This is a genomic window from uncultured Ferrovibrio sp. (assembly GCF_937960835.1).
Taxonomy (GTDB): Bacteria; Pseudomonadota; Alphaproteobacteria; order Ferrovibrionales; family Ferrovibrionaceae; genus Ferrovibrio.
Map to the genome: position 1 here is coordinate 505489 of NZ_CALGPC010000006.1, position 163434 is coordinate 668922.

Annotated in this window: 150 protein-coding genes, 1 tRNA gene and 1 pseudogene (1 of these 152 only partly in view); 89 read left to right on the forward strand and 63 right to left on the reverse strand. The window is 62.2% G+C overall.

All coding sequences use genetic code 11. The features are described from left to right. Positions 1 to 665, forward strand: partial view of an NAD(P)-dependent oxidoreductase gene (locus Q0603_RS06795; protein WP_298723906.1) — the 3' portion only. 160 nt of this gene lie to the left of the window's left edge; the window shows 665 of its 825 coding nt (coding positions 161–825); its start codon lies off the left edge, out of view; the stop codon is at positions 663 to 665. A gap of 105 nt (positions 666 to 770) precedes the next feature. Here the strand turns inward: Q0603_RS06795 and Q0603_RS06800 are convergent, their stop codons facing one another. Next, positions 771 to 1415: an OmpW family outer membrane protein gene (locus tag Q0603_RS06800; protein ID WP_298723907.1), complete on the reverse strand. Its 645-nt coding sequence runs from the start codon at positions 1413 to 1415 to the stop codon at positions 771 to 773. 343 nt (positions 1416 to 1758) lie between these two features. Here Q0603_RS06800 and Q0603_RS06805 point away from each other — a divergent pair, with 343 nt between their 5' ends. The 3 genes from Q0603_RS06805 to Q0603_RS06815 all read left to right on the forward strand — a co-directional run bounded on the left by Q0603_RS06805 (position 1759) and on the right by Q0603_RS06815 (position 2590). After that, a complete protein-coding gene (locus tag Q0603_RS06805; protein ID WP_298723909.1) occupies positions 1759 to 1998 on the forward strand; it encodes a hypothetical protein in 240 nt (79 codons plus the stop codon). A gap of 92 nt (positions 1999 to 2090) precedes the next feature. Beyond that, complete coding sequence (locus Q0603_RS06810) at positions 2091 to 2408, forward strand: BON domain-containing protein (protein ID WP_298723911.1); 318 nt, start codon at positions 2091 to 2093, stop codon at positions 2406 to 2408. 29 nt (positions 2409 to 2437) lie between these two features. Further along, entirely contained in the window at positions 2438 to 2590 is a 153-nt protein-coding gene (locus tag Q0603_RS06815) for a DUF3309 family protein (RefSeq protein WP_298724213.1), read from the forward strand. A 60-nt stretch (positions 2591 to 2650) separates the two neighbouring features. On the opposite strand, the gene Q0603_RS06820 is transcribed toward Q0603_RS06815, so the two are convergent. Continuing rightward, positions 2651 to 3139, reverse strand: coding sequence for a hypothetical protein (locus tag Q0603_RS06820; protein WP_298723913.1), 489 nt, complete (start codon positions 3137 to 3139; stop codon positions 2651 to 2653). 173 nt (positions 3140 to 3312) lie between these two features. Then, a complete protein-coding gene (hemA, locus tag Q0603_RS06825; RefSeq protein WP_298723915.1) occupies positions 3313 to 4527 on the reverse strand; it encodes a 5-aminolevulinate synthase in 1215 nt (404 codons plus the stop codon). 230 nt (positions 4528 to 4757) lie between these two features. Between hemA and Q0603_RS06830 the strand changes: the two genes are divergently transcribed. Next, positions 4758 to 5291, forward strand: coding sequence for a response regulator (locus Q0603_RS06830; protein ID WP_298723917.1), 534 nt, complete (start codon positions 4758 to 4760; stop codon positions 5289 to 5291). Between the two features lie 18 nt (positions 5292 to 5309). Here the strand turns inward: Q0603_RS06830 and Q0603_RS06835 are convergent, their stop codons facing one another. The 3 genes from Q0603_RS06835 to Q0603_RS06845 form a co-directional block, all read right to left on the reverse strand. Beyond that, complete coding sequence (locus Q0603_RS06835) at positions 5310 to 5756, reverse strand: Hpt domain-containing protein (RefSeq protein WP_298723919.1); 447 nt, start codon at positions 5754 to 5756, stop codon at positions 5310 to 5312. A gap of 103 nt (positions 5757 to 5859) precedes the next feature. After that, on the reverse strand, positions 5860 to 9003 hold the full coding sequence (locus tag Q0603_RS06840; RefSeq protein WP_298723921.1) for an efflux RND transporter permease subunit: 3144 nt from the start codon (positions 9001 to 9003) through the stop codon (positions 5860 to 5862). A gap of 45 nt (positions 9004 to 9048) precedes the next feature. Next, positions 9049 to 10167, reverse strand: coding sequence for an efflux RND transporter periplasmic adaptor subunit (locus tag Q0603_RS06845; protein WP_298723923.1), 1119 nt, complete (start codon positions 10165 to 10167; stop codon positions 9049 to 9051). Positions 10168 to 10319: 152 nt separating this feature from the next. Between Q0603_RS06845 and Q0603_RS06850 the strand changes: the two genes are divergently transcribed. The 3 genes from Q0603_RS06850 to Q0603_RS06860 all read left to right on the forward strand — a co-directional run bounded on the left by Q0603_RS06850 (position 10320) and on the right by Q0603_RS06860 (position 14629). Further along, complete coding sequence (locus tag Q0603_RS06850; protein ID WP_298723925.1) at positions 10320 to 11246, forward strand: histone deacetylase family protein; 927 nt, start codon at positions 10320 to 10322, stop codon at positions 11244 to 11246. A 108-nt stretch (positions 11247 to 11354) separates the two neighbouring features. Further along, complete coding sequence (gene ettA / locus Q0603_RS06855; protein WP_298723927.1) at positions 11355 to 13037, forward strand: energy-dependent translational throttle protein EttA; 1683 nt, start codon at positions 11355 to 11357, stop codon at positions 13035 to 13037. Positions 13038 to 13042: 5 nt separating this feature from the next. Then, positions 13043 to 14629, forward strand: coding sequence for a methyltransferase (locus tag Q0603_RS06860; RefSeq protein ID WP_298723929.1), 1587 nt, complete (start codon positions 13043 to 13045; stop codon positions 14627 to 14629). Positions 14630 to 14635: 6 nt separating this feature from the next. Here the strand turns inward: Q0603_RS06860 and Q0603_RS06865 are convergent, their stop codons facing one another. From Q0603_RS06865 to Q0603_RS06875, 3 genes are all read right to left on the reverse strand, one after another. Next, complete coding sequence (locus Q0603_RS06865) at positions 14636 to 15523, reverse strand: DMT family transporter (protein WP_298723930.1); 888 nt, start codon at positions 15521 to 15523, stop codon at positions 14636 to 14638. After that, positions 15513 to 16730, reverse strand: a complete 1218-nt coding sequence (locus Q0603_RS06870; RefSeq protein WP_298723932.1) for an MFS transporter — start codon at positions 16728 to 16730, stop codon at positions 15513 to 15515. Before Q0603_RS06870 ends, Q0603_RS06865 begins: the two co-directional genes overlap by 11 nt. A gap of 79 nt (positions 16731 to 16809) precedes the next feature. After that, positions 16810 to 17853 carry an ABC transporter substrate-binding protein gene (locus Q0603_RS06875; protein ID WP_298723934.1) on the reverse strand — a complete coding sequence of 348 codons (1044 nt, stop codon included), beginning with the start codon at positions 17851 to 17853 and terminating at the stop codon, positions 16810 to 16812. Positions 17854 to 18173: 320 nt separating this feature from the next. Between Q0603_RS06875 and Q0603_RS06880 the strand changes: the two genes are divergently transcribed. The 4 genes from Q0603_RS06880 to Q0603_RS06895 all read left to right on the forward strand — a co-directional run bounded on the left by Q0603_RS06880 (position 18174) and on the right by Q0603_RS06895 (position 24090). Continuing rightward, positions 18174 to 19376 carry a pyridoxal phosphate-dependent aminotransferase gene (locus tag Q0603_RS06880; RefSeq protein ID WP_298723936.1) on the forward strand — a complete coding sequence of 401 codons (1203 nt, stop codon included), beginning with the start codon at positions 18174 to 18176 and terminating at the stop codon, positions 19374 to 19376. Positions 19377 to 19492: 116 nt separating this feature from the next. Continuing rightward, positions 19493 to 19765, forward strand: a complete 273-nt coding sequence (locus Q0603_RS06885) for a ribbon-helix-helix domain-containing protein (protein ID WP_298723938.1) — start codon at positions 19493 to 19495, stop codon at positions 19763 to 19765. Positions 19766 to 19837: 72 nt separating this feature from the next. After that, on the forward strand, positions 19838 to 20986 hold the full coding sequence (locus Q0603_RS06890; protein WP_298723940.1) for an efflux RND transporter periplasmic adaptor subunit: 1149 nt from the start codon (positions 19838 to 19840) through the stop codon (positions 20984 to 20986). A gap of 2 nt (positions 20987 to 20988) precedes the next feature. Beyond that, positions 20989 to 24090, forward strand: coding sequence for an efflux RND transporter permease subunit (locus Q0603_RS06895; RefSeq protein WP_298723942.1), 3102 nt, complete (start codon positions 20989 to 20991; stop codon positions 24088 to 24090). A gap of 33 nt (positions 24091 to 24123) precedes the next feature. Here the strand turns inward: Q0603_RS06895 and Q0603_RS06900 are convergent, their stop codons facing one another. From Q0603_RS06900 to Q0603_RS06930, 7 genes are all read right to left on the reverse strand, one after another. Beyond that, complete coding sequence (locus Q0603_RS06900; RefSeq protein ID WP_298723944.1) at positions 24124 to 24459, reverse strand: hypothetical protein; 336 nt, start codon at positions 24457 to 24459, stop codon at positions 24124 to 24126. Positions 24460 to 24637: 178 nt separating this feature from the next. After that, on the reverse strand, positions 24638 to 25642 hold the full coding sequence (locus tag Q0603_RS06905) for an ABC transporter ATP-binding protein (protein WP_298723946.1): 1005 nt from the start codon (positions 25640 to 25642) through the stop codon (positions 24638 to 24640). After that, positions 25639 to 26637 (reverse strand): ABC transporter ATP-binding protein, encoded by a 999-nt coding sequence (locus tag Q0603_RS06910; protein ID WP_298723948.1) that lies wholly within the window; start codon positions 26635 to 26637, stop codon positions 25639 to 25641. The genes Q0603_RS06905 and Q0603_RS06910 overlap by 4 nt, the downstream gene beginning before the upstream one ends. A 5-nt stretch (positions 26638 to 26642) precedes the next feature. Next, the gene (locus Q0603_RS06915; protein ID WP_298723950.1) at positions 26643 to 27560 is read right to left on the reverse strand and encodes an ABC transporter permease; all 918 of its coding nucleotides are present in this window, start codon (positions 27558 to 27560) and stop codon (positions 26643 to 26645) included. Beyond that, positions 27557 to 28531, reverse strand: a complete 975-nt coding sequence (locus tag Q0603_RS06920) for an ABC transporter permease (protein WP_298723952.1) — start codon at positions 28529 to 28531, stop codon at positions 27557 to 27559. The genes Q0603_RS06915 and Q0603_RS06920 overlap by 4 nt, the downstream gene beginning before the upstream one ends. Positions 28532 to 28705: 174 nt before the next feature. Beyond that, positions 28706 to 29359: a cell cycle transcriptional regulator TrcR gene (locus Q0603_RS06925; RefSeq protein WP_298723954.1), complete on the reverse strand. Its 654-nt coding sequence runs from the start codon at positions 29357 to 29359 to the stop codon at positions 28706 to 28708. Between the two features lie 131 nt (positions 29360 to 29490). After that, positions 29491 to 30486: an NAD(P)H-quinone oxidoreductase gene (locus Q0603_RS06930; RefSeq protein WP_298723956.1), complete on the reverse strand. Its 996-nt coding sequence runs from the start codon at positions 30484 to 30486 to the stop codon at positions 29491 to 29493. Positions 30487 to 30606: 120 nt separating this feature from the next. On the opposite strand from Q0603_RS06930, the gene Q0603_RS06935 reads away from it, so the two are divergent. After that, positions 30607 to 30783, forward strand: coding sequence for a DUF1192 domain-containing protein (locus tag Q0603_RS06935; RefSeq protein WP_298723958.1), 177 nt, complete (start codon positions 30607 to 30609; stop codon positions 30781 to 30783). Here the strand turns inward: Q0603_RS06935 and gcvA are convergent. Then, entirely contained in the window at positions 30773 to 31675 is a 903-nt protein-coding gene (gene gcvA / locus Q0603_RS06940) for a transcriptional regulator GcvA (protein WP_298723960.1), read from the reverse strand. The genes Q0603_RS06935 and gcvA overlap by 11 nt on opposite strands. A gap of 131 nt (positions 31676 to 31806) precedes the next feature. Between gcvA and Q0603_RS06945 the strand changes: the two genes are divergently transcribed. Continuing rightward, the gene (locus tag Q0603_RS06945) at positions 31807 to 32496 is read left to right on the forward strand and encodes an NAD(P)H-dependent oxidoreductase (RefSeq protein ID WP_298723962.1); all 690 of its coding nucleotides are present in this window, start codon (positions 31807 to 31809) and stop codon (positions 32494 to 32496) included. Positions 32497 to 32501: 5 nt separating this feature from the next. Here Q0603_RS06945 and Q0603_RS06950 read toward each other — a convergent pair whose 3' ends face one another. Beyond that, positions 32502 to 33131 (reverse strand): TetR/AcrR family transcriptional regulator, encoded by a 630-nt coding sequence (locus tag Q0603_RS06950; RefSeq protein WP_298723964.1) that lies wholly within the window; start codon positions 33129 to 33131, stop codon positions 32502 to 32504. A 320-nt stretch (positions 33132 to 33451) separates the two neighbouring features. Between Q0603_RS06950 and Q0603_RS06955 the strand changes: the two genes are divergently transcribed. The 8 genes from Q0603_RS06955 to Q0603_RS06990 all read left to right on the forward strand — a co-directional run bounded on the left by Q0603_RS06955 (position 33452) and on the right by Q0603_RS06990 (position 41216). Next, a complete protein-coding gene (locus tag Q0603_RS06955) occupies positions 33452 to 34762 on the forward strand; it encodes an O-acetylhomoserine aminocarboxypropyltransferase (protein ID WP_298723966.1) in 1311 nt (436 codons plus the stop codon). A 25-nt stretch (positions 34763 to 34787) separates the two neighbouring features. Beyond that, positions 34788 to 35591, forward strand: a complete 804-nt coding sequence (locus tag Q0603_RS06960; RefSeq protein WP_298723968.1) for an alpha/beta hydrolase — start codon at positions 34788 to 34790, stop codon at positions 35589 to 35591. Next, a complete protein-coding gene (thiE, locus tag Q0603_RS06965; RefSeq protein WP_298723970.1) occupies positions 35588 to 36244 on the forward strand; it encodes a thiamine phosphate synthase in 657 nt (218 codons plus the stop codon). Before Q0603_RS06960 ends, thiE begins: the two co-directional genes overlap by 4 nt. A 37-nt stretch (positions 36245 to 36281) precedes the next feature. Beyond that, entirely contained in the window at positions 36282 to 37076 is a 795-nt protein-coding gene (locus tag Q0603_RS06970; protein ID WP_298723972.1) for an inositol monophosphatase family protein, read from the forward strand. Positions 37077 to 37179: 103 nt separating this feature from the next. Beyond that, the gene (locus Q0603_RS06975) at positions 37180 to 38322 is read left to right on the forward strand and encodes an OmpA family protein (protein ID WP_298723974.1); all 1143 of its coding nucleotides are present in this window, start codon (positions 37180 to 37182) and stop codon (positions 38320 to 38322) included. 171 nt (positions 38323 to 38493) lie between these two features. Further along, positions 38494 to 39636: a flagellar motor protein MotA gene (locus tag Q0603_RS06980; RefSeq protein ID WP_298723977.1), complete on the forward strand. Its 1143-nt coding sequence runs from the start codon at positions 38494 to 38496 to the stop codon at positions 39634 to 39636. A 37-nt stretch (positions 39637 to 39673) separates the two neighbouring features. Beyond that, on the forward strand, positions 39674 to 40744 hold the full coding sequence (locus tag Q0603_RS06985; protein ID WP_298723979.1) for a peptidoglycan -binding protein: 1071 nt from the start codon (positions 39674 to 39676) through the stop codon (positions 40742 to 40744). A 4-nt stretch (positions 40745 to 40748) separates the two neighbouring features. Then, positions 40749 to 41216 carry a DUF3574 domain-containing protein gene (locus tag Q0603_RS06990; RefSeq protein ID WP_298723981.1) on the forward strand — a complete coding sequence of 156 codons (468 nt, stop codon included), beginning with the start codon at positions 40749 to 40751 and terminating at the stop codon, positions 41214 to 41216. A gap of 19 nt (positions 41217 to 41235) precedes the next feature. Here the strand turns inward: Q0603_RS06990 and Q0603_RS06995 are convergent, their stop codons facing one another. Both Q0603_RS06995 and Q0603_RS07000 read right to left on the reverse strand, forming a co-directional pair. Then, positions 41236 to 42303 carry a hypothetical protein gene (locus Q0603_RS06995; RefSeq protein WP_298723983.1) on the reverse strand — a complete coding sequence of 356 codons (1068 nt, stop codon included), beginning with the start codon at positions 42301 to 42303 and terminating at the stop codon, positions 41236 to 41238. A 34-nt stretch (positions 42304 to 42337) separates the two neighbouring features. Next, positions 42338 to 44125, reverse strand: a complete 1788-nt coding sequence (locus Q0603_RS07000) for an ABC transporter transmembrane domain-containing protein (RefSeq protein WP_298723986.1) — start codon at positions 44123 to 44125, stop codon at positions 42338 to 42340. A gap of 164 nt (positions 44126 to 44289) precedes the next feature. Here Q0603_RS07000 and Q0603_RS07005 point away from each other — a divergent pair, with 164 nt between their 5' ends. From Q0603_RS07005 to Q0603_RS07020, 4 genes are all read left to right on the forward strand, one after another. Then, positions 44290 to 44856, forward strand: coding sequence for a hypothetical protein (locus Q0603_RS07005; protein WP_298723988.1), 567 nt, complete (start codon positions 44290 to 44292; stop codon positions 44854 to 44856). Positions 44857 to 45047: 191 nt separating this feature from the next. Next, the gene (rpmE, locus tag Q0603_RS07010; protein ID WP_298723990.1) at positions 45048 to 45275 is read left to right on the forward strand and encodes a 50S ribosomal protein L31; all 228 of its coding nucleotides are present in this window, start codon (positions 45048 to 45050) and stop codon (positions 45273 to 45275) included. A 268-nt stretch (positions 45276 to 45543) separates the two neighbouring features. Continuing rightward, positions 45544 to 45810: a hypothetical protein gene (locus Q0603_RS07015; protein WP_298723992.1), complete on the forward strand. Its 267-nt coding sequence runs from the start codon at positions 45544 to 45546 to the stop codon at positions 45808 to 45810. A 190-nt stretch (positions 45811 to 46000) separates the two neighbouring features. Then, a complete protein-coding gene (locus tag Q0603_RS07020) occupies positions 46001 to 46480 on the forward strand; it encodes an Hsp20 family protein (protein ID WP_298723994.1) in 480 nt (159 codons plus the stop codon). A 167-nt stretch (positions 46481 to 46647) separates the two neighbouring features. On the opposite strand, the gene Q0603_RS07025 is transcribed toward Q0603_RS07020, so the two are convergent. The 4 genes from Q0603_RS07025 to Q0603_RS07040 form a co-directional block, all read right to left on the reverse strand. Next, complete coding sequence (locus tag Q0603_RS07025; protein ID WP_298723996.1) at positions 46648 to 47685, reverse strand: class I fructose-bisphosphate aldolase; 1038 nt, start codon at positions 47683 to 47685, stop codon at positions 46648 to 46650. Between the two features lie 89 nt (positions 47686 to 47774). Continuing rightward, positions 47775 to 48971: a phosphoglycerate kinase gene (locus tag Q0603_RS07030; RefSeq protein ID WP_298723998.1), complete on the reverse strand. Its 1197-nt coding sequence runs from the start codon at positions 48969 to 48971 to the stop codon at positions 47775 to 47777. A 23-nt stretch (positions 48972 to 48994) separates the two neighbouring features. After that, positions 48995 to 49999 (reverse strand): type I glyceraldehyde-3-phosphate dehydrogenase, encoded by a 1005-nt coding sequence (gap, locus tag Q0603_RS07035; protein ID WP_298724000.1) that lies wholly within the window; start codon positions 49997 to 49999, stop codon positions 48995 to 48997. A 158-nt stretch (positions 50000 to 50157) separates the two neighbouring features. Continuing rightward, the gene (locus tag Q0603_RS07040; protein ID WP_298724002.1) at positions 50158 to 50847 is read right to left on the reverse strand and encodes a TIGR02117 family protein; all 690 of its coding nucleotides are present in this window, start codon (positions 50845 to 50847) and stop codon (positions 50158 to 50160) included. A gap of 95 nt (positions 50848 to 50942) precedes the next feature. Between Q0603_RS07040 and Q0603_RS07045 the strand changes: the two genes are divergently transcribed. Next, on the forward strand, positions 50943 to 51476 hold the full coding sequence (locus Q0603_RS07045) for an acyloxyacyl hydrolase (RefSeq protein WP_298724004.1): 534 nt from the start codon (positions 50943 to 50945) through the stop codon (positions 51474 to 51476). A gap of 108 nt (positions 51477 to 51584) precedes the next feature. On the opposite strand, the gene gluQRS is transcribed toward Q0603_RS07045, so the two are convergent. Further along, positions 51585 to 52463 carry a tRNA glutamyl-Q(34) synthetase GluQRS gene (gene gluQRS, locus Q0603_RS07050; RefSeq protein WP_298724006.1) on the reverse strand — a complete coding sequence of 293 codons (879 nt, stop codon included), beginning with the start codon at positions 52461 to 52463 and terminating at the stop codon, positions 51585 to 51587. A gap of 36 nt (positions 52464 to 52499) precedes the next feature. Between gluQRS and Q0603_RS07055 the strand changes: the two genes are divergently transcribed. The 4 genes from Q0603_RS07055 (at position 52500) to Q0603_RS07070 (ending at position 55112) form a co-directional block, all read left to right on the forward strand. Further along, positions 52500 to 53180 carry a DNA-3-methyladenine glycosylase 2 family protein gene (locus tag Q0603_RS07055; protein ID WP_298724008.1) on the forward strand — a complete coding sequence of 227 codons (681 nt, stop codon included), beginning with the start codon at positions 52500 to 52502 and terminating at the stop codon, positions 53178 to 53180. Positions 53181 to 53219: 39 nt separating this feature from the next. After that, complete coding sequence (locus Q0603_RS07060; RefSeq protein WP_298724011.1) at positions 53220 to 53936, forward strand: dienelactone hydrolase family protein; 717 nt, start codon at positions 53220 to 53222, stop codon at positions 53934 to 53936. Positions 53937 to 54054: 118 nt separating this feature from the next. Next, on the forward strand, positions 54055 to 54600 hold the full coding sequence (locus Q0603_RS07065) for an HNH endonuclease (protein ID WP_298724013.1): 546 nt from the start codon (positions 54055 to 54057) through the stop codon (positions 54598 to 54600). Between the two features lie 53 nt (positions 54601 to 54653). Then, positions 54654 to 55112: a VOC family protein gene (locus tag Q0603_RS07070; RefSeq protein WP_298724014.1), complete on the forward strand. Its 459-nt coding sequence runs from the start codon at positions 54654 to 54656 to the stop codon at positions 55110 to 55112. A 14-nt stretch (positions 55113 to 55126) separates the two neighbouring features. Here Q0603_RS07070 and Q0603_RS07075 read toward each other — a convergent pair whose 3' ends face one another. The 3 genes from Q0603_RS07075 to Q0603_RS07085 form a co-directional block, all read right to left on the reverse strand. Next, complete coding sequence (locus tag Q0603_RS07075) at positions 55127 to 55678, reverse strand: demethoxyubiquinone hydroxylase family protein (protein ID WP_298724015.1); 552 nt, start codon at positions 55676 to 55678, stop codon at positions 55127 to 55129. Beyond that, positions 55678 to 56172 carry a disulfide bond formation protein B gene (locus Q0603_RS07080; protein ID WP_298724016.1) on the reverse strand — a complete coding sequence of 165 codons (495 nt, stop codon included), beginning with the start codon at positions 56170 to 56172 and terminating at the stop codon, positions 55678 to 55680. Before Q0603_RS07080 ends, Q0603_RS07075 begins: the two co-directional genes overlap by 1 nt. A 90-nt stretch (positions 56173 to 56262) precedes the next feature. Further along, positions 56263 to 56844 (reverse strand): YqaA family protein, encoded by a 582-nt coding sequence (locus Q0603_RS07085; protein WP_298724018.1) that lies wholly within the window; start codon positions 56842 to 56844, stop codon positions 56263 to 56265. 251 nt (positions 56845 to 57095) lie between these two features. On the opposite strand from Q0603_RS07085, the gene Q0603_RS07090 reads away from it, so the two are divergent. Then, positions 57096 to 57182 (forward strand) — tRNA-Leu (locus tag Q0603_RS07090). A 42-nt stretch (positions 57183 to 57224) separates the two neighbouring features. Here Q0603_RS07090 and Q0603_RS07095 read toward each other — a convergent pair. The 3 genes from Q0603_RS07095 to pgmG form a co-directional block, all read right to left on the reverse strand. Then, complete coding sequence (locus Q0603_RS07095; protein WP_298724020.1) at positions 57225 to 59147, reverse strand: adenylate/guanylate cyclase domain-containing protein; 1923 nt, start codon at positions 59145 to 59147, stop codon at positions 57225 to 57227. A 50-nt stretch (positions 59148 to 59197) separates the two neighbouring features. Further along, on the reverse strand, positions 59198 to 59797 hold the full coding sequence (locus Q0603_RS07100) for a FecR domain-containing protein (RefSeq protein ID WP_298724022.1): 600 nt from the start codon (positions 59795 to 59797) through the stop codon (positions 59198 to 59200). Between the two features lie 108 nt (positions 59798 to 59905). Further along, positions 59906 to 61345, reverse strand: coding sequence for a phosphoglucomutase/phosphomannomutase PgmG (pgmG, locus tag Q0603_RS07105; protein WP_298724024.1), 1440 nt, complete (start codon positions 61343 to 61345; stop codon positions 59906 to 59908). Positions 61346 to 61835: 490 nt separating this feature from the next. Between pgmG and Q0603_RS07110 the strand changes: the two genes are divergently transcribed. From Q0603_RS07110 to Q0603_RS07170, 13 genes are all read left to right on the forward strand, one after another. Then, positions 61836 to 62345 (forward strand): hypothetical protein, encoded by a 510-nt coding sequence (locus Q0603_RS07110; protein ID WP_298724026.1) that lies wholly within the window; start codon positions 61836 to 61838, stop codon positions 62343 to 62345. Next, a complete protein-coding gene (locus tag Q0603_RS07115) occupies positions 62278 to 63105 on the forward strand; it encodes a response regulator transcription factor (RefSeq protein WP_298724028.1) in 828 nt (275 codons plus the stop codon). Before Q0603_RS07110 ends, Q0603_RS07115 begins: the two co-directional genes overlap by 68 nt. 49 nt (positions 63106 to 63154) lie before the next feature. Beyond that, positions 63155 to 64627, forward strand: a complete 1473-nt coding sequence (locus Q0603_RS07120; RefSeq protein ID WP_298724030.1) for a HAMP domain-containing sensor histidine kinase — start codon at positions 63155 to 63157, stop codon at positions 64625 to 64627. A gap of 95 nt (positions 64628 to 64722) precedes the next feature. After that, positions 64723 to 66186: a mannose-1-phosphate guanylyltransferase/mannose-6-phosphate isomerase gene (locus tag Q0603_RS07125; protein WP_298724032.1), complete on the forward strand. Its 1464-nt coding sequence runs from the start codon at positions 64723 to 64725 to the stop codon at positions 66184 to 66186. Next, positions 66173 to 67186: a UDP-glucose 4-epimerase GalE gene (galE, locus tag Q0603_RS07130; protein WP_298724034.1), complete on the forward strand. Its 1014-nt coding sequence runs from the start codon at positions 66173 to 66175 to the stop codon at positions 67184 to 67186. Before Q0603_RS07125 ends, galE begins: the two co-directional genes overlap by 14 nt. 150 nt (positions 67187 to 67336) lie before the next feature. Beyond that, complete coding sequence (locus Q0603_RS07135; protein WP_298724036.1) at positions 67337 to 68506, forward strand: outer membrane beta-barrel protein; 1170 nt, start codon at positions 67337 to 67339, stop codon at positions 68504 to 68506. A 159-nt stretch (positions 68507 to 68665) separates the two neighbouring features. Beyond that, positions 68666 to 69319: a polysaccharide biosynthesis/export family protein gene (locus tag Q0603_RS07140; RefSeq protein WP_298724038.1), complete on the forward strand. Its 654-nt coding sequence runs from the start codon at positions 68666 to 68668 to the stop codon at positions 69317 to 69319. Then, entirely contained in the window at positions 69319 to 71613 is a 2295-nt protein-coding gene (locus tag Q0603_RS07145; RefSeq protein WP_298724040.1) for a polysaccharide biosynthesis tyrosine autokinase, read from the forward strand. Before Q0603_RS07140 ends, Q0603_RS07145 begins: the two co-directional genes overlap by 1 nt. A gap of 4 nt (positions 71614 to 71617) precedes the next feature. Continuing rightward, the gene (locus Q0603_RS07150; RefSeq protein ID WP_298724043.1) at positions 71618 to 74050 is read left to right on the forward strand and encodes a glycosyltransferase; all 2433 of its coding nucleotides are present in this window, start codon (positions 71618 to 71620) and stop codon (positions 74048 to 74050) included. A gap of 394 nt (positions 74051 to 74444) precedes the next feature. Then, complete coding sequence (locus Q0603_RS07155) at positions 74445 to 75839, forward strand: undecaprenyl-phosphate glucose phosphotransferase (protein ID WP_298724045.1); 1395 nt, start codon at positions 74445 to 74447, stop codon at positions 75837 to 75839. A gap of 4 nt (positions 75840 to 75843) precedes the next feature. Next, positions 75844 to 77028 (forward strand): glycosyltransferase, encoded by a 1185-nt coding sequence (locus Q0603_RS07160; protein ID WP_298724047.1) that lies wholly within the window; start codon positions 75844 to 75846, stop codon positions 77026 to 77028. Beyond that, entirely contained in the window at positions 77025 to 78392 is a 1368-nt protein-coding gene (locus Q0603_RS07165) for a hypothetical protein (RefSeq protein WP_298724049.1), read from the forward strand. The genes Q0603_RS07160 and Q0603_RS07165 overlap by 4 nt, the downstream gene beginning before the upstream one ends. A 58-nt stretch (positions 78393 to 78450) precedes the next feature. Further along, positions 78451 to 79653, forward strand: a complete 1203-nt coding sequence (locus Q0603_RS07170) for a right-handed parallel beta-helix repeat-containing protein (protein ID WP_298724051.1) — start codon at positions 78451 to 78453, stop codon at positions 79651 to 79653. Positions 79654 to 79725: 72 nt separating this feature from the next. On the opposite strand, the gene Q0603_RS07175 is transcribed toward Q0603_RS07170, so the two are convergent. The 3 genes from Q0603_RS07175 to Q0603_RS07185 all read right to left on the reverse strand — a co-directional run bounded on the left by Q0603_RS07175 (position 79726) and on the right by Q0603_RS07185 (position 83034). Continuing rightward, positions 79726 to 80661: a GDP-L-fucose synthase gene (locus tag Q0603_RS07175; RefSeq protein ID WP_298724054.1), complete on the reverse strand. Its 936-nt coding sequence runs from the start codon at positions 80659 to 80661 to the stop codon at positions 79726 to 79728. Next, positions 80651 to 81715 (reverse strand): GDP-mannose 4,6-dehydratase, encoded by a 1065-nt coding sequence (gmd, locus tag Q0603_RS07180; RefSeq protein WP_298724056.1) that lies wholly within the window; start codon positions 81713 to 81715, stop codon positions 80651 to 80653. Before gmd ends, Q0603_RS07175 begins: the two co-directional genes overlap by 11 nt. 92 nt (positions 81716 to 81807) lie before the next feature. Continuing rightward, complete coding sequence (locus Q0603_RS07185; RefSeq protein ID WP_298724058.1) at positions 81808 to 83034, reverse strand: glycosyltransferase family 4 protein; 1227 nt, start codon at positions 83032 to 83034, stop codon at positions 81808 to 81810. Positions 83035 to 83246: 212 nt separating this feature from the next. Here Q0603_RS07185 and Q0603_RS07190 point away from each other — a divergent pair, with 212 nt between their 5' ends. From Q0603_RS07190 to Q0603_RS07210, 5 genes are all read left to right on the forward strand, one after another. Next, complete coding sequence (locus Q0603_RS07190) at positions 83247 to 84491, forward strand: glycosyltransferase (protein WP_298724059.1); 1245 nt, start codon at positions 83247 to 83249, stop codon at positions 84489 to 84491. A gap of 202 nt (positions 84492 to 84693) precedes the next feature. Next, on the forward strand, positions 84694 to 86469 hold the full coding sequence (locus Q0603_RS07195) for an N-acetylglutaminylglutamine amidotransferase (protein WP_298724061.1): 1776 nt from the start codon (positions 84694 to 84696) through the stop codon (positions 86467 to 86469). Between the two features lie 15 nt (positions 86470 to 86484). Further along, positions 86485 to 88242, forward strand: coding sequence for an N-acetylglutaminylglutamine synthetase (gene ngg, locus Q0603_RS07200; RefSeq protein WP_298724063.1), 1758 nt, complete (start codon positions 86485 to 86487; stop codon positions 88240 to 88242). A gap of 12 nt (positions 88243 to 88254) precedes the next feature. Continuing rightward, positions 88255 to 89388 (forward strand): osmoprotectant NAGGN system M42 family peptidase, encoded by a 1134-nt coding sequence (locus Q0603_RS07205; protein WP_298724065.1) that lies wholly within the window; start codon positions 88255 to 88257, stop codon positions 89386 to 89388. 103 nt (positions 89389 to 89491) lie between these two features. Then, positions 89492 to 90361, forward strand: a complete 870-nt coding sequence (locus Q0603_RS07210; protein ID WP_298724067.1) for a fumarylacetoacetate hydrolase family protein — start codon at positions 89492 to 89494, stop codon at positions 90359 to 90361. A gap of 7 nt (positions 90362 to 90368) precedes the next feature. Here the strand turns inward: Q0603_RS07210 and Q0603_RS07215 are convergent, their stop codons facing one another. Then, entirely contained in the window at positions 90369 to 91799 is a 1431-nt protein-coding gene (locus Q0603_RS07215; protein WP_298724068.1) for an MFS transporter, read from the reverse strand. A 157-nt stretch (positions 91800 to 91956) separates the two neighbouring features. Here Q0603_RS07215 and Q0603_RS07220 point away from each other — a divergent pair, with 157 nt between their 5' ends. From Q0603_RS07220 to Q0603_RS07230, 3 genes are all read left to right on the forward strand, one after another. Then, the gene (locus tag Q0603_RS07220) at positions 91957 to 92766 is read left to right on the forward strand and encodes a crotonase/enoyl-CoA hydratase family protein (RefSeq protein ID WP_298724069.1); all 810 of its coding nucleotides are present in this window, start codon (positions 91957 to 91959) and stop codon (positions 92764 to 92766) included. Positions 92767 to 92872: 106 nt separating this feature from the next. After that, complete coding sequence (locus Q0603_RS07225) at positions 92873 to 94741, forward strand: feruloyl-CoA synthase (protein WP_298724071.1); 1869 nt, start codon at positions 92873 to 92875, stop codon at positions 94739 to 94741. After that, positions 94731 to 95990 (forward strand): thiolase family protein, encoded by a 1260-nt coding sequence (locus Q0603_RS07230; protein WP_298724073.1) that lies wholly within the window; start codon positions 94731 to 94733, stop codon positions 95988 to 95990. Before Q0603_RS07225 ends, Q0603_RS07230 begins: the two co-directional genes overlap by 11 nt. Position 95991: 1 nt before the next feature. Here Q0603_RS07230 and Q0603_RS07235 read toward each other — a convergent pair whose 3' ends face one another. Beyond that, positions 95992 to 96516, reverse strand: a complete 525-nt coding sequence (locus Q0603_RS07235; protein WP_298724075.1) for a MarR family transcriptional regulator — start codon at positions 96514 to 96516, stop codon at positions 95992 to 95994. Between the two features lie 219 nt (positions 96517 to 96735). Here Q0603_RS07235 and Q0603_RS07240 point away from each other — a divergent pair, with 219 nt between their 5' ends. Next, entirely contained in the window at positions 96736 to 97149 is a 414-nt protein-coding gene (locus tag Q0603_RS07240; protein ID WP_298724076.1) for an acyl-CoA thioesterase, read from the forward strand. 6 nt (positions 97150 to 97155) lie between these two features. Here Q0603_RS07240 and Q0603_RS07245 read toward each other — a convergent pair whose 3' ends face one another. Then, the gene (locus Q0603_RS07245) at positions 97156 to 97773 is read right to left on the reverse strand and encodes an IclR family transcriptional regulator C-terminal domain-containing protein (RefSeq protein ID WP_298724215.1); all 618 of its coding nucleotides are present in this window, start codon (positions 97771 to 97773) and stop codon (positions 97156 to 97158) included. Next, positions 97700 to 97921: a helix-turn-helix domain-containing protein gene (locus Q0603_RS19345; protein ID WP_366132456.1), complete on the reverse strand. Its 222-nt coding sequence runs from the start codon at positions 97919 to 97921 to the stop codon at positions 97700 to 97702. The genes Q0603_RS07245 and Q0603_RS19345 overlap by 74 nt, the downstream gene beginning before the upstream one ends. A gap of 138 nt (positions 97922 to 98059) precedes the next feature. Here Q0603_RS19345 and pcaH point away from each other — a divergent pair, with 138 nt between their 5' ends. Genes pcaH through pcaC form a run of 5 tightly spaced genes read left to right on the forward strand, consistent with a single transcriptional unit; the run spans position 98060 to position 101941 of the window. After that, positions 98060 to 98764 carry a protocatechuate 3,4-dioxygenase subunit beta gene (gene pcaH / locus Q0603_RS07250; RefSeq protein ID WP_298724078.1) on the forward strand — a complete coding sequence of 235 codons (705 nt, stop codon included), beginning with the start codon at positions 98060 to 98062 and terminating at the stop codon, positions 98762 to 98764. An 8-nt stretch (positions 98765 to 98772) separates the two neighbouring features. Then, entirely contained in the window at positions 98773 to 99345 is a 573-nt protein-coding gene (pcaG, locus tag Q0603_RS07255; protein WP_298724080.1) for a protocatechuate 3,4-dioxygenase subunit alpha, read from the forward strand. 28 nt (positions 99346 to 99373) lie between these two features. Then, entirely contained in the window at positions 99374 to 100747 is a 1374-nt protein-coding gene (locus Q0603_RS07260) for a 3-carboxy-cis,cis-muconate cycloisomerase (protein ID WP_298724082.1), read from the forward strand. A 15-nt stretch (positions 100748 to 100762) separates the two neighbouring features. Next, the gene (gene pcaD / locus Q0603_RS07265) at positions 100763 to 101545 is read left to right on the forward strand and encodes a 3-oxoadipate enol-lactonase (protein WP_298724084.1); all 783 of its coding nucleotides are present in this window, start codon (positions 100763 to 100765) and stop codon (positions 101543 to 101545) included. A gap of 9 nt (positions 101546 to 101554) precedes the next feature. Beyond that, positions 101555 to 101941 carry a 4-carboxymuconolactone decarboxylase gene (gene pcaC / locus Q0603_RS07270; RefSeq protein WP_298724086.1) on the forward strand — a complete coding sequence of 129 codons (387 nt, stop codon included), beginning with the start codon at positions 101555 to 101557 and terminating at the stop codon, positions 101939 to 101941. 56 nt (positions 101942 to 101997) lie between these two features. On the opposite strand, the gene Q0603_RS07275 is transcribed toward pcaC, so the two are convergent. The 3 genes from Q0603_RS07275 to Q0603_RS07285 all read right to left on the reverse strand — a co-directional run bounded on the left by Q0603_RS07275 (position 101998) and on the right by Q0603_RS07285 (position 105586). Then, the gene (locus Q0603_RS07275) at positions 101998 to 103377 is read right to left on the reverse strand and encodes a DEAD/DEAH box helicase (protein ID WP_298724088.1); all 1380 of its coding nucleotides are present in this window, start codon (positions 103375 to 103377) and stop codon (positions 101998 to 102000) included. Between the two features lie 301 nt (positions 103378 to 103678). After that, positions 103679 to 104764, reverse strand: coding sequence for a mandelate racemase/muconate lactonizing enzyme family protein (locus tag Q0603_RS07280; RefSeq protein ID WP_298724090.1), 1086 nt, complete (start codon positions 104762 to 104764; stop codon positions 103679 to 103681). Between the two features lie 3 nt (positions 104765 to 104767). Beyond that, the gene (locus tag Q0603_RS07285; RefSeq protein WP_298724092.1) at positions 104768 to 105586 is read right to left on the reverse strand and encodes an NAD(P)-dependent oxidoreductase; all 819 of its coding nucleotides are present in this window, start codon (positions 105584 to 105586) and stop codon (positions 104768 to 104770) included. 132 nt (positions 105587 to 105718) lie between these two features. On the opposite strand from Q0603_RS07285, the gene Q0603_RS07290 reads away from it, so the two are divergent. Further along, entirely contained in the window at positions 105719 to 106609 is an 891-nt protein-coding gene (locus tag Q0603_RS07290; RefSeq protein ID WP_298724094.1) for a pirin family protein, read from the forward strand. A 17-nt stretch (positions 106610 to 106626) separates the two neighbouring features. Here the strand turns inward: Q0603_RS07290 and Q0603_RS07295 are convergent, their stop codons facing one another. Then, the gene (locus Q0603_RS07295; RefSeq protein WP_366132462.1) at positions 106627 to 107541 is read right to left on the reverse strand and encodes an ATP-dependent Clp protease proteolytic subunit; all 915 of its coding nucleotides are present in this window, start codon (positions 107539 to 107541) and stop codon (positions 106627 to 106629) included. A gap of 137 nt (positions 107542 to 107678) precedes the next feature. Between Q0603_RS07295 and Q0603_RS07300 the strand changes: the two genes are divergently transcribed. The 4 genes from Q0603_RS07300 (at position 107679) to Q0603_RS07315 (ending at position 113557) form a co-directional block, all read left to right on the forward strand. After that, a complete protein-coding gene (locus Q0603_RS07300) occupies positions 107679 to 108725 on the forward strand; it encodes a zinc-dependent alcohol dehydrogenase family protein (protein ID WP_366132463.1) in 1047 nt (348 codons plus the stop codon). Next, positions 108722 to 110179: an NAD-dependent succinate-semialdehyde dehydrogenase gene (locus Q0603_RS07305; protein ID WP_298724098.1), complete on the forward strand. Its 1458-nt coding sequence runs from the start codon at positions 108722 to 108724 to the stop codon at positions 110177 to 110179. The genes Q0603_RS07300 and Q0603_RS07305 overlap by 4 nt, the downstream gene beginning before the upstream one ends. A gap of 129 nt (positions 110180 to 110308) precedes the next feature. After that, positions 110309 to 111442, forward strand: coding sequence for an FAD-dependent oxidoreductase (locus Q0603_RS07310; RefSeq protein WP_298724100.1), 1134 nt, complete (start codon positions 110309 to 110311; stop codon positions 111440 to 111442). A 39-nt stretch (positions 111443 to 111481) separates the two neighbouring features. Next, the gene (locus Q0603_RS07315) at positions 111482 to 113557 is read left to right on the forward strand and encodes a molybdopterin oxidoreductase family protein (RefSeq protein WP_298724101.1); all 2076 of its coding nucleotides are present in this window, start codon (positions 111482 to 111484) and stop codon (positions 113555 to 113557) included. A 23-nt stretch (positions 113558 to 113580) separates the two neighbouring features. Here Q0603_RS07315 and Q0603_RS07320 read toward each other — a convergent pair whose 3' ends face one another. The 7 genes from Q0603_RS07320 to Q0603_RS07350 form a co-directional block, all read right to left on the reverse strand. Further along, complete coding sequence (locus Q0603_RS07320; RefSeq protein WP_298724103.1) at positions 113581 to 114357, reverse strand: 3'(2'),5'-bisphosphate nucleotidase CysQ; 777 nt, start codon at positions 114355 to 114357, stop codon at positions 113581 to 113583. Between the two features lie 19 nt (positions 114358 to 114376). Beyond that, positions 114377 to 115732, reverse strand: a complete 1356-nt coding sequence (locus Q0603_RS07325; protein ID WP_298724105.1) for a TldD/PmbA family protein — start codon at positions 115730 to 115732, stop codon at positions 114377 to 114379. Positions 115733 to 115831: 99 nt separating this feature from the next. Next, positions 115832 to 116218 carry a DUF488 domain-containing protein gene (locus Q0603_RS07330; protein WP_298724106.1) on the reverse strand — a complete coding sequence of 129 codons (387 nt, stop codon included), beginning with the start codon at positions 116216 to 116218 and terminating at the stop codon, positions 115832 to 115834. Positions 116219 to 116251: 33 nt separating this feature from the next. Beyond that, a complete protein-coding gene (locus tag Q0603_RS07335) occupies positions 116252 to 116524 on the reverse strand; it encodes a hypothetical protein (RefSeq protein ID WP_298724108.1) in 273 nt (90 codons plus the stop codon). Positions 116525 to 116526: 2 nt separating this feature from the next. After that, the gene (locus Q0603_RS07340; RefSeq protein WP_298724110.1) at positions 116527 to 117969 is read right to left on the reverse strand and encodes an adenylate/guanylate cyclase domain-containing protein; all 1443 of its coding nucleotides are present in this window, start codon (positions 117967 to 117969) and stop codon (positions 116527 to 116529) included. Positions 117970 to 117971: 2 nt separating this feature from the next. Continuing rightward, positions 117972 to 119486: a UbiD family decarboxylase gene (locus tag Q0603_RS07345; protein WP_298724112.1), complete on the reverse strand. Its 1515-nt coding sequence runs from the start codon at positions 119484 to 119486 to the stop codon at positions 117972 to 117974. Further along, a complete protein-coding gene (locus Q0603_RS07350) occupies positions 119487 to 120410 on the reverse strand; it encodes a DMT family transporter (RefSeq protein ID WP_298724114.1) in 924 nt (307 codons plus the stop codon). It lies immediately after the preceding gene. Between the two features lie 69 nt (positions 120411 to 120479). On the opposite strand from Q0603_RS07350, the gene Q0603_RS07355 reads away from it, so the two are divergent. After that, entirely contained in the window at positions 120480 to 121223 is a 744-nt protein-coding gene (locus Q0603_RS07355; protein ID WP_298724116.1) for a hypothetical protein, read from the forward strand. Here Q0603_RS07355 and Q0603_RS07360 read toward each other — a convergent pair. Beyond that, positions 121208 to 121960, reverse strand: coding sequence for a hypothetical protein (locus Q0603_RS07360; RefSeq protein WP_298724118.1), 753 nt, complete (start codon positions 121958 to 121960; stop codon positions 121208 to 121210). The genes Q0603_RS07355 and Q0603_RS07360 overlap by 16 nt on opposite strands. A 44-nt stretch (positions 121961 to 122004) precedes the next feature. Then, the gene (gene ubiA / locus Q0603_RS07365; protein WP_298724120.1) at positions 122005 to 122955 is read right to left on the reverse strand and encodes a 4-hydroxybenzoate octaprenyltransferase; all 951 of its coding nucleotides are present in this window, start codon (positions 122953 to 122955) and stop codon (positions 122005 to 122007) included. A 41-nt stretch (positions 122956 to 122996) separates the two neighbouring features. Between ubiA and Q0603_RS07370 the strand changes: the two genes are divergently transcribed. Both Q0603_RS07370 and Q0603_RS07375 read left to right on the forward strand, forming a co-directional pair. Continuing rightward, on the forward strand, positions 122997 to 123728 hold the full coding sequence (locus Q0603_RS07370) for a 16S rRNA (uracil(1498)-N(3))-methyltransferase (RefSeq protein WP_298724122.1): 732 nt from the start codon (positions 122997 to 122999) through the stop codon (positions 123726 to 123728). Between the two features lie 138 nt (positions 123729 to 123866). Next, positions 123867 to 125231: a glutamate--cysteine ligase gene (locus Q0603_RS07375; RefSeq protein WP_298724124.1), complete on the forward strand. Its 1365-nt coding sequence runs from the start codon at positions 123867 to 123869 to the stop codon at positions 125229 to 125231. Here Q0603_RS07375 and Q0603_RS07380 read toward each other — a convergent pair. The 4 genes from Q0603_RS07380 to Q0603_RS07395 form a co-directional block, all read right to left on the reverse strand. Beyond that, complete coding sequence (locus Q0603_RS07380) at positions 125212 to 126066, reverse strand: hypothetical protein (RefSeq protein ID WP_298724125.1); 855 nt, start codon at positions 126064 to 126066, stop codon at positions 125212 to 125214. The two genes, Q0603_RS07375 and Q0603_RS07380, sit on opposite strands and share 20 nt — an antisense overlap. Before the next feature lie 79 nt (positions 126067 to 126145). Continuing rightward, a complete protein-coding gene (cysE, locus tag Q0603_RS07385; RefSeq protein ID WP_298724127.1) occupies positions 126146 to 126973 on the reverse strand; it encodes a serine O-acetyltransferase in 828 nt (275 codons plus the stop codon). Positions 126974 to 127002: 29 nt separating this feature from the next. Beyond that, a complete protein-coding gene (tldD, locus tag Q0603_RS07390; RefSeq protein ID WP_298724129.1) occupies positions 127003 to 128442 on the reverse strand; it encodes a metalloprotease TldD in 1440 nt (479 codons plus the stop codon). Positions 128443 to 128587: 145 nt separating this feature from the next. Continuing rightward, on the reverse strand, positions 128588 to 131974 hold the full coding sequence (locus tag Q0603_RS07395) for an EAL domain-containing protein (RefSeq protein WP_298724131.1): 3387 nt from the start codon (positions 131972 to 131974) through the stop codon (positions 128588 to 128590). Positions 131975 to 132266: 292 nt separating this feature from the next. Between Q0603_RS07395 and coxB the strand changes: the two genes are divergently transcribed. The 12 genes from coxB (at position 132267) to Q0603_RS07455 (ending at position 143209) form a co-directional block, all read left to right on the forward strand. Next, on the forward strand, positions 132267 to 133073 hold the full coding sequence (coxB, locus tag Q0603_RS07400; protein ID WP_298724134.1) for a cytochrome c oxidase subunit II: 807 nt from the start codon (positions 132267 to 132269) through the stop codon (positions 133071 to 133073). Positions 133074 to 133102: 29 nt separating this feature from the next. Continuing rightward, positions 133103 to 134722 (forward strand): cytochrome c oxidase subunit I, encoded by a 1620-nt coding sequence (gene ctaD, locus Q0603_RS07405; protein ID WP_298724136.1) that lies wholly within the window; start codon positions 133103 to 133105, stop codon positions 134720 to 134722. 61 nt (positions 134723 to 134783) lie between these two features. Next, on the forward strand, positions 134784 to 135710 hold the full coding sequence (locus Q0603_RS07410; protein ID WP_298724220.1) for a heme o synthase: 927 nt from the start codon (positions 134784 to 134786) through the stop codon (positions 135708 to 135710). Continuing rightward, positions 135707 to 135841 carry a hypothetical protein gene (locus Q0603_RS07415; protein WP_298724138.1) on the forward strand — a complete coding sequence of 45 codons (135 nt, stop codon included), beginning with the start codon at positions 135707 to 135709 and terminating at the stop codon, positions 135839 to 135841. Before Q0603_RS07410 ends, Q0603_RS07415 begins: the two co-directional genes overlap by 4 nt. Further along, on the forward strand, positions 135838 to 136428 hold the full coding sequence (locus tag Q0603_RS07420) for a cytochrome c oxidase assembly protein (RefSeq protein ID WP_298724141.1): 591 nt from the start codon (positions 135838 to 135840) through the stop codon (positions 136426 to 136428). The genes Q0603_RS07415 and Q0603_RS07420 overlap by 4 nt, the downstream gene beginning before the upstream one ends. 34 nt (positions 136429 to 136462) lie before the next feature. Next, on the forward strand, positions 136463 to 137275 hold the full coding sequence (locus Q0603_RS07425) for a cytochrome c oxidase subunit 3 (RefSeq protein ID WP_298724143.1): 813 nt from the start codon (positions 136463 to 136465) through the stop codon (positions 137273 to 137275). Positions 137276 to 137288: 13 nt separating this feature from the next. Beyond that, complete coding sequence (locus Q0603_RS07430) at positions 137289 to 137666, forward strand: DUF983 domain-containing protein (protein ID WP_298724145.1); 378 nt, start codon at positions 137289 to 137291, stop codon at positions 137664 to 137666. A 4-nt stretch (positions 137667 to 137670) separates the two neighbouring features. After that, positions 137671 to 138408 (forward strand): SURF1 family protein, encoded by a 738-nt coding sequence (locus tag Q0603_RS07435; protein ID WP_298724147.1) that lies wholly within the window; start codon positions 137671 to 137673, stop codon positions 138406 to 138408. A gap of 2 nt (positions 138409 to 138410) precedes the next feature. After that, positions 138411 to 139901 carry a carboxypeptidase M32 gene (locus Q0603_RS07440; protein ID WP_298724149.1) on the forward strand — a complete coding sequence of 497 codons (1491 nt, stop codon included), beginning with the start codon at positions 138411 to 138413 and terminating at the stop codon, positions 139899 to 139901. 27 nt (positions 139902 to 139928) lie between these two features. Then, the gene (gene thrC, locus Q0603_RS07445) at positions 139929 to 141353 is read left to right on the forward strand and encodes a threonine synthase (protein WP_298724151.1); all 1425 of its coding nucleotides are present in this window, start codon (positions 139929 to 139931) and stop codon (positions 141351 to 141353) included. Further along, positions 141350 to 142609, forward strand: coding sequence for a pitrilysin family protein (locus Q0603_RS07450; RefSeq protein WP_298724153.1), 1260 nt, complete (start codon positions 141350 to 141352; stop codon positions 142607 to 142609). The genes thrC and Q0603_RS07450 overlap by 4 nt, the downstream gene beginning before the upstream one ends. A gap of 15 nt (positions 142610 to 142624) precedes the next feature. Next, the gene (locus Q0603_RS07455) at positions 142625 to 143209 is read left to right on the forward strand and encodes a GNAT family protein (protein ID WP_298724155.1); all 585 of its coding nucleotides are present in this window, start codon (positions 142625 to 142627) and stop codon (positions 143207 to 143209) included. A gap of 35 nt (positions 143210 to 143244) precedes the next feature. Here Q0603_RS07455 and Q0603_RS07460 read toward each other — a convergent pair whose 3' ends face one another. After that, on the reverse strand, positions 143245 to 143826 hold the full coding sequence (locus Q0603_RS07460; RefSeq protein WP_366132457.1) for a YqgE/AlgH family protein: 582 nt from the start codon (positions 143824 to 143826) through the stop codon (positions 143245 to 143247). A gap of 107 nt (positions 143827 to 143933) precedes the next feature. Here Q0603_RS07460 and Q0603_RS07465 point away from each other — a divergent pair, with 107 nt between their 5' ends. Beyond that, positions 143934 to 144758, forward strand: coding sequence for a protein-disulfide reductase DsbD domain-containing protein (locus tag Q0603_RS07465; protein ID WP_298724157.1), 825 nt, complete (start codon positions 143934 to 143936; stop codon positions 144756 to 144758). 109 nt (positions 144759 to 144867) lie between these two features. Further along, entirely contained in the window at positions 144868 to 145350 is a 483-nt protein-coding gene (locus Q0603_RS07470; protein ID WP_298724159.1) for a peroxiredoxin, read from the forward strand. A 50-nt stretch (positions 145351 to 145400) separates the two neighbouring features. Here Q0603_RS07470 and rnhA read toward each other — a convergent pair whose 3' ends face one another. From rnhA to ispH, 3 genes are read right to left on the reverse strand one after another with little or no spacing between them, the layout of a single operon-like run. Further along, on the reverse strand, positions 145401 to 145862 hold the full coding sequence (gene rnhA, locus Q0603_RS07475; RefSeq protein ID WP_298724162.1) for a ribonuclease HI: 462 nt from the start codon (positions 145860 to 145862) through the stop codon (positions 145401 to 145403). A 2-nt stretch (positions 145863 to 145864) separates the two neighbouring features. Beyond that, positions 145865 to 146854 carry a homoserine kinase gene (locus tag Q0603_RS07480; RefSeq protein WP_298724164.1) on the reverse strand — a complete coding sequence of 330 codons (990 nt, stop codon included), beginning with the start codon at positions 146852 to 146854 and terminating at the stop codon, positions 145865 to 145867. Positions 146855 to 146863: 9 nt separating this feature from the next. Then, positions 146864 to 147826, reverse strand: coding sequence for a 4-hydroxy-3-methylbut-2-enyl diphosphate reductase (ispH, locus tag Q0603_RS07485; protein ID WP_298724167.1), 963 nt, complete (start codon positions 147824 to 147826; stop codon positions 146864 to 146866). Positions 147827 to 148000: 174 nt separating this feature from the next. On the opposite strand from ispH, the gene Q0603_RS07490 reads away from it, so the two are divergent. Further along, positions 148001 to 148558: a hypothetical protein gene (locus Q0603_RS07490; RefSeq protein WP_298724169.1), complete on the forward strand. Its 558-nt coding sequence runs from the start codon at positions 148001 to 148003 to the stop codon at positions 148556 to 148558. A gap of 14 nt (positions 148559 to 148572) precedes the next feature. Continuing rightward, the gene (locus tag Q0603_RS07495; RefSeq protein ID WP_298724171.1) at positions 148573 to 149595 is read left to right on the forward strand and encodes a putative sulfate exporter family transporter; all 1023 of its coding nucleotides are present in this window, start codon (positions 148573 to 148575) and stop codon (positions 149593 to 149595) included. Positions 149596 to 150041: 446 nt separating this feature from the next. On the opposite strand, the gene ggt is transcribed toward Q0603_RS07495, so the two are convergent. The 3 genes from ggt to Q0603_RS07510 form a co-directional block, all read right to left on the reverse strand. Next, positions 150042 to 151646, reverse strand: coding sequence for a gamma-glutamyltransferase (gene ggt, locus Q0603_RS07500; RefSeq protein WP_298724173.1), 1605 nt, complete (start codon positions 151644 to 151646; stop codon positions 150042 to 150044). A gap of 289 nt (positions 151647 to 151935) precedes the next feature. Further along, entirely contained in the window at positions 151936 to 154275 is a 2340-nt protein-coding gene (locus Q0603_RS07505) for a bifunctional salicylyl-CoA 5-hydroxylase/oxidoreductase (RefSeq protein WP_298724175.1), read from the reverse strand. A gap of 125 nt (positions 154276 to 154400) precedes the next feature. Then, on the reverse strand, positions 154401 to 154985 hold the full coding sequence (locus Q0603_RS07510) for a hypothetical protein (protein WP_298724177.1): 585 nt from the start codon (positions 154983 to 154985) through the stop codon (positions 154401 to 154403). 157 nt (positions 154986 to 155142) lie between these two features. Between Q0603_RS07510 and rpsT the strand changes: the two genes are divergently transcribed. The 6 genes from rpsT (at position 155143) to gyrB (ending at position 162737) form a co-directional block, all read left to right on the forward strand. Beyond that, positions 155143 to 155406, forward strand: coding sequence for a 30S ribosomal protein S20 (rpsT, locus tag Q0603_RS07515; protein ID WP_298724179.1), 264 nt, complete (start codon positions 155143 to 155145; stop codon positions 155404 to 155406). A 431-nt stretch (positions 155407 to 155837) separates the two neighbouring features. Further along, on the forward strand, positions 155838 to 156281 hold the full coding sequence (locus Q0603_RS07520; RefSeq protein WP_298724181.1) for a rhodanese-like domain-containing protein: 444 nt from the start codon (positions 155838 to 155840) through the stop codon (positions 156279 to 156281). A gap of 50 nt (positions 156282 to 156331) precedes the next feature. Next, complete coding sequence (dnaA, locus tag Q0603_RS07525) at positions 156332 to 157774, forward strand: chromosomal replication initiator protein DnaA (protein ID WP_298724224.1); 1443 nt, start codon at positions 156332 to 156334, stop codon at positions 157772 to 157774. Positions 157775 to 157954: 180 nt separating this feature from the next. Continuing rightward, positions 157955 to 159073 (forward strand): DNA polymerase III subunit beta, encoded by a 1119-nt coding sequence (gene dnaN / locus Q0603_RS07530; RefSeq protein WP_298724183.1) that lies wholly within the window; start codon positions 157955 to 157957, stop codon positions 159071 to 159073. Between the two features lies 1 nt (position 159074). Next, positions 159075 to 160268, forward strand: coding sequence for a DNA replication/repair protein RecF (recF, locus tag Q0603_RS07535; protein WP_298724187.1), 1194 nt, complete (start codon positions 159075 to 159077; stop codon positions 160266 to 160268). Between the two features lie 18 nt (positions 160269 to 160286). Further along, the gene (gene gyrB, locus Q0603_RS07540) at positions 160287 to 162737 is read left to right on the forward strand and encodes a DNA topoisomerase (ATP-hydrolyzing) subunit B (protein WP_298724189.1); all 2451 of its coding nucleotides are present in this window, start codon (positions 160287 to 160289) and stop codon (positions 162735 to 162737) included. A gap of 174 nt (positions 162738 to 162911) precedes the next feature. On the opposite strand, the pseudogene Q0603_RS07545 reads toward gyrB, so the two are convergent. Beyond that, positions 162912 to 163434 (reverse strand): annotated as a pseudogene (locus Q0603_RS07545) (hypothetical protein); the annotation flags it as partial.

The following is a 163434-nucleotide window of genomic DNA, read 5'->3' on the forward strand; positions in this document are numbered from 1 at the left end:
CGGAGGCCATCGAGAAGGCGGGCGGCAAGGCGCTGCCGCTGGTGGTCGATGTGCGTGACGAGGCGATGGTGGAAGCGGCCGTTCAGAAGACGGTGGACACCTTCGGCGGCATCGACATCCTGGTCAACAATGCGTCAGCGATCAGCCTTACCGGCACCTTGGAAACGCCGATGAAGCGGTATGACCTGATGCATCAGATCAATACGCGCGGCACTTATCTGTGCAGCCAGAAATGCCTGCCGCATCTGCTGAAGGGGGAAAATCCGCATATCCTCAACCTTTCGCCACCGCTGAACATGGAGGAGCGCTGGTTTGCGCCGCATGTCGCCTATACGATGGCGAAATTCGGCATGAGCATGTGCGTGCTGGGCATGGCTGGCGAGTTTCGCGACAAGGGCGTTGCAGTGAACGCGCTCTGGCCGCGCACGGCCATCGATACCGATGCGATGAATGTCATCACCGGGCCGGATTTCCGCCGCCGCTGCCGCAAGCCGGAGATCATGGCGGATGCGGCTTACATCATCCTGACCAAGCCAAGCCGCGAGTGCACGGGCAATTTCTTCATCGATGACGAGGTTCTTGCCTCGGCCGGCGTGACGGATCTGTCCAAGTACCGCCATGAAGGCGTGGCTGAGAAGGATCTGGTGCCGGACTTCTTCGTCTAAAAGAAGACGCGGCACAAAAGAAAACGCCCCCGCCTGTGCCGGGCGGGGGCGTTAGAGTATCCGGATCGCGGGGTGGGAGGCGATCCGGATACTCGATCGGCAAAATTAGAACTTGTAGCCGACGCCGACACCGACCACCCACGGGTCGATGTCCACATCCGCCTTTACCGAGGTGCCGAGCGCGCCGACCTTCACGTCGGTGTTGATGAAGATCTTCTTCACGTCGGCGTTGAGGTACCAGTTGCCGCCGATGTTGTAGTCGACGCCCGCCTGCAGGGCGAAGCCCCAGGCGTTGTCGTAATGGATGCTGTCAGCAGCGCCGTCCTTGGCGTTGTAGAACATCGCATAGGTCACGCCAGCGCCCACATAGGGGCTGAAGGCCGACTTCGGCATGAAGTGATACTGCGCCGTCAGGGTCGGCGGCAGCAGCCAAACGCTGCCGAGGTCGAGGTTGCCGGCCGCGGTGCCTTTGGCATCGACGTTGTGCTTGGTGGTCGCCGCAATCAGCTCAAGCGCGATGTTGTCGGTGATGAAGTACGAGAAATCGACTTCCGGCACCCAGGCGTTATCGATCTTGGCTTCGCCGCCAATCGTGCTGATGCTGGAATCTTCTTGAGGAATGACGCCGATCATACGGCCGCGAACCATGATGTCGCCGGCGGACTTGCCCTGTTGAGCCAGGGCATCGGCGCCAAAGCCCAGCAGCATCGCCGTCGCGGCTGCCGCAGCCAGGAGTTTGTTCTTGGACATGTGTCTTACTCTCTCCGCTTCATAAGTTGAACGCCGCATGGCGGCGTGACAGGCCGGGTCTGGGAAATCGCGACCAGTTGGCATCATGCCCAGAGGACGGAAAGCATCCTTGATCGAGATCAAATGATGGCGAAGTCGTGGCGGACGGTTGATACCGACTCGCTATCGCCATCATTGCTCCGCAGGTTTGGCTAAATCCTGCAAATACGAGAAAGCGCCGATTTCCGAGCGGAACAGGACGTCCCGTGGCGTGTTGGGACAAGCATCAAGGAGGTCAAACTCTGGCCATCCGTTCTGCAAGGAGGCGACTATGAGAAAGACCACAATTATGAGAAAGACCACAATGAAATATCTGACCGGCGCTGCCGCACTGGCTGCGGTCCTCACGCTGGGCGCCTGCGGCAATACCACACAGGATCGGGCCCTTTCTGGCGGCGCCATCGGTGCGGGCGCAGGCGCCCTGGGCGGCGCTGCGGTCGGCCATCCGGTGGGCGGCGCGATTCTGGGCGGTGCCGCCGGCGCCGCCACCGGCGCCTTCACTGACGACGATCAGATCAATCTTGGTAAGCCCTGGTGGCGCTGACGCCATGCAGGCTGCTAAGCGGCCGGTGCGGATCAACGCACCGGCCGTTTCTTTCCGTTTGGCTTGTAACGTAACGACATGAGGAGAGGATCATGCTGAACGTTTTCCGCAGTCTTGTTGTAGTCATGGCGTTGGGAGGCACGGCGATTGGTTGTGCCCAGACCTCAACGCGGGAATCCACCGGTGAATATATCGACTCGGCCACGATCACCACGAAGGTGAAGGCAGCCCTGGTGCAGGATGAAACCACCAAGGCGCGCCAGATCAGCGTCGAGACCTTCCGCGACGTCGTGCAGCTGAGCGGCTTCGTTGACTCGGCGACCGAGAAAGCGCGGGCCGAGCAGATCGCACGCGGAGTCGAGGGTGTTCGCGCCGTCCGCAACGATCTGATTGTCCGCACCCGCCAGTAAGTTGAACAGCGGAGGGCAATCAGTTGGGCTTGGGCACCATCCTGCTCATCATCCTCGTTTTGATCCTGATCGGCGCCTTGCCGAGTTGGCCCTATAGCCGTGGCTGGGGCTACTACCCCAGCGGCGGCCTGGGACTGATCCTGATCATCGTTCTGATTCTGGTTCTAATGGGGCGCATCTAGCGCCCCATTTTTTGTGCTGGTTTGCCCTGTCCTTTGTGTTGGTTTGCTCTGTCGCGAAGGCTAGTGCGTGAAGAGGTCGATCTTGTGGCGGCCGCCTTCGGGGTCGTCTTCGTCGCGCTCGACGCCGATCACCACCACATCATGGCGGACCGACAATCCCGGCAAATAAGACAGCAGGTAGACGTGGGCATGGACCGCCTTGGCCGGACCGTCGAAGGCAATGCCTAAAGCTACCATCCGGCAGTCCAGGCAGAAGCCGGCTTTGTAGTAATCCTGGCTGGCTGCCATGTCGTGGAACAGGATGCCGGTATTATGCTCGCGGGCGGCCTGGCGGATCTGATCCAGCGTCATATCCTGACCATCGGTGCGAAAGGGGCGGCCACGATTCTGGAAAAAGGTCCAGGCCAGCAACAGCGCGGCGCGGGTCTTGCCGCCGCCTGCGGGGCCGCTGACATAGACGAATTGGGGGACATCCAGCCGCGGGCGGATGAGCTCTATCTGCTCGAGAGAGAACCCGAAATCGGGCAGCGTCTGGATATGGGGAGCCATGGATGACCGGTGCCTGTTCTCGCCGCGTCTACTAATGTAGATAGTAACTTAAGATTGATTTAACCAGTGTGCGAAGGCATGGCGCGGCGCTGGGCGGTTCATACGTCCAGCAGCGCGACCCTGCCCAGGCCGGGCGGAATACGCGAAGAAAGTTGTAGGCTGTCTCGGTCTCTTTAAGCCGCCTGACGCCGCAGGCCCAGTCGCTCCCAGACATCCAGCAAGGCAGCCGTCAGGGCCTGCATCATGGCGTCAGTATGCACCGGGGTCGGCGTGATGCGCAGACGCTCGGTGCCGCGCGGCACGGTCGGATAATTGATCGGCTGGATATAGATGCCGTGGTCGCTCAGCAGCAGGTCGGAAGCGGCCTTGCACAGTGCTGGGTCGCCCACCATGACCGGAACGATATGGCTCTGGTTCACCAGCACCGGCAGGCCGGCATTGAGCAGCATGCGCCGCAGCGTGGCGGCACGCTCCTGGTGACGGGCGCGCTCGACTTGGCTGACCTTCAGATATCGCACGCTCGCGGCTGCCGCCGCAGCGACGGCCGGCGGCATGGCGGTGGAGAAGATGAAGCCGGGCGCGTAGGAGCGCACCGCGTCGACGATGGTCTTGGAGGCGGCGATATAGCCGCCGACCACGCCGAAAGCCTTGCCGAGCGTGCCTTGGATGACGTGCAGGCGATGCATGGCATTGTCGCGATCGGCGATCCCGCCGCCGCGATTGCCATAGAGGCCGACCGCGTGGACCTCGTCGAGATAGGTCATGGCGTTGTACTTGTCGGCCAGATCGCAGATCGCATGGATGGGGGAGATATCGCCATCCATCGAATAGACGCTCTCAAAAGCGATCAGCTTCGGCCGGTCCAGCGGCTGCGCCTTGAGCAGCTCTTCCAGATGGGCGAGGTCATTGTGCCGGAAGATATGCCGCTCGACACCCGATTGGCGGATGCCCTCGATCATCGAGTTGTGGTTGTCGGCATCCGAGAGGATGACGCAATTCGGCAGCAGCTTGGCGAGCGTCGAAAGGGAAGTCTGGTTGGCGATATAGCCCGACATGAAAGCCAAAGCGGCCTCCTTGCCATGCAGGTCGGCGAGTTCGCGCTCCAGTTCGACGATGGCGTGGCTGTTGCCCGAGATGTTGCGGGTGCCGCCGGCGCCGGCGCCGTATTCCGCCGCCGCCTCCTGCATGGCTTCGATCACGACCGGATGCTGGCCCATCGCCAGGTAGTCGTTCGAGCACCACATGGTGATCTTGGCTGGACCGATGCCGCTGAAATTGTCGGCGACCGGGAAGCTGCCGCAATTGCGCGCGACTTCCGTGAAGACGCGATAGCGCTTTTCCGCATGCAGTTTGTCGACCGCTTGGCCGAAGAGGGCTTCGTAATCCATGGGGCACTTGCCTGCTCGGACCGGCAGCCGCCTCAGGCGGCCGTCGGCGTAGAAATTCACTTGCTGGGTCTTCATATTAGCGCCCACACCATACCGCTGGCTAGGGGGGCGGGGCAGGCAAGGGCGCGACGAGCGGTCGCAGGAGAAGCCCTTTTCACCCCGTCCGGCCCCTTCCGAACGGCCGGTTACGGTGCAATAGAAGCTGGTTCAGTAAATGCCGCGAGAGCCCAATGGTCTATGACCTGAGTCAAATCCATGTGCTGGTCGTGGACCAGGATGACCATGTGACAAGCACCTGGCGCTGGCTGCTGGAGGGGCTGGGCGTGGCGCGCTGGCAGCATGTGCCGGACGCCGCGGCGGCCTGGAAGGTGCTATGCGCACATGGGATCAGGAGCGGCAGGGACAGGGTCGACGCCCTGATCTGCCGCTGGGAGTTGCCTGCCGCCGAAGGCGATCTGTCGGATGGCCTCGACCTGATCCGCCGCCTGCGCAACGAGCCAGCTTCGCCGAATCCCTTCCTGCCGGCAATCATCGTCACCGCAACGATCACGCGTGAACGCGTGCGCGAGGCGCTGGATGCGGGTGTCAACGAGCTGCTGGTGCTGCCGCTTTCGGCCAAATCGCTGGAGATTCGGCTGCGCGAAGTGATCGACAAACCGCGCAAATTCGTGCGCGGCGGCGGTTATTTCGGTCCGGATCGCCGCCGTTTCACCCGGCCTGATTATCCGGGGCCGTTCCGGCGCGCCGAGGACGCTGAGGAATAGTGCTCTGGCGGGCTTTGCTTAGCCGAGGCTTTTGGCTGCCGCGTCTTTCAGCGCGCGGAGAATCTCGCGGCCCATATCGCCGGCATCGCCCTGAATGCGGTTGTCGATGACGGTGCGCAAGGCCGTGACATGGGCGTCAACCACCGTGCGGTCGTATTGCTGCCGCTTCGATGCTTCGTCCACGTAGCGACACAGCAGATGGGCGATCTCGGTCACCAGCCGATAGCCGAAAGTGGAACCTTGTCCCTTGATGTCGTGGGCGACGTCATAAACATTTCGCAGCGTCGCGGCGTCTTGGCTGTCGCGCACGGCGGCGATAGCGGTATCGAGGCGCTGCAGGTCCTCGGTCACCCATCCGATATACTTGTCCGATAGTCCGGCGACGGCCGCCTGCGCGTTGGCAACCGCTGCCTCGAAGGCGCGATTCTCGGTCTCGTCGCCACCGCCGTTTTTCCGGCTCGTCATCTGTTATCCCTTCGCCTCTCAAGGGGTGATGCATCAAATCACGCGCCCGACGCCGTGGTCAGGTTATCAAACGATAACCTATCCCTTTGCAGGGGCGGCAAGCCTATTCCGCTGCAGCCTTGCTGCCGTCACGGGCATCGACATTTGGCTGCTTCTCCAGTTCGCTCAGCTTGCGGGCGATGTAACCCGTGGGCTTGGTGTAGCGGGCCAACAGATTGTACAGCACCGGCACGACGAACAGGCTGAGCAGGGTGGCAAAGGACATGCCGCCGACAATCACCCAGCCAAGCGCGGAGCGCGATTCTGCCCCGGCACCGCTGGCAAAGGCGAGCGGCCAGGCGCCGAAGATGGTGGCGATGGAGGTCATCAGGATCGGACGCAGGCGGATGATGGAGGCTCCGGTCACCGCATCGAGAATACTGCGGCCATCGTCGCGCAATTGATTGGCGAACTCCACGATCAGAATGGCGTTCTTGGCGATCAGGCCGATCAGCATGACGATACCGATCTGGCTGTAGACATTCAGCGACTGCCCCGTCAGCAAAAGTGCGCCGAGCGCGCCGGTCACCGCCAGAGGAACCGAGAAGATGATAATGGTGGGGTGGATCCAGCTTTCGAACTGTGCAGCCAGAACCAGGAAGACGATGATCAGCGCCAGAGCGAAGGTGACGTAAATCGCCGCCGAGGATTCCCTGAATTCGCGGCTTTGGCCGCCATAGGAGATGCGCGCCTCGGGCGGCAGAACCTCGGCTGCAACGCCTTCCAGATACTCCAGTGCCTCTCCCAGCGTATAGCCAGGCGCAAGCGAGGCGGTGATGGTGACCGAGCGCAGCCGGTCGGTGCGCGGCAATTCACGTGCGCTGGCGGCTTCCTTCATGGTGACGAGGCTGGCCAGCGGCACCAGCCGGCCATTCTGTCCCCCGGCGCGCACGTAGATATTGTTCAGATCGTTCGGCGTGACTCGCTGCTCGGCCTTGGCCTGAACCAGCACCTTGTACTGCTTGCCGTCGCGCTGGAAGTTCGTGACCTCGCGCGAGCCCAGCATGGTTTCCAGGGTGCGGCCGATGGTTTCCACCGGCACGCCTAGATCGGCGGCGCGGTTGCGATCGATCTGCACCTGGATTTCAGGTCGGGTCGGAAGATAGCTCTTGTTGACGTTCAGAAGATTCGGATTCTGCAGAGCACGCTCGATGACACGTTCGGACCATTCGTCCAGCAGCGGATAGGTCGGACCGCCGATGATGAACTGCACCGGTGCCTGGCTGCCAGGCAGGCCGAGGCTGGGTGGATTGATCGCAAAGGCGCGCACGCCGGTGATGCTCAGCAGCTTCGGAAAGACGTCCTTGACGATGTCCTGGCTTTTCACCGAGCGCTCGGACCAGTCGCGCAGGCGGATCACCATGAAGGCGGAGTTTGCCGGCGAGGGGCGGCCGCCCCAGGCCGGGGCAATGAAGGACTGAATGACACTGGCGGTACCGTTTTCGATATAGGGCTTTAGCGCCTCTTCGACTTTGATGACGTTGCTGCGGGTATATTCGTAGCTGGAGCCTTCCGGGGCCGTGATCTGGACGAAGAAGACGCCACGATCCTCGATCGGCGCAAATTCGCGGGGCAGGCTGACGAACATCAGGTAGGCGACGACCGAGACCACGCCGCCGATGAGCAGCACCAGCAGCGGAGCGGCCAGCGCCCGCCGCAGCAGCCAGCCATAGGCATTGGCCATGCCGGTAAAGAATTTCTCGGTGACGCGGTAGAACCAGCTCTCTTCCTTGGTCTCATGCAGCAGCTTGGAGCACATCATCGGCGTCAGGGTCAGCGCGACAAAGCCGGAGAATAACACTGCGGCGGCGACTGAGATGCCGAATTCGCGGAACAGCCTTCCGGTATTGCCTTCCATCAGCGAGATCGGCACGAAAACGGCAATCAGGACGATGGTGGTGGCGATCACGGCGAAACCGATCTGCCGTGCACCCCGCAGCGAAGCCAGCAGCGGCGGCTCGCCCAGTTCGATGCGGCGATGGATATTCTCCAGCACCACGATGGCGTCATCGACCACGAGGCCGATGGCAAGCACTAGCGCTAAAAGTGTGAGTACATTGATTGAATAGCCCAGCGCGCCGATGACGATGAAGGATCCAATCACCGAGACCGGGATCGCGATGGCGGGGATCAGCGTGGCACGCCAGGAACGCAGGAACAGAAAGATCACGCCGATCACCAGACCAAGCGCAACCATCAGGGCATGGAACACCTCGTAGATCGACTGGCTGATGAATTTCGACTGGTCATAGGCGATTTCCATCTTGACGCCGGCAGGCAGGCTGCCCTGCAGCCGCTCCACTGCCTTGGTGACGCCCTGAGAGATTTCCATCGCGTTGGATTTCGACTGGCGGATGATACCGAGGCCGATGGCGGTGACGCCGTTGACCCGCTGCTCGGTGCGGTCATCCTCGGCGCCCAGTTCCACTTGCGCGACCTCGCCCAGACGCAGCAGATAGCCGTCCTGCTCGCGCAGCACGATGTCGCGGAATTGCTGCGCGGTGCGCAGGCCGGAATCAGTGCGCACGGTGAATTCGCGCATGCTGCTTTCGACGCGGCCGGAGGGCAGTTCGACATTCTGGCGGCGGATCGCGTCCTCGACGTCCTGCACGGTGATATTGCGGGCCGCCATCGCCATGCGGTCGAGGTAGACGCGCATGGAATAGCGCCGCGCGCCGTAGATGTTGACCGAGGCGACGCCATCGATGATCGACAGCTGGTCGACCAGATAGCGGTCGGCGTAATCGGTCAGCTCCAGCAGCGACAGCCGGTCGCTGGACATCGAGATGTAGATGATCGGCCGCGCATCGGCCTCGGTCTTGGCAATCGTCGGCTGGTCGGCCTCGTCGGGCAGGCGCGTCAGGACGCGGCTGACCTTGTCGCGGACGTCATTGGCGGCATCGTCCACGTCGCGGGTGAGGTTGAACTCGATGCTGATCGAGCTGGATTCTTCGCGGCTGGTGGAAGTAATCGAGCGGATGCCTTCGATGCCGGCGACCGAATCTTCGATGATCTGGGTGATCTTGCTTTCGATGATCTCGGCCGAGGCGCCGCGATAGATCGTGGTAACGCTCACCGCCGGCGGATCGATGTCGGGATATTCGCGCACGGACATGCCGCGCAGCGCGAACAGGCCGAAGATGATCAGCACCAGCGAGATGACGGTTGCGAAAACCGGGCGCTTGATCGAGACATCCGACAGAACCATGGGGCTTCCCCGGCCGTTTGCGGCCTATTCAGTTCTTGCGATCGCTCACGATGCCGTTTTGGGCGGCAGGTTTGGCGTTCCCGATATCGGCGGTGTTGCCGGGCGAACCCGCATGCCGTCGCGCAGCTGCTGCAGGCCGGTGACGGCAACCTGGTCATCGTCGCGAAGGCCGCTCAGGATCTGCGCCAATCCGGGCAGGCGTTGGCCGACGGTGACGCGGGTACGGGTCGCCTTGCCGTCATTGATGACATAGACGAATTGCTCGCCGCCCTGGGCCAGCAGCGCCTCCTCGGGCACCACCAGCGAATCCTTCATGACGCCGATGGTCAGCGCGACGGTCATGAACATGCCGGGCTTGATGACGTCATCCGGATTGGGAATGGTGGCACGGACCTTGACTGCCCGCGAGGTCGGATCGATCCGGCTGTCGACGGTTACGACGGTGCCCCGGAAGGTCTTATTCGGCAGGGCGCTGGCCTTGGCGGTGACGGTATTGCCGATCGCGACACCGCTCAGTACGGTTTCCGGTACGTCGAATTCCAGCTTGATGACTGAGGTATCGTCCAAGGTGGTGATGCTGTCGCCCGGCCGCACCAGGGCGCCGAGGCTGACCCGGCGCAAGCCCAGCTTGCCGCTGAAGGGTGCCCGGATCACGCTGTCGGAGAAGCGGGCGCGCTCGGCCGACAGGCGGGCTTCGGCGGCTTCATAAGCCTTGGCGAGTTCATCGACCCGCGCCTGTGCCACACTGCGGCTTTGCACCAATTGTAACGCGCGGTCATAGGCCAGTTTGGCGGCATCGCGGCTGGCGCGCAGCTCGTTGATCTTGGCACTGCTTTCACTGGCTTCCAGTTCCACCAGGATGGTGCCGGCCTTGACCTGTTGGCCTTCCTGGAAATTGATCTTTTCGACGATGCCGTTCGCTTTGGCAGTGATCGTCACCGCCTCGTTGGACTGCGCCGTGCCGACAGCCTCCACCGTGCGGACAATGTCCATCCGGCGCACGGCTGCGGTCTCGACCGGCAGCGCAGGCATGCCGCCGCTACCTGGCGTTGCCGTCTGCGTCTGATTTTTGCCGATGAACGGAATGGCGTCGCGATAAACATAGGCCAGTGCCGCCCCGGCGGCTATGACACCCACGACTATGACCTGGCCCAGAAGTTTCATGTGCTGGAATGGCCCACAAACAATTATTCCCGATCCGACAGCGGCCGCAGCCGTTGCTGAAATCAGCCTCACCATGATCTATTGTATACGTGCGATAGCGTAACGTCCTGCGTTTTTCGCAGTTTGGGAGGGGCCAAGCATATGGTCACGGCATGGTAACGGGGCTGTTTTCGCATAGCGCCTGTTTCGCCCACGACACGGGAGAAGGCCATCCGGAATGCCCGGAAAGGCTGCGGGCGGTGCTGAATCGGCTGGAGGGGGAGGAATTCTTCTACCTCGACCGCCGCGAAGCGCCGCGCGCCACAGCCGCCCAAATCGCCCGGGTGCATCCGGGCGACTATGTGGACCGTATTCTGCGCGGCATCCCGCAGGCTGGGTTGCGCTTCATCGATGGCGATACCATCGTTTCGCCGGGCTCGGGCGAAGCGGCTTTGCGGGCCGCCGGCGCGGTCTGTGCCGCCATCGATGCCGTCATGCAAGGAGAGATGCGCAATGCTTTCTGCGCTGTCCGCCCACCCGGTCATCATGCCGAGCCTAACCAGGCGATGGGTTTCTGCCTGTTTAACAATGTCGCCGTGGGCGCCATGCACGCGCGGGACCGCTGGAAGCTGCAGCGCATAGCGGTGGTCGATTTCGACGTCCATCACGGCAATGGCACCCAGGCCGCCTTCGAGGCCGATGCGGACCTGTTTTACAGTTCCACTCATCAGTATCCGCTCTATCCCGGCACCGGCGCCGCCCATGAAAAGGGTGTTGCCGGGAATGTGGTGAACGTTCCGCTGCGGCCTTTTGCCGGATCGTCGGAATTCCGGCAGGCGATGGAGCGGGTGTTGGTGCGGCTGGAGGGCTTTGCGCCGGAACTTCTGCTGATCTCGGCGGGTTTCGATGCCCATCGCGCCGATCCGCTGGCCCAGTTGCAGCTTACGGATGAGGATTATTACTGGGCTACCGAGCAGTTGCTGGCTGTGGCCCGCAAGTCGGCCCGGGACCGGGTGGTTTCGACCTTGGAAGGGGGGTATGATCTCAACGCCCTGGCCAGCGCCGCCGCAGCGCATGTGCGGGCGTTGATGTTGGCCTAAAGCCCTGGAAAACAGGGGTGAAATAGAGCCCTCGCCGCATTGCGCTGGGGGCCTCGTTTCGATACAACTCAGCCCAATTTTCGCGCAATTATAGCGCCGGAGCGAATTATGGCGTCGTATCAGTACATCTATGTAATGAAGGGCCTGAGCAAGACCTATCCGGGCGGCAAGCAGGTCCTGAAAGACATTTGGCTCAGCTTCCTCCCGGGCGCCAAGATCGGCGTGCTGGGTCTGAACGGCGCGGGTAAATCCACGCTGCTGAAGATCATGGCCGGGCTGGACACGGAATTCACCGGCGAGGCCTGGGCGGCGGAAGGCGTCAGGGTTGGCTATCTGCCGCAGGAACCGCAGCTCGATCCCTCGAAGGACGTGCTGGGCAACGTCATGGAAGGCGTGGCCGAGACCAAGGCTCTGCTGGATCGCTTCGAGGAGGTTTCGGCCAAGTTCGCTGAAATCACCGACGACGACGAGATGAACGCGCTGATCGCCGAGCAGGCGGAGCTGCAGGAAAAGATCGACGCCGCCAATGCCTGGGATCTGCAGCGCAATGTCGAGATCGCCATGGATGCGCTGCGCTGCCCGCCCGGCGATGCCGACGTGACCAAGTTGTCGGGTGGCGAGAAGCGCCGCGTGGCCCTGTGCCGCCTGCTGCTGTCCAAGCCGGACATGCTGTTGCTCGACGAGCCGACCAACCACTTGGACGCGGAATCCGTCGCCTGGCTGGAGCGTTACCTGCACGAATATCCCGGCACCGTGGTGGCGATCACCCACGACCGCTACTTCCTCGACAATGTCGCCGGCTGGATTCTCGAACTCGACCGGGGTTCGGGTATTCCGTGGGAGGGCAACTACTCCTCCTGGCTGGAGCAGAAGGACAAACGTCTGGAGCAGGAAGGCAAGGAAGAGGATGCCCGCCGTCGCACCTTGCAGCGCGAATTGGAGTGGGTGCGGCAAAGCCCGCGCGCCCGCCAGGCCAAATCCAAGGCCCGCCTCAAGGCCTACGAGGAATTGTTGGCGCAGGAGAGCGAGCGCGCTCAGGAGCAGGTACAGATCACCATTCCGCCGGGCCCGCGTCTGGGCAATGTCGTCATCGAAGCCGAGAATCTGCGCAAGGGCTTCGGGGACCGCCTGCTGATCGACGACCTGTCCTTCAAGCTGCCGCCTGGCGGCATCGTTGGCATCATTGGCCCGAACGGTGCCGGCAAGACCACTTTGTTCCGCATGCTCACCGGTCAGGAGAAGCCCGATGGCGGCACGCTCCGCATCGGCGAGAGTGTCAAGATGGGCTATGTCGATCAGAGCCGCGAAAGCCTCGACGACAAGAAGACCGTCTGGGAAGAGCTGTCCAACGGCGACGACATGATCCTGCTGGGAAAGCGCGAGGTGCCGAGCCGCGCCTATTGCTCGTGGTTCAACTTCAAGGGCGCGGACCAGCAGAAGAAGGTCGGCATGCTATCGGGTGGCGAGCGCAACCGCTTGCATCTCGCCAAGATGCTGAAGTCCGGCGCCAATGTGCTGCTGCTCGACGAACCGACCAACGACCTGGACGTCGACACCATGCGTGCGCTGGAAGAGGCGCTGCTGAACTTCGCCGGCTGCGCTATTGTGATCAGCCACGACCGCTGGTTCCTCGACCGTATCGCCACGCACATCATGGCTTTCGAAGGCGACAGCCATGTCGAGTGGTTCGAAGGCAACTTCCAGGATTACGAGGCGGACAAGAAGCGGCGGCTGGGGGCTGACGCCGATCAGCCGCATCGCATCCGCTACAAGCCGCTCGAGCGCGGCTAAGCGCAATGAACCGGCGGGAGCGGCGGCGGCAGAAAAAATCCGGCGGCGCTTCGCCGCCGCTGCGTAAAGTCGTCCGTCCCGCTTCGGTCAGCGACATGCTGCTGGGGCTGGCTGGCGTGCGTGGCCCGGTTCAGGCTGCGCCGCCGGACAAGCTTCCCGAAGATCCCGTCCATTCGGCGCTGGCTCAGATGCGGCTGAACCAGGGCTTGGCCGTTGAACTGGGCAAGCTGGAACAAGCACTGCGCGAGAACCCGGATTCGGAAGCCCTGCTGCATAGCGTTGCGCGCTTGCAGCTGCGGCTCGACCGGCGCGCCGATGCCTTGCTGACGTTCCGCCGTCTGCTGGCGATCAAGCCCGATCATGCGGAAGCCGCGCATATGATCGGTATCTTGTCCGGCGCGGCGCCGGAAAAGCCGGATGCCGCCTATATCGCCGACATGTTCGACCAGTATGCGGACACGTTCGACGAAAAGCTTACCCATTGGCTCGACTATCAGGCGCCGCAGCAGGTCGCCGCTGCGGCACGGGCAGCCTTGGGCGAAGATCAGAAGGTGCGGCGCGCCATCGATCTTGGCTGCGGCACCGGCCTGCTGGGACCTGAGGTGCGCGACCTGGCGGAGCGCCTCGATGGCGTCGATCTGTCTTCACGCATGATCGAAAAGGCGAAGGCGCGCGGCAGCTATGACGAACTGATCGTCGGCGAGATCATTGAAACCCTGCAAGGCCGCAATCAGGCCTACGACTTGATCCTGGCCGCCGACGTGCTGGCCTATTTTGGCGATCTGAGGCCGCTTCTCAGCGCCGTCTGCGCCAGCCTGCATGAAGGGGGCGTGTTCGTCGCAACCGTCGAGAAAGGCGCCGATGGGCGTTATCAGGCGGATAAGACCGGCCGCTATCAGCATGGAGAAAGCTACCTGCGCAAGCGCGCGGCCGAGGCGGGCTTCGTGCTGCTGAGCCTGGAAGAGGTGACGCTCCGGCGGGAAGAAAACCGCCCGGTGCAGGGGTATGTCTTCGCGCTGCGGCGGCTGGCTGCGGATACAGAAACGGACGCCGCGCCTGCTGCGATGCCGGCACTGTCGGTGGACGACCTGCTGGCCAGCCTGGAGACACCGGGTACTGCCATTGCCGCGGCGGCAGCGCAGCATGTCGTCAGCAGCGAAAGGCCGGTGGGCTGGGCCATCGATTTGGGCGGCTGCATGGGCCGCTATGTCGCCGAGTTGCGCCGCCTGGCCCAGCATATCGACATGATCACGCCGGATGCAGACCGCACGCGGCAGCTTTTCGAGGCGGGCGTCTACGACGACACCGATACCGGCGACATCATTCCTTTCCTGGAAGCGCGGCCGGATCATTACGATCTTATCGTGGCTGCCGATGTCTCCTGGCTCAACGGCGACATCGCGCTGCTTTTCTCGGCGGTGAAAATCGCGTTGGCCCTGGCCGGCGCCTTCATCGCCGTCGTGCCGGCTTCTCGGTATGACGAGGCGGCATTGCGCGACATGGTGAAGGCCGAAGGCCTGATCGTGCTGGCGCTGGAGCCAGTGACGCTCACCGACGGCAGTGCCGGCTTCTGCGCGATTGCCGAAAGTTGAGTGCTTTTAATTCTTCCTGGCCATGGCCGTGCGGGTGAGGATCAGTCCGCCGATCACGATGGCGGCGCCGGTCAACTGTACCAGCGAGACATGTTCGCCCAGGAAGGCGACGGTGCTGAGCAGGGCGAAAACGGGGATGAGATACGAGTAAATCACCGAGCGCGCGACCCCAAGCCGCGCGATGCCTTCATACCAGAAGAGATAGCCCAAAGCACCGGCGAGGATGGAGGTGTAGAGAAATGCGCTCCAATGGCCGAGGCTGACAGCAGGCCAATCCACCTCGTTCCAGCCAAGCAGCATGGCGGGCGCCAGCGCGATGGCGCCGAACAGCATCGACCAGGCGGATACATACAGCGCGCCAAGCCGCGCCAGATAAGGCGGTGCGAAGACCGAGTAACAGGCCCAGCACAAGGCCACCGTCAGAAACAGCAGGTCGCCAATCAAACTGCCGCCGCCAACATTGATCGCCGTCACGCTGTTGTTGATCACCAGGAAGACACCGCCGAAAGACAGTACGATGCCCACCCAGGCACGCAGGCCCGGCAGCTGTCCGCGCAGCGAGGTGATCAGCATCGCCCAGATGGGCGAAACTGCCACCAGAATGGCGCCTTTGGAGGCCGCGGTCAGGGACAGCGCGTTGGTCCACAAAAGCTGCATCGCGGTGATGCCCAACAGCCCGAAGCCGATCAGCGGCAGCAGATCCTGGCGCCGCGGCAGCTTCAGCCCCTGTTTCCAGGCCAGCACCGCCATCAATGTGACCGCCGCCAGCAGATAGCGAGTGGAGGCGTAAACGCCCGGCGGCAGCACGTTGAGAACGTATTTTGCAGTGGGGAATGTGTTGCCCCAGATGATGACCGTCAGCAGCAGCAGGGCGTCACCGCGATCAACCTTCATGGGAAGACTCCACCTTACGCAATCCAAACGCTAATCCGGTGCCGATCAGTCCGGCGACAAGCAGTAACCATCGGCCATCATTCCATCCGCCCAGCCAGGCGACCATGGTTGCAAGCCCCGGCGGACCGATGAAGGAGCCGATATTGAGCAACTGAATAACAACGCCGTTGACTGTGGCGATTTCTCCGTGATCGCGCGCCTGAGCCGGAATGCTAGCTAGCACGGCAGCGGGCAGCATACCGCCAAAGCCCGATGCCGCCATCGCCAAACCGATCTTGCCTGCCAAGGGCATGCCATCGGCAAAGCTCAGCACGCCAAACATCCCCATGCAGACGGAGATCGCGGCTATAATCGCCCAGCGCTGCAGACCGCGATGCATTAAGGCCGCCGACGACATGTTGCCGATCACGTTGATCAGCACCACGGCCGCGGTCCCGGCGGTGATCAAGGTTTCATTGTCAATTCCGCTGTCGCGCAGATAGGTGGGAATCCAGGTGACGATGGCGAACCATTGCGTGGTGTAGCAGGCGAAGCAGCCCGCCAGCAGCCATGGCCCGGGGCGCCGCAGCGGCGCAGCGCTGAAGCGCCGCGGGGGCGGCGGTGGCAGGTTGCGCGTCGATCTCGCGATCAATACGGCAGCGACAACCAGCAGGCCGGCAATAAGCAGCCATAGGCCCCGCCACTCCAAGATCAGGCCAACCAGCAAGGCGCCGAACATCCCAAGCGCCACGCCGAACGGCATATAGGTGCTCCACAGACCGAGTGCGAGATTGCGGTCCTGCGGCCGGGTGGCGGCCGCGATCAGGCTGGGCCCGCAGACGACGGTCAGCACGAATCCGAGCCCCTCGATGAGCCGGGCTGCCAGCAGCAGCGCGATTCCTTCGGCGAAGAAGCCGAGCAGATTTCCCAGGGCGGCGATGCCCAATCCCAAGCAAAGCGCCAGCCGGCCGCCGATCCGGTCGGAAGCGAAACCGGCGGCGATGCCGATGGAAGCGCCGATCAGATTGAAAGACGATGCGACAAGGCCTGCCGTCACCAGATCGAGATCGAAGTCGGCGCGTAGATCGGGAAGCAGCGGCGGCAGCTTTCCAAGCTGGATCGAGACCACAACGCCTGCGGCCACCACGGCAACAACGGCTTTCCAATCGGTCGAGGCGGCTGTCCCGGTACGGCCGGGACGCGGCGAGATGGCGGGCGAGGCGGACATTCTTCTTGATTATGGTGAAATGAAAAGGCGGCGGGTCATCCCCGCCGCCTTGGTACTATAACAGGTTTTCAGATTCCGTTCACGGCATCATGCGTTCGGCCTTGGGCGGCAAGAAGCTGTCATCGAACAGCTCTTCCGCCTTCGGGGCGCGGGGCAGGCCGACAGCCTGCGCCACTGCATCCGAAGACCGCTGCAGGCGCGCCATGTCGACACCGCCGAAGCCGTTTTCCTTGACGTACTTCGTCAGCACGTTGCGCTCCAGCGACAGCTTGAGGCGCTTCATCTCCAGCGCTTCGTCGGTCAGGCCATCGCGCGTCTTGGTCGCCTTGATGCCGAGTTCCGGATTGGCGGCAATTTCCTGCCAAGCCTTGATGGTGGCCTTGACCACGCCTTTGATCGCGGCCGGATTCTCCTTGATGAATTTCGGCGAAGCGATGACCGCGTTGCCGTAGAAATCCATGCCGTAATCCGAATACGCGAAGGAGACGATCTCGTCTTCCTTCACGCCGATCTTCTCAAGATCGAGGATCGACGAGAAGTAATGGCCGCTGATGAAATCGACGCTGCCATTCTTCAGGCTGGGCTCGCGCAGAGGAGGCTGAAGGTTGATATGGGTGACCGTCGACTTGTCGATGCCGATCTTGGCAGCGAAGGCCGGAAACAGCTTGAAGGAGGCGTCGAAGACCGGAGCGCCGAGCTTCTTGCCGGCCAGATCCTTCGGCGTCTTGATGCCCGAGGATTTCAGCGCATAGACGCCGAATGGCGGGGCATCGTAGCCCATCATCACCGCCTTCACCTGGGCGTCGGGATTCTTCACATTGTATTCGATCAGCGCATTGATGTCGGCATAGCCCATCTCATAGGCGCCGGTGGCCACGCGTTGCAGCGCGCCGGCAGAGCCCTGGCCGGCGTCGATGGTGATGTCGATGCCCTCGGCCTTGTAATACCCTTTCTGCTCGGCCAGCAGGAAAGCCGAGGTCGGGCCCTGGAAGGCCCAGTCGAGGGTGAATTTCAGCTTGGTCTGAGCCTCGGCCGCGTCGGTGACGCCTAGCCCCAGCGTCAGTGCCAGGCCGGCCGCGGCGTAAGCCAGCCCGCGACGCGAAATACGAGATGCGAAGGTCATAAGAAGAATCTCCCCGTAAGCTTAAGAACTGCCGGTTGTTCGAGTCGCCCCGGCTTTGGCCTAACAGTCTATGTCCGGGCTCACACACCCGCCAAGGGCGAAATCAAACACTGGTCCAGGCGGAACGGTATGCAATTCTCAGTCCAAACTCTGACTGGGCGCGGAGAGCGGGATTTCCGGCCCCGACCCACCGTCGGAAGCGTTTCTGCACAAAGTTGCGCCGGTTTGCCTGCTTTTCCAGCAGGAAGCCCCGTTGCGTTGATGGGTTTAGGGACGTATGGTTCGCCCGCTTTTCCGTTTGCGCCTAGGAGTCGCACCCCATGCCGTTCCTGTCCGATGCTCTCGGCCGCATCAAGCCGTCCGCCACCATTGCCGCCACGCAGAAAGCCCGTGCCCTGAAGGCCGCCGGTCGTGACGTGATCGGGTTGGGCGCCGGCGAGCCGGATTTCGAGACCCCGGCCAATATCCGCGAAGCCGCCAAGGCGGCGATCGATCGTGGCGAGACCCGCTACACCGATGTCGACGGCACCCCGGCTTTGAAGCAGGCGATCATCGCCAAGTTCAAGCGTGAGAACGGTCTGGAGTACAAGCCCGAGCAGATCAGCGTCGGCACCGGCGGCAAGCAGGTTCTGTTCAACGCGCTGCTGGCCACCGTCAATCCGGGCGACGAGGTGATCATCCCGGCGCCCTACTGGGTCAGCTATCCCGATATCGTCAATTTCGCAGGCGGCACGCCTGTCTTTGTGACCGGCAAGGCCGAGGATGGCTTCAAGCTGCGTCCCGAGGCGCTGGACGCTGCAATCACGCCGAGGACCAAGTGGCTGATCCTCAACTCGCCGTCCAATCCCTCGGGCGCCGCCTATACGCGCGATGAACTGAAGGCGCTGACCGATGTCCTGCTCAAGCATCCGCATGTCTGGATCTTGACCGATGACATGTACGAGCATCTGACTTACGACAATTTCGTCTTCACGACGCCGGCCCAGGTCGAGCCCGCGCTATATGAGCGCACGCTCACCATGAACGGCGTCTCGAAGGCCTATTGCATGACCGGCTGGCGTATCGGATATGCCGGCGGTCCGGTGCAACTGATCAAGGCGATGGCGAACCTGCAGTCGCAGTCGACCTCGAACCCGTCCTCTGTCAGCCAGGCTGCTGCCGTCGAGGCGCTGAACGGCCCGCAGGACTTCATCCCGAAGAACAATGCGGTCTTCAAGCAGCGCCGCGACCTGGTGGTCTCGATGCTGAACCAGGCCAAGGGCATCCATTGCCCGAAACCGGAAGGCGCCTTCTATGTCTATCCAAGCTGCGCCGGCACCATCGGCAAGACCAGCAAGGGCGGCATCAAGATCAATAACGACCAGGATTTCTGCAACGCTCTTCTGGAAGAGAAGGGAGTTGCGGTCGTGTTCGGCGAGGCCTTCGGCCTCAGCCCGCATTTCCGCATTTCCTACGCCACCTCGACCGAGGCGCTGAAGGATGCCTGCGCGCGAATCCAGGAATTCTGTGCTGAGCTGTCGTAATTTCTACACGGCAGCGCGTGACGGCGGTCACGCCGCTGTGAGGGCCCGCTTGGCGCGTATAACCGCCAATGCTAAACACCCCTTCACGCGGCCTGCCCGGCCGTGCGGATGACGACATGCCGACTACCGTCCTGAAACGCTCCGTTGTGGTCGGCGGCCATCGGACCAGCATCTCCCTGGAGCAGGCCTTCTGGGAGGCGTTGCGAATCCTGGCGGCTAAGGACGGCAAGACCATCAATCAGATGGTCAGCGATATCGACGCTGCACGCTCGGGCAATCTGTCGAGCGCAATCCGGGTCTGGGTCCTGGAATGCGCGAAACGGGGGCTGCTGCAGTCGGAGGAAACCGCCGAAAGAGCGGGCATGCCGGCTGGAAAGCAAGACGAGTAAGCCGCGTCGTTCGGGGGATTTTCAGTTAGGACAAGATGTGCGCTCCCGGACGGCCCCATAGGAGAGGCTGTTATGCGCGCCACACATTTTATGACCACTCGGGTTTTCACCACTCGGGCGGTCATGCTGCTGGGTCTGTTGTCTCTGACGGCTCTGGCGGCCTGCGAGCAACCGCCCCCGCCGCCTGAGCCGGTCCGTCCGGTGCGCGTGACCACAGCCACGCCTCAGGTTTTCGAAAGCCGCTCCAGCTATACCAGCGAGGTTCGAGCCCGCTACGAGACCAATCTGGCCTTCCGCGTCGGCGGCAAGATCGTCGCCCGCTATGTCGAGGTCGGCTCGGAAGTAAAGAAGGGCACGTTGCTCGCCCGTCTGGATCCTGAAGATACGCGTCTTGCGATTCAGAATGCGAAAGCGCAGGTCAGCGCGGCGCAGGCGAATTTCAATCAGGCCCAGATCGAACTCAATCGATACAAGAAGCTGTTCGAAGGCAAGGTGATCAGCCAGGCTGAACTAGACCGCCGGCAGAACACCTACAACACCGCCGAGGCGCAGCTCGAAAGCGCGAAGTCGCAGCTTCGCGTGGCGCAGAACCAGATGGACTATACCGAGCTGCAGGCCGATGCCGATGGTGTCATCACTGCGATCAGCATCGAGGCCGGCCAAGTGGTATCTGCCGGTCAGACGGTGATGAAGCTGGCAAGACCGGAAGAAAAGGAGGTGGTGTTTAATGTCGCCGAAAACCGCCTCGACGAGTTGCGCAACGCCACTGCAATCGCGGTCAGCCTCTGGGCGCAGCCAGACAAGGAATATGCCGGCGTGGTGCGCGAGATCGCGCCGGGCGCCGATCCGGTGACGCGCACCTATGCAGTGAAAGTCACGGTGCTGAACCCGCCGGCCTCCATGCGCCTTGGTATGACTGCCACCGCCTCAATCATCCGACGCAGCGATGCCAGCGTGATTCCGCTGCCACTTTCGGCGCTGTATCAGCAGGGCGATAAGCCAGCCGTCTGGATCTATTCCCCCAAGGAGGATGCCGAGCAGGGCAGCGTGACGCTGCAGCCGGTGCAGGTCGCGGCCTATATCGAAGACGCCGTGCTGATCGCCGGCGGCCTGAAGGCGGGCGACAAGGTGGTGACCGCCGGCGTGCATAAGCTGATCCCTGGACAGACCGTGCGCGTGCTGCCTGAGATCAATGGCGTGACCGCGGGGGCGAAGCTGTGAAGATGGAAGCCCCGTCGGGCGGCGGCGACCGCTTCAACCTGTCGGCCTGGGCCCTCAACCATCGATCGCTGATCGGCTTTTTGATGGTGCTGCTGCTGGCAGCCGGCACGCTGTCCTATAACCAGCTTGGCCGTGCCGAGGATCCGGATTTCACCTTCAAGGTGATGATTGTGCGCGCCAACTGGCCTGGCGCCACTGCGCGCGAGATGGAACTTCAGGTCACCGACAAGATCGAGAAAAAGCTGCAGGAGACGCCATATCTCTACTACGTGCGCAGCTATTCCAAGCCGGGCGAGTCGACCATCTTTGTCAATCTGCGCGATGACACGCCGCCCAAGCTGGTATCGGACATCTGGTATCAGGTGCGCAAGAAGGTGAGCGATATCCGCCACACCCTGCCGCAGGGTGTGCAGGGTCCGTTCTTCAATGACGAATTCGCCGACACCTTCGGCACGATCTATGCCTTCACCGCAGACGGCTTCACCCATCGCGAGTTGAAGGATTACGTTGAGGATGTGCGCGAAGAGGTGCTGCGCATCAAAGACGTCAGCAAGGCAGAACTGCTCGGCGTGCAGCCGGAGAAAATCTTCATCGAATTCTCCCACAAGAAGCTCGCCAATCTTGGCATCAGTCCGCAGCAGATCCTAAATGTCATCCAGCAGCAGAACAGTCAGACGGCATCCGGCGTGATCCAGACCGCGTCGGATCGGATCGCCACGCGGGTCAGCGGCGATATCGAAACGGCGCGCGGCCTGGCCGAACTGTCGATCCAGGCCAACGGCCGCCTGATCCGGCTCGGCGACATCGCCGATATCAAGCGCGACTATGCCGATCCGCCCAGCCCGCGTTTCCGCTACAACGGCCAGGAAGCCATTGGTCTGGCGATTTCCATGGCCAAGGGCGGCAACATGATCGCTCTGGGCGAAGCGTTGAAGGAAACAATGGCACGACTGAAGGCCGACATGCCGGTCGGCATCGAAGTCTATCAGGTGGCGGACCAGCCGACTGTGGTGCAGCGCTCTATCGCGGAATTCATGAAGGTCCTGTTCGAGGCGGTTGCCATCGTCCTGGCTGTGAGCTTTCTCAGCCTTGGTCTGCGCAGCGGCGTGGTGGTCATGCTCTGCATCCCGCTGGTACTGGCGATCACCTTCGTGTGCATGCAGATATTCGGCATCGACTTCCACCGTATCTCTTTGGGCGCGCTGATCATCTCGCTCGGCCTTCTGGTTGATGACGCGATCATTGCGGTCGAGATGATGCAGGTGAAGATGGAACAGGGATTCGACAGATTCAGCGCCGCCAGTTTTGCCTATACCTCGACCGCCTTTCCGATGCTGACCGGCACGCTGATCACGGCGGCCGGCTTTGTACCGGTGGGCTTCGCGAAGTCGGCAGCCGGTGAATACACCTTCTCGATCTTTGCGGTGGTGACGATCTCGCTGCTGGTCTCCTGGGGGGTGGCAGTGATCTTTACCCCCTTCATCGGCTACAAGCTGCTGCCGGACCCGAAGCCCGGCAAGCACGGCCATGGCGACGAGGTCTACCAGCGCGGCATCTATCGCTTCGTGCGGCCCGTCATCGAATGGTGCGTGCGCCGCCGCTGGATTGTCATTGCTGCCACCATTGGTCTTTTCTTCGCCAGCGTCGCCGGCTTTGGCCTGGTGCAGCAGCAATTCTTCCCGGCATCCAACCGGCCGGAATTGATGGTCGACTTGCGCCTGCCGCAGGGCGCCTCCATCGCCGCCACCCAGCAGGAGGCGTTGAGGCTGGAAGCACTGCTGGATGGTGATGAGGACATCATCAATTACACGACTTATGTTGGCAGCGGCGCGCCGCGCTTCTACCTGCCGCTCGATATTCAGCTCGCCAACGACAACTTCGCCCAGGTGGTGGTGCTGACCAAGGGCGATGCCGAGCGCGAGCGGGTGCGCGACAAGCTGATCAAGGCCTTCCAGGAAGACTTCACTCTGCTGCGCGGCCGCGTGAACCGGCTGGAGAACGGCCCGCCCGTGGGCTTCCCCGTGCAGTTCCGCGTCAGCGGCCCGGATCCGATGGAAGTGCGCCGCATTGCCTATCAGGTCGGCGATATCATGCGGGCCAATCCGAATACGCGCGATGTCAATCTGGATTGGGACGAACTGAGCAAAGTCGTCAAGCTGGATGTCGACCAGGCCAAAGCCCGTCTGCTGGGGATTTCCTCGCAGGACCTGGCGACGACGCTGAACTCCATCGTCTCCGGCATCACGGTGACGCAATATCGCGAAGGCCGCGAACTCATCGATGTCGTAGCCCGCGCTGAAGCGGCGGAACGCCTCAGCCTGAACGGCATCAAGGATATCAATGTGGCCGGCGCTGAAAGCGCCCGTCCGGTGCCGCTCAGCCAGGTGGCAGAAATTTCCTACGGCCTGGAGGAGGGCATCATCTGGCGGCGTGACCGCCAGCCGGTGATCACGGTGCGTGCCGATATCGTCGACGGCATCCAGGCGCCGGTGGTTTCGAAACAGATTGATCCGAAGCTGGATGAACTGCGCGCCAAGCTGCCGCCTGGTTATCGCATCGTCATGGGCGGCGCGATCGAGGAAAGTGCTAAGGCCAACGCGTCCATCGGCGCGGTGGTGCCGGTGATGATCGGCATCATGGTCACTCTGCTGATGGTGCAGCTGCAATCGGTGTCGCGCATGCTGCTGGTGCTGCTGACTGCCCCACTGGGCCTGATCGGCGTGACGCTGGGCCTGCTGACCTTCAACGTGCCCTTTGGCTTCGTTGCCATGCTGGGAGCCATCGCACTGGCTGGCATGATCATGCGCAACTCGGTGATCCTGGTCGATCAGATCGAACAGGATATCCGGCGCGGTGAGCAGCAATGGGATGCCATTGTGAATGCGACGCTGCGGCGTTTCCGGCCCATCGTGCTGACGGCGCTGGCGGCCATCTTGGGCATGGTGCCGCTATCAACCAGCAATTTCTGGGGGCCGATGGCCTTTACTATCATTGGCGGCCTGCTGGTCGCGACGCTGCTGACGCTTCTGTTCCTGCCGGCGCTTTATGCCGCCTGGTTCCGCGTCAAGCACCCGGACAAGGTCAGGGGAGCCGTCACCGCCTAACCGGTGAGCCTGAAGATGTGGAAGGGGCGATGCTTACGTCGTCTCTTCCTTGATCTTCAGATGGGTAGCCTCGACGGGATCGTCCGTCCAATCGTCGCCGCCCGTCATGACGCAACTGCGGCCATCGGGCGTAGTGACGAGCAGGGTCCAGGAGCCGGTTTGCGAAATCAGCAATTCCACCACCCGGTCATCACCGATCGCCCCGGCGGCTTTCGGCTCCTCGCCGAAGCGCTGCAGCAGCATCTTGCCCATGTCTTCGCGCAAGCCGCAGATGGCCTGCCCCATGGTTTGGGCTTGGGAAGGGAAGGGGGCGGTGGCGAGTACGGAAACTGCGATCAGGGACGCACTGAACAAGACGGCCTTGCGCATGGCGGCCTCCATTTTTATGTGCATGCGTCACCGCGTCATGCGGGATGCTCGAGGACTCCACCCTGCCCTGGGCCTATGGCTTTAGTTTTCTCTTTTCAAGGCAGCTTTGTGGCGCCGGCCGCGGCCGGGACAGGATGGCCGGCCGGCACGAAAGAGCTAAACGCTGGATATGGCTGGCTTATGCCGCCAGGGAATCGTTGAGGTGGCAGGCCGACATCCGGCCGGGCGCGATCTCCTGCAGCGCCGGGACTTCCTTCTTGCAGCGTTCGCTGGCGAAGGGGCAGCGCGGATGGAAATGGCAGCCGCTGGGCGGGTCGAGCGGCGAGGGAATCTCGCCGGATATCGGCGTGTAGTCGCGCAGCTCCGCCACCAGCTTCGGGGCCTCGGCCAGCAGGGCCTTGGTGTAGGGATGGTTCGGGCTGGCGAACAGCTCTTCGGTCGGTGCGCTTTCCACCACGCGACCGAGATACATGATCACCACGCGGTCCGAGATATGTTCGACGACCGCAAGGTTGTGGCTGATGAAGAGATAAGTCAGGCCCAGCTGCTCGCGCAGATCCATAAACAGGTTGAGCACCTGCGCCTGGATCGACACGTCCAACGCAGCCACTGCCTCGTCGCAGACGATGAAGCGCGGCTTTACGGCAAGTGCGCGGGCGATGCCAATGCGTTGGCGCTGGCCGCCGGAGAATTGATGCGGGTAGCGGCGGCGATAGCGCGGATCGAGTCCGACCTGATTCATGATCTGCTCGACATATGCAGGCATTTCACTGCGCTTGATCAGGCCATGGGCAACCGGCGCTTCGCCGATGATGTCTTCCACCCGCATGCGCGGATTGAGCGACGCATAAGGGTCCTGGAAGATCATCTGCACGGCGAGCTTATATTCGCGCCGCTCGGCTTCGTTCATTGCATGCAGCGATTTGCCGTGGAAAGAGATCGTGCCATCGCTGGGATCCATGATGCCGGCCACGATCCGCCCAAGCGTCGACTTGCCGCAGCCGCTTTCGCCGACCAGGCCGACCACCTCGCCCTCGCGGATGCCGAGATCGACATGATTGACCGCATGGACAGCGCGCTCCTTGATTCCGGCGCCGAAGAGATTGGCGATCTTCGAGGCGAGGTCGAGCCGCCAGACGAAGCGCTTGGAGATATTCTTCAGTTCAAGCATGGGGGCATTCATGCCGCAGTCTCCGACGGGGTCAGCGGCTTGGCGTCATAGGGATGATGGCAGCGCACGCCATGACCGGGCGACAATTCCGCCAGCTCAGGCATGGTGTCGCAAAGCGCGTCGGCACGGCTGCAGCGATTCTTGAAGCGGCAGCCCGGCGGCAAGTTAATCAGCGCCGGGGTCATGCCTGGGATCTGGAACAGGCGCTTGCCGCGCGGCAAGGCGCCGGGCACCGAGCCGATCAGGCCGCGCGTGTAGGGATGCTGGGGCCGTTCGATCACGGTGGCGACCGGACCGGTTTCGACGATACGTCCGGCATACATGACCATGATGCGGTCAGCCAGGCCGGCGACGACGGAGAGGTCGTGCGTAATCCAGATCAGCGCCGTGCCGGTATCGCGGCAGAGCTTGCGCATCTCATAGAGGATCTGGCCCTGAATGGTCACGTCGAGCGCCGTGGTCGGCTCGTCAGCAATGATCAGGTCGGGCTTGTGCAGCAGCGCAGTGGCGATGGCAACGCGCTGACGCATGCCGCCGGAAAGCTGATGTGGGTAGGACAGCAGCCGTTCTTCCGGCGCGGCGATGCCAACCGCCCTCAGGGCTTCGGCGGCGCGGGCGCGCGCCGCGACGTCGCTGACCTTCTCATGCGCCTGCACCGTCTCGATCATCTGCGTGTCGATGCGCAGCACCGGGTTCAGCGTCATCATCGGATCCTGGAAGATCATCGCGATGCGCGCGCCGCGCAGCTGTCGCATGCGCTGCGGGCTGGCCCTGGTGATGTCTTCGCCCTTGAACAGAATCTTGCCGCCGGCGATGTGGCCGGGCGCGTCGATCAGGCCAAGGATTGAGAAGCCGGTGATCGACTTGCCCGAACCGGACTCTCCGACAAGGCCGAGGATCTCGCCTTGCGCGACTTCGAAGCTGACGCCGTCGACGGCACGCACGATGCCGTCACGGGTGGGGAAATGGGTCTCGAGATTCTCGACCTTGAGCGTTGGTGCAGTCATTCGGATCAGCGCTTCAGGCGGGGATTGAGGACGTCGCGGAGCTGGTCGCCGACCAGGTTGATCGCGATGATGACCAGAGTGAGCAGCAGGCCCGGGAACAGAGAGATCCAGTAGACACCACTGAGCAGGTAGTCGAATCCGTTGGCGATCAGCATGCCCAGCGAAGGCTCGGTTACCGGCACGCCAAGGCCAAGGAAGCTGAGCGTGGCTTCCAGGGTGATGGAGCGGGCAATGTCGATGGTCGCGATCACGATCAGGGGCGGCATGCAGTTCGGCAGCAGATGCCGTAGCAAAAGCCGTGCCCGGCTGAGGCCCAGGCAGCGCGCCGCCTCGACATATTCCTTGCTGCGTTCCACAAGTGCAGCGCCGCGGGCTGCACGGGCGAAATAGGCCCATTGCACGACCACAAGCGCGATGATCACCTTGTCCACGCCGTTGCCCAGCACTGCGAGCAGGATCAGCGCGACCAGGATGGCAGGGAAGGAAAGCTGAATGTCGACGACGCGCATGATGAAGGTGTCGATCCTGCCGCCGGCATAGGCAGCCAGCAGGCCGGCAAAGGCGCCGATGGCCAAAGCAAGCGCAACAGCGGTGACGCCGACAAACAGACTGATGCGCAGGCCATAGAGCATGGCGCTCAGCATGTCGCGGCCTTGCCCGTCGCTACCCAGCAGGAAGGTCATGCCGGTGCCGGAGACCTCGCCGGGCGGCAGACGCGCATCGAGAATGTCGAGGTTGGCGAGGTCATAAGGATCTTGCGGCGCTACATAAGGGCCGAAGATGGCTGCCAGCGCGAAGAACATCAGCAGGATAAAGCCGAAGACGGCCAGCTTGCTCTCGACAAATTCGGCGATGATCCGCTTGATGGGCGATTCTGTCTTAGCCGGTGCGGTCGTCTGAGCGGGCAGGGTGACGTCGCTCATTTCGCACCTCCGAGCCGTACGCGCGGATCAAGCACCGAGTAGAGGATGTCGACGATCAGGTTGATCGCCACCAGCAGCAGCACGACGACGATCAGATATGCAACAACCACCGGGCGGTCGAGATGAATGATCGAATCGATCAGCAGCTTGCCCATGCCGGGCCAGGAGAAGATCGTTTCGGTAATCACTGCAAAAGCGATCAGCGCGCCAAGTTCAAGGCCTGTCACGGTGGTGATCGGCACCATGATGTTCTTTAGGATATGCACGCCGATGACGCGCTTCTCATCAAGGCCCTTGGCACGGGCGAATTTCACGTAGTCCATCAGCATCACCTCGCGCGCAGTGGCGCGGGCGAGGCGGATAATCAATGCGCATTTCGACAAGCCGAGCGTGATCGCCGGCAGGATGATGTGCTTCCAGCCATTGGCGGTGAAGACGCTGAGCTCGATGCCGAGCACCTCCACCGTCTGTCCGCGGCCCGAGGCGGGCAGCCAGCCGAACTGCACGGCGAAGAGCATGATCAGCATCAGGCCGACCCAGAAATTTGGCAGCGAGAATCCCAGCACCGAGCCCGCCATGATCGCGCGTGCGCCGATGGTTTCATGCCGCAGGCCGGCATAGAGGCCGAGCGGCACGCCAATCACCACCGCCATGATTGTGGCGGTCAGCGCCAGTTCCAGCGTGGCCGGCATGCGCTCCAGGATCAGGCCCAAAGAGGGCTGGCCGAAGACGAAGGACTTGCCGAAATCGCCCTGCACTGCGGCAGTAAGAAAGGTGAAATACTGTTCCCAGACGGGACGGTCGAGGCCTAGCGACCTGGCGATCTCCTCGCGGTCAAGTTCGGTGGCTTCGGGGCTTACCAGGATTGCCAGCGGATCGCCGATCAGGTAGATGCCGACGAATACCAGCACCGACATGACGGCCACCACGAGCGCGGCCTGCATCAATCGTCGAATGATAAAAACCAACATCCCCCGAGTTCCTTACTCGTCCGCTATTGGCGAGGCGTCACCCCCGCGGTTTTATTCTTATATTGGCTATAGCGGAAACCGACCGATGCGGCCAGCATGTTCAATGCCGCAGCCGCTCGGTTCAGCTTCTGGCGGTACTACAACGCGTTAGCGGGTAGAAAAACGCTTAAGAAATCAGTCGGTGCTGCTGCCTTCGTCGCCATTTGCCTCCGGCGCGGGCGCATCAGTCTGTTGCGGCTCGGCAGTGGCGACTTCGGCACGGGCCTTGGCGCGCGCCTCTCGGGCTTCGCGCTTCTCCCGGTTTTCCTTACGCTTGGCGGCGAGGATCAGAACGCGGTCCAGCTCGGCCTGACTGCACATGCCAAGGCTGACCGGATCGCGCGGCTTGATATTGGCGTGATTCCAGTGCGTACGGTTGCGCACGGAATCGATGGTGGCTTTCGTCGTGCCGAGCAGCTTCTGAATCTGCGCATCGGCCACTTCAGGATGATACTTGAGCAGCCAGGCGATGGCGTCCGGGCGGTCCTGGCGCTTGGACAGCGGCGTGTATTTGGCGCCCTTGGTCTTCTGGCGTTGCAGCGGCACGGTGGGCGCCAGCAGCTTGAGGTCCGCCGCTGGATCGGCTTCGCAGCGGGCGATCTCGTCCGCCGAAAGCTGGCCGTTGGCCACCGGATCGAGCCCGACGATGCCCACCGCGACTTCGCCGTCGGCAATGCCCTTCACCTCCAGCGGATGCAACCCGCAGAAGCGGGCGATCTGGTCGAAGGTGAGCTTGGTATTGTCGATCAGCCACACGGCTGTGGCTTTGGGCATCAAGGGCAATGCCATTGGGTAAAATCCTCCTGCTGCGGCCGGCCGGCTTCACGGCCGCCCGCGGGGCTATACAAAATCGCGCGACAATATAGTGGAACGGCCTTGCCGCGCAACCACCCCGGATTTCCGGGTTTATTTATTGCTGCTCAAACAGTTAGCAGCACCTTGCCGATATGGTCGGCATGGTCGATGCGGCTGTGGGCCGCACTCGCTTCGGTCAGAGGGAAGCGGGAGTCCACCACCACTTTAAGGCGCCCATCGGCAAAAGCCGGCCAGACCTTCTCCTCTAGGGCGCGGGCAATCGCTCCCTTGAAGGCGACCGGCCGGGGCCGCAGGGTAGAGCCCGTTACCGTCAGTCGCTTGCGCATGACCACGCTGAGATCGCCTTCGCCCTTGGGGCCGCCCTGGACGGCGATGATCACCAGCCGTCCTTCCTCGGCTAAGCTCTTGATATTCGGGGCGAAATACTTGCCACCGACCATGTCGAGGATGACGTTGACGCCCTTGCCCTGGGTCAAATCATTGATCCGGCTGGCAAAATCTTCGGTTTTGTAGTTGATCGCCTTCTCGGCGCCCAGTTCCTCGCAATAGCGGCATTTCTTATCGGTGCCGGCAGTCGCGAAAATTCGTCCCGCGCCCAGCAGCTTGGCCAGCTGGATCGCGGCCACGCCGATGCCGGAGGCACCGCCATGGATCAGGATGCTTTCGCCGGGCTGCAGCCGGCCGCGGTCGGCGATATTCGTCCAGACCGTAAACCAGTTCTCAGGCAGAGCGGCCGCCTCGGCCATATCCAGGCCCTGCGGCACCGGCAGGCATTGCTCGGCGGGGGCCACGCAATAGGTGGCATAGCCGCCGCCGGCTAGCAGGGCACAGACCTTGTCGCCGACTTTCCAGCGGCTGACGCCCTGACCCAGCGCGACGATCTCGCCCGAGACTTCCAGGCCGGGGTAATCCGGCGCGCCCGGCGGCGGGGGGTACATGCCGGCCCGCTGCAGCACGTCTGGCCGGTTCACGCCGGCCGCAGCCACCTTGATCAGCACCTCGCCTGCGCCGGGCTGAGGCAGCGGACGTTTGGCCGGCTTCAGCACCTCGGGTCCGCCGGGCTGGCTGATCTCGATGACGGTCATCTCCTGGGGCAGCATGTATTTTCCTCCGTTGGACTTCGTGATCTAACGGCCCACGTGATATTGGACAAGCTGCCAATATTGTTTTTTGGCGCTTTGCCACCGTATCGGGAAGTTCGCGTTCGATGGGAGAAAGGCATGGACTGGGACGAGGCCGTATCGCGCAAACCGGTAGCGCCGAAATACGACACCATGTCGATCGAGGATCTCGAAGCCCGCATCGGCGAACTGGAAGCGGAAATCGTCACGATCCGCAGCATCATCAAAAGCAAGCAGGCGGCGCGCGGTGCGGCCGATACCTTCTTCAAGAAGTAAGTTTCTTTCCAGAGGCGGCTTCTTGCAGCCATTTCCGAAGAGCCGCGATCTCCGGCCCGTCGGAGACGGCTGCCGGGTAGACCAGCTGATAGCGGTATCCATCCACCACTGGGCCGAAGGGCTGCACCAGTGCGCCGCTGGCAAGTTCCTCGGCCACCAAGATCAAGCTCAGCAGCGCCACACCTTGCCCGGCAATCGCCGCCTGGATTGCGTGGCTTTCATCGCTGAAGCGGATTCCGTTCTCCACTTGCAAATCCGCCAAGCCCGCTTTCGCCGCCCAGAGACGCCAGGTCGGCGTATCGCGTTTAAGCTTCCGCCAATCGAAATGCAGCAAGGTGTGGCGGCGCAGATCTGCCGCTGCCTTCAGGCCCAGATGCGGCGAGGCGACGGGTGCGAAGCGATCCTCCAGCAAAACCTTCGCATGCAGGCCGGGAAATGGCCCGTACCCATAGCGGATCGCGACATCGGCACTGCCGCTGATCAGATCCACGGGCTCTTCCGACGCATGCAGATGCAGGTCGATCTCCGGCTGTGCCGCGCGCCAGCTTGGTATGCGCGGCAGCAGCCATTTCGCCGCGAAGGCTGGTGTGACCGAGAGCGTGAGGCTGCGGCGGCGCGGCGGCGCAACCAGAGAGTGGAGCGTCCGCGCAAAGGCATCGAAGCCATCGCGCAGCACCGGATAAAGCTGCTGCCCCGCCGGGGTCAGCGCCACGCTGCGAGTCTGGCGTTCGAATAGCGGCAGCTTTAGCGTTTCTTCCAGCAGCCTGATCTGGTGGCTGATCGCTGTCGGCGTCACGCCAAGTTCCTTGGCTGCGCGCTTGAAACTGAGATGACGCGCGGCGGCTTCGAAGGCGCGAAGGGCGGCAAGCGGTGGCAGGCGTCGGTACTGCATGGCTGAAATAAACTCATCCATTAAGCTGAGTAATTTGAATTTGTTCACGCATGGCCATGGCAATAGATAGCGAGGCGTAGAGCAAAGTGAATGAGCTGTTCTCATCCATCTCAGCCGGAAGGATTTCGCCAATGGTCAACTTGCTGTGGATCGACGCCAGTGCCCGTCCCCATGCCTCGGACACCATGCCGCATGGCTCGCATACGCGGCGGCTAACCCGCCGCTTTGTCGAGCGTTGGCGCGGACACAATCCCCAGGACGAGATCGTCTATCGTGATGTCGGGCAGAATCCGCCCGCGCCGGTGACCGGCGCCTGGATCCATGCGGCCTTTACCAAGCCTGAGCAGCGCGAGCTGTGGATGCATGATGTGCTGCGCGAAAGCGATCTCCTGGTCGATGAGCTGATCCGCGCCGATCTGATCGTGGCAGGCGTGCCAATGTACAATTTTGGTATTCCGGCGCAGTTCAAAGCCTATATTGACAATATTGTGCGGGTTGGCCGCACCTTCGGCTTCGACCGCGCCCGTGCCGGTGAGCCTTACTGGCCTATGCTCACCGAGCAGCACAAGACCCTCGTCATTCTCAGCGCACGCGGCGATTACGGCTATGAACCGCATGATCGGATCGCGGCGATGAACCATGTCGAGCCGCATATCCGCACCGCCTTTGGCTATATCGGCATCACCGATATCGAAAGTGTGGCGGTCGAATATGACGAATTCGCCGATGAGCGGTTGCGGGCCTCCATTGCTGCGGCGGAGGCCGCCGTCGATGGTCTGGTCGACCGGCTGATCGCCCGCCGATATCGCTCGGCGGCTTAGCCGCGTCAGGCGCGCATGCCCTGGCAGGCGATCTCCACCGCGATCTCGGCGCGCTCGCGCCATACCGCCTCGTCGAGGTCGGCGGTGAGCCGCGGGTCATGGAAGCGGCCCATCAGGTCGTCCAGGGCTTGCGCCAGGCGCTCGGCCGGTTCGGCACGGAAACCACCGGCTGCCTGACCTTCGGCCAACAGCCCAGTCAGGTGACGCCGAACATGCGCCCGATGCTGCTGCGGCACCGCGGTGAGGTTGTGGACCACCTCATCCAGCACCTCGGCCAGACAGGGGTCGGTGACATACCGCCGGGCGCAGGCCGCGTCAGCCAGCAGGAAGGCCCGAAGCCGGTCGGCAGGCCCGCGACCATGGTCGCGGGCAATGGCGGCGAGGGTGGCCTCATCCTCGGCAAACCAGCGGGTCGCCAGCGCGGCCACGATGGCGCGCTTGTTGGGGTAATAGCGGTAGACGGCGGTGCGGGCCACACCGGCTTCCGCAGCGATATCCTCGATGCGCGTCCGCTTTCCCCCTAAGCGTCGAAAGCAGGCCAAGGCGGCGTCGAGCAGGCGGTCCGGCACGGGGCCTGGATGGGCTGCAGTGGCCGGCTGCGATCCGGATTGTGACACGGGCGGAGGATTTGTCATGCCCGCGACCATACATGATCACCCGCGGCAACGAAATCTTAAGTGGGTGCTGGCATTCTCTGCCGCAGTTCAGTTTGGGTCATAGTTTCCTCCCTGTTGATTTGACCTTGGCCGCCGGTCCTCTGGCGGCCGCTTTTTTGGGCCTGATACAATTTGTTACATTGGCTTGACTGGACCGGGGCCAACATGGATTAATCCGGACCAGTTTCGAGGTTTGAGGCTAAATTTCGGGGTCGTCCCATCCAACCGGAAGGGGCGGCCTACTTTTTATGGCTTGCCTCGTAGTAGGCTTGCCCCCGTAGATCAGGGAGGGACATCCGATGGAACCCAAATTCCTCCGTTTCGATACGTTGAGCCTGCATGCCGGCCAGCAGCCTGATCCCGTGACAGGCGCCCGCGCCGTCCCGATCTATCAGACGACGTCTTATGTCTTCCGCGACACTGATCATGCGGCCGCGCTGTTCAATCTGGAACGCGGCGGCCACATCTATTCGCGCATATCCAATCCAACTGTGGCGGTGTTGGAAGAGCGTCTGGCGGCGCTGGAAGGCGGCGTCGGTGCCGTCTGCACGGCTTCGGGCCAGGCAGCCTTGCATCTGGCCATCGCGACCCTGATGGGGCAGGGCGGACATATTGTCGCCTCGCGCAATATCTACGGCGGCAGCTACAATATGCTGATCCACACGCTGCCGCGGTTCGGCATCACCACCACCTTCGTCGATCCGCACGATCATGCGGCGATCAAGGCGGCGATCAAGCCGGAGACGCGGCTCGTCTTTGGCGAGATCCTCGGCAATCCGGGCCTTGAAGTGCTGGACGTGCCGGCAGTGGCAAAGATTGCTCACGATGCCGGCATCCCGCTGATGCTCGATTGCACCTTCGCCACGCCTTATCTGTTCAAGGGATTCGAGCATGGCGCCGATCTGGTGATGCATTCAGCGACCAAATTCCTCGGCGGCCATGGCGTGGCCATCGGCGGCGCGCTGATCGATTCCGGACGCTTTGATTGGGAGGCCTCTGGCAAATTCCCGACGCTGACCGAGCCATATGCCGGTTATCACGGTCTCGACTTTGCCGAGGAATTTGGTCCTAGCGCTTTCATCATGCGCGCCCGGGCCGAGGGGCTGCGCGATTTCGGCGCCTGCATGTCGCCGACCAACGCCTTCCATATCCTGCAGGGCGTCGAGACATTGCATCTGCGCATGAGCCGCCATGTCGAGAATGCGCGCAAGGTCGTCGCTTTCCTGAAAAGCCATCCGGCGGTGGATTGGGTGTCCTATCCGGAACTGCCCGAGCATCCCGACCATGAACTGGCAAAGAAACTGCTGCCCAGGGGTTGCGGCGCGATCTTCAGCTTCGGCGTGAAGGGCGGGCGCGAAGCGGGCCGCGTCCTGATCGAAAGCCTGCAGATCTTCTCGCATCTGGCGAATGTCGGCGATGCCAAGTCGCTGGTGATCCACCCGGCCAGTACCACACATCAGCAGATGAGCGCCGCCGAACTGAAGGCGGCCGGTATCGGCGAGGAACTGGTGCGGCTTTCGATCGGTCTGGAAGATCCCCAGGATCTGCTCGACGATCTGAACCAGGCCCTGCGTGCCGTGCAGAAGGCTGTCAAGGCGGCAGCCGAATAATCCGGACAAGAAGAGGGAGCGCAGCATGTGGCTCGAGGTTGCGGGCAAGCGCGTATTCGCCGCCACCGGCGGTAAGGATTTCGATCCGGCCAAGCCGGCCGTCGTCTTCATTCACGGCAACGCCTGCGACCATACGGTCTGGGCGTTGCAGACACGCTGGTTCGCCTATCATGGCTTTTCGGTGCTGGCGCTCGATCTGCCGGGCAATGGCCGCTCGGAAGGGCCGATGCTGACGAGCATCGAGGCCTTTGCCGATTGGATGCCGAAGCTGCTCGATGCGGCGCAGATAAAGACCGCAACGCTGGTCGGCCATTCGATGGGCGCCTTGATCGCGCTGGAAACGGCGGCCCGCTACCCCGAGCGTGTGGCGAAGCTGTCGCTGCTGGGCTTCACTTATCCTATGGCGGTCAATCCGGAATTGCAGAAGCTGGCCGATAGCGGTGTCTATACGGTCGTTGAGCTGATGAACGACTGGATGATCACCAAGAAGAACCAGATCGGCGGGAACAAGGTGCCGGGCTCCTATCTGCTCGGCGGCAGCATACGGCTGGTCGATCGCGCGCCGCGCGAATGCCTCGCGCTGGGCTTTCGCATCTGCAACGACTACAGCAATGGCGCCGAGGCGGTTAAAGCAGTGCAATGTCCGGTGCAGATTCTCTCCGGCGAACGCGACATCATGACGTCGCCCCGGGCGGTGCGCGGCCTGATGAAGGATTTCAAGGATGCGCGTCTCGATCTGCTGCCGGGCTGCGGCCATCTGATGATGGGCGAGCGCCCCGACGAGACGCTGGATGCGTTGAAGAGTTTCATTGCCGGTTCGGTGAAATGAGTAAAACTCCTGAACAGCGTCTGTATCTGATTACCCCGCCGGCAATCGAGCCGAAGGCATTCGCGGAAGACCTAAAGGCTGCTTTGAGTGCAGGCGATGTCGCCTGCCTGCAACTGCGGCTGAAGGATGGAGAGGCGACGGCATCGGACAATGCCTTTCGCCGTGCCGCTGAGGTGCTGATGCCGATCTGTCACGAGCATGACGTAGCCTTCCTCATCAACGACCGGCCCGATCTGGCGGTCAAGCTCGGCGCCGATGGCGTCCATGTCGGCCAGGAGGACACGCCTTACGCGGAGGCGCGCCGTATCCTTGGCGAGGATCGCATCGTCGGCGTCACCTGCCATAATTCCCGCCATCTCGCGATGGAGGCGGGCGAGGCCGGTGCTGATTATGTCGCGTTCGGCGCCTTCTATCCCACCGACACCAAGCAGCCGAAAACCCGGGCCGAGCCGGAAATCCTCGCCTGGTGGTCGGAGCTGATGGAAATCCCCTGTGTCGCCATCGGCGGGATCACGGTGGAGAATTGCGCGCCGCTGATCACCGCGGGCGCTGATTTCCTTGCCGTCAGCGCCGGCGTGTGGCGCCATCCGGAAGGCCCGGCGGCGGCGGTGAAAGCCTTCAACCGGGCGCTTGCCGAGCATGGCCGTGGCTGATAGGGTCCGCCCCCTTTCCAGACGAGCATAAAATCCAATGGCCCTGCGATCCGCCCTGATCAATGCGATGGCGAACGCGGCGCGTAAAGCGCAGCGCAGCCTGACCCGCGATTTCAACGAAGTCGAACAGCTTCAGGTCTCGAAGAAGGGACCTGCCGATTTCGTTTCGGCCGCCGACCGGAAGGCCGAGAAGATCCTGCATCAGGAGTTGTCCAAGCTTCGCCCGGATTTCGGCTTCATCATGGAAGAAGCCGGCCGCATCGAGGCCAAGGACGGCAAGACCTACTGGGTTATCGACCCGCTGGACGGCACGACGAATTTTTTGCACGGCATTCCCCATTTCGCCATTTCGATTGCCGTGCAGCGCGAAGGCGAACTGATCGCCGGCATCGTGCTGGACGTGATCCGGGATGAGCTGTTCTGGGCCGAGAAGGGGGTCGGCGCCTATATGAACGAGCGCCGCATCCGGGTTTCCGCCCGGCGCAAGCTGCCCGAGGCGCTATTCGCCACCGGCATCCCGTTCCATGGTCGTCCCGGCCACGCCCAGTTCCTCAAGGAAATGACCAGCGTGATGGGGGAGGTGGCCGGCATCCGCCGCATGGGCGCAGCCGCCCTCGACCTCGCTTATGTCGCCGCTGGCCGGTATGACGGGTTCTGGGAAGCCGGCCTGTCCCCCTGGGACATTGCGGCCGGGATTGTGCTGGTCCGCGAGGCCGGCGGCATGGTGACCGACCTGAAGGGCGGCGATACCATGATCGAAACCGGCGGAATCGTAGCCGCCAACGACGTTCTCCATGGCCCGCTGCTCAAGCTGCTGGCCAAGAGCGCCTGAGACGTCGCGTCGCACAACTGATTGATTCATCGAATGCCGGGTTGTCGGTCCCGCCTGCCTCCGCTATCGTTCGGACCCAGTTGGGGTTAGGGGGACAGGTCCAATGGCTGCAAAGCCGCTGAGATTGAAGTTTGTTATCGTATTGCTGGCCAGCGGCCTGGCGCAGATGACCATGGCCTTTGGTCCGGCCCAGGCGCAGACCCTGATCGGGGGCCAGGCCGGTGGCAGTGTCCAGATCAATCCTCAAGCTCTGGATCAGCTCGGTCCATCCACCTACGGCTCCTATGGCGGGACCTTTGGCAGCGCGCCGCTGCTTGGCTCCTCCGGCCAGGCCAGTTTTCCGTCAATTTCCGGTCGTCCGCCGCTGCCAGGCGAAGCCCCGGCGCCGAAGCCGCTGATCGGTGAAACCAGTGCCCAGCGGGCAGCCGCAGCCCGGCCGCGCCCGGCGCGTTCATCTACCGCAACCCGCCCCGCCTCGGTCCGTACTGAGCAGCCAGTGCCGTCTGCCGTTCCCGCGCCGGCTCCGGCGGTAAGCGAACCGCCGCCCAGCCAGCCTGTCAGCCCCGCGCCGACGCCGGTTGTGCCCGCGACGGAGCAGCCGACGGCCTCCGTCCCGACCCCTGCCGAACAGCCCGCGGCAACCCCGGTAACGCCGCCGGTGCCGCTGGTGCCCGCGCCGCAGTCTTCGGCGTCTTCGGCCCAGGAAAGCGCCAGCCAGCCGGACCAGTCGTCGGCCGCAGCTCAGCCCCAGGCTCCTACCAGCCAGGCTCCTACCAGCCAGGCTCCTACCAGTCAGGCTCCTGCCAGCCAGGCTCCCGTCAGCCCGGCGCCTGCTCCTACGCCGGTCCAGCCGCCGGCAGTCCAAGCTCCGGCCAACCAGCAAAGCGCCATGGTCACTCCGCCGCCTGTACCTGCCGCACCCTCCGGCAGCCAGAGCGGCATCGTCACCGTTACTTTCCCCGGCGGACAAAGCGAGTTGCCGACCACCGATCTCTCTTCGCTTGATGCTCTGGCGCAGCATTACGCGAATACGGACGATCGCTTGCAGATCCGCGCCTATGCTGATGGCGGCAATGCCGATGGCGGCAGCGGCGCGCGGCGCCTGGCGCTGAGCCGCGCGCTCGCGGTGCGTGCCTATCTGATCGACAAGGGAATCCGCAGCACGCGCATCGATGTGCGCGCGCTTGGCACGCCGACCGATGGCTCACCTGCCGACCGGGTCGAGGTCGCGCCGGTCGGCCGCTGACCGCACCGCCGGCGGTCGGCGCCGTTCCTGCCGCAATCGTTTGCTTCGGCGCGCTGTCGGGTGAGCGCGAAAAGACGCTATTTTGGGGTTGCCCTGCCGCGAGTCGCGTCGGCAAGGTGCCGCAAAAAGGCCGTATTCCGCCCCTAGGCAGAACGGTAAAGGATGGCAGGCATGACGAAACCGGGTCGTTTTCTGTTCCGCATGGCGGTATTTCTGATTGCGGTTGGTGCGGTGGTCGCAGTGCTGCACGCACCGCTCTATCGAGCCTTCATGGCCAATCCGCCATTGAACAGCCTGATCGCCGCCGTGCTGCTGCTCGGTATTCTATACACCTTTCGTCAGGTCATCATGATCGGTCAGGACGCCAACTGGGTGGAAGCCTGGCAGAAGGCGCAGCGCACCGCGACGCAGGTACGGGTAGGCGAGCCGTCCAATATGCTGGCGCCGTTGGTGAAGGTGTTGGAAAGCCGCGGTCCGCGCGGCTCGCTGCCGACGACTGCGACAAGAGCTCTGCTTGACTCGGTAGGCGCGCGGCTGGATGAGGCACGCGACATCTCGCGTTACTTCATCGGACTGATGGTTTTCCTTGGCCTGCTCGGCACCTTCTGGGGATTGCTTGAGACGATCTCCTCGGTCAGCGACACGATCTCGTCGCTCTCGCTTGGCAATGCTGAGGACATCAACGGCCTGTTCGAGCGGCTGAAGGGCGGGCTCGAGGCACCGCTGGCGGGCATGGGCCTGGCGTTCTCCACTTCGATGATGGGCTTGGCGGGTTCGCTGATCCTCGGATTTTTGGATCTGCAGACGGGGCAGGCGCAGAACCGCTTCTTCAATGACCTTGAGGAATGGCTGGCCAGCTTCACCCGGATCGGTGGCGGCGCGATTGCCGATGGCGATCACTCGGTGCCTGCTTACGTGCAGGCCCTGCTGGAGCAGACCGCGGACAGCCTCGACAATCTGCAGCGCACCATGGCGCGCAGCGAGGAAAGTCGCAATTCCACGGGCGCTGCGCTGATGCAGCTGAATGAAAAGCTTAGCCTGCTGACCGAGCAGATGCGCGCCGAGCAGGGCCTGCTGCTCAAACTCACTGAGCATCAGATCGAGATGAAGCCGATCCTGGCCAAACTGGCGCAGGGTGCCGAAACCGGCGGCATGGATGCCGCCAGCCGCGGCCATATCCGCAATATCGACATTCTGCTGACCCGCCTGCTCGACGATGCAGCGCAAGGCCGTGCCAAACTGGTCGACGACATGCGGGCCGAGATCAAGCTGTTGTCGCGCACCATCGCCGCGATGGCGGACAACCGGCGCTGACGGAGCGGATCCGATGGCAATGGTGAAAGGATAGGGAATGGCATTTGCGCGACGCCGCGGCGAAGCCCATACCGCAGGCCCATGGCCGGGCTATGTGGACGTGTTGTCCACGCTGCTCATGGTGGTGGTTTTCGTGCTGGCGGTTTTCGTGCTGGTGCAGTTTTTTCTCGCCAACGCCATTTCCGGCCGCGACAAGGCGCTGGCCGAATTGCGCATGGAGATCGCAGGGCTAGTCGAGCAACTGGCGCTGGAGAAGCGAACCAGTGCTCAATTGCGTCTCGATCTCGGTCAGTTGCAGTCGTCGTTAAGCGCGATCAGTGCCGAACGGGATCAGCTGGCCGCCGTACTGTCCGATGCACAGCAGCGCGCCGATGAGGCCGAAAAGAAGCTGGCCGAGCAAAGCCAGATCATCATCGATCTGCAAGGCAAGCTGGTTTCCAGCGAGGGGCAACTGGAGCAGGAGAAGCGCCTGAGCGCCGAGGCACGCAGCCAGGTCGATCTGCTGAACCGTCAGATTCTCGCTCTGCGTGAGCAGCTGGCGCAGATCGAGCGCATCCTTCGTGAAAGCGAAGAGAAGGACAAGGCCAACCAGGCCCAGATTACCGATCTGGGGCGCCGCCTGAATGCCGCGCTGGCGCGCAAGGTCGACGAGCTGACCAACTACCGCTCGGAATTCTTCGGCCGTCTGCGGCAGGCTTTGGGCAATCGCCGCGACATCCAGATCGTCGGTGACCGCTTCGTCTTCCAGTCGGAAGTCCTGTTCGACAGCGCCTCGGCGGAACTGAATCCGCAGGGACGGGAGCAGATGGCCAAGCTGGCAAAGACACTGATCGAGATCGCCGGAAAAATCCCGTCCGACCTGAAATGGATACTGCGCGTCGATGGCCATACCGACAAGGTGCCGATCCGCACAGTGCAATTCCCCTCCAACTGGGAGTTGTCGACCGCGCGCGCAACGTCGGTAGTGAAATTCCTCATCGCCCAGGGCGTGCCGGCCGAGCGGCTGGCGGCGACCGGGTTCGGCGAATTCCAGCCGCTGGACACCAACGACGACGAGATTGCGCTGCGCCGCAACCGCCGGATCGAGCTGAAGCTCACCGAGCGCTAACGCGATGTTCGAGGATGCTTTCTACAAGATCGGCGAACGCATCGGCTCGCTGCAGGCCCAGGTGATCTGCGCTCTGGCCTTGGCGGCAGCAACGCTCGTCATCCTGCTGGCGGCAGGCCTCTATCTTTGGTCCGATCCGCTCACGTTCTGCCGCCAGCGCACCACCAGCCTCGTCTTTGGCACGGCGATGGGCAGCGACCGCAAGGTGGAGGCAGCCGATTGGGCGCGCTTTGTCGATGAGGCGATCCTGCCGCGCTTTCCCGATGGCTTTACCCTGCTGGAAGCGCAGGGTGCGTGGCGTGCGAGCGATAGTGGCGCGGCGGTACGCGAAGACAGCCATATTCTGATGGTGGCTCGGCCGCGGGATGGAGCAATCGATGGCAAGCTGGCAGCCATCATCGACGAGTACAAGGCTCGCTTCCGGCAGGACAGCGTGCTGCGGATGGATCAATGCAGCGCGTATGAATTCTGACCGCGCTGTTGCGGTCTCGTTATTCCACGTCGCGCAACTGCTCCGGATCGAACTGGCAATCGAGCAGCTTAGGCTCAAACACGGCGCTGATCAGCAGGCGATTCTGATAATGCACGGCGGTGCTGGCGCCGGAGATCAGGCTGCCGGGATCGCCAAAAGCCTGTTGCAGGCGCATCGCGCCGCGGCTGTCGCGGCTGAGGCGCAGGACCAGGCTTGGGCTTTCCTTTTCTGCATCGTTCGCGTGACCGATAAAGGCTAAGGCATTCGGATGCGCAGCGATCCACAGGTTGCCATCGGCGTCGCGCCGCAGATTGTCGGGGCCCGCCGGCAGCGACAGGCTTCCGTTGCGGATCAACGCGCCGCTAATGGGGTCTCGCGTGTAAGACAGCAGCATACGCCACAAGGTCGATCCGACCAGAACGGAATTGCCGTCCGAGGTGATCTCGATGCCGTTTGCGAAGGCAATGTCGTCGGCCACGATGCGCGCGCCGCGGCCATCGTGATAGACTACGGTCGAGCGGCTGAGTTGGAGAAGATTCTCTACCATATGCATCCAGCGCGGACCTGAGCCGCGATCGTTGGTGAGGTAGAAGGCCTCCGGTCCAGCGGCCGCGATGCCGTTGGGATGCACGAACAGATCGCTGGCGACGCTGCCCCGGTGGTGCAGACGCGGCTGGCCGTCGCGTACCAGCAAGGCAAAGATTTCGACGGTATGGCGATCCGCGCTGCGATGATTAATGACGTGCAGGAAGATCTGGCCGTCCGCGCCGCGGAACAGAGCCATGCCATGCGGATGGAAGGGTAGAGAGGCAGGCGTGTCCAGCTTTACCAGCTGGCCCGGCCACGTGGACAGATCGTAGTACCATAGCGCGCCCGGCGTCTCGCGATTGCGCCGGTCCTGCGCCGAAAGAATGGCCGCGCTGCCGTCGGGCAGCATCGCCATGTCCTCCGGTCCAGCCGGCGCCTCGACGGCGATACATTGCCCAGCCACGAAAGGTTCGGTGCTGCGGAAGGCGCCGCTCAGCCAGATCGTATAGGCAACATAGATCACCAGCGCGATGGCGATGAAACGCCACCAGAAGCGCATGAGCCGGCGCTGCGCCGGTTGGGATGAACTGCGTCTACGCGGTGGCATCGGTTGAGCTCGTCATGAATTGCAATCGCGCCAGACGCGCATAGAGGCCGCCTTCGGCCATCAGGCTTTCGTGGCAGCCGGAGGCAACAATACGTCCCTGATCCATCACCACGATGCGGTCGGCCTTTTGCACGGTGGCAAGCCGGTGAGCGATCACCAAGGTGGTGCGTCCCTGCATCAGATGTTCCAAAGCCTGCTGTACCTTACGTTCGGATTCCGCGTCCAATGACGAAGTGGCCTCATCCAGCAGCAGGACCGGCGGATCGCGCAGCAGCGCTCGCGCAATGGCAATCCGCTGACGCTGACCGCCGGAGAGGCGGACGCCACGCTCGCCCAAGTAAGTGTCGTAGCCTTGAGGCAAATTCTGAATGAAGCCATGTGCGGCCGCGGCCTCGGCAGCGGCCTGGACCTCTTCATCGGTCGCATCCGGCCGGCCATAGCGGATATTCTCAATCACCGAAGCGCCGAAGATGACCGGCTCCTGCGCCACCAAACCGATATGGCGCCGCAGTTCGACCGGATCGAGCTGCGTTATATCGACGCCGTCGAAGCGGATATGACCGGCCTCAGGGTCGTAGAAGCGCAGCAGCAACTGGAACAGTGTGGTCTTGCCGGCGCCCGATGGGCCGACAATGGCAACAGTCTCGCCTGCCGCGACATCGAGCGACAAGCCGTCCACGGCCGGGAGCTGCGGACGGGCGGGATAGTGGAAGCGGATATTCTCGAATTGCAGGCGGCCCGACGGTTTGGCCGGCAGATGCAGCGGCGTGGCGGGGGCACGGACACAAGGCTCGGTGGCCAGAAGCTGCATCAATCGCTCGGCCGCGCCGGCAGCGCGCTGCACATCGCCCCAGATTTCCGACAATGCGCCAACGGCTGACGCGCCGATCACGGCGTAGAAGACGAAGGCAGATAATTCACCCGCCGACATCTCTCCCGCGAACACCGCCTTGCCGCCGATCCACATCACGGCATTCACGGCGCCGAAGACCAGCAGCATCACCAAAGCCGTGAGCCAGGCGCGGGCGCGGATACGGCGCAGCGCGGTCTGGAAGGCGGATTCTGTGTTGGCGGCAAATCGCGCGCCTTCGCGGGTTTCGTAAGTATAGGCCTGAACGGTTGTAATGGCGTTCAGTGTTTCCCCTGCCTGAGCGGAGAGGTCGGCGATGCGATCCTGGCTTTCGCGCGACAGCTTGCGCAGCCGTCGGCCGAGCACCACGATCGGCAGGATCACGAAGGGGATCACCAGCGCCACCAGCAGCGTCAGCCGGGGTGAGGTGATGATCAGCAGGACGGCGCTACCGAAGAACAGCAGGACATTGCGCAGCGCGACCGAGATCGACGAACCGACCAAGGTCTGGATCAGTTCGGTATCGGTGGTCAGCCGCGACAGCACCTCGCCGGTGCGGGTCGATTCAAAAAAAGCCGGGCTGAGCTTCAGTACATGGTTGTAGACGGTCTTGCGGATATCGGCGACCACCCGCTCGCCCAGCCAGGTAACGAAGTAGAAGCGCGCAAAAGTCGCCACTGCCAACACCGCAACCACGCCGAACAGCGCGCCGAAATAAAGATCGAGATAGGTGCCGCCATTCTCGCCGAAGCCGACATCGATGACCCGCCGAATGGCTTGGCCGATGCCCAGCACCGCCCCGGCGGCAACAGTCAGCGCCACTATGGCCCCCGCAACGGCCCAGCGATACGGCGCGACGAAGGCGAAGATGCGCCGCAGCGCGCCTAGCGATGGGCGTTTCTGTTCGGGCGATGAGGCGGTCATTCTACCTTGTTGGCTAATGATATCCGGCGGTTATAGCCGCCGCTGGCATAAGTCACAACGCGGGTGCGGGGCCTCAACGTCGCACCGAGACGTAGATCCACTTATATTATCTCTAAATACCCCCTTTATGTTCACGATGGCGCGGCTATTAGCGCAGACGGCCGATGCTTTGCGCTGGCTTGATCGTGGTTCTCGCGTCCTTCGGCCAGACCACGAGAATGGGGATGGTACGTGGCGAGCAGACCGGATTGATGATTGGCTCGATGGTCGAACGGCGTTCGCCAGATCCATCCTTCTATCGCAACGGCAAGCTCAAGCTGTGGTGTGCAATACCTCAGGCGATGCTGCTTCGGCATGGCCGGCTTCACGGCGCATGTCCGCGAGGCCCATCATCAGTCAGCTACATCCCAGTGGATGGTGACGATGTTGGCCTGCTACTCGACGTCAACGTTGTCTATAGCGGCGTTGTCTATGGCGGCCAGGTGCAGCAACGTCTGATCGAGCAATATGCTTTCCTCGACGCGGCGGCCGGACCATGGTTTTCGATCGCAGCACCCCTCGGACATCCGGAAGAAGAGGCCGAACGTGAGGAGCGGCGCCGGCCGCGCGATTTCCGAGACACCAGCCAGACCCGGGTCGCTGTCTATGCCGAAGGCCGGAATGTCGGCCAGAGCGAGGTTTCGGATGCGGTGCGCGAACGGCTTGTCTGCGTTCCCTCAGGTATCCTGTGAGCGTCAGGACGGAGCCGCGCAGCGGAACGAGTTCGGGACTGGAAAACCGGCATTTTTTTGAAGCCTGTTCGCCATAAAGTCGGCCGCGGGCTGACGTTCGGCCTTGCGGTAAAGGGCGGTTCTGGCTATAACGCCCCGCCATTGAGGATTTTGAGGATCTGCCCGGGCGGGCGGGTTCAGGAGAGATTGTTATGAAACCCGATATCCATCCGGATTACCACGAAATCAAGGTCCAGATGACCGACGGAACCGTCTACACGACCCGTTCGACCTGGGGCAAGCCGGGCGACACGATGATGCTCGACATCGATTCCACCTCGCATCCGGCTTGGACCGGTGGTCCGGCCCGTCTGAATGAGTCCGGCGGTCAGGTTGCGAAGTTCAAGAAGAAGTTCGGCAACTTCGGTCTGAAGAAGTAAGTTTTGCATTCGCGCGTTAGTCGCGCGGTCTGCAGTTAATGCAAGGCGGTCGGGATTACCCGGCCGCCTTTGCTTTTGTGGCTTTGCTTGCGCGTTTCAACATCTCTGCAGCCACTTGTGTAAGTTGGAAGGCATAGCCTTCAATTACCCGCATAAATTGTCAAATTTTTGCGCCGCATTATCTGCGCGGTTGATGTTACGATTCGTTAGTGACGCTGTACGTAGAACTGCTGCTAATCTGGCATCGAATCGATAAAGAAGAGCGGTCATGGCCCAGGTCTATCAATCCGCCTCGATCAAACTCGGCGACGAGATCATCACAATTATTTATGTCTCTTACGCCGCTATTGCGACTGACGAAATGGCGTCGCGGTCGCTCGCGGCGATGAAGCCGCTGTTCAAGAACTCGACCCTGGTGCTGGCAGCTCAGGGCGTGAATCTTGCGCCGGAATTTGTCGGGCCGAAGCACGCGGTGGACTTCCTGCGTGGTCGCCCGCTGACCCAGTTCAAGTGGTATCCGATTTCCGTCGGCTGACGGATTTCTCGTCGCTTTTCTTGTCTTAAGTTCCAGAACTCGCCCAGCTTCAAGACCCTCTTGAAGCCGCTTCCTGCCCTTCCTACATGCCAGTCGAGCCGGATGCCCATCGCGGGGTCCGGCCAGTCACGGCGGCCAGGCGATAGTGCGGGCCGTGAAGACGGACTTGTCGCTTAAGGAGGATAAGACCATGCGTGCATTTGATTTCTCGCCCCTGCTGCGCTCCAGCATCGGATTTGATCACGTCAACCGGCTGTTCGATCTGGCCAGCCGCCTCGACGAGACGGCGCCCAGTTATCCGCCCTACAATATCGAGAAACGCGGCGAAGATGCCTACCGCATCACTATGGCGGTGGCCGGCTTCCGCCCGGAAGAACTCGATGTGACGGTGAAGGAGAATAGCCTGATCATCACCGGCAAAGCCGCGGAGGAGTCGAAGGCTGAAGACGAAGAGGTGACGGTGCTGCATCGCGGCATCGCGCGCCGCGCGTTCGAGCGCCGCTTCCAGCTTGCCGACACGGTGAAGGTGGTTGGCGCTGATCTCAGGGATGGCCTGCTGCATATCGCGCTGAAGCGCGAAGTGCCTGAGGCCAAGAAGCCTCGTCAGATCCCGATTATGACGGCAGCAAATGCCGGCACGGTGATCGACGCGCAACCCAAGGCCGCCTAACGGCCTTCGATAACCAAAGCAGCCAAACCTCGAAACGGCCCGGACGGGAAACCGCCCGGGCTTTTCATGCCCAGGTTTCGAGTTTGCATGCTTCTAAGATGCAAAAATGAAACGGCCCGGCATTGCTGCCGGGGCCGTGATTGTTTTTTTAAGAGGAAAGGCGCGATTTAGGCTGCCTTGAATTCCTGCTCCAGCTTGGCTTCGTACTTGCCGCTCGCGGCCAGACCATTCAGACGGGCGCGATGCAAAAAGCCCTTCTGCGCATTGGCAGCGTTGCTCGCCTTGCCGCCCCACAGCTTCAGCGGCAGGGCCTGCAGCGCGCGGCCGTAAGAGAAGGTCAGCTTCCACGGCAGGTTCGGATGACGCGCATTCATGGCGCCGAGATGGGCCGAAGCATCCTCGTCCGACTGGCCGCCCGACAGGAAGGCGATGCCCGGCACGGCAGCCGGCACGCAGCGCAGCAGAACCTGCACGGTGGCATCGGCCACTTCCTCGACGCTGGCGGTCTTCTTGCAGCTCTCGCCATGGATGACCATGTTGGGTTTCAGGATCATGCCTTCGAAGGCGACGTTATGCAGCGCGAGCTGCTCGAACACCGTGTGCAGGGTGCGCTCGGTGGCGTTGAACGAGGCCTGAAGGTCGTGGTCGCCGTCCATCAGGATTTCCGGCTCGACGATCGGCACGATGTTCTCTGCCTGGCAGAGGGCCGCATAGCGGGCCAGCGCCTCGGCATTGGCGACCAGCGCATGGCGCGAGGGCTTGCCGGCGGCGACATCGATGCTGAGCACCGCGCGCCACTTGGCGAAGCGGGCGCCGAGCTGATGGTATTCCTGCAGGCGCTTGCGCAGGCCGTCCAGCCCCTCGGTGATCTTCTCGCCGCTGCTGCCCGGCAGTTCCACGGCACCCTTGTCGACCTTGATGCCCGGCACGATGCCGCGCTTCTTCAGGATTTCGACCAGCGGAGTGCCGTCCTTGGCCTTCTGGCGGATCGTCTCGTCATAGAGGATGACGCCCGAGATGTACTTCTCGATCTCCGGCGTGGTGAACAGCATCTCGCGATAGTCGCGGCGGTTCTCCTCGGTGTTCGGTACGTTGATGCTGGACAGCCGCTTCTCGATGGTGCCGGTGCTTTCGTCCGCGGCAAGGATGCCCTTGCCCGGCGCGACCATCGCTTCTGCGATCTGGTTGAGTTCCTTGAGGTTCATAGATCAGCTCCCGATTGATCCTTTAATTCTGTTCAGTGAAACGGACTCTAGCACGTGATTTTTCAGGGGCCAGGGGGGTGAGCCTCGCCTCAATGCCCGTTTAAAGCGGCCACGCCCGGCAGCTCCTTGCCTTCCATCCATTCGAGGAAGGCACCGCCGGCCGTGGAAACATAGGAAAATTCCTCGACCACGCCGGCATGGCGCAGAGCGGCCACGGTGTCGCCGCCGCCAGCCACGCTGAGCAGACGGCCCGCCGCAGTCAGCGCCGCCGCAGTACGTGCCACCGTCACCGTTCCGGCATCGAAAGGCGGGGTCTCGAACGCGCCGAGTGGGCCGTTCCAGACCAGTGTCTTGCAATCGGCCAGCAAGGTGCCGAGCCGTGCGGCCGCGACCGGGCCGATATCCAGGATCATCTGATCCGGCGGACAGCGATCCGTTGGCACGACTTTGCTGGCGGCGCCGGGCTTGAACTCGCGGGCCACGACGACGTCGTCGGGCAGCACGACGGCGCAGCCGCGGGCAACGGCCTCGCGCAGGATGTCGCGCGCGGTATCCGCCATGTTCTTCTCGCACAGGCTCTTGCCCACTTCACGGCCTTGCGCGAACAAAAAGGTATTGGCCATGCCGCCGCCGATGATCAGCTTGTCGACCTTCGACAGCAGATTGCCCAGCAGTTCAAGCTTGGTGGACACCTTGGCGCCGCCGATCACTGCGGCCACCGGCTTTTCCGGCGATTCCAGCGCGGCTTCGAGATGCTTCAGCTCCACTTCCATGTTGCGGCCGGCATAAGCAGGCAGCAGATGCGCCAGAGCTTCGGTCGAGACATGAGCGCGGTGGGCGCAGGAGAAAGCGTCATTGACATAGATGTCGCCCAGCGCTGCCATCGATTTGGCGAAGGCAGAATCGTTCTTCTCTTCCGCCGCATGGAAGCGGGTGTTTTCCAGCAGCACGACGCCGCCGGGCTTCAGCTTGTCGATGGCCGCCTTCGCGACATCGCCAATGCAGTCTTCCGCAAAAGCGATCGGGGAGCCGAGCGCGGTGGCCAAAGCAGCGGCCACCGGCTTGAGCGACATTTCCGGCACCGGCTTGCCATCGGGCCGGCCGAAATGCGACAGCACGACCACCTTGGCCCCCTTGCGTGAAAGTTCGTGCAAGGTCGGCAAGATGCGGCTGATGCGCAGATCGTCGGTGATCCGGCCATCCTTCATCGGGACGTTCAGATCGACTCGCGTCAGCACGGTCTTGCCGGCGACATCGACATCGTCGAGCGTGCGGAACTTTGCCATCGCTGCGGCTCCCTAATCGCCGCTTACAGCTTGGCCATCGCCACCGCAGTGTCGGACATGCGGTTGGAGAAGCCCCACTCATTATCGTACCACGACACGACGCGCACCAGATTGCCCTCCATGACCTGGGTCTGCTTCAGGTCGAAGGTCGAGCTGGCGGGATTGTGGTTGAAGTCGCTGGACACCAGCGGCGCGTCGTTGATGTCGAGGATGCCCTTGAGCTTGCCGGCGGCGGCGCGCTTGATCGCGTCGTTCACCTCTTCGACCGTGGTGTTCTTCTTGGCGATGAACTTGAAGTCGATCAGCGACACGTTCGGCGTCGGCACGCGGATCGAGGAGCCGTCCAGCTTGCCCTTGAGATCCGGCAGCACCAGACCGACAGCCTTTGCCGCGCCGGTAGTGGTCGGGATCATCGACAAGGCCGCGGCGCGGGCGCGGTAGAGATCCTTGTGCAGGGTGTCCAGCGTCGGCTGGTCGCCAGTATAGGCATGGATGGTGGTCATGTAGCCCTTCTCGATGCCGATGGCTTCATGAAGCACATAGGCGACCGGGGCGAGGCAGTTCGTCGTGCAGGAGGCGTTCGAGACGACAGTATGCTCGGGCTTCAGCTTGTCGTGGTTAACCCCGTAGACGACGGTGAGGTCAGCGTTGGTGGCGGGCGCCGAGACCAGCACCTTCTTGGCACCGGCGGTCAAATGGGCGGCGGCCTTGTCGCGATCGGTGAAGATGCCGGTGCATTCCATCGCGATGTCGACGTTCAGCTCTTTCCAGGGCAGCTTGGTCGGGTCGCGCTCGGCGGTAACCTTCATCCAGCCGCGGCCGACATCCATCGCGCCGTCCTTGGTCTTCACTTCGCCGTTGAAACGGCCATGGACGCTATCGTAACGGAACAGGTGCGCGTTGGTTTCGACGGGGCCGAGATCGTTGATGCCGACCACCTCGATGTCCGTGCGGCCGCTTTCGATAATGGCGCGCAGAACATTGCGGCCGATGCGGCCGAAACCGTTAATCGCGACGCGTACCGTCATAGTTTTTCTCCGCTGGAATTCCCGTAGACAGGACAGAGGGGAGGGGGCCTCCCCGGGTTTATGGTTTTCGGGGCAGGATTTAGCCCCTTTGGGGCTGAGTCGCAAGGCGACCACGGGCTGGTCACTGCCGCAGACCTGTATGGTGTTCCCGCCATGGCCTATCTTTTGGCCATCAGGCCGAAGGGGAAGGGGGTCCACATTCCGGCGGGAAGCGCTGCGGTACGCAGTGCCCCGCCAATCCACTCGTTACAAGTGCGGAACGGGCTGTAGCGGCCCACTGCTTCGTAGAACGCATCGGTACCGCTATAGGCGGCGCCCTTAATAGGCCGTGGTCGTCCATTCTGCCCGAGTTCGAAGCCTTTGCGGATATAGGCGACGAGAGCGTGATATTGCAGCAGGTCGGCATCGATCCGGCGGACACCCTCGGCATTTTCATCCGGTTCGGCAACCCGCATGACATGCATGGCGGCAGGCCCGCGGCCGAGCAGCGCCGCCAGGGCCAGGCTGGGGCGGAAATCGGCCGGCCGGCGCGTGGCCAGATAGAAGTCGCGGTCACCCCAGCCGAAGGCGATGTAGTTCCGCCCGCTGACATCAGCGGCGAAATCCTCCGGCGGCAGCCATTCGGTCCAGTCCATGGCTTGATCGCCCTCGCCCTGTTTCACGGGAAGCGCCAGCCAGACGTGCCAGCCATTGGAGATCAGATAAACCGGTACTTTCTCTTGTTCGGGCAGGGGATCACGGTAAGGCCCGGAGAGGCTGCCCAGCCCGAGGGCAGCGAGGCCGTAGAGACTCGGAATAACGACGAGTGCAATCAGGGCAATCAGCAGAAGGCGACGCAATATACGCATGGCGGGCTCTCTGCCGGGGAATTGTGGCAATAATAGAGCGGAATGAAACGCCAACGATAAGAAGGGCTTGGCGGGTGCATTCTGCCAAGGATAGTATGCTCGCGCAGACTCAGTTGGGGGGTTCGATGATCCGCGTTTCAAGCGTGTTTGCCGCCGGCTTTCTGGCGGCCGTGATGAGTGTTGTTGCCGCCGCGCCTGCCCGGGCCGATGATCCGGCTTTCCTCGCCCTGTCGGCTGGATATTACGACATCAACGACAACTTCGATGCGGCTGAAGCCCGCATCGAATATCGACACGACGAAAAATTTTGGATTTTCAAGCCCTTCGCCGGCGTGATGGCGACCAGCGACGCGGCGGTGCATGGCTATGCCGGCGTGCTGGTGGACATCTATTTCGGCCGCCGCTGGGTGCTGACCCCCAGCTTCGCGCCCGGCCTCTATCATGATGGCGATGGCAAGGATCTCGGTGGCGCCGTTCAGTTCCGTTCGCAGCTTGAGCTGTCCTACCGCTTCAACGACCGCTCGCGGCTGGGGCTGAGCGTCAACCACATCTCGAATGCCAGCATTTATGACAGCAATCCTGGCACCGAGAGCGTTGCGATCACCTACGCCATCCCGCTCGGGAATTAACAAGCACGGCGCGATCGTACGGCGAACGAGCGTCTAATTTTCCCAAATATCTTAATATCGTTCTATGTATGTTCTTTCATGAAAACCTGCCGGGAATGAGATCTGACCTCAGGTAAAGTCAGCCGGTTCAAGCCCGGCTTGCTGCCAGACGGAGGCTGGTGTTGCTCCTTCAGCGCGGAGGTCGCGGAGGGCCGGGGCATTCTTGCGTTTGGCCAGCCGTTCGCCTGAGGCATCGGTCAGCAGGGGGTGATGGGCATAGGCCGGTACCGGCCAGCCGAACAAAGCCTGCAGCAGCCGATGCAGATGCGTAGCCGGGAAAAGGTCTCGGCCGCGGCTGACCAGGGTGACGCCTTGTAGGGCATCGTCATGGCAGACGCAGAGGTGATAGCTCGCCGGTGTTTCCTTGCGCGCGAGCACGACGTCGCCGAATCCCTGGATCAGCAGGTCGGGTGTGACGGATTGCTGCCCCTCGGATTCGTCATGCCATGAGAGCGGCCAGCGGCCGACCTGGCGGCAGGCGGCAGCTATATTGAGGCGTAACGCATAGGGCTCGCCGCGCGCGATGCGTTCAGCGCGCTCAGCATTGCTCAGCCGCCGGCAGGTGCCAGGATAGATCACGCCATCGAAGCCATGTGGGGCGTGGCCTGCAGCGGCGATTTCGGCCTGAATCTGCTTGCGGCTGCAAAAGCAGGGATAGAGCAGGCCGCGCGATGCAAGGTCATCCAGAGCGCGCTTGTACTCAGCAAGATGCTGCGACTGATGCCGCACGGGTTCGTCCCAGTGCAAACCAAGCCAGGCGAAATCCTCAAAGATCGCCTCTGTGAATTCCGGGCGGCAGCGCGTGCCGTCGATGTCCTCGATGCGCAGGAGAAAACGCCCGCCAGCGGCTTTGGCGCGCAAATAGGCCAGGCCCGCCGAATAGGCATGGCCAAGATGCAGATAGCCGGTAGGGCTTGGCGCGGTGCGGGTGACGATGTCAGAGTGCATGAAACAATTCCGTTCCTGCAGCTTATGGCAAAGCGTTTGCAAAATACAAAGCCGCGGCCGACGCCCGCTCTGAAGCCGGATCGCCGCAGAAGCACGCTGGTCGCCATCGAGGCGCTGTGCCAGCGCGAACCGAAGTTCGCCGAAGCCTGGCGGGTCGTCGAATTCTTGCCCGACCGGCGCCGTCCGGCCGATCTGGCAAGTCTGGCGCGGATCATCGTCGAGCAGCAGGTCTCGGTTGCCTCGGCGGCAGCAATCTGGGCTCGGGTGGAAATGGCGGTGACGCCGTTCACCGCCGAACAGATATTGAAGCGCAGCGATGCACAACTGCAGCGCTGTGGTTTGAGCCGGCCGAAGATGCTTTATCTGCGCCATCTGGCGCGCGCCGTGAAACAGGGCGAGCTCGATTTCGCGTTGTTGCCCAAGCTGGAGGATCACGCGGCCATCACCATGCTGACGGCGGTGAAAGGGATCGGGCGCTGGACGGCGGAGATCTTTTTGCTGTTTGCGCTGGATCGTCCCGATATCTGGCCGGCGCATGATCTCGCGCTGCAGGAAGCAACGCGCCGCTTGTTCGGTTTGAAGTCTCGGCCGGATGTGAAGCAGATGGATGCGCTGGCGGAACCGTGGCGGCCCTATCGCGGCGTCGCTTCGCGGCTGCTGTGGCGGTATTATGCCGTCACGCAGAACCGGCTGACGACCGATGCAGCGCCAGTATGAAACCCGGCACGAAACTGACGATTATGCTGACTGATTGCCATGAAGATTGACGGGCCCCGGATTCCTCCCGCGCAAGGCAAGGCGCAAAGCCTTGTCGTTCTGCTGCATGGCTATGGCGCGGACGGCAACGACCTGATCGAGCTGGGCGCGCAGTGGCGGCGGCAATTGCCCGGAGCTGCTTTCGTAGCGCCGCATGCCCCGACGATGATCCCGGGCTTTCCGCCCGGCATGGGCGGCGGGCGGCAATGGTTCGCACTCGATGCCTATGATCCGAACTTGCTGCGGCGCGACCCGCATCATGCGGCGGAGATTTATGCCACGATGCTAGATGGTGCCGAGAAGGCCGCGCCGGTGCTGGAAAGTTTCATCGACATGGAACTTGCGCGTCTTGGCCTGGGCGCCGACCGGCTGATGTTGGTGGGCTTCAGCCAGGGGACCATGATGGCGCTGCATGTCGGCTTGCGCCGCAGTCCGGCGCCAGCGGGGATTTTGGGATTCTCCGGCGCGCTGCTCGGCGCCGACAAGCTCAAGGAGCAGATTCGCGGCCGGCCGCCGATTCTGCTGATCCATGGCGATGCCGACGACGTGGTACCGCTTGAGGCCTTATTCGCGGCGCTGAACGGACTGGCCGCGGCGGACTGTCCCGCCCGCTGGCATATCGGCAGGGGCGTTGGCCATGGAATCGCGCCGGACGGTCTTGCACTGGGCGGCGCTTTCCTTGCGGAAAGTAGTGGCGCCGCGCGGCTGGCGCGCTAGATCAATGCAGCCTCCGGCCCGGCAGACCGGCGGCCCTTACAAAATAAGGTAGTTGTCATGATGCGGTAACCCCGCATATGGTAATTGCAATTCTACGCAACCGGGCCCTGGGGAGCACATGAACCCTGAGAGTTGTCCAGCGTTAGTGTTGAATGCGGATTACCAGCCGCTGTCTTATTTCCCGCTCTCGGTTTGGCCGTGGCAGGAAGTGGTCAAAGCGGTGTGTATGGATCGCGTCACCATCCTGTCGGAATACGAGCAGGAAATCCGCTCCCCCAGTTTCAGCATGCGGCTGCCGAGCGTGGTGGCGCTGAAACGCTACATCGCCCCGGCCCGCCGCCCAGCCTTTACCCGTTTCAATCTGTTCCTGCGCGACCGCTTCTCCTGCCAATATTGCGGCAGCCGGCATGAACTGACCTTCGATCATGTAATCCCGCGTTCCCGTGGCGGCCTGACCCGCTGGGACAATGTGGTTGCTGCCTGCGCGCCGTGCAATCTGCGCAAGGGCGGCCGCATGCCGCATGATTGTGGCATGCATCCCAGGACGAAGCCGCACATGCCGACCGTACAGGAATTGCAACGTAATGGGCGGGCTTTCCCGCCCAATTATTTGCACGATAGCTGGCGCGACTTCCTATACTGGGATAGTGAACTGGAGCCGTAAGGCCCGAGCTGCGTCTCGGCTTTGTCCGGTCAGCGCCAATCAGGGAGATCGCGATGGTTTCGCCGGTTCCGGAAGGCTACCACTCTGTCACGCCGTATCTGACCATCACGAATGCCGCCAAGGCAATCGACTTCTACCGCAAGGCCTTCGGCGCCGAAGAGATCTACCGAATGACGGCCCCTGATGGCGAACGGTTGCTGCATGCGCAGATCAAGATTGGCGATTCTCATCTCATGCTCTGCGACAGCTTTCCCGAATTCGGCGGCTCGGCCCCGGCGCGGGATGGCGCGGGCGTGGGCGTACATCTTTATGTCGCCGATGTCGATGCAGTGATGGCGGCAGCGGAGAAGGCGGGTGCGCGCATCCTCAATCCGGCAGAGGATGCTTTCTGGGGCGATCGCTATGGCCGGCTGCTCGATCCTTTCGGTGTCATCTGGAGCGTGGCCACCCATATCAAGGACATGACGCCGGACGAGATTACCGTCGCCGCAAAACAGACTTTCGGCGGCTGAGTTAGTTATTCCGGCTAGATCCGCTCGGACAGCCAGATCGCGCCACGGGTCAGCGCTTTGATGCCCTTGCTCAGAAGGTTGTAGCCCGGCGCATCGGTCGCTCCCTCGGCGCGCGCAATGTCGCGATGCTCGATTTCCTCAGCGCGGAATTTTTCCAGCAGGGCGCGCAATTCCGGCTCGGCTTCGCCCAGCTTCTCGACCTGCTTGGCGTAATGCTGGTCAATCACTTCCTCCACCGCTTCGGTACAGGCCATTGCGGCCTTCTCACCTAGCAAAGCCGTGGCAGCACCAAGGGCAAAAGCGCCAGCATGCCAAACCGGACCCAGCAGGGTGGGGCGCACGCGGCGCTGCGGCAGCAGGCGGTCGAAAGCATCAAGATGCTTCTGTTCCTGCTCAGCCATGTGGCGGATGGTCGGCGCCGACGGTGCTTTGCCCAGTACCGCCAGTTGGCCTTCGTAGATTCTCTTCGCGCCATATTCGCCGGCATGGTCGACGCGAAGGATGCGTTTCAGCAACTGCTGCGGATCGGGGTCGCCGGCCAGGCGCCGTCTGTTCTGCCGCATCATCACGTATTCTCCCGGAAGGCGCGGCGCGCGGCGATGGCCGTAAACACCGCCAGCAGACCCGCCCAGATCACATTCCATCCCGCCATCGACAGACCAAGGAAGCGGAAGGCCGCTTCATCGCAGCGTACCACCGGCGCGGTCATCAACTGCGCGCGCAATTCCTCCAAGGTCTTCGGCGTCGGCGCGCCCCCACAGCTTGCCAGCCCCTGCCACCATTTCTCTTCGACGCCGACATGAAAGATGGCGATGCTGGCACCTGTGGCGAAACTCAGCGCCGCCAGTACGAGCAGCGGCCCGCGCCAGCGCGGCATCAGCAGGGCTGCAAGCCCCAGCAGGATGGAGGCCGTGTAAGGCCAGCGCTGCCAGATGCAGAGCTCGCAAGGCGCCAGGCCGAAGCCGTATTGCGCGATGAAGGCGAAAGCCAGGCTCGCCACGCTGGCGGCGGCAACGAGCAAGCCCGAATGGCGGGGATGGAAAGCGAAAGCGACGGACATAGGGCAAGTATATGTCGCGGTTTGCAGATTGAAAACGCGCGGGGCGCGCCGCGGCAGACTGTCGCGGTGTGGTGGTTCAGCCGGTGATGCCTAGATGAGGTAGCGGATGACGATGAAGCCGCCGACCAAGGCGATGAGGAAAATCCAGCCCAGCAAGGTCAGCCGCCGCTCGATGAAAACCTGGATCGGCGGTCCGAATTTCCACAGCAGGCCGGCCAGCAGAAAGAAGCGGACGCCGCGGGTGACGACGGATGCAATGATGAAAACGGCCAGACTGAAATGGGCCGCGCCGCTGGCAATGGTGACCAGCTTGTAGGGGATTGGCGTCAGGCCTTTGATGAGGATGATCCACAGGCCGTATTCGCCGTAGGCGGATTCAAAAGCGGCCCAGGCATCCGCAAGGCCATAGATCCGGATGATCCATTGCCCCAGGGTCTCGATCAGGAAAAAGCCGATGGCATAGCCCAGCATGCCGCCGAGCACCGAGGCGACCGTGCAGATGAATGCGTATTGAAAGGAGCGATGTGGCGCTGCCAGGCACATCGGCAACAGCATCACGTCGGGCGGTATCGGAAAGACCGAGCTTTCGAGGAAGGATACCACGGCCAAGGCCCGCGGCGCATTCGGCCGACGGGCCTGACGCATGGTCCAGTCATAAAGGCTGCGGAACACGAGCGATGACACTCCGGCCTAGAAAGCTCGTTCGTGTATGCCGGAGGCGGGCGGGCTTGTCCATGCGCGCCAGCCGCGGCTGTTGTGATAAGCGCGGGCCGGTTCAGTGGCACCGATCAGGCGCTGTCACATGTCGGAGAAGGAGGGAAGCTGCTTGGCCGGGAAGCGTTTTTCTTTGCCGGTGGGGGAGTTGATTTAGGCGGTGCGTTGGGTAATATCCGGCCTCCCCGCTCAACCGGGCGATTATCCGGGCCCCAGTGGTGGAATTGGTAGACGCGACAGACTCAAAATCTGTTGTCCGCAAGGGCGTGCTGGTTCAAGTCCGGCCTGGGGCACCACTTCCGACATTCCGATCCTGACATAGCTGTCCCTGATGTGGCTCAAGCCGCATTGGCATGCTGCAAGGTCCAGACCGACAGCTTCTCGCTGCGGCCACGGATCGGCTGCGGCGGCAATTCGGTGAAGCCTTGCAGGAGGTCGTGGCGGCCCTGCGCCTGCACGGCCGCTGCCAAGGCGCTGGAAATGCTGATGGTGCTGGTGGGCGAGCGGCCGATGCTTTCCAGCCGGGCGGCGACATTCACCGTGTCGCCCGCGGCGGAGAAATGCATCTGGCTGCTGCCGCCCAGGCGGCTGATCACCACGGGGCCGTAATGGATACCGACGCGGACGACCAGCGGAGGCTGACCCTGTGTTTCGAGCTGGCGGCTCCAATCGCTGATATCGTCCAGCAGGCGGCGCCCGCAGGCAAGCGCCGTAACGGGGTCCTGCGGCGCTGCACCGCGTATGCCGAAAATCACCATGGCGCCGTCGCCGAGGAATTGATCGAGCATGCCGCCATGGGCCAGCACGACGCGCTCGACGCGACCGTGAAAGGCGCGCAAAAAATCCGCCGCCACTTCAGGCGCCATGGTTTCGCAGCGCGCGGTGAAATCGGCCAGATCGATGAACATGATGGCGGCCAATTGACGGCGTCCAGCCGTCTCCGGCATGCCATGCGCCAGCAGATCGGCGATCATCGGCGAGTGATAACGCGACAGGTTGGATTTCTGCCGCTCCATATCACGGCGTCCGCGCCGTTCCTGCACGATCCGGCTGAGCGCGACGAAGCTGGTATTTAGCAAAATGGAGAGCAGGGCGAAGGAGAGGTTCAGCCACACAAGGCTGTACTGAAACGCAAGCTGCGCAACGATGAACAGAAGCAAGGACAGAACGACGAAGCCGCCGGCTGCGGCGAAAGGTGAGGGAAGATGCCCAATCGCGAAGGCGGCCAGGCCAAAGCCAACGATCAGTGTGATATCCCACAGCAGGACTGTGGTGCCATGCTGCAGGATCTGACCGCTGATCAGATTGGCAGTCACGGTCGCCAAGGCTTCGACGCCGGGCAGGCTGAGACTGAATGGCGTGACGAAGGTATCGCCCGCCCCGACGGCAGTGGCGCCGATCAGCACGGCACGGCCGGCAAGCCGCTGCCGCGGGATACGGTCATTGACCAGATCCACCAGCGAATAGGTGGGGATCGTCTTCGGCGGACCATAATAAAGCAGCGGCAACCGTAATTGCGCATCCGTCGGCACGAGCCTGCCATTTAGAAGCAGGCCCCGGTCCAGCAGCAGGGCCATCTTTTCCTTTGGCAGTGCGTGGAAAAGGCGGGTCAACTCCAGGGGGAAGGCGGGGATGTAACGGCCGCCAACGGGAAGGGCGAGGTGGATTTGCCGCAAGACGCCGTCCTGATCGGCGAGGACATTCACATGGCCAAGGTTCACCTGCTCCCGCAGCGGGGCGATGGGCGCCAGCGTGCCGGTGGCGCCGGCCATCTGCGTCTTGACGGAGCCGTGGTGCACCACAGACAATGCCGCGCGTCGCACCAGCCGCACCATGTCCTCATCCATCTCACCACCCGGCTCGAATGTGAAGGCCAGGGGCAGGACGACAGGCGCCTTTGCCAGCGCCTCTGCCAGGTCTTGGTCGCCCGTATTCGGCTGCCCCATGCCTGGATGTGCTGGTGCGGTGGCGGCTTCTTCGTCCAGCAGAAGAAGATCGAGGCCGATGGCGTTCGCGCCTGCCTCCGTCAGGCGGCTGACGGCATCGGCGAGAACGCTGCGCGGCAGGGGCCAGCGTTTGTAGGCTGTGATAGAGGCATCGTCGATGGCGATAACGGCCACCTGCGGCGGCGGCGGTATTGCGCCGCGGGTCTGGAAGCGCCAGGCCAGCATCTGCCCCTCAAGGGCACTGGGCAAAGGCGCGTCGCGCCAGGCGAGATAGGCAATAACAGTCGCCGCCATCAGCACCCCGGCGACAGTCATCTGCCAGGCCGCATTCCGCGAAAAGAAGCGCCGGACAAACACGGAAGAACTCAGGGCGCTTCGGTTCGGCGCAGGGCTGACTCCACGCGAGCCTGCCCCCATCGGACCGGCTGGGTTGGTGCTGCATTCGGCGCAACGTCGGTGCCGAAACCAGGCTCCAGCAACACGCTTGCGCCGCTCTGCCGGCTGTTGACCGATACGGTCCCTTCGACGACAAAGACCGAGGTTCCGGCCGGCAGCACCTCGGTGGTCCAGATAGTAGAGCGCGCGGCGGCAACTGCGGTCGGTGTGCGCAGTTCGAAGCTGTTACGATTTGCCGACGGCGCCAGCGTAATCCGCAGGATGCCCTCAAGGAGAACGAGCACGGCCTTCCGCGACTGATCGGCTTCCGTCAGCTGCTGCACTGAGAGGCTGCTGTTCGCTCCAATGGTTGCGTCAATGCCGCCGCTGCAGTTCAGCCGCAGGCGGGCGTTGCGGCCGGTGACGATCTGATCGTCGGCGCTTATCACCGTGCCGATAGTGGAGCGATCGTCCCTGCCGCCGCGCAGGATCGTGACCGGACCGGTTTGACGCATCACGGTGCAGCTTTCGCCGTGCTGTTGCGCGGGGGCTGAAAAGGCCGCGACACATGTTACGAAAACCGCAAGCATGGCCGCGCCGCGCAAACGTCTGCAGCACTCGCGTCCATCGCGAATGAGGGTTCTGGATTGCACGTTCGCTTCTCCCAGCCAAGCGGGCTGGCATGATCTAGGCAATCGTCAGGCGACCGCTTCGACGGTTTCGGATCCGGAGGACGCCGCCGCCGGTTCCATGATTGATTTCAGTGTCGCGGCGGGGATGCCGCTGGCAATCAACTGTTCACACAAGGTATCCTTCAAGCGCTGCAAGCCGGCGGCATCGCGCGCTTCGCAGCGGCCGACCAGAACGTTCTGTGTATTAGAGGCACGCAGCAGCCACCAGCCATCTTCGGTAGCGACCCGGACGCCGTCGATGTTGTTCACATTTGCGCCAGCCTGCTGCAGCCGGTGCTTCACCTCATGGATAATGCCGAACTTGCGTGCATCATCGCATTCGATGCGCAGTTCCGGCGTGGTGACGGTCTTCGGCAGGCGGTCATGCATCTCAGCCAGGCTGCGGCTGCTACGGGCCACGATGTTGAGCAGACGGACGGCGGCATAGAGCGCGTCGTCATAGCCGTAATAGCGGTCTGCGAAGAAGATATGCCCGCTCATTTCTCCGGCAAATACCGCGCCGGATTCTTGCATCTTCGCCTTGATCAGCGAATGGCCAGTCTTCCACATAATCGGCACACCACCCAACCGCTCGACAGTGTCGAAGACCGTCTGGCTTGTTTTTACATCAGCAATGATAGTGGCGCCGGGCTGGAGGCGCAGGATTTCTTCCGACCAGAGGATCATCAGCTGGTCGCCCCACAGGATATTGCCCCGATTATCAATCACGCCAAGCCGATCGCCATCGCCGTCAAAGGCGATGCCAAGATCGCAGCCTTCGGCCAGCACGGTGGCGCGCAGCTGTTCCAAGGTTTCCGGCAATGTCGGGTCTGGATGATGGGCGGGGAAGGTGCCGTCGATCTCGCCATTGAGTACGATATGACGGCCGGGCAAATATCGCGTGATCCGCTGCACCACGGCGCCTGCCGCGCCATTGCCTGGATCCCACACCACAGACAGCGAGCGCGCCAATTCGGAGTCGCGCATCAGTCTGCGCACATAGGCACCGAAAACCGAGCGGCGGATGGAACGGCCCGTGCCGCTGGCAAATTCCTTATCCTTGATGATCTGGCCTAGGCGCTGGATATCGGGACCGTAGACACTGCGTCCTCCTAGTACCAGCTTGAAGCCGTTGTACTCGGGCGGATTATGCGAGCCGGTGATCATCACCGCCGCATCTGCGCCAAGATGCTTGCCGGCGAAGTAGAGCATCGGCGTGGGGCCGACGCCGATGCGCAGCACATCCATGCCTGCCATGCGCAGGCCTTTGGAGAAAGCATTCGCCAAAGCGGGAGAGGACAGGCGCCCGTCTTGGCCAAGCGCGACAACGCGGCCGCCGCTCTGCGCCACAAGTGTGCCGAAGGCGCGTCCCAGCGCGCGGGCGTCTTGCATCTTCAACGTCGATCCGACAACGCCGCGAATGTCGTACTCGCGCAGTATGCTGGCATCGAATTGATGCTTTGCCATCAATGTCTCTCCTCACCTTCGCCGTATACTGAGATCACGCGGCGTTAACCACGATCCCCGCATGGGAGCCGCGCTGCATTTAAGGCGAACCGTCTTGTATTCTGTGTGGTAAATGTGTGGCCCGCGACAATTTGAGGGCTGTTGTGACTTTTCCGTGGCCTCACGCGTTAAGATTCACACTTGCTGTGACTTCTCCGTGGCCCGGTCATCGATCAGCCTCTCTGAGCTTGAACGCAATCGCAGCATTCCTACAATCATCCTTGGCAATTCGGTCTTTTTCAGCGACCAGCCAAAGATCACGCTAGCCGTGGGAGCGGCAAAGACCTCAACAACGAGGCGGCAAAGGGGGAAAGCTTGAGAATTGGCAACGGCCGGACAGTCCAATGTCCGGTGTCGATAACGTCGTGGAGCAGGACCGAGCGCAATGGCGAACGGCGTAGCTATAGCTGTACGAGCAGACATCGACGCCGCGACGCGACAGGGGTGGGGCATGACGCAATGGCTTACGGGGGTGGCAGTGTGTGGCTGCCTGCTACTGATGGCAGGTTGCGACGCGCGCCAGTGGCCACTGGCCGACAAGCAGTCAGGCCGCGTGCAGAATCCTTCCAAAACATCTTCGTCTTCCGCATCAGCGGCTCCGTCGTCAACGCCCGCAATGAATGCAGCTGCGGCACGACGCGCGCCGAGCAATCGAGATACCAAAATCGTGGCCGCCGTTGCGGCGCCGCCTCAGGTCGGGGATACGACGATCGACCTTGCAGGTTTGCGCGAAGAAGAGCTGATCGACCTGCTCGGGGCGCCGACAGCGACCGAAAGCAAACCTCCGGCGAAAATATGGCGATACAACGCCGCAAAATGCCATCTGAATGTCTCTTTTTATCCTGATGTTCAAACCCGAGTTTTTCGCATCCTTAGCTACGAGGTGACAGGCAATGACAGCACTGATCAGGGAAAACGCCAATGCTGGTCTGAGCTACGCTCCCGTGCCAAGCCGAAGTGACATGCGCGCAGCGGAGAATGATATCAGAGTCATCCTCGTGGATGACGACGACGATTTCCGCGAGGCGATCGGCGGCGAACTGGGCGACGAGGGCTTTCAGGTCTTCGGCTTCCGCGACGGCGCAGGAATGTTTGAGCATTTCGCGCAGGGCGGCACCGGCGATGTGATCGTTCTGGACTGGCGCATGCCGGGCGTCTCCGGCCTGGAATTGCTGGGCCAGGCCCGGCGGCGCGGCATCATGCTGCCGGTAATCTTCCTCACCGGTATGCCTGCCACGGCCTATGAGAGTGCGGCGTTGGATTCAGGCGCGATGGATTTCGTCAACAAGTCGCGCGGCACTGCCATCCTGGCCAAGCGGATCCGGCTTATCCTGCATTCCGGCAAACGCCCGCCGGAGCAGCGCCGCCAAGAGATCGTCCGCTGCGGCGACCTGGTTCTGCGGCCGCAGGTCAGCCGGGCAATGTGGAAGGGTCAGGACGTCAATCTCACCGTTGTGGAATTCAACATTGTCTCCCTTCTGGTGCAGAGCGCCGGCGAATATGTGACCTACCGGTCCATATACGACTGCGTGCATCATGCGGGATTCATCGCGGGAAATGGCGAAGATGGATACCGGACAAACGTACGATCCTCTATCAAACGTATCCGCAACAAGTTCCGCGCCCTCGATCCTGAGTTTTCGCAAATCGAAAACTTCCTTGCCTTCGGTTACCGCTGGCGAGACGCCGCCACAGCCGAGCAGTCAACAGAGCCTGCATGAGGCGGAGGCTTCGCGTCCGGCGAGTTCGCTACGCCGGCTCGGAGCCTCGTTGACCCTGAAGCTGATCGGCCTGGTCGGCGTATTCGTCGCCCTGCCGGTCGTGCTTTACGGCCAGTTCGAGAGCGCCGATGCGCAGCGGCGCGAATTGGTTGCACGCGGCATTCAGCATCGCACGTGGCTGATCGCCCAGGCGATCTCACCGATGCTGGATCAGCCCGACGGACCGCGTCATAGCGCGCTGAACAGTGAGCTGCAGCGCTACAATGACGGGCGCACGATTCTGCGGCTGATGTTTTCGCCGGCGGGCTCCACTTCGCCCGACCGCTTCTACTATATCGCCTCGTCGCCTGAGGCGACACCGGATCAGATCGGCCCGGAGCTGGAGCGCCTGGCCGAACACGGCATCCTGCAGCGGCTCTCTGAGAGCTGCGAATGGTCGTCTTCGGTCGATTTGCGGTTCAAGCAGCCGGATGGCCGCGAGGAGATCATGACTTCGCTGCTGCCGATCCAGTCGCGCTGGGGCTGCTGGGTGCTGATATCGGCGCATCCCACCTCAGAATTTCTGAATGTATCGATCGGGCGGTCCTACTGGCAGACGGAGGAAATTCGGATTGCCGCCGGCATTTATGTCGCGTTTGCCCTGCTCGCCGTTTTGATGGCTTGGAGTGTATGGCGGAACCTGCATCATTTCCGCCGGGTCGCCAGTGAAATCCGGCATGGCCGCGCAGGCGGCCGCACCTTTGTCGATCGCAATGTCGTGCCCGAGCTGACCAGTGTCGCAGCTGACTTCGATCAGCTCGTGGCCGATCTGCGCAAGGCAGCGCCGGATATCCGCCAGACGGCGGAGGATAATGCCCACTCCTTCAAGGCACCGATCTGTACGATCCAGTCGGCGCTGGAGCCGATCAAGCGGGTGTTGCCTGCCGATAACGAGCGTTCGAAACGGGCGGTGGTATTGATCGAATCCTCGATCCGCCGCTTGCATGCACTGGTTAATGCGGCGCAGCAGCTCGACTACAATACCGCGGATCTGATCGATGCGCCGCGCCGGGCAATCAATCTGACCAATGTAATTGCCGATGTGCTATTCCGATATCGCGAGACCATCGCCGAGCGTCGCATTCGACTGGTACGCGTGATGGAGGACAATATCATCGTGCATGCCGCGGCGGGCGTACTTGATGTGGTGTTTGAGAACATTCTCGACAACGCCATCAGCTTTTCGCCGCCGGATAGCACGATCACCGTGTCTTTGGCGCGCGAGCGCAAGCAGGTTCTTCTGCGGATCGATGATGAAGGCCCCGGCATCGATCCCGACAAGGTAGGCCATATCTTCGATCGCTACTTCTCGCTTCGGCCGCACAAGCCGGAAGAAGAAGTCAGTAGTGGAAAACTGAAGCATTCAGGACTGGGCTTGTGGATCGTACGGCGTAACGTTGAAGCGCTCGGCGGTCAGGTATCCGCAATGAACCGCATCACGGGTGGTTTGAGCATTCAAATCATTCTTCCCGCTGCCGAATAAGGGCTTGATCTGAGACACAGTTTGATCACTGGCCGCTTTGCAGGCAGGTAGCCATAGTCGACTGGCTCCCCATCCTCCAGTCGACGAGGCTAATGATGAACGCCGTGACCGAGACTAGCGAAGTCCTGGATCAGGACAGCTATCGCATACACCCCGTCATCCTGGCGGGCGGCTCTGGAACGCGCCTCTGGCCCTTGTCGCGTTCTGTTTATCCGAAGCAACTGTTGGCGCTCACCTCGACGCGCACACTGCTGCAGGAAACCGTGCAGCGCACGATCGAGGATGTCGGTTTCTCGGCGCCGATCCTCGTTTGCAATGACGAACATCGTTTCCTCATCGAGGAACAGCTCAATGAGATGCACGTGCAGCCGCGCAAGATCATTCTTGAGCCGCTGGCCCGCAACACTGGACCGGCCCTGGCCGCAGTGGCGCTCTGGCTCAGCCAGTTCGAGCCGGATGCATTGATGCTGGTGCAGCCCGCCGATCACGTGATTGGGGGGCTCGCAGAATTCCATCGCGCTGTACAGGCTGGCATCGGTCCGGCCGAGCAGGGCAAGCTGGTCACCTTCGGCATCAAGCCGACACGGCCGGAGCCGGGCTATGGCTATATCCAGTATGGTCCGGCGCTGGAGGGTTCGGAGCACGCGCGCAGCGTCAGCCGCTTCGTCGAGAAGCCGGATGCCGATACGGCGAAGCGCTACGTGGAAAGCGGTGTCTTCTGCTGGAACAGTGGGATTTTCCTGCTGTCGGCGCGGCGTTATCTGGAAGAGTTGCGCGAACTGCATCCGAAGATGCTGGAGGCGTGCGAGCGCGCGGTCGCTGCCGGCCGTGACGATCTCGGCTTCTTCCGCCTCGATGCCGCGAGCTTTGGCGACGCGCCGGCATTGTCCATCGACCGTGCAGTGATGGAGCATACCGATGAAGCGGCGGTAATTCCGGTCGACATGGCCTGGAACGACCTGGGTTCGTTCCAGGCTTTGCGCGATTGTGGCGCCCGCGACAGCGACGGTAACGTCATCAGCGGTGATGTCGTCGCGCAGGACGTGAAGAATTCCTATATCCGTGCCGAGGACAAGCTGGTCACGGTGATCGGACTGGAAGACGTGGTCGTGGTATCGACCGACGATGCCGTTCTGGTTGCCAAGGCGGATCGTGTGGACGATGTCTCCAGCGTCGTGGCGCAGCTGCGCCAGCGCAACCGGTCGGAGCCGATCTCCCACACCACCACCTACCGGCCCTGGGGGTATTACCGCTCTGTCGATATGGGAGATCGCTTCCAGGTCAAGCGGTTGATGGTCAAGCCAGGCGCCAAGCTGAGTCTGCAGAAACATTTCCATCGCGCCGAGCATTGGGTGGTGGTGCAGGGCACCGCGCTGGTGCAGCGCGACGACGAATGCCTGCTGCTGCGCGAGAATGAATCGATCTACATCCCGATCGGGGCTGCGCACCGGCTGGAGAATCCCGGCAAGCTGCCGCTGCATCTGATCGAAGTGCAATCGGGCGCCTATCTCGGGGAGGACGACATCGTTCGTCTGGCGGACAGCTATGGCCGTTGCTGATAGCCGTCCGAAGCTGCTGGTCACTGGCGGAGCCGGTTATATCGGCAGCCACGTCTGCAAAGCGGTGGCGAAGGCAGGTTTCCTTCCCATTGCCTACGACAATCTTTCGGCCGGCCATCATTGGGCCGTCCGCTGGGGACCGCTGGAATGCGGCGACCTGATCGATTCCGGCCGCCTGGATGAAGTGATGCGGCGCTACCGGCCGGTCGCCGTGATCCATCTGGCGGGCCTGATCATCTCCAGTGAATCGGTCGTCGATCCCGCACAGTATTACGACAGCAATGTCGCCGGCAGCTTGTGTCTTCTGGATTCCATGCGGCGGAATGCGGTGGACCGCATCGTCTTCTCATCCAGCGCGGCGGTCTATGGCGAACCGGAAACCACGCCGATGGCGGAGGATCACCCCCGGCGCCCGCTTAATCCGTATGGTACCAGCAAGCAGATGATCGAGCAGGTGCTGCATGACTATGCGCGCGCCTATGGGCTGCGCTCGGTTTCGCTGCGGTATTTCAATGCCGCGGGTGCCGATGCCGATGGCGAGATCGGCGAAGCTCACCACGTCGAGACGCATCTCATTCCGCTGGTCCTTGACGTTGCGGCAGGTTTCCGGCCGTTCATCTCAATTTACGGGGCCGATTACCCCACCCGGGACGGGACCTGTGTACGGGATTATGTCCATGTCTGCGATCTGGCTACGGCCCATGTCATGGCGTTGCGTTATCTCGACCATTCGGTCGGTGCTCATGTGTTCAACCTTGGAAACGGCCATGGCGCTACGGTACGCGAGGTAATCGACCTCGCTAGGAGCGTCACAGGCTGCAACATACCCGTGCGAGTTGAGGGGCGCCGACCCGGCGACCCGGCTGTCCTGCTGGCCGATCCCACCCGGGCCCGGCAGGTATTGGGTTGGAAACCCTCACTTTCTAGCCTTGATGCCATGATTAGTAGTGCATGGAACTGGCATCAGCGTGTATTATCCCGGGCACAAGCTGCCCAGTAATCTGGCCGGCGAGGAAAATTAGCCGCCGAGGTGGGGTAGATGATTGCCCGTAAAATCGCTTATTATCTGACAGTTCCACTTCTGTTGTCCGCTACGGACATCTATGCCCAAACTCGAGAATATACGGCCGACGCCCCGGCAGGGCAGGTGGTGCGTGGTGATACGGTCACAGAGCGCCAGCGTCCGGATTACGATGCCATTGGCGTCCGGCTCGGCGGTTTCATGCTGCTGCCGACGCTTTCACTTCAGGAAAGTTACAACAGCAATATCTTTGCCACCGAGAATAACGAGGAAAGCGATTTCATCACCTCGATCGAGCCCGCGCTGAACCTGCGCTCAAACTGGAATAACCATGCACTTAATCTGCATGCGGATTCTAAGGTGGCGCGCTACGCTGACAATACCAGCGAGGATTTCGAGGATTATACTCTGTCTGCGGACGGTCGGCTGGACGTGCTGCGCGATCTGCGCCTCTTCGGCGGCGCGGGGTATCGCCTTCGCCATATCGCCCGCGACGATCCCGACAGCCCATCCAACATCGCGGAGCCGGCGGAATACGAAATTTATGGCGCCAATGCCGGGATCGAGAAGGTCTTTAACCGCCTGTCGCTGCGCTTCGATGCTGCATACGAACAGCATCGCTACGACAATGTCCGCCTGAATGACGGGACGACCCGGGACGAGGGCGACCGCGACCGCGATCAGACCACCATCTCGCTGCGCACCGGCTATGAAATCGGTCCGATGCGGCAGGTCTACCTGCTGGGCAGCTATAACTGGCGCGATTACGAGCGCCGGGTGGACAATGCCGGATTCCAGCGCAATTCGGATGGCTACCTGCTGGCGGTCGGCGCCGAATACGACCTGACCGGCGTCACCTTCCTGGATGGCTATGTCGGCTATCGCGTGCAGGAATACGACGATCCGCGGCTGAAGGAGATATCCGGCTGGGCTGCCGGCCTGAAGCTGACCTGGAATGTCACCCAGCTCACCACCGTGACCGGCAATCTGAATCGCAGCGTGGAAGAAACCACGCAAAATGGTGCATCGGGCTATTTCGCCACCCGTGCCTCGATCCGGGTCGATCACGAGCTGTTGCGGAACCTGATCCTGAACGCCTCGCTGGGATATGAGAACAACGAGTTCGAAGGCATCACCCGCGACGACGATTACTATCTTGCCGGGCTGGGCGCCCGGTACCTGATGAACCGCTATCTGTCGGTTTCCGGCGGCTATGGATATCGCACCCGCGAGTCCAATTTGCCGAATGCGGATTTCGACGAGAACGTGGTCTTCATTCGGTTGACGGGGCAGCTGTAATCCAATGGATTCGCAGTCTTTTTGAATGCCGGTGTAACGCTTAGACCTTGCCCCTGTTTGGTCACACCGGACTGGTCTCTTTGTTGGTAAGAGCTAAATCCAGCGCGGTCGCACTTTTGCGGCGCCGCGCTGGTTTTAGCCTTCACAGAGACACCAGCCATGATGAACCTCTACAGCATCGTACAAGCGATAGCGGCCTTGCGGCGCTATGCCGGCATTGCCGCGATGCTTTGGGCGGCTACCTTCGTCGCTCTCGATTCGGGTTGGGCTCAGACCAATCAGACCCCGGCCGGGCCGATATCGGCATCACAGCAGTCGCAGCCGACGACCGCCCTGCCGGGACAGCTCACCGAAGGCTACACGCTCGGATCGGGTGACCGCGTCCGCATCACCGTATACGGGCAGCCTGAACTGACGGGCGAATTCCAGGTCGATGGCAGCGGGATGCTGTCCTATCCGCTCATCGGCCAGGTGCAGGCCGGCGGCTTGACCGCCAAAGGCCTGGAGCAGGCGCTGATCGGCAAGTTGAAGCCCGATTATCTGAAAAACCCCAGCGTCAGTGTGGAAGTGCTGACTTACCGACCCTTCTACATCGTCGGCGAGGTGCGCACCCCGGGCAGCTATCCGTATGTCTCGGGGATGACCATCATCAATGCCGTCGCGCTGGCAGGCGGGTTCACCTATCGCGCCAGGGAGAACTCCTTCTACCTCACCCGCACCGGTGAAAACGGCGAAAAGCAGAAACTCACCGCAACACCTGAAACGCCGGTGCTTCCCGGAGATGTCATAACCGTTCGCGAGCGATACTTCTAATGGCCTTACCTGACCGCCTCCGTCCTCGGTGGCAACCGGCCGCGCATGCTGTCGGTACGCCTGCAGCTCCTCCGCCGGTTTACGCGGCTCCGCCGCCTGAACCTCCCACCTTCCTCGATGTGCTGCGCAAGCTGTGGCGGTACCGGCTGATGATCCTCGTGATCACGGCTGTCTTCGCTGCGCTCTCGGTGGTCATCGTCAAGCAGATGCCGTCCTACTACGTGGCGGAGTCGCGTGTTCTGGTCGGCCTGCCGCCGATGCGGGCCCTGAATATCGAAGCGATCATCGCCGATATGAGCCCGGACTCAGATCGGGTGCAGAATGAAAGCTTCATCATCATGTCGCGCGACATCGCGCGGCAGACCATCGAGAAGCTTGGGCTGATCGAAAACCCGGAATTCAATCCGTTGCTGCGCGAGCCGTCGCTGCCGGCGAAGATCGTGTCCTATCTGAATCCGCTCAACTACCTGCCAGAAAGCTGGCTGGCTGCATTGCAAGGCAATCAGCAAACGGCGGGCGAAGATCCGATCAGCCCAGAAGAGCGTGAGATGAATATCGTCATCGACACGCTGCTGAACCGGATCGAGGTTGCGACACTGGGCCGCTCGCATGTGCTGAGCATCCAGGTGCAGTCGCAGGATCCGTATCTGGCCGCCAAGGTTGCGAATACCCTTGCCGATGCTTATCTCGCCCGGCAACGCGCAGATAAGGTTGCGGCCACCGAAGAGGTTGAACAGTTCCTGGCCGAACGCATTGCCGCCTTGCGCCAGCAGGTGGAGGAATCCGACCGTGCTGTCGAGGAATACCGTCGCGCCAATGGCCTGTACAAAGGCGCTAATGTCGGCGTCACCACCCAGCAACTCACTGAGTTGAACACCCAGCTCATCCTGGCGCAGACCGCGAAGGCTGAGGCGGATGCGCGCTTGAGCGAAGCCATGGCGCTGAGCAAGACAGGCTTAACAGGCGAAAGCGTCCCTGAGGTGCTGAACTCCACCACCATTCAAGGCCTGAAGCAACAGGAGGCCGCTGCCGCCGCGCGCTTGGCTGAACTTTCCGAAGAGTTCGGGCCGCAGCATCCGCAGGTGATTCGCGCCAAGGCCGAAGTGGCCGACGTGCGCCGCAAGATCCGGGCCGAGATCAACAGCATCATAGGAGGATTGCGTCACGAAGCCCGCACGACCGGTGCGCGTTATGAAGCCCTGCGCCAGAATTTCGAGCGGTTGCAGAACCGCCTGGGTGGCGTAAACGAGAAGCAGATTCGGCTGGATGCGCTGGAGCGTGAAGCGACGGTGAACCGTAATCTGCTCGAGCAGATGCTGAGCCGCGCCAAGGAGACCATCGGCCAGGATCAACTGGCGAAGCCGAATGCGAAGCTGATCTCGTCGGCGGCGCCGCCGAATTTCCCGGCCTTCCCGCCCAAGACACTGATCGTCTTCCTTGGCGTGCTGGGCGGCGCATTGATTGCCATCATCATCGCTCTGTTGCGTGACAGCGCTGATATGACCTTCCGGCGCGGCGATCAGATCGAAGCCATGACTGGCCTGCCGGTGCTTGCTCTTGTGCCCGCCATGCGCGGGCGGATGGAGCCGGTAGTCCATGTACTGCGACGGCCGATCTCGCCCTATACCGAGGCACTGAGGAAGCTGCATATCGGCCTTGAGCTGTCGGAAGCCGCAGAATCACCCAAGACGGTGATGTTCGGCTCGGCCGTGCCTGGCGAAGGCAAATCGGTGCTGGTTGCCTCGCTTGGCCGCATGCTGGCGAGCCAGGGGCGGCGTGTGCTGCTGATCGACTGCGACTGGCGTAATCCCCGACTGCATCAGCTTTTCCGCTGCGCCAATGGCCGCGGCCTTGCGTCGCTGCTGCGGGACGAGGAGGACAATCTGGACCGGGCGATCTTCACGGACTCTCTTTCAGGCGTCGATGTGATCCCCGCCGGCATGTTCACGCCGGAGGCGATGCGCTATCTCACCTCCGAACGTATGCGCCTGATCCTTAATGCTCTGGCGCCGCGTTACGACCTCATTCTCATCGATACAGCACCGGTGCTGGTGGGGGCGGAGGTTCTGACGCTGGCCCGCATGGTCGACAAGGTCGCCTTCGTGGTCCGCTGGGGCAACACCAAGCGCGAAACTGTGATGGATGGACTGAAGGAGCTGGTCGAGGTCAACGCGGATGTGGCTGGCATCGTGCTGGCACGCGTCGACCCCAAGCAGTACCGCAAATATGCGGTCAGCCATTTGAGCTACGAATACGAAAGACCGATGCTGGTTAAGACTGCCGACTGGGCATAGTCGCATGGCCAATCCGGTTCTGATCGTCACTCAGCATTTCAAGCCTGAAGTGATCGGCTCTGCGCCCTATTGCTCCGACATGGCGGAGTGGCTGGCGCAGCGCGGGCGGGCGGTAACGGTGCTGACCGGCCCTGCGCATTATCCCAACCTGTCCGATTTTCAGGCGTTCAATGCATCGGCGCCAAAGCGGGTGGTAGAGCAGGGCGTTGTTATCGAGCGGTTGCGGAACTGGATTCCACGCAAGCGGTCGGCAATCTTGCGGATCATCAGCGAATTCCTGTTTTTCGTCGCAGGTGTCTGCGCATTGCTGAGTGGCCGCATACGGCGGCACGATCTAGTCATATCGTTTTCGCCGTCCATCTTCGCGGTCATGCTGGGCGTGCTGGCGACGCGGCGGAAGGGACATCATGTCGCCGTCGTGCATGACATTCAGTCCGGCCTGGCAGCCGGGCTGAGCATGGTGCGATCCGGCTTCATGCTGCGCCTGATGCGCTGGTGCGAGCGTATCACGCTGAACCGCACCGCTGCGGTCTTCGTTCTGACGACGGAGATGCAGAATCAGCTGCGGCAGATCGGCGTCGAGGTGCCGATCGAAATCATGCCGATATGGGTCGATACCGACCGGATCCAGCCGCGCCCGGTAAACGACGATCGCGCTGCGACGCTGCTCTACAGCGGCAATCTGGGCCGCAAGCAGGGCCTGGAGCAGGTGATGGCGCTGGCTGAAGATCTGGCATCCCTGCGGCCTGAGGTGAAACTTCTGCTGCGCGGCGATGGCAGCGAGCGCCGTGATCTGGCGTTGATGGCGGCTGACCGCGGCTTATGCAACGTGCAATTTGCCGATCTGCTGCCGCGCGACGAACTCAACGACGGCCTTGCGGTGGGCGACATTCATTTGGTGCCGCAAAAGCCTTCGGCGGCCGATTTCGCCATTCCTTCGAAAATCTACAGTATTATGGCCGCGGGCCGGCCGTTCATCGCAACTGCCCACCCGGGTAGTTCGCTGTGGCGGTTGTGCAAGGAAACCAACGCCTTCATCTGCGTTCCGCCGAACGACCGCACAGCGCTGTCGGATGCCACGCTCAAGCTGCTCAATTCGCCGGGCCTGCGGCGCGATATGGGTGAAAATGGCCGGGCCTTCATCGAGCGGGCGCATTCAAAACAAATGTTGCTGACCAAGTTCGGCGAGACCCTGCAGCGTCTGGAAACTGTCGGCAGTCTGGAGCCGCAGCGGCTGCGCGTGCTGGTGCTGGAGCCGGACAAGGATGGTCATCCCCGCGAATGGCTGCTGCACCTGATGCATAACCTGGCTGGCCAGGAGCAGATTGAGGAAATCTGGTTCGTAGTCGCAGGAGAGCTGCGGCGGGCCTTGATGGATGACGTGCCGGTCAGCCTGCGCGACCGCATCCGGCTTGTATCCTTGAGCCCCAATGAACAGCGGTTCTGCACCCATCGGATGCTGCCGGTCAGCGGGTTCTCCCGCTGGTGGGTGATGCGGCGTTATCTGCGTCTGACGGGAGCCGATGTCGGCTGCTTTCTGTCACTCGACCACTTGTCGCTGCCGCTGGCCTTTGGGCTGGGCGCAGCGGGGCGCAAGCTGAGCGGCATCCTGTTCCGTCCTTCAGTGCATTATCCGTCCCTTGGTGCCTATCGGCCTACGCTGGCGGAACGGATCCGCGATCTTCGCAAAGCCGTGCTCTATCGGTTGATGCTGTTGAATGGCGCGCTCAATGTGGTTCTGTCGCTCGATCCGTTCTTTCCCGATTATGCCGCCCGCCGATATCTTGGCGGCCACAAGGTTCATGCCCTGCCGGATCCGGTATATCCACCGCCCGCGGCTTCCTCGGCCCTGACCTTGCCGATCCCGCTACCCACGGGACGCGTTGTGTTCCTCCTGTTCGGAGTGTTGACTGCGCGCAAGGGCATTCTTCATCTGATGATGGCGCTGCGGCAGTTGTCACCTGAGATGGCGTCGCGTACGGCGGTGGTGATCGCCGGCAAGGTCGCCCCGGAACTGGGCGAGCAGCTGGCCCAGCAGCAGGCCGAGCTGGCGCGCGATCAGCCCGATCTTTGGCTCCATCTTGAGGATCGTTGGCTCAGCAGTGACGAGATTAATGCCTTGGTCAATCGCTGCGATGTCGTCCTGGCGCCGTATCAGCGTTTCGTGGGGTCGAGCGGCGTCGTGCTTTGGGCAGCGCGCGCGGGCAAACCGCTGTTGACCCAGGATTACGGTCTGGTCGGTAGGCTGGTACAGGATTACCGGCTGGGTCTGGCGGCGGATGTGACGCAGCCCGCCCAATTGGCGGCCGCTATCGAGCAGATGGTGGCAAAGGGGCCGCAGCATTTCATCGATGCGGCGGCGGCGCGGAACTTCATTTCTGACCGTACGCCCGAGGCCTTCGCCGCGCATGTCTTTGGCAGTTTGCGCACGTCTTGAGCGAGAAGCAGTGCCGCTTCTGCACGGCCTCAGCTTAGTCACAACACCGTTTTAGGGCCTTGTGGCACATCGGACAGCAGATCTTCGGCACTGCAAAAGCCGAAGATGCGCGTTCCAACTTTGAGTGGCAAAGGGGCTATACATGGCGCAAGACGTCCTTGTCAGGCCATTGGCCGACAGCCGATCCAAGGTGATTGCATACCCGGCCGACCGGCGGGCCACGCCACGGCCGGTCGCCTACGCCGTTTCCGCTCGCAATGCCGACACTCGTGCAGGCGAGGCTCGAAGTGAGACTTGGAGTAGCGAAGGACGGGCAGCTCCTGCGCATATCCATGCCCAGTTCAAACAAGCGGGCATCCAGACATTTGCCCGCTCGGCACAGGTTGCCAAGCCCGTGTCGTTTGCCATCGTTGCCGGCATCCTGCGTGCCTTCGATGCGGCGGTTGCTGTGATTGCTGGGCCTTTGGCCCTGATTGCCGTGTCAGACTGGGCGGTCCCGGCGGCTTATGACCTGCTGGTCTGCGGCTTCGGCGCTCTGCTGCTGATCAACCTCATGCATCTGTCGGGGCTCTATCGCATCGAATTCACGCGGCGGCCATACATGGCCGTCTGCCGGCTGGTCTTGGCCTGGACCGTTACTGCAGCTGCCGTCGCCATTCCTCTCCTTTACGGCCTCTCGTCGCCGCAGAGCCAGGGATTGTGGCTGCTTGCCTGGATCGGCGGCGGATTTGCCACAACATCGGCGGGGCGTCTGGTTCTCGCCGGCGCTATTCAGCGCTGGCGTGAGCAGGGGCGGCTGCGCCAGCGTGTGGCGGTGCTGGGCAGCGGCCCGATCGGCCAGCGGCTGCTGCGCCGGATCAATGCCGAGGCCGATCCGGATGTTGAGATCGTTGGTGTCTATGACGACCGGCTGTCCCGGCTGGCCTCCAGCTGCATGGGACATCCCATTCGCGGCACAGCCGATGATCTGATCGAGCATGTCCGCCAGCGGCGGATCGATATGGTGGTTGTCGCTCTGCCCTTGTCGGCCGAACGGCGCATGGACGGCCTTCTGGCAAAGCTGCGTCAGGTGGCGGTGGATGTCTGCCTCTGCCCCGATCAGTTCGGCTTCCGGCTGCCGCGGGTTCAGCTGCAGAAGCTGGCGGGCGTTTCGCTGCTCGGTGTCGAGGAACAGCCACTGCGCGATTGGCGCGGCGTAGCCAAGTCGATCGAAGACCGTATTGTAGCGGGCGCGATCCTCGTCATGATCGCGCCGATCCTGGCGGCGATCGCCATTCTCATCAAGCTGGACAGTCCGGGGTCAGTTTTCTTCCGGCAGAAGCGCTATGGGCTGAACAACCAGCTCATTGAGGTGCTGAAATTCCGTACCATGTATCAGCATGCAACCGACGCCAATGCCGAACAGCTCACGCGGCGCAACGATCCGCGCGTCACGCGGCTCGGTGCTTTCCTGCGTCGCACCAGCCTTGATGAGTTGCCGCAATTCATCAATGTGCTGCGCGGAGAAATGTCGGTGGTCGGCCCGCGGCCGCATGCGCTGGCGGCCAAGGCGGGAGGATTGCTCTATCAGGATGCCGTTCCGACCTATTACGCACGCCACCGCATGAAGCCAGGCATCACCGGTTGGGCCCAGATCAATGGCTGGCGTGGCGAGACCGAAACCGTGGAGCAGATCGAAAAGCGGGTCGAGCACGACCTGCATTACATAGAGAATTGGTCTGTATGGCTCGATCTGACGATCATTTTCCGCACGATCTTCGGCGGATTCACAGGAAGGCAGGCATATTAAGACTATGCGATGCCTTTGGCTGACCTTGGCCAATCCGGAACCAAGGCATAATGGTCAGTACGTCTATTCAGGTGGCCTGATCGACGCAGTAACCGCAACCGGAGCGCAGATTGAAGTATTAGGGCTGGCGAGACTGGGGGATACCTCCCATCATGGGCGATGGGACGGATCGGTGCGCTGGTGGCTGGCAGAGCCTCATTCGCGGCCCAGCTGGACGAGCCTTATGTCGTCTCTGCCGCATATCGCCGACCGAGGCTGGACCCCGGAACTGCGCAAGATGCTGAAAGAGCGGCTTGAAGCCGATCGCTGGGATGTCATCGTTTTTGATGGCATCTCCGCCGCTTGGGCGCTGGATCCGGTGCTGCGCCATTATCGCAATGGTCGTCGGCCGAAGATCGTTTATGTCTCGCATAATCACGAGGCCAGCGTCAGGCGTGGCATTGCGCGCAGCCAGACCCATATTCTGAAGCGTCAGGCACTGGCGTACGACGCCGCCAAGGCCGGCATTCTGGAGCGTCGGCTGGTTTGGGCCGCAGATCTGATCACTGCGATCACGCCGGAAGATCGCGATCTTTATCTGAAGGACCGGCCGGATGTCCGCATTGAGGTCATTACGCCGGGCTACGATGGCTTCCGGCTAGCCGAGCGCCGCATCACCGAAGCGCTGCCGCGCCGGGCCATCATAGTCGGAAGTTTCGACTGGATCGCCAAGCGCATGAACCTTGAGGAATTCGTCGCTGTCGCCGATCCGCTCTTCGCTGCCCATGGCGCGGAGCTGCAGGTGGTTGGCAGCGCCGACGAAACCTTTTTGGAAAGGCTGCGTCCACAGGTCAAGGCCACTACCTTTACCGGCACCGTGCCGGACGTGGATGGCTTCATGCGGGAGGCGCGGATCGCCCTGGTTCCGGAGCGCCATGGCGGCGGCTTCAAGCTGAAGGTTCTCGACTATGTCTTCAACCGGATGCCCATTCTGGCGCTTAACGGCTCGGTCGCTGGTGTGCCGCTGCAGAACGAGGAAAGCATCCTTCTCTACCCGAATCATGAGGCGCTGGCACGCGGTGTTCTGAGGGTCATCGATGACTTTGATCGCTTGAACAGTTTGCAGGACCGCGCTTTTGATGCGTGCAACAGCTATTTCGACTGGACCAGCCGGGGCCACCAGCTCGTCAAAGCCGTGGGGTCATTATGATTGCGGCGACTGCAGAGCGGCGTTTAGGTGGCGTCGACCTGGCGCTGCTGATCATCTTTTTCATCGGGATTTATCTCGGTGTTTCAATCCCTGTCGCGCAAGGCGTGCCTTTCCCGTCGGCACCTTCCGGATTGGCGGGTATCGTTCTGCTCTGGCGCCGCCGCGACCGCATCGTGCCGCTGCATCTGTCGGTGCTGTTGATGGTGATCGTCATCTATATCGCGGCGATCCTGTCGGCCACGGATTATGGATTTCTGGGGAAGCGATTCACGGGCCTGATCCAGCTCGTTTACTCCCTTGTAATCGGCTATGCGATGTTTCTGACCATACTGGAGGCCAGCCGCAAGCAACTCGCAGGCCTGTTCTTCTGGTTCCTCGTCTTCATCGTCGTCGGTTGCTTCCTCGAGCAATACACGCCGCTCAAGGCAGTGAGCGATGCCGTGCGGGTGACGATCTACGATCACGGCGTCTATGAATCCGACCTGCGAGACCAGATGCTCTACGGCAAAGTGCGGCCGAAGCTGTTTACCTCCGAGCCTTCGGCGGTGACGTTTGGCTATACGCTGTTCCTGTCGGCCTGGTTCATCATCACGGCCACTCGCTGGCGCCTCCTGATCTTCGCGGCATTCCTGGGTATCGGCCTGGTCGCGATGCCTGGTCCGACGCTGTTGCTGGCGCTGCTCGTACTGCCGCCGTACTACTTCTTCATTACGCCACTGGTGACGCCACGCCACCGGCTGATTCCGGGATACCGGACTGCGATTTTGATCGTCGGCGCGATCCTGCTGATCGTTTTCGTCCTGCTCGGTACGACGCTATTTGCCGAGCGCTTCAACCAGATCGCCTCCGGCGAGGATCCCAGCTTCTTCTATCGCGTGATCGGCCCGGTCCTGGTCGCGATGGAAGTGTTGCGGGTCTATCCCTGGGCCGGCGCCGGTCTTACGGGCGAGCCCTTCATCAACGAACTGGTGATCAACACCTTCGTCAAATCGGCCCATTACTCGGCAGCCTGGAAGTTTAGCAAGGTGTCCGAGGTGATCACCAACTATTTCTGGCTGCACTGGATATATCTCGGTTTGGTCTGGGGCATTGTTGTGCTGGCGGCGCACACGGCCTGGCTGCGGGTTCTGAGCGTGCCCAGCGTGCTCTTCTGCTGGGCTTTCTGGGTGATCTTCGGTCAGGCCTCCGGCGCCTATGTCGGCCCCAAGACCTGGGTGGTTCTTCTGCTGGCTGCCGGATTAAGTATCGTCTGTACCCGCGTAAGCGGCCCGACCGTGGTGCCGGTGCCGCAGGCGCGCCATCAGATCAGGCAGCTACGTGTCGGCAACAGACTACGAAATCCCGGTTTGGCCCATCATCCCTGAGGTTGTTATGGATAGACGGCATATCCTTTCACTCGGTAGCGGTGCGGCACTAACAGGCATGCTCACATCGTCTGCCTTCGCAGCGCCAAAGGATGCCAGTACCCTTCGGCCGGGCCGGACATTGTCGGCCGCAGAATTCGGGGTGGTCGGAGACGGCTCCACCGACGACACGCCGGCATTGCAGCGCGCAATGGATGCCACCTTTCTCCACGAACATCCGGGCATCCTAACAATCCCGCCAGGTAATTACCGGATCAGCCGCACCTTGCGGATCGCGCCGCGCAATCACATGACCCGCAACAGTGGCATCATCGCCCATGGTGCCCGGCTAATCTCAACCATCGAGGACGGCAGCAATGTCGTCGAGCTGGAAAGTAACGCGACCGTACGCTTCGTCCTTGTCGAAGGGCTGGAAATCAAAGGCTCGGGGAAAGACGGCCATGGCATCGCCATCACCTGTGAGGTTAATGGAAAATACTTCTACAATTTCTGCCTGCGCGATGTGTTCGTGCAGAATTGTGGTGGCGATGGCTGCAATATGGTCGGTAATATCTTCGAAGGGCAGCTGATCAACTGCTACTTCCGCGACAATCGTGGCAATGGCGCTACCTTTGCCCACGGCAAGAATGCCGGCATCCTTTCCGCCGTTCATGTCTTCGGCAGTATCTTCGGCGGCAACGGCAAGCATGGCGTCGAGATGCGCCGCTGCTATGACATAAGCTTCAACGGCTGCTATTTCCTGCTGAACAAGCAGTTCGGTCTGCTGGCCGACAACGGCTGCACCTTGCTGTCCCATTGCGGCTTTGAGAATAACCACGAGGCGGCCAAGGATTTCTCATCTGGCGATGCGGGGATTTACCTGCGGAATTTCGGCACCCTGGTCGGCTGTACGGCCTATTCGATTTATAAGCAGACCGGCCTTATCCGCACCTATATCGCGACCCAGTTGACCATGGTGGGATGCACTGGCATGGGCGGTGGCAAGGCCAAGGGCGCGGGCCTCGCCAAGCTCAGCGGCAACAGAGAGAAGGCGCAGGCCACGCTGATCGGCTGTCTGGGCCGGGTGGAGACGGAAAACGGCTTTGAGGCGATCGAGATCGCAGGCGGCGACGGCGGCATGCGATTCGGCTCCGACTGGCGCAGTCGCAATTTGCCGCGGCTCGGCGAGTACCGGCTTTGGGTGGATGCTCAGGGGCGGCTGCGGATCAAGAAGGGTGCGCCGCAAACCGACGAAGATGGTGTCCCCGTCGGCGGCGCGTAAAGGCTGACGGTATCTTTAGGCCCGTACCAGCGAAGGCCGGCCTTCCTGGGTGATATCCGACGGGGCGATATTCTATACATACCAGCGATAGGTCTGACGCAGGCCGTCCTCAAGCGAGGTCTGCGCCCGCCAGCCCAGTTTGGCCATGCGGCTGACATCGACCACTTTGCGCGGCGTGCCATCAGGCTTGCTGGTATCGAACGCCAGGCGGCCGCGGTAACCGACCACTTTTCCGATCGTCTCGGCCAGCTCGCGAATGGTCACTTCCTGACCGGAGCCGAGGTTGATGATCTCTTCCTCGGAATAGTTCTTCATGGCGAAAACGATGCCATCGGCGGCATCGTCCGCATAAAGGAATTCCCGCAGCACCTTGCCGCTGCCCCAGACCTCCACCGTTTCTGTCTCCTGCACATAGGCGCGATGGAATTTGGCAATCAGCGCTGGAATCACATGGCTATGCATCAGATCGAAATTGTCGCCCGGACCATACAGGTTGGAGGGCATCACCGAAATGAAGTCGCAGCCATACTGACGCCGATAGGCTTGGCCCAGCTTGATGCCGGCGATCTTGGCGACGGCGTACCATTGATTGGTCGATTCCAGTTCGCCCGACAAGAGGGCCGATTCCGGAATGGGCTGTGGCGCCATGCGAGGATAGACGCAGGACGAGCCAAGAAAGACCAGCTTTTCGACATTGTAACGGTGCGCCGCCTCGATGACATTCGCCTCGATCATCAGGTTATCGTAGATGAATTCGGCGGGGCGCGTGTCGTTGGCGTGGATGCCGCCGACCCGGGCGGCCGCGACGAACACGGCCTGCGGCCGGGTCTCCCGCATCCAGAAATTCACCTGCTCGGCCGAGCGCAGATCCACCTGCTGACGGGATGCCGTCAGAATAGTGCAATCCTCGCTTTTCAGGCGCCGCACCAGAGCCGAGCCGACAAGGCCGCGATGGCCGGCAACCCATACACGCTTGCCAGCCAGGGAGTAGGGGACTTTATCGGGCATTGCTGTACTCGCTCTGCTGCAAGCTGATCCGGTCGGCTTCGACCATTTCAGCAACCAATTGCTCGAAGGTCGTCTTGTGCTCCCAGCCGATCTGCTTCTTGGCCTTCTCCGGGTTGCCGAGCAGGAAGTCCACTTCGGTCGGCCGGTAGTAGATCGGATCGACGGCGACTAGCACGTCGCCGGTGCGATTGCAGTGGCCTTTTTCATCGACGCCCTTACCCTCCCAGACGATCTCGCGATCGATGTGGCGGAAAGCAAGTTCGACGAATTCGCGCACCGAGTGCACTTCGCCGGTTGCCAGAACGTAATCGTCTGGCTTGTCCTGCTGCAGGATGCGCCACATGCCCTCGACGTAGTCGCGAGCATGACCCCAGTCGCGCTTGGAGTCGATGTTGCCGAGATAGAGGCATTTCTGCAGCCCCTGCTCAATCGCGGCCACGGCGCGCGTGATCTTGCGAGTCACGAAAGTCTCGCCCCGGATCGGCGATTCATGGTTGAACAGGATGCCGTTGGAGGCGTGGATGTTATAAGCCTCACGGTAGTTCACCGTGATCCAGTAGGCATAGAGCTTGGCTGCAGCATATGGGCTGCGCGGATAGAAGGGCGTCGTCTCACGCTGCGGGATTTCCTGGACCTTGCCGAACAGTTCCGAGGTCGATGCCTGGTAGAAGCGGACGCGATCTTCCATCTTGAGGATGCGGATCGCTTCCAGGATGCGCAGGGTGCCCAGCGCGTCGGTATTGGCGGTGTATTCCGGCGTCTCAAAGCTGACCTGAACGTGGCTTTGCGCCGCCAGGTTGTAGATTTCGGTGGGCTGGGTTTCCTGGATCAGGCGAATGATGTTGGTGGAATCTGTCATATCGCCGTAATGCAGAAAGAAGCGGACACCTGGCTCGTGCGGATCGCGATAGAGGTGATCGACTCGCTGGGTGTTGATCGATGACGATCTCCGCTTCACACCGTGAACCACGTAACCCTGATTCAGCAGAAATTCGGAAAGATAGGCACCGTCCTGTCCAGTGGCGCCGGTAATGAGTGCTACTTTGTCGACCATGAGTACGTCCTCTGTCGTTGTTTTGTCCGGGGTGGTCCGGGGGCGGCGACCGGCGTCTTCGCGCCGGTTCGCCTGCACCATGGGGCGTTTCCTCAAACGAATGCGATACGTTGCGCGGCGATGTCCCAGGAGTAGGAGCGAAGGACATGCTGCTGGCCGCTGATACCCATGCGGGACAGCCGCTCGGGATCCGAGATGGCGTCAAGAATGGCGGCGGCGACCGCCTCGGGCTCGGCCTTGTCGACCAGGAAGCCGTGCCGGCCATCCTCGGTGATCTCGGGCAAACCATTGCGGCGGAGTCCGAGCACCGGGGTGCGTGACAGCAGCGCCTCAAGATAAACCTGGCCCCAGGGATCGTTCAGCATCGGCTGCGTGAACAGCGTGGCGTCCCGAAACAGCTGCTGCAGTTCCGTCCAGGGTACATGGGCGCGGAAGATGATTCCTGGCTCATCGGGTACGAAGGGCCGGCTGCGCTCGTCGCCCACGATGGTCAGGGTCAGATCCGGCCGGTGTGTCCGGGCAATGCGGAAGGCATCCAGCAGCAGATGCCCGCCCTTGGCAGCGAACAGGTGTTTCGCCACGAAAAGCAGCCGGGGCTGGGTGTAATCCTTTGGCTCGTGGTTGGGCTCGATCTCTCCCATCCCCGAGCCCACCGCCGTCACCTTCTCGGCAGGAATGCCGTAATGGTCAATGATGTGATCGCGGACATAGGTGCCGAAGGTGAAGATATGCTCAGCACAAGCGAGCGACTCCGCCTCCAGCAGATCGAAGGCCTCCACCGCACGAGGACGATAGCTGTCCCGGTCCGGACGATACAGGAGGGACAGAGCCCAGGTCTGATCGCAATAAAGGTAATGCTTTAGCTCAGGCGCATGGCGGCTGGGCAGCAGATCCATCGTGCCGGTATGGATGACATGCTGGATGCCGCGCCGGCGCAGGGCCAGCGCAAGGCGATCCGCGGCATGCCGTCGTGCGGGCGGCGAGCGGAGCACGGCCTCGCTGTTGCGTGGTGCGCCATAGCCGCGCAGCGTGTAATGGGCAGCCAGCACGGCCAACTCGCCGCGTGGGATGCCGGTGCTGAATCCCTCCACGGCCACGCCGTATTGCTGCAGCCGGCGGGCGATGTTGAAGGGAGCCGAAGACCATGTCCGGCGATCCAGCGGATCGCCGAAAATGCTGCAGATAGCTGCGCGCTCGAAGCGCAGCTTCTTCCCGGCCAAGCCGGAGCCATGGCCGGAGACGTCGCGGAATCCCGAAACTCCCGGAACTGATCCGGGCAACTCAGGAGCCGTGTGGGCGGGCTCGACGATCGTAGTCACATGGAACCTCAAGGGGATGGCGGTGGCGACATAGTCCTGTAGGGCCCGTGGGCTTGCCAGTGATCAACCTGTGACTGGCGGTAACGGACGACCCCAGAGACGAGGCCGCGCGAAAGTGTGAACGCACGGATTAGTCACAGTTTTCTAGTTGGCGCGCCTTATTTCGTCGGTGATTTTTGGAGGTTGATTTCCAAGAGTTAGGAGGAGGACTGGTGATCGCGTACCTAGGCATGCCACGCAAGATCGTCTACTTCACACCAGAGATCAGTGACACGAGCACCATCACGCGCGCAGAGGCCTTGCTGGAGCAAGGTAGTGAACTCGTCGTGATCGGGTTTCGCCGTGACCGCTACAACACAGAATTCCAGCCGCCCTGGCGCTGCTTAACACTTGGTAGAACCCAGGATGGCCGCTACACGCAGCGGCTGTTCGCGTTGCTAGCCGCCCTGCCTGGGCTGATTGCGCATCGTCGAGTCTTCCAGGATGCGGATATCTTCTACGCCCGAAATATTGACCAACTGCTGCTTGCGCTTTTTGCCAGGCTGGTGATCCGCAGGGCGGTTCCGATCATCTATGAGGTTCTCGATATCCAGCCGATCTTCGTGGGAACGGGGCTGATGTCTCGCCTGATCCGCGCGGCCGAGCGATATGGCCTGCGGAAAACAGATCTTCTCGTGGTGTCATCGCCCGCCTTCGTCCGCAATTATTTTGCCCCGATCCAGGGCTATAGCGGCTCGTGGTATCTGTTGGAAAACAAGCTGCCGCTTTCGATACAGCGCATACCCGATGCCACGCCGGCAAAAAGGGGAATTGGTGTTCCGCGCAGCGATGGCTATCGATGGACAGTGTCATACTGCGGATTGATCCGGGGACATGACACGATAGACCTGATCGTCCGGCTGGCCGAGCGCCTGCAAGGCGTGGTGCTTTTCAAGTTCTATGGCGTGCTGACGACGGTGGATGGTGAGTATTTTAATGCAGCCATCTCCAGATTGCGCAACATGGTCTATGAAGGCCCTTATATAAATCCGGACGATCTGCCGCGGATTTACGGAGATACCGATTTCTGCTGGGCGCTCGATCTCGAAAACACCGAGCATAATTCCCGCTGGCTGCTGCCCTGCCGCTTCTATGAGGCCGGTTATTTTGGCGTGCCTTGCCTTGCCGCCAATGGATTTGAGGTGGGGAGCCTTGTTGATCAGTTGGGCGTGGGATGGAGCTTTCCAGAGCCATATATTGAGTCGCTCACGAAATTCTTCCTGACAGTCACGCCGGCGGAATATGAGGAAAGGCAGGCGCGGCTTTTAGCACAACCAGCCGACCGATTCGTTGCCATTGAAGACACGGCTGATCTTCTCGAAGCATTCGACCATGCACGTGGTCAGGAAAACGCGAAGAACATGAATGAGATAAAACCTGCGAGGGTTTTAAATAAGCAGATCAATCCTGACGGGTGAGAGCCGGCGTCCCCGTCATCTTATCCTCCGATTTGCGCCATAAAATCGGCCATCTTCCGAGCATAAATTTGAAATCGAAGCGTGTGGCTCTACGTCATCCTGCACGCTTTCCTATCCTGATTCTGGGCAGCTTCCAACGAAGCCGCCCACGCGACATTACCGCCAGCATCGTCTGGCGAGGCAAATCACTCTTGGAGATCCGATGTGCGGCATTAGCGGCGAAGTCCGATTCGATGGCAGTCATGCAGATATTGCTTCTGTAGCACGGATGACAGGCCGGCTCGCGGCGCGCGGGCCTGATGCTGCGGGTTATGCCGCCCAAGGCCGCGCTGCGCTCGGTCATCGCCGGTTGAAGATCATCGATTTGAGCGAGCGCGCACAGCAGCCGATGGTGGATTCCGAACTGGGTCTGACATTGGCGTTCAACGGATGCATTTACAATTATCAGACTCTTCGCAAAGAGCTTGAAGGCCTGGGATACCGGTTTTTCTCCGAAGGCGATACGGAAGTGGTTCTCAAGGCATGGCATGCCTGGGGGATCGACGCGCCGAAACGCTTCTATGGGATGTTTGCTTTCGCGGTGCTGGAACGCGAAACAGGCCGGCTAGCCCTGGCACGTGACAGGCTCGGGATCAAGCCGCTTTATCTGGCCGAAAAGCCAGGCAGGATGCTTCGCTTCGCATCTTCGCTTCCGGCGTTGCTGGCGGCCGGGGATGTGGATACCAGCATCGATCCGGTGGCTCTGCACCATTACATGACGTTTCATGCCGTCGTGCCGGCACCTTTTACAATCCTGAATGGGATCAAAAAGATGCCGCCGGCAACGGTCGCGGTTTTCGAACCCGATGGCCGGCGCACCAACCACGTCTATTGGACCGTTGATTACGACCGCAGCGCGGCGGACGTGGAAACCGAGGCATCGGTCTGGGAGGAGAGGGTTCACGCAAGTCTCAAAACCGCTGTCGAGCGCCGCATGGTCGCTGATGTTCCTGTCGGCGTGCTGCTGTCCGGCGGCCTCGATTCCAGCTTGATCGTCGCGTTGCTGGCCGAAGCTGGTCAGACAGGGCTGAAGACTTTCTCCATCGGTTTTGAGGAGGCCAATGGCGAGAAGGGCGATGAATTTGTTTACTCTGATCTGATCGCTCGTCATTTCGGCACCGAGCATTACAAGATATTCGTGCGGTCCAAGCGGCTTTTGGACGCGCTGCCGAAAGCAATCGATGCCATGTCGGAGCCGATGGTCTCCTATGACAATGTTGGTTTCTTCCTGCTGTCGGAAGAGGTGTCCCAGCATGTCCGCGTGGTGCAAAGCGGCCAGGGCGCCGATGAGGTATTCGGCGGCTATCATTGGTATCCGCCTCTCCTCGACTCAAACGACCCGGTCCGTGATTATGCGCGGGTCTTCTTCGATCGCGACCACGCGGAATATCTGCAGGCAATCAATTCCGCCTACGCCACGGAAGATTACAGCACGGCTTTTGTTGCCGGCCATTTCGGGCTTCCCGGCGCCAGCAAGGCAGTAGACAAGGCTCTGCGCCTGGACAGCCTGGTGATGCTGGTGGACGATCCGGTCAAGCGCGTCGACAACATGACCATGGCCTGGGGGCTGGAAGCGCGCGTGCCCTTCCTCGACCACGATATTCTGGAGCTGGCAGCTCGCATACCGCCGGAGCAGAAACTGCGCGATGGTGGCAAGGGGATACTGAAGGATGTCGGCCGCAAACTGCTGCCGCATGAAGTCATAGACCGTCCTAAGGGGTACTTCCCGGTTCCCGCACTGAAATACATCGAGGGTCCGTATCTGGAAATGGTGCGCGACATTCTGCATGGCAGCCGCGCCCGCGAGCGCGGCTTGTTTCAGCGCGATTACGTCGATCAGCTGTTGAATGACCCAAAGGGCCATATCACGCCGCTGCGGGGCTCGAAGCTTTGGCAGGTGGCTCTGCTGGAGATGTGGCTGCAACAGCACAACCTTTAAGGCTGGGAGGAGATCATGGCGACAGTGGCGCCTAACCGGGAGCAACAGGCGATGCGGGATGGGGATACTCCTCTATCGCTGCAGCAATGGGGGGCGCCGCCGCGCGCCGTGCGCCGTCGTGCGGCGACGGTGGATTGCGGCTGGGGCCGTCTATTGTTCGGCCAGACATTCGATAGTCCAGAGCAGGTTGCCGATCGCCTTCTGGAGGAAACCGTCGGCGAGCGCGATATCGCTTTCTATGTGCGCGAGCCGCATGTGGTTCTGTCCATGGCGCCGCAGGCGCTATTTCTCGACCCGTCGCATGCCTTCCGGTTACAGCTTGATGCGGAATTGCCGGAAGACGGAGATCGCGGTGTTGTCGTTAGGCAGGCGACCGGCGACGATGAGACGGAGATTAACCGTCTTTATGCGGCGCGTGGAATGGTTCCCTTGCGGGAAGGATACTGCGCCGATACGCACCCGGCTGTTACTCTCCTGGTGGCGGAAACCGCATCCGGAGAGACGAAGCAGATACTCGGCGCGGTGATGGGGGTCGATCATGTGACGGCCTTCCGCGATCCGGACAATGGCGCCAGCTTATGGGCTTTGGCCGTCGACCCGCAGGCGGCACAGCCGGGCATTGGGCGCACCCTGACGGTGGAACTGGCGCGTCATATGCAGAAGGCTGGCCGCAGCTTCCTTGATCTCTCGGTGATGCATGACAATGAACAGGCCATTTCGCTTTATCGCCAACTGGGTTTTACCCAGATTCCGGTTTATTGCGTCAAGACGCGGAATTCCATCAATCAGAAGCTCTATATCGGTCCCGCACCGGATGCGCATGTAAACATCTATGCGCGGATCATTATCGATGAGGCCAGGCGCCGTGGCATTGCCGTCGATATCGAGGACGCCGCCGCCGGCATCTTCACGCTGACCCATGGGGCGCGCACGGTATCGTGCCGTGAAAGCCTGAGCGACTTCACCACGGCCGTAACGATGAGCCGCTGCGACGACAAGGCGCTGACCCGCCGGTTGCTGCAGCGCGCTGGCCTGGCGGTGCCCGACCAGATCGAGGTGCGTACGCCTGAGGATGCCGTCGGCTTCCTGGAGAAATACCGGCGCATCGTGGTCAAGCCAGCCCGCGGTGAGCAGGGCCGGGGTGTTTTCGTCGACTTGCGGCGGCGCCATGAGGTTCTCGTGGCCTATGAAACGGCGCGCCGGTTGAGCGACATGGTCATCGCCGAGGAATTTGTTACCGGCGACGATCTCCGCGTCATCGTCATCGATGGAGAGGTAGTTGCCGCCGCCATCCGCCGGCCGGCCACCGTGGTGGGCGATGGCGTGCTGACGGTGATCGAGCTGATCGAGAAGCAAAGCCGCCGCCGCGCGGCTGCCACGGGTGGCGAAAGCCGCATTCCGCTGGACGAGGAAACCGAGCGTTGCGTCCGTGCCGCCGGTTTCGGCTTCACCGACATCCTGCCGCAGGGCGAGGGGCTGGCCGTGCGCAAGACGGCCAATCTTCATACCGGCGGGACGATCCATGATGTGACCGAACATCTGCATCCGGTCATCGCGGAGGCTGCCATCAAGGCGGCCTCGGTGCTGCATATTCCCGTGGTTGGCTTTGACTTCATCGTCCGCTCGCCAGATCAGCCTTACTATCGGATCATCGAGGCCAATGAACGGCCGGGCCTTGCCAATCACCAGCCGCAGCCGACGGCGGAGAAGTTTGTCGACTTCCTGTTCCCGGAGACGAAGTCCTCCTGGCGCCAGGTCCGCGGCAGCCATTGATCGGACCGCTGCATGAAGGCGTTGTCGATCGATCGCGACTATCTGCTCCAGGTGCTCCGTTCGCTGCTTATGATCCCCAGCCCCAGCGGCATGACCGATGCTGCGGTGGCTTGGGTCTGCAGCGAACTCGAATCGCTCGGCATCCCATTCGAACTGACCCGTCGCGGTGCCATCCGCGCCGATTTCAAAGGTACTCGCAGCTCGCCCGACCGCGCCATAGTCTCGCATCTCGATACGCTGGGTGCGATGGTAAAGGGTTTTCGCCCCAATGGCCGGCTGGAAGTGGTGCCGATCGGTACCTGGTCAGCGCGCTTCGCGGAGGGGGCGCGATGCAACGTGCATACCGATCTGGACACCATGATCCGGGGCAGTATCCTGCCCTGCAAGGCCTCGGGCCATGTCTATAACGAGGAGATTGATACCCAGCCGGTTTCCTGGGCTAATCTAGAACTGCGTCTGGACGAGCGCGTATCCACCGCAGATGAGGCCCGTGCGCTGGGCATTCACGTAGGGGATACGATCTCCATCGATCCCATGCCGGAATTTCTTGACAACGGCTTCATCGTCTCGCGCCATCTCGACGATAAGGCCGGCGTCGCCGCCATGCTGGCCGCTGCCAAGGCGATCTGCGAATCCGATGCCAAGCTGCCGATGGATTGCCATCTGATCTTCACGATTTCAGAGGAAGTCGGCGTAGGCGCATCGACCGTATTGCATGGCGATGTCGCCGAGCTGGTTTCGATCGACAATGGCACCGTGGCACCAGGGCAATATACCAGCGAATACGGCGTCACCATATCGATGCAGGATTCCAGCGGGCCTTTCGACCGGCACCTGACGCGCAGCCTGCTCGATATCTGTGCCAAATACCGCATCGAGCATGCACGCGATGTATTCCGCTACTACCGCAGCGATGCTGCCTCTGCTGTGGAGGCGGGCAACGATATTCGCACGGCGCTGGTCTGCTTCGCGCTCGATTCCTCACACGGCTATGAGCGGACGCACGTCAAGTCGCTGGAGGCTCTGGCGCAACTGCTTTGTTATTACATGCAATCCAAGCCGCTTTTTGCACGCGACAAGACAGTGCTCGGCCCCCCGGGTGACCTTCCTCCGACGCGGGCAGATATTTCCGGCACCACCGACTGAGATCATTCGCCTTGTTTCCTGGTTGCGGACTCTGGCTACATCCATCTATTGATAGTGGCCATAATCACGTCAGGGCAGTCTGCTGCCCATCTAGGGAGGTGAAATGCGTTTATGCCGTTTCAATCGCGACCGGATCGGCGTCGTCGAGGGCGAGGCCGTCTATGACATCACCGCCCTGTTCGATGTGCAGCCGGCATGGCCGTTGCCCCACGGCGACTGGATCGTGCGGCAAATGCCTGAGGTGCTGCCGAAGATACCCGGCTATGTCAGCGAGCAGAAGCCATTTCTGCTCAGTGGGATCCGCCTCGAAAGCCCTGTTGCCAATCCTGGCAAGATCATCGGCGCGCCCATCAACTACCGTGCCCATATTGACGAAGCCAATGCCGACAAGGCGATCAATCACGGCAAGACCTTTACATCGCTGGACCAGTACGGCCTGTTCATCAAAGCCAATTCAGCTTTGATAGGCCCCAGTGAAGAGGTGCAGCTCAGCTTTCCGGACCGGCGCAACGACCACGAGGTCGAACTGGCTGTGGTGATCGGCAAGGAAGCGCGTTTCGTGAAATACGATCAGGCGCTGGATTACGTCTTCGGCTATTGCATCGGCCTCGATATGACGATCCGCGGTCCGGAATTTCCTGGCTTCCGCAAATCACTGGATACCTTTGCCGTGCTGGGGCCATGGATCGTGACCAAGGACGAGATCGCCGATCCCAACAAGCTCGGCCTCAGCATCAAGGTGAATGGCGAGTTCCGCCAGAACTCCAACACCAGCTATTTGATTTTCGATGTGCAGAGACTGATCGAATACGCTTCCCGTTTCTATACCCTGTATCCCGGCGACGTGATCATGACCGGCACGCCGGAGGGGGTATCTCAGGTCAATCCCGGCGATGTGATGGAAGCCGAGATCGAGGGCATTGGCCGTATGCAGATCGCCATCGCAAGGGATTGGGGCACGCCCCGGCTTTAGGCCGCGTTCAGTCCACGGCGCTGATCGGCCGGGCGACATCCTCAAGCATCTTGCGCTCCGCTGCTACGCCGTAGACGGCTTGAACGATGCCGGCGCCGACCATCAGCAGCGCGCCGAGCAGGTAGCCGATCAGCACCTGGCTGCGCGAGCCGGTATCGATCAGGGTGCCGAACAGCCAGGGGGCGATCACGCCGCCTAATCCGGTGCCGATCGCGTAGAAGACAGCGATCGCCAGGGCCCTGATCTCCACCGGGAAGGTTTCGCTGACCGTCAGATAAGCGGAACTCGCGGCTGCTGATGCAAAGAAGAAGACGACCATCCAGGCGATGGTCTGGCCGGTGGCGGTCAGAAAGCCCTGTTGAAACAGGAAACCGCTGATCGCCAGCAGCAATCCCGACAGGATGTAGGTGAAGGCGATCATTGGCCGACGGCCGAGCGTGTCGAATAACCGGCCAAGCAGAAGCGGACCCATCACATTGCCAAGCGCAAAGGGAAGGATATACCAGCCGACCTCATGCGCAGGCACGTCATAGAAGTCTGTCAGTACCAGGGCATAAGTGAAGAAGATTGCGTTGTAGAAGAAAGCCTGCGCGGCCATCAGACAAAGGCCGACTAGAGCTCGCCGGCGATGGTGGCGGAACAGAACATTGGCAAGATCGCGGAAGGATGTCTGGCGGCGCTCTCGCAGCCGCAGCGGCGGGCTGGCCGGTGGCGCCAACCGGTGTCCGCGCCGGATGAAGCTCTGCTCGATGCTTGCGATCACGGCATCGGCTTGGTCTGTCCGTCCATGGACGATCAGCCATCTTGGGCTCTCCGGCAGCCAACGGCGCATCAATAAGACCGGAAGGGCCAGAACCGCACCAATGAGAAAACAGGCGCGCCAGCCCCAGTCGGCACCGAGTACAGCAGTGTCGAGCAGCAGAATTGAGCCGGCGGCACCAAAGCCTGCACCGAGCCAGAAGCTGCCGTTGATCGCCAGATCCGACCAGCCGCGGACCCGGGCCGGCAGTAATTCCTGGATAGTGGAGTTGATCGCCGTATATTCGCCGCCAATCCCCGCACCGGTCAGGAAGCGGAAGAGTGCAAAGGTCCATATATCCGTGGAGAAGGCCGTCGCGGCGGTGGCCGTGGCATAGAGAATGAGCGTGACGAAAAACAGAAGCCTCCGTCCCAGCCGGTCGGTCAGCCAGCCGAAAAGGATTGCGCCGAGCACTGCGCCAGCCAGATAGGCGCTGGTTGCCAGGCCGATTTCGGAATTGCTGAACTGCAGGGTGGGGCTTTCCTTCAAAGCTCCTGCCACCGACCCCGCGAGCGTAACCTCCAAGCCATCGAGTATCCATGTCACGCCCAGGGCGATCACTACGAGGACATGGAAACGGCCCCATGGCAGCCGGTCGAGCCGGAGCGGAATATCGGTTTGGATGATGCGTCCCGCCATGCTGGCGCCTCCCGAATCAGTCCGGACCGGTTTCGATTGCATATTGGCCACCCTAAACCGCCAAACATGGCGATTTTGCGCCGGGGATGGCTGCAGGGTTGCCAAGTCCGGGGATTTAGTTATATTCCATAACAATTATTTTTAAGGCAAATGCCGCATGCACCTGAATCCGATTGAAAGAGCTGACAAATCCATCCTTGGCCTGCCGCCCAGCCTTGGCGTCGAAATAGACGGCGATATCGGCGTGCTGCGCCTGAAGCGGGCGGAGAAGCGCAACGCGCTGGATAACGCCACGGTGCTGGGCCTGCATAAGTTCTTCGCCGCACCCCCGGAGGGTGTGAAGGCCGTGATCATCGATGGCGAGGGGGAGCATTTTTCTGCCGGCCTTGATCTGTCTTCGTTGCAGGAGAAGTCCGCAACTGAGGGCGTTGGTCATTCGATGATGTGGCACGAAGCCTTCCGCCATATCCAGTTCGGCCAGGTGCCGGTCATCTCGGTACTGCATGGCGCGGTGATCGGCGGCGGCCTGGAACTGGCGGCATCGACCCATATCCGGGTGGCGGAAGCTTCTGCCTTCTATGCGCTGCCTGAGGGGCAGCGCGGTATCTTTGTCGGCGGCGGCGGATCGGTGCGGATTCCGCGCCTGATCGGTGCTGCCCGCATGATGGACATGATGCTGACCGGTCGCGTGTATGATGCAGCAGAGGGCCATGCCATCGGGCTGTCGCAATATCTGGTCGAGCCGGGACAGGGCATGGCCAAGGCGCTTGAGCTGGCCAAGAAGATCGCCACCAACGCCCCGATGACCAATTTCGCAGTGATGCATGCGCTGCCGCGGATCGTGGAGAGCAATCCAGAATCCGGTTATCTGATGGAGGCGATGATGTCCTCCATCGCGCAGGCCGACATCGAGGCGAAGAAGCGCATTCGCGACTTCCTGGAGAAAAGGGCCGCCAAAGTGCGTTAGCCGCAAAAATCCGCTGCATGGTCGGCGGTTCTGTCCGGGTTTGATAAAAGGAGCGCCACATCAATGGCGCCCACCTGAGACAGAGAGGTAGGGAGGAGCAGGAGAGATGACGTATCCGTTTCGTCAGGTTCCTTTTGGCCGTGCCGAGACCGAAGTGACCTGGCGTGCCGATGGCACGATCCTGATGCGCTCACCCGAGCCGCTGGGGGCTTATCCGGACCGGCTGACCGAGCGGATGTCGCATTGGGCCAAGACAACGCCCGATCGTGTCTTTATCGCCCAGCGAGATGCCGCCGGCGCTTGGCGGACATTCACCTATGCGCAATCCATGCACAAGCTGCGCGTCCTGGGCCAGGCCTTGCTGGATCGGGGCCTGTCGGCCGAACGACCGCTGGCAATTCTATCCGATAATGACATCGAGCATGCCTTCCTAGCCCTGGCGGCTCAGCATGTCGGCATCCCGTCGGCGGCAATCTCGCCTGCCTATTCGCTGGTTTCGACCGATTTCGGCAAGCTGCGCCATGTTCTTGATGTCCTGAAGCCGGGCATGGTATTCGCCGCCGATGGGCAGCGTTTCGCCAAGGCTCTGATGGCGACCTTGCCGCCAGAGATGGACATTGTGGTGACGCAAAACGCGGAGGCCCTGCCGGGCGGCCGGGTGACGCTGTTTGCCGATCTGGAAACCGTCACGCCGACCAATGCGGTAGAGCAGGCCCATGCCAAGGTGGGGCCCGATACGGTAGCGAAGTTTCTGTTCACCTCCGGATCGACCGGCATGCCGAAGGGCGTGATCAACACGCAGCGTATGCTGTGCAGCAACCAGCAGATGATCATCCAGTCACTGCCGGTCTTTGCCGTCGAGCCGCCGGTTTTCATCGATTGGCTGCCTTGGAACCACACGTTCGGCGGCAACCACAATATCGGCATTACGCTCTATAACGGCGGCACGCTGTATATCGACGACGGCAAGCCCGTGCCCTCGCTGATCGAGCGGACGGTACGGAACCTGCGCGAGATCGCGCCGACCGTCTATTTCAACGTCCCCAAGGGCTTTGAGATGCTGCTGCCGTATCTGCGCTCCGAACGGCAGCTGCGCGAGACCTTCTTCAGCCGGCTGAAGATGATCTTCTATGCCGGCGCGGCACTGCCTCAGCATGTCTGGACGGAGCTGGAAGAGCTGGCGATTGCCACCATTGGCGAGCGGATTCCGATCATCAGTGGCCTAGGCGCCACCGAAACCGCGCCTTTTGCGCTTTGCGCCAACTGGCCAGTGGACCGATCTGGCGTGATTGGACTGCCGGTGCCGGGCCAGGAGTTGAAACTGGTGCCGAACGGCCAGAAGCTGGAGGTCCGGGTGCGGGGGCCCAATGTGACGCCGGGCTATTGGCGGATGGAAGATGTCACCGCGAAAGCCTTCGATGAAGAAGGCTATTACAAGATGGGCGATGCCGCCCGCTTCATCGATCCGGATCGGCCTGAGAAAGGCCTGCTCTTCGATGGCCGCATCTCCGAGGACTTCAAGCTGACCAGCGGCACCTGGGTCAGCGTCGGGCCTTTGCGGGGGCGCTTCATCGCTCATTTTGCGCCCTATGTACGTGATGTGGTGATCGCCGGTCATGACCGTGACGATCTGGCGGCGCTGGTTTTCGTAGACGTTGAAAACTGCCGCAGCCTCTGCCCAGAGCTTGCTGGCAGCGATGTGGCCGCGATCGTGTCGCATCCCCAAGTGCGCGCACAATTCGCTGAGATGCTGGCAAGTTTTGCGGCGCAGGCGACCGGCAGCGCAACGCGGATCGAACGGATCATCCTGGTCGATGAACTGCCCTCGCTGGATGTCGGCGAGGTCACCGATAAAGGCTCAATCAACCAGCGCGCTGTGCTCGACCATCGGGTGGCCCTGGTGGAGGATTTATATGCCGATCGGCCATCCGGTCGGGTCATCGTGGGAAGCAAGAGGATTGCTCATGTCGCCTAGTCCAGCCGGATTGACTATTGCCTTCGACGATATATGGCTTGTCGATGGCATTCGCACGCCCTTCGTCGATTACATGGGTGCGCTGAGTGAGGTCTCGCCCATCGACCTAGGCATCAAGGTGGCGCGTGAGGTCTTGAAGAAAAGCGAGGTGCCTGCCACCGATATCGGCACTGTGGTTGCCGGTAGCATGGCGCAGGCCTCCTACGACGCTTATATGCTGCCTCGCCATATCGGCCTCTATGCCGGTGTGCCCATTGAAGTGCCGGCGCAACTGGTCCAGCGCGTTTGCGGCACTGGTATCGAAGCGATCTTGCAGGCTTCCGCGCAGATCAAGCTCGGCCAGACAGAAGTGGGGCTGGTGGTCGGCACTGAATCGATGAGCCGCAATCCCATCGCCGCCTATACGCACCGCAACGGCTTCCGCATGGGGCAGGTGGAATTCAAGGATTTCCTTTGGGAAGCGCTGATTGATCCTGCGCCCGGCATCATGATGGGGGACACGGCTGAGAATCTCGCGCGTGAATACCAGATCACCCGCGAAGAGGTGGACGAATACGCTGCCGAAAGCTTCGAGCGTGCCATCCAGGCACAGAAGAGCGGTTTCCTGGCGGGCGAGATCACTCCGGTGACCAGCGAGGAGTTTGCCTTCGATGGCTATAACAAGCGCGGCTTCCGGCTGGGGCGTAAAACGCCGGAGGTGAAGGAAGACAGCCATATCCGGCCATCACCGGTGGAAGTCCTTGCCAAGATCCGGCCGGCCTTTGGCGGCGTGCAGACGGGCGGCAATTCCTCGGGCGTGGTAGATGGTGCCGCGGCCGCCATTGTGGCCTCGGGCAATTACGTGCGCAGCAAGGGCAAGGCGCCGCTGGCCCGGATCGTTGCCGGTGCCAGCGTCGGCGTGAAGCCGGAGGTTATGGGGATCGGCCCTGTCCCGGCCATCCAGGCCGTCTGCGCCAAAGCGGGGATCAAGGTCGAGGATGTTGATCGCATCGAGATCAACGAAGCCTTCGGCGCTCAGGTCATGGCCTGCATGCGGGCTCTCAATCTCGATCACAAGAAGCTCAATGTGAATGGCGGGGCCATCGCCATCGGGCATCCGCTGGCCGCTACCGGCGTTCGGCTCGCTGTTACGGTTGCGCGCGAGTTGCAGCGCTCGGAACTGCGCTACGGGATCGCCTCGGCCTGCATCGGCGGCGGCCAGGGCATCGCGATGCTGGTCGAAAATCCGGCTGCGGCAAAGCCGAACTAAGTCAGGAGAGTGTGGACAATTTGCGCAGCAGTGACAGCAGGAACTGTTTATCAGCACTGCCTAGCAGCTCGTCCAGGCGGCGCTCGTGATGGATTTGCAGATGTCGGTAGGCCTCGGCCAGGAAGCTTTCGCCTTTGGGGGTGAGATAGAGCGCATTCGAGCGCCGATCTCCCGGCGAGGCTGCGCGGCGGGCCAGTTTGCGCTTTTCCAGTTCATCCAGCAGGGCGACGAAGTTAGCGCGGTTAATGCCCAGAGCCTCGCTGACCCGTGATTGCTTGAGGCCAGGATTGGCGGCAATGATTGCCAGCACCGAGAATTGCGCCGGCCGCAGGTCGAAATCCTTCATGTTCTGGATGAAATCCTGGAAGACGGCGAGCTGGGCGCGGCGCAGCGCATAGCCCAGCAGGCCGTTCAGATAGCCGAGATCGACCTCGGTGCCGGCAGCAGCGGGCGACGCTTCGTCGTCAGCGACTTGCGCCGAACTGGCCTGGCGACCGGAAACGGATTTCTGCTTCGGTTTGATCATTCTGCTGCTCTGTCTGGGGCGCCATGGAAATGACAAAGGAATTCTGAGAATCTCTTTGCGATGTAGAAGAAATCCCCCGCCTTGGCAATCAATCTCACAGAATTCAGAAAATCGTATCGGCAAATTGTTATCAGTTATAATAATCAGAACTCAAGGGTTTTCCTGGATGGAGATCAGCCATATTCTTGCGCAGCGAAAGATGTTTGAAGGCAAACTAATATGAAGACGAGCATTCATCGCGTGTCCGTCGAATGGGGCGATGCCGATCCGGCGCGTATCGTATTTTATCCGCGGTACTTCGCCTGGTTCGATGTGTCGACGCGACACCTTTTTGACAGTGCTGGCCTGACCATCCCGGACATCTTCGACCGTCATGGCGTGATCGGTACGCCGATTGCCGAGGCCAACGCCAAATTCCTGGCGCCGTCCAAATTCGGGGACGTGCTGGAGGTCCATAGCGGCGTCAGCGAATGGAGCGACCGTTATTTCGTGGTCAGCCACAAGATCTATAACAATGGCGTGCTTTGCGTGGATGGTTTTGAGCGACGCGTCTGGGCAGCGCCCCATCCGGAAAAGCCCGGCCGGTTGAAGGCTTTGCCAGTGCCCGAGGAAGTGCGCAGCAAGCTATCCTGAATAATCTCAGGCCATCGCCATGCGGATGCCCTCTGCGGCATAAAGCAAGGGCGAAAGAAAGCGCTGGCGCATCTCGTCCATGCTGACCCGCGACACATGGCCGCTGACATTCATGGCGGCTAGAACGCGTCCGGCCTGATTGCGGATCGGCACGGCAATCGACCGCAAACCGATCTCCAGCTCCTGATCCACGAGCGCATAGCCTTTGCAGCGCACGTCGGCAATGATATTGCGCAAGACGGCCTGATCGGTCTGCGTATGCGGTGTCAGGCTGTCGAGACGGGTATTCTGGAAGTAAATATCCAATTCGGCCGGGCGCAGATCGGCCAGCAGGACGCGGCCCATCGATGTGCAATAGGCCGGCAGGCGGATACCGATGCCAAGCGCCACCGACATGATCCGCTTTGTCGGAACGCGGGCCACATACACGATATCGCTGCCTTCCAGCACCGAGATCGAGCAGGACTCATTCACCTGCTCGGTAAGCTGCTCCATGAAGGGTTGGGCACGCTCCCAGATATGCATTGAGGTCAGGAAGGCGAAGCCGAGTTCAAGTACCCGTGGCGTCAGGCGGAAATACTTCCCGTCGCCGGCGACATATCCGAGTTCGCATAAGGTGAGCAGATAGCGGCGCCGCGGCGCGGGTCATGTCGGCCCGGCGCGACACCTCACTCAGCGTCATCTCATCGTGATCGCGATCGAAGGCAGTGATCACCCGCAGGCCGCGCGCCAGAGAGGTCGAGAAGTCGCGCGGATTGATCCCGATTGACAAGGCGATCTCCTCAATCGTGTAATGTTGGATATACGCATTATCAGGCGTTTAACGAACAAAAAGTCAAGCAAAGTCGAATTTTTGCCTGTCAGGCGCATTCGATAGCCGCCACAATCGGCGGAGGGAGGACCCGAAAGAATGACCAATGTGGTCGGTTACAAACGGCCCCGCGCGGGGACCCAGCCCAACTACCTGCATCCACCCTATCAATCCTCGATCAAGCGCGCTCCACGTAAGCCCCTGGTGCTGCTGCCCCATACTCTTTCCGAGGTGACGGGGCCGCTTTTCGGTCATGACCTGATCGGGCAGAATGACAACGATTTAACGAAGCAGCATGCGGGTGAGCCCATCGGCGAACGCATCATTGTCTCCGGCCGGGTGCTGGATGAAGACGGACGCCCGGTGCCGCGCACATTGATCGAGCTCTGGCAGGCCAATTCGACCGGCCGCTACCGCCATGCACTGGATCAGCATGATGCGCCGCTCGATCCCAATTTCACCGGCTATGGCCGTACGGTGACGGATGCCGAGGGACGCTACCGCTTCGTTACCATCAAGCCCGGGGCTTACCCCTGGCGCAATCACCATAATGCCTGGCGGCCACCGCATATCCATTTTTCGTTATTCGGCCCGAGCTTCATGACCCGGCTGGTGACGCAGATGTATTTTCCGGGCGATCCGCTCCTGCCATTCGACCCGATTTTCAACTGCGTAACCGATCAGCGGGCGCGTGACAGCATGATCTCGTCCTTCGATCTGGATACCACTATCCCGGAATTCGCACTGGGCTATCGTTGGGACATTGTGCTGCGTGGCCGCAACGCCACGCCGTTCGAGGAGTGAGAAACGCCATGTCGCTTATTCCCACGGCATCGCAAACCGTTGGTCCGTACCTGCATCTTGGCCTGACGCCGATCACCATCGCCGACATCGCCAAGGATGCCGGCAAGGGCGAAAAGATCGTCATTTCGGGGCGTGTGTTGGATGGCGAAGGACAGCCCATTCCCGATGCTTTGCTCGAATTCTGGCAGGCCAATGCGGATGGAAAATACGCCCATCCTGACGACACCCAGGATAAGCCGCTGGAGGGCAAGTTCATCGGCTTTGGCCGCGTACCGACCGATAAGGACGGCCGCTTTAGCTTCACCACTATAAAGCCTGGTGCCGTTCCCGGACCGGGCAACAGCTTGCAGGCGCCGCATATCGTGGTCTGCCTGTTCATGCGTGGCATGCTCAAGCATCTCTACACGCGGATCTATTTCTCCGATGAGCAGGCGGCGAACGCCAATGACCCGGTGCTGGGGCTGATCGAGGATGCAGCGCGCCGCCCGACCCTGATTGCCGAACGCCAGAATGATAAGGCGGAATACCGCTGGGATATCGTCATGCAGGGCGAGAACGAAACGGTATTTTTCGATTGCTGATCGTCTGATCCAACGCGAACATGGCCGGATGACGGATAACCACGCCCACGAGTCACAACAGGTTGTAGGCCTGCTCGATCCTTTGTTCACTACTACAGCGGCGCGGGGCTGGTTCTCCGACCGCGCCCGCCTGCAAGGCATGCTGGATTTCGAAGCGGCGCTGGCGCGGGCGGAAGCCAAGGTGGGCGTCATTCCCCAGCCTGCCGTGAATGCCATCGCCGCACAGTGCGATGCCGCGCTTTATGACATCGCCGATCTGGCAGCGGCAACTGCGAAAGCCGGCAATCCGGCCATCCCTCTGGTGAAGGCTCTGACCGCCAGGGTAGCGGCGCAGGATGCGCAAGCCGCGCGCTATGTCCATTGGGGTGCCACCAGCCAGGATGCGATGGATACCGGCTTGGTGCTGCAATTGCGCCGGGCCCTGAACGCGGTCCGAACCGATCTTGGCTGCCTGTCAGACCTGCTGGAAAATCTGACCGCGACGCATAAGCGGACGCCTATGGTTGGCCGCACCTGGCTGCAGCATGCGCTGCCGACGACCTTCGGCCTGAAAGTGGCGGGCTGGCTCGATGCCATCGAGCGCCATCGCAGCCGGCTTGATGAACTACGTCCGCGCCTGCTGGTGCTGCAATTCGGTGGCGCGGCCGGGACACTGGCGGCCCTTGAGGATAACGGGCTTAAGGTGGCATCCGCTTTGGCCGATGAGCTGGAGCTTGGTCTGCCGGCAATGCCGTGGCATACGGCCCGCGACAGGATTGCGGAATGCGGAACGGTTTTCGGTCTGCTGATCGGCACGCTGGCGAAAATCGCGCGCGATATCTCCCTGCTGATGCAAACTGATGTGGCAGAGGCGTTTGAGCCGGCAGGAGAGCGGCGTGGTGGTTCTTCAACCATGCCGCATAAGCGCAATCCGGTGGCGGCGGCCAGCATATTGGCGACAGCAACGCGCGCGCCGCAGCTCGTAGCATCTCTCCTCGCCGGCATGACGCAGGAACATGAGCGCGGCCTGGGCGGCTGGCATGCCGAATGGACGACATTGCCAGAGTTGATCCAGATCGCGGCAGGGGCGCTGACTCAGACGATCGACACTATCGGCGGTCTCGATGTCGACGCCGCACGGATGCGGAAAAATCTCGATGCCACGAACGGCCTGATCATGGCCGAGGCTGTGATGATGGCGCTGGGGCCGAAGATCGGCCGGCTGGCTGCCCATGACCATATCGAGGGAGCCTGTAGGCGGGCTGTAGCGACAGGCCGTCATCTGCAAGATGTGCTGTCCGAAGACCCCGTGGTTTCACAGCATCTCAAAGAATCTGATCTGCAGCGGCTTTTTGATCCGCTGAACTATATTGGTAGCGCCCCGGCGATGGTCGGCCGCGTCCTGTCGGCGCGCCACAAATAAATATCCGGAGGAATCATGCCTTTCATTGCTTGTGCGGATGGCGTTCAGCTGCATTATAGGCTCGACGGGCCGGAAGGGGCACCAGTCCTGGTGCTGTCCAATTCGCTCGGGACCAATCTGAATATGTGGCAGCCGCAGATGGCCGCACTGACCCAGAATTTCCGCGTGTTGCGTTATGACACGCGCGGCCATGGCCAGTCCGGTCTCTCGCCATCAGCGTTCCAGGTCGATACCCTGGGCAAGGATGTGCTGGCTCTGCTGGATGGGCTCGGAATTGCACGAGCGCATTTCTGTGGTCTGTCTATGGGCGGCATGACCGGTATGTGGCTTGGCGTACATGCGCCCGAACGCATCGATCGTCTGGCACTGTGCAATACCGCTGCCAAGATAGCGACGCCCGAGATCTGGAATGAGCGTATCGCTGCGGTCGAGAAGGGCGGCGTAGCGGCCGTCCTGCCCGGCGTCATTCAGCGCTGGTTCACCGAGGGTTTCACCAAGCGTCAGCCTGACGCCGTTGAGGCCATCTCAGCCATGCTGTTGCAGACGGCTCCGGAAGGTTACGCCGCAGCCTGCGGCGCGATACGCGATATGGACCAACGCGATACCATTGCTGCGGTCCGGGCGCCGACTCTGGTAATAGCAGGCACCTATGATTTGTCTACGCCTGCTGCCGAGGGCCGTCAGCTCGCCACGGCCATACCCGGAGCGCAGTATGTCGAGCTGCCATCCGCGCATTTGTCGAATGTCGAATGCGAGCAGGCCTTTACAAAGGCCCTGCTCGATTTCCTGACGGCGTGAGGGGGATCAATGGACGATAAGGACCGTTACGACGCTGGCATGAAGGTGCGCCGCGCCGTCCTGGGCGACGCCCATGTCGACCGCTCACTCTCCCGTATCACCCCGTTCAATGAGGAATTCCAGAATCTGATCACCCGTTATGCCTGGGGTGAGATCTGGACCCGGCCGGGCCTCGACCGCAAGACACGTAGCTGCATGACGCTGTCGATGATGATCGCGCTCAATCGTGCCGATGAGTTCAAGCTGCATGTCCGCGCCGCCTTCAACAACGGCTTGACGCGGGATGACATCAAGGAAGTGATCCTGCAGGCCGGCATCTATTGCGGCGTGCCTGCTGCCAATAGTGCCATGCATTGGGCGGAAGAGGTTTTTGCCCAGATGGAGCAGAAGCCTTAAAAAAGAACGGCACCACATTGCTATGGCGCCGGTTCCCCTAACCCAATTCGATTGGATCAGTGCAACTGGGAATGACCCTGACGCTGACCATCGGCGCGGCCGAAGCGCTGCCCCTGTGGCTTGCGGTTCCGCTTGTGCTGCGGCTGGCCTTGACCGCCGCTGCGCTGGCCTTCGCTGCGATGCTCCTGATGGCGCTGATTGGCGCCATGGCGCGAAGCATTGGGACGCTGACCATGCGGACGCTGCTGCTGATGCTGCTGAGGACGGCTGTCCTTCGGCTCAGCGGCGGTGGCCGCCGCCAACTTGGCGTCGCCCCGGCGGTCGGTTGAAGCAATGCGTTGCCGGGTCAGCTTTTCGATGTCACGCAGATAAGGCCGTTCGTCCTGAGCGCAGAGCGAAATCGCCTGGCCGGCATTGCCGGCTCGCGCGGTCCGGCCGATACGGTGCACGTAGCTTTCCGGTACATTCGGCAGTTCGAAGTTGATCACATGGGTGACGCCGCTGACATCAATGCCGCGTGCGGCGATGTCAGTGGCCACCAGCACGCGGATACGGCCGGATTTGAAATCCGACAGGGCGCGCTCGCGCTGGCTCTGCGACTTGTTGCCATGGATCGCATTCGCCGGCACGCCACCATTGGTGAGATGCCGGGCGACGCGGTCGGCACCATGCTTGGTGCGGGTGAAGACCAGCGCACGGGTAATGGCTGGGTCCGCCATGATCTCCGCCAGCAAGGCGCGCTTGCGTTCGGCTTCGACGAAAATAACCCGCTGCTCGACGCGCTCGGCCGTGGTGGCCACTGGCGTGACCTCGACTTTCACCGGCTCCTTCAGGAAGCCGGCGGCAAGCTGTCCGATGCTTTGCGGCATGGTGGCGGAGAAGAACAGGCTCTGACGCTGCTTGGGCAGGACCTGCGAGATGCGCTTGATGGCATGCACGAAGCCGAGATCAAGCATCTGATCGGCCTCGTCCAGCACCACCACCTCGGTCTGGTCGAGGCGGAGCGTGTTCTGCTGCAAGTGATCGATCAGGCGACCGGGTGTGGCCACCAGAATGTCGACCCCGCGAGCAAGCGCATGAATCTGCGGATTCATGCCAACTCCACCGAATACGGTGGCCACCACCAGCTTGGTTTCGCGGCCATAGGCGCGGAACTTCTCCGCGATCTGGCTCGCCAGTTCACGGGTTGGGCTCAGGATCAGAGCACGGCAGGTCTTCGGCGCCGGGCGGCGCTGATTGGTCAGAAGGCGATGCAGGATCGGTAGGGCAAACGCGGCGGTCTTGCCTGTGCCGGTCTGCGCGATCCCGAGCAGATCACGGCCGGCAATGACCGGTGGAATGGCCTGGGTCTGGATCGGCGTGGGTTGGGTATATTTGCCGGCGGCCAGGGCATTGAGCAAAGGCTGACTGAGGCCGAGGTCATTGAAACTCGTCAAGAAGAAAATCCTTATAAGGGCACACGACGGCGTCAGGCATAAGCCTGCGACGCAGCGATCGGGCGCGGGACCGATAAAACGCCCCGCGTGACCTGGGTCGTGAAATGGGAAATTCGAAGCGCCTGGCAGGACGAAGAAGCGTGTTTTAGCTCCTCGCTCACGCGGCCAAGGCGCAAGAGGTCGCCGAAGCGACTGCGCGTATATGACGGTGAACGGGTCTCTGGTCAAGCGAATAAAGCGATAATTGTGAAAAACGGACGATTATCTCGTTTTTGTTCACTTTGAAGACATAAAAGTCACTTCAGGCAACGCGATAGCGTTCCAGCGCCGTCTCGTCGGGAATGAAGCCGATGCCGGGTTTATCCGGAATGGCGATCTTGCCTTGAGAGGGCAAGGGGATGTCGATGCCCATCCAGGCTGCGGGTTTGACATAAAGGAACTCGAACATGCCGATCTGATCGAGATGGGCCGCCAGTTGCAGTGTCGCCCAATAACCTGGCCCGAAATAAGGCGAATGGGGCATCAAGGTCTTGCCTAGAGCCTTGGCATGGCTTGCGACTTTCAGAAACTCGCTCACGCCGCCCAGCTTGGTGACGCTGGGTTGCGGATAGGTTAGTGCGGCCGCAAGCCGCGTGAACTCCATCGCCGTGCAGGCATTCTCGCCGGCGGAAAGCGGCACCCCGAAACGACCAAGACGCCGCAACGTATCGTAATCCTCCGGCGGGAAGATCGGCTCTTCCACCCAAAGGAGGTCGAGTTCCTTCAGCCGTGGCAGGATCGCTTCCGCCTCGGCGATAGACCAATGGCAATTCACGTCGGTGGTCAGCCGCACTTCCTTGCCGACCGCTTCGCGTCCGGCAGCGATGTTTTCGTACGTGATTTCGTGCAGCTTCACATCGGCATAGCCTTCCGCGACGGCTTGCACCGCGATGGCGGTAACCGGCTGTGGTTCGCCGTAGCGCACCAGGCTCGCATAGGCCGGCACCTTATCGCGCTTGCGTCCGCCGAGATATGTCGCCAGGCATTTGCCCGCCTGCTTGGCGGCCAGATCCCACAGCGCGATGTCCAATCCAGAGAGCGCGAAGATCGTAATGCCATATCGGCCCCAAATATGCAGCGCTTTCTGAATCTCCAGATTGAAGGCCGGGATATCCTCGATGCGGCGGCCGACCACCAGCGGTGCCACCATGTCCATGACTGCAGCACGCACGGCATTCGCGCAGTTATAGGCAAAGGCTTCGCCCCAGCTGACCTGGCCGTCTTCGCTGGTGACTTTCACCAATACCGCATCGAAATGCGTCCAGCCGTGCTCGTTATGCCGCGGCCCGGTATAGAGGTCGTCGAAGGGAATTTTCAGCGTGATCGTTTCGACGTTTTTGATAAGCATCGCTTAAGCCTTCCTCAGCCGCGAGAAATCGCCGTCGAATTCCTGGCTGCAGAAAGGCGACCCGCCCTGGAAGTAATCGCCGATCTCGTCCTTCGGGAGTTTTTTCTGCGCCTCCAGTGCTGCAGCGGCAAAGTCCTCGGACTTTCCCTCCGGCTGGTAGCCCAGCCGCAGGGCATTGGAATTGTCCCACCAGGCCCGCTTGTTGTCGGACATGCCGTAAACCACCTCATAGACCAGATCGGGCGTCTCCAGGCCGATGCGGATCAGCTGCACCAGATCCTCCGGCTTGAGCCAGATCGCCAGGCGGCGTTCATCGATTGGCTGTTCAGCGAAATTGCCGATCCGGATGCTGAGAACGCCCATGCCATGCTTATGGGCATACAATGCGCCAAGACCTTCGCCGAACAACTTGGAGAGGCCATAGCGGCTATCGGGTATCGGTACGGCTTCTATGCCAATTTTGGTGCTGCGCGGATAAAAGCCCATGACATGGTTTGAGGAAGCGAAGACCACCCGCTTAACGCCTTTGCGATGCGCTGCCTCGAACAGATTGTAGCAGCCGATGATGTTGGCGCTGAGGATCGTCTCCCAGGGGCCTTCCACCGAGAAGCCGCCCAGATGCACGATGCCGTCCACGCCTTCGCAGGCTGCCTCGACGGCTGCCATATCGGCCAGGTCGGCTTGGATGAACGTTTCGTCAGCCCGCAGATCGCCAGGGATTTTCAGGTCAGTCAGAATCAATTCGGGATAGAGCGGCTTGAGCAGCTGGCGCAATCTGGTGCCAATTCCGCCGCTGGCGCCGGTCAGCAGGACCCGTTTCATGACATTTCCTCCCGCGGCCTATGACGAGCCAAGTTTGATCATCTCTTTGCCAGTCATCGACGGCAAGGGGCTATTCAGCAGGCTTGGGCAGGGAAGCGGGGTGCGTTAATCTGGTGGCGAAAGGAGATCGCCATGTCCGACCAGCTGCTGCCCGATTCCGTCGATCTCGTCATTACGCCGCGGCTGCGGGACCTGGGCGAGGGATTCAGCGTCCGCCGGATCTTACCTTATGCACGGCGCCGTCATGTGGGCCCCTTTGTCTTTTTCGACCATATGGGACCGGTGCGGTTCGCCCCGGGCCAGGGATTGGATGTGCGCCCGCATCCGCATATCGGCTTGGCCACCATCACCTATCTTTTCGACGGCGAGATCATGCATCGCGACAGCCTTGGCGTGGTGCAGCCGATCCGTCCGGGCGACGTCAACTGGATGGTGGCGGGCAAGGGGATCGTGCATTCCGAACGCACGCGGCCGGAACTGCGCGCCACGGGGGCGTCCTTGCATGGCATTCAATCCTGGATCGCGCTGCCGCAGGCCGATGAGGAAACTGACCCAAGCTTCCGGCATCATCCGGAATCCAGTCTTCCTGAAATCGTGCTATCCGGCGTCAAGCTGCGCCTGATCGCAGGACAGGCCTTCGGGGCCGTTTCCCCGGTGCAGACCTTTGCTCCGATGTTCTATTGCGATGCCCAGCTCAGCCCTGGCGCCAGCTTGCAGATGCCAGAACATTATGAAGAACGGGCGCTGTATGTCGCGGAAGGCAATGCTGTTATCGACGGCGAAATCTACGATGCTGGCACGATGCTGGTCTTCAAATCTGATGCACAGCCCCAGATCCAGGCACAGGGAGCGGCGCGGCTGATGCTGCTGGGCGGCGCACCGCTGGATGGCGAGCGGCATCTATGGTGGAACTTTGTATCCAGCTCGAAGGAGCGGATCGAGCGGGCCAAGCGCGACTGGAGCGAAGGCCGTTTTGCCCTCGTGCCGGGCGAGACCGACTTCATCCCGTTGCCGGAAATGTAATCCCGGCTGGTGTTCGACTAACGGCGCGGCCGCGCCGGGGCGCGGGGCTCTGGCGTCGGGCCGTATTCCACGCTGGGCGTGGTGCGCATCGGCTGCGGATAAAGGGCCATGAGATCGGCCACCTCATCCGGCAGATCGGTCGTCACCGGCAGGCCCAGAGCAATCGCCTCATCCGCCGTAATCGGGTAATCGTGGGTCCAGTCGCCGCGGCTGAGCTGATCGGCCAGCGCTGCGGCTTTGTCGGCATCCATGTGGCGCATCAGCAGTTCGGTGGCAGCCGCGCGCAACTGGCGGGTGGCCTTCTCCCCGATATCCGCATGGATCAAGGTCTGGTCATCAATTTCGGCGATTGGCTTTTCGCGCACGACCCGGGCCAGCGATGCAGCCGGGACACCGCCGATCTGCGGGTCGATCGGCCCCAGCATGGCATGCGGCGCCATGACGATGCGATCCGCCGCCAGGGCGATCAGCGTGCCGCCAGACAGGGCGAGATGCGGGACGAAGGCGGTGATCTTACCGCCATGACGGCGCAAGGCGGCCGCGATCTGCATGGAGGCGATCACCAGTCCGCCGGGGGTATGCAAAACGATGTCGATGGGCGTTTCGGGATCCGTTTCGCGGATGGCGCGAATGATCTCTTCGGCATCGTCAATATCGATGTAGCGCACCAGCGGAAAGCCCAGCAACCGCATGGTTTCCTGGCGATGCACCAGGGTAATGACGCGTGATCCGCGCTTGCGCTGCAGCTGCATGATCTTCCGCGCCCGCGCCAAGATCAGGAAACGCTGGCGCAGCATAGGCTGCAGCGCCATGACGATGAAAAAGAGCCAGAACAGATCGCCGATTGCCATTGTGGTTTGATCCTTGTGCGTAAGCGGCGGGCACAGTGCCGGAACGCCCTTGGCCGCAAGATATTCTTCTTCCCCAGAAATATTGTTGCGGTGGGAACCTGCCGGCGGTCCTCAATCGTTCCATTAAGGTTGGCTCCGCAAGTGATCGCTTTGACTTGGGTCAAGTCATGCAGCAGGGGCCGGGTATATGGACGAGGGGGAGAAAAACAATGCGAGCCATGCTGCTGCATTCGGCTGGCCGGCCGTTGGTGATGACGGAAACGCCCGAGCCGAACCCGGGATCCCAGGAGATTGTCGTCAAGGTTGCCGCCTGCGGTGTCTGCCGCACCGATCTGCATGTTGTCGATGGTGAGCTGCGGCAGCCTAAGCTGCCGATCATCCCCGGGCATGAAATCGTTGGCCATGTAATCGCGCTGGGGCGCGATGTGGATACCTTCAAGCTGGGCGACCGGGTCGGCATACCGTGGCTGGGCTGGACTTGCGGCATCTGCAGCTATTGCAGGAATGGGCAGGAGAATCTGTGCGAGCAGGCGCGCTTCACCGGCTATCAGATCGATGGCGGATATGCTGAACGGGCGGTGGTCGATCATCGCTACTGTTTCCCCATTCCCGACGGGATCAGCGATGTCGAGGCTGCGCCATTGCTCTGCGCCGGCTTGATCGGTTACCGGGCCTATCGCATGGCGGGGCCGGTCCGCAGCCTGGGGCTCTATGGCTTCGGCGCTGCCGCCCATATCCTGATCCAGGTTGCCAATGCACAGGGCGTGAAGGTTTTTGCCTTCACGCGCCCAGGCGACACCGAGCGCCAGGCTTTTGCGCGGCAGCTCGGTGCCGTTTGGGCCGGCTCGTCCGATGCGAGTCCCGACGAGCCGCTCGATGCGGCGATCATTTTCGCGCCGGTGGGCGCGCTGGTTCCTCTGGCGCTGAAGGCAGTGCGCAAGGGGGGAACGGTGATCTGCGCTGGCATCCATATGAGTGACATCCCGCGCTTCCCGTACGAGCTTCTATGGGGTGAACGGACGGTGCGGTCAGTGGCCAATCTGACCCGCCAGGATGCCATTGATTTCCTCGCCCTGGCGCCCACCATCCCGGTCCGAACGTATCCGGTTTCCTATCCGCTGGCCGATGCCAACCGCGCCCTGGCCGATCTGCGTGCTGGACGCGTGGAAGGGGCTGCGGTTCTGGTTGTCCAGGAGCCCGCCAAGAACTGGATTGATTCCGGCAAGAGCACTAGCTTTCAGGGCGAGGAGGAAGCCCTGCCATGACCCATCTGAAACACGCTGACCTGTTGCGCCGCCAGGCCTATATCGACGGAGCCTGGGTATCCGCCGATTCCGGCAAGACTTTTCCAGTGACCAATCCTGCCGATGGCAGCCTGATCGCGGAAGTCCCGGATATGGGCCGCGCTGAGACGCGCCGGGCGATTGTCGCCGCCGAAGCAGCCTGGCCAGCCTGGGCGCAGCTGACGGCCAAGCAGCGGGCAGGGATCTTGCGCAAATGGTACGAACTGATCCTGCAGCATCAGGACGACCTCGGCGCGCTGATGACGCTGGAGCAAGGCAAGCCCTATGTGGAGGCCAAGGGCGAAGTCATATATGGCGCCAGCTTCGTCGAATGGTTCGCCGAGGAAGGCCGCCGCATCTATGGCGATGTCATTCCCGCTCACGCGCCGGACAAGCGCATTATCGTGCTCAAGCAGCCGGTGGGCGTTGTGGCAGCCATCACGCCCTGGAACTTCCCTGTCGCCATGATCACCCGCAAGGTCGCGCCGGCCTTGGCCGCCGGATGCCCGGTGGTTGTGAAGCCAGCCGAAGACACGCCGCTTTGCGCGCTGGCGCTTGCCAAGCTGGCTGAAGAAGCTGGCATCCCGAAGGGCGTTTTCAACGTCGTCACGTCGATGCAGGCCCCGGAAGTTGGTCTGGAACTGACCACCAATCCGATTGTGCGCAAGGTGTCGTTCACAGGCTCTACCGAGGTTGGCAAGATTCTGATGCGGCAAAGCGCCGATACCATTAAGAAGCTGTCGCTGGAGCTCGGCGGCAATGCGCCGTTCATCGTCTTCGACGATGCCGATCTCGATGCGGCTGTTGCTGGTGCGATGATCTCGAAGTACCGCAACACCGGCCAGACCTGTGTCTGCGCCAACCGTCTTCTGGTGCAGGACAAGATCTACGACGCCTTTGCCGGAAAACTGACGGAAGCCGTGAAGAAGCTGAAAACCGGCCCCGGTTTTACTGAAGGTGTCAACCAAGGTCCGCTGATCAACCAGGATGCTTTGAACAAGGTCGAGCGCCTGGTGGCCGATGCAAAGGCGAAAGGCGCCAAGGTGCTGGTCGGCGGCGCGCGGCATGAACTGGGCGGCACCTTCTATCAGCCCAGTGTGATCACCGATGCCACGCCCGACATGGCGGTGGCGCAGGAAGAGATATTCGGTCCGGTGGCGGTGCTGTTCCGCTTCAAGGACGAGTCCGAAGCGATCAAGCTAGCCAACGACACGCCTTACGGCTTGGCGGCATACTTCTACAGCCGCGACATCGGGCGCGTCTGGCGCGTTGCTGAGCAGCTGCATTACGGCATTGTCGGTATCAACGAAGGCCTGATCTCCACGGCTGAAGCGCCCTTCGGCGGCATGAAGGAATCAGGCATGGGCCGCGAAGGCTCGAAATACGGCGTCGATAGTTTCGTTGAGATCAAATATCTCTGCCTCGGCGGTATTTGAGGCGCCTGCATAAATCCATGCCATCAAGGTATTGGCCGCCCACGCGGCCGATACCGTATATTGAGCAGCCTGTCTGGCCAGCGGCCCATCAGAGAGCCGCGGCCTCCTCCCCAGGCTGAAGAGGGTAGTATGGTCGAGCGTTGCGATATTGTGATCATTGGCGGTGGCATTGCCGGCGCCGGTGCTGGTTATGCATTGGCCCGTGAAGGCAAGCGTGTTGTGCTGCTGGAGCGGGAGAGTCAGCCGGGTTACCACACCACCGGCCGTTCGGCGGCGCTGTATGCCGAAACCTACGGCAATGCGCCGATTCGCGCGCTTACCGTGGCCAGCCGTGATTTCCTGCACAATCCGCCACCGGGCTTTTCTGATGTACCGATCCTGACGCCGCGTGGCGCTATGCATGTCGGCGGCATGGAAAAGGCCGCCACTTTAGATGCCGACTTCGAGGAGATGCGCAAGCTGGTGCCCACGCTGCGGCGTCTGACGGCGCAGGAAACCGTGGATATCATGCCGGTGCTGAAGCCGGAGGCGGCCGCCGGCGGCGCAATCTTCGAGCCCGAGGCCAAGGATATCGAGGTCCATGCGCTGCATCGCGGTTTTCTGCGCGGCATGACGGCTGCGGGCGGTCGTATCGTTACGGATGCTGAAGTTATCGGGGTTGCGCGGGTTAATGGCGACTGGCAGGTGGAAAGCAGCAACGGCAGCTTCGCCGCGCCGGTCCTGATCAACGCGGCTGGCGCCTGGGCCGATATCATTGCTTCGATCGCCGGCGTGCCGCCGATCGGCCTGCAGCCCAAGCGGCGCACTGCCGTGACTTTCGATCCACCCAATGGAGTTTCGATCCACGATTGGCCGATGGTGATCGAGGCGGACGAATCCTTCTATTTCAAGCCCGATGCCGGACGCATCTTGCTTTCACCCTGCGACGAGACGGACAGTGAGGCCTGCGACGCGCAGCCGGACGAAATGGACATCGCCATCGCAGTCGACCGGCTGGAAACAGCGACCACGCTCCAGGTGCGGCGTCTGGCGGCGAAATGGGCCGGTCTGCGGTCCTTCGTGGCCGACCGCACCATCGTCTGTGGCTTCGATCCCGCCGCGCCGGGCTTTTTCTGGCTGGCAGCACAGGGTGGTTATGGCATCCAGACCTCTGCAGCCATGAGCCGGGTTGCCGGGGCTCTTGCACTGGGGCGTGGATTGCCCAACGATATTGTCGACCTCGGGCTCACCGAGCGCGATTTGAGCCCGGCGCGGTTGAGATAACCCCCATTGAGATAACCCTCATTGAGATAGCTCTATGCGATGAATGCTCTCCTCACCCCAGCCAAATCCAGGATCGGCTACAGCGCCTGTCCGCATGATTGTCCGTCGACCTGTGCGCTGGAGATCGAGCTGCTGCCCAACGGGCAGATCGGGAAGGTAAGGGGCGCCGAGGAGAACGAGTACACCGCCGGCGTAATCTGCGCCAAGGTTGCTCGCTATGCCGAGCGGGCAAACCACAAGGATCGTCTGCTATATCCGCTCAAGCGCGTCGGCCCGAGAGGTTCGGGCCAGTTCGAGCGCATTTCCTGGAAGGAGGCGCTCGACCGCACGGCGGAGGCCTTTCTGAAGGCCGAAGCGGAATTCGGCAGCGAGTCCATCTGGCCGTACTATTACGCCGGTACGATGGGCCTGGTGCAGCGCGATGGCATTCATCGCCTGCGCAATGTGAAACGTTATTCCGGGCAGCATTCCACCATCTGCGTGACTTTGGCCCGGGCCGGCCATATCGCCGGCACGGGAGCCTTGCGCGGTCCAGATCCGCGCGAGATGGCGAAAAGCGACTGCGTGGTAATCTGGGGCACCAATGCTGTGCATACCCAGGTCAATGTGATGACCCATGTCATGCGCGCCCGCAAGGAACGAGGCGCCAAGGTCGTGGTGGTCGACCCCTATCGCAATGCCACGGCCCAGCAGGCCGACATGCATCTGATGCTGCGGCCGGGTACGGATGGAGCCTTGGCCTGCGCCGTGATGCATGTGCTGTTCCGGGACGGCTTTGCGGATCGCGAATATCTTGCGCAATACACCGATGTGCCGGATGAACTGGAACGGCATCTGCAAAGCCGCACGCCGGAATGGGCGGCGGCAATCACCGGGCTGACGGCGGAGGAGATCACCGCCTTTGCCCGCCTGCTGGGCGAGCGTAAGCGGCATTACATCCGGTTGGGATATGGCTTCTCGCGCAGCCGCAATGGTGCGGTAAATATGCACGCCGCTACCAGCATTGCCTGCGTGACGGGCGCCTGGCGCTATGAAGGCGGCGGCGCCTTCCACAATAACGGTGCGATCTTCCACTGGGACAAAACCCTGATCGAAGGGCTGGATGCCCTCGATCCCAAGATCCGTATGCTGGATCAGTGCCAGATCGGTCCGATCCTGTGCGGCGATGCCCAGGCGCTGCGGCACGGTCCGCCGGTGAAGGGATTGCTCATTCAAAACACCAATCCGATGGAAGTTGCGCCAGATTCAAATCTGGTGGCGCGAGGCTTCGCCCGCGAGGATTTGTTCGTCTGCGTGCATGAGCAGTTCATGACCGCCACCGCGAAGATGGCCGATATCGTCCTGCCGGCCACCATGTTCACCGAGCATGACGATATCTATCAGGCCGGCGGTCAGCAGAGCATTCTGCTGGGGCCGAAGCTGGTGGAAGCCCCCGGCGAGGCGCGCGAGAATCATTACGTGATCGTCGAGCTGGCAAAGCGTCTGGGGGCGCAACATCCCGGTTTCGAGATGTCAGCCATCGAGATCGTAGAGGCGACGCTGAAGGCGTCCGGCTGGCCCGATGTGGCGACGCTGCGCGAGCAGCGCTGGCATGATTGCCAGCCGGATTTCCGCACCAGCCATTTTCTCGACGGTTTCGGATGGCCTGATGGGAAATACCGCTTTGCCCCGGACTGGAAGGCGATGGGCCCGGATGCGGATGGCATGCCGCGCTTGCCTGATCACTGGGAGTGCATCGAGGCAGCAACGGAAGAGCATCCCTTCCGGCTGGTCACTGCGCCTGCGCGCAACTTCCTCAATACCAGTTTCACAGAGACACCGACTTCGGTTAAGCGCGAGGCCCGGCCAACGGCTTTCATTCATCCGCTCGATGCAGCGGAGCTGGGTATTGCCGATGGCAGCGCGGTGCGGCTGGGCAACAAGCGGGGCAATGTGAAGCTCCATGCCAAGCTGTTCGATGGCGTGCAGCGCGGCGTTGTAATCGTCGAAAGCATCTGGCCGCATGCCGCGTTCGAGGAGGGCATGGGCATAAACGCGCTGATTGGATCAGATGCCCCGAAGCCCAATGGCGGCGGAGCATTCCACGATACAGCGATCTGGGTCAGGGCAACATAAACACCCGCCTGACCCGGTCAGGCTTACCGCGTTTTCAGCAGATCAACGAGATCGTCGAAGATATAGGCGCCGGTGGCGATTACCGACGGATGCCGCTTGTTCTCGCCGTAGACCAGCGACAGGCCATCGGCCGTCGCAACCCGGCCGCCAGCCTCCTGCACCAGCAGATCGGCGGCGACCACATCCCAGTCGCTTTTCTCGGTCAGGCTGATTGCCGCATCGAATTTGCCCGCTGCCACCAGTGCCATGCGATAAGCGATGGAATTGCGATAGGCGAAATCTGCTTTCGCGGCGCGTGCCATCCAGCCGTGGCGCTCGAAAGTGCGGCGGCTGGCAAGGAAGCGGGCTTCCATCAGACTGGCATGGCCGGAGGCTTGGATCGGTTTGCCATTCAGCTTGGCGCCGCCGCCGGACATGGCCTCGAAGAACTCCTGCGTGGCGGGATTGTAGATGGCGGCCAGCACCGGCCGGTGACCGCGCACAAGCGCGACGCAGACGGTGAATTCCGGCTTTGAATCGATGAATGCGCGGGTGCCGTCGATCGGGTCGATCACCCAGACATCGCTGGCCCCGGGATTTTGGCTGCCGCTTTCCTCGCTCAGCCAGCCGTAATCCGGCCGGCCGCCGAGCAGTCTTTCACGCAAAAGGTTATCAACAGCCAGATCGGCCTCTGAGACAGGATCATTCGGCTTCTTGTGCCAGGATTTCACCCCGGCGCCGAAAAAGCGCATGGCCTCCTGACCGGCCGCGCGCACGGCGTCGTGCAAAAGCTCCTGATCCTGTCTGAGGGAAGCAGCCATCCTCTCCTCTCAGCGCCTCTTAGCGTCCGGCAACCGTCATGCCATCGATGCGCACGGTCGGCGCATCGGTGCCGAAACGGAATTCCAGATCGTTGGCCGGAGTTAGGTGAAGGAACATGTCTTTCAGGTTTCCGGCGATGGTGATTTCTGAAACCGGTTCGGCAATCTCCCCATCGACAATGAGGAAGCCTGCTGCCCCGCGGCTGTAGTCGCCAGTCACGCCATTGACGCCCATGCCGATCAGTTCTGTGACATAAAGCCCATGTTTGATATCGGCCATCAATTCGCGCGGCGTTTTCTGGCCGGGCGCGAGATAGACGTTGGTCGGCGCCGGGGAGGGCGGCGAAGCCGTGCCGCGCGCGGCATGGCCGGTGCTGGCCCTGCCAAGCTGGCGCGCTGTGGCGCAGTCCAGAAGCCAGGTAGTCAGCCGTCCGTCTTCGACCAGATCACGGGTCTGGCGCCTCACGCCTTCCATGTCGAACCAGCGCGAGCGGAAGCCGCGCTTGCGCAGCGGATCGTCGATGATCCGGATGCCGGCGGCGAAGACCTGCTGACCCAGCCTGTCCTTCAGGAAGGATGTGCCGCGCGCCACGGCCGCGCCATTGATGGCGCTGGCGAAATGGCCTACCAGGCTGGTGGCAACACGCGGATCGAAGACGATCGGCATGGCCGCGCTTTCCAGCTTGCGGGGGTTAAGGCGGCGTACGGCGCGTTCGCCGGCCTTGCGGCCGATCTCTTCCGGGGAGGGCAGGTCGCTGAAATGGGTCTTGGCCTCGTAATCCCAATCGCGCTCCATCGCCGTATCCTTGCCGGCGATGGCGGTGGCTGAAACGGTATGCGATCCGCTCCAACCCGCGCCACTGAAACCGATGCTGTTGGCATAGGCTACCACGCCGAAGGACCGTCCGGCGCCCCCGCCCTCTGAATTGGTCACTCCTGGCACGGCCAGCGCCGCCGCCTCGGCCGCCTTTGCGCGCTCCAGCAGTTGCGGCATCTCCAGCTCGACGCCATCGAAGAGATCGAGATCGACCGCCTCGGTCGCCAGTTGCGACGGATCCGGCAGGCCGGTGAACTTATCTTCCGGCGCGGCCTTCGCCATGCTGATGGCGCGTTCCACCAGTTCGTGCAGGGCGGCAGGGGAAAAATCCGTCGTCGAAACGCAGGCCTGCCGCTGGCCCATCAGCACACGCAGTCCGAGATCGCGGCTTTCGGAAGATTCCACATCCTCCGGCTGGCCCATGCGCACCCCGGCGCTGAGAGAGCGGGATTCGTGATACACCGCATCGGCGGCCTCGGCGCCCGCCTTGATGGTGGCCTTCAGCAGGTCGGCAATCAGTGTCTGCGCTTCTGCGGCGCGTTGGCGTGCATCGGTCATATGGGGGACCCGGCGGTGTTTATCTTATCGTCCATTCTATAGGACATATAAGCAACGCGGGCGACAAAACAACCGACAGGAGGCCCGGTAGGGGCCTGACTATCGGCTCTTCGCCGTTCGCCGGGCGGGACGGCGGGGCGATGACTTGTGCAGGTATTCGGCCAGGGCACGCGCCTGATTATGCTCGGTATCCTTGGCCGAATAGAGCAATGTGACTTTTTTCGTTTTCATCAGGCGGCGTAATGCGTTGACCGCGGCCGGATTGGCATCCAGCTCGGCGTGATAACGCCGGCAGAACTCTTTCCAGCGCGTCGGATCATGGTTGAACCATTGCCGCAAAGCCGTACTCGGTGCGATTTCCTTCAGCCATAGCGTCAAGCCGGCTGCATCCTTGCCGATGCCGCGCGGCCAGATCCGATCCACCAGGATACGGGCGCCGTCGCTGTCTTCCTTCGGATCGTAGATGCGCTTGATGGCCAGTCGCATGACCCGTCCAGTGCCCGCTGTAATGGCTGCGGATCAATCTTCCATCCGGTAGGCCATATAGCTGACGAAAGCGACGAAGCAACCGAAGGCCCAGCCGAAAGGCCGCAGCGGTTCCAGCCAGTCTCGCCAATCCTCACCGGCGATCTTGCCCAGGATCTGGGCGAGAAGGTCGACGGCGATTGCGCCGAGCGCCGCCCCCAGTGCGAGCGAAAACAGCAGGTTCCAGACAGCCCGCATCAGCACCCACGGATGCCACCAGGGCAGGATGTCGCGTTCTGAGGGATTTTCTGGGCGGCGGAGCAGCATTGTCAGTGAATGGTCGGTGTCGCGTGCGGCATCGGCGCTTCAGTGGGCGGAACCGGCCGTTGCAGGATCCAGATCACCATGCGCTCGCGCACGCCGCGGATCGGTTGCGGCTTCAAGGCGACCATATCGCTCAATGCCGTCAGATCGTTGCGGGTTTCCTCCGCCAGCTTGTCGACGAAGGCCTGGCTGACGCAGATCTGCGCGTTCAGGACGCGCGTCATTTGTTCAAGCCGATGTGCGACATTGACGGTTTCGCCGATCAGCGCGTATTCGACGCGGTGTTCATCGCCGATGTTGCCCAGCGTCAACGGCCCGTAATGCAGTCCGATGACCAAGGACAGCGGTGTCTGGCGCAGCAATTCACGCTGGCGGTTCAGATGCTCCATCTCGTGCAGCATGCTGCGGGCAGCCAGCAGCGCGGCAGAGGCGTCGCGCGGACCGGGCTCAGGTGTACCGAATGAGGCCATGATGCCGTCGCCCAGATACTTATCCAGCGTGCCGCGATGCTGGGCCACGGCCCGCGCCAGCCGCTGATGCACCTCGCGTAGGAGCGCAATGGTCTGCTCGGGCGTGTGGTCGTCAGCGATCTGCGTGAAGCCGACCAGATCGGCGAACAGCACGGCCGCATTGATCTGGCGGACCTTGCCGTCAACTTCATCCATCTGCGCGATGGTCTCGGCGATATGGGGCGAAAAATGGCGTGACAGATTGCGGCGCGCGCGTTCGGCTTCCACCTGTCGCGCGATCAAATGGCGGGAGCGCAGAACCGAAACGGTGAGCAGGATACCGATCAATCCGATCAGCAGCAGGCGGCCGAAGAGCTCGCCCGGTCGCACGTTCCAGGGATCAAGCACGAAAGCCATGCGTTGCAGCGCGGACATGTCGCTCAGATTGCCATCATAGGTTCTGAAGGTCACGCCGGGCTGGGACAGGATGAAGACCGTCGCCCCGGCCCAGGAGATGATCGCAGCAAGGCAGGTGGCGAAAACCACGCGCGCCGACTGGCCCAGACTGGCGAGCACGACGAACAGCACGAAATACAGCACCACGTCGAAACCAAGCTGCAGCGGCGGCGGCAGCGGATCGGCCTCGAAAGGATTGGGTAGCGCGATACCTGCCGCCAGAATGCCCATATCGACGAAGGGAAAGACCCATTGCATCCAGGGGCGATCGCTATGCGGCTTGCGCAGCAGCAATTGCAGATAGCCCGAGAAGGCCAGTGCCGCGATATAGCCATAGTAATTCAGCGCCAGCGGCCAGCGCAGTTCGACAGTCACCTGAACGGTGACGACGATCATGACGAGGAAGCGCAAACCGACGCTGAGTTTCAGCGCCTCGTATTCTTCCTCCCGGATGGCGACCGCCAGCCGGTCCGAAGCTCCGTCCGGCATGCAGTTCCGGCCTTCGCCGCAGATCATGTCATGCAGGCGGTCGAATAGCCGCATGGCTATCTCCAGATTGGCTTCCCCGAGCCAGGAAGCCCGAGTTTCGGCCATTTTTCCGTGACGGTTCTCACAACATCGTCGCTCATGCGGATCTTCTCGCCCCACTCGCGCTTGGTCTCGGGCGGCCATTTATTGGTGGCATCCAAGCCGATCTTGCTGCCTAAACCGGATTCAGGTGAGGCGAAATCGAGATAGTCGATGGGGGTGTTCTCGACCAGCGTGATGTCACGGGCCGGATCCATGCGGGTCGACATCGCCCAGACGACATCCTTCCAGTCGCGGGCGTTGATGTCGTCGTCCACCACGATCACCCATTTGGTGTACATGAACTGGCGCAGATATGACCACACCCCCATCATCACGCGCTTGGCGTGGCCGGGATACGCCTTCTTCATGCTGACCACGGCCACGCGATACGAGCAGCCTTCGGGCGGCAGCCAGAAATCGACGATCTCCGGGAATTGCTGACGGATCAGCGGCACAAACACATCGTTCAGCGCCTCGCCCAGTACGCTCGGCTCATCCGGCGGCCGGCCGGTGAAGGTGCTCAGATAGATCGGCTGTTTCCGCCGCGTGATAGCGGTGACGGTAAAGACTGGGAACTGCTCGACCGAATTGTAATAGCCGGTATGGTCGCCATACGGCCCTTCGTCGCGGTAATCGTCGAGCGATACATGGCCCTCCAGCACGATTTCGGCTTCGGCAGGCACCTTGAGCGGCACGGTCTTGCAATCGACCAACTCGACCTTCTTGCCGCGCAGCAGGCCGGCAAATTGATACTCTGACAAGGTGTCCGGCACCGGCGTGACAGCGGCGAGGATCGTGCCCGGATCGGCGCCGATTACCACGGCGGCGGGGAAGGGCTCGCGCTTGCCGGCCTGTTTCCAGCGCTGATGCTGCTGTGCGCCGCCGCGATGCTTCAGCCAGCGCATCAGGGTCTGGGTTCTGTTCAGCACCTGCATGCGGTAGATGCCGAGGTTGAAGCGGTCGGTCTTATCCGTCTTCGAGGGACCTTGCGTGACCACCAGCGGCCAGGTGATCAATGGCGCTGGCTCGCCCGGCCAGCAGGTCTGGATTGGCAGAGCATTCAGATCGATGTCATCGCCCTGTAGCACCACCTCGTGTACCGGTCCGCTGCCGACCGTCTTCGGCTGCATCGCCATCACCGTTTTGAGCAGCGGCAGCATGCCCAGCGCTTCCTTGAAGCCGCCTGGTGGCTCCGGCTGGCGCAGGAAGGCGAGCATTTCGCCGACATCCTTCAACTCGGCTGGCAGGCGGTCCATGCCCAGTGCCACACGTTCGACTGTTCCGAACAGGTTCACCAGCACCGGAACGTCGCTCATCGTGCCGTCGGCGCGGATCGGTTTCTCGAACAATACGGCCGGGCCACCCTCGGCCAGCAGCCGCGTCTGGATCTCGGTCATCTCCAGCACGGTCGAGACGGGCTCGCGCACCCGCACCAATTGGCCGCGCGCCTCCAGCTGCGTCATGAAATCGCGAAGCGAGGCATACGGCATTCAGGTCTTCCCCGATCGAGTGGTTGCAACATACAGCCCTGGCAGGACCAGGGCGGCGCCGATCCAATGATAAACGGCGAGCTGTTCGCCGAGAAGCAGCCAGGCCAGCACGGCATTATATACCGGTGACAGATACAGGATCAGCCCGGCCTTGTTCGGCCCGAGATGCTTGGTGATATATCCATGCGAGGCATAGGCGCCGATGCCGGCAATAAGGATGACGGTGGCGAGGGTGGCCAGGGTACGGAAATCCGGCGTGATCGGGCCAACCGTTGCCGTTTCCCAGACCAGGAAGGGCAGCATGACAGCCACGCCAGCGATGGCGATGGATGCCAGCCTTGCGTTGATGCTCAGCAGGCTGGGCCAGCGTTTCAGCAGTACGGAATAAAGCGCCCAGGCAATCGCAGCGGCGAGGATCATCAGATCGCCAGGCACGAAGCTCAGATGCAGGAAGACAGCCGGATCGCCCTTGGCGACAATAGCCAGCATGCCGGTCAGAGCGAGTGCGGTGCCCAGTATCTGGCGCATGGTCATCCGGTCGTGAAACATCACGCGTGACAGCATGATGATCACCACTGGCGATACGGCGTAGATCAGCCCGATATTGGTGGCGGTGGTCGTTTTGCCGGCGGCGTAAACCACAGCGCCGCAGATACCCATGCCGAGCGCGCCCAGTACCAGCAGTCTGCCGGCGTCCTTCGCCAGGTAGCGGCGCTGGCGCCATAGCTCGACGCCGCAAAAGGGCAGCAGCAGAATGAACACGCCCAGCCAGCGCCACACGGCGAGCGCAACGGGCGGAATGAACTCGGCGGAATAGCGCGCCACCAGCATGTTGGTGCAAAACATCGCCGGGGTGACGAACATCATCACCTGGGCGAACGTCTGGTCCCGGTTGTCGGCTCGGTTGTCGGCAGTAGCGGTCATAGGGGCTTTTTCGTTGCCGGCGGAGATTAGGACTTGCGTTGCAGGCTGGCCAGAGCTTAAGCCCTCTCCATGAAGCAGTTTCCTGCCGAATTCGCCGATCTTCTGACGCCGAAAGGCACGGCCCTGCTGGCCGGCCGTCATGCCCAGGCTGGAGCCCTGGTCAATCCGCGCTGCCGCTTTCTTGCGCTTGATGGGCTGATCGATCCACTACGGGCCAGGGCCGCGGCGTCGCTGCTCGACAAGGCGTTGCTGCCGCATCTGCGCGAGATGGCGCAGCCGATCCCGCCTGAAACCATCTGGGAAGAGACACAAAACTACGCCGAGCGGCTGCCCAAGGTAATGCGCCAGCGCACCACCTATCTCGACAATCCCCGGTCCGCCGGCTTCAAGGCTGCCGAAAGCATCGGCTTGATTGCCATGCTGCGGTCGGCAAGCTATCGCGCCTTTGCCGGCGCTCTGGCTGGGCGAGCGCTGAAGCGTAAATACGGCCTGCAGGCTATTGCCTATGCCACGGGCGATTATGCCGGCCCGCATACCGATCACCATCCGGAAGATCCTGAGGCCGCGAAAGGCTATCTGGATGTGCATCTCAGCTTCGCCACGGCGGCCGTGCGCGACCAGTATCTGGTCTATGCCAAGGCCGGTCATTTCACAGAAATGGTAGAGGTGACCAGAAGCGGCCTGGTGACTGCCTACCGACTGCCATTCTGGCATTACACGACGCCGCTGCGCGCCAAGCCGCGGCAGGATGAAGCGGCGCGCCGCTGGGTACTGCTTGGCACCTTCCTTTTCCAGGATCAGGGCGCGAGATAGCCCTTGCGCGGCGCCGGGCCGAGTATGCCGCCGGCTTCCTTGACGGCGCGGATATAGGCAGCTTCCGACTTATAGGGACCGAATTTGTTGAATTCGGTGGGCGAACAGGGCGTCAGCACACCGCCCGAACCAGGTTTGATCTTGAAGTAGCCGCCATCGCGATGAATGATCGGGATGATCTTCTTCTTGCGGCTGAACACCCGGCGCATATTGGCCGAGTGGTCCTTCATCGTGTCGTATTCGTCCGGGTCCAGCTTAAAGATCTTCTCGAAGGCCGCTACCATCTGGTTGACGAATTCGCGCTCGACCACCTGCATGTTGGAGATGATCCAGCAGCGGTCCTCGAAATCCCAGTAATAGGTCAGACCGACGAAATTGCCCCGGTTGTCGATATACGGATAGAAGGGGAAGGAGCGGCAGGCGATGGTGCGGTTGTCGCGTTCGCAGAAGGCTGCGCCCTTGCATTCCACCGCGCAGGCACGCCGCGTCAATTCCTTGACGATCTTGCGCGAAGCGGCATCCACCGGCCTGTAGGGGAACCACAGGTCCGTCCGGGTCCTCAGCAGTTCAAATTCCGCCCGGTCCACCACTGGGATGGCATTCTCGGTGGTGCAGCAGACCGGCTGGCCCTTGTTCAGCGGCGCGCATTTGCGGCCGCAATCCACCTTAGCCAGATTGGCGTTGTATTGCTGGTACAGAGCGGCGAAATCGCTCGGGGTGATTCGAGGCTTCTTCATGGCGCGCACCATACGCGCGCGCCTTGCCTTCGCCAAGCAGTAAGCTAGGCGATCAGCTTTGCCAGCAGGAATGCCGCGAAAACGATCAGGCCGGTATCGCGATTGGCGCGGAATTTCGTCAGGCAATCCTGCGGATTTTCGGGATCAAGCGCCACCACCTGCCAAGCCAGATGGCAAGCCGCCAAAGCCAGGCCAACCCAGAAGGGCCAGCCCAGACCGGCGAGGCCGCCCGCGATCGCCAGACCGATGAGCGTCAAATCGTAGAACAGCGCGATCCAAAGCTTTGCGCGGTCGCCAAACAGCCGCGCAGTCGACTTCACCCCGATCAGCGCATCGTCTTCCTTGTCCTGGAGCGCATAGACGGTGTCGTAGCCCAGCGTCCAGGCAATGCCGGCAGCGTAAAGCGCCAGGGCTGTCCAATCGAGAGTGTCGGCCACGGCCGCATAACCCAGAACAGCGCCCCAGTTGAAAGCCAGCCCCAGGAAGAATTGCGGCCACCAGGTGATCCGTTTCATGAAAGGATAGATGGTGACTAGGCCCAGCGAGGCGATACCCAGCAGGATGGCAAGCTGATTCATCTGAATCAGAACGGCGAAGCCGATCAGGGATTGTGCAACCAGCCAGATCCAGGCTTGCGTGACGGTGACCTGCCCCGATGGGATCGGCCGCAGGCGCGTACGCTCGACCTGGCCGTCGAAGTTGCGGTCAACGATGTCGTTGAAGGTGCAGCCCGCGCCGCGCATCACGATGGAGCCGATGGCGAAAAGCAGCAGCAGGTAATAATCCAGCGGCGCGCCGTCCGGACGCGCCAGGGCGATCGCCCACCAGCCGGGCAGCAGCAGCAGCCAGGTCCCGATCGGGCGGTCCAGCCGTGACAGCCGCGCATAGGGCCGCCAGGACGCGGGCAGCCAGCGCTCGACCCAATGGCCGGGCAGGGCATCCGCGGGGGCCTGATCGGTTTTCGCTGACGTGACTTCCGGGTCCGGCTTTGTCATAACGCTCCTGTAGTCCGTCCCATCCTGTTGCACAAGCGCCGATGCCCACTGCCGAGAAGGCCCGTCTCTTTGTTCCCGATGCGCTGCATACCGGCGTCACCGTCGCGCTTGGCGCGGATCAGGCGCATTATCTGCGCCATGTGCTGCGGCTCGGTTCCGGCGATGCCGTGGCGCTGTTCAATGGCCGCGACGGGGAATTCCGCGCTGTCATCGCGCAGCTCGGCAAAAAGGATATTGCGCTTGAGGTGGAAACCCAGTTGCGCCCCTTCATGGCTTCGGGCGATATCTGGCTCGGCTTCGCGCCGATTCGCCAGGGACGCATCGAATTCATCGTCGAAAAGGCTACCGAACTCGGCATCGGCCGTCTGATACCCGTGCTGACGCGACGCACGCAAGTCACCAAGATAAATGCCGAGCGGCTGGCCGCGCATGCCCGCGAAGCCGCCGAGCAATGCGAACGCCTCGATGTGCCGGAAGTCGCGCCCGCGGTTTCACTTGAGAAACTTATTTCCGAATGGCCGGCTGAGCGGCGTTTGTTTTTCTGCGCCGAGCGCGATGCTGCACCGGCACTTCTGGTTGCAGCGCAACACTGGCCCAAGGATGCGCCATGCGGCCTGCTGATCGGGCCGGAAGGCGGCTTCGCGCCCGAGGATGTCGCGATGGTTCGCAAGGCTTCGAATATGGAGCCGGTGTCGCTTGGACCGACAATTCTGCGGGCGGAAACAGCGGCTCTCGCGGCTCTCGCGATTTTACAAGCGGTGCGGCAGAATTGATCTGGATCGCTGGTAGGGCTTGATCTCGTTCCCCGGCTCTGGACAAGCTTCTTTCCATGCCCCATATGCCGGAAGGCAGCCGTTCGGCCGCGACCAGCAAGTCACGCAATTATAATAATAATTATCATCGAGGTAGTCATGTCCGGACCGGCCCAGGCCCCTGAGACGCCGATCACGTCCAAGGCGCAGCTCGTGGAGTATATCGCCCAAGGAGCGAAGCCCGAGGCCGAATGGCGCATCGGTACCGAGCATGAGAAATTCGCCTATACCACGGCCGACTTGCGTCCGTTGCCCTATGACGGCGAAGTCGGAATCCGCCGCCTGCTTACGGAATTGCAGCGCTACGGCTGGGAGGCGGTGCATGAAGGCAACAATGTCATCGCCCTGACTCTAGGCAAGCAATCGATCACGCTGGAGCCCGGCGGACAGTTCGAGCTCTCGGGCGCGCCGCTGGAAACCATTCACCAGACCTGCGTCGAGGTCAGCACGCATCTCAAGCAGGTCCGCGAGATCGGCGATGAGCTTGGCTTCGCCATGATGGGTCTGGGCTTCAATCCGAAATGGCGGCGCGATGACATCCCCGTAATGCCCAAGGGGCGCTACGACATCATGCGCGCCTATATGCCCCGGAAGGGCAAGCTTGGCCTCGACATGATGCTGCGCACCTGCACCGTGCAGGTGAATCTCGATTTTGCTTCAGAAGCCGACATGGTGAAGAAGTTCCGTGTCGGTCTGGCATTGCAGCCGATCGCCACGGCGATGTTCGCCAACTCGCCGTTCACTGAAGGCAAGCCGAATGGCTTCCTGAGCTATCGCAGCCATATCTGGACCGATACCGATCCGGACCGCACCGGCATGCTCGGCTTCGTTTTCGAGGATGGCATGGGCTTCGAGCGCTATGTCGATCATGCGCTCGATGTGCCGATGTATTTCGTCTATCGCGATGGAAAATATATCGACGCCTCGGGGCAAAGCTTCCGGGACTTCATGGAGGGCAAGCTGCCCGCCTATCCGGGTCATAAGCCCACTCTGCGCGATTGGGCCGATCATATCACCACCCTGTTCCCCGAGGTTCGCTTGAAGCGCTATCTCGAAATGCGCGGTGCCGATGGCGGACCATGGTCGCGGCTTTGCGCGCTGCCCGCGCTGTGGGTGGGATTGCTCTATGACAAGTCGGCACTCGATGCCGCCTGGGATCTCTGCCGCGACTGGACGCTGCAGGAACGCGAGGCGCTGCGCGCCGATGTGCCGAAATACGGCTTGAGCACCATGCTTCGCGGCCGGCCGCTGAAGACTTACGCGCAGGAGATGGTGAAGATCGCCATGTCCGGTTTGAGGGCGCGCAATCGTCTCTCGCCAGCCGGCGAGGACGAAACGCATTTCCTCTCGCCGCTGGTGGCGATTGCAGAGTCCGGCGAAACTCCTGCCGAAGCACTGCTGAAGCGCTATCACGGCGTCTGGAACAAGTCGGTCGATCCGGCCTTCACCGAATTGGCTTACTGAGCCAGGCCTTCAACCGGATCGGGTTATACAGCGACAATGGCGCCTGATCGGCGAAGACCGGCGGCGGATCGGCTACGGCCGTCCGTAAGGTCGCCAGCGCGCTGCGCGCCGCCGGCCAGTCGTCATTCTCGGCCAGATCAGCAATATTGGCGAGAGCACGCGACCAGTCTGCCAAGATGGCATGCACGTCACGCATTGCCTCGTCATCCGGAAAGCGTTCATCGATGAAGCCGAGCTGGCCGCGGATCATTGTCGCCATGCGCGCCGCCAGCGCCGCATCTTCCTCGCTCAGGGGCAGTGCCAATGCGTCAAGATGATGCAGGATGTCCCGCATGTCCTGTTCCAGCGAAACCGGCTCATCCACCAGCGGCACGGGCCGCAGCGCTTCCTGATAGGCGACCAGCGCGTCGAGCAGCACCGGCTCGGGCTCGTCGCCGGCGAAATCCACCACGATCACCCGGCGCGTGAATTCCCGCAGCGACGTGGCCCCGAGATCCTGCCCTAAGCGTTCTTTTGTTTTAACGCCGCGCAGGCTTGGGATCGCCAGCGGATTGTCCCGGCGGTCATCGGCGCGGACATTCCAGAAGCTGTGAGTGACATCGACATGGCCCGGCCGGTCCGACAATCCGGGTATGAAGAAATCGGTGTTGCTGTAGCCGTTGGTGTGGCAGGCGTGGCAGGACAGGCCGGCCTTGCGGGCGGTGCCGCCGAGAATGTCGGGTGAGCGGAAGGCAAGGCGTCCCAGTGCGACATAGAAGCTTGGTGCCTCGCCGCCCTCCAGCGCCTCGCGCGGGTGCAGGCTCAGCGCATCCAGCGACAGGCTGCCGGGGGGCAACCATTCCTGGGCCCCCCGCAGCGACTGGGCAGACGTGATGGTCGGTGCGGAGACTAGAAACGCGACAAGAAGAGCTGCCTTAGCCCGGCGCATTGGGCAGGGAGTGGTCCATCTCGCGCGCCGGCTGCGAGCAGCCGCAATCGCCGAGCAGACGCGCCGGCACGCCGGCCGCCGTGCAATGAGGCGGCACCGGGATCAGCACAACGCTGCCGGCGCCGATCTTGGCATATTCGCCGATCTCGATATTGCCCAGCACCTTGGCGCCTGCGCTGATCAGCACGCCGCGGCGGATCTTCGGATGGCGGTCGCCGGTTTCCTTGCCGGTGCCGCCGAGCGTGACGTTCTGCAGGATCGAAACATCATCATCGACCACCGCCGTTTCACCGATCACCACGCCGGTGCCATGATCGATCATGATCCCGCGGCCGAACCGGGTCGCCGGGTGGATGTCGACGGCAAAGATTTCCGAGGTGCGGCTTTGCAGCAGGAAGGCCATCGTCTCGCGCTTTTCGTGCCACAGCCAGTGGGCGACGCGATGCGCCTGGATCGACTGGAAGCCCTTGAAGAACAGCAGCGGTTTCAAAAAGCCCCGGCAGGCCGGATCGCGCTCGTTCACCGCGACGAGATCGGCGCGCACGGCATGGCCGATATCGGGATCGGACGCGAATGCCTGCTGCATGATCTCGCGCATGCCGAGCGCGGGCAGCGCCTCGTCGCCAAGCTTCTGCGCCAGGATGTAGCTCAGCGCATCCTCCAGCCGCTCGTGATGCAGCACGGTGGAATGGACAAGGCTGGCCAGCAGCGGCTCTTCCGCTGCCACCCGGGCGGCTTCTTCTCGGATCGAGGCCCAGACCGGATCATGCTTCAGCAGTTCGGGCGAGGCGGGCTTGTTGGCGATCACGGGCATGGGGCCCCTCCTGGTCGTCGTGTCCTATTCTACGCCGCTTGGGCGGTTCCGCCCACCGTCAATCCACCGATCAGCAGGGTCGGCTGGCCAACCCCGACCGGCACACCCTGACCGGCCTTGCCGCAGGTGCCGATGCCGGTATCCAGCTTCAGGTCGTTGCCTACGGCCTGCACCTTCTTCAGCACTTCCGCGCCGGCGCCGATCAGCGTGGCGCCCTTGATCGGCGCGCCGACCTTGCCGTTTTCGACCATGTAGGCCTCGGTGCAGGAGAACACGAACTTGCCCGAGGTGATATCGACCTGGCCGCCGCCGAAATTCACCGCATAGATGCCTTTCTTCACGCCGGCCAGGATCTCGGCCGGGTCGCGGTCGCCCGCCAGCATGTAAGTGTTGGTCATGCGCGGCATCGGGTTATGGGCGAAGGATTCCCGTCGGCCGTTGCCTGTGGAGGCGCGGCCCATCAGGCGGGCATTCATCCGATCATACATGAAGCCCTTGAGGATGCCGTCTTCGATCAGCGTGGTGCATTGCGTCGGCGTGCCTTCGTCGTCGACGCTCAGCGAGCCCCGGCGGCGCTCCAGCGTGCCGTCATCGACGATGGTCACGCCCTTGGCGGCGACCTGCTGGCCCACCAGCCCGGCGAAGACCGAGGTCTTCTTGCGATTAAAGTCGCCTTCTAGGCCATGGCCGATCGCTTCATGCAGCAGCACGCCAGGCCAGCCCGGCCCAAGCACGACAGTCATCTCGCCCGCAGGGGCGGGAATCGATTCCAGATTGACCAGCGCCTGCCGCAGCGCATCGTCCACTTCCGCCTGCCAATGGGCCGGATCGAAGAATTGCGCGTAGCCGACCCGTCCGCCGGCGCCGCGGCTGCCGCTTTCCATCCGGTCGCCTTGACCGGCCACCACCGACACGTTCAGCCGCACCAGCGGGCGGATGTCCTCGATCAGTGTGCCGTCGGCGCGCAGGATCGCCACGGCCTGCCAGGAGCCGACCAGCGAGGCTGAGACCTGCCGCACCCGCGGATCCTTCGCACGGGCATAGGCGTCGATTTCCTGCAGCAGCTTGACCTTCTGCTCGAAGGGAAATTCGTTCAGCGGATTGTCCTCGCCATACAGATGGCGGTTGGTCGGTGAGGGCGGCTCGCTCATCACACCGCCATGGCCGGCCCGCACAGCGCGGACCGTGGTAGCGGCGCGCTTGATCGCCGCCTCGCTCAGTTCCGAGGCATGGGCATAGCCGGTCTGCTCGCCGGACACGGCGCGCAGGCCGAAGCCTTGGCTGGTATCGAAGCTGGCGGCCTTCAGGCGGCCGTCATCGAAGCTGAAGCTCTCGGCCTGGGCATATTCGAGGAAGAGTTCGCCGTCGTCGGCGCCATGCAGCGCGTCGCTCACCAGCCGCTCAAGGCGATTGCGGTCCAGTCCGGCCTTGGTGAAGAACAAGTCATGCGCGACGGAAGCACCGGTCATAACAACCTCATACCAATTCTCGACTGACCGGCGCCTGGATGAGCCGGCTCTTGGCAGTATATGGCGCTCCGGTTTGAGAAAATACAGTCCCCGGCTGGACAGCCCAGCTGGACAGCCTAGGGCAGGGAAAGCCCTTCAGCGGCTCCTAGCGGCGGCGGCGCTCGCTCTGGCGCAGCATGGCAGCCATTTCCTCGGCCGGAACAGGCTTGCTGATCAGATAGCCCTGCAGCTCGCTGCAGCCGACGCCACGCAGGAAATCGCGCTGTGCCGCGGTTTCCACACCCTCGGCGACCACCGGTAGATCGAGACCGTTGGCCATACCGACCATGGCACGGACCAGCGCGATGTCCTTTTCGTTGCCCGGCAGATCGGCGATGAAGGCGCGGTCCAGCTTGATCTTGCGGATCGGCAGCCGCTGGATGTAGCTCAGCGACGAATAACCGGTGCCGAAATCGTCCAGAGCGGCATCGATGCCGATCTCGGCCAGTTCGCGCATCGCGGCAACCGTCGCTTCCATATTCTGGATAGCCGCCTGCTCGGTGATCTCGATGCCGAGGAAGGGGATAAGCTCCGGCTCTTCCTCGCGCAGCTTGCGGAAATAGCCCGGCAGATCATCGCGGATGAATTGCTGGCCCGACACATTAATAAACACGCGCCGCGGTTCGACCTGCTGGCGTCGCCATTCGCGCAGCTGCTCGGCCACGCTGTTGATGACCCAGCGGGTGATATGAATGATGCTGCCGGTTTCCTCTGCCAGCGGAATGAATTCCGACGGCGAGATCGCGCCGAGTTCCGGATGGCGCCAGCGCAGCAAGGCCTCGATTGCGCAGATCGCTCCGCTGACGGTTTCCACCACCGGCTGATAGACGATGTGGAATTCGTTGTTCTGGATGGCCGAGTCCAGATTCATCGTCAGCCGCAGGCGCCGCTCGGCGGCCCGCGTCATTTCCGGACTATAGAACCGCGTTGAATCGCCGCCCGACGAACGCACCAGCTTCATCGCCAGTTCGGCCTTGGCCAGAGCATCGCCGATCTTCTCGGCGGGATCGTCGATAATGGCCGCGCCCATGCTAACCTTCAGCGGCACCACGCGGCCATCGAGATTCAGCGGCCGGGTCAGTTGCGCATGCACCAGTTGGGCGAGGTTCAGCGCGTTATTCAGGTCGTTCACGGCCGCCAAGGCCGCGAACTGGTCGGCGGCGATGCGGCCGATCAGGGCCTCGCGCGGCAGCACATCGGCAAGGCGATCAGCGGTGCATTTCAGGACGCTGTCGCCGATATGGTAGCCGAAGCCCTCATTGATATCGCGGAAGCCATCCACATCGAGGTTGAACAGCACCCACAGGCCGTCATCCACCCGATGCTGCGCGCCCAGCATGCGCTCGGTTTCGGCGATGAAGCTGCTGCGGTTCAGGATGCCGGTCAGCGGGTCGTTGCGGCTGGCGAATTCCGCGCGCAGTTCCACATCGCGGCGGTCGGAAATATCCCGAATGATGCCGATGAAACCCGGCGTGCCGCTGTCGTCGAATTCGCCGACGCTGAGATGGATTGGGAAAATCTCGCCGGACTTCTTGCGGCCCAGCGTGTCGCGGCCGAGGCCGAGGATCTTCGCCCGCTTGGTTGTGAGATAATTGCGGATATAGCTGTCATGGCCGGAGCGGAACGGCTCGGGCATGAGGATATTGACGTTCTGTCCGATCAGTTCTTCGGGCTTGTAGCCGAAGATCGCCGCGCCAGCATCGCTGATGGCGACGATGGTGCCCTGGTTGTTGATGTTGATGACGCCTTCGCCCACCGTTTCCAGCAGGCTGCGCAACGTGCTGCCGGCATCCCCATTTGAATCGCCGGCTTGGGATTTCAGAAGCGACGACGGTATGGGAGCTGTCGCCGGACTTTCGGCCAAGTTCGCCGGTTTGCTCGCCGGTGGTGCCGGCGGCGTCGAAGTCATGGAAGTCGAAGCTGAGGAATCTGAGGCCGAAGATGTAGAAGCCTGCGGCGGCGCTTCCTGGTCCGCATTGGACAGCAGCCGCCAGCGCGGGAACGTCATCTGCGCCTGGGTTCCGCTGCCCACCGTGCTGGTCAGCGTCAAGGTGCCGCCATGCAGCTCCATCAGGCGCTTGGAGATCGACAGGCCCAAACCGGTGCCGCCATGCTGGCGTGCCACTTCAGCCTTGGCGAGCTGGAACGGCTCGAAGATCTGCTCCAGCCGTTCCGGCGCGATGCCGATGCCGGTATCGACCACTGTCAGCGACGGACTGCCGTCTGGTAATTGGCGATAGATCACGTCGATGGTGCCGCCGCCGGGCGTGAACTTCACGGCATTGCCCAGCAGGTTGATCAGCACCTGCTTGAGCACGCGTTCATCGGCGCGCAGTTGCGGCAGCGTATCCGGAGAAAGATTGCGCAGGGTGATGCCGCCACGTTCGGCCTGCGGCCGGACCATGGTCAGCGCAGATTCGATCACGGCAGAGAGATCGACCGCCTTTTCATCCAGCGCGTAATAGCCCGCCTCGATGCGCGACATGTCGAGGATGTCGCCGATCAGCGCCAGCAAATGCGTGCCCGAGGCATTGATGTCGCGGGCGTAGTCGACGTAGCGCGGCACACCGACAGGGCCGAACATCTGATCTCGGATGATTTCCGAGAAGCCGATGATCGCGTTGAGCGGCGTGCGCAGCTCGTGGCTCATATTAGCCAGGAACTGGCTCTTGGCGCGGCTGGCTTCCTCAGCCTGGCGAAGTGCGGCTTCGATCCGCCGCTGCTGCCGGTATTGCTCCGTGATGTCCCGGCCCGAGCCGCGGTAACCCATGAAGCGGTTCTCGGAATCGAAAATCGGCTTTCCGTTGATCTCGATCCACACTTCGTTGCCCGCGACCATCGCGCAATAGCGGAAACCGCGGAAAGCCTGATGGCTGTCGAGCTGGCGGCGATGCTCCTCCCAGAACTGCCGGTCGGCCTCGGTCATATTCGGGTTGGCCACTTCCCAGCGCCGCCGCCCGAGGAAGGCGATCCGCATGGTGTTGGTATTTGGCGATGAGGATTCAGATACCCAGGTAAACCGGTGCTCGGCATCGGTTTCCCAGAACCAGTCCGAGGCCAGTTCGGCAAAATCGCGCAGCTTGTATTCGGCCACCTGCAGGGCGACCTGATGCATCCGTTCGGGGGTGCTCGCTTCGGTGATGACCACCAGACCGGTGACCTGGCCGCTGTCATCCTTGACCGGCGCCACCGTCAGACCCTGGCACAGCCAGCCATTGGCCCAGCGGATCAGGGTATTGCCGATCTGGCGGCGGCCCTCCTTGCGGGCCGAGTCCAGCAGGGGGCGCAGCTTTTCGGCCTCGCCCAGCGCAAAACCCATGGAAAAGGGCTGGCCGATGAGTTGATCGCCGCTCATTTCCGTCAAAGCGGCATAAGCGGTGTTGCAGGACACGTAATGGTAGGTATTTTGGCCACCGCACTCAACCGCGAAAGCGGGCCGGTCCAGCCAATCCAGGATTTCCTGGGTAAGTTTTCGCTGGACGAGATTAAGCATGCCGACAGCCCCCTGAGGTGGCAGATTAGGAGGGGCTTTTTCGCTACGCAAGGGCGAGGCAAATCAATGATTAAGATCAATCTCACCCGATTTTTCGGGTTACAGCGACAAATCGTCGCAGAACGTCCTCAGGCCGGGCAATGAGATCGGGCCTCGGTGTATGTTCCGGCCCTCAGAAGTGTGACTCTGTGCCAAGTTAACGCGAGGGTATGGAACTATGGGGTGGGATTGCTTTTCGGGTGCCCGTTGGTTGGCGGTCCGGACGGCGGCAATGGCCGCTATAAGCATTGTAATGACGATCGTCCTGTTCGGCGGTCAGGCGATGGCCGAGACGGTCGGGCAGCCGACCCCGTGGAAGCTGGGGCTGCAGGCCGGCGTAAGCCCGGTGGCCACCGACATTCATAATTTCCACGATCTGCTTCTCTGGATCATCACGCTGATCTCGGCCTTCGTGCTGGCGCTGCTGCTGTATGTGATGCTGCGGTTCCGCGCTTCTGCCAATCCGGTGCCCTCGAAGACTTCGCACAACACGCTGGTTGAAGTGCTGTGGACCGTGGTGCCGATCCTGATCCTGATTGTCATCGCCGTACCCTCGTTCAAGCTGCTGTATTTCGGCGACAAGACCAAGGATGCCGAGCTGACCATCAAGGCGATCGGCAAGCAGTGGTACTGGACCTACGAATACCCGGATAACGGCAACTTCACCTTCGACGCCACCATGGTGGCGGATGCCGATCTGAAGCCCGGCCAGCCGCGCCTGCTGGAAACCGACAACCCGGTCGTCGTGCCGGTGAACACCAATGTCCGCCTGCTGGTTACCGCTGCTGACGTCATCCATGCCTGGGCCATGCCGGCCTTCGGCGTGAAGAAGGACGCGGTGCCGGGCCGCCTGAACGAGACCTGGTTCCGTGCTGAGCGCGAAGGCGTCTATTACGGCCAGTGCTCGGAAATCTGCGGCACCAACCACGCCTTCATGCCAATCAAGGTGCAGGTTGTCTCGAAGGAGGCCTACGCTAAGTGGGTCGAAGAGGCTCAGCAGAAATTCGCCACTGTTGACGGTGCGTCGCCGCGTCTGGCTGACGCGCGCGTCGCTCAATAATCGAACGCTTCAGGAGTAAGGGGAACGCCATGGCTCACGCCAATACTCACGCGGCCCACGATCATCACGACGATCATCATCTGCCGACCGGCTGGCGCCGGTGGGTTTATTCGACCAACCACAAGGACATCGGCACGATGTACCTGATCTTCGCCGTGGTGGCCGGCCTGATTGGCGGCCTCATGTCGGTGCTGATGCGGGCCGAGCTGATGAACCCCGGCAACGGCATCCTTGGCGAGAACTATCACCTCTTTAACGTGCTGATCACCGGCCACGGCCTGATCATGATCTTCTTCATGGTCATGCCTGCGATGATCGGTGGGTTCGGCAACTGGTTCGTGCCGCTGATGATCGGCGCGCCGGACATGGCCTTCCCTCGCATGAACAACATTTCCTTCTGGCTGCTGATCCCGGCCCTGGGCCTGCTGATCATTTCCATGTTCGTGGAAGGTCCGGCGGGCGGCATGGGCGCCGGCACCGGCTGGACGATCTATCCGCCGCTCAGCTCCGATGTCGGCCATCCCGGACCGGCGGTCGGCCTCGGCATCCTCAGCCTGCACATCGCGGGTGCCTCGTCGATCCTTGGCGCGATCAACTTCATCACCACCATCTTCAACATGCGCGCGCCGGGCATGACGCTCCATAAGATGCCGCTGTTCGTGTGGTCGGTGCTGATCACCGCCTTCCTGCTGCTGCTGTCGCTGCCGGTTCTGGCGGGCGGCATCACCATGCTGCTGACCGACCGCTACTTCGGCACTGCCTTCTTCAAGCCCGAAGGCGGCGGCGATCCGCTGCTGTTCCAGCACCTGTTCTGGTTCTTCGGTCATCCCGAAGTGTACATCCTGATCCTGCCGGGCTTCGGCATCATCAGCCAGATCGTGTCGACCTTCTCGCGCAAGCCGGTCTTTGGCTATCTCGGCATGGCCTACGCCATGGTCGCGATCGGCGTGGTCGGCTTCGTCGTCTGGGCCCACCACATGTACACGGTGGGGCTGGACGTCGACACCCGCGCCTACTTCACCGCCGCCACAATGGTGATCGCGGTCCCGACGGGCGTGAAGATCTTCTCGTGGATCGCCACGATGTGGGGCGGCTCCATCGAGTTCAAGGTGCCGATGCTGTTCGCCATCGGCTTCATCTTCCTCTTCACCGTCGGTGGCGTCACCGGTGTGGTCCTGGCGAATGCCGGTATCGACACCTATCTGCACGACACCTATTACGTGGTGGCTCACTTCCACTACGTGCTCAGCCTCGGCGCCGTGTTCGCCATCTTCGCTGGCTTCTACTACTGGTTCGGCAAGATGTCGGGCTACGAGCTGAGCGAGACGGCCGGCCAGATCCATTTCTGGACCACGTTCATCGGCGTGAACCTGCTGTTCTTCCCGATGCACTTCCTCGGCCTGCAGGGCATGCCGCGCCGCATTCCGGATTACCCGGATGCCTTCGCTGGCTGGAACTTCGTCGCCTCGATCGGCTCCTATATCGCCTTCGCGTCCACGCTGTTCTTTGTCGGCTCGGTTATCTATGCCTTCATCCGCAAGAAGAAGGCTGCTGCTAACCCGTGGGGCGAGGGTGCGACGACGCTCGAATGGACCCTGTCGTCGCCGCCGCCGTTCCACCAGTACGAGAAGCTCCCGGTCATCAAGTAAGACCGGGACGCTCCTGCTAGCCCCAAGCGTTGTGGAGTAGTTGGTGTCCGACGCGAGCTACATCGCCGAACGAGAAGAGGCCGGCGCTGCCGGCCTCGACGCCGCTTATGCGAAGACCGGCGAAGCCCGTCCTGCCGATTATCTTGCGCTGCTGAAGCCGCGTGTGATGTCGCTGGTGGTCTTCACCGGTCTCGTCGGCATGGTGCTGGCGCCGGGCAGTCTGCATCCGACGCTGGCGGTCACCGCTCTGTTGTGCATCGCCATCGGAGCGGGCGCTTCAGGCGCCATCAATATGTGGTATGACGCCGATATCGATGCCGTAATGGCCCGCACCCGCGGCCGGCCGATCCCGCAAGGACGGGTCAGCCGCGAGGAGGCGCTTGGCTTCGGCACCGTGTTGTCGGTGGGCTCGGTGCTGATGATGGGGCTGGCGGTGAACTGGGTGGCGGCCGCCATCCTGGCGCTGACCATCGCCTTCTATGTTTTCGTCTACACGATGTGGCTGAAGCGCCGCACGCCGCAGAACATTGTCATCGGCGGCGCCGCCGGCGCCTTCCCGCCGATGCTCGGCTGGGCTGCCGTGACCGGCGATGTCAGCCTTATGCCGGTGCTGCTGTTCGCCATCATCTTCATGTGGACGCCGCCGCATTTCTGGGCTCTGGCGCTTTATCGCTCCGAGGATTACGCCCGTGCCGGCGTGCCGATGCTGCCGGTCGTGGCGGGCGAGCGCGAGACGCGCCGCCAGATCCTGATCTACAGCCTGCTGCTGGTGCCGCTGACGCTGGCGCCCTGGGCGCTGAACCTTGCGGGCCCGCTTTACGGGATCGCCACTGCCGGACTGGGCGCGATCTTCCTCGTCCTGGCCTGGCGTATCTGGCGCAGCGATGATGTGCGCCCGGCCAAGCACATGTTTGCCTATTCGATCCTGTATTTGTTCCTGCTCTTCTCGCTGCTGCTGGCGGAGCGGGGGCTCGGTTGGGGAGCATGATGGCCGTGCCCCAGAACGACGAACATAAGCGCCGCCGGGCGCGCAATATTGCGTTGGCGCTGGTCCTGGGCGCGCTGGTGATCCTGTTCTACCTCATCACCATTGCCAAGATGGCAGGTGGCGGGCAATGACGCGACCGAACGACGCCCGCAATCGCCGTATTGCCTGGAGCTGCGCCGCCGTGGTCGCCGGCATGGTCGGGCTGTCCTTTGCCTCGGTGCCGCTTTACGATCTGTTCTGCCGCGTGACCGGCTTTGGCGGCACGCCCCAGCGCGCCGAATCGGCGCCGGCCATTGCCAAGCCGCAGGAACAGTTGATCACCGTCCGCTTCAACGCCGATACTGGTCGCGACATGCCCTGGAAGTTCCAGCCGGCGCAGCGCGAGGTGAAGGTCAAGCCGGGCGAGGAAACGCTGATCTTCTACCGCGCCAGCAATCCGACCGATAAGCCCATCGTCGGCCAGGCCACCTTCAACGTCACGCCCGACAAGGCCGGTCAGTATTTCAACAAGATCGCCTGCTTCTGCTTCGAGGAACAGCGCCTCGAGCCGGGCCAGACGGTCGATATGCCGGTGTCCTTCTTCGTCGATCCGGACATGCTCACCGATCCGAAGACGCGCGAGGTCCACACCATCACCTTAAGCTATACCTTCTTCCGTCATGCGGACGAGGAGAAGAAGCTTTCCGACCGCGGCGGCAATGTCCGCACGGTGAATTGAGTATGAAACGTCTGCGTAACTAGGGGGTATCACCATGGCCGCAAGCAGCGCCCGCAACCACGATTACCATCTCGTCGATCCAAGCCCGTGGCCGTTCCTGGGCTCGATGGGCGCCTTCGCGCTCGCGATCGGCGCCGTCGCCGGCTTCCATGGCGCCAGCTATCTCTGGATGGTGCCGGGCCTGTTGCTCGTTCTCTACGTGATGATCGGCTGGTGGCGTGACGTCATCCGCGAAGCCGAGCATGAGGGCCATCACACCCCGGTGGTGCAGCTGCATCTGCGCTACGGCATGGTGATGTTCATCGCTTCCGAGGTGATGTTCTTCGTCGCCTGGTTCTGGGCTTACTTCAACGCCGCCCTGTTCCCGACCGAGGCGATCAACCATCAGTGGCCGCCGGCAACCATCGAGACCTTCAATCCGTGGGAGCTGCCGTTCATCAACACCCTGATCCTGCTGCTGTCGGGCACCACGGTGACCTGGGCGCACCACGCGCTGCTGCATAACGACCGCAAGGGTTTGGTCCAGGGCCTGACGCTGACGGTGATCCTCGGCATCCTGTTCACCGCCTGCCAGGCTTACGAATACAGCCATGCCGCCTTCGGCTTCACCGACGGCATCTATGCCTCGACCTTCTACATGGCGACCGGCTTCCATGGCTTTCACGTCATCGTCGGCACGATCTTCCTGATCGTCTGCCTGCTGCGCGCGGTGAAGGGCCATTTCAAGCCGGACCATCACTTCGGCTTCGAGGCTGCCGCCTGGTACTGGCACTTCGTCGACGTCGTATGGCTGTTCCTGTTCACTGCCATCTACTGGTGGGGTGCCGGCACGCCGGCGGCCCATTAATCGGATCAGGGCGATGGCGGCTTTCTATCCGCCGCTGTCCCCGTTCTCTACGGGGCTTCGCTGCCGCTGCCCCCGCTGCGGCGAAGCCCCTCTGTTTTCCGGCCTGCTGACGGTGCGGCCGAGTTGTCCCTCCTGCGGCCTGGAGAACGGGCCGCTGGATCAGGGCGACGGTCCGGCCGTCTTCGTCATCCTCATCCTGGGCTTTATCGTGGTCGGCCTGGCGCTCTGGGTGGAACTCAGCTTCGCGCCGCCGCTCTGGCTGCATCTGGTTTTATGGACGCCGCTGATCATCGGCGGCGCCATTCTGATGCTGCGGCCCTTCAAAGCTGTGCTCATCGCGCTACAATTCCGCCACAAGGCATCGTCCGACATCGAATTGCTGCGCGAGTAATCCTTTGACATTATTAGGTTTCCGGCCAAGCCTTTGGCCGACGCTCTTCACTGTCCCGGCCCTGATCATCCTGCTCGCGCTGGGCACCTGGCAGGTCCAGCGGCTGTTCTGGAAGCTCGACCTCATCCACACGGTCGAGCAGGGGATGCAGGCGCCCGCCGTGCCGCTGCCCGCCGGCCCGGTGAATCCCGAGGAATGGAACTACCGGCGCGTCATCGTCAAAGGCAGCTTCGACTACAACCACGAATTTCACCTGCTGGCGCATTCCGAGCGCGGCAATTTCGGCTATCACGTCATCGTCCCGCTGAAGCGCAGCGACGCGCCCGGTTGGGTGCTGGTCAGCCGCGGCTGGGTGCCGCCCGAGCGCAAGACCCCGGATCAGCGCCCGGAGGGGCAGGTGACGGGTGAGGTCACCATCAGCGGCATTGCCCGCGCCCCGTGGCCGCAGGGGCCTTTCGTTCCCGACAACGATCTTGAGCGGAATCTTTGGTATTTCGGCGATGCTGCGGGAATGCTGAAGCAGGCTGGCATTACCGATGCGCCGCTGCTCTTCGTCGATGCCGATGCCTCGGTGACGGTGCCGGGCGGCTGGCCGCGTCCCGGCCATACGCGGGTGACTTTCACCAATAACCATTTGGCCTACGCCTTCACCTGGTACAGTGGCGCGGTGATCCTGGTGGTGATCTACGTGCTCTGGCATCGGCGGCGAGGACGTCAGGATTCCCAGGCGCCGAAGGGATAGCGATGAAAAGCTACAAGGCCCTTGAACAGCGCTTTCGCCGTATCGCAGCGGTGAACGGCGCGCTGGCGATGCTCGGCTGGGACCAATCCACCATGATGCCGGAAGGCGGAGCCAAGGTCCGCTCTGAGCAGATGGCGGTGCTTAGCGTCGTCCGCCATGAATGGATCACCGATCCCAAGCTCGGCGACCTTCTGGGCGAGGCGGAGGCGCAGAAGGAAAAGCTCAACGAGTGGCAGCGCGCCAATCTGCGCGAGATGCAGCGTCAATGGCGCCATGCCACGGCGCTAACGCCGAAACTCGTTGAGGCGCGCGCCAAGGCGACGCTGAATTGCGAGATGGTCTGGCGCAAGGCGCGCGAGGCCAACCACTTCAAAAGCTTTGCCACGGCGTTTGCGCCGGTACTGGAACTCACCCGCGAAGTCGCCGCCGCCAAGGCCGCGGCTTTCGGAATCTCGCCTTACGATGCCCTGCTGGATGAATACGAGCCGGAGGGCAGCGCGGCGGCGATCGACAAGCTGTTTGCCGATCTGGGCAGCTTTCTGCCGAGCTTCATCGACAAGGCGCTGGACCGTCAGGCCCGGCGGCCGGCCATTGTAGAAGTCGAAGGCCGCTTTCCCACTGAGACCCAGCGCCAGATCGGCCTGCGCTTCATGAAGCAGCTCGGCTTCGATTTCCGTCATGGCCGTCTCGATGTCAGCCTGCATCCCTTCAGCGGCGGCGTGCAGACCGATGTGCGCATCACCACGCGCTACGACGAGAATGATTTCACCACGTCGCTGATGGGCGTGCTGCACGAAACCGGCCATGCGCTTTACGAACAGGGGCTGCCGAAACGCTGGCGCAACCAGCCGGTCGGCGAGGCGCGCGGCATGGTGCTGCATGAAAGCCAGAGCCTTCTGATCGAGATGCAGGTCTGCCGCAGCCGCGAATTCCTTCGCTATGCCACGCCGATCCTGCGCAAGGCTTTCAAGGGTGAAGGCCCGGCCTGGACGGAAGACAATCTGCACCGGCTTTACACGCGCGTGCGGCCCGATCTGATCCGCGTCGATGCCGACGAGGTCACCTATCCGGCCCATGTCATCCTCCGCTATCGCCTGGAGCAGGCGATGCTGAATGGCGACCTGCCGATTGCCGACCTGCCGCATGCCTGGAACGACGGCATGCAGACGCTGCTGGGCGTCGAGGTGCCCGATGACCGCATGGGTTGCATGCAGGACATCCACTGGGCTGTCGGTTCGATTGGCTATTTTCCGACTTATACGCTGGGCGCACTGGCGGCAGCGCAGCTTTTTGCGGCGGCCAGGGAACAAGATGGCACCATTCTGCCTGGAATTGAGAAGGGTAATTTCAAGCCGCTCTTGCAATGGTTGCGCACTCATGTGCACGGTAAGGGCTCGCTTTTATCCACCGATGCGCTGCTGCGGGCGGCGACCGGCAAGCCGCTGGACACCGCTGCCTTCAAGGCGCATCTCAAGGCGCGTTATTTGAGCTGATCCGCTATTTGAGCCGAGTAAGACACGATGCGTTACATCTCCACCCGCGGCCAGGCGCCGGCCCTTGATTTCGAAGGCGTCCTGCTGGCTGGCCTGGCTGCCGATGGCGGTCTTTATGTGCCTGAAACCTGGCCGCAATTCAGCGCCGCCGAATGGTGCGCCATGCGCGGCCTGTCTTATGCCGAGATCGCCTTCCGGGTGATTAAGCCGTTCGTTGGCGGCTGCATCCCCGATGCGGATCTGAAGCGCATGATCGAAGAGGCTTATGCGACCTTCGGCCATAAGGCGGTGGTGCCGCTGCGCCAGGTCGATGCCAACGATTGGGTGCTGGAGCTGTTCCATGGCCCGACGCTGGCTTTCAAGGATGTCGCGCTGCAGTTGCTTGGCCGGCTGTTTGACTGGGCGCTGGCGCGCTCGGGCAAGCATGCCACCATCCTTGGCGCCACCTCGGGCGATACCGGCTCGGCCGCCATCGAGGGTTGCCGCGGCCGTACCAATCTCGACATCTTCATCCTGTTTCCGCATGGCCGGGTCTCGGAAGTGCAGCGCCGCCAGATGACCACGGTGACCGACGCCAATGTGCATGCCATCGCGTTGGAAGGCACCTTCGACGACGCCCAGGCGATGGTGAAGGCGCTGTTCAACGATGCCGATTTCCGCGCCAAGTCCAACCTGACGGCAGTAAACTCGATTAACTGGGCGCGTGTCATGGCTCAGATCGTCTATTACGTCACGGCCTCGCTCAGCCTCGGCGGTCCGGACCGCGCCCCGGCTTTCTGTGTTCCGACAGGCAATTTCGGCGACATCTTCGCGGGCTATTGCGCGGCCCGCATGGGCCTGCCGGTCGCCAAGCTGATCGTTGCCACCAACCGCAACGACATCCTCACGCGTTTCTTCGCCAGTGGCGATTATCGCAAGGACAAGGTGGCGCCGACCATCAGTCCCAGCATGGACATCCAGGTCGCCAGCAATTTCGAGCGCCTGCTCTTCGACATGCATGGTCGCGACGCTGCGCAGGTTCGCAGCTTGATGGCTGATCTCGACAAGAATGGGGGCTTCACGGTTTCGGCGAATGCTCTGGCCGAAACGAAGCAGCTCTTTGCCGCCGGCCGCGCCGATGAGGCGCAGACCAAGGCGATGCTGAGGCAGGCTTTTGCAGGCTCGAACGGAATGCTGATCGACCCGCATACCGCCGTGGCCCTGTCGGTTGCGGCTGAGCAGCGCGGCAGCCGTGCTGTGGCGGCAGATATCCCGCTGATCACGCTGGCGACCGCCGATCCGGCAAAATTCCCCGACGCTGTCCGCGAGGCGACGGGCCAGCACCCGCCGTTGCCGCCGCGCATGGCCGATCTGTTCGAACGGCCCGAGCGCCAGACGGTGCTGCCCAACGACGTCACTGCCGTGCGCGCCTTCATCGAGCGTCATACCCAGCGCAGTCCGGTGACCGCATGACCGTCCGCATCAGCAAAATCAGCAACGGTATGCGGGTGGTCTCTGAGACCATGCCGCAGGTCAAGACGGTGGCTGTCGGCGTCTGGGTTGATGCCGGTGCGCGCGATGAAACGCCGGAAATCAATGGCGTCGCCCATATGCTGGAGCATATGGCCTTCAAGGGCACCGAACGGCGCTCGGCTTTGGCCATTGCCGAAGAGATCGAGGCGGTGGGCGGCCATCTCAACGCCTTCACCTCGCGTGAGCAGACCGCCTATTACGCCCGGGTAATGGAAGGCGATATCGATCTCGCCCTCGATATCCTCGCCGACATTCTGCAGCATTCGGTCTTCGATCCGGCCGAGCTGGAGCGCGAGCGCGGCGTGATCATCCAGGAGATCGGCCAGTCGGAAGACACGCCCGATGACATCATCTTCGACCACCTGCAGGAAACCGCGTTTCCCGAGCAGGCGCTCGGCCGCTCGATTCTTGGTACGGTCGAGCGCGTATCGAACATGAAGCGCGAGGATCTGCAGGGCTTCCTGGACCGCTTCTACCACGCGCCCAATCTGGTGCTGGTGGCTGCCGGAGCAGTCGATCACGACAAGCTGGTGGCAGCCGCCGAGACGCTTTTCTCCGGATTGTCGAAAACGCCGCGCCAGCCGCCGCAGAAAGCCATCTATCGCGGCGGTGAGAAGCGGGCGATGCGCGATCTGGAACAGGCCCATATCGCCATCGCGCTGCCCGGCGTGCCGTTCGGCGATCCGATGTATTTCGCCATGCAAGTCTATGCGACCGTGCTCGGTGGCGGCATGTCCTCGCGGCTGTTCCAGGAAGTGCGCGAGAAGCGCGGCCTGGCCTATTCGGTTTATGCCTATCCGTCGTTTTATCGCGACGGCGGCCTGATGACCGTCTATGCCGGCACCAGCGGCGAGCAGTTGCGCGAACTGATGCCGGTGCTGGCGGATGAACTGGCCAAGCTCACCGGCCATATCGAAGCGGCCGAGATCGATCGTGCCCGCGCGCAGCTCAAGGTCGGCTATGTCATGTCGCTGGAAAGCTCCGGTGCCCGGCTTGAGCAGCTTGGCCGTCATATGCTGATCTACAATCGGCCGCTCGATGTGGACGAGGTGCTGAACGCGCTCGATGCCGTCGACGAGGCGGCGGTGAAGGCGGTGGCCGAACGCGTCATGCGGAGTGCCGCGCCGACTGTTGCGGCTTTGGGACCGATTGGTGCGCTGGAGGACTACGCGCGCTTTTCGGCGAGGTTCGGCTAAGACGGGGGTGGGGGGATGCTGTTCGGCCGGTTTCTCCCCGGAGGCTCGCCTCTCCTCGGCGGACAGCACGTTTACCTGCGGCCGCCCAGCATTGCCGACTACGAATCCTGGGCGGCCTTGCGTGCCATCAGCCGCGATCATCTGCAGCCCTGGGAGCCGACCTGGGCCGAGGACGCGCTGAGCCGCGACGGATTCCGCCGCCGGCTCGCCTGGTTCGAGCGGCTCAAGCGTCAGGATCTCGGCGAGGCCTATTTCATCTTTCTGCGCCGCAACGATGGTTTGGTCGGCGGCATCACCTTGTCCAACTTAAGGCGCGGCGCTTCGCAATGCGGTGAACTCGGCTATTGGATCGGCAAGCCGCATGCCGGACAGGGCTATATGACCGATGCCCTGGCGGTGATGATGGCGCATTGCTATGGCAGCCTGAAGCTGCACCGGCTGGAAGCCGCCTGTCTGCCCGAGAACGGGCCGAGCCAGCGGCTTCTCATCAAGGCGGGTTTCAAGCCGGAAGGCATTCTGCGGGAATATCTTAAGATCGACGGCGTCTGGCGGGACCACCAGCTTTACGCGCGGCTGTCTACCGATCCTAAACCCCGCTAACCCGGCCCCCGCCGAAAGAGCGAAGTAGTAACCGTTCAGGCGCGGCCGGCGACGCTCGACAGCTTGGCGACGTCGACGCCAATCTTGCGCACCGCGCGCTCCCACAACGCATCGAGATCGGAATCGAAGATCAGATCCGGATCGGCGGGCGCCGCCAGCCAGGCATTCTCCTGGATCTCTGCATCGAGCTGTCCCGGCCCCCAGCCGGCATAGCCCAGCGCGAACAGGCTGCGCTGCGGCCCGGTACCGTTGGCGATGGCGCGCAGCACGTCCAGCGTAGCGGTCAGTCCGATCCCTCTGCTCTCGTCCAGCTTCACGCTGCCCTGATGCATGTAGTCGGTCGAATGCAGCACGAAGCCGCGACCGGTCTCCACAGGCCCGCCGAGGCGGACGATGATGTCGTTGTCGATGGTGGGCTCGATGCCGAGCTGCGTCAGCAGATTGGGGAAGGTCAGGCCCGGATAGGGCTTGTTGATCACCAGCCCCATCGCGCCTTCGGCGTTGTGGGAGCACATGTAGATAACGGTGCGGGCAAAACGCGGATCACCCATCGACGGCATCGCGACTAGCAGTTGCCGCTCGAGATAGCCGGTGATCGCCTTGCTGTCGTCCATCATGCTCAGCTCCCCGCTTTCACTCGAATGTTACTCTTGTGGGATCAGTTGTCCATATGGTGGCGGTGTCTGGCTCTTGCAATTCCCACGCCGCAGGACAGAGTTAAGTCATGGTTGTTCGGCGGGTGTCCTGGGTTTTTGCCGTTTTCTTCGGTTTGCTGCCTGCCTCGGCGGCGCAGGCCCAGACTGCGCCCCAGATTACGCCTCAGACTTCAGCCTTGCAGCGCGAGCCCGTCCGCCTGAGTTTGCTCGACGCCGGCGGCGAGCGGGCCGGCTTGCTGATTCGCCTCGCGCCGGGCTGGAAATTCTACTGGCGCACGCCGGGCGAGGGCGGTTTGCCGCCGCGTTTCGATTGGTCGGCCTCCCGCAATCTGGCCCATGCTGAAGTGAAATGGCCCGCGCCGCAGCGGATCAACATCGGCAACACCGAACTCTACGGCTATACCGGCGAGGTAGTGCTGCCCATCAAGCTGGTGCCGCAGCAGAAGGGGCAGCCGCTCGATCTCGACCTCGCGCTGGAATACGGCGTCTGCAAGGAAATCTGCATCCTGCGCGAGGACCGGCTGACCCATCGCCTCAGCCATGGGATGAACGCGCCTGCGGATATCCAATCCTCTGCGGCAGTTCTTGTCGCGCGCTGGCAGGCCAAGGTTCCGCAACCAGCTGAGCAGGCCGGCATCCGCCTGGTCTCGCGGCACAGTACGCCGGGTGAACTGGGCATCACGTTGGAAAGCGATCTGCCGCTGAGCCAGCCCGATCTTTTCATCGAAGGGCCCAGCGAAGCATGGTTCAGCCGGCCCGAGGTGTCTTTGTCGCCGGATCGGCGGCAGGCGCGCTTTGTGTTTTCGGTTTCGCCCGTCGATGCGGCGGCGAAACCGCTGACCCTGACGCTGGTGGACGACGCGATCCGCGCCGAAATGGCGCTGAAGCCCTGATTGTCGCGAACGGTTGGCAGTCGACACTTGCCTCCGCGGCGGGGCGGGCCCATGTTACCCTGGCCGTTTTTCGCGGCATTCAGCCCAACTGAAACGAAACGAGGAAACAATGACCATCAAGGTTGGCGACCGTATCCCTGACGTCACGCTTTACGTTATGTCCGAGGAAGGGCCGCAGACGGTCAAAACCGGCGAACTGTTTAAGGGCAAGAAAGTTGCGCTGTTCGCTCTGCCGGGCGCCTTCACGCCGACCTGCTCGGCCAAGCATCTGCCGGGCTTCATCGAGAGGCATGCCGAACTGAAGAACAAGGGCATCGATCTCATCGCCTGCCTGTCGGTCAACGACGCCTTCGTGATGGGCGCCTGGGGCAAGCAGCAGAATGTCGGCGACAAGGTGATGATGCTGGCCGACGGCTCGGCCGAATTCACCAAGGCGATCGGCATGGAATTCGATCTCTCCGCCCGCGGCCTTGGCCTGCGCTCGCAGCGCTATTCGATGCTGATCGAGGATGGCGTGGTGAAGACGCTCAATCTGGAAAAGCCTGGCGCCTTCGAGGTCTCGGACGCCAATACCCTGCTCTCTCAGCTCTAAGCGTCCATTTCGGCGATGGAAAGGCCGGCCGGAGCAATCCGGCCGGCTTTTCATTCGATATCGAAGCTGCCGGCGATTTCGGTGGCGGCCGCGCGGGCAAGCTGATCGACCCGCTCATTCTCGACATGGCCGGAATGGCCTTGCACCCATTGCCAGGTGATCTGATGCGGCTTGGCAGCTTCTTCGTAGCGCTGCCACAGATCGACGTTCTTGGTCGGCTTGCGGTCGGCAGTTTTCCAGCCGCGCGCCTTCCAACTTTGCAGCCATTTGGTCGCGCCGTCTATCACATAGCGGCTATCGGCGTAGATGGTGACGGTGCAGGGCCGCTTCAGCGCTTCCAGCGCTTCGATCACTGCCATCAGTTCCATGCGGTTGTTGGTGGTTTCCGGCTCGGCGCCGCTCAGCTCTTTCTCGTTGCCGCGAAAACGCAGGATCGCCGCCCAGCCGCCGGGCCCAGGATTGCCCAGGCAGGCGCCGTCGGTGAAAATCTCGACGCTTTCCGCAGGGGCCATGATCAGCGTTCGACCCCGTAGGCCGATGGCCCCAGCACCTGGCGATGGAATTTCAGCTTCTTCCAGTATTCCATCGGGTCCTTCGGTTTCACCAGCGCGCCGGGCACCTGATTCAGCCAGTCATATAGCCGCGTCAGCAGGAAGCGCAGCGCCGCGCCACGCGCAAAAAGCGGCAGGGTTTGCACTTCGCCGTCGGTCAGCGGCCGCACGCTTTCATAGCCCGCAATCAGCGCCTTCGCCTTGGTGACGTTGAATGCGCCATCACCCTCGAAGCACCAGGCATTCAGCGCGATCGCCAAGTCATAGGCGAAGTAGTCGTTGCAGGCGAAATAGAAATCGATCAGGCCGCTCAAGGTTTCGCCGACGAACAGCACGTTGTCGGGGAACAGATCGGCGTGGATGACGCCGTGCGGCAAGGGCTTGTCGCCCGCGCGGCCCGGCGGCGTGGGCCAGGCGGCGGCGAGCGCATCGAATTCGCGCTCCAGTTCCTTTTCCAGCCCCTCGCGGACCTGGTTGGCGCGCTCGCCGCAGGCAGACAGCACGCTGCGCCAGCCCTCGACGCTCAGCGCATTCGGCCGGTTGAGCGGGAAATCGCGGCCCGCCACATGCATGCGTGCCATGGCGGCGCCAACCTCGCGGCAATGATGCGTGGTCGGACGCTTGGGCCAGACGCCGTTCAGGAAGCTGATGATGGCACAGGGGCGTCCTGCGACTTCGCGCAGCACATTGCCCTGGCGATCATGGATCGGCGTCGGGCAGGCCAGGCCCTTGCTGGTCAGGTGATCCATCAGGCCGAGGAAGTAGGGCAGATCCTCGCGCTTCACGCGGCGCTCGTACAGCGTGAGGAAATAATGGCCCTTGTCGGTGACCAGCATGTAGTTGGAATTCTCGACGCCCTCGGCGATGCCCTTGCAGGACAACGCCGTGCCGATGTCGTACTCGGCCAGTAAGGCGGCCAACTGGTCGTCGTCGATTTCTGTGTAGACAGCCATGCAGAGCGATCAGGCGGCAGAAGCGTCGAGGGCTGCGGGCAGCTTGAACTGCACGGCTTCTGTGGCGGTGGCGATTTCGCGCAAGGTCACGTCGTAGCGCTGGCGGAAGGCCTCAATCACTTCTTCCACCAGGCGTTCGGGTGCGCTGGCACCGGCGGTGATGCCAACGGTCTGCACGCCGTCCAGCGCCGACCAGTCGATGTCGCCGGCGCGCTGCACGAGCTGCGCGCGTTCGCAGCCCGAGCGTTTTGCTACTTCGACAAGGCGCAGCGAGTTCGAGGAATTCGGCGCGCCGATCACCAGCATGGCGTCGCAGCCGCCGGCAATCGCCTTCACGGCTGCCTGGCGGTTGGTGGTGGCGTAGCAGATGTCTTCCTTCTTCGGCCCCTCGATCTGCGGGAAACGCTTCTTCAGCGCCGCGATGATTTCGGCCGTGTCGTCCACCGACAGCGTGGTCTGCGTAATGTAGGCGAGCGGCTCGCCATCGGGCATATCAAGGCGCGCGACATCCTCCACCGTCTCGATCAGCGTCACCGCGCCGGGCGGCAATTGGCCCATCGTGCCGATCACTTCCGGATGGCCGGCATGGCCGATCAGGATCAGGCGGCGGCCTTCCTTGTAATGGCGCTCGGCGCCGCGATGCACCTTGCTGACCAGCGGGCAGGTGGCATCCAGATAGAATAGATTGCGCGCCTGCGCCGCCGCCGGCACCGATTTCGGCACGCCATGGGCCGAAAAGATCACCGGCGCGCCCTGCGGCACCTCGTCCAACTCGTCGACGAAGACGGCGCCCTTGGCAGCCAGACTGTCGACCACGGTGCGGTTATGTACGATCTCGTGGCGCACGTAGACCGGCGCGCCGAAACGCTCCAGCGCCTTTTCCACGATCTGGATCGCCCGGTCGACGCCGGCGCAGAACCCGCGCGGGGCGGCCAGGACAAGGGCGATTGAAGGGCGGCTGCTAGAGGTCATCGGCCTGGTATCAGTCCTGAAAGATCAAAGGCTTGCAAGCCTGTCGCTTGTCTGCCGCCGGGCCCTCTTCTATACAGGACAGGCCCGCGAACTGCCGGGCAAGCTAATACACTCGCCGCGCGAAGGAAAGGCTGCCATGCCCTCCTGCGTGGCGCAGAAGCCCGTGAGCCGCCCGTGAGCATTTTCTCGACCGTCCGTCTTTCCGCCCTGCGCCCTGCTCTCGCCGTTCTGGTCCTGCTTGGCCTTGGCCTTGCGGCCTGTTCCGGTTCCAAGCCGAACAGGCTGCCGCCCTGCCCGCGGGTCGGCATCCTGGGCGATGCGCAGAAGGCGACGCAGTATCGCGAGGGCGCCGGCCGCGACCTCACCGATGTGACCTTCGAGACCGAGCTGGTCGATTACGACGGCCAGTGCAAATACGAAGACAAGCAGAGCGTGGTGGTGGTCAGCTTCATCCTGCAGGTCGGCGCCACGCGTGGGCCGGCCGCGACGCAGAACCAGGCGCTGGTGCCGTATTTCGTCGCCGTGGTTGACAAGCAGCAGAATGTGCTGGCGCGCGAGGAATTTGTCGCCCGCATTCCCTTTGAGCCGGGTCGCCGCCGCGTCATCGTCGGCGAGGAACTGGAGCAGCGCATTCCGCTGGCCGGCCGCAGCACCAGCGACGTCGAAATCCTGATCGGCCTGGAGATGGGCCGCGAGCAGCTCGAACGTAACCGGCAAGAACGCGGCTTCTGACCGACAGCCGCGCCGTGCCGGCAACCACCATCCTCAATCGTCTGAACCGTCTGCGCGGTCTGTGGCCAGGCCTGACGGTGGCTGCGACCGTGGCGCTCGCGGTCGGCTTCATTTCCGAGCATTACGGCGGCCCGGCCTTCCTGCTTGCGCTGCTGCTCGGCATGGCCTTCAACTTCCTTGCCACCGATGCCCGCGTGCGGCCCGGCATCGATTTCGCCGCGCGCAGCGTGCTGCGCATCGGTGTGGCTTTGCTCGGTATCCGCATCACCTTCGACCGCATCTGGGAACTCGGCATCGGCCCGGTGGCGCTGGCGGTCTGCGGTGTGGCGCTGTCGATCTTGAGCGGCGCGCTGCTCGCCAGGCTGGCCGGGCGCAGCCGCGAAGAGGGACTGCTTTCGGGCGGCGCGGTCGGCATCTGCGGCGCTTCGGCGGCGATGGCGATTGCCGCCGCTCTGCCGCGTTCGCCGCAGGCTGAGCGTCTGACATTGCTCACCGTCATCGGCGTCACGGCGTTGTCGACGGCGGCGATGGTGATCTACCCGCTGCTGGCCAAGACGCTGGGCTTGGATGAGACGGCTTCCGGCGTGCTGTTCGGCGCCACCATTCATGACGTGGCCCAGGTGCTTGGTGCGGGGCTCACGGTCTCGCCGCATGCCGGCGACATCGCCACTTTCGTCAAGCTGGTGCGCGTGGCCTGCCTTCTGCCGGTGGTGGTCATGATCGCCTGGCTGTACCGACGCACGGCGACGGAGAAAGCGGAAGGCGGCGCGGGCGGCCAGCAGCAGTTGCTGCCGCGCTTCCTGCTCGGCTTCGTCGCACTGGTGGTGCTGGCCAGCATCCTGCCGCTGCCCGAGATGCTGGTGAGCGGCGTGTCCGATGTTTCGCGCGCCTGCCTGCTCATCGCCATCTCGGCGCTGGGCGTGAAGACGTCCTTCGGCGAGCTTTTTGCGCTCGGCTGGAAGCCACTGCTGCTCATTCTGGCCGAGACGGCCATCCTCCTGGTTTTTGTCACCACGACCCTGCTGCTGGCTTTCTGAGCCGGTTTTGGGGCCAGAAAGATAGCCGCTGGAGCGATCCGGGCTCCCTGGTAACCAATCCGGTTCATCCGGGTTCGTTGCAGCCCGTTCGAGTCCGTTTCGCTCCATTCCGGTTCGTTTGCGACCGTTTTGAACCATTCCGATTCATTTCGATCCATTTCCCTCCATTTTCATTCCCGCGGCTTCCGAATGCCTTTTGGAGCTTCACGTGGCGTCTATCGGCTTCCGAGGCCTTCCTGACGCCCCCACCGCTTCGGGCGCTTCCCGGCCATACGAAGGTATGCGCCCATGACCCTTTCACGATGCCCAGCAGCAGTGGCAACAAGGCCTTCGCAGGACAAACGGCAGCGTCAGAAAACGGGCCCCGGGCCTCGCCTATCGGCTCGCCCGGGGTGACGATGTTCTGGAGTGTTAGGCGGTCTTGAGCGCGGACAGATTGCCCGTTCTCAATACGCTAGCGCGCAACCGTCCTTGCGCGGATCGGAGCCGGCCTGCAGCACACCGTTCTCTGCGTCGATCATGATCGCCTGACCGCCGCCATGGGGCATTTCGGCCATATGGATCGGGTGGCCCAGAGCGGCGAGGCCTTTCAGCACATCCTCGCGGATGCCGCGCTCGGCCTCGAAGCGGTTCATCTGATAGAAGCCGCGGGCGCAGTCGATGGCTTCTTGCACGTTCATGCCGTAGTCGATGATGTTGGTCAGCACATGGCTTTGACCGACCGGCTGGAAGCCGCCGCCCATCACGCCGAAGCACAGCCAGGGCTTGCCGTCCTTCAGCGCCATGGCCGGAATGATGGTGTGCAGCGGCCGCTTGTGTGGCGCAACGCAATTCGGATGCGTAGGATCGACGCGGAAGCCGGCGCCGCGGTTTTGCAGCAGCACGCCGGTCTTCGGGCTGCTCAGGCCAGTGCCATAGGGCCAGAACAACGAGTTGATGAAGGAGCAGGCATTGCCCTTCTCGTCGACGACGCTGATGTAGACCGTGTCGCGATAGGTGGTCGCACCAGCGGGGCCAAGAACCGGCATCGCCTTCTTCATGTCGATGCGGCTGCGCAGCTCGTCGGCGAAGCTGGCGGAGAGAATCTTCTCAACGGGCACTTCGGCGAAGGCGGGATCGGCCACATAGGCATCGCGCATCTGGAACGCAAGCCGCGTGGCTTCGGCCTCGATATGGAAACGCTCGACGCCGACTGGATCGTATTTGGAAAGATCGAAGCCGCTCAGGATATTCAGCATCAACAGCGTGGTGATGCCGACGCCGTTTGGCGGAATCTCCAGCACGTCGACACCGCGATAGCGCGTCATGATGGGGTCGACCCAGAAGGCTTCCTGGGTTGCGAAATCTTCCAGCGCATGCGTGCCGCCCAGGCTGCGCAGGTATTCCACGATGTCCTCGGCCACCCAGCTGGTATAGAAGCCGTCGCGGCCCTTGGCGGCGATCTCGCGGAAGACTTTCGCATGCTCAGGCTGGCGGAAGACTTCGCCGGCCTTCGGCGCGCGGCCATCCTTCAGCCAGGCACGTGCGGAATTGGCATCGGCCTTGAGCTTGCCTTCGTTGCGCGCCCAGTCGGTGGCGACGCGTTCGGTGACGGCGAAGCCGTTCTCGGCATGCTGGATCGCGGGCTGGAGCAGTTCGGCCAGCGGCATCGAGCCGAAGCGCTGGTTCAGCTTGCACCAGGAATCGACGGCGCCTGGAATGGTGACGGCATGCACCGAGGTCAGCCCGATCTCTTTCATGCCCTGCTGCAGCAGGAAATCGGCGGTCAGGCCTTTTGGCGCACGACCTGAGCCGTTGAGGCCATAGACCTTGCCGCCCTTGGCGAGATCGGTGCCGGCCGGCGCGAAGAGCACGAAATTGTCGCCGCCGATGCCGGTTGAGCCGGGCTCGACCACACATTGCACGGCGCAGGCGGCAATCGCCGCATCGGCCGCATTGCCGCCGCGCCGCAGGATCTCCAGCGCGGTGAGGGTCGAAAGATGATGCGAGGTGGCGGCGGCGCCATTCCGGCCCATGACGACGGAACGGCCGGGCAATTGCAGGTCACGCATGAGACGAGAGACTCCCCAGAAGATCAGGACCCGGAGCTTATGCGCTGGCCGCCGGGATGGAAAGGCCGAGGTTTCCTCTACAGCACGTCATCCCGGTGCTATTCGTCATCCCGGGCGCGGTGCAGCCTGCAATGGTGCACCGCAGGCCCGGGATCTGCTGATGTATTGGCAAAAGATTCCGGGTTGGCAACACACCACTCCGTGCGCAGCCTGTCCTCGGGCCGCGCAAAACGCGGACCCGTGGGTAGCACCCGGGATGGCGGGAGAAGGTGGGATAACGGGGCGTGAGCTAGATCTCATCCCGTCTGGCGCGCTGCTTGGCGAAGGCATCGGCGGCGGCGGATTCTTCGCGTTCGCGGGCCTTGAGCTGATAGAGCTGGTCGCGGCCAGCGTGATACTGCACCGGCCAATTCACGCCGCGCCAATCGTAATCGGCCGCCGCATGCAGCGTGAAATAGGGATCGGCCAGATGCGGCCGGGCGAGCGCGCAAAGATCGGCGCGGCCGGATGCGACGATGGTGTTGACCTGATCGGCCGTGGTAATCGCGCCGACCGCGATGGTGGCGATGCCAGCCTCCTGACGGATGGCATCGGAAAACGGCGTCTGGAACATACGGCCGTAAACAGGCTTTGCTTCCGTGGACGTCTGCCCGGCGGAAACGTCGAGCAGGTCGCAGCCGCGTGCCTTCAGCATTTTCGCGATCTGCACGGAATCCTCGATCTCAAGCCCGCGTCCCGGCACCCAGTCGACTGCCGAGAGCCGCACAGAGATCGGCTTTTCCGCAGGCCAGACGGCGCGGATCGCCTCGAATACCTCCAGCGGGAAGCGCATGCGATTCTCCAGGCTGCCGCCATACGCATCATCGCGCGTATTGCTCAGCGGCGAGATGAAGGTCGAGAGCAGATAGCCATGCGCCATATGCAGTTCCAGCAGGTCGAAGCCCGCATCAATCGCAAGCCTGGCGGCGGCAACGAAATCCTCGCGCACGGCATCCATATCGGCGGGGGTCATCGCGCGCGGTACTTGGCTATGCGGCAGATAGGGAATGGGCGAGGGGCCGATGATCTCCCAGGCGCCCTGCGGCAATGGCTCATCATAGCCGCCAGCCCAAGGCAAGCAGGTCGCACCCTTGCGGCCGGCATGCGCAAGCTGAATGCCGATTTTCGCTTTGGAATTGGCGTGGACGAAATCGGTGATGCGGCGCCAGGCCCTGGCATGCGCTTCGCTCCACAGGCCGGTGCAGCCCGGCGTGATGCGTGCCTCGGGCGCGATATCGGTCATCTCGGTAATCACGAGACCGGCGCCGCCGATGGCGCGGCTGCCTAGATGCACCAGCGTCCAGTCGTTCGGCATGCCGTCTTCCGCCGAATACTGGCACATGGGCGAAACGACGACGCGGTTTTCCAGCACCAGATCGCGTAGCTTGAATGGCGTGAACATCGGCGGCGGTGGATTGGGGGATTTTTGCAGCGTCACGCCCTGCTCGCGCTCGACCTTTTCGGCGAACCAGCGGTCGATCCCGGCGATGAAAGCCGGATCGCGCAGGCGCAGATTGTCATAGGTGATGCGTTTTGAACGCGACAGCAGTGACAGCGCGAGCTGGATCGGCTCGAAACCGCGATACCGCTCGGTATGTTCGAACCATTCCAGAGAAACCTGCGCCGCATGCTGCAAAATCGAGACTTCCGTCTGGCGCGCGTCTTCGAACGCTTTCAGCGCCGCAGGCAGCGCATTATGGCCAGCATGCAGCGTGCGGTTCAGCGCGATGGCGTCTTCCATCGCAAGCTTAGTGCCCGAGCCGATGGAGAAATGCGCCGTATGCACCGCATCGCCGATGAGGACGATATTCTCATGCACCCATCGCTCGCATTTGATGGTCGGAAATGTGCGCCAGATCGAGCGGTTGCTCAGCAACTTGTGTCCATTCAGGTGCCTGGCAAAGAGATTCTGGCAATAAGCGAGCGTTTCGTCTTCGCTGGCCCGATCAAGGCCCGCGCGTTTCCAGGTTTCTTCGGTGGTTTCGACGATCCAGGTCGATAGGTCTTTTTCGAAACGGTAGGCATGAACCTGGAACAGGCCATGCTGGTTGGCCTCGAAGATGAAGGTGAAGGTATCGAGCGGCAAAGTCGTCCCGAGCCAGACGAATTTGTTGCGCCGCCAGTCGAGATGCGGCCGGAAGCGATCCTTCCAGGTTTCTCGCACCAGACTGTTGATGCCGTCGGCACCGACCAGCAGGTCGCAACCGCGGCGCAGCGCTTCGAAATCCTGCTGCTCGCTTTGGAAATGCAGTTTCACGCCATGGGCCTGGCAGCGTTCCTGCAGAATCTGCAACAGCCGCTTGCGCGCCAGACCGCAGAAGCCATGGCCGCCGGAGCGAATGCGTTGGCCGCCGGCCACCACATCGATCTGGTCCCAGTAAGCGAAGCTGTCCTTGATCGCCTGATAGGTTTCTGCGTCTTCCGAGAGGAACTGGTTCAGCGTTTCGTCAGAGAAGACGACACCGAAGCCGAAGGTGTCGTCCGGGCGGTTGCGCTCGTAAACCGTGATCTCGTGGCCCGGGTCGGCCTTCTTCATCAGGAGGGCCAGATAGAGGCCGGCCGGACCGCCTCCGACGATGGTGACACGCATGGCGGCGCTCCTCGTCCAGAATATTTTATACTTAAAATATATTCTGGGCAGACAGCAGGCGCAATACGGGCGTTGACGCGCCCTGAGACAGGGGTGTCACGCGGTCAGAGAGAGGAGAGGTGGTTTCAGCGCGCCTTGAAGGCGGTGAAGCCGAAGCCCGCCAGGGCGATGCCAAAGAAGATCCGGGCCAGGCTGCCCGGCGGCATGGGGATGAAGCCGAGATAGCGGTGGCGGGCGAGCTCCGCCAGAGCGACGGCCAAGGTGCCGAGCAGCAGCCAGCGGCCGGGCACTGGCCGATGCCGCAGACCCGCGATGATCGCCAGCATCAGGGTGCCGAGCAGGATCAGCGGCAGCGGCAGATTGCCCAGAGGCAGGCGGTCGGCCGCAACGGCAACCAAAAGGGCAATCGCAATGCCAGTGATCAGAGTCAGCCATTTCGAGCCCGGTGGCAGCACCAGACTGAACACCGCGCCGAAGGCAAAGCCGAGCAAACCGGCGGTGAAGGCGAGATATCGCAGATCGCCCTCGAGCCCGGTGAAGATGGGCCAGCCGAGAAGATCGGTGAACTCGACGGCGGCTAATGCTGCATGCAGGACTGCGCCGACGCCCCAGAATAACGCAGCCGGCAGCGGCGAGCGCGCGACCAAAACGAGACATAGAACGGCGCCGGCGAAATAGAGGGCTTGAGCGATCTGGGCGATATCGGGCATAACGGCACTATGGCGGGCGGGTCAAAAGGTCGCAAGCTCCGGTAATCACGCCGAAAAACCGGTCGCTTTGCGGGGTTGACGCCTGCCGGGGGCAGGGCTATAACCCCCGCCTCGATTTCGCCGCAAGGCAGCATCAACCAATCGGAAATCGTCAGCTATGGCTCAACATAAGTCCGCGGAGAAGCGCGCCCGTCAGACCAAGAAGCGCACGGCCGTCAACCGCGCCCGTCGCAGCAAAGTCCGCACGGCAGTGAAGAAACTGGAAGCCGCTATTGCCTCCGGCGATAAGGCCGCAGCGCAGGCCGCGTTCAAGGAAGCGCAGCCCGCGCTCGACAAGAGCGTGACCAAGGGTGTGGTGAAGAAGCGCACTGCCTCGCGCAAGCTGTCGCGTCTGAACGCCCGTCTCAAAGCTATGGCTTGATCGCCGCGCCAGCAGCGCCTCATTAGCCTTTAGTCTTATCAGCTCCGAAACATCGCCCAGCTCATCGAGCGGGCGATGTTTTTTTATGCGACTGCGAAATCAGTACGCATGATGTTGCAGCGTTCGCGGACGTTTTCATCAAGGTGATTAATCCGCGCCTTGTTTCCACTCAGCCGCAGAACACGTTGCCAAGTTCTAATTATGCAACGCGGAAAAATTTTTTTCGGGGAGTCATCATCTGTCCGCTTGCGTGGCCCCGGCTATTTCCCTTTAATGCCTCCGCTGCCGCGCGACGAGCGGATAGCGACATCGGGGAAGGGCGGGGGATGCCGCCCTATGGTGTCGAAGTTTCCGGTGGGATTTTTTGTGACGCCGGCAGCGCGCGTGACGGAAGATAGACTTGAAACAACGAACGTGGCGCGAGGTTGGGGATGTTGGCTTCGGTGAAGGCGGGGGACGATGACTATGCTGGCGATGTTGCGACGACCGAAGCCTGGAACCGACTTGCAAACGACCCGACCGCCCAACTCATAGACGTCCGTACTCAACCTGAATGGAGTTTCGTCGGCACGCCGGATCTCGGCAAGCTGGGGAAGCGTCCGCTGTTTGTATCTTGGCAAGTGTATCCTGAAATGAGTGTGAACCCGCGTTTTGCCGAAGAGCTGTCTGCCCAGGGGGTGGTGCCCGGGCAGGCCCTGTATTTCATCTGCCGCTCGGGCGCGCGGTCGCGCGCCGCGGCCAAGGCGATGACGGCGGCCGGGTTCGGTCCTTGCTACAATGTAGCGGGCGGATTTGAGGGCGATCTCGACGCCGACAAGCGGCGCGGACGTTTGAACGGCTGGAAGGCCGCTGGCCTGGCCTGGGTCCAGAGCTGAGGACCCCGATCATGGTCAAATCCTCGCATCCACAGTCGCAATCCGTCTCCATGGCCGATCTGCCGGCCCCCACGGCCGGTGAGCCGCTGGACGCCCAGTGGCAGCGCGTGCGTGCGCGCCTGCGCGTTTCCTTCGGCGATGCGGCCTTCAATTCCTGGCTGAAGCCGGTCGTGCTGGCCGATGAGGGCCTGGCGCAGGACGGCGATGTCCATCTGGCGGTGCCGACCCGCTTCATGCGCGATTGGGTCGCCAATCACTACAGCGAGCGCTTGCGCGAGATCTGGCGCCTGGAAAATGCTGCGGTGCGCCGCGTCGTGATCCATGTCCGTCCCACCGGCGCCACCCAGGCGCCGCAGGCGAAGGTCGCAGCCGCCAACGAGGCGATGCCGGCAGTGCCACGCGTGATGACCTCGGATCGTGGCGCGCCGGCCATGCAGGTGCGCGAGATGGACGATGTCGAACGTGAATTGTCCGCGCCGCTCGATCCGCGCTTCACCTTCGACAGCTTCATCACCGGCAAGTCGAACGAGCTGGCGCGCGCGGCCGCGCTGCGCGTCGCCGAAAGCCCGACGGTGACCTACAATCCGCTGTTCCTCTATGGCGGCGTGGGTCTGGGCAAGACCCATCTGATGCATGCGATCGGCTGGCATATCCGCCAGCGCTTCCCGGAGCGCCGCGTGGTGTATCTGTCGGCCGAGAAGTTCATGTATCAGTTCATCCGTGCCTTGCGCTTCAAGGACACGATGGCGTTCAAGGAGCAGTTCCGCTCGGTCGATGTGCTGATGATCGACGACATCCAGTTCATTGCCGGCAAGGAAAGCACCCAGGAAGAGTTCTTCCATACCTTCAACGCGCTGTGCGATCAGAACCGGCAGATCATCGTCTCCGGCGACCGCTCGCCGTCGGATCTGGAAGGCATCGAGGAGCGCATGCGCTCGCGTCTCGGCTGGGGTCTGGTGGCCGACATCCATCCGACCGATTTCGAGCTGCGGCTGTCGATCCTGCAGGCCAAGGCCGAGAAGAACGGCTTGACCAACATTCCGCAGGACGTGCTGGAATTTCTCGCCCGCCGCATCACCTCGAATGTGCGCGAACTGGAAGGCGCACTGAACCGCATCTCGGCCTATGCCAGCCTGGTCGGCAAGCCGGTGACGGTGGCCTCGGCGCAGGAAGTGCTGCAGGACCTGCTCCGCGCCAACGACCGCAAGGTCACCATCGAAGAAATCCAGAAGCGCGTGGCCGAGCATTACTCGATCCGCTTCGCCGACATGCATTCGCCCCGCCGGGCCCGCGCCGTGGCCCGTCCGCGCCAGGTGGCGATGTATCTGGCCAAGCAGCTCACCTCGCGCTCGCTGCCCGAGATCGGGCGCAAATTCGGCGGCCGCGACCACACCACGGTGATGCATGCCGTGCGCAAGATCGAGGAGCTGCGGGAGATCGATGCGGCCTTTGCCGAGGATATCGATTTGCTGCGCCGCAAACTGGAAAGCTGATATTTTCGATTTTTTCAGTAAATCCAATAACTTGGACTAAGAAAAGGGCTGCCGGAAGGCGGCCCTTTTGCATGCGCAAAAAGGGGTCAAATCCCTCGCGTACAAAGGGGGGGTTTGATATACTCTGCGGACTCGGCGGAAACCTGCCGAAATCAACAAAAACATGACCGGTTTCCAACCATGAAACTCACCATCGAGCGCGCCGTTCTGCTGACCGCCTTGAGCCATGTGCAGAGCGTCGTCGAGCGCCGCAACACCATCCCGATCCTGTCCAACGTGCTGCTGGAGGCCGAGGGCGAACGGCTGGCGTTGACCGCCACCGACCTCGATATCGCCGTGGTCGAGAAACTGCCGGCCAAGGTGGAGAAGCCGGGCGCCACGACCGTAGCAGCCCATACCTTCTACGACATCGTGCGCAAGCTGCCCGATGGCGCGGAGATCGAGCTGACCTTTGCTGCCTCCGATCAGCGCCTCGATCTGCGCGCCGGCCGTTCCAGCTTCAAGCTGAGCTGCCTGCCGAAGGAAGATTTCCCGGTCATGGCTGCCGGCGATCTGCCACATAGCTTCCAGCTGCCGGCCGATCAGCTGCGCCGCCTGATCGACAAGACGCGTTTCGCCATCTCGACGGAAGAGACGCGCTATTACCTCAACGGTATCTACCTGCATGCGGCCAGCAGCGCCGGCGTGCCGATGCTGCGCGCGGTGGCGACCGACGGCCATCGCCTGGCGCGCGTCGAAGCGCCGCTGCCGGCGGGTGCTGCAGGCATGCCGGGCGTCATCGTACCGCGCAAGACGGTGAACGAACTGCGCAAGCTGCTGGAAGGCGGCGCGGCCGATGTGAAGATCGAGCTGAGCGACACGAAGATTCGCTTCACCTTCGGCGAGCTGGTGCTGGTCTCCAAGCTGATCGACGGCGCTTTCCCCGAATACGAGCGCGTCATTCCGCGCGACAACGACAAGGTGATGGAAGTCGACAGCAAGGCCTTTGCCGCTGCCGTCGACCGCGTCGCCACCATCTCCACCGAGAAGAGCCGCGCGGTGAAGCTGTCGCTCAAGCCTGAAGGCATCGAGCTGTCGGCCACCAGCCCGGATCACGGCTCGGCCTCCGAGCAGCTGACCGCGGCCTATAGCGCGGCTCCGATCGAGGTGGGCTATAACTCGCGCTATCTCCTCGACATCGCGAGCCAGATTGAAGGCGAGAATGCACGGTTCCTGCTGGCGGATGCGCTGGCGCCCACGCTCGTGCGCGATCCGAGCGACGATGGCGCGCTGTATGTGCTGATGCCGATGCGAGTGTGACTTGGTCAGCAGCGCGGTCTTAGTTGCGAATAACAGGTCGTTTGAAAACGCGGCGCAGGGCGGTACAGCCGTCCTCTCGCTGAGCCTGCGCGATTTTCGCAATTACACCGAGCTGCATCTGCGCCTCAGCGGCGCACCCGTAGTGCTGACCGGCCCCAACGGCGCCGGCAAGACGAATATCCTGGAGGCTCTGTCCTTCCTCAGCCCTGGCCGCGGCCTGCGCCGCGCCAAGCTGTCGGAGGTCAACCGCCATGCAGGCCAAAGCTGCTGGGCGGCGCATGCGGAAGTGGCAAGCGTCGTCGGGCCGGTGAGCATCGGCACCGGGCTTGCAGAAACGCCAGCCGGCGAGGAAGGCAGCGAACGCCGTGTCGTGCGGATCAACGGCGAGCCGGCGGCGAGCGCGAACGGCCTGACCGAGTATCTGGACGTGGTCTGGCTGACGCCGCAGATGGACCGGCTTTTCGTCGACGGCGTTTCGACGCGGCGGCGTTTCATGGACCGGCTGGTCTATGGCCTGGATAGCGGCCATGCGCGGCAACTGGCCGCTTACGAGCGCGCGATGCGCGAGCGCAACCGCCTGCTGAAAGCAGGTGGCGCCGATCCGGCCTGGCTCAGCGCGCTGGAAGGCCAGATGGCCGAGCATGGCGTGGCGGTGGCCGCCGCGCGGCGCGACGGTCTGGCGCGGATCGAAACCGGGATGACCCTGGCGACGGGTCCGTTTCCGCGCGCGCGGCTGGCGGCGCAGGGCGTGATCGAAGCCTGGCTGGAAGACATGCCGGCCTTGGCGGCAGAAGAGAAGTTCCGCAGCCTGCTGGCGGCCAAGCGCGGCATCGACCGCGAGGCTGGCGCTGCCACCGACGGGCCGCATCGCAGCGATCTGATGGTGTGGCATGCCGAGAAGGCGCAGGCCGCCGAGCATTGCTCGACCGGCGAGCAGAAGGCGCTGCTGATCGCGATCACCCTGGCGAATGCGCGATTGATCCGCGCGCGCCGGCAAAAGGCGCCGCTGATGCTGATGGATGAGGTGTCGGCGCATCTCGATGCAAGGCGGCGCACGGCGTTGTACGAGGAACTGCTCGCCCTGGGCGGGCAGGCATGGTTGACCGGAACCGACGAGGGCTTGTTCGACGACCTCGCCGGCCGGGCTGAGTTTTTCACGGTGGTCGATGGCGTAGTCACGCCGCGCCACGTTTAATTTGAGGCAGTGACTGATATGAGCGAAGCAGTGGCACCGCATGACGGCCGTGATAACGGCAACAGCGAGAGTTACGATTCCTCCGCGATCAAGGTGCTCAAGGGCCTGGATGCCGTGCGCAAGCGCCCGGGCATGTATATCGGCGATACCGATGACGGCACCGGCCTGCATCACATGGTCTACGAGGTGGTCGACAACGCCATCGACGAGGCGCTGGCGGGCTATTGCGACGAAGTCTATGTCGGCCTCAATCCGGACGGTTCCTGCACGGTGCGCGACAACGGCCGCGGCATTCCGGTCGATATCCACCCGGAAGAGGGCGTTTCGGCCGCGCAGGTCATCATGACCCAGCTGCATGCCGGCGGTAAGTTCGACCAGAATTCCTACAAGGTGTCGGGCGGCCTGCATGGCGTGGGCGTGTCGGTGGTGAATGCGCTGTCGATCACGCTGGAGCTGCGCATCTGGCGCGGCGGCAAAGAGTATTTCATGCGCTTCCGCCACGGCGACCCGGAAGCGCCGCTGGCCGAAGTCGGCCCGGCTGTGGATGGCAAGCGTGGCACGGAAGTGACCTTCCTGCCTTCGCCGGAAACCTTCACTAAGACCGAGTTCGATTTCGCCACGCTGGAGCATCGCCTGCGCGAGCTGGCCTTCCTCAACAGCGGCGTGAAGATCGTTCTCGAAGATCTGCGCGGCGTCGAGCCCAAGCGCGTCGAGCTGCGCTACGATGGCGGCGTTGAGGCATTCGTCGCTTATCTCGACCGCAACAAGACGGCGCTGCACAAGCCGCCGGTGACCATTCGCGGCGAGCGTGACGGCATCGGCGTCGAAATCGCGATGGAGTGGAATGACGGCTATCACGAGACCGTGCTCTGCTTCACCAACAACATTCCGCAGCGCGACGGTGGCACCCATCTGGCCGGCTTCCGCGCCGCGCTGACCCGCTGCATCAACAATTACGCCAGCGAGAGCGGCATCCTGAAGAAGGAGAAGGTCACGCTGAGCGGCGAGGATGCGCGCGAGGGCCTGACCTGCGTGCTGTCGGTGAAGGTGCCCGATCCGAAATTCTCCTCGCAGACGAAGGACAAGCTGGTCTCGTCAGAAGTGCGTCCGGCGGTGGAAAGCCTGGTCAACGAAGTGCTGGCCGCGTGGCTGGAGGAACATCCGTCCGAGGCGCGCAACATCGTCGGCAAGGTGGTGGAAGCCGCTGCCGCGCGCGAAGCCGCCCGCAAGGCGCGCGAGCTGACGCGGCGCAAGGGCGCGCTGGACATCTCCTCGCTGCCCGGCAAGCTGGCCGATTGCCAGGAGCGCGATCCGTCCAAGGCGGAACTCTTTCTGGTCGAGGGTGACTCGGCGGGCGGTTCGGCCAAGCAGGGCCGTCATCGCGCCAACCAGGCCGTGCTGCCGCTGCGCGGCAAGATCCTCAACGTCGAGCGCGCGCGCTTCGACAAGATGCTGTCCTCGCAGGAAATCGGCACGCTGATCACAGCGCTTGGCACCGGCATCGGCCATGAGGACTTCGATCTGTCGAAGCTGCGCTACCACAAGATCATCATCATGACCGACGCCGACGTGGACGGCGCGCATATCCGTACGCTGCTGCTGACCTTCTTCTTCCGGCAGATGCGGCCGCTGATCGATGCGGGGCATCTCTATATCGCGCAGCCGCCGCTGTATAAGGTCAAGCGCGGCCAGTCGGAACGCTATCTGAAGGACGAAGCCGCGCTGGAGGATTACCTGATCAACGAGGGCATCGAAGGCGCAGTGCTGACCCTGCATGACGGCAGCCAGCGCGCCGGTCAGGATCTGCGCACGCTGCTTGATCATGCGCGTGTGGCGCGCGGCCTCCTGGATGCGATCGGCAAGCGCTACAATCCGTGGATCGTCGAGCAGGCTGCCATCCTCGGCATGCTGCAGGCCGATATCATGGCCGATCCGCAGAAGGCTGCGGAAGCCGCCGATGCGTTGTCGCGCCGCCTGAACGCGCTGACGCCGGAACTGGAACGCGGCTGGATCTGCACTGCCAGCGGCGACGGCACGCTGACGGTGAAGCGCAGCCTGCGCGGCTATACCGAGACCTATGTGCTCGATGGCCAGCTGCTGCGTTCGGTCGATGCCCGCCGCCTCAACGACATGGCGGGCGAGATGCAGGCCACCTATCTGAAGCCGGCCGAACTGCGCCGCAAGGATGAGGTGCATGTGGTGCGCGGCCCCGTCGATCTGCTGGAGCGCGTGCAGGCCGCCGGCCGTAAGGGCATCACCATGCAGCGCTACAAAGGCCTGGGCGAGATGAACCCCGAGCAGCTCTGGGAGACCACGCTGGACCCCGAGGCGCGCAGCCTGCTGCAGGTCAAGATCGACCATGCGGAGGAAGCGGACAACGTGTTCGAGACGCTGATGGGCGATGTCGTCGAGCCGCGCCGCGACTTCATTCAGAGCAACGCGCTGAACGTGGCCAATCTGGATATCTGAGACCAGCTGCTGTGCGCGGAAGCAAAAACCGTCGGAATGGAAGCGAAAACTGGTCGCCTTTGAAATGATTACTGACTCTGGCTCCCGATTTCCTTAATGAAATCAGACACAAAGCTACTACCGGTCGGCTGATTCAGGCGGAGGCCAAATCCTGACGTCAGATTCCGACGGTTTTCAGCAGCCGCCCGGAAGCCCGACCACGGTTTCCCTGTTAACGCCCATGACCTCGATGTTTCCAGCCGTTCGGCCGGTATATGCCTCGTGGTGGTGGCCATGGACGATTAGCCGGACCCCCATAGCTTTCGCTAGGTCTCCAAGCTCCGGGAACCCGTGCCGATGGCTCTCCGGCGCATCATGAAGCACCAGGATATCGGCGGATTGGTCCCAGAGGCGCTCGTAGTCGCTCCAGAAGATGGAGGTTCTGTGTCGGATGGGGATTCCCTCCCGGACCGCCCCGGGCGCCCCTGTCACCGAAGTAAGGGCTGCCAACTCCTCGGGAGACCGAAATACTGGTTGGCCATGCAGGAGCTTTGGGTGCCAGATCTCCTCCCGGAAGATGCCCCCTAGGCCCGCAATCCGGATCCCAGCGATTTCGACGACCCTGCCGTGCAGACTAAATTCCGAATTATATACTTGACTGAACAACCGCAGTCCTATAAGTTCCTGTTCAGGAGCTAAAGCCATGACTGACCTTTCT

What these genes read in the sequence shown, in the direction of transcription:
- galE (WP_298724034.1), top strand. Translation starts at nt 66,173, where the DNA reads ATGGCCGTTGCTGATAGCCGTCCGAAGCTGCTGGTCACTGGCGGAGCC.
- rnhA (WP_298724162.1), bottom strand. Translation starts at nt 145,862, where the DNA reads ATGGCCCCTGCGGAAAGCGTCGAGATTTTCACCGACGGCGCCTGCCTG.
- Q0603_RS06860 (WP_298723929.1), top strand. Translation starts at nt 13,043, where the DNA reads ATGAACCGGCGGGAGCGGCGGCGGCAGAAAAAATCCGGCGGCGCTTCG.
- Q0603_RS07030 (WP_298723998.1), bottom strand. Translation starts at nt 48,971, where the DNA reads ATGGCAAAGTTCCGCACGCTCGACGATGTCGATGTCGCCGGCAAGACC.
- Q0603_RS07355 (WP_298724116.1), top strand. Translation starts at nt 120,480, where the DNA reads ATGAAGCAGTTTCCTGCCGAATTCGCCGATCTTCTGACGCCGAAAGGC.
- Q0603_RS07215 (WP_298724068.1), bottom strand. Translation starts at nt 91,799, where the DNA reads ATGGCGGGACGCATCATCCAAACCGATATTCCGCTCCGGCTCGACCGG.
- Q0603_RS07420 (WP_298724141.1), top strand. Translation starts at nt 135,838, where the DNA reads ATGACGCGACCGAACGACGCCCGCAATCGCCGTATTGCCTGGAGCTGC.
- thiE (WP_298723970.1), top strand. Translation starts at nt 35,588, where the DNA reads ATGAGTAAAACTCCTGAACAGCGTCTGTATCTGATTACCCCGCCGGCA.
- Q0603_RS06820 (WP_298723913.1), bottom strand. Translation starts at nt 3,139, where the DNA reads ATGGCTCCCCATATCCAGACGCTGCCCGATTTCGGGTTCTCTCTCGAG.
- Q0603_RS06955 (WP_298723966.1), top strand. Translation starts at nt 33,452, where the DNA reads ATGGAACCCAAATTCCTCCGTTTCGATACGTTGAGCCTGCATGCCGGC.
- Q0603_RS06830 (WP_298723917.1), top strand. Translation starts at nt 4,758, where the DNA reads ATGGTCTATGACCTGAGTCAAATCCATGTGCTGGTCGTGGACCAGGAT.
- ettA (WP_298723927.1), top strand. Translation starts at nt 11,355, where the DNA reads ATGGCGTCGTATCAGTACATCTATGTAATGAAGGGCCTGAGCAAGACC.
- hemA (WP_298723915.1), bottom strand. Translation starts at nt 4,527, where the DNA reads ATGGATTACGAAGCCCTCTTCGGCCAAGCGGTCGACAAACTGCATGCG.
- Q0603_RS07260 (WP_298724082.1), top strand. Translation starts at nt 99,374, where the DNA reads ATGACGGATAACCACGCCCACGAGTCACAACAGGTTGTAGGCCTGCTC.
- Q0603_RS06875 (WP_298723934.1), bottom strand. Translation starts at nt 17,853, where the DNA reads ATGACCTTCGCATCTCGTATTTCGCGTCGCGGGCTGGCTTACGCCGCG.
- Q0603_RS06935 (WP_298723958.1), top strand. Translation starts at nt 30,607, where the DNA reads ATGGACTGGGACGAGGCCGTATCGCGCAAACCGGTAGCGCCGAAATAC.
- Q0603_RS07300 (WP_366132463.1), top strand. Translation starts at nt 107,679, where the DNA reads ATGCTGCTGCATTCGGCTGGCCGGCCGTTGGTGATGACGGAAACGCCC.
- Q0603_RS07110 (WP_298724026.1), top strand. Translation starts at nt 61,836, where the DNA reads ATGACGCAATGGCTTACGGGGGTGGCAGTGTGTGGCTGCCTGCTACTG.
- dnaN (WP_298724183.1), top strand. Translation starts at nt 157,955, where the DNA reads ATGAAACTCACCATCGAGCGCGCCGTTCTGCTGACCGCCTTGAGCCAT.
- Q0603_RS07330 (WP_298724106.1), bottom strand. Translation starts at nt 116,218, where the DNA reads ATGCGACTGGCCATCAAGCGCATCTACGATCCGAAGGAAGACAGCGAC.
- Q0603_RS07285 (WP_298724092.1), bottom strand. Translation starts at nt 105,586, where the DNA reads ATGAAACGGGTCCTGCTGACCGGCGCCAGCGGCGGAATTGGCACCAGA.
- Q0603_RS07375 (WP_298724124.1), top strand. Translation starts at nt 123,867, where the DNA reads ATGTCCGGACCGGCCCAGGCCCCTGAGACGCCGATCACGTCCAAGGCG.
- Q0603_RS06895 (WP_298723942.1), top strand. Translation starts at nt 20,989, where the DNA reads ATGGAAGCCCCGTCGGGCGGCGGCGACCGCTTCAACCTGTCGGCCTGG.
- Q0603_RS07080 (WP_298724016.1), bottom strand. Translation starts at nt 56,172, where the DNA reads ATGTCCGTCGCTTTCGCTTTCCATCCCCGCCATTCGGGCTTGCTCGTT.
- Q0603_RS07325 (WP_298724105.1), bottom strand. Translation starts at nt 115,732, where the DNA reads ATGACCGATGCACGCCAACGCGCCGCAGAAGCGCAGACACTGATTGCC.
- Q0603_RS07225 (WP_298724071.1), top strand. Translation starts at nt 92,873, where the DNA reads ATGACGTATCCGTTTCGTCAGGTTCCTTTTGGCCGTGCCGAGACCGAA.
- Q0603_RS07140 (WP_298724038.1), top strand. Translation starts at nt 68,666, where the DNA reads ATGATGAACCTCTACAGCATCGTACAAGCGATAGCGGCCTTGCGGCGC.
- Q0603_RS07020 (WP_298723994.1), top strand. Translation starts at nt 46,001, where the DNA reads ATGCGTGCATTTGATTTCTCGCCCCTGCTGCGCTCCAGCATCGGATTT.
- Q0603_RS07070 (WP_298724014.1), top strand. Translation starts at nt 54,654, where the DNA reads ATGGTTTCGCCGGTTCCGGAAGGCTACCACTCTGTCACGCCGTATCTG.
- Q0603_RS06880 (WP_298723936.1), top strand. Translation starts at nt 18,174, where the DNA reads ATGCCGTTCCTGTCCGATGCTCTCGGCCGCATCAAGCCGTCCGCCACC.
- Q0603_RS07470 (WP_298724159.1), top strand. Translation starts at nt 144,868, where the DNA reads ATGACCATCAAGGTTGGCGACCGTATCCCTGACGTCACGCTTTACGTT.
- Q0603_RS07450 (WP_298724153.1), top strand. Translation starts at nt 141,350, where the DNA reads ATGACCGTCCGCATCAGCAAAATCAGCAACGGTATGCGGGTGGTCTCT.
- cysE (WP_298724127.1), bottom strand. Translation starts at nt 126,973, where the DNA reads ATGCCCGTGATCGCCAACAAGCCCGCCTCGCCCGAACTGCTGAAGCAT.
- Q0603_RS06950 (WP_298723964.1), bottom strand. Translation starts at nt 33,131, where the DNA reads ATGACAAATCCTCCGCCCGTGTCACAATCCGGATCGCAGCCGGCCACT.
- Q0603_RS07205 (WP_298724065.1), top strand. Translation starts at nt 88,255, where the DNA reads ATGAAGGCGTTGTCGATCGATCGCGACTATCTGCTCCAGGTGCTCCGT.
- Q0603_RS07305 (WP_298724098.1), top strand. Translation starts at nt 108,722, where the DNA reads ATGACCCATCTGAAACACGCTGACCTGTTGCGCCGCCAGGCCTATATC.
- Q0603_RS06805 (WP_298723909.1), top strand. Translation starts at nt 1,759, where the DNA reads ATGAAATATCTGACCGGCGCTGCCGCACTGGCTGCGGTCCTCACGCTG.
- Q0603_RS06835 (WP_298723919.1), bottom strand. Translation starts at nt 5,756, where the DNA reads ATGACGAGCCGGAAAAACGGCGGTGGCGACGAGACCGAGAATCGCGCC.
- Q0603_RS07480 (WP_298724164.1), bottom strand. Translation starts at nt 146,854, where the DNA reads ATGGCTGTCTACACAGAAATCGACGACGACCAGTTGGCCGCCTTACTG.
- dnaA (WP_298724224.1), top strand. Translation starts at nt 156,332, where the DNA reads ATGGCCGATCTGCCGGCCCCCACGGCCGGTGAGCCGCTGGACGCCCAG.
- thrC (WP_298724151.1), top strand. Translation starts at nt 139,929, where the DNA reads ATGCGTTACATCTCCACCCGCGGCCAGGCGCCGGCCCTTGATTTCGAA.
- Q0603_RS06970 (WP_298723972.1), top strand. Translation starts at nt 36,282, where the DNA reads ATGGCCCTGCGATCCGCCCTGATCAATGCGATGGCGAACGCGGCGCGT.
- ubiA (WP_298724120.1), bottom strand. Translation starts at nt 122,955, where the DNA reads ATGACAAAGCCGGACCCGGAAGTCACGTCAGCGAAAACCGATCAGGCC.
- Q0603_RS07100 (WP_298724022.1), bottom strand. Translation starts at nt 59,797, where the DNA reads ATGCTTGCGGTTTTCGTAACATGTGTCGCGGCCTTTTCAGCCCCCGCG.
- Q0603_RS07465 (WP_298724157.1), top strand. Translation starts at nt 143,934, where the DNA reads ATGGTTGTTCGGCGGGTGTCCTGGGTTTTTGCCGTTTTCTTCGGTTTG.
- Q0603_RS06905 (WP_298723946.1), bottom strand. Translation starts at nt 25,642, where the DNA reads ATGAATGCCCCCATGCTTGAACTGAAGAATATCTCCAAGCGCTTCGTC.
- Q0603_RS07460 (WP_366132457.1), bottom strand. Translation starts at nt 143,826, where the DNA reads ATGATGGACGACAGCAAGGCGATCACCGGCTATCTCGAGCGGCAACTG.
- gmd (WP_298724056.1), bottom strand. Translation starts at nt 81,715, where the DNA reads ATGGTCGACAAAGTAGCACTCATTACCGGCGCCACTGGACAGGACGGT.
- Q0603_RS06980 (WP_298723977.1), top strand. Translation starts at nt 38,494, where the DNA reads ATGACGAAACCGGGTCGTTTTCTGTTCCGCATGGCGGTATTTCTGATT.
- Q0603_RS07230 (WP_298724073.1), top strand. Translation starts at nt 94,731, where the DNA reads ATGTCGCCTAGTCCAGCCGGATTGACTATTGCCTTCGACGATATATGG.
- Q0603_RS06925 (WP_298723954.1), bottom strand. Translation starts at nt 29,359, where the DNA reads ATGGCATTGCCCTTGATGCCCAAAGCCACAGCCGTGTGGCTGATCGAC.
- Q0603_RS07430 (WP_298724145.1), top strand. Translation starts at nt 137,289, where the DNA reads ATGGCGGCTTTCTATCCGCCGCTGTCCCCGTTCTCTACGGGGCTTCGC.
- Q0603_RS06985 (WP_298723979.1), top strand. Translation starts at nt 39,674, where the DNA reads ATGGCATTTGCGCGACGCCGCGGCGAAGCCCATACCGCAGGCCCATGG.
- Q0603_RS06890 (WP_298723940.1), top strand. Translation starts at nt 19,838, where the DNA reads ATGCGCGCCACACATTTTATGACCACTCGGGTTTTCACCACTCGGGCG.
- tldD (WP_298724129.1), bottom strand. Translation starts at nt 128,442, where the DNA reads ATGACCGGTGCTTCCGTCGCGCATGACTTGTTCTTCACCAAGGCCGGA.
- Q0603_RS06865 (WP_298723930.1), bottom strand. Translation starts at nt 15,523, where the DNA reads ATGAAGGTTGATCGCGGTGACGCCCTGCTGCTGCTGACGGTCATCATC.
- Q0603_RS07345 (WP_298724112.1), bottom strand. Translation starts at nt 119,486, where the DNA reads ATGCCGTATGCCTCGCTTCGCGATTTCATGACGCAGCTGGAGGCGCGC.
- pcaH (WP_298724078.1), top strand. Translation starts at nt 98,060, where the DNA reads ATGACCAATGTGGTCGGTTACAAACGGCCCCGCGCGGGGACCCAGCCC.
- Q0603_RS07520 (WP_298724181.1), top strand. Translation starts at nt 155,838, where the DNA reads ATGTTGGCTTCGGTGAAGGCGGGGGACGATGACTATGCTGGCGATGTT.
- Q0603_RS06900 (WP_298723944.1), bottom strand. Translation starts at nt 24,459, where the DNA reads ATGCGCAAGGCCGTCTTGTTCAGTGCGTCCCTGATCGCAGTTTCCGTA.
- ctaD (WP_298724136.1), top strand. Translation starts at nt 133,103, where the DNA reads ATGGCTCACGCCAATACTCACGCGGCCCACGATCATCACGACGATCAT.
- pcaG (WP_298724080.1), top strand. Translation starts at nt 98,773, where the DNA reads ATGTCGCTTATTCCCACGGCATCGCAAACCGTTGGTCCGTACCTGCAT.
- rpmE (WP_298723990.1), top strand. Translation starts at nt 45,048, where the DNA reads ATGAAACCCGATATCCATCCGGATTACCACGAAATCAAGGTCCAGATG.
- Q0603_RS07025 (WP_298723996.1), bottom strand. Translation starts at nt 47,685, where the DNA reads ATGAACCTCAAGGAACTCAACCAGATCGCAGAAGCGATGGTCGCGCCG.
- gap (WP_298724000.1), bottom strand. Translation starts at nt 49,999, where the DNA reads ATGACGGTACGCGTCGCGATTAACGGTTTCGGCCGCATCGGCCGCAAT.
- Q0603_RS07455 (WP_298724155.1), top strand. Translation starts at nt 142,625, where the DNA reads ATGCTGTTCGGCCGGTTTCTCCCCGGAGGCTCGCCTCTCCTCGGCGGA.
- Q0603_RS07165 (WP_298724049.1), top strand. Translation starts at nt 77,025, where the DNA reads ATGATTGCGGCGACTGCAGAGCGGCGTTTAGGTGGCGTCGACCTGGCG.
- Q0603_RS07370 (WP_298724122.1), top strand. Translation starts at nt 122,997, where the DNA reads ATGCCCACTGCCGAGAAGGCCCGTCTCTTTGTTCCCGATGCGCTGCAT.
- Q0603_RS07280 (WP_298724090.1), bottom strand. Translation starts at nt 104,764, where the DNA reads ATGCTTATCAAAAACGTCGAAACGATCACGCTGAAAATTCCCTTCGAC.
- Q0603_RS07145 (WP_298724040.1), top strand. Translation starts at nt 69,319, where the DNA reads ATGGCCTTACCTGACCGCCTCCGTCCTCGGTGGCAACCGGCCGCGCAT.
- Q0603_RS07195 (WP_298724061.1), top strand. Translation starts at nt 84,694, where the DNA reads ATGTGCGGCATTAGCGGCGAAGTCCGATTCGATGGCAGTCATGCAGAT.
- Q0603_RS06995 (WP_298723983.1), bottom strand. Translation starts at nt 42,303, where the DNA reads ATGCGCTTCTGGTGGCGTTTCATCGCCATCGCGCTGGTGATCTATGTT.
- Q0603_RS07395 (WP_298724131.1), bottom strand. Translation starts at nt 131,974, where the DNA reads ATGCTTAATCTCGTCCAGCGAAAACTTACCCAGGAAATCCTGGATTGG.
- gluQRS (WP_298724006.1), bottom strand. Translation starts at nt 52,463, where the DNA reads ATGCACTCTGACATCGTCACCCGCACCGCGCCAAGCCCTACCGGCTAT.
- ggt (WP_298724173.1), bottom strand. Translation starts at nt 151,646, where the DNA reads ATGCGTGACCTGCAATTGCCCGGCCGTTCCGTCGTCATGGGCCGGAAT.
- Q0603_RS07440 (WP_298724149.1), top strand. Translation starts at nt 138,411, where the DNA reads ATGAAAAGCTACAAGGCCCTTGAACAGCGCTTTCGCCGTATCGCAGCG.
- Q0603_RS07210 (WP_298724067.1), top strand. Translation starts at nt 89,492, where the DNA reads ATGCGTTTATGCCGTTTCAATCGCGACCGGATCGGCGTCGTCGAGGGC.
- Q0603_RS06930 (WP_298723956.1), bottom strand. Translation starts at nt 30,486, where the DNA reads ATGCTGCCCCAGGAGATGACCGTCATCGAGATCAGCCAGCCCGGCGGA.
- Q0603_RS07350 (WP_298724114.1), bottom strand. Translation starts at nt 120,410, where the DNA reads ATGACCGCTACTGCCGACAACCGAGCCGACAACCGGGACCAGACGTTC.
- Q0603_RS07240 (WP_298724076.1), top strand. Translation starts at nt 96,736, where the DNA reads ATGAAGACGAGCATTCATCGCGTGTCCGTCGAATGGGGCGATGCCGAT.
- gyrB (WP_298724189.1), top strand. Translation starts at nt 160,287, where the DNA reads ATGAGCGAAGCAGTGGCACCGCATGACGGCCGTGATAACGGCAACAGC.
- Q0603_RS07075 (WP_298724015.1), bottom strand. Translation starts at nt 55,678, where the DNA reads ATGATGCGGCAGAACAGACGGCGCCTGGCCGGCGACCCCGATCCGCAG.
- Q0603_RS07015 (WP_298723992.1), top strand. Translation starts at nt 45,544, where the DNA reads ATGGCCCAGGTCTATCAATCCGCCTCGATCAAACTCGGCGACGAGATC.
- Q0603_RS07060 (WP_298724011.1), top strand. Translation starts at nt 53,220, where the DNA reads ATGAAGATTGACGGGCCCCGGATTCCTCCCGCGCAAGGCAAGGCGCAA.
- ispH (WP_298724167.1), bottom strand. Translation starts at nt 147,826, where the DNA reads ATGACCTCTAGCAGCCGCCCTTCAATCGCCCTTGTCCTGGCCGCCCCG.
- Q0603_RS07320 (WP_298724103.1), bottom strand. Translation starts at nt 114,357, where the DNA reads ATGGCTGCTTCCCTCAGACAGGATCAGGAGCTTTTGCACGACGCCGTG.
- Q0603_RS07290 (WP_298724094.1), top strand. Translation starts at nt 105,719, where the DNA reads ATGTCCGACCAGCTGCTGCCCGATTCCGTCGATCTCGTCATTACGCCG.
- Q0603_RS07505 (WP_298724175.1), bottom strand. Translation starts at nt 154,275, where the DNA reads ATGCGTGTCACCATCGTCGGAGGCGGTCCGGCCGGCCTCTATCTGGCC.
- Q0603_RS07170 (WP_298724051.1), top strand. Translation starts at nt 78,451, where the DNA reads ATGCTCACATCGTCTGCCTTCGCAGCGCCAAAGGATGCCAGTACCCTT.
- Q0603_RS07065 (WP_298724013.1), top strand. Translation starts at nt 54,055, where the DNA reads ATGAACCCTGAGAGTTGTCCAGCGTTAGTGTTGAATGCGGATTACCAG.
- Q0603_RS06840 (WP_298723921.1), bottom strand. Translation starts at nt 9,003, where the DNA reads ATGGTTCTGTCGGATGTCTCGATCAAGCGCCCGGTTTTCGCAACCGTC.
- Q0603_RS06920 (WP_298723952.1), bottom strand. Translation starts at nt 28,531, where the DNA reads ATGTTGGTTTTTATCATTCGACGATTGATGCAGGCCGCGCTCGTGGTG.
- Q0603_RS06975 (WP_298723974.1), top strand. Translation starts at nt 37,180, where the DNA reads ATGGCTGCAAAGCCGCTGAGATTGAAGTTTGTTATCGTATTGCTGGCC.
- gcvA (WP_298723960.1), bottom strand. Translation starts at nt 31,675, where the DNA reads ATGCAGTACCGACGCCTGCCACCGCTTGCCGCCCTTCGCGCCTTCGAA.
- Q0603_RS07310 (WP_298724100.1), top strand. Translation starts at nt 110,309, where the DNA reads ATGGTCGAGCGTTGCGATATTGTGATCATTGGCGGTGGCATTGCCGGC.
- Q0603_RS07235 (WP_298724075.1), bottom strand. Translation starts at nt 96,516, where the DNA reads ATGATCAAACCGAAGCAGAAATCCGTTTCCGGTCGCCAGGCCAGTTCG.
- Q0603_RS07510 (WP_298724177.1), bottom strand. Translation starts at nt 154,985, where the DNA reads ATGCCCGATATCGCCCAGATCGCTCAAGCCCTCTATTTCGCCGGCGCC.
- rpsT (WP_298724179.1), top strand. Translation starts at nt 155,143, where the DNA reads ATGGCTCAACATAAGTCCGCGGAGAAGCGCGCCCGTCAGACCAAGAAG.
- Q0603_RS06915 (WP_298723950.1), bottom strand. Translation starts at nt 27,560, where the DNA reads ATGAGCGACGTCACCCTGCCCGCTCAGACGACCGCACCGGCTAAGACA.
- pgmG (WP_298724024.1), bottom strand. Translation starts at nt 61,345, where the DNA reads ATGGCAAAGCATCAATTCGATGCCAGCATACTGCGCGAGTACGACATT.
- Q0603_RS07340 (WP_298724110.1), bottom strand. Translation starts at nt 117,969, where the DNA reads ATGCGGCTATTCGACCGCCTGCATGACATGATCTGCGGCGAAGGCCGG.
- Q0603_RS07045 (WP_298724004.1), top strand. Translation starts at nt 50,943, where the DNA reads ATGCTCGCGCAGACTCAGTTGGGGGGTTCGATGATCCGCGTTTCAAGC.
- Q0603_RS06960 (WP_298723968.1), top strand. Translation starts at nt 34,788, where the DNA reads ATGTGGCTCGAGGTTGCGGGCAAGCGCGTATTCGCCGCCACCGGCGGT.
- Q0603_RS07005 (WP_298723988.1), top strand. Translation starts at nt 44,290, where the DNA reads ATGCTTTGCGCTGGCTTGATCGTGGTTCTCGCGTCCTTCGGCCAGACC.
- Q0603_RS07115 (WP_298724028.1), top strand. Translation starts at nt 62,278, where the DNA reads ATGACAGCACTGATCAGGGAAAACGCCAATGCTGGTCTGAGCTACGCT.
- Q0603_RS06870 (WP_298723932.1), bottom strand. Translation starts at nt 16,730, where the DNA reads ATGTCCGCCTCGCCCGCCATCTCGCCGCGTCCCGGCCGTACCGGGACA.
- ngg (WP_298724063.1), top strand. Translation starts at nt 86,485, where the DNA reads ATGGCGACAGTGGCGCCTAACCGGGAGCAACAGGCGATGCGGGATGGG.
- Q0603_RS06885 (WP_298723938.1), top strand. Translation starts at nt 19,493, where the DNA reads ATGCCGACTACCGTCCTGAAACGCTCCGTTGTGGTCGGCGGCCATCGG.
- Q0603_RS07315 (WP_298724101.1), top strand. Translation starts at nt 111,482, where the DNA reads ATGAATGCTCTCCTCACCCCAGCCAAATCCAGGATCGGCTACAGCGCC.
- pcaC (WP_298724086.1), top strand. Translation starts at nt 101,555, where the DNA reads ATGGACGATAAGGACCGTTACGACGCTGGCATGAAGGTGCGCCGCGCC.
- Q0603_RS06800 (WP_298723907.1), bottom strand. Translation starts at nt 1,415, where the DNA reads ATGTCCAAGAACAAACTCCTGGCTGCGGCAGCCGCGACGGCGATGCTG.
- Q0603_RS07415 (WP_298724138.1), top strand. Translation starts at nt 135,707, where the DNA reads ATGATGGCCGTGCCCCAGAACGACGAACATAAGCGCCGCCGGGCGCGC.
- Q0603_RS07220 (WP_298724069.1), top strand. Translation starts at nt 91,957, where the DNA reads ATGCACCTGAATCCGATTGAAAGAGCTGACAAATCCATCCTTGGCCTG.
- Q0603_RS06810 (WP_298723911.1), top strand. Translation starts at nt 2,091, where the DNA reads ATGCTGAACGTTTTCCGCAGTCTTGTTGTAGTCATGGCGTTGGGAGGC.
- Q0603_RS06910 (WP_298723948.1), bottom strand. Translation starts at nt 26,637, where the DNA reads ATGACTGCACCAACGCTCAAGGTCGAGAATCTCGAGACCCATTTCCCC.
- Q0603_RS06850 (WP_298723925.1), top strand. Translation starts at nt 10,320, where the DNA reads ATGGTAACGGGGCTGTTTTCGCATAGCGCCTGTTTCGCCCACGACACG.
- Q0603_RS07150 (WP_298724043.1), top strand. Translation starts at nt 71,618, where the DNA reads ATGGCCAATCCGGTTCTGATCGTCACTCAGCATTTCAAGCCTGAAGTG.
- Q0603_RS06845 (WP_298723923.1), bottom strand. Translation starts at nt 10,167, where the DNA reads ATGAAACTTCTGGGCCAGGTCATAGTCGTGGGTGTCATAGCCGCCGGG.
- Q0603_RS07040 (WP_298724002.1), bottom strand. Translation starts at nt 50,847, where the DNA reads ATGCGTATATTGCGTCGCCTTCTGCTGATTGCCCTGATTGCACTCGTC.
- Q0603_RS07175 (WP_298724054.1), bottom strand. Translation starts at nt 80,661, where the DNA reads ATGCCCGATAAAGTCCCCTACTCCCTGGCTGGCAAGCGTGTATGGGTT.
- Q0603_RS07125 (WP_298724032.1), top strand. Translation starts at nt 64,723, where the DNA reads ATGAACGCCGTGACCGAGACTAGCGAAGTCCTGGATCAGGACAGCTAT.
- Q0603_RS07160 (WP_298724047.1), top strand. Translation starts at nt 75,844, where the DNA reads ATGCGATGCCTTTGGCTGACCTTGGCCAATCCGGAACCAAGGCATAAT.
- Q0603_RS07095 (WP_298724020.1), bottom strand. Translation starts at nt 59,147, where the DNA reads ATGACTGTCGCCGGGGTGCTGATGGCGGCGACTGTTATTGCCTATCTC.
- coxB (WP_298724134.1), top strand. Translation starts at nt 132,267, where the DNA reads ATGACGATCGTCCTGTTCGGCGGTCAGGCGATGGCCGAGACGGTCGGG.
- Q0603_RS07000 (WP_298723986.1), bottom strand. Translation starts at nt 44,125, where the DNA reads ATGACCGCCTCATCGCCCGAACAGAAACGCCCATCGCTAGGCGCGCTG.
- Q0603_RS07335 (WP_298724108.1), bottom strand. Translation starts at nt 116,524, where the DNA reads ATGCTGCTCCGCCGCCCAGAAAATCCCTCAGAACGCGACATCCTGCCC.
- Q0603_RS07360 (WP_298724118.1), bottom strand. Translation starts at nt 121,960, where the DNA reads ATGAAGAAGCCTCGAATCACCCCGAGCGATTTCGCCGCTCTGTACCAG.
- Q0603_RS06945 (WP_298723962.1), top strand. Translation starts at nt 31,807, where the DNA reads ATGGTCAACTTGCTGTGGATCGACGCCAGTGCCCGTCCCCATGCCTCG.
- pcaD (WP_298724084.1), top strand. Translation starts at nt 100,763, where the DNA reads ATGCCTTTCATTGCTTGTGCGGATGGCGTTCAGCTGCATTATAGGCTC.
- Q0603_RS07425 (WP_298724143.1), top strand. Translation starts at nt 136,463, where the DNA reads ATGGCCGCAAGCAGCGCCCGCAACCACGATTACCATCTCGTCGATCCA.
- Q0603_RS06990 (WP_298723981.1), top strand. Translation starts at nt 40,749, where the DNA reads ATGTTCGAGGATGCTTTCTACAAGATCGGCGAACGCATCGGCTCGCTG.